This is a genomic window from Pseudomonas sp. MHK4 (assembly GCF_054600775.1).
Genome location: NZ_BAAIAK010000003.1, coordinates 169,009 through 392,886, shown reverse-complemented (window position 1 = coordinate 392,886; position 223,878 = coordinate 169,009). Strand labels below are relative to the sequence as shown.

The window sequence follows — 223,878 nt, the reverse complement described above, 5'->3', positions numbered from 1 at the left end:
GCCGCCGATGCCGATCAGGTACATCAACCCGTACCAGTGGATTTTCAGCGGACCGATGGCCAGGGCCACCGGATCGATCTGCGGGTAAGGCAGCATTGCGACTCCTCATGAGTTCAAATCAATTCCCGGGCGACGCTGCCACCTCAGGATTAAGCCAGGATTGTGCCGCCCGTCAGAGCAGTTGCTTCAGACTAGAAAGTTAAGGCCAACGCAGAACAGCAAAGCGGCAAACAGTCTTTTCAGCAACCGTGGCGACAGATTGTGCGCCAGTCGCGCGCCGAAGCGGGCGAATACCATGCTGGTCAGGGCAATGCCCAACAGCGCCGGCATATAAATGAAACCGAGACTATGGGCTGGCAGCAATGGATCGTGCCAGCCCAGAATCATGAAAAATAATGCACTGGACAGCGCAATCGGCAGGCCGCAGGCCGATGACGTCGCCACCGCTTGTTGCATTGGCACGCTGCGCCAGGTCAGGAACGGCACGGTCAGCGAACCGCCGCCAATGCCGAAAATCGCTGAAGCCCAGCCAATGACGCTGCCGGCTACGGTCAGACCGAGTTTACCCGGCACCGTTCGGCTGGCCTTGGGCTTCACATCCAGCATAAGCTGCGCGGCGATGACCAGGGCGAACACGCCAATGATCTTTTGCAGGTTGGGCCCGGAGATCGCTTCGGCAGTCAGTGCACCAAAACCCGCACCGATCAGGATGCCCAGGGTCATCCACGCAAAAATTGGCCAGCGCACCGCTCCTCGGCGGTGATGCTCACGAATGGCGTTGACCGAGGTAAAGATGATCGTCGCCAGCGAAGTGCCCACGGCCAGGTGCGTGAGGATCGACGGATCAAATCCCTGCGCCTTGAAACTGAACACCAGTACCGGGACGATGATGATCCCGCCCCCCACGCCGAACAGCCCGGCCAGGACTCCGGCACAGGCGCCAAGCGCCAGATAGAGCAGAAATTCCATGCTGTTTCCCCACCCATCCCCAAAACCGGAGCGGCATGGTAACGGATGCATGGCCTCGGGCTCCACTGGATGGCGATGGATACCCGCACGATGACTGCGTAGAGTGGGCAAAAAACACACAAGGATCACCTTATGTGCCTGATTGTTTTCGCCTGGCGACCGGGCCACGCCCAACCGCTGATCGTGGCGGCCAACCGCGACGAATTCTACGCCCGCCCCAGCCTGCCGCTGGCGCAATGGCCCGAAGCACCGCAAGTGCACGCCGGGCGCGACCTGGAGGCGGGTGGCACCTGGCTCGGTGTTGGCGCCAATGGGCGTTTTGCCGCTCTGACCAACATCCGCGATCCCCATCGACCACCGGGACGCCGGTCTCGCGGCGAATTGGTGGCTGGGTTTCTCACCAAAGACATTCCGATTGACGACTATTTAGACGACGTTGTCGCCCGTTCGCCGGAATATGGCGGGTTTAACCTGCTGATCGGCAATGCCAACGAGCTGTGGCACTTCAATGCCCGGGAATCGGAGGCGGTGATGCTGCCACCGGGGGTCTACGGCCTGTCGAACGCCGGGCTGGATACGCCGTGGCCTAAGCTGCTCAAGGCAAGGGCGGCATTGAGCGAGGTGCTGGATGACCCGCAACCCCAGGCGTTGCTGGCTTTGCTGAACGACCCGCAAGCCGCACCCTTCGCGGAGTTGCCGGATACCGGGGTGGGGTTGGCGACCGAGACGTTGCTGTCGAGTGTGTTCATTGCCAGCCAGAGTTATGGCACTCGGGCGAGTACGGCGTTGATTGTGCAGGCGGATGGGACGCGGCGTTTGGTCGAAAGGAGTTTCGGGCCGTATGGCGGGCATCTTGGGGAAGTGGAAATCAGGATTTAGTTTTGTGTTGTCTGGACTGGCCCCATCGCGAGCAGGCTCGCTCCCACATTGGATTTGTGAACGACGAAAATCCCCTGTAGGAGCTGGCTTGCCAGCGATGAGGCCCTCAGCCTTTCAAAGAGCTTTGATCGCCGCCGGATTGATCATCCTTGCCAACCCAAGGTTCTTCAGCGCCAATTGCAGCGAGCTGTGGATCACCTGCGGGTTGTCGATGGTCATCAGCTCGGCGAGCAATTCCTTGGCCTTGCTCAGGTTGATCTGACGCAGCATCCACTTCACCTTCGGCAGGTTGGTGGCGTTCATCGACAGGCTGTCGAAGCCCATCGCCATCAACAGCACCGCCGCAGCCGGGTCACCGGCCATCTCGCCGCAGATGCTCACCGGCTTGCCTTCGGCATGGGCGTCGCGCACCACGTTCTGCAGGGCCTGGAGCACCGCCGGGTGCAGGTAATCGTAGAGGTCGGCCACCCGTGGGTTGTTGCGGTCCACGGCCAGCAGGTACTGGGTCAGGTCGTTGGAGCCGACCGACAGGAAGTCCACCTGACGTGCCAGTTCCTTGGTCTGATAGACCGCCGCCGGAATCTCGATCATCACGCCGACCGGCGGCATGGGCACGTCGCAACCTTCGTCCCGGACTTCGCCCCAGGCCCGGTGAATCAGGTGCAGGGCTTCTTCCAGTTCGTGAGTGCCGGAGATCATCGGCAACAGGATCCGCAGGTTGTTCAAGCCTTCGCTGGCCTTGAGCATGGCGCGGGTCTGCACCAGGAAGATTTCCGGGTGGTCGAGGGTGACACGAATGCCGCGCCAGCCGAGGAACGGGTTGTCTTCCTTGATCGGGAAGTACGACAGCGACTTGTCGCCGCCGATGTCCAGGCTGCGCATGGTCACCGGTTGCGGATGGAAGGCGGCGAGTTGCTCGCGGTAGATCGCCAGTTGTTCCTTTTCGCTGGGGAACCGCTGGTTGATCATGAACGGCACTTCGGTGCGATACAGCCCCACGCCTTCGGCACCGCGTTTCTGCGCGCGCGCCACATCCGCCAACAGGCCGGTGTTGACCCACAGCGGCATGCGGTGGCCATCGACCGTGACACAGGGCAGATCCCGCAGCGCATCGAGGCCCAGGGCCAGCTGCTTCTCTTCCTCGACCATCTCGGCGAACTGCTTGCGCAGCACGTCGCTGGGGTTGGTGTAGACCTCGCCGCGATGACCGTCGACGATCATGCCGATGCCATCGACCTTGGAATAAGGTAGGTCGACCAGGCCCATCACCGTCGGAATGCCCATGGCCCGGGCAAGAATCGCGACGTGGGAGTTGCCCGAGCCGAGTACCGACACCAGGCCCACCAGCTTGTTTTCCGGGACCTCGCCGAGCATGGCCGGCGTCAGTTCCTCGCTGACCAGGATAGTGTTGTCGGGGTAGACCAGGGTTTGCTGGCGCTCTTCCTGCAAGTAGGCGAGCAGGCGCCGCCCGAGGTCCTTGACGTCCGAGGCGCGCTCCCGCAGGTAGGCGTCGTCCATCAGTTCAAAACGGTTGACGTGATCGGTGACCACCTGGCGCAACGCGCCCTGGGCCCACTGCCCGGTCTTGATCACGGTGGTCACTTCGTTGCCCAGCGCCGCGTCGTCGAGCATCATCAGGTAGACGTCGAACAGTGCCCGTTCTTCCGGGCGCAGCTGGGTGGCGAGCTTGGCCGACAACGTACGCATGTCGGCGCGAACGCCTTCGATGGCGGTCTTGAACAGCCCGAGTTCGGCGTCGATGTCGGTAATGGTCTTGTCGGGCACCACGTCCAGATCGGCCGGTGGCAGCATGACCACCGCCGTGCCCACCGCCGCGCCAGGCGAGCCCGGCACACCGACGAACTTGGCTTCCTGGATGCCCTTGCCCTGCCGGCCCAGGCCACGGATCGAACCGGTGGCCTCGGCGTGGGCGATAACCCCGGCGAGCTGCGCGCTCATGGTCACGAGGAAGGCTTCTTCACCCTCATCGAACTGGCGGCGTTCTTTTTGCTGGATGACCAACACGCCAACGACGCGGCGATGGTGGATGATCGGCGCCCCGAGGAATGACGCGTAGCGCTCTTCACCGGTTTCGGCGAAATAGCGGTAACGCGGGTGATCCGCGGCGTTTTCGAGGTTCAGGGGTTCTTCACGCGTGCCGACCAGGCCGACCAGACCTTCATTAGGCGCCATGCTGACCTTGCCGATCGAGCGCTTGTTCAAGCCCTCGGTGGCCATCAGCACGAAACGGTTGGTCTCGGGGTCAAGCAGATAGACCGAGCAGACCTGGCTGCCCATGGCCTCTTTGACGCGCAACACAATAATCCCCAACGCCGCCTTGAGATCCTTGGCGGAGTTAACTTCCTGGACGATCTTGCGCAGCGTATTGAGCATGGCTCGGGGTCGAACTCCGTCGTCAGTCGCGCGCTAAAAGGCGCGGGGCAAGCTCTTTGAGGGCGCGTCGATACACCTCGCGCTTGAATGTCACCACCTGGCCCAACGGATACCAATAGCTGACCCAGCGCCAGCCATCGAATTCCGGTTTACCGGTCAAATCCATCCGCACCCGCTGCTCGTTGGAGATCAGGCGCAGGAGAAACCATTTCTGTTTCTGGCCGATGCACAGCGGCTGGCTGTGCGTCCTGACCAGACGTTGCGGCAAACGATAGCGCAACCAGCCCCGGGTGCAGGCGAGTATTTCAACATCTTCGCGCTCCAGGCCCACTTCTTCGTTCAGCTCGCGGTACAAGGCGTCTTCCGGCGTCTCCTGGGGGTTGATCCCACCTTGAGGAAACTGCCAGGCATCTTGATTGATACGGCGAGCCCACAGCACCTGGCCGGCATCATTCGTGAGAATGATCCCGACATTAGGACGGAAACCATCGGGGTCGATCACGGCAACAACCTCGCAAACGCATGTCGTCGCATTGTTCCACAAAGGTCGTGAAGGCAGCAACGCGCCGGTCTACGTTATGTGCACTCTTGTGAAAAGTCCGTATTCTGGACGCCTTTCTACAGACTTTTCAGCGAGTAACTGCAATGCGGCTGGCTTTATTCGACTTGGACAACACGCTTCTGGGCGGCGACAGCGACCATGCCTGGGGCGATTACCTGTGTGAGCGCGGCTTCCTCGACCCCGTCGCCTACAAGACACGCAACGACGAGTTCTACCAGGACTACCTGGCTGGCAAGCTGGATAACGCCGCCTACCTGAACTTCTGCCTGGAAGTGCTCGGCCGTACCGAAATGGCGACCCTGGATCTGTGGCACAGCGACTACATGCGCGACTGCATCGAACCGATCATGTTGCCCAAGGCGATCGAGTTGCTGGCCAAGCACCGCGATGCCGGTGACAAGCTGGTGATCATCACCGCCACCAACCGCTTCGTGACCGGCCCCATTGCCACACGCCTGGGCGTCGAGACCCTGATCGCCACCGAGTGCGAAATGCAGGACGGGCGTTATACCGGGCGCAGTACCGATGTACCGTGCTTCCGGGAAGGCAAGGTGACGAGGCTGAATCGCTGGTTGGAAGAGACCGGGTACAACCTCGAGGACAGCTACTTTTATAGCGACTCGATGAATGATCTGGCGCTGCTGGAGCAGGTGGCGAATCCGGTGGCGGTCGATCCGGATCCGAACTTGCGGGCTGAGGCTGAGAAGCGTGGCTGGCCGGTGATTAGCTTGCGCGATTAATTGAGCTCCACCCTGTAGGAGCGAGCTTGCTCGCGAAAAACTTAAGGTCGCTGCGGAGAGTCAGGCACCCCGCGTTTTCGTTAACGACCATCGCGAGCAAGCTCGCTCCTACACAGGCTTGGCGCCCATCAACCCGGCAATCGCCACAAAACAGACAAAACTGAACAATGCCAAGGCAAAGGTAAATTTACCCACGCCACCTGGCGCTTTGCGCAATCTATTCAGGCGCACCAGCAACCAGAACCACGCCAACGCCGCGACGGTGTAAAGCACACTGGAAGCCAGCAACCAAGTCTGCCCCAACGGCCAACCCACCAGATGCACCATCCCCCAGCCGGTAAACGGCATGCTCAGCAACGCCACGCCCATCAACAGCCAGATGAACACTCGCGGCCTCTGCAGGGTGCGGCTGCCCGCCGTCGCGTCGCCGCTACGCCGAGCGCGCCAGACCCAGATCCCCAGGCCCAGCGCGCCCAGCAGCAACACCACCGTCGACACCATGTGCGCCGCTTTCAGGGCCGTTAACGTTTCCATCGCCGGTATTCCTTATAGCCTGCCCATCAGCGTAGCCGCTCAGCCAAGAAACAGCTGATAGGCCGGGTTGTCGCTTTCATCCCAGTACGGGTAGCCGATTTCTTCCAGCGCCGCCGGCACCAGGTGACGCTCATCGTGAGGCACTTGCAGGCCCGCGACCACCCGGCCATCAGCCGCACCATGGTTACGATAGTGAAACATCGAGATGTTCCAGCGCCCGCCGAGCTTGTTGAGGAAGTTGAACAGCGCACCCGGACGCTCCGGGAATTCGAAGCGCAGGATCACTTCATCGACCACGTGCGCCGCACGACCGCCGACCATGTGGCGGATGTGCAACTTGGCCAGTTCGTTGTCGGTCAGGTCGACGACCGGGAAGCCCTGCTCGCCCAGGCTGGCGATCAACGCGCGGCGCGGGTCGGTGTCCGGATGGGTCTGCACGCCAACAAAGATGTGCGCTTCGCTGCCGGTGTTGTAGCGGTAGTTGAATTCGGTGATCTGGCGCTTGCCGATGGCTTCGCAGAACGCCTTGAAGCTCCCCGGCTTCTCGGGGATGGTCACGGCGATGATGGCTTCGCGGCCCTCGCCCAGCTCGGCGCGCTCGGCGACATGGCGCAGGCGATCGAAATTGACGTTGGCCCCGGAGTCGATGGCCACGAAGGTCTGGCCGGTGACGCCGCGGGACTCGACGTACTTCTTGATCCCGGCCACGCCCAGGGCGCCGGCAGGTTCGGTGATCGAACGGGTATCGTCGTAGATGTCCTTGATCGCCGCACAGATTTCGTCGGTGCTGACGGTGATGACTTCGTCGACGTAGTCTTTGCAGATCTCAAAGGTGTACTGGCCGATCTGGGCCACCGCGACGCCATCGGCGAAGATGCCCACGGTCGGCAACACCACGCGCTCACCCGCCGCCATGGCGGCCTGCAGGCAATTGGAGTCATCCGGCTCGACGCCGATGACCAAGATGTCCGGTCGCAGGTACTTCACGTAGGCCGCTATCCCGGCGATCAGGCCGCCGCCGCCCACCGGGACGAAGATCGCATCCAGGGGCGCCGGGTGCTGGCGCAAAATCTCCATGGCCACCGTGCCCTGCCCGGCAATGGTGTGGGGATCGTCGTAGGGGTGAATGTAGACGTAGCCTTTTTCGTCGACCAGTTTCAGCGAGTAGGCCAGGGCCTCCGGAAACGAATCGCCGTGCAGCACCACTTTGCCACCGCGCGAACGCACGCCTTCGACCTTGATCTCGGGCGTGGTCTTGGGCATGACGATGGTGGCTTTCACACCCAGGACCTTGGCGGCCAGGGCCAGGCCTTGCGCATGGTTGCCCGCCGAAGCGGTGACCACGCCGCGGGCGCGTTCTTCGTCGCTCAGTTGAGTCAGCTTGTTGTAGGCGCCACGAATCTTGAACGAGAACACCGGCTGCAAGTCTTCACGCTTGAGCAAAATCTCGTTGCCCAGCCGCTCGGAGAGCTGACGGGCAGTCTGCAATGGGGTTTCTACGGCAACGTCATAAACGCGCGAGGTGAGGATCTTTTTGACGTACTGTTCAAGCATCGGAAAGCATCACTGAGCGGGTTGGGCAGGATCAAGGAGTCTAACCCGGCTTTTGGCCGCACGACCACACGAATCAAGAGGTTTTGCCTCGGCATGGGGCTATAATGCTGCCTTTGCGTTCTTACCTTGCCCGCTTCCGGAGCCCGCATGACCCAGGATCAACTCAAACAGGCCGTGGCCCAGGCCGCCGTCGACTTCATCCTCCCGAAACTCGATGACAAGAGCATCGTCGGGGTCGGCACCGGCTCCACCGCCAACTGCTTCATCGACGCCCTGGCCCAGCACAAGGGCGCCTTCGATGGCGCGGTCGCCAGCTCCGAAGCCACCGCGGCACGCCTCAAGGGCCACGGCATTCCGGTGTACGAGCTCAATACAGTCAGCGACCTGGAGTTCTACGTCGACGGCGCCGACGAGAGCGATGAGCACCTGAACCTGATCAAGGGCGGCGGCGCGGCCCTGACCCGCGAGAAAATCGTCGCGGCCGTGGCCAAGACCTTCATCTGCATCGCCGACGCCAGCAAACTGGTGCCGGTCCTCGGCGCATTCCCGTTGCCCGTGGAAGTGATCCCGATGGCGCGCAGCCATGTGGCCCGCCAGCTGGTGAAACTCGGCGGCGACCCGGTCTACCGTGAAGGCGTGTTGACCGACAACGGCAACATCATCCTCGACGTGTTCAACCTGGAGATCACCAACCCGGTCGAGCTGGAATCGCAGATCAATGCGATCGTCGGCGTGGTCACCAACGGCCTGTTCGCGGCGCGTCCGGCGGATCTGCTGTTGCTGGGGACCAGCGAAGGCGTGAAAACCCTGCGCGCCCAATAATACGCAATACCCTTGTAGGAGCTGGCTTGCCAGCGAAGAGGCCATCAAATCCAACATTGATGTTGAATGATCTGCCGCTATCGCTGGCAAGCCAGCTCCTACAGGTTCGTGGTGTTGATTAGGGTTGTGTTGGTTTTTTGAACACGTAAAACAGGTTTGGCTCACTCACCAGGTACATCGTACCGTCGTCGTCCATCGCAATCCCCTCCGCTTGCGGAACGGTCTTTTGCAGACCCTGACGCCCCTTGCTCAGTGACATGGTGCTCAGCGGCCGACCGTCCACATCCAGTTCCATAATCAGCCGCGACTCGTCGGACAGCGCCAGCAAGTGCCCGCTACGCTCGTCGTATTGCAGGCTAGACAGGTCCCGCACAAACATCCCGGCGTCGCGCTTGGGATTGTTGACCACATGCACCGCGTAGGATTTTTCCGGATTGAAATGCGGAAACCCGTGCACTTCGTAGATCAGCATCGGGTCGCGCTCCTTGGCCACGAACAGCCGCTTGCCCACCGAATCATAGGCCAGGCCTTCAAAACCCTTGTTGCCGCTCATGTGCACACCGAGGGTCATCTGTTCCGCGTCCGCGGCGTCGAGGAAGGTGGTGTCATCCTCAAGATGAATCTTGATCAGCCGGTGCTGGTGCTCGTCCGTGACGACGTAAGTGTCGGCGCTGATGAATTCAACGGCCTCCGGATCACCAAACCCGACCAGCGCAATGCGGCGCAGGATCTTGCCATCGAGGGACAACTCGATCAGCTCGCTGTTTTGATTGGTGACGGTAAACAGGCTTTTGCGCACCGGGTCGTAGGTCAGTGCTGACACATCGTCGTGCAGCCCTTCGATGACCTGCCCCTCCAACACCACCCGATACTGATCCAGGCCAATGGACTGGCTGTTCATCGGCTGCCAGAGCGTGTGCAGGTTGAACCAGGCGCGCTCGAACAGGCGCAGGTACTGGCCGACCGCGATCAGTGCGCTCAGGGCAATCACCGACAAGAGCACAAGCAGGGGTTTGGGGCGGGCTAATCGACGCATTCAGGCGGGCTCGGATTCAGAACAGGCGGATGAAATATCACGCCTGCCTGAACTGAAGCTTAATGGCCATTGGCCGCGAAGGACAATCGCGGGATTATTTCTGTTTTTCGAAGCGGTAGAACAGGTTCGGCTCACTCACCATGTACAGCGTACCGGCATCGTCCATGGTCACGCCTTCGGCGCGGGGGATGGTTTTTTCCAGGCCGTTGAATCCACCCAGCAGGGTCATGAAGCTGACTTGCTCGCCCTTCTTGTCCAGTTCCAGCAACAGGTGTGAGTCGGCGGACAGCACCAGCATGTGCCCGGTCCGAGGGTCGATGGCCAGGGCCGACAGGTTGCGCACGTCCAGCGCATGGCTGGCAAGCTTGAGCTTGTCGCCGTTCAGGACCTTGCCATCGCCTTTCCAGGCAAACAGCGCCGGCGGGCGCTCCTCACGGAGCAGCAGTTGCTGGTTCTGCGAATCCCAGGTGACGGCTTCGAAGGCCTTGTTCTGGTCTTTCGACGGGCCGAGGTCGTATTTGGGGAAATCGGCGATGTTCAATTCGCGGGTGTCGGCATCGACCTTGACGATGGTAATGAAGTGTTGACGCTCATCGACAATGGCCAGCAAACCGTTACCCAGCACGGTGACCCCTTCCGGATTGCTCCAACCCACCAGCGGCATCTTGCGCAGCACGTCGCCCTGCAACGTCAACTCGACCAGGAACGGATTCTTGCCCATGACCGAAAACAGGGTCTTGGTCTGTGGGTCGTAGGCGAGGTCCGATGCTTCGTCCTTTTCCATGCCCGGCAACGGCTTGGCGTCTATCACGGCGTGGTAGTCCGGCAGCCAGATACTCTCCTGACGCTCGGCGGCGGTTTCGAAACGCTCTTTCACCCAGAGCAGGCCACGGTCGTCCCAATGCATGGCAAATGCGACGCCGTACGCGACGGCAATGACCAGCAAAAGCCAGAGATACCAGCGCATGACGAAGCGCGAACGGCGGGCAGGTTTAAGCGACGAGAGCGGTTGAGTGGCCATCAGGGCATGCGTTCCAGAGGTTCAGGCTTGGGGTAATAGCACAATTGGGCCCGGCCCAGAGGCCGACAGTCGTGGAATTATCCAGAGACCATGTGAAAAAAACGGGAAATGGCGGGATAGCCCTGTGTAGGCACCGCTACCCCTGTAGGAGCTGGCTTGCCAGCGAAGGCGGTGTAACAGTCAACGAAGATGTTGAATGTCAGGGCCCCTTCGCTGACAAGCCAGCTCCTACAAGGGTTTTTTGTTGCTTAGCGAACGCTGCTGGTGAAGCTGCTGGCGCCCGGCAGTTCCAGGACGATCTCATCGCCGACATTCAGCGGGCCAACACCCACTGGCGTGCCGGTGAGGATCACGTCGCCGGCCTGCAGCGAGAAGCAGCCGGCCATGTGCTGGATCATCGGCACGATCGGGTTGAGCATCGCACTGCTGTTGCCATCCTGGCGCACTTCGCCATTGATGGTCAGGCGAATACCGATGTCGGTCAGGTCGGCGAAGGTGCTGCCAGAGACGAACGGCGCAATCACCGCCGCGCCGTCGAAGGACTTGGCGATTTCCCAGGGCAGGCCCTTGGATTTCAACTCGGCCTGCTTGTCGCGCAGGGTCAGGTCCAGGGCCGGGGCGAAGCCGGAGATGGCGTCGAGCACTTCTTCAACGCTTGGCTTGGTCGACAAGGGCTTGCCAATCAGTACCGCGATTTCCGCTTCGTAATGCACCGAGCCACGCTCGGTCGGAATGCTGAAACCGCCTTCCAGCGGCACCACACAACTGCCCGGCTTGATGAACAGCAGCGGCTCGGTCGGTACCGGATTATCCAGTTCCTTGGCGTGTTCGGCGTAGTTACGGCCGATGCACACCACTTTCCCCAGCGGGAAGTGAATACGCGTGCCGTCGACATACTGGTGCTGATAGCTCATTACCGACTCCTGTTTTTCCGCACTTAAATTAGAAAATCAAACAGCGAAAATCTTGCCTGGGTTCATGATGCCGTTCGGGTCGAACACCGCCTTGACGGCTTTCATATACTCGATCTCGACCGGGGAACGGCTGTAGGTCAAGTAATCCCGCTTGGTCATGCCCACGCCGTGCTCGGCGGAAATCGAACCGTTGTACTTCTCCACGGTTTCGAACACCCACTTGTTGACAGTGGCGCACTTGGCGAAGAACTCGTCCTTGCTCAGGTTATCCGGCTTGAGGATGTTCAAGTGCAGGTTGCCGTCGCCGATGTGGCCGAACCAGACGATTTCGAAGTCCGGGTAGTGTTCGCCGACGATCGCGTCGATTTCCTTGAGGAACGCTGGGACTTTCGACACGGTCACCGAAATGTCGTTCTTGTACGGTGTCCAGTGGGAAATGGTTTCGGAGATGTATTCGCGCAACTTCCACAGGTTCTGCAGCTGGGTTTCGCTCTGGCTCATCACGCCATCCAGTACCCAGCCTTGCTCGACGCAGTGCTCGAAGGTTTCCAGGGCGTGGTTGGCCACTTCTTCGGTGGTCGCTTCGAATTCCAGCAGCGCGTAGAACGGGCAATCGGTTTCGAACGGCGCCGGCACATCACCACGGCCCATGACCTTGGCCAGGGCCTTGTCGGAGAAGAATTCGAAAGCGGTCAGGTCGAGCTTGCCCTGGAAGGCATGCAAAACCGGCATGATCGAGTCGAAATCGGCGGTGCCGAGGACCATGGCGGTGAGGTTTTTCGGCGCACGATCCAGGCGCATGGTCGCTTCGACCACGAAACCGAGGGTGCCTTCGGCGCCGATGAACAGCTGACGCATGTCGTAGCCGGTGGCGTTCTTGATCAGGTCGCGGTTCAGTTCGAGCACGTCGCCCTTGCCGGTGACAACTTTCATGCCGGCCACCCAGTTACGGGTCATGCCGTAGCGAATCACCTTGATCCCGCCGGCATTGGTGCCGATATTGCCGCCAATCTGGCTCGATCCTGCCGACGCGAAGTCTACCGGGTAGTACAGGCCCTTTTCTTCGGCCACGTTCTGCAGGTGCTCGGTCACCACGCCCGGCTGGCACACGGCGGTGCGGTCGGTCAGGTTCACGTCGAGGATCTGGTTCATGTAGTCGAAGGACACGACCACTTCGCCGTTGGCCGCCACCGCAGCAGCAGACAAACCGGTACGACCACCGGACGGCACCAGCGCCACTTTGTGTTTATTGGCCCACAGGACAATGGCCTGGACCTGCTCGGTGGTCTTGGGGAACACGATGGCGGTCGGGGCCGGGGCGAAATGCTTGGTCCAATCCTTACCGTAAGCATTCAGGGAGTCGGCATCGGTCAGCACCTTGCCAGGCTCAACCAGGGTCTTCAGCTCTTCAATCAGGGCAGGATTGGTCATCGACAGAACTCTCGAACAATTCATGGTCATCCTGAGAACGCTTCACGTCGCAGGAATGAGTGTTTAGCGGGGTGCATATGCTAGCATACCGACCCCGCAGCATAGTGCCCAACGGCTGTTCTGCGGCGACGGCATTCTTGTCGTCCGGGTCAGCGTCTGTTGACCATTTCCTGCCATTTTTCTCCGGGATACAGGTTTACGCAGATGAGCAAGACTTCTCTCGATAAGAGCAAGATCAAGTTCCTTCTTCTCGAAGGCGTCCACCAATCGGCTGTCGACGTCCTCAAGGCGGCGGGCTACACCAGCATCGAGTACCTCACAGGTTCTCTGCCGGAAGCCCAGCTCAAGGAAAAGATCGCTGATGCTCACTTCATCGGCATTCGCTCTCGCACTCAACTGACCGAAGAGATCTTCGATCACGCGAAGAAGCTCGTGGCGGTAGGGTGTTTCTGCATCGGCACCAACCAGGTCGACCTGAGCGCTGCCCGCGAGCGCGGTATCGCCGTGTTCAACGCGCCGTACTCCAACACCCGCTCCGTTGCCGAGCTGGTGCTGGCCGAAGCGATCCTGTTGCTGCGCGGTATCCCTGAGAAGAACGCTTCCTGCCACCGTGGCGGCTGGATCAAGAGCGCGGCCAACTCCTTCGAGATCCGCGGCAAGAAGCTGGGCATCGTCGGTTACGGCTCGATCGGCACCCAACTGTCGGTCTTGGCCGAAGGCCTGGGCATGCAGGTGTACTTCTACGACACCGTGACCAAGCTGCCACTGGGTAACGCCACCCAGGTTGGCAACCTGCACGAACTGCTGGGCATGTCCGACATCGTCACCCTGCACGTTCCGGAAACCGCTGCCACCCAGTGGATGATCGGCGAGAAGGAAATCCGCGCCATCAAGAAAGGCGGCATCCTGATCAACGCCGCTCGCGGCACCGTGGTCGAACTGGACGCCCTGGCGGACGCGATCAAGGACAAGCACCTGATCGGCGCGGCCATCGACGTGTTCCCGGTGGAGCCACGCTCCAACGATGAAGAGTTCGAAAGCCCGCTGCGTGGCCTGGACAACGTGATCCTGACCCCGCACATCGGTGGTTCCACCGCCGAGGCGCAGGCCAACATCGGTCTGGAAGTGGCAGAAAAGCTGGTCAAGTACAGCGACAACGGTACGTCGGTATCGTCGGTGAACTTCCCGGAAGTGGCCCTGCCGGCTCACCCTGGCAAGCACCGCCTGCTGCACATCCACGAGAACATCCCGGGTGTGATGAGCGAGATCAACAAGGTCTTCGCCGAAAACGGCATCAACATTTCCGGTCAGTTCCTGCAGACCAACGAGAAAGTCGGCTACGTGGTAATCGACGTAGACGCCGAGTACTCGGACCTGGCGCAACAGAAGCTGCAGCACGTCAACGGCACCATCCGTAGCCGTGTGCTGTTCTAACAGCAGCTTGCAGCGTTAAAAAAGGGAGCCCCTGCGAAGGGGCTCCCTTTTTTTATTTCACATTGACCGTGATCTTCTCCGATACGATTGGCGGATCGAACGGCATGTGGCCGCTGTCGCCCAACTCCAGCTGCAAGGTATGCTTGCCTGGCGTCAGTTTTACCTCAGCCTGGGTCTGCGCCTTGCCGAAGTGCAAGTGGTTGGCATCGTTCGGGATCGGCTGGCCGGCTGCCGGAAGTTCATCGACATCGATCAGCAGGTGGTGGTGACCAGTGTTCTTGGTGACATCACCCGCAGGCGCCAGCGCAATGTTCTCGACAGCGAACTTGACCACGACAGTTTGCGGTACCGTCGCACCGTCTGCCGGAGAAACGATGGACACTTCAGCGCCCTTCGGGGCGGGCGTTGCGGCACTGGCCAACACTGAAACGCCCATCAGCAGGCCAGCGAAAGCAGCACGTGACATAAAGGTTTTCATTCTCTTCTCCAGTTTTTCCGTAAAATTTCCGTGACCATCACAACTTCATGGTCAATCGTTGTCGAAGGCACTCGACAACCATAGCAAAGCGAGCCTGATCCAGAGCGTCGCGATAATGATTTCAAAGGAGTGACCATGCGTTTTCTGCCTGGCCTGATCTGCCTGCTACCCCTTTTGAGCCCGTTGGCTCATGCCGAACTGATTGACGACGTGAACGATCGCGGTGAATTGCGCATTGCCCTTGAGGCAAATACACCGCCCTTCAATTTCAAGAAAGACGGCATTCTTACCGGCTTCGAAGTCGAATTGGGACAAATGTTGGCCAGCGAACTGGATGTGCGCGCCGACTTCGTCGTCACTGACGCCAGTGATCTGCTGACCGGCGTGGAAAGCGGCAAGTACGACGTCGCCATCAATCACATTGCACAGACCCCAGCGCTCAAGGAACGTTTCGACTTCAGCGACACTTACCTGCAAACCAAAGCGCAGTTGATCGCGCAGAAGGAAGAGCCGCAATCAATCCTGCTGGTGCAGTCGCTGACGGAAGAAAAGCCAAAAGCCAACCCGGCCGTAAGCCTGGCGATTCCGTTCCAGAAGGGTAACCCGGCGTTTCACGCCAGCCTGGAAAGCGCGATGCAGCGCATCAAGGCCGATGGCCGCCTGCAAGCGCTGGAGGAGAAATGGTTTCGGGCGGAATCGGGGGCGGCACCCAAGCCCTGAATTCGCGCAATAACCCTTTGGGACCGAGCTTGCTCGCGAAAGCGGTGTGTCAGGCGATATGATTGTCGGCTGACACTACGCCTTCGCGAGCAAGCCCGCTCCCACATAGGTCCTGTGTTGGTAGTTAGTCGAGTGCTGCCAAGGATTGAGCTGCTTCGGCCAATTCCAGCTCACTGAAGACCTGGACGCCATGACGCCTGAGCAGCGCCGCCGTGACCCCTTCGCCAGTGACTTTCACGCCACTGAACGTCCCGTCATAGGTCAGCAGGTTGCCGCATGAGGGGCTGTTGGCCTTGAGGATGGCAATGCGGATGCCGTGCCGTTGCACCAGTTCCAGCGCCTGATAAGCCCCGGACAGAAACTGCGCGCTGACGTCCTCGCCCTCGGTGGTGATCACCGGCGCCCGACCATCGAGCACTTCACCGCCCTGCCCGCCGGGAATCTCCGCCGCCGCCCGGGGCGTTGGCAGGCCACCGGCGACTTCCGGACACAAGGGCACGACCCGATCTTCATCGAGCCACGCCTGAAGCTGATCGAACGGCCCGCTGGCCCCGCCGTCGTAACGTACGCGGTGACCCAGCAGGCAGCGGCTTACCAGTATTTTCTGCATGATCAGAACGGCTCGTTGCCTCGACGCCGAAACCAGCCAGTCAACGACAGGCGCTCACGGCTCGCAGGCAGGACTTCATGGGGGACCTCCCCCGACAGGAACACCACCAGGCACCCACCGACGGGTACCACATCGTATTCTTCGTCCAGGTACATCCGCAATTGACCCCCATGCTCCGGCAGCCAGGCGTCATTGAGGTAGACCACCGCTGACACCATGCGCCGGTCGTCGTCACGAAAACGATCGACGTGCTTGAGGTAGAACGCACCGGGCGGGTACATCGCGAAATGGCTCTCGAAATCCTCGAGCCCCAGGAACAGGCCACGGTTCAGCGCCTCACGCAGGCTGTCCATCAAGCCCAGATAGCTGTCGCAAACCTCGGCCTGGCCGGGCTCGATCCACTGGATATGATCACCGCGAATCCCCTCGCGGATCTCCGACGACGGCCCTCGCCCCACGGCGGCCGGGGCCAGCTCACCCTCGGCGGCACGTTTACGGCACTCGGCCGCCAGCGCTCGGGTCAGATCCTGAGACAGGAAAATATTCTGCTGCGACCAACCGCACGCGGCCAGGTCGTCGACGATTCGTAACAGCAGCGGGTGATCAGAAGGTATTTGCATGGCGCGCATAGTATTCCTGCGCCTGGAAATCCGACAGAGCCACGCAGCGGGTTGATACGAATTCTCGACAAGACTCTATGCCACACGGAGAATAGTCGCCTGCTGACAGGAGTCCCTATGCGCCGTTTGCTTTTCTCCCTGCTGATGCTCTGTGTGATGCCCGCCTGGGCAGACGGCCACGACCAACTGTACAAGGTCGCCGGCTGGCCAGAACAACGCGCGCATTTCAACGACGCCCTCTCGGCCGCCCAACAGCGCTACCAAAGCAGCCTGCCCCCCGCGGTTTTCCAGGCACTGGTCGACAACAGCAATCAACGTTTCGACCCCAAGGCCGTGGACCAGCGTGCCGAGGCGCAGTTGCGCAAGAACCTCGCCGATCCGAAACCGGCGCTGGCGTTTTTTCAATCGCCGCTGGGCAAGAAGATCGTCGCCGCCGAACTGCTCGCGACCCGCCGCGATCAACTGGCGAAAAACGCCAAGGGCTTGCCCAAGATGCAGGCCAGCGACAGCCGCCTGCTGATCATCGGCCACCTGGCCCAGGCCCTGCCTGCGCGCGAGGCTGGCGCGGAAGTCAGCCTGGCGATTGCCGGCGTCGCGGCCGACAGCCTCAGTTCGATGATTCCTGGCCTGCTCGGCGCCGGCCAGGCCCAAGGCATGTTGAACGGGCAGCGTCAGCGCTTGATGGAGCAGATCGGCAGAGATATGAACAACACGCTGCTGTACGTCTATCGCGACCTGTCGGATGAGGAACTGGAAGAGTTCGCCACCTTCGCCGAATCGGCGCAAGGCAAGGCGTATTACCAGGCGGCGCTGGCGGCAATTCGGGCGGGGTTGGCGGTGGGGCAAAGCACTTCCAATCTCAGCCAGTGATTGTTGGCGATAGTTGGATCGCTATCGCCAGCAGGCTAGCTCCCACAGGGGGCCGGTGCATGCAGATCCATTGTGGGAGCCAGCCTGCTGGCGATGAGGCCCTGACAATCGCTACAGATTGCGCCCCTTGATCCGCTTGCTCAAGAACCCGAAATACTCCCCGCGCAACACCAGCGTTTCATTCGCCAGATGATGCCGCGCCTCAGGCAGCATCAATACCTGCGGCCGATCGAACTTGCCCCGCAGCACTTCAAGGTTGTGCTGCCAATCCACGGTCATGTCCGCCTGCCCCTGCACAATCAGCGGCCTGCGCGCGCTCGCCGGCGCCGCTTCGACACGCTTGATCCAGCGCGCCAACGCTCCCACCCAGGCAGTCGGCAGGCGTAGCGGCTGCAGCGGGTCGGCTTGCAGGAATGGCAGAAACGCGGGGTCGCCGGAGTTTTCGCTGAAGCGCCGCGCAATGGCTTTGACGAAAGGCCTGAGCAGGTAATAACTCAGTTGCGACCAGCCCCACGCGCGCGGCCGCACCAGCGGCGCCAACAGGATTACCTGGCCCTGGGCCGGACTGCTCGCCCCGGCATTGAGCACATGATCGACCACGATCGCACCGCCCGTGCTTTGCCCGCACAGGTGCCACGGCTGCGGCAGATCGAGGGACAACGCCTCGGCGAACAACCCTTGCAGGGTGTCCTGATACTCGGCGAAGTCCTTGATGCTCGCCCGCTCGCCGCTGGACAGCCCATGGCCCGGCAAGTCGCAGGCAATCACCGCGAAGCCCTGATCCAGCGCCCATTCGATCACGTGCCGGTAGAGGCCGGTGTGGTCGTAGAAACCGTGGAAGACAAACAGCGTCGCCTTCACCTGCTCTGGCCACCAGACCTGGCTGACCACCTCATAACCATCGACCTTGAAACACCCCAGGCCGCTACGGACATTGCGCGCCGAGAAATCCAGCCCATAGAACCGCTGATAGGCCTGCGCCTCCGCTGACAAGGGCAGCCCCTGCGCCAGTGGCCGCAGGCTGGCACGCAGATGATCGGGGTCGAAGGTCACTGACATGGGCATTCCAGAGCGCGAAACGGACTTTATGGACCTGCGATATTCATCTGTCGCGGCAAGCATGGCAAGCTAGCCGATCCTCAAGGAGTGAACCCATGCGCACGCCCTATCGCGCCGCCCTGCTCGCCAGCCTGCTTGCCCTCGTGTGCGCCGGGGTGCTGTGGGCCGCCTACGACTGGTTCCAGGGGCGTTATCTACGGGCATTCAGCGAGCACACGGCAATGTTCTCCGGCGATCCGCTGCGCCTGCCCGACCACCTGGCCGGCCCCGGCGCCATCCGACTCGTGCACTTCTGGGACCCGGCCTGCCCGTGCAACGTCGGCAACCAGCAACACCTCAGCGAACTGGTTGAACTGTATGAGCCCCAGGGCGTGGAGTTTTATGCCGTGCAAAAGCCCGGCAGCCACGGTCAATTGCCCGGCACCTTGAATACCTTGAAACCCATCAGTGTCCTGCCCGGTTCCGAACAGATCCCCGCCAGCCCCGCCGTGGCGATCTGGGATCGCACCGGCAAACTGGCTTACTTCGGCCCCTACAGCGAAGGCCTGACCTGCAATTCCAGCAACAGTTTTATCGAACCGATCCTGCAAGCGCTGAACGAAGGCCGCGAAGTGAACGCCACGCACACCCTGGCCGTCGGGTGTTACTGCCCCTGGCCTGTCACCCCTACGCAGTAACGCAGACAGCCGACGAGAATCCCTCCTACGGGCGATGGGCCAAACCGGCCTGTCGTGTTAAACAGTCTCGCCAGGGAATTGCTGTCACCGATAACAATAAAAAGGAGTCACCATGAAACGTAGCCTGACCGCGCTCGGTTTGCTGATCGTCGCGCTCGCCGCGGGCGCCGGCTGGTATGTCTACAGCAAGCAGCCGTCACGCCAGGGCATGGTGGAACTGCAACACCTGCAAGGTTCGGTCACCGTGCGTTATGACGAGCGCGGCATCCCGCACATCCGTGCCGACAACGAAACCGACCTGTACCGCGCCTTTGGCTACGTCCACGCCCAGGATCGCCTGTTCCAGATGGAGGTGCTGCGTCGCCTCGCCCGTGGCGAACTGGCCGAGGTGCTCGGGCCGAAGCTGCTCGACACCGACAAGCTGATGCGCAGCCTGCGCATTCGCGAACGTGCCGAAACCTACGTGGCGAACCTGGACAAGCAATCGCCCGCCTTCGTTGCCCTGCAGGCCTACCTGGACGGCATCAACCAGTACCAGGACAGCCACGCCAAACCGGTAGAGTTCGATGTGCTGGGCATCAACAAGCGCCCGTTCACGGCGCAGGACACCGTCAGCATCGCCGGTTACATGGCCTACAGTTTTGCCATGGCGTTTCGCACCGAACCGCTGCTGACCTACGTGCGCGATCAATTGGGTGCCGACTACCTGAGCGTCTTCGATCTCGACTGGCAGCCCAAGGGCGTGCTGGCGAACCGAAACAACAAGGCCCCGTCGCCCCTCGCCAGCGCCGACTGGAAAGACCTCAACGCCCTCGCCCGCCTGAGCGAACAGGTCCTGGCCGACAATGGCCTGCCACAGTTCGAGGGCAGCAATGCCTGGGTGGTGGCCGGCAACCGCACCAAGAGCGGCAAGCCGCTGCTGGCCGGTGACCCGCACATCCGCTTTTCCGCGCCGTCGGTGTGGTACGAAGCGCAGCTCTCGGCGCCGGGATTCGAGCTCTACGGCCATTACCAGGCCTTGATGCCCTTCGCGTCCCTGGGCATGAACCGTGACTTCGGCTGGAGCATCACCATGTTCCAGAACGACGACCTCGACCTGATTGCCGAAAAGCTCAATCCAGATAATCCCAACCAGGTCTGGTACCGCGGCCAGTGGGTGGACATGGTCAGCAGCGAACAGCAGATCGCGGTCAAGGGCCAGGCACCGGTGACCCTGACGCTGCGCCAGTCACCCCATGGTCCGATCGTCAACGATGCGCTGGGCAACGCCGCCGGCAATACGCCGATCGCCATGTGGTGGGGGTTTCTCGAAAGCCAGAACCCGATCATCGAAGGCTTCTACCAGCTCAATCGCGCCGACACCCTGGCCAAGGCCCGTAGCGCCTCTGCGAAGGTCCAGGCTCCCGGTTTGAACATCGTCTGGGCCAATGCCAAGGGCGACATCGGCTGGTGGGCTGCGGCGCAATTGCCCAAGCGCCCTGCCGGAGTGAAGCCGTGGTTCATCCTCGACGGCAGCACGATCGACGCCGACAAGGACGGTTTCTATCCGTTCAGCGCCAACCCGCAGGAAGAGAACCCGGCACGGGGCTATATCGTCTCGGCCAACTTTCAGCCGCTGTCGCCGACGGGGATGGAGATCCCCGGTTATTACAACCTCGCCGACCGAGGCCAGCAGCTCAATCGCCAGCTCAGCGACCAGAAGATCAAGTGGGACCTGGAAAGCAGCCAGGCGCTGCAACTGGGCACCACCACCGCCTACGGCACGCGCCTGTTGGCGCCGCTGCTGCCGACGCTGCGCGAAGTGGTCAGCGATCCTGCAGAGCTCAAGCTGCTTGAGCAGTTGTCCCAGTGGAAGGGTGACTACCCGCTGGAGTCCACCAGCGCCACGCTGTTCAACCAGCTCCTGTTCAACCTGGCTGACGCGGCGATGCACGATGACCTGGGCAATGATTTCTTCGAAACGCTGCTCTCGACCCGGGTGATCGATGCCGCGCTGCCGCGCCTGGCGGCCACGGCGGATTCACCCTGGTGGGACAACCGCAATACCCCCGGCAAGGAAACCCGCGCCGATACCGTCAAGGTTGCGTGGCAGGCCAGCATCGCTCACCTCAAGGCCACGCTGGGTGCCGATTTCTCGCAATGGCAATGGGGCAAAGCGCACACGTTGACCCATGGTCATCCGCTGGGGCAGCAAAAGCCGCTGGACCGGCTCTTCAATGTCGGTCCGTTCGCGGCCCCCGGCACCCATGAAGTGCCGAACAACCTGACATCCAGGATCGGGCCGGCCCCGTGGCCGGTGACGTACGGCCCATCGACCCGGCGCCTGATCGACTTCGCCGACCCGGCCCACAGCCTGACGGTCAACCCGGTCGGCCAGAGCGGCGTGCTGTTCGACAGGCACTTTGACGACCAGGCCGAGGCTTATATCGAGGGGACTTATTTCCAGGCACATCTCAATGATGAAGAGGTGATAGCCAATACGCGCAGTACGTTGAAGCTGTTGCCGGCGCGCAGTGCTCAGTAGATTTGTATTGGCTGGACTGGCCTCATCGCCAGCAGGCTGGCTCCCACAGTGGTCCTGTGCATGCAGACCCATTGTGGGAGCCAGCCTGCTGGCGATGAGGCCCTCACAGGCAACACCAATCACCGCTCAAACCACCGCCGCAAAATTCTGCCTGAACTGCTGCGGCGTCACCCCCAGCCTGCGGTTGAACACGCTGCGCATGTGCTGCGCATCGCGGAATCCGCACTGATAGGCCACGGTCTTGAGCGGCGCCAGGGTGCTTTCCAGCAGCACCCGCGCCGCATCCACCCGCGCCCGCTCGACAAACTCGGCCGGGGTGATTTTCGCTTCCTTGGCAAATACGCGGGAAAAATTGCGCGCGCTCATGTTGGCGGCATTGGCCAGGTCGGCGATGGTCAGGTCGCCCGTCAGGTTCGCCAACACGTAATGCTGAACCATCGCCACGGCAGAGGTCGGCTCAGCGTGAGGCGTAAGGAACGGGCTGAACTGTGACTGCCCGCCCGAGCGCTGGGTGAATACCACCAGTCGTTTTGCCACGCTCAAGGCCACGTCCGGCCCGTGATCGCGCCCCAGCAGATACAGCGACAGATCGATCCCTGCCGTCACCCCGGCCGAGGTGAACAGTTCGCCGTCCTGAACGTAAAGCCGATCGGCTTCGACCTGAGTCGTCGGACACAAGTCAGCCAATGCCGCGGCATCACCCCAATGGGTAGTCACCGTGCGCCCTTCCAGCAAACCCGCCCGGGCGAGCATGAACGCGCCGTTGCAGATCGAGCCAAAACGTTGCGCCCGCGCGCAGGCGTCGCGCAGCCAGGAATCGAACACGACGCCGAAGGTCGTGAAGGGCAATTGCGGTCCGCCGGCCACCAGCAGCAGGTCATAGGGCTCCAGCGCTTCGCTGAAATGCCGATGGGCGTTCAGCGCCAAACCGTTGGAACACGCCATCACCCCGCGCTCCACGCCAATCACCTCGAGCCGGTAGTGATCCTCGGGGGCGAGGAACCGGTTGGCTTCGGAAAACACATCCATGGGGCCGGTGACGTCCAGCGACTGGACGCCGGCGAAGACCACGATGGCGACGGTTTTGCTCATGGTTCGAAACGCCTCTCATGGCATTGATCACAACGTTCACCTGCAGGAGCGAGCCTGCTCGCGATGGACGTCAACGATGACACGGGCTGCCTGGATGATCGCGGCGCTCTTGCGCACATCGCGAGCACTCGAGCGTCGACCGGCTGCTCCTACAGGGTTTGCATGCACCCTAGCCAATCCCTGCCCAACAAGCGAGGTTGGCGCGATATGCATGCTCATTGGCAAGGATCGCAGCCATGGATCGATTGTCCCGTTTGCCGGCCTCGAACAGACTTTAACCCTCAGCGCCACCTCGGCGTTCACCTTGAGGAAAAGCCCATGAGCACCACTATCGCCGGCATCAAGATCCCCGACAGCGCCCTGGCCAAAGCCACCACCGAATACATCCGCGACATCGAATCCGACCTGCTCTACCACCACTCGCGCCGGGTGTTTCTGTTCGGCGCGCTGAGCGGCGAGCGCAAGCAACTGGCCTACAACCCGGAGCTTTTGTACGTGGGCGCGATGTTCCATGACCTGGGCCTGGTGGAAGGTTATCGCAGCGACAACGAGCGCTTCGAAGTCGACGGCGCGAATGCGGCGGCCGCGTTTCTCAAGCCTTACGGGTTCAGCGATGACGACATCGAGCAGGTCTGGCTGTCGATCGCCCTCCACACCACGCCGGGGGTGCCGCAACACCTGCGACCAACCGTGGCGCTGGTAACCGCTGGCGTTGAAATGGACGTGCTGGGCATGGACTACGCGGCGTTTCCCACCGTGCAGCGTGAAGCGGTGGTGCATGCGCATCCACGGGGCGAAGGGTTCAAGGAGTGCATCATCTGCGCCTTTGCCAACGGCTTGCGCCATCGTCCGCAGACCACGTTCGGCAATGTGAAGACCGATGTATTGATGGATCAGGAGCCGGGGTTCAAGCCGATGAACTTCGTTGACGTCATCCGCAAATCCCCTTGGGCTGCATAAATCCCCTGTAGGAGCCGGCTTGCTGGCGATGGTGTGCCAGTCGAAATCAATGTGACTGATACACCATCGCCAGCAAGCCGGCTCCTACAGAGAGGTACGGGTTGGCCACAAGATTGTGGTCAACCCGACATCAGGCTCAAGCCGCTTCCGGCTGCGCGCGACGCACGTCCGGTTGCTTCCACGAATCGGCGGCGCTTTCTTCGATGGCTTGCTGGATCGCACGCTTGCGCGCTTCTTCGGCGCGACGGCTGAAGAACCAGACCAGGAAGGTCATCAGCGACACCGCCAGCAGAATCAGGCTGGCCACGGCATTGATTTCCGGTTTCACACCCAGGCGCACCGCCGAGAACACTTCCATCGGCAAGGTGGTGGAACCCGGGCCCGACACGAAGCTCGCCAACACCAGGTCATCCAGCGACAGGGCAAACGACATCATGCCACCGGCACCCAGGGATGGCGCGATCATCGGGATGGTGATCAGGAAGAACACCTTCCACGGCCGCGCACCCAGGTCCATGGCCGCCTCTTCGATGGACAGGTCCAGCTCACGCAAGCGCGCCGACACCACCACCGCCACATACGCCGCACAGAACGTGGTGTGGGCGATCCAGATGGTGACGATGCCACGCTCCTGTGGCCAGCCGATCATCTGCGCCATGGCCACGAACAGCAGCAACAGCGACAGACCGGTGATCACTTCGGGCATTACCAGCGGCGCGGTGACCAGGCCCCCGAACAGGGTACGACCCTTGAAGTGGGTGATCCGGGTCAGCACGAATGCCGCCAGCGTACCGAGCGCTACCGCGGCAATCGCCGTGTAGCAGGCGATTTCCAGCGAGCGCACCACCGAGCCCATCAGTTGGGTGTTATCCATCAGGCCGACGTACCACTTGATCGACCAGCCACCCCACACCGTCACCAGTTTCGAGGCGTTGAACGAGTAGATCACCAGGATCAGCATCGGCAGGTAGATGAACAGCAATCCTGCTACCAGCATGAAACTCGAGAAACGGAAGCGCTTCATTCCTTGCCCTCCATCTCTTTGGCTTGGCTACGGTTGAACAGGATGATCGGCACGATCAGGATCGCCAGCATCACCACCGCCAGGGCGGATGCCACCGGCCAGTCACGGTTGTTGAAGAACTCTTGCCAGAGCACTTTACCGATCATCAGGGTCTCCGGACCACCGAGCAGTTCCGGGATCACGAACTCACCCACGACCGGGATGAACACCAGCATGCAGCCGGCGATGATGCCGTTTTTCGACAGCGGAATGGTGATCTTCCAGAAGCTGTTGAAGGTGCTCGAACCCAGGTCGGACGCGGCTTCCAGCAGGCTGTTGTCGTGCTTCACCAGGTTGGCGTACAGCGGCAGGATCATGAACGGCAGATAGGAGTAGACGACACCAATGTAAACCGCGAGGTTGGTGTTGAGAATCTGCAGTGGCTCGTCGATCCAGCCCATGGTCATCAGGAAACCGTTGAGCAGGCCGTTGTTGCTGAGGATACCCATCCACGCATACACGCGGATCAGGATCGCGGTCCAGGTCGGCATCATGATCAGCAGCACCAGCACCGTTTGCATCTCTTTGCGGGCACTGGCGATGGCGTAGGCCATCGGATAGCCGATCAGCAGGCAGAGGATGGTGCTGATCAGCGCCATCTTCAACGAGCCGAGGTAGGCGGCGATGTACAACTCGTCGTCGCCGAGCATCGCGTAGTTGCCCAGGTTCAGCAGCACCTGCAGCTTCTGTTCGGCGTAGCTGTAGATCTCGGTGTACGGCGGAATGGCCACGTCGGCTTCAGCGAAGCTGATCTTCAGGACGATGAAGAACGGCAGCATGAAGAACAGGAACAGCCAGATGAAGGGAACCCCGATGACCAGTTGGCGGCCACCGGGAATTATTCGATTGAGGCGGCGTTTGAATTTGCGCATGTTCATGAGCGAAGTACCACGCCGCTATCGTCTTCCCAGTACACGTAGACCTGGTCACCCCAGGTCGGCCGCTGGCCACGGCGCTCGGCGTTGGCGACGAACGACTGGACGATCTTGCCGCTCGGCAATTCGACGTAGAACACCGAGTGACCGCCCAGGTAGGCGATATCGTGGACCTTGCCGCTGGACCAGTTGTATTCGCAGGTCGGCATGGTCGGGGTGACGAGCAGCTTTTCCGGACGGATCGCGTAGGTCACGGACTTGTCCTGCACCGAGGTGCTGATGCCGTGGCCGACATAGATCTTCCGGTCGAGGTCCTTGCAGGTGATGATCGCGTGGCCTTCGGCGTCGTCGATCACTTCACCGTCGAAGATGTTGACGTTACCGATGAATTCGCAGACCAGGCGGCTGGTCGGGGTTTCGTAGATGTCGATCGGGCTGCCGATCTGGGCGATCCAGCCCAGGTGCATGATCGCGATTCGCTCGGCCATGGTCATGGCCTCTTCCTGGTCGTGGGTCACCATGACGCAGGTTACGCCCACGCGCTCGATGATCTCCACCAGCTCCAGCTGCATTTGCGAACGCAGTTTTTTATCCAGCGCGCCCATCGGCTCATCGAGCAACAGCAGCTTCGGCCGCTTGGCCAGGGAACGGGCCAGGGCCACACGCTGACGCTGGCCGCCGGACAACTGGTGCGGCTTGCGCTTGGCGTACTGGCTCATCTGCACCAGCTTGAGCATGTCGGCTACGCGGGCATCGATTTCCGCGGACGGCAGCTTGTCCTGCTTGAGGCCGAAAGCGATGTTCTGCGCCACGGTCATGTGCGGGAACAGGGCGTAGGACTGGAACATCATGTTGATCGGCCGCTCGTACGGCGGCATGTCGGTGATGTCTACGCCATCGAGGAAGATGCGCCCCTCGGTCGGTCGTTCGAAGCCGGCCAGCATGCGCAGCAAGGTGGATTTGCCCGATCCCGAACCGCCGAGCAAGGCGAAGATCTCGCCTTTCTTGATTTCCAGGGACACATCGTCCACGGCAATCGTCTCGTCGAACTTCTTCGTGACCCGGTCGATTTTGACCAGCACCTGTTTAGGTGACTGGTCGCCCTCGAGGGCTTTCTTATAGGCGCCGGAGGCAACTGCCATTTACGAAACTCCCAAAAAAAAGAGTGCAGTTCGCTCAAGGTGAGCCAACCTTGGATAGTTTGAGCCTTGAAGCTATTTGCCCGACTTGACCTTGGTCCAGCTGCGGGTCATCAAACGTTGAATGTTTGGCGGTAGTTCGATGGACACGTAGGTCTTGTCGAGTACCGATTGCGGTGGATAAACCGATTCGTCGGTGCGAATCGACTGTTCCATCAGTTTGTCCGACGCCGGGTTAGGGTTGGCGTAGCCAACGTAGTCACTGACTTGAGCGATCACCTCGGGTTTCAACAGATAGTTGATGAACGCGTGGGCTTCCTTGACGTTGGCCGCATCCTTCGGAATGGCCAGCATGTCGAACCACAGCGCGCCGCCTTCCTTGGGAATCGAGTAGACGATGTCCACGCCTTTCTTGGCTTCGGCCGCGCGGTTGCGGGCCTGGAACATGTCGCCGGAGAAGCCGATCGCCACGCAGATATCGCCGTTGGCCAGGTCCGCGATGTATTTGGAGGAGTGGAAGTAAGTCACGTAAGGCCGCACCGCCAGCAACTTGGCTTCAGCCTTTTTGTAATCTTCGGGGTTGGTGCTGTTGGGGTCCAGGCCCAGGTAATTGAGGACCGTGGGCATCATTTCATCGGCGGAATCGAGGAACGCCACTCCGCAACCGTGCAGCTTCTTGATGTTCTCCGGCTCGAAGACCGCGGCCCAGGAGTCGATCTTGTCAACGCCCAGCACAGCCTTGATCTTCTCGGGGTTGTAACCGATGCCGTTGGTGCCCCACAAGTACGGCACGGCGTACAGGTTACCCGGATCGTTTTGCTCCAGGCGCTTGAGCAGCACCGGATCGAGGTTCGAGTAATCCGGCAACTGCGACTTGTCGAGCTTCTGGAAAGCCCCGGCCTTGATCTGCTTGCCGAGGAAATGGTTGGACGGCACCACCACGTCGTACCCGGTGCGCCCGGCCAGCAACTTGCCTTCCAGGGTTTCGTTGGAATCGAATACGTCGTAGACCGGCTTGATCCCAGTGGCTTTCTGGAAGTCGGCCAGGGTGGTCTCGCCGATGTAATCCGACCAATTATAAATATGCACGGTACCGGCAGCCTGGACACTGGCAGCCAGTGTCAGTCCGGCGCCGATCAACATGGCATTGCGCAACAAAGAAAAAATAGGCAAGTGGAGGTCCTCTAAAATGAGTTGGGCTCAAGTTGCCCCGCGTTACATGACAGCCACCGCTGCCTGGCAACTAAACCGGCGCGCAACTTACCCTCGAAAAACCGTTCCAGCAAACTTTATGAAGACCCTTGTAGGAGCGAGCTTGCTCGCGATGGTCGTCAACGATAACGCTGGGTGCCTGACACCCCGCGGCGTTCCGATTTTTTTCGCGAGCAAGCTCGCTCCTACAGAGGTTTTACTTACTTCTTATTTACCGGATTTGATCTTGGTCCAGCTGCGGGTCATGATCCGCTGGGTCGCGGCCGGCAAGTCGGCAATCGCGTACAGCTTGGCCAGCACGTCCGCCGGCGGGTAAACGCCCGGGTCACCGGTGATTTCTTTATCCACCAGTGGCGTGGCCGCCGCGTTACCGTTCGGGAAACGCACGGCGTTGGTGATTTCAGCCATGATTTCCGGCTTCTGCAGGAAGGTCATGAACTTGTAGGCGCCTTCGACGTTTTCGGCATCTTTAGGAATGGCGACCATGTCGTAGAAGCTGCCTGCACCTTCTTTCGGAATGTTGTAGCTGACTTTCACCTTGTCACCGGCTTCAGCCGCGCGGGACTTGGCCTGGTAGATGTCACCCGAGTAACCCACGGCCACGCAGATGTTGCCGTTGGCGAGGTCGGAAATGTACTTGGACGAGTGGAAGTAGGCGATCGAAGGACGGACCTTCATGATCAGCGCTTCAGCCTTGTCGATGTCTTCTTTCTTCTGGCTGTCGGTTGGCAGGCCCAGGTAATGCAGCGCCACCGGAATCATCTCGGTTGGCGAGTCCAGCAGGCTGATACCGCAGGCTTTGAGCTTGGCGGCGTTCTCCGGCTTGAAGATCAGGTCCCAGGAATCGACCGGTGCATCGGCACCCAGTGCTGCCTTGACCTTCTCGGCGTTGAAGCCGATACCGATCGAACCCCACATGTACGGGAAAGCGTGTTCGTTGCCCGGGTCGCTGACCGATACGGCCTTGAGCAGGTCAGTGTTCAGGTTTTTCCAGTTAGGCAGCTTGGATTTGTCCAGCTTTTGGTAAACGCCGGCCTTGATCTGCTTGGCCAGGAAGTTGTTCGACGGCACGACGATGTCGTAACCGGACTTGCCCGCCAGCAACTTGGCTTCGAGGGTTTCGTTACTGTCGAAAACGTCGTAGACAACTTTGATGCCCGACTCGTCTTCGAATTTCTTGATGGTGTCCGGGGCGATGTAATCAGACCAGTTATACACGTGCAGAACTTTATCATCCGCCTGAACCGCGCCCGCCATCAAGCCCATCAGGGACATGGCGAGGAGGGTCTTGCCAGCAAGCTTTTTTCCTAATGCCTTCATGCGTAATGCTCCAAATTTTTCTTTTTTGAACCACTTTGTTCAGCGGCCGAACCCGGACAACTGGAACCGCGGCTAGTCTGGCAAGATCCGAGGCGGTCTTTCAAGGAAAGGCCAGCCTTTCTCACGGCTCCGGGCGAAAGTTTCATGCCTTGCGCCCAGAGCCTAGCACTTAGGCCTGCAACGCACTCAGGGTCAGGTCCAGGCACTTGCGCGCCTTGGTCACCAACTCATCGATTTCCGCCGGCGTGATCACCAGCGGTGGAGCGATGATCATGGTGTCCCCCACGGCACGCATGATCAGCCCGTTATCGAAGCAGAACTGCCGGCAGATCATGCCGACGCCCTTGCCTTCGTAGCGCTTGCGAGTGGCCTTGTCCTGAACCAGTTCGATCGCCCCCAGCAGACCGACCCCACGAACTTCCCCTACCAATGGGTGATCGTTCAGTTCGCGCAAACGTTTCTGCAAATACGGTGCCGTTTCAGCGTGGACGCGCTCGATAATTTTTTCATCGCGCATGATGCGGATGTTTTCCAGCGCCACCGCCGCGGCCACCGGGTGCCCGGAATAGGTGAAGCCGTGGTTGAAATCGCCGCCTTCGTTGAGCACGTCTACCACTTCGTCGCGCACGATCAGGCCACCCATGGGGATGTAGCCGGAGGTCAGGCCCTTGGCGATGGTCATCATGTCTGGCTTGAGGTCGTAGAAATCGCTGCCGAACCACTCGCCGGTACGGCCGAAACCGCAGATCACTTCGTCGGCCACGAACAGGATGTCGTACTTGGCGAGGATTTCCTTGATGCGCGGCCAGTAGCTGTCAGGAGGAATGATCACGCCGCCCGCGCCCTGGATCGGCTCGGCAATAAAGGCACCGACGTTGTCCACGCCGACTTCGAGGATTTTCTCTTCCAGCTGATTGGCCGCCCAGATCCCGAACTCTTCAGGGGTCATGTCGCCGCCTTCGGCGAACCAGTACGGCTGGGCGATGTGGACGATGCCCGGGATCGGCAAGTCGCCCTGTTCGTGCATGTAGGTCATGCCGCCCAGGCTCGCGCCGGCCACGGTGGAACCGTGATAGCCGTTCTTGCGGCTGATGATGACTTTTTTCTTCGGCTGGCCCTTGATCGCCCAGTAGTGACGGACCATGCGCAGCATGGTGTCGTTGCCTTCAGAGCCGGAACCGGTGAAGAACACGTGGTTCATGCCTTGCGGCGCGACATCGGCGATGGCCTTGGCCAGCTCCAGCACCGGCGGGTGGGCGGTCTGGAAGAACAGGTTGTAATACGGCAGTTCGCGCATCTGCTTGCTGGCGGCATCAGCCAGTTCATCGCGACCGTAGCCGATGGCCACGCACCACAGGCCGGCCATGCCATCGAGGATCTTGTTGCCTTCGCTGTCCCACAGGTAGACGCCCTTGGCGTTGGTGATGATCCGCGGGCCTTTCTCTTTCAGCTGCTTGAAGTCGCTGAACGGAGCCAGGTGGTGATCATTGCTCAGGGTTTGCCATTCACGGGTTTGCGGATTGTTGCTGGTCATACCAATCTCCTAAAAAATCCAGGTGAGAGCGCCACCCGCAATGGCGGCGCCCGGCGCATCAGACGGCAAAAAGCAGGAATTCCCGTTCCCACGAACTGATGACGCGCTTGAAGTTTTCATGCTCGGCCCGCTTGACCGCGACGTAGCCAGTGATGAAAGTCTTGCCCAGGTAGCGCTCGATGGTGGCGCTGTTTTCCATACGCTCGAGCGCGTCTTCGATGGTCAGTGGCAGGCGCAGGTTACGGCGCTCATAACCACGGCCCACCACCGGTGCGCTCGGGTTCAGGCCTTCGACCATGCCGATGTAGCCGCACAGCAGGCTCGCGGCAATGGCCAGGTACGGGTTGGCATCGGCACCCGGCAGGCGGTTTTCCACGCGACGGTTCTGTGGCCCGGCATCCGGCACCCGCAGGCCCACGGTGCGGTTCTCTTCGCCCCACTCCACGTTCACCGGTGCCGAGGTGTCCGGCAGGAAGCGGCGGAACGAGTTGACGTTGGGGGCGAACAGCGGCAACAGCTCAGGGATCAGCTTCTGCAAACCACCGATGTGGTTGAGGAACAGCTGGCTCATGGTCCCGTCTTCATTGGAGAAGATGTTCTTGCCGGTCTCCATGTCGATGATGCTTTGATGCAAGTGCATGGCGCTGCCAGGCTCGCCGGTCATCGGCTTGGCCATGAAGGTCGCGGCCACGTTGTGCTTGAGCGCGGCCTCGCGCATGGTGCGCTTGAACACCAGGATCTGGTCGGCCAGGGACAGGGCGTCGCCGTGACGGAAGTTGATCTCCATCTGCGCCGTGCCGTCCTCGTGGATCAGGGTGTCGAGGTCCAGTTCCTGCAGTTCGCACCAGTCATAGACGTCCTCGAACAACGGATCGAACTCGTTCGCAGCCTCGATGGAGAACGACTGGCGACCGATTTCCGGGCGACCGGAGCGGCCGATTGGCGGCTGCAACGGGTAATCCGGGTCGTCACTGCGCTTGGTCAGGTAGAACTCCATCTCCGGTGCCACGATGGGCTGCCAGCCCCTGTCGGCATAGAGCTTGAGGACCTTCTTGAGCACGTTGCGCGGCGACAGCTCGATCGGGTTGCCCTGCTTGTCGTAGGTGTCGTGGATCACCTGGGCGGTCGGTTCGACGGCCCACGGCACCAGGAACACCGCGTTCTGGTCGGGACGGCAGATCATGTCGATGTCGGCCGGGTCGAGCAGTTCGTAATAGATGTCGTCTTCGACATAGTCGCCGGTCACGGTCTGCAGCAGAACGCTCTCGGGCAGGCGCATGCCCTTTTCGGCGATGAATTTGTTGGTCGGCGAGATCTTGCCCCGGGTGATCCCGGTCAAGTCGGCGATCATGCATTCGACTTCTGTGATCTTGTGGTCTTTCAACCAATCGGTGAGCTGGTCGAGGTTGTTACTCATAAATGCCTCTAGGCTTTGAGTTTCCTGGCTCTTGGGAGTCAGGCGGTAGTTGACGCATCGGCGTCGCGTTGAAATGCAAGTTTGCGCCAGGCTATCGTGCTTGTGTGTACTTCTGCGCATAACAGGCGTGCAGAATCGCGAGCGGTGCCCTGCACGATGGCCGAGCCGCTATTGTGAATCGGTTCTATATTGAATGGAGTAACCGCAATGGGTGTGCCGTCGAGGCCGTCCAGAATATCGGACAGGGACGGTTGATCCGCCAGGGACGGGAAGATCACCGACTGGCCCGGAGCCGCTGCGGCCACGGCGCTGACGCAGATATCGCCACTGATGTGATGAGCATACAGACCGATCTGCAAAGAGCAGTCGGTGACGCCGATTATCGGCAGGCGAGACATGAAGCACCCCGGTATTATTGCTGTTATGGGTTTGATTCGAGCTTAGCCTTGTTCATTTTTTTACACAACACCCCCGTAAAAAATACAACACGGCCCGCTCAAGCCTGCGGGCGTCAAACGGCCAAGGGGCATAAAAACGCCCCAAAGAGCCTCAAAAAAGCCACACGAGCGCTTTTTTAGGGCAAAAAAGGCCTCGCTTGACTTCGGCAAGCCGTTCGGGTTGACTGGAATCCGAAAAGATCAATGATTGATATTTTTAACAACAAAGGTGTTGCATCATGTCGGTACCCCCGCGTGCCGTTCAGCTTAACGAAGCGAACGCGTTCCTTAAGGAACATCCTGAGGTTCTGTACGTTGACCTTCTGATTGCGGATATGAATGGTGTGGTGCGCGGCAAGCGCATCGAACGCACCAGCCTCCACAAGGTTTACGAGAAAGGCATCAACCTGCCGGCCTCTTTATTTGCCCTGGATATCAACGGCTCTACGGTGGAAAGCACCGGCCTGGGCCTGGACATCGGCGACGCCGATCGAATCTGCTATCCAATCCCCGATACCCTGTGCAACGAGCCATGGCAGAAGCGCCCGACCGCGCAACTGTTGATGACCATGCACGAACTCGAAGGTGATCCTTTCTTCGCCGACCCGCGCGAAGTCCTGCGACAAGTGGTGACCAAGTTCGATGAACTGGGCCTGACCATCTGCGCCGCGTTCGAACTGGAGTTCTACCTGATCGACCAGGAGAACGTGAACGGTCGCCCGCAACCGCCGCGCTCGCCAATCTCCGGCAAACGCCCGCACTCGACACAGGTCTACCTGATCGACGACCTCGACGAATACGTCGACTGCCTCCAGGACATCCTGGAAGGTGCGAAAGAGCAAGGCATCCCGGCCGACGCCATCGTCAAGGAAAGTGCCCCGGCGCAGTTCGAAGTGAACCTGCACCACGTGGCCGACCCGATCAAGGCCTGCGACTACGCGGTACTGCTCAAGCGCCTGATCAAGAACATCGCCTACGACCATGAAATGGACACCACCTTCATGGCCAAGCCTTACCCGGGCCAGGCGGGCAACGGGCTGCACGTGCACATTTCGATTCTGGACAAGGACGGCAAGAATATTTTTGCCAGTGAGGATCCCGAGCAGAACGCCGCGCTGCGTCACGCGATCGGCGGTGTGCTCGAGACCCTACCGGCGCAGATGGCTTTCCTCTGCCCGAACGTCAACTCCTACCGTCGATTCGGTGCGCAGTTCTATGTGCCGAACTCACCGTGCTGGGGCCTGGACAACCGCACCGTGGCGATTCGCGTGCCCACCGGCTCCGCCGATGCCGTACGTATCGAACACCGTGTGGCCGGCGCCGATGCCAACCCGTACCTGCTGATGGCTTCGGTCCTGGCAGGCGTGCACCACGGCCTGGTCAACAAGATCGAGCCGAACGCACCGGTGGAAGGCAACAGCTACGAGCAGAACGAGCAGAGCCTGCCGAACAACCTGCGCGATGCGTTGCGCGAGCTGGACGACAGCGAGGTCATGGCCAAGTACATCGATCCGAAATACATCGATATCTTCGTGGCCTGTAAGGAAAGCGAGCTGGAGGAGTTTGAACACTCCATCTCCGACCTTGAGTACAACTGGTACCTGCATACCGTTTAAGCGGTTGCAGTAAAAAACAAACGCCGCCGGCTTCACAGCCAGCGGCGTTTTTTTATGGCCGCCTGCGGCGGATCGCCAGCAGGCTAGCTCCCACAGTTGATCTCCAGTGAGCATAAATTCTGCGTACACCGCAAATCCCTGTGGGAGCCAGCCTGCTGGCGATGGCGTCCTGGCAGACAACATAGAAGCCTGCTCGTACAATGCCCCCTGCCCCGCAGGAGGACTCCAATGACGCGCACCGCCACCGCTCGCAAACCCCGCGCCCGCAGCCAGGCCCGGATCGATTCGATACTCGACGCCGCCCGCACGCTGCTGGCCGCCGAGGGCGTGGCCAGTCTGTCGATCTACAGTGTCGCCGAACGCGCGCAGATCCCGCCCTCCTCCGTCTACCACTTCTTCGCCAGCGTCCCGTCCCTGCTCGAAGCGCTGACCGCCGACGTCCACGCGGCCTTCCGCGCCTGCCTGCAAGCGCCTATCGACCATGGCGCCTTGAGCGGCTGGCGGGATCTGTCGCGGCTGGTGGAGCAACGCATGCTCGTGATCTACAGCGAAGACGCCGCGGCCCGCCAACTCATCCTCGCCCAGCACGGCCTGACCGAAGTCACCCAGGCCGACCGTCAGCACGACATCGAACTGGGCGACCTGATGCACAAACTGTTCGACCACCACTTCGAGCTGCCGAAGCTGCCGAACGATGTCGATGTGTTTGCGTTGGCCATGGAGCTCGGTGACCGGGTGTATGCACGTTCGGTGCAGCAGCATGGGCAGATCACGCCGCGCATGGCCGAGGAAGGGATGCGGGTGTTTGATGCGTATCTGGGGCTGTATTTGCCGCCGTACCTGCCCAAGCGCGTTGCGCTTTAAAAGATCGCAGCCTGCGGCAGCTCAGGAGAACGCAGGCTGAGATCTTTTGATCTTTCACAACTTGGCGATCGACACCTCGGTGGATTTCACGAACGCGATCACTTCGCTGCCCACCGCCAGTTCCAGCTCTTTCACCGAACGGGTGGTGATCACCGACGTGACGATCCCGGAAGCGGTCTGCACGTCGATTTCCGACAGCACGTCGCCGAGAACGATTTCCTTGATCGAGCCTTTGAACTGGTTGCGTACGTTGATGGCCTTGATAGTCATGATGATGATTCCTGTCGTTGATTGAGGCTTGAGTTATTGAGCCCAACGCAACTGCGTAGGCAAGGGTGAAACAGGTTCCGGTTCCGGCGGTTGGCCGGGCAGTGAGAGCACGCGGTTGAGCACTTCGGTTTCCAGCGCCGCCAGCCGATGGGAGCCACGAACCCGAGGGCGCGGCAGTTCCACATGCAGGTCGAGGCCGACTTCGCCGTCTTCGATCAGGATCACCCGATCGGCAATCGCCACCGCTTCACTGACGTCGTGGGTCACCAGCAACACGGTGAAGCCGTGCTGTTGCCAGAGCCGCTCGATCAACTGCTGCATCTCGATTCGCGTGAGCGCATCCAGGGCGCCCAATGGCTCGTCGAGCAACAGCAAGCGCGGTTGGTGGATCAATGCGCGAGCCAACGCCACCCGTTGCTTCTGCCCACCGGACAGGGCTGCCGGCCACTCGTTGGCGCGATCCGCCAGGCCGACCGCTTCCAGCGCTTCCAGCGCCTTTGGCCGCCAGTTGCCTTTGAGTCCCAGGCCAACGTTGTCGATGATCTTTTTCCACGGCAGCAGACGCGCTTCCTGGAACATCAGGCGAGTGTCTTCCCGCGCCTCACTCAGCGGCGCGGAGCCGGCCAGCAACTCACCACCGGTAGGCTGGTCGAGACCTGCGAGCAAACGCAGCAAGGTACTTTTGCCACAGCCACTGCGACCGACCACCGCGACGAACTGACCCGCCGGAATGTGCAGGTCGATCTCACGCAGCACCTGCCGCGAGCCGAAGGTTTTTTGCAGCTTGCGCACCGCCAGCGGAATCCCGCGCAGCAGGCGTGGAGGTTGTTGAGCAGTCATGCGGCACCTCCCTTGACGACCTGATAAGCCGGATGCCAGCGCAGCCACACACGTTCCAGTCCACGGGCCGCAAGGTCGGCCAGTTTGCCGAGCACCGCGTACAGCAGAATCGCCAGCACCACCACGTCGGTCTGCAGGAACTCCCGGGCGTTCATTGCCAGGTAGCCGATGCCGGAGCTGGCGGAAATGGTTTCCGCGACGATCAGCGTCAGCCACATGAAACCCAGGGCAAAACGCACACCGACCAGGATCGAGGGCAGCGCCCCCGGCAGGATCACCTGGCGGAACAGGCTGAAGCCGGACAGACCATAGCTGCGCGACATTTCCACCAACGCCGGATCGACGTTGCGGATGCCGTGATAGGTGTTGAGGTAGATCGGGAACAAGGTGCCCAGGGCCACCAGGAAAATCTTCGCCGACTCGTCGATGCCGAACCACAGGATCACCAATGGAATCAGCGCCAGGTGCGGCACGTTGCGGATCATCTGCACCGAGCTGTCGAGCAGGCGTTCACCCCACTTCGACAGGCCGGTGATAAAACCCAGGGTCAGGCCGATGCCGCCGCCGATGGCGAAACCCAGCGCCGCGCGCCAGCCGCTGATTGCCAGGTGCGTCCAGATTTCGCCGCTGCGCACCAGGTTCACACCGGCTTCGATCACGGCAATGGGCGCCGGCAGAATCCGCGTCGACAACCAGCCCGCCGACACCGACAACTGCCACACCGCCAACAGCAAGACCGGTAAGGCCCAGGGCGCAAGGCTGTGAATGATCTTCTTCATGGCGCGCCTCAGCTCTGGGACGCGGCTTTAGGGAGAATGTCGTTGGCGACCATCTCGCCAAACGGGCTGACGTAACCGGCGCTTTTCGGCAGCTCGGGACGTTCGATGTCCAGGTGCGGGAACAGCAACTCGGCGACGCGATACGATTCTTCCAGGTGTGGGTAACCAGAGAAGATAAAGGTGTCGATACCCAGGTCAGCGTATTCCTTCACGCGCGCGGCCACGGTTGGGCCGTCACCCACCAGCGCCGTACCAGCTCCACCGCGCACCAGGCCGACACCGGCCCACAGGTTGGGGCTGACTTCCAGGTTGTCGCGATTGCCACCGTGCAGCGCGGCCATGCGTTGCTGGCCAACGGAATCGAAGCGCGCCAGCGAAGCCTGGGCACGTGCGATGGTGTCGTCGTCCAGGTGCGAGATCAGGCGATCGGCCGCTTGCCAGGCCTCGGCGTTGGTTTCGCGCACGATCACATGCAGACGAATACCGAAGCGCACGGTGCGCCCGAGCTTGGCGGCTTTAGCCCGCACCTGGGCGATTTTCTCGGCAACGGCGGCCGGTGGTTCACCCCAGGTCAGGACCATTTCGACCTGCTCGGCCGCAAGGTCCTGGGCCGCTTCCGACGAGCCGCCGAAGTACAGCGGCGGACGCGGTTGCTGGATCGGCGGATAGAGCAACTTGGCGCCCTTAACGCTGATGTGCTGGCCGTCGTAATCGACGGTTTCGCCTTCCAGCACCCGACGCCAGATGCGGGTGAATTCCACCGAGGCCTGGTAGCGCTCTTCGTGGCTGAGGAACAGGCCGTCACCGGCCAACTCCTCCGGGTCCCCACCGGTGACCAGGTTGAACAGCGCACGACCGCCGGACAGACGATCCAGGGTCGCGGCCTGACGCGCTGCCACCGTCGGGGAAATGATCCCGGGGCGCAGGGCGACGAGGAATTTCAAACGCTGGGTCACCGGAATCAGCGACGCCGCCACCAGCCACGAGTCTTCGCAGGAGCGCCCGGTGGGAATCAGCACCCCGCCGAAACCCAGGCGATCCGCCGCTTGCGCGACTTGTTGCAGGTAACCGTGGTCGACGGCGCGAGCGCCTTCGGCGGTGCCAAGGTAATGGCCGTCGCCGTGGGTAGGCAGGAACCAGAAGATATTGAGGCTCATGGAGTGGTCTCCTTAGGGGTTCGAATTACGGTGCTTTTGCAACGGCCGCCGGTGGCGTCCAGATCACGTCTTTGATGCTCAGCGGCTTGGGAATCAGCTTGAGCTGATAGAAGCTGTCGGCGATTTTCTGCTGGGCGGCGACCACTTCCGGGGTCAGGAACAGCGCGCCGTAGCCTTGGCGTTTCACCGAAGTCAGGGTGATGTCCGCCGGCAGGCCGAGCAGTGGTGACACCTGTTTGGTCACGTCTTCAGGGTTGGCCTTGGACCATTCGCCGACTGCGCGCACTTCTTCCACGAGGGTCTTGATCACCTCAGGGTTTTTCTGCGCATAGGGCTTGGTGGCGAGGTAGAACTGGTGGTTGTCGACGATGCCCTGGCCATCGCGCAGGGTGTGCGCTTGCAGCTGCTGTTCGGCGGCCGCCTGGTACGGATCCCAGATGACCCAGGCATCGACACTGCCACGCTCGAACGCGGCGCGGGCATCGGCCGGCGGCAGGAAGACGGTCTGGATATCGGTGTATTTGAGGCCAGCGTCTTCCAGGGCGCGCACCAGCAGGTAGTGCACGTTGGAGCCTTTGTTCAGCACGACTTTCTTGCCCTTGAGGTCCTTCACCGATTTGATCGGCGAGTCCTTCGGCACCAGGATCGCTTCGCTGTGCGGTGCGGGCGGTTCGTAGGCGACATAGAGCAGATCGGCGCCTGCTGCCTGGGCGAACACGGGCGGGGTTTCGCCGGTGACACCGAAGTCGATGGAGCCGACGTTCAGGCCTTCGAGCAGTTGCGGGCCACCGGGGAATTCAGTCCATTGCACATCCACGCCTTGGGCGGCGAGGCGTTTTTCCAGGGTGCCTTTGGCTTTGAGCAGCACCAGGGTGCCGTATTTCTGATAACCGATACGTAGTGTCTCGGCCTGAGCTTGAGTAATGGCGCCGAAGGTGACAGCCGCAGCAAACAGAGCGACCAGACCGCGACGCAAAATGACAGGGCGCATGGCGCTCTCCTTTTTGCAGTGGGGTTTTGGCTGCACCTGCTTGCCCGTTGGCGGGCGAGTAAGGCCAGTACATCAAATTTCAGGTTGTGGCTTGAGTGAGGCTTAAATGCTCCAGCGAGCACTCAACAAACGGTCATTCAACAGGTTCGGGTCCAGCGGCCTGGGCCGTCGTGCCATGGCACTGAAAAACAGCTCCAGCGACTCGTCCAGTCGCTGCTCCAGCTCCGGCGCCAACTGCGCCAGGGCGCTGCCTTCGCCGTAGGCGATCTGGCTGTCGACGGCGAAAATCCCCTGCAGCAGTTCCTGGGCCTTCAAGGCCGACAGCACCGGCTTGAGCGCGTAATCCACCGCCAGCATGTGGGCAATGCTGCCCCCAGTGGCCATGGGCAGCACCACCTTGTGGCTCAGGGCGCGTTCGGGCAGCAGGTCCAGCACGGTTTTCAGGGCCCCGGAAAACGAAGCCTTGTACACCGGCGTGGCGATCAGCAGGCCATCGGCGTTTTCAATCTGTTGCAGCAGATCGACGACCTTCGGGCTGTCGAAGCGCGCATGCAGCAAGTCTTCGGCCGGGAAGTCCCGTACCTGATAACTCACCACCTCCACACCCCGCTCTTGTAACCAACGTCGGGAGCGATCCAGCAGCACCCCGGAACGGGAGCGCTGGCTGGGACTGCCACCCAGTGAGACGACCAGCATTGGGAGACTTCCTTAAACGATGTTGGCGATTCGCGGCTTGCGATCTCGCTTTGATGGAGTGACCTTAACAGGTGATTTATATATCCATAAATCATATTTATTCATTTGGTTATTCCTTAAAGAGATATACGAGCACTTTTTTCCAGTCGAAAAAAAGGCCGTCGAAACGGCCTGAAACCCCTGCTTTGTGGTCTGCACATGCCACTGTAGGAGCTGGCTTGCCAGCGAAGGCGGCCTGCCTGACACACCGCGCCGCATCAATCGCCAGCAAGCCGGCTCCTACCGATTCGGCTGCGGCGTCAGGCGCAGGTACGGCTTCACCGCGCGATAGCCCTTGGGAAACCGCTGACGGATTTCATCCTCATCCTTGAGCGACGGCACGATCACCACCTCGTCACCGTCCTGCCAGTTGGCCGGGGTGGCCACCTTGTAGTTGTCGGTGAGTTGCAGCGAGTCGATCACCCGCAGGATTTCATTGAAGTTGCGGCCAGTGCTCGCCGGGTAGGTGATGGTCAACCGGACCTTTTTGTTCGGGTCGATCACGAACAGTGAACGCACCGTCAGGGTGTCGTTGGCGTTGGGATGGATCAGGTCGTACAGGTCCGAGACCTTGCGGTCGGCGTCGTCGAGGATCGGGAAATTGACCAGGGTGTCCTGGGTTTCGTTGATGTCTTCGATCCACTTGTGGTGCGATTCCACCGGGTCGACGGACAGCGCAATGGCCTTGACCCCACGCTTGGCGAATTCGTCTTTCAACCTGGCGGTAAAGCCCAGCTCGGTGGTGCACACCGGAGTGAAGTCGGCCGGATGGGAAAACAGCACACCCCAGCTATCGCCCAGCCACTGGTGGAACTGGATGGCACCAGCGCTGGAATTCTGTTCGAAATCGGGGGCGATATCGCCGAGTCTGAGGCCCATGGTGCTGCTCCTTGTGAGTGCTTGATGAGCTCAACTGTGCCTGTATTTTTTATCTATTAAAAAGAATAAATATCGATTTATTTAGCACTAAAAAGAATATTAAACATCTCTTCACTGGACGCCCGGAGCCATCGCGCCGAACATCGCCCACAAGGTTCGAGAAGGCCTTGAGTTGCTGCAAAAGAGGGGACTTTCCTGGCGGGTTTACGGGGGTGAGCCCGCCTCGAAAACGCAAAAGCCCCGCCCGGCGTGATGCCGGGCGGGGCTTTTTTTGCCTGGGTTACCCGAGCGCTATTACAACAGCGGGATCGAGTAGCTGACGATCAGGCGGTTTTCATCCTGGGAACGGGTGTTCGGAAGATCGGTGCGCCAGGTGGCGTTTTTCCACTGCAGGCCGAGGTTTTTCAACGCACCGGACTGCACCACGTAACCCACGGTCAGGTCGCGTTCCCACTCGGAAGCGCCGCTGGCCGCTTCACGACCGGCAGCGTTGACGGTATCGATGTCGTCGCCATGCAGGTACACCACACCCGCCGTCAGGCCAGGTACGCCGAGCTTGGCGAAGTCATAGGAGTAGCGCGCCTGCCAGGTGCGCTCGCCGGCACGGGCGAACTTCTGGATTTGCGAGTCGGTGATGATGTAGGCCGACGAACCGTCGCCCTGGTTCAGCCACGGGAAGTCGCTGCTGCCGTTGCTGACCTGGTAACCGCCACCGAAGGTGTGACCGGCAACGGTGTAGAGGAACAGGCCGCTGTACAGGTTGTTGTCGACCTTGCCTTTACCGTTCGGCGCGTTGTAGTTGCCGGTGGTGTAGTACAGCGGGTCGTGGCCGTTGGCACCGTCATCGGTGCTGTTGAAGTAGCGCAAGTCGGACTTCAACACACCCGGGCCGATCGACCAGTTGTGCACCAGGCCCAGGAAGTGCTGCTTGTAAAACTCTTCGAGGTTGCCGTAGTAGTACTGGGCCGTCAGGTCCTTGGTGAGCTTGTAGTCACCACCGGCGTAGATGAACTTGTTGCTGTCCCGACCTGTAGAGGCGCGGCTGTTGGCGCCCGAGATCGACAGCTGTTCGTTGTTGCTCGAGTTACGACCCTTGACCTGCTCGATCTGACCACCGATCAAGGTCAGGTCCTTGATGTCGCCCGAGGAGAGTTGGCCACCCTGCCAGGTTTGTGGCAGCAGACGGCCATCGTTGGTCACGATCACTGGCAGTTTTGGCTGCAGGGTGCCCAATTTCAGCTCGGTCTGGGAGATCTTGGCTTTAGCGGTCAGACCCAGGCTGGAGAAGTTATCAACCGCTTCGCCGTTGGACTTGCTCGGGAATACCGTGCCACCGTAGGAGTTGTTGGAGGCACCGTTGGTGCCGCCGCCCGAATCCAGCTTCACGCCCAACAGGCCGATCGCATCAATACCGAAGCCGACAGGGCCTTGGGTGTAACCGGAGGTGAAACGCAGATCGAAGCCTTGGCCCCACTCTTCGTTCTTGTTCGGGTTGGCGCTACCGTCACGGTAGTCGGTGTTGATGTAGAAGTTGCGCAGCCCCAACGTTGCCTTGCTGTCTTCGATGAAACCGGCGGCGCTTGCCTGCTGCGCCAAAACCCCTACGGCCACAGCCAGGGCCAAGGTGGACTTGTTCATTGTTTCGCTCCTATCGTTTTCTAATTTTTTGTGTTGCTGGTCCTGGGTCGTTTGCCCAGGATCCACAGACGCGTTAAAAAACGCGTCAACCCCTCTAAACCGATGATCCTGTCGCTACGGGCACCCTGGACACAAACCTCAAAAGAATTACCAGATTCTTTTTCATGCCTTTAAGCTATATACCTTCGCAGCGCAGATCCGAGGTATCGGCTAGAGCGCCAATTCCTTAACCTGATCGATTGTCGAGGGGTGAAATCGTCAAATCCGAGACTCGTCGCGAGCCGGATATGCGCACTTTATTCGTTTGAGCAAAAAGCTAAAAAGAATAAAAAATCATCACCTATGAGATTTATGGAATATAAAAACTCACGCAAAAAAAAGCCTCGCCAGACGACGAGGCTTTTTTCGAGGGGCGAAGCTTACATGAAGCTGTAGGTGTAGTTGAAGATCAGACGGGTTTGGTCCTGGTCAGCGGTGCTGGTGTTGCCACGGTAAGTACCGTGACGAAGCGTCGTACCAAACCCTTTAAGTGGACCGGTTTGAATCACGTAGTCCACACGTGCGTCGGTTTCGTGCTCATTCAAGTCCTTGCCAACGCCGCTGGTAGCTTTGATGTCTTGGCCGTACAAGTACGCAAGCGAAGCTTTCAGACCTGGCACGCCCAGTGAGGCAAAGTCGTATGAGTACTGGCCGTACGAGGTGTTCTCACCGGCACGGATGAAGCTGCCCACAGTGGCATCGGTGAAGGAGTAGAAGCTGGCGCCGCCGGCGCCTTCGTTCCTACCGTTACCATCGACGACGTTACCCTGGTTCAGGAAAACAAAACCGCCGTCATCGCTGACACGCTGATGGCCGAGCAGGAACGCGCTGCCACCCAGGGTATAGGTGAAGGTGGCGCTCCAGGTCTGGTTATCCACTTCGCCCGGATTCTTGGCGTAGCCATTGTTGTTGTTGAACCGATAGCCAGGATCGCCGTTCTTGCCGTCGGAGCGGCTGTCGAAATAACGAAGATCGGTCTTGAACGACTGGTTGGAGGCGATTGGGTAAACGTGCACCAGGCCGAGGAAATTCTGCGAGTAGTAGTCTTCCAGGTTCGCGTAGTAATACTGCAACAGCAGGTCTTTGGTGACTTTCCAGTCTGCACCGGCATAACGGAACTGGTTGCTGTCCTCGGTACCGCCAGCCACGGCCAGGCCAGTGCTATTGGAAGATGCGCGACCGGTCGCGTGCTCCAGTTGACCCACGTTGAAGGTCACGTTGTCGATTTCCTTCGAGGTGATGGTGCCACCCTCGAAGGTCTGTGGCAGCACGCGGCTATCGTTCGCGATCAGGATCGGCATGTTTGGCTGCAAGGCGCCACCGAGGTGAGCCTCGGTCTTCGAGAAACGTGCCTTGACGTTGCCCGCCAGACGGCTCCACTCATCCGTTGCCGAGCCATCGGAATCGCTAGGGCTGAAGGAGTTGTTGTCCGGGTGATGGCCCTTGCCGCCGTCCAGGTGGATACCAACCAGCGCCTGGGCGTCGAAACCGAAACCGACAGGGCCTGGGGTATAGCCGGACAGGAAATCGAACTTGAGACCTTCAGCGGCCTCGCGCTGTCGGTTGGCAGGCGTTTTGGCGCCTTCGCGGTTATCGGCGTCGAAGTAATAGGTACGCGAGCTTACGGAAGCCTTGCTGTCTTCGATGAAACCCGCGGCGCCTGCCTGCTGCGCCAAAACCCCTACCGTCACGGCCAGGGCCAAGGTGGACTTGTTCATTGTTAAACTCCTCTCGTCTCTAATTCTTGTATTCCTGGCCGGGAGTCGAATGCCCCTGATCCTAAGATTCGCGATTAGCGCCGCAGCGTGACTCACAAGTCAATCGTAACTATGTGTGTCTACGACCATAGTCTAATCACCGGTTTTTTGGCCCCTGCAGGGTCATGAGTTCGTCATAAACCTGAAAAGAACGGATGATTTCTTTTCTCATACCCTTTAGGAATTTAGTTCGCCTTCATGCCTCCCTCAGGATAGAGCGGCTGACACATAAGCTAATTCCTAAATGGTATTTATTAGGCGTTTTTTAGATCGATTAGTTTCGGTAGCAATTCCGCAACAAAACCTATCGAAAAGGCCGATGCCATGACGACCAAGCGCGCACTATCCCGACCATTTGTTACAGTTTGTGTATCGTTGATTTTTTCTTTTTCCGCCCATGCGGCGAATCTCACGGTGGGATACCAGACCGGTATCGATCCGAGCAAAGTCCCCCAGGCCGATGGCCTTTACGAAAAAACCATTGGCGAGAAAATCGACTGGCGGCGGTTCAATAGTGGCCCGGAGGTTGTTACAGCCATTGCTTCGGGAGACGTGCAGATCGGCAACCTCGGCTCCAGCCCGCTGGCCGCCGCGGCCTCGCGCAATCTGCCGATTGTCGCGTTCCTCGTTTCCGCGCAGATCAATGCCGCCGAAGCCTTGGTGGTGCGCAACGGCAGTGGTATCGATAAACCGGAAGATCTGATCGGCAAGACCATCGCCACGCCGTTCGTTTCCACTTCCCACTACAGCCTGCTGGGTGCGTTGAAGCACTGGGGCCTGGACGCGTCGAAAGTCAAAGTGGTGAACCTGCAACCGGCGGAAATTGCCGCCGCGTGGAAGCGTGGAGACATCGACGGCGCATTCGTCTGGTCGCCAGCCCTGGGGGAAATTCGCAAGACCGGCAAGACCTTGACCGATGCCGCGCAGGTCGGCCAATGGGGTGCACCGACCTTCGAAGTCTGGGTCGCGCGCAAGGATTACGCCGAGAAACACCCAGAAGTGATCGCCCGCTTCGCCAAGGTCACCCTGGACTCATTTGCCGACTATGCGGCGCACAAGGACAGCTGGACCGCCGATTCGGTACCGGTGCAGAAAATCGCCAAACTGACCGGTGCCAACGCCGCCGACGTGCCGGAGCTGCTGGCCGGCTCCGCGTTCCCGGATGCCAAGGCGCAACAGACCGGCGCCCTGCTGGCCGGTGGTACGGCGCAGGCGATTGGCGAGACGGCGAAGTTCTTGAAGGAACAGGGGAAGGTTGAAACGGTGCTGACGGATTATTCGCCGTATGTCAGCGCGAAATTCGTTCAGGAATAACGCACGCCGCCCCTGTAGGAGCGCGCTTGCTCGCGATGGTGGGAGGGTCACCGTGTTGAATCAGGTAGCCCTCGTCTTCGTTAACGTCCATCGCGAGCAAGCTCGCTCCTACAAGGGCATGGTGATCACAGGGCTTTTTCGAAGATCTTCGAATTGCGCTGATAGTTGTACAGCGACGCCCGTGCCGACGGCAGGCGATCGACGCTGCTTGGCACGAAGCCGCGCTCGCGGAACCAGTGAGCCGTGCGAGTGGTGAGGACGAACAAGGTTTTCAAGCCCTGGGCCCGTGCGCGGGTTTCAATGCGCTCGAGCAGCTCATCACCGCGACCGCCGTGACGGTACTCCGGGTTCACCGCCAGGCACGCCAGCTCCCCAGCGTCGGAATCGGCGATCTGGTACAGCGCCGCACAGGCGATGATCATGCCCTCACGCTCGACCACGCTGAACTGCTCGATCTCACGCTCGAGCACTTCGCGGGAACGACGTACCAGAATGCCCTGCTCTTCCAGCGGGCTGATCAAGTCCAGCAAGCCACCGACGTCTTCGATGGCGGCTTCGCGCACTACCTCGAATTGCTCCTGGGCGACCAGCGTGCCCCCGCCGTCACGGGTGAAGAGCTCGGTCAGCAGCGCACCGTCTTCGGCGTAGCTGACGATATGACTGCGGGCCACGCCGCCACGGCAGGCTTGCGCGGCGGCATCGAGCAGCTCGGCCTGGTAGTTGCTGCCCAGGCGCTGCAGATGCGCCGGCACCTGTTGTGGACGCAGCTCGCGTACCAGCCGGCCGTTTTCATCGATCAGGCCAAGGTCTGCGCCAAACAGCAGCAGTTTGTCCGCACCCAGGTCGATGGCTGCCCGCGTGGCGACATCTTCACAAGCGAGGTTGAAAATTTCACCGGTCGGCGAGTAGCCCAGTGGCGACAAGAGCACGATGGAGCGCTCGTCCAGCAGGCGATTGATGCCCTTGCGGTCAACCCGACGCACTTCGCCGGTGTGGTGATAGTCGACACCTTCGAGCACGCCGATCGGCCGCGCGGTCACCAGGTTGCCGCTGGCCACCCGCAGGCGCGAGCCCTGCATCGGCGACGACGCCATGTCCATGGACAGGCGGGCTTCGATGGCGATGCGCAGTTGACCGACCGCATCGATCACGCACTCCAGGGTCGCGGCATCGGTGATGCGCATTCCGTGGTGGTAATGCGGGGTCAGGCCGCGAGCCTCGAGGCGCGCTTCGATTTGCGGACGGGAACCGTGCACCAGCACCAGGCGCACGCCGAGACTGTGCAACAACACCAGGTCGTGGACGATGTTGCCGAAGTTCGGATGTTCAACGCCGTCGCCGGGCAGCATGACGACAAAGGTGCAATCGCGGTGGGCGTTGATGTAGGGCGAAGCGTGACGAAGCCAATTGACGTATTCGGGCATGAACCTGGGCCTGTAATAAATAGCAGCCGAAAAAAGGGCGAAACAGAAAAACGCACAGCGGGCTGATGGTTATCGTCGGAACAGGCTTGGCGACACGCGCGCTCTCCTCATGAATACGGGTTGGGACACCGGCAATTTATACATCACACCTGCGTTTGGGCCGGTGTCAGGCAGTAATGTTCAATCAACTGACGTAATAGATGCACCGTAGGCTGCAAACGTGACATTTCGAGGAATTCCCCCGGTTGGTGGGCGCAGGCGATATCGCCCGGGCCGAGCACCAGTGTTTCGCAGCCAAGGCGCTGAAGATAAGGCGCTTCGGTGCCGAATGCCACTGCTTCAGCGGCATGACCGGTGAGCTTTTCGGCGATGCGCACCAGTTCCGCATCCTCAGCCTGCTCGAAAGGCGGCACTGCGGGGAACAGGGGGGCGTAGTCGATCTTGACCTGATGGCGTTCGGCAATCGGCTTGAGCTTCTGCAAAATCTCGGCGCGCAGGACCTTGGGGTCCATGCCCGGCAACGGCCGCAGATCGAATTCCAGGGAACACTGGCCGCAGATGCGGTTGGGGTTGTCGCCACCGTGGATGCAGCCGAAGTTCATGGTCGGCATCGGCACGCTGAACTGCGGATTACGGAATTCGCGCTGCCACAACAGGCGCAGGCCGCGCAGTTCGCCGATGGCGTCGTGCATGGCTTCGAGCGCGCTGTGGCCCAGGCGCGGGTCCGAAGAGTGGCCGCTCTGCCCGAGGATGTCGATGCGCTCCATCATGATGCCTTTGTGCATGCGGATCGGCTTGAGCCCGGTCGGCTCGCCGATCACTGCCGCACGCCCCAGCGGCCGCCCCGCCTCGGCCAGCGCCCGGGCGCCGGACATCGAGCTTTCTTCATCGCAGGTGGCCAGGATCAGCAGCGGCTGCTTGAACGGTTGGTCGAGCAGCGGCCTGACGGCTTCGATGGCCAGGGCGAAAAAGCCCTTCATGTCGCAACTTCCCAGGCCGACCCAGCGGCCGTCGACTTCAGTCAGCTTCAGCGGATCGGTCTGCCACAACGCGCCATCGAACGGCACCGTATCGCTGTGACCGGCCAGCACCAGCCCGCCGGGGCCGCTGCCAAAACTGGCGAGCAAGTTGAATTTGCCGGGGCTGACCTGCTGGATGTCGCAGGCGAAGCCCAGGTCGCCGAGCCAGGCCGCCAGCAGGTCGATCACCGGACGATTGGATTGATCGAGGCTTGCCTGGGTGCAACTGACGGATGGCGCAGCGATCAGCGCAGCGAACTGATCTTTCATGGACGGCAAAGGCATCGCTGACTCCAACTCCCGGATTGAAGTCCATCATAGAGCCATCCGGTGACAGGAATAAACCGTCGCGCGGCGTAGGCAGGTTGAGTCCTGTACACTGCACGACCTTGGCAGCCACCTATTCCCCCGGCTGCGCTCCCGATCCTGGATTTTCCGGCCATGCAGAAAGAAACCGAAATCAAACTCCGCGTCAGCCGCGAAACCCTCGCCGCCCTGCGCGAGCACCCGTTACTGAAAAAACGCAACAAAAGTGGCTGGGAACGCCGTGAGTTGATGAATCAATACTTCGACACCCCGGAGCGTGACCTGGCCCGGGCCAAAGTCGCCCTGCGCCTGCGCAAGGATGGCGAAGAAGTGATCCAGACCCTCAAGACGCGTGGCCAGAGCGTCGCTGGCCTGTCCGTACGTAACGAATACGACTGGAACCTGCCCAAGGCCAAGCTCGACCTGAAAAAACTGGACGGCGAATGCTGGCCCGAAGAGCTGGCTGAACTGGACAAGAAAACCCTGAAAGCCATCTTCACCACCGATTTCGTCCGCGAGCGCGCGGAAATCGCCTGGGGCCGTGGCAAGACCAAGGTGGTCATCGAAGCGGCGCTGGACCTGGGCCACGTGGTGGTCGGCAAGCAGAAAGAAGAAATCTGCGAGCTGGAACTGGAACTGCGCGAAGGCGAACCCGCCGCGTTGCTGGAACTCGCCGCCGAACTGGCCGAGAAACTGGCCCTGATGCCATGCGACATCAGCAAGGCCGAACGGGGTTATCGCCTGTACGACGCCCACAGTTACTCGTTGAGCCTGCCGGCACCACAGATCAGCGCCGAAACGCCACTGGACGACGCCTTCGCCGCGCTCAGCTGGCACTTGCTGGGCAGTAGCCAGCGCTTGGCCGAGCAGTATCGCTTCAATGGTCACTGGCGCCTGTTGCAGGACTGGGTCGAGAGCCTGGCTGAAATGCGTGCGCTGATCAGCAGCCTCGGCCAAGCTGCGCCACGTCAGTCGACCCACGACTTGCGTGTCGCGCTCGACGCCTTGCTGGAAGACTGGCGCCCCCTGGTCCAGGCCGGCCTGGACGATGAAGACGTGCGCAAAGCCGCGCCGGAGCAGTTCCTCGAAGAACTCGAAGACCCGCGTTGGGGCCTGTTCTCCCTGAATACCTCGCGCTGGTTGCTGGCTCGCACCTGGACCGCCGACCGCAACACCCGCGGCAATCGCCAGGGCGCCGCGCAATTGGGCAGCTGGCTGCCACGCCTGCTGGGCGAAGAAGCCACTTCGCTGCAATTGCAGCGTTACCAGCAGCAGCCGGAAGACCTGGCCGAGCAACTGCCGCGCATCGAACGCATCCAGGTCTGGCTGCACCATGCGCGCAACGTGCTGGAGATTCCGGAAATGGATCGCCTGTACGGCGAGCTGAACAAACTGGCGCAACTGGCCAACGAGCCGATCACCGATGAAGTCCTGGATGCTCGCAAGCAACAGGCGATCGCGGTTTATCAGAATCGTGCCTGGAAGATGCTGCTGCGCCTGTAAAACCGCCATCGCCAGCAGGCTGGCTCCCACACAAAACCAATGTGGGAGCCAGCCTGCTGGCGATGGATTTCAGACCGGCAAACTGGTGGTCGACTTGATCTCCGACAATGCCACGATCGAATTCACCTCCTGAATCCCCGGCACCAGCGACAGCTTCTCAAAGAAGAACCGCTCGTACGCCTCGATGTCCGCCGCAACGATGCGCAGCATGAAGTCCACCGCACCCATCAGCACGTAACACTCCAGCACCTCGGGAAAACCTCGAATCGCCTCGGTGAATTCGGTGAAGTTCGAACGGCCATGGGCGTTGAGCTTTACCTGGGCGAAAATTTGCGTGTTCAGGCCGATTTTCTTGCGATCGAGCAAGGTGACCTGGCCGCGAATGATCCCCTCCTCCTTCATCCGCTGAATCCTTCGCCAGCAAGGCGACTGCGAAAGCCCCACCTGCTCGGCGATCTGTGCGCTTGAGAGCGAAGCATCCTCTTGCAGCAAGGCGAGAATCCGGCGGTCGTAGCTGTCCAGCTCGCTGTGCATAAAAAAACCTTCAACTGACAATTTTGTGAATTACACGATTGGAAAAACCCGCAATATGCCCAATCATAGATAAGAAATACCCGCCAGCGAATGTAAAAATTTCTCCAATCAATCTGGAGACCGAACATGCCGTACCTGGAAGCCGTACCTACCTCGCCCACCCGCTTTGATGCCTGGAATGCCGGCAACGCCCATTGCCGCGTTCACTACCAATTGTTGGCGGAAGCCGAGCCGGATCTGCTGTGCCGCGCGCTCAATCTGTTCGCCTTGCAGTGCTTGACGCCGGAACAGGTCAACGTGCAGCGCCAGGAAGATCTGCTGGCGATCGATATCGTCATCGATGGATTGAGCTGGCATCGCGCCCAGGTGATTGCGGAAAAACTTCGAAACCTGATCAGCGTTTGCTCGGTCGAGCTGCAAAGCGCTGATTCGGCCTGGGTTGAAGCGGCTCAGGCTGCCGGCTGAAATCAATCGACACGGCTTCGTCGGGTAGTGGCCCAACGGCCTGCAGGGTCACGACTATCCTTTGCGCTCTGTCGTTCAAAGGAGCCCGCATGTCCGTACAAATCGCCTTGCAGGACCGCTGGCTGGATCTCAATGATGTTCTGCGTGAACTGGTCGCCCAGGGCTTCGTCAGCCAGGACTCGGCGGAACAGGCGCTCAACGCCCGACGCCGTCACGCCGCCCATGGGCAGATGCACCCGCTGGAGTTCATCGCCAGCCAACACCTGGACGACCTCAGCCGTCCCGGCAAGCACCTCGACCTTGAAAGCCTGACCCTGTGGCTGTCCCAGCAGGCCGGCCAGCCTTACCTGCGGATCGATCCGCTGAAAATCAACGTCGCGGCCGTGACGCCGCTGATGTCCTACGCCTTCGCCCAACGCCACAAGATCCTCGCGGTGTCGGTCGATCTTGACGCGGTGACGATCGCCAGCGCCCAGCCTTACGTCACCGCCTGGGAAGCGGACCTGACCCATGTGCTGAAGCTGCCGATCAAGCGCGTGGTGGCCAACCCGGTAGACATCCAGCGTTTCAGCGTGGAGTTCTTCCGCCTGGCCAAATCGGTCACCGGCGCGAGCAATGGCGAACAGCAGGTAAACACCCTGGGCAACTTCGAACAGTTGCTCAACCTCGGCGCCAGCGATCAGGAGCCCGATGCCAACGACGCCCACATCGTCAATATCGTCGACTGGCTGTTCCAGTACGCCTTCCAGCAACGCGCCAGCGATATCCACATCGAGCCCCGGCGCGAACAGGGCACGGTGCGCTTTCGTATCGACGGCGTGCTGCACAACGTCTACCAATTCCCGCCGCAGGTGACCATGGCCATCGTCAGTCGCCTGAAAAGCCTCGGGCGAATGAACGTCGCAGAGAAACGCAAACCCCAGGACGGCCGGGTGAAAACCAAGACCCCGGAGGGCGGCGAAGTCGAGTTGCGGCTCTCGACCCTGCCCACGGCCTTCGGCGAAAAAATGGTCATGCGGATCTTTGACCCGGAGGTGCTGCTCAAGGATTTCGATCAGCTGGGTTTTTCCACCGACGACCTGCGGCGCTGGCAGGACATGACCCGCCAGCCCAATGGCATCATCCTGGTCACCGGCCCCACCGGCTCGGGCAAGACCACCACGCTCTACACCACCTTGAAAAAGCTGGCGACGCCGCAGGTCAACCTCTGCACCATCGAAGACCCGATCGAAATGGTCGAGCCGGCGTTCAACCAGATGCAGGTCCAGCACAACATCGACCTGACCTTCGCCGCCGGCGTCCGAGCGCTGATGCGACAAGACCCGGACATCATCATGATCGGCGAGATCCGCGACCTGGAAACTGCCGAGATGGCTATCCAGGCTGCGCTTACCGGGCATTTGGTGCTGTCGACGCTGCACACCAACGATGCGCCCAGCGCCATCAGCCGCCTGCTGGAACTCGGCGTACCGCATTACCTGATCAAGGCCACCGTGCTCGGCGTCATGGCCCAGCGCCTGGTGCGTACCCTCTGCCCTCACTGCAAGGCCCCGCAAGCCTTGGCCGAAGAAGACTGGCAAACCCTGACCCGGCCCTGGCAAGCACCGTTGCCTGGCAACGCCCAACGCGCCATTGGCTGCCTTGAGTGCCGCGATACCGGTTATCACGGCCGCGCCGGGGTGTACGAAATCATGCAGCTGAGCGACGGCCTCAAGGCGCTGATCAATCCCGACACCGACTTGCTGGCGGTGCGACGTCAGGCGTTCAAGGAAGGCATGCGCAGCCTGCGATTGTCGGGCGCACAGAAAGTGGCGGCGGGCTTGACCACGATCGAGGAGGTGTTGCGGGTGACGCCGCAGAGCGAGCAGAAGTAGCTGGGCCGATAGGGAACTCGATTGGGGGCAGACAATCCAACACCGCAGTTAACCAGTGGAGTCACCCCTTATGCGTCTCAAACTTGCTGTCGCTACCATCGCCCTGTTGTCCCTGCCTGTCGGTTCGGCGATGGCCGATAGCTTTTGGCGTAACGTCATTTCTTCCGGTGCGACCACCGGTTCGACCTACCTGACGTTCAAGGATCACAAGTTGATCGTTGCCGCCCAGGACGATGCCGGTAGCTTTGTCGCCAGTGACGGCGGCATCCGTGGCCCGTACCTGGAAGCGGCGATGCAGAAAGTCCGCGCTGACAATCCGGGGTTGCAGGCTACGGATATGGAACTGGCGAATGCGATCCTGGCGAAGAATGCCGTGGCTTCGGAATAAGCTTAGCCTGAACAAAAATGCCGCTCCCATGAGCGGCATTTTTATGTACGACGCAAAACCCTCTGTAGGAGCTGGCTTGCCAGCGAAGGTGGATCAGACACATTGATGTCGACTGACACTCCATCGCTGGCAAGCCAGCTCCTACAGGGGGCGTGTGGGTTTCAGCGGTACTCGTCCAGCGGCACACAGGCGCAAAACAGGTTGCGGTCCCCGTAGACATTGTCCACCCGATTCACCACCGGCCAATACTTGTGCGCCTTGGTGTGCGCATCCGGTGTGACCGCCTGCTCGATGCTGTAGGGCCGTTCCCACACGCCAGTAATGTCCGCCAGCGTGTGCGGCGCACGTTTCAACGGGTTGTCCTCGGCCGGCCAGTTGCCGTTCTGCACCTCGGTAATTTCCGCGCGGATGCTCAGCATCGCCCCGATGAAGCGGTCCAGTTCTGCCTTCGATTCACTTTCGGTGGGCTCGACCATCAACGTCCCCGGCACCGGGAACGACATGGTTGGCGCATGGAAGCCATAGTCCATCAGGCGCTTGGCCACGTCCTCTTCGCTGATACCGGTCAGCGCCTTGAGCGGCCGTAGATCAAGGATGCATTCGTGGGCCACCCGCTCGTTACGGCCGGTGTAGAGAACCGGAAACGCGCCGGACAGGTGCCGCGCCAGGTAATTGGCCGCCAGGATCGCCACTTCGCTGGCGTCGGCCAGCTGGGGTCCCATCATGGCGATGTACATCCAGCTGATCGGCAGGATACTTGCACTACCCCAAGGCGCGGCACTGACGGCGCCGTTCTGCGGTAGCGGCCCGTCGATCGGCACCACCGGGTGGTTGGCCACGAACGGTGCCAGGTGCGCGCGCACGCCAATCGGCCCCATGCCCGGCCCACCGCCGCCATGGGGGATGCAGAAGGTTTTGTGCAGGTTCATGTGTGACACATCGGCGCCAATGTCCGCCGGGCGCGCGAGGCCGACCTGGGCGTTGAGGTTGGCGCCGTCCATGTACACCTGGCCGCCGTGGCTGTGGATAACTTCACAGATTTCGCTGATGCCTTCCTCGTACACGCCGTGGGTCGAGGGATAAGTCGCCATCAGGCAGGCGAGTTTATCCCCGGCCTGGGCGGCTTTGTCTTTCAGGTCATCGAGATCGACGTTGCCCGCCTCGTCGCACTCTACAATTACCACGCGCATCCCGGCCATTTGCGCCGAGGCCGGGTTGGTGCCATGGGCCGACGAAGGAATCAGGCAGATATCCCGCCCGCCCTGTTGACGGCTCTCGTGGTATTTGCGGATCGCCAGCAACCCGGCGTACTCGCCCTGGGCCCCGGAGTTGGGCTGCATGCAGATCGCATCGAAACCGGTGATCGCGCAGAGCCAGCGCTCCAGTTCTTCGATCATCAGGGCATACCCGGCCGCCTGCTCTTTGGGCGCGAACGGGTGCAGGTTGGCGAACTGCGGCCAGGTAATCGGGATCATTTCGCTGGTGGCATTGAGCTTCATGGTGCAAGAGCCCAGCGGGATCATCGATTGATTGAGCGCCAGATCCTTGTTTTCCAGTTGCTTGAGGTAGCGCAGCATCTCGGTTTCGCTGTGGTGGGCGTTGAACACCGGGTGGCGCAGATAGGGCGAGGTTCGCCTGAGTGTGTCGGGAATGCCGCCAACCAGGGTTTCAGCGTCCAGTTCCTCGACGTTGAGCCCATGATCGGCACCCAGGAACACATCGAACAGTTTCGCCACGGTGCTTTCGTCAGAGGTTTCGTCGAGGCTCAGCGCCAATTGCCCACGCCCTAGAATGCGCAGGTTGATCTGCGCGGCCTGGGCGCTTTCGAGGATCGCGGTCTGGGTGCCACCGACTTCCAGGGTCAAGGTATCGAAGAAATGTTGGTTGAGGCGGGTTATACCCTTGCGCTCAAGGCCGGCAGCAAGGATGCAGGTCAACCGGTGCACGCGCTGGGCAATCCGTTTCAGTCCCTCTGGGCCGTGATAAACCGCGTAGAAGCTGGCGATATTGGCCAGTAGCACCTGCGCGGTACAGATGTTCGAGTTGGCCTTTTCACGACGAATATGCTGCTCGCGGGTTTGCAGCGCCATGCGCAGGGCAACGTTGCTGCGGGCGTCTTTCGACACGCCGATGATGCGTCCGGGAATCGCCCGCTTGTACTCGTCACGGCTGGCAAAAAACGCCGCGTGAGGGCCACCGTAGCCCATGGGCACACCGAAACGCTGGGACGAGCCGAACACCACGTCGGCGCCCAGTTCCCCCGGTGGGGTCAGCAACAGCAGGCTCAACAGATCGGTGGCGACACACGCCAGCGCCTGCTGGGCATGCAATTGATCGATCAACGGACGCAGGTCACTAATCTCGCCGTGAGTGTCGGGGTATTGCAGCAGCGCACCGAACACCTGGTGCTGTTTCAAGTTATCCACAGCGTCGACGATCAGCTCGAAGCCGAAACCTTCGGCTCGGGTCTGCACCACGGAAATGGTCTGTGGATGGCAGTTTTCGTCGACAAAGAACAAATTGCTTTTCGACTTGGCGACCCGCTTGGCCAAGGCCATGGCTTCCGCCGCCGCGGTGGCTTCATCCAGCAGAGAAGCATTAGCCAGTTCAAGCCCTGTGAGGTCGATGGTCAATTGTTGGAAATTCAGCAGGGCTTCGAGCCGGCCCTGGGCGATTTCCGGTTGATAGGGTGTGTACGCGGTGTACCAGCCGGGGTTTTCCAGGACGTTGCGCAGAATGACGGCGGGCGTCAGCGTGCCGTGATAGCCCATACCGATCAGGCTGGTCCAGACCTGGTTCTGTTCTGCGTAACCGCGCAGCTTGGCCAGCGCGGCTTCTTCGTCGAGGGCCGGCGGAAGGTCGAGTGGCCGGTTGAGGCGGATGCCGGGCGGTACCGTCTGCTCGATCAGCTCGACCCGGCTGCCGAGGCCGAGGCTGTCGAGCATCGCCTGTTGCTCGGCGGCATCAGGCCCGAGGTGGCGGCGAAGAAAGGCATTGGGGTCGCGTAACTGGCTCAGGGACGGCAACTGGGACATGACGGGCTCTCTCTTGACTGGCGCTCAGCGTCGATGCAACACGGTCAAACCAGCATAGCAGTCCCCCTGTAGGAGCGAGCTTGCTCGCGAGGAACCTGAGAACTCCGCGGGGTGTCGGGCTTCCAACGTTATCGTTGACGTCCATCGCGAGCGAGCTCGCTCCTACAGGGCGTACAAAAAAGCCCCGACAGGTCGGGGCTTTGGGGTAACGCTGAAGGCTTATTCGCCGATGGCGGCCTTGTAGCCAGCGGCATCGAGCAGCTTGTCCAGGTCAGCCGCGTTGCTTGGCTTGATCTTGAAGATCCACGCGCCGTACGGGTCGGAGTTGAGCAACTCCGGGGTTGCGCTCAGCTCTTCGTTGATCGCAATGACTTCACCGGCAACCGGGGAATAGATATCGGAAGCGGCCTTAACCGATTCCACCACACCGGATTGATCACCAGCTGCGAAAGTTGTTCCGACTTCGGTCAGTTCAACGAACACCACATCACCCAGCGCTTCCTGCGCGTGATCGCTGATGCCCACGGTGACGGTGCCATCGGCTTCCAGGCGAGCCCATTCGTGACTTTCGGCAAAACGCAGGTCGGCAGGGATATCGCTCATGTTCTGTGTCCTCAGGAAAATGATCGGCGGTCAAGGTCCGCCGGAAAAGGTTAGATCAAGGTTTTGCCATGGCGGACGAAGGTCGGCTTGACCACTCGGACCGGGTACCACTTGCCACGGATTTCCACTTCTGCGCGGTCGGCCGTAGCCGTTGGCACCCGCGCCAGTGCAATCGACTTGCTAAGCGTAGGAGAGAAACTACCACTGGTGATCTCTCCTTCGCCAACATCGGCGATGCGGACCACTTGATGAGCGCGCAAAACTCCGCGTTCTTCAAGGACCAGACCGACCAGTTTGTGTTGTACGCCACCGCTGCGCTCGGCTTCCAGCGCCTTTCGGCCGATGAACTGGCGAGCGGCCGGTTCCCAAGCGATGCTCCAGGCCATGTTGGAGGCCAGCGGGGAAACGTCCTGGTGAATGTCCTGGCCGTACAGGTTCATGCCCGCCTCGACCCGAAGGGTGTCACGCGCGCCCAGGCCAATGGGGGAAATGCCCGCCCCCACCAGATCGTTGAAGAATCCCGGCGCCTGGTCGGCCGGCAATATGATTTCCAGGCCGTCTTCACCGGTGTAGCCGGTGCGGGCGATGAACCAGTCACCGTCGGGTCGGCCTTCGAACGGCTTGAGTTGCTGGATCAATGTGCCGCGAGCCTGGCTCACCAACTCGGCAATCTTTTGCCGGGCATGGGGCCCCTGGATGGCCAGCATTGCCAGTTCGGCGCGCTCGTTGAGCTGTACATCGAACCCGTCGAGATGCGCCTGCATCCATGCCAGGTCCTGATCGCGGGTGGAGGCGTTGACCACCAGGCGGTAACCGCTTTCGAGGCGATAGACGATCATGTCGTCGACGATACCGCCGCGCTCATTGAGCATGGTGCTGTACAACGCGGAACCGGGTTTGTGCAGGCGTTCGACGTCGTTGGCCAGTAAATGCTGAAGCCATGCCTTGGCCTGGGGGCCGTCGACATCGATCACGGTCATGTGGGATACATCAAAAACACCGCAATCGCGGCGCACCTGATGATGCTCCTCGACCTGGGATCCGTAATGCAGAGGCATATCCCAACCGCCAAAATCGACCATCTTCGCGCCAAGGGCGAGATGAAGGTCATACAGAGGCGTACGCTGTCCCATGGGTTTCTCCTTCCGGGCGTGGCGAAGGTGCGGGCGAGTGATGCGGCTTGCGGGAGCCTTGAAATAAAAGGCTTCCAGCCGTTTTCACTACCTTGTCTGTCAGACGGACCGCACCGAATGCCGCGCATTGTAGCCGCATGGTGTAGGACTGGCACCTAGCTGTTTCGATGCGCCGAACGACGTATCAATCCGATGACCGGTAGCAGCCCGACCAAAACCAGAGTCAATGCCGGTAAAGAAGCCCTCGCCCACTCGCCTTCACTGGTCATTTCGAAGATCCGCACCGCCAGCGTATCCCAGCCAAACGGGCGCATCAGCAGGGTCGCGGGCATTTCCTTGAGCACATCGACGAACACCAGCAAGGCTGCACTCAACGAACCGGGCAGCAGCAACGGCAGATACACTTTGAAAAACAGTCGCGGGCCACTGACACCCAGGCTACGTGCCGCTTCGGGCAAAGATGGCCGTATTCGCGCCAGACTGCTTTCCAGCGGTCCGTAAGCCACGGCGATGAAGCGCACCAGATAGGCCAGCAGCAACGCCAGCAGGCTGCCCAGCAGCAAGGGTTTGCCGGCTCCACCGAGCCAGCCGGAGAGTGGGATTACCAGTTCGCGATCCAGGTAACTGAACGCCAGCATGATCGACACCGCCAGCACCGAACCGGGCAAGGCGTAGCCAAGATTGGCCAGGCTGACCCCGGCGCGGATCCCCTGGGTGGGCGCCAGCCGCCGGGCAAACGCCAATACCAGGGCGACACTGACGGTGATCAACGCAGCCATCGTCCCCAGGTACAAGGTGTGGAGGATCAGGGCGGTGTAACGCTCATCCAGGTCCAGGCGCCCGCGCTGCCAGAACCACACCACCAGTTGCAGCATCGGAATGACAAAGGCGCAGGCGAACACCAGCGCGCACCAGCCCGTCGCCAACAGCGCCTTGAACCCGCGCAGGTGGTACAACGCCTTGACCCGCGGCCGTTCGTTGCTCGCCCGGTTGGCGCCGCGGGCACGCCGCTCGCCGTACAGCACGAGCATCACCACCAGCAGCAATAGGCTGGCCAGTTGCGCGGCGCTGGAGAGGCTGAAAAACCCGTACCAGGTCTTGTAGATAGCGGTAGTGAAGGTGTCGAAGTTGAACACCGACACGGCGCCGAAATCCGCCAGGGTCTCCATGAGCGCCAAGGCGACGCCAGCGCCGATGGCGGGGCGCGCCATGGGCATGGCAACGCGCCAGAACGCCTGCCATGGGGATTGGCCAAGCACCCGCGCCGCCTCCATCAGGCCCTTGCCCTGAGCCAAAAAAGCGGTGCGGGCCAGCAGGTAAACATAGGGATAGAAGACCAGCACCAGGACCAGGATCACCCCGCCCGTGGAGCGCACGCGCGGCAAACGCAGGCCAGTGCCGAACCACTCACGCAGCAGGGTCTGCACGGGACCGGCAAAATCCAGCAGCCCGACAAAGACGAACGCCAGCACGTAGGCCGGAATCGCAAAGGGCAGCATCAGTGCCCAGTCCAGCCAACGCCGACCGGGGAATTCACAGAGGCTGGTGAGCCAGGCCAGGCTCACCCCCAGGATCGTCACGCCCACTCCGACACCGAGAACCAGGGTCAGGGTGTTGCCCAGCAGGCGCGGCATCTGGGTTTCCCAGAGGTGGGACCAGATTTGCTGGTCGATGGTTTGCCAGGACAGCAGCAGGACGCTGAGGGGCAGCAGGACCAGCGCAGCGATGGCGAAGACCAGGGGATACCAGCGGCGTTGGGCGGGGTGGGCCAAGGGTTGGGTCTCGCAAAATCATGAATTGTAGGGAAAACGCAAAAAGATCGCAGCCTTCGGCAGCTCCTACAGGGGGCCTGTGTAGGAGTTGCCGGAGGCTGCGATCTTTTGCTTTTAAAACCGGGGCGTCAGTTCCAGCCAGCCCGGTCCATCATGCGAATCGCTTCAGCCTGGCGCTTGCCGGCGACTTCCACCGGCAGGGTGTCGGCGACGAACTTGCCCCATGCCGCGACTTCGGCGGAGGGCTGCACGGTCGGGTTGGCCGGGAATTCCTGGTTCACGTCGGCGAAGATCTTCTGCGCCTCAGGCGTGGTCATCCACTCCACCAGGGCCTTGGCCGCTTCCGGGTGCGGCGCATGCTTGATCAGGCCGATACCCGACAGGTTGACGTGCACGCCGCGATCCGCCTGGTTCGGCCAGAACAGTTTCACCGGCAGGTCCGGCTTCTGTTTGTGCAGGCGGCCGTAGTAGTAGGTGTTGACGATGCCGACGTCGCACTGGCCGGCATTGATGGCCTCGAGCACTGCCACGTCGTCGGAGAACACGTCCGTGGACAGGTTGTTTACCCAGCCCTTGAGGATCTTCTCGGTTTTCTCGGCGCCGTGCACTTCGATCATGGTCGCGGTCAGGGATTGGTTGTAGACCTTCTTCGCCGTGCGCAGGCACAGGCGACCTTCCCAGTTCTTGTCGGCCAGCGCTTCGTAGGTGGTCAGTTCGCCCGGTTTCACCCGGTCGGTGGAATAGGCGATGGTCCGCGCCCGCAGGCTCAGGCCGGTCCAGGCATGGGAGGCCGCACGGTATTGCAGCGGAATGTTGCTATCGATGGTTTTCGAGGTGAATGGCTGGAGAATGCCCATCTGCTCGGCTTGCCAGAGGTTGCCAGCATCGACGGTCAGCAGCAGGTCGGCAGGGGTGTTTTCGCCTTCGGCCTTGATCCGCTGCATCAGCGGCGCTTCCTTGTCGGTGATGAACTTCACCTTGACCCCGGTTTTCGCGGTGTAGGCATCGAAGACCGGCTTGATCAATTCGTCGATGCGCGAGGAGTAGACCACCACCTCGTCAGCGGCCTGGGCGGCGGTGCTGCCGATCAGAGTCAGGGCCAGTGCGGTCAGTAGACGCTTCGGTGCCAACATGGGAGCGGTCTCTCGATTGAAAAAGTGAGGGCAAATGATAAGGACTCACATTTGCCTTCTCAATCGAACAGTTTGCGCAGGAGTTACCAGATGTTGCACAACCAGAAATCATTGGCGAATGTGCCGACGCCTTCGCGAGCAAGCCCGCTCCCACATTGGAATGCATTTCAAATGTGGGAGCGGGCTTGCTCGCGAAGAGGCCATTGGCCTAGCCGCAAATCTCAGGCCTTGGCGAGGGCCGGCAGGTCGCCGATCAAGCCCAACGCCTCTCGCACGAACAACGCCTTGGCCTCGGGCATCCGGTCGACCATCTTCAACCCGGTGTTACGCAACCAGCGCACCGGCAATGGGTCAGCCTGGAACAGCCGTTCGAAGCCTTCCATCGCCGCCATCAGCGCCAGGTTATGCGGCATGCGCCGACGTTCGTAACGACTCAACACCTTCACATCCGCCAGGCGCTCGCCACGCGAGCTTGCCTGCAACAGGACTTCGGCCAGCACCGCCGCATCGAGGAAGCCGAGGTTCACGCCCTGCCCGGCCAACGGGTGGATGGTGTGCGCCGCGTCTCCGATCAGGGCCAGGCCCTCGGCTACATAACGCTTGGCATGGCGCTGACGCAGTGGCACACACAGACGCGGGTCGGCACTGAGCACGCTGCCGAGCCGGCCTTCGAAGGCCCGCTCCAGCGCACGACAGAAACCCTCGTCATCCAGCGCCATCAAGTGCTCGGCTTCGCCCGGAGTGGTCGACCAGACGATCGAGCACCAGTCCTGCTGACCGTCACGCTCCAGGGGCAGGAACGCCAGCGGGCCATTGTCGGTAAACCGCTGCCAGGCGGTCGCCTGATGAGGCTTGGAGCTGCGCACACTGGTGACGATGGCGTGGTGCAGGTAGTCCCACTCCCGCGTGGCGACACCGGTCAGGCGCCGCACCGCCGAGTTGGCGCCATCCGCCGCGATCACCAGGGGCGCGCGCAAGGTACGGCCATCGGCCAGGGTCAGCAGCCAGTCGTCGCCGGAGCGGCGCATTTGCTCCAGGCGTGCATTGGCCAGCATGCCCAAATCACAGTCGTGCAATCGGTCGAGCAAGGCGTCCTGGACCACTCGGTTCTCGACGATATGGCCCAGCACTTCGGCATGCACGCTGGTCGCGGAAAAATGGATTTGCCCGGTGCCGCTGCCATCCCAGACCTGCATTTCGCTGTAGGGACTGCTGCGCCGGCTGGTTATGCCATCCCAGACACCCAGGCGTTCGAGAATTCGCTGACTGGCAATGGACAATGCACTCACCCGCGGCTCGAACGGCGCCTGCGGGTCATAGGGTTTGACGCTCAACGGGCTGCCATCGAGCAGCAGGACTTGCAGCCCGCTGTCCTGCAACGCCAGCGCCAGGGCGCTGCCGACCATTCCGGCCCCGACAATCAGCAGATCTGCGCGCATTTCCATGCTTTAAGCCTGTCTCGCTTGCGGCTTGAGCCGCACGTAAAGGGTTTTTCCGACACGCGCCACCAGGTTGCCGGCGCCGTCATGAATATCGACCTGCAATTGCGGCAGGTACTTTTTGCCATCCGCCGTCTGCCGGCGGATCTCGTCGAGCAAGGTGTCGTCGATGTTGAAACGGGCGAACACCGGACCTTTGCCCGGCGCGATGAAATCGATGTCGGCGGCCTTGTCCCAGACGATGTACTCGCGACCGAGGTTTTCCATCAACATCAGCATGAAGAACGGATCGACCATCGAATACAGGCTGCCGCCGAACTGCGTGCCGACGTAATTGCGGTTGTACCAGCCCAGGCCCATGGACACCTGGACGTCACGAAAGTCATCGCTGATGTGCCGTATCCGAACCCCAGCGCCAAGGTATGGCGGGTAGAAGTTCATGAACCGGCACATCAGGCGGGCCTTGCCAAACCGGCGGGTCAGCCACTTAAACATCAGGACGGGTACCCAGGCCCATGGCTTGCCGGGCGAACCAGCGCTTGGCCGGCGGCAGCAGGTCAAGACCGAGCAGGCCCAGGTTGCGACCCAGCGACACCAGGGGCTGAGTGCTGCCGAACAGGCGCGTGACCTGGTCGGAGAAGCCCACGGTGAGGTTCTGGTCCAGTCGCTGGCGCTCGCGGTAGTCCTGCAAGGTGGCGAAGTCCCCGGGCAGCTGTTCGCTGGCGAGCAGCGCATCGGCCAGCGCCTGGGCATCGCGCAGGGACAGGTTGAAGCCCTGGCCGGCAATCGGGTGCAGGCTGTGGGCCGCATTGCCGAGCACCACCAGGTGCGAGCGCACCTGCTCTTCGGCCTCCACCAGCGCCAGCGGATACAAGTGCCGCACACCGACTTGCTTTAACGTGCCCAGGCGATAACCGAACACCCCCTGCAGTTCGCCCAGGAAGCTGCGCTCATCAAGGGCAGCCAGGCGTTGCGCATCCATGCCCAGACGTGTCCAGACCAGCGCGCAGCGGTTGTCCGGCAACGGCAGCAACGCCATCGGGCCGTCGTCGGTAAAGCGTTCGAACGCCATGCCGTCATGGGTTTCGCTCGGGGTAATGTTGGCGATAAGCGCACTCTGGTTGTACGGGCGCTTTCTGATGCCGATGCCCAGTTGCTCGCGCAGGCCGGAACGGCCGCCATCGGCGAGCACTGCCAGATCGCAATCGAGCATGGTTTCGTCATTCAGGGTCAGGCGGTAGCCGTCGGTGAGCGGCTCCATGCGCGTGACTTCCGCCGGGCAACGCCAGCTGATCACGTCCTTGTCCAGGCCCTGCCACAGGCAATGGCCGAGCCAGGCGTTTTCCACCACATAACCCAGCGCCGGAACGCCCTCCTCCATCGCCGACAGTCGCGCCGTGGAAAAACGCCCTCGGTCAGACACGTGGATCTGCTTGATCGGCTCGGCGCGGCGGGAGATTTCCTGCCAGGCGCCCAAGCGCTGGTAAATCTGTCGCGCACCGAAGGACAACGCCGTGGAACGCGCGTCGTAACTGGGTTGATAGGCGTCACCGGGGGCAAACGGTTCGATCAGCACGATCTTCCAGCCACGGGCTTTGGCACCGGCCTGCAAGGCCAACGCCAGACTGGCGCCGACCAGGCCGCCACCGATAATCGCCAGGTTGAATCGACTCATGCCGCTTGTGTCCGTGCTTGCGCCATCAGGGCCTCGATTTCGGCGACCGTTTTTGGCACGCCTTTGGTCAGGATTTCACAGCCGGCTTTGGTGACCACGACGTCGTCCTCGATGCGCACGCCAATGCCGCGCCATTTCTTCGCCACGCTCTGGTTGTCTGGAGCGATATAGATCCCCGGTTCCACGGTCAGCGCCATGCCGACTTCCAGCACGCGCCATTCGCCGCCGACCTTGTACTCGCCGACGTCATGCACATCCATGCCCAGCCAATGGCCGGCACGGTGCATGTAAAACGCCTTGTGGGCTTCGCTGGCGATCAGTTCGTCGACGTTGCCTTGCAGCAAGCCCAACTCGACCAGACCCGCAGTGATGACTCGGACCGTGGCTTCGTGCGCCTGATTCCAGTGCTTGTTCGGGGCGATTTCGGCAAACGCCGCTTCCTGGGCCGCCAGCACCAACTCGTAGATCGCTTTCTGTTCCACCGAATACTTGCCGTTGACCGGCCAGGTACGGGTGATGTCGCTGGCGTAGCAGTCGATTTCGCACCCGGCGTCGATCAACACCAGATCACCATCCTTGAGCAGCGCGTCATTCTGCTGGTAGTGCAGGATGCAGCTGTTGCGCCCTGCCGCGACGATCGAGCCGTAGGCCGGCATCTTCGCCCCGCCCTTGCGGAACTCGTAATCGAGCTCGGCCTCCAGGCTGAATTCATGCAACCCGACGCGGCTGGCCTGCATCGCGCGCACGTGCGCCTGGGCGGAAATCCGCGCGGCTTCGCGCATCACTTTCACTTCTGCCGCCGATTTATACAGGCGCATGTCGTGCAGCAGATGATCCAGGGCTACGTATTCGTTCGGCGGCTGGGCGCCGAGGTGGGCCTTGGAGCGGATCACGTTGATCCAGTCCATCAGGTGCCGGTCGAACTCAGGGTTGCTGCCCATGGCCGAATACACCCGGTCACGGCCTTCGATCAGGCCGGGCAGGATGTCGTCGATATCGGTGATCGGGAAGGCGTCGTCGGCACCGAAGTCGCGAATCGCACCCTCTTGCCCGGCGCGCAGGCCGTCCCACAACTCGCGCTCGGCATTGCGCTCACGGCAGAACAGGATGTATTCGCCGTGCACACGGCCCGGCATCAGGACCAGTACGGCCTGGGGCTCGGGAAAACCGCTGAGGTACTGGAAGTCGCTGTCCTGACGGTAGACGTGCTCGACATCGCGGTTGCGGATGGCCACCGCGGCGGCGGGCAGGATGGCGATGCTGTTGGGTTCCATCTGCGCCATCAGGGCCTTGCGGCGACGGCTGTATTCCGATTTAGGGATATGAATCATGGGCAGATGGCGTTCCCTGGCTTTTTGATCAGTGCAGCGACGGCTTGGCGGCAGTCGCCACGTCTTTCTTGGTTTCGGAGAACAGCAGCAACGGCGCAATGCGCACGTACTCCATGACTTCCATATAGTCGCTTTCGCCGTCGTCGGACTCTTCCAGTGCTTCTTGCACCTGGGAAATGGCGGCCAGGTCCTGCAACACTTCGGTGGCCTCTGTGCTCAGCATGCTGCTGTCGCGGCAGTTCAGGCCGAAACCACTGAGGAAGCCCTGGCACCACTGGCCCAGAGCCGCAGCACGCTCAGCGAGCGGGGCATCGTCGGTCGGCAGCAACAGGACCACGGTCACGTCGTCGCCGGTGAGCTCGCCCTTGACCATTTCCTGCAGGCCGAGCAAGGCGCTGCGAACGTTGTCCTGAGGCTCGATTTCGAGCAGTTCGGCGGCGTCGATCAGCCAGCCTTCGGCCTCGAAGCCGGCGCCGGCGCAGCTGCGGCCGAGCAACAGGCCGTGCAGTTCGGCAGGCGAGACGTTATGACCGCTGGAAGTCAGCAGAGTGGCGAAGGCTTGGTACGGGGAATTCTGAATGGTCATGGGCAGCTAGGCGCCAGACGGCGCTATGTCTAGAATGAAGGCCTTGTATCCTACATCGACTCCTCTGTAGGAGCGAGCTTGCTCGCGATGGTCGTCAACGATAACGTTGAGTACCTGACACCCCACGTAGCGATCTCTGGTTCTTCGCGAGCAAGCTCGCTCCTACAGGTCCATCACCCATCAGACAGTGAAGACAATGGAAGACACCGACCTGCAAGCGCTGATGGCCAGACTCGAACTGCTGATTACCCGAGTCGAGCAACTAAAGAGCCAAAATGGACTCTTACTAGCTCAGGAAAAGACCTGGCGCGAGGAACGCGCGCACCTCATTGAAAAAAACGAAATCGCCCGGCGTAAGGTCGAATCGATGATTTCGCGCCTCAAGGCCCTGGAGCAAGACTCATGAGTTCAAGCAATAGCGTCACTGTGCAGATCCTCGACAAAGAATATTCGATCATCTGCCCCCAGGAAGAACGCAGCAACCTGGTGAGCGCCGCCCGCTACCTGGACGGCAAGATGCGCGAAATCCGCAGCAGCGGCAAAGTCATCGGCGCCGATCGCATCGCCGTGATGGCCGCGCTGAACATCACGCACGACCTGCTGCACAAGGAAGAGCGACCGGACATCCAGGCCAGCGGTTCGACCCGCGAACAGGTGCGCGACCTGCTCGACCGTGTCGATCTGGTGCTCGCCACTGATCCGGATGTCACCAAAGGCTGATTCGTGTCACCGCTTGCGGTATACTCTGATCACTCCCTGGGGTGCTTGCCAGTTGGCGATGTCCCTGAGCCGATTTGCTATACCCTGGAGGTTGCACGTTGGGCTGGTGTGCATGTCCGCTAGACGGAAAGCCTGAAAGCCTACTGCATCTTCCACCTTGAACTTTCGGGTTCAAGGGCTAAGTCGACAGCGGTACATCCGGGGAGCCTGATTCCAGTTCGATGCCGGTTTAAATACCGGCATCGGCGTTTTTACGGGTACGTGTTCCGTAACCGTATTGCCGAAGCCCGAATTCATGACCGAACCTGCGCTGCTCCCTCGCCCGCAACTTCGACGCATGCTGCGCAAGGCCCGCCGCGCACTGACACCCAGTCAGCAACGCCTGGCGGCTCGCGGGCTGTACAAGCAATTGGCCCAGCAACCGCTGTTCCGCCGCGCCAGACACATTTCTCTTTATCTGCCCACCGACGGTGAAATCGATCCGCGCCTGTTGTTGCGTGCGGCTCAACGTCGGGGCAAGGCCACCTATCTACCGGTGCTCAGCGCCTGGCCGCGAACCAAGATGGTGTTCCAGCGTATTCGCCCCGGCGAAAAACTCAGGCTCAATCGATTCCGTATTCTCGAACCCAGGCACAACCTCACCCGGCAACGTAAAGTCTGGGCGCTGGATCTGGTGCTGCTGCCATTGGTGGGGTTCGACGATGTCGGCGGACGCCTGGGCATGGGCGGCGGCTTCTATGATCGAAGCCTGGCTTACCTTGCGCGCCGCAAAAACTGGCGCAAGCCGACGTTGCTGGGGCTGGCCCATGAATGTCAGAAGGTCGAACGACTGGCTCAAGCGAGCTGGGATGTGCCGTTACAGGGAACGGTGACGGACAAGGCCTGGTATTACGCAGGCTAGACGCCACCGGGTTCAGCGGCGTCGAAAAGCGCGGATCAGCGTTTGAAGGCTGTCGACTGTTGCTGCAATGGCGAGATTTCGACTGGTGCATCGTTCTTGTTGACCCACAAGCTTTGGGCATAGCCAGTGGTCACGACGCCGAGGCCGAACAAAATAACCAAAATCCATAGTAAATCCGGTTTGCGTTTCATCGATTGCCCCCCAAAGGCATATCAACACGATGACAGCAGCGGTTTCCGTTTGTAGGCCGTGCAGCAGCGTCAAGCTTGAAAGGCCGGCATTTTGCGACAACGTGAACCGCCACGCAAATGCTGGCGTCAACCGACTGTCGGTTTGTCATAAAATTGCCCGACAACCTCTCCACCCACTTCGCAAGGAGCCAGAACCATGGCCTATTGGCTGATGAAATCCGAGCCCGACGAGCTCTCGATCAAAGACTTGGAGAAGCTTGGCAAAGCGCGCTGGGACGGGGTTCGCAACTATCAGGCGCGTAATTTTTTGCGGGCCATGGCGGTGGGGGACGAATTCTTTTTCTATCATTCAAGCTGCCCGGAGCCGGGGATAGCCGGGATCGGCAAGATTGTCGAAGCCGCGTATCCGGACCCAACGGCGCTGGAACCTGAAAGCCACTACTACGACCCAAAGGCCACGGCGGATAAAAACGCCTGGAGCGCGATTGATGTCGCGCATGTCGAGACGTTTTCCAGGGTATTGAAACTGGATTACCTGAAGCAGCAGACGGCGTTGGCCGAAATGCCGCTGGTGCAGAAGGGCTCGCGACTGTCGGTGATGCCGGTTACGGCAGAGCAGTGGGCGGCGGTGATTGCACTCAAGCCGTAATATTTGCATCGACTCTGCGAATGTCTTCGCTGGCAAGCCAGCGAAGAGGCCCGTAAAGGCGCTGCAAAACTTATTGGATGATGAGGTTGTTGAACAACAGATCCTCAACCACCGGCTTGCCCGTTTCATCATTCATGATCTGCTGGGTTTGCTTCAAGGCTTCCTGGCGCAGCTTTTCCTTGGCCTCGACATTGTTCATCGTCTCGGTGGACTGCTGGGCAAACAACGCCACCAGTTGATTGCGGATCAGCGGTTCGTTGGCCTTCACCGCCTTTGCGGCCTCGTCACCGGTCACACGCAAGGCCACATCAGCCTTGTAGACCTTGAGCTTAGGCGTGCCATCCAGCCCGTAGTTGCCCACGAACGGCGGGCTCAAGGTGACGTAATTGACCTTCGGCGCCACCTCTTCCTTGGCTTCTTCGGCCACTGCTGCCACAGGCAGAGACAGGGCCAGCAACAACATGATCCACGCTTTCACAATTCGCTCCTTATCCGGTTTGCGGCCCAGCATAACCACCCGCCACGCCAACACAAGCTTATGGCTGACTATCAGGCCCGGGCATGCTCGTTGACCCGTCGACCCACACACCTACACTTATCGGCCATCACTCCAAAAGGAATAGCCCTGATGAAAGCCGTGCTGTGCAAAGCCTTCGGTCCTGCCGAATCGCTGGTGCTGGAAGACGTCGCCAGTCCTGTCGCGAAGAAGAACGAAATCCTGCTGGAGGTGCACGCCGCCGGGGTGAACTTCCCCGACACGCTGATCATCGAGGGCAAGTACCAGTTCAAGCCGCCCTTCCCTTTTTCCCCGGGCGGTGAAGCCGCCGGCATCGTCAGCGAAGTGGGCGAAAAGGTCAGCCACCTGAAAGTCGGCGACCGGGTCATGGCCCTGACCGGCTGGGGCAGTTTTGCCGAACAGGTCGCGGTGCCGGGCTACAACGTGTTGCCGATCCCGCCCTCCATGGACTTCAACACCGCCGCCGCCTTCAGCATGACCTATGGCACCTCGATGCACGCCCTCAAGCAGCGCGGCAACCTGCAACCCGGCGAAACCCTGCTGGTACTGGGCGCCTCCGGCGGTGTCGGCCTGGCGGCAGTGGAAATCGGCAAGGCCATGGGCGCCCGGGTGATCGCCGCGGCCAGCAGCGCAGAAAAACTCGCCGTGGCCAAGGCTGCGGGCGCCGATGAACTGATCAACTACAGCGAAACCAGCCTCAAGGACGAAATCAAGCGCCTGACCGATGGCCAGGGTGCCGACGTGATCTACGACCCGGTAGGTGGCGACCTGTTCGACCAGGCCATCCGCGCCATCGCCTGGAACGGCCGCCTGCTGGTGGTCGGTTTCGCCAGCGGACGCATTCCCGAACTGCCGGTGAACCTCGCGCTGCTCAAGGGCGCGGCAGTGCTGGGCGTGTTCTGGGGATCGTTCGCCCAACGTCAACCGCAAGATAACGCCGCTAACTTCCAGCAGTTGTTCGGTTGGTACAGTGAAGGCAAGTTGAAGCCGCTGGTATCGCAGGTGTATCCGCTGAGCAATGCGGCCCAAGCCATCAATGATCTTGGCCAGCGCAAGGCGGTTGGGAAGGTGGTGGTGCAGGTTCGTTAAGCCTGCAAGCGGTCTGGACTTCGATAAACGTAGTTCAGACCGTATTTTTCCAGTTCAATTGCTAAAGCAACTTTCGAATACCCTGCGGCAAATACCGCACGTACCTGGAAACAGGATTGCTGCGGCACTGCCTGACGATGATTGGCACCTTGCGGTTCATCTGGGCGATCAGTTCAAGGCGCCGTTCGTTCGACAACATGGCTTTGGAAAACGCTTTCGTGAGATATGCGCGGGTGTAGTAGAACGCCGCGGCATCAGTCCACTTGTGCTCTGGCGTATCGACAAGGGCGTTATTGAGATCACGACATCGCAGTTCGTTGAGCCACTTGTTGGAATCGATCGAAAGTTCCCAATCGTATCCAAACACCATCGGCGCAATCATGTCCTGTTCGGCAGGTATACCGCCATCGACGGTCCAGGGCTTGAACCGCCACTGTGCAATCGCAACCCTCGTTGCTTCGGCCAGATCCGGGTGATCGCTTTGCACAATCCTCACCTTGTTTACTGAACCATCTGCCTTGACCGTGAAACCGACCCGGACAGTACCGACGATCCCGGCCCTCTGCAGTGCCAGCGGATAGATCGGTTTGGGATTGTTTTCCGGTATCACAAAAAACTCTTCAGCCCGGATTTCGCCCGATACCAGTAGGATCAACATCAACGCAAACCACCGCATACCCCCCTCCCTCTTGATGCAAATGCCAGGTCCTGGCCGCAACAAAAAGGCTACACACCGACGACCTCAAGCTGAAGGTCGCGGCTTCCGGTAAAGGCGCAGGACATTTCCCAAAGTACTGCCTTCCTCCCATCAGACTCGCCGCTGAAATAGGAATGCGGTAACAATTCCTACGGCCCGGTGATGCTTATGGCAGTCGCTTGATCATCCTTTGATTTACAGCGCCTGAGCCGCGCCTCCAGATTCCGGTCTGGCATGGCGTGGCTACGCAGGGCGTGAGCGGTCTGTTCGACATAGTCGCGAGTGGTGCCGTAACGCCCGCAAGCGTTTTCGAACACGTGGCTCAGCACGTGATCCGGCAGGTTGCCGGCATAGCTGGGCAGGTGCCGCTCCAGAACGAATCCCAATGCCTGAACCTGGCTGCCGTCTTCGAGTCGGCAGTTGAGCCAGTGCGGGCGATAGGACGGGAATGGCATTTCTCTTTTCCACAGCGCATACAGCGAAGCGTCCAGTTGCTCCTCCGGCAAGCGGTAGGCGAACCCGCTGCAGGAGCCGCCGCGATCCAGGCCAAAGACCAGGCCGGGCATTTCCGGCGTGCCGCGATGTTCGTGGGACCACAGGTACAAACCGCGATGGTAGCCATGTACGCGACCACGAACCCGCTCGACCGCCGTGCACTCCGGACGCCAGATCAGCGACCCGTAGGCGAACAGCCATACCGGACCGCCCTTGTGGCGCGCCATGGTCGATTGCATCGAGCTGAGCAATTGTTCGTGCGTGAGCTGCGGCCCCAGATCGAGCTGCGGTGGGTAAGCCAGGTTCAAGATCGAAGATTCAATGGCGCTCATGGCGAATAGCGTTCAGCTCCCCGCGAGTAAAGAGTTACTTAATAGAACGCACCGCTGTAACAATAAGGCACATATGTTTTTCAAAGCAATTCAAGTGCCATGGCACGGTTGTTAATTAATTACCTGAACACAATATAACCTACCGGCATTTATGTGATTTTATAAATACCGATAAGCTATATATGGGGTTATAACCTGTAGGAGCGAGCTTGCTCGCGATGGACTCAAGAGCGCCGCGGGCATCCTGACTACCCGCGTAATCGTTAACGACCATCGCGAGCAAGCTCGCTCCTACAGTGTGGTGGAACAGAATCAGGATCGAGGGGCGTATGCGAACACGTCGGCGCGCATCTGGTGGGCGTCCATTCCTGCCTCGACCAGCGCGTCCAAGGTGCCGTAGACCATGGCTGGCGAGCCACTGGCATAGACATGCAGGGCCTTGAGATCGGGAAAGTCTTCGCAGACCGCTTCATGCAACATGCCGCAGCGCCCCTGCCAGCCGCATTGGTCGCTGACGACTTTATGCAGGAACAGATTAGGCAGTTTCAGCCACTCATCCCAGTGTTCGATTTCATAAAAGTCTTCAGGACGACGCACGCCCCAATACAGATGCACCGGGTGCTTGAAACCTTGGGAACGGCAATGTTCGATCAGGCCATGGACCTGGCCCATGCCCGTACCGGCGGCGATCAGCACCAACGGACCGTCCGGCAACTCGGCCAGGTGCGCATCACCGAACGGCATGTCGATACGCACCATCGTGTTGCGTTGCAGTTGTTCGATCAGGTTGAGCGCACTGGCTTCGCGCGCCAGCACGTGGATTTCCAGGTCTCGCCCGCCGGAGGGCGCCGAGGCCAGGGAGAAGGAGGATTTCTCGCCGTTGTCGCGATGGATCATCAAGTACTGGCCCGCGTGATAACGCGGCGGCTTGCCAGCAGGAGCCCGCAGCCGCACCCGCCAGGTATCGCCCCCGACCTCGGTGCAACTGGTGACCTGACACGACAGACTGCGCACCGGCAATTCTCCCAGCGCGAGCACGCCATCCCACAGCACGATGCAGTCTTCCAGCGGCTCTGCTATGCAAGTGTAGAACTCGCCATGGTCTCGCACGAGACCAGCCTGCTCGACGCTTCCTTCCACCAATAACGCGGCGCACACATGGCAGTTACCGTTGCGACAGCTTTGCGGGCATTCATAGCCCAGACGGCGTGCGCCATCGAGAATCCGCTCGCCGGGCAAGATATCCAGTACTGCGCCGGAGGGCTGCAAGGTTACACGCATCAATCTATTCCTAACTGATTCCAGATGGCATCGATCCGCTGGGTCACAGCGTCGTCCTTGACGATTACACGGCCCCACTCGCGCGTGGTTTCACCCGGCCATTTATGCGTGGCATCGAGCCCCATCTTCGAACCCAGGCCGGAAACCGGCGAGGCGAAATCCAGGTAGTCGATCGGTGTGTTCTCGATCATCACCGTGTCGCGCTTGGGGTCCATGCGCGTGGTGATGGCCCAGATCACGTCGTTCCAGTCGCGTGCGTTGATATCGTCGTCGGTGACGATAACGAACTTGGTGTACATGAACTGTCGCAAAAACGACCAGACACCGAGCATTACCCGCTTGGCATGCCCCGGGTACGACTTCTTCATGGTCACGACGGCCATGCGGTACGAACAGCCTTCGGGCGGCAGGTAGAAATCGGTGATCTCCGGGAACTGCTTCTGCAGGATCGGCACGAACACTTCGTTCAGCGCCACACCCAGGATTGCCGGCTCATCCGGTGGACGGCCAGTGTAGGTGCTGTGGTAGATCGGCTTGATCCGGTGGGTCATGCGCTCGACGGTGAACACCGGGAAACTGTCGACTTCGTTGTAGTAACCGGTGTGGTCGCCGTACGGCCCTTCATCGGCCATCTCGCCCGGATGAATCACGCCTTCGAGGATGATCTCGGCGGTGGCCGGCACTTGCAGGTCGTTGCCGCGGCACTTGACCAGTTCGGTCCGGTTGCCGCGCAGCAGGCCGGCAAAGGCGTATTCGGAAAGGCTGTCAGGCACCGGGGTCACGGCGCCGAGGATGGTCGCCGGGTCAGCACCCAGCGCCACGGCCACCGGGAACGGCTGGCCAGGGTGTTTTTCGCACCATTCACGGTAATCCAGCGCGCCGCCACGGTGGCTCAGCCAACGCATGATGACCTTGTTGCGGCCAATCACTTGCTGACGGTAGATGCCTAGGTTCTGCCGGTCCTTGTTCGGACCCTTGGTGACCGTCAGGCCCCAGGTGATCAGCGGGGCGACATCGCCCGGCCAGCAGGTCTGCACCGGCAAGCTCGACAGGTCGACATCGTCGCCTTCGATGACCACTTCCTGGCAAATCGCGTCTTTGACGACCTTGGGCGCCATCGAGATGATCTTGCGGAAGATCGGCAGCTTGGACCAGGCGTCTTTCAGCCCCTTCGGCGGCTCGGGCTCCTTGAGGAACGCCAGCAACTTGCCGATTTCCCGCAGCTCGCTGACCGCTTCGGCGCCCATGCCCAACGCTACGCGCTCGGGGGTACCGAACAGGTTGCCGAGCACGGGAATGTCAAAACCGGTAGGTTTTTCGAAGAGCAGGGCCGGGCCCTTGGCGCGCAAGGTGCGATCGCACACCTCGGTCATTTCGAGCACTGGGGACACCGGAACCTGGATGCGCTTGAGTTCGCCGCGCTGTTCCAGGCCGCTGATAAAGTCGCGCAAGTCGCGATACTGCATGCGTGAGCCTCGTGTTGGCCGTGGCGTTCGGGGGTGGCAGTTTAGCGCCGAACCCCTCTATTCAGAACCACGAACTGGCGGTTCATCAAAAATCAGATAGCAAAAAGCCGGGTTTCCCCGGCTTCTTGGCCCGTTCGACTTACTTGCGTTTCATCGACAGGAAGAACTCATCGTTGGTCTTGGTCGTTTTCAGCTTGTCGACCAGGAATTCGATGGCAGCGACTTCATCCATCGGATGCAGCAGCTTGCGCAGGATCCACATGCGCTGCAGCTCGTCGTCGGCAGTCAGCAACTCTTCGCGGCGAGTACCGGAACGGTTGATGTTGATGGCCGGGAACACGCGCTTTTCAGCGATGCGACGATCCAGAGGCAGCTCCATGTTGCCGGTGCCTTTGAATTCCTCGTAGATCACTTCGTCCATCTTCGAGCCGGTTTCAACCAGCGCGGTGGCGATGATGGTCAGCGAGCCGCCTTCTTCGATGTTCCGCGCAGCACCGAAGAAACGCTTCGGCTTCTCCAGGGCGTGGGCATCGACACCACCGGTCAGTACCTTGCCAGAGCTCGGGATCACGGTGTTGTAGGCACGGGCCAGACGGGTGATGGAGTCGAGCAGGATCACCACGTCCTTCTTGTGTTCGACCAGGCGCTTGGCCTTCTCGATCACCATTTCGGCAACCTGCACGTGGCGGGTTGGCGGCTCGTCGAACGTCGAGGCAACCACTTCGCCGCGCACGGTGCGCTGCATTTCGGTTACTTCTTCCGGACGTTCGTCGATCAGCAGCACGATCAGATGAACTTCAGGATTGTTACGGGCGATGTTCGCGGCGATGTTCTGCAGCATGATCGTCTTACCGGCTTTCGGCGGTGCAACGATCAGACCGCGCTGGCCTTTACCGATCGGGGCGCACAGGTCGATGACTCGACCGGTCAAGTCTTCGGTGGAACCGTTACCGGCTTCCATCTTCATGCGCACGGTCGGGAACAGCGGGGTCAGGTTCTCGAAGAGAATCTTGTTTTTCGCGTTTTCCGGACGGTCGAAGTTGATCGTGTCGACCTTGAGCAGCGCGAAATAACGCTCGCCTTCCTTCGGAGGGCGGATCTTGCCAACGATGGTGTCACCGGTGCGCAAGTTGAAGCGACGGATCTGGCTCGGCGAGACGTAGATATCGTCTGGGCCGGCGAGATAGGAGGCGTCTGCAGAGCGGAGGAAGCCGAAGCCGTCCTGGAGAATCTCCAGCACGCCATCACCGGAGATTTCCTCGCCGCTTTTCGCGTGCTTTTTCAGCAGGGAGAAAATCACGTCCTGCTTGCGCGAACGGGCCATATTTTCTATGCCCATCTGTTCGGCCAATTCGAGCAGTTCGGTAATCGGCTTTTGCTTGAGTTCAGTCAGATTCATATAGGAATGACGTAATCATTTATGGAGGGGGGAAATTAAGCTTTTGGCTTAATGAGGCCGCGCCGCGGAGAAGGCGACAGGATCGCGTACTTATTCGAAAAGGAGAGCGTCGGCGACGGCTAGCAGGGGGCACTGGAGAAACCAGCGCGGGGCCGAATGTAACACCTGAGTTTCGGAGCGTCTAGCCCTGCACAACGAAAAAAGCCCCGCTATTTGCGGGGCCTTTCTCTGACACGCTGCTACGACGCTTAGATGTTGGCGTCGAGGAAAGCTGCCAGTTGCGACTTCGACAGTGCGCCGACCTTGGTCGCTTCAACGTTGCCGTTCTTGAACAGCATCAACGTTGGGATACCACGCACGCCGTGCTTGGCGGGGGTTTCCTGGTTTTCGTCGATGTTCAATTTGGCAACGGTCAGCTTGCCTTTGTAGGTCTCGGCAATTTCGTCCAGGACAGGAGCGATCATTTTGCAAGGGCCGCACCATTCAGCCCAGTAGTCGACCAGTACAGCGCCTTCAGCCTTGAGTACGTCGGCCTCGAAGCTAGCGTCGCTAACGTGTTTGATAAGATCGCTGCTCATGGAATTCTCCAGGGTTGTAAGCAAAAAAACGTGGCCCATCATAGCCGCCCTTCCCCCGTTCAGGAAGGTGCAGATGATTGAGTCTCGCTATGGTGTTACATGAGTTTGGGTATAGCTCAGGTCACGCAGTGGCGGGAGCGACGAAGGCGATCCCGGTGCGCAGGGCCGCGTTGCGCACGTGTTCGTGCATGGCCTTTTGCGCAGCCCCCGAGGCCCGGCGCGCCAGTGCACGAAGGATTTTGCGGTGCTCCTGCCAGGTTTCCATGGCCCGCTCGGCCCGGATGAACGGTAGCTTCTGGCTCTCCAGGAAGATGTCGGCGCTGGCGGTGAGGATGCTCAACATCGCCTGATTGCCGCTGGCCAGCAGGATTCGACGGTGGAATTCGAAGTCCAGCCGCGCGGCCGCGTCAAAGTCGCCAGACTTCAGTTCGTTGCGCATGGCAGCGACGTTGTCCTCCAGCGCATCGAGTTCATCGGTACTCAAGGTCACCGCCGCCAACCCCGCCGCGAACCCCTCCAGCGCATAACGCAACTGGAAGATATCCAGTGGCGAAGCCTGTGCCGCGAACGGCCAACCGGGTGCAGCCTCACCTCGCGGCAGCTCCACCGGCGCCTGCACGAACACCCCTTTACCCGGCTGGATACTGATCACACCCAGGGCGCTGAGCGATGACAACGCCTCGCGCAACGACGCCCGGCTGACCCCCAATTGCACCGCCAGGTCCCGTTGCGAGGGCAAGGCATCCCCCGGCCCGAAACCCTGTTCGGTGATCAGTTTGCGGATGGCTTGCAGCGCCACTTCAGGTACGGCGCGGGAGATCGAATTCATGGTTTTCCACTAGAACCAGGCCAATGTGCGATCAGTTGTAAAGCTATTCGCGGCGCCCGGCAAGTCGTGCCCCATGGGGGTTCGGTGACTTTCATGGTTGCGCCATCGGGGTGCGAAACGCCACTTGACTGTTCAGACCAGTAAGACCTTGAGACCCCAGCAAAACCGCGGCCTGGCACCCCCGAAACGCCATGTTGGCATGGCCCGTGCTCTGTCGAACCGCAGAAATCACTTCCTGAAGATCCGGAGACTTGCCATGACCCAGCGTTACAGCGCCCTCCTCGCAGCCTTGTTCGCCAGCCTCGTGCTGAGCCAGGCGCCCGCCCACGCCGACGCCCTGGAGGATGTAGTCCAGCGCGGCGTCCTCAAGGTCGCCGTACCCCAGGATTTCCCGCCCTTCGGCTCGGTCGGCCCGGATATGAAACCGCGCGGCCTGGACATCGACACCGCCAAATTGCTGGCCGACCAGCTCAAGGTCAAGCTCGAACTGACCCCGGTCAACAGCACCAACCGCATCCCGTTCCTGACCACCGGCAAGGTCGACCTGGTGATCTCCAGCCTCGGCAAAAACCCGGAGCGGGAAAAAGTCATCGATTTCTCCCGCGCCTACGCCCCCTTCTACCTCGCCGTGTTCGGTCCTCCAGAGGCCGAGATCAAGAGCCTGGACGATCTCAAGGGCAAGACCATCAGCGTCACCCGGGGCGCCATCGAAGACATCGAGCTGACCAAGGTCGCTCCCGAAGGCGTGACCATCAAGCGTTTCGAAGACAACAACTCGACCATCGCCGCGTACCTGGCAGGGCAAGTGGACCTGATCGCCAGCGGCAACGTAGTGATGGTCGCCATCAGCGAGAAGAGCCCGAAACGTGTGCCGGCGCTGAAAGTAAAGCTCAAGGACTCGCCGGTCTACGTGGGCGTGAACAAGAACGAGCCGGCGCTGCTGGACAAGGTCAACCAGATCCTCGTCACCGCCAAGAGCGACGGCGCGCTGGAGAAAAACGCCCTGGCCTGGCTGAAAGAACCGCTGCCGGCCGACCTCTGATCCGGCGCGCAGGAGACACGTCATGGCTTATCAGTTCGATTTTTTGCCGGTGGTGCACAACACCGACCTGCTGCTGCGCGGTGCGCTGTTCACCCTTGAGCTGACGGCCATCGGCGCGGTGCTGGGGGTGGGCCTGGGCATCGTCGGGGCGCTGGTGCGGGCGTGGAACATCCGCCCTTTCGCCGGGATTTTCGCGGTCTACGTCGAGTTGATCCGCAACACGCCATTCCTGGTGCAGTTGTTCTTCATCTTCTTCGGCCTGCCGTCGCTGGGCGTGCAGATTTCCGAATGGCAGGCCGCCGTGCTGGCGATGGTGATCAACCTGGGTGCCTACTCGACCGAGATCATCCGTGCCGGCATCCAGGCGGTCCCGCGCGGCCAACTGGAGGCCGCGGCGGCACTGGCCATGACGCGCTTCGAAGCGTTCCGCCACGTGGTGCTGCTGCCGGCGCTGGGCAAGGTCTGGCCGGCCCTGAGCAGCCAGATCATCATCGTCATGCTCGGCTCGGCGGTCTGTTCGCAGATCGCCACCGAAGAGCTGAGCTTCGCCGCCAACTTCATCCAGTCGCGCAACTTCCGCGCCTTTGAAACCTATGCCCTGACCACCCTGCTCTATCTGTGCATGGCCTTGTTGATCCGCCAGTTGCTGAACTGGATCGGCCAGCGATTCATCGCGAGGAGCACTCGATGAGCGATTTCACCTTCTGGGACATCGTGCGCAACCTGCTCATGGGCCTGCAATGGACGCTGGCGCTGTCGCTGGTGGCGTTCGTTGGCGGCGGGCTGATCGGCTTGCTGGTCATGGTGCTGCGCATCTCGAACAAGCCCCTGCCGCGCAGAATTGCCCGCACCTACATCGAACTGTTCCAGGGCACGCCGCTGTTGATGCAGCTGTTCCTGGTGTTTTTCGGCGTCGCGCTGGCCGGGCTGGAGATTTCGCCCTGGGCCGCGGCGGCCATCGCCTTGACGCTGTTCACCAGCGCTTACCTGGCGGAGATCTGGCGCGGTTGCGTCGAGTCGATCCCCAACGGCCAGTGGGAAGCCTCGTCGAGCCTGGCGCTGAACCCGCTGGAGCAACTGCGTTACGTGATCCTGCCGCAGGCGTTGCGCATCGCCGTGGCGCCGACCGTGGGTTTCTCGGTGCAAGTGGTCAAGGGCACCGCCGTGACCTCGATCATCGGCTTCACCGAACTGACCAAGACCGGCGGCATGTTGGCCAATGCCACCTTCGAGCCCTTCATGGTCTACGGCCTGGTCGCCCTCGGCTACTTCCTGCTCTGCTACCCCTTGTCCCTCAGTGCGCGCTACCTGGAAAGGAGACTGCATGCCTCTGCTTAGAATTTCCGCCCTGCATAAATACTACGGCGACCACCATGTGCTCAAAGGCATCGACCTGAGTGTCGAGCAAGGCCAGGTGGTGGCGATCATCGGCCGCAGTGGCTCGGGCAAGTCGACCTTGCTGCGCACCCTCAACGGCCTGGAATCGATCAACGATGGCGTCATCGAGGTCGACGGCGAATACCTCGACGCGGCCCGCGCGGACTTGCGCAGTCTGCGGCAGAAGGTCGGGATGGTGTTCCAGCAGTTCAACCTGTTCCCGCACCTGACGGTCGGTGAGAACGTGATGCTGGCGCCACAGGTGGTGCAGAAAGTACCGAAAGCCAAGGCGGCCGAACTGGCCCGGCAGATGCTGGAACGCGTAGGCCTGGGGGAGAAATTCGATGCCTTCCCGGATCGGTTGTCCGGCGGGCAGCAACAGCGCGTGGCGATCGCCCGTGCGCTGGCGATGTCGCCCAAGGTGCTGCTGTGCGATGAAATCACTTCGGCACTGGACCCGGAACTGGTCAATGAAGTGCTGAGCGTGGTTCGGCAACTGGCCAGGGAAGGCATGACATTGATCATGGTGACCCATGAGATGCGTTTTGCCCGGGAGGTTGGGGATAAGCTGGTGTTCATGCATCAGGGGCTGGTGCATGAGGTGGGTGATCCGAAGGTGTTGTTTGCCAATCCGCAGACTGCGGAGCTGGCGAATTTCATTGGCACGGTGGAAGCGGCAGTCTGAAATTTAGTGCCTGTGAGGCCGCATTCGCGAGCAAGCCCGCGCCCACAGGGTTCTCTGCCGGAGCACAATGGTGTGTTCGACGCAAAAACCTGTGGGAGCGGGATTGCCCGCGAAGAGGCCATTTGCATCGCCGCAACGCCTACGCGTTGGCGCCAGCCTTTGATCGTGGCACGATGTCGAGGTTATCGACCGAGACCCTGACCATGCCGCAATCCCAAGCCAAGAATCTGTCCCTGATCGCCGCTATCGACCTGGGCTCCAACAGCTTTCACATGGTCGTGGCCAAGGCCCAGAACGGTGAAATCCGTATTCTCGAGCGTCTCGGCGAGAAGGTTCAGCTGGCCGCCGGTATCGATGAAGAGCGCAAGCTCAGCGAAGAATCCATGCAGCGCGGGCTCGATTGCCTCAAACGATTCGCCCAACTGATCAACGGTATGCCCACAGGCGCCGTGCGGATCGTCGGCACCAACGCCCTGCGTGAAGCCCGTAACCGCAACGAATTCATCCACCGCGCCGAAGAAATCCTCGGCCACCCGGTGGAAGTCATCTCCGGCCGTGAGGAAGCGCGACTGATTTATCTGGGCGTATCCCACACCCTCGCCGACACCCCGGGCAAACGCCTGGTGGCCGACATCGGCGGCGGCAGTACCGAATTCATCATCGGGCAGAGATTCGAGCCATTGTTGCGCGAAAGCCTGCAGATGGGGTGCGTCAGCTACACCCAGCGCTATTTCAAGGACGGCAAGATCACCCCGGCCCGTTACGCCCAGGCGTACACCGCGGCGCGGCTGGAGATCATGGCCATCGAACACGCCCTGCACCGCCTGACCTGGGATGAAGCCATCGGCTCCTCGGGCACCATCCGCGCCATCGGTCTGGCGCTGAAGGCCGGTGGTCACGGCAGCGGCGAGGTCAACGCCCAAGGCCTGGCCTGGCTCAAGCGCAAGCTGATCAAGCTGGGCGACGTCGACAAGATCGACTTCGAAGGCATCAAGCCGGACCGTCGGGCGATTTTCCCGGCAGGCTTGGCCATCCTCGAAGCGATCTTCGATTCCTTGGAATTGCAGCGCATGGACCACTGTGAAGGCGCCCTGCGCGAAGGCGTGCTCTATGACCTGCTGGGGCGCCATCATCACGAAGACGTGCGTGAACGCACCCTGACCTCGCTGATGGAGCGCTATCACGTCGATCTGGAACAGGCGGTGCGAGTCGAACGCAAGGCCCTGCATGCCTTCGACCAGGTGGCCAGGGACTGGGACCTGGAAGACGGCGTCTGGCGCGAACTGCTCGGCTGGGCGGCCAAGGTGCATGAAGTGGGCCTGGACATTGCCCACTACCAGTACCACAAGCACGGCGCCTACCTGATCGAACACTCGGACCTGGCCGGCTTCTCCCGCGAAGACCAATTGATGCTCGCACTGCTGGTGCGCGGCCACCGACGTAACATTCCCAAGGACAAATTCGCCGAATTTGGCGACGACGGCACCAAGCTGATTCGCCTGTGTGTGCTGCTGCGATTTGCGATCCTGTTCCATCACATCCGTGGCACCCAGCAAATGCCCCAAGTCGAACTGAACGCCAAAGGCAACAGCCTGGAAGTGGTGTTCCCGGAAAACTGGCTGGATGAGAACCAACTGACCCAGGCCGACTTCGAAATTGAAGCGCAATGGCTGACGCGGGTCGATATCGTCCTTACCGCCCGCTGAAACCCCTGTAGGAGCGAGCTTGCTCGCGATGGACGTGAACGATAATGCGTGCTGCCTGAATAAACGCACTGCCCTCAGGTTTTTCGCGAGCAAGCTCGCTCCTACAGGGACGGCGGTGATAACAAAAATGGCGATCCCTTGGGATCGCCATTTTATTTAGCGTACCGCCAGGATCGGACTGCCCAACCGCTCCAGCAACGTAGCCTGGGCGCTGCGCGGGTTCTGGTTGCCGGTCGGCGTATTGCGGATGTAGCGGCCATCCGACTGCAGGCTCCAGCTGTGGGTGTTATCGGTGAGATACAGCTCCAGCTCTTTCTTGACCCGCATGATCAGCTTCTTGCCTTCCACCGGGAAGCAAGTCTCGACGCGCTTGTCGAGGTTGCGCTCCATCCAGTCGGCACTGGACAGGAACATCTGTTCATCGCCGCCATTGAGGAAGTAGAAGACCCGGGTGTGCTCCAGGAAGCGCCCGATGATCGAACGCACATGGATGTTGTGCGAGACCCCGGCGATGCCTGGCCGCAGGCAGCACATGCCACGCACCACCAGATCGATGCGCACGCCCGACTGGCTGGCCTTGTACAACGCGCGGATGATCTTCGGATCGGTCAGCGAGTTGAACTTGGCGATGATGTGCGCCGGCTTGCCCTCGAGCGCGAACTGGGTTTCCCGGGCAATCATGTCGAGCATGCCCTTCTTCAGGGTGAACGGCGCGTGCAGCAGCTTCTTCATGCGCAGCGTCTTGCCCATGCCGATCAACTGGCTGAACAGTTTGCCGACGTCTTCGCACAGGGCGTCATCGGAAGTCAGCAGGCTGTAGTCGGTGTACAGACGGGCGTTGCCCGCGTGGTAGTTGCCCGTGCCCAAGTGAGCGTAACGCACGATCTCGCCCGCTTCGCGGCGCAGGATCAGCATCATCTTGGCGTGGGTCTTGAAGCCAACCACGCCGTAGATCACCACCGCACCGGCCGCTTGCAGACGGCTGGCCAGTTGCAGGTTGGATTCCTCATCGAAGCGCGCGCGCAATTCGATCACCGCGGTGACCTCCTTGCCGTTACGCGCCGCGTCCACCAACGCATCGACGATTTCCGAGTTGGCGCCGGAGCGGTACAGGGTCTGACGCACCGCCAGCACGTGCGGGTCCTTGGCAGCCTGGCGCAGCAGGTCGACCACCGGGGTGAACGACTCGAACGGGTGCAGCAGCAGGATGTCCTGCTTGCTGATCACGCTGAAAATGTTCTCGCTGTTCTGCAGCAGTTTCGGGATCTGCGGAGTGAACGGCAGGTACTGCAGCTCGCGCTGGCTGTCCAGGCCGGTGATGCTGAACAGACGCGTCAGGTTCACCGGGCCATTGACCTGATACAGCTCGGTCTCGCTCAGGTTGAACTGCTTGAGCAGGTAATCGGACAGCTGTTTCGGGCAGGTATCGGCGACTTCCAGTCGCACCGCGTCGCCATAACGACGGGAGAACAACTCGCCGCGCAGGGCCCGCGCCAGGTCTTCGACGTCTTCGGAGTCCAGCGCCAGGTCGGCGTTTCGGGTCAGGCGGAACTGGTAGCAGCCCTTGACCTTCATGCCCTGGAACAGGTCATCGGCGTGGGCGTGGATCATCGACGACAGGAACACATAGTTGTCGCCGGCGCCACCGACTTCTTCCGGCACCTTGATGATGCGTGGCAGCAAGCGCGGCGCCGGGATGATCGCCAGGCCAGAGTCGCGACCGAAGGCGTCGATGCCTTCGAGCTCGACGATGAAGTTCAGGCTCTTGTTCACCAGCAACGGGAACGGGTGCGTCGGGTCGAGGCCGATCGGGGTGATGATCGGGGCGATTTCGTCGCGGAAATAGCGGCGCACCCAGGTCTTGAGCTTGGTCGTCCAGTTGCGGCGACGGATGAAGCGGACCTGATGCTTTTCCAGTTCCGGCAGCAGGATATCGTTGAGGATCGCGTACTGGCGGTCAACGTGACCGTGCACCAGTTCACTGATGCGGGCCAGGGCCTGGTGCGGTTGCAGGCCGTCGGCGCCGGCTTGTTCACGGGCGAAGGTGATCTGCTTCTTCAGGCCGGCGACGCGAATCTCGAAGAACTCGTCCAGGTTGCTGGAGAAGATCAGCAGGAACTTCAGGCGCTCCAGCAACGGGTAGGACTCGTCCAGTGCCTGTTCCAGCACGCGGATATTGAACTGCAGTTGCGACAACTCACGGTGGATGTACAGGCTGCTGTCATCCAGGCCGGGAATGGCAATCGCAGGCGCTGCCACAGCAGGTTCGACGACCGCCGCGGGCGGAGCGGGCTCCAGCTCCGGCGGGGTCTCGTCGACTTGCTCCACCACAGGTTGAGCGTCTTTTACGGCAACTTCAGTGAGTACTTCGGTATTCATCGAATGTTCCTGGGAGGGCTATTTTTGCTCTCGTAACAATTGAGCGGCACGGACGGCGAAATACGTGAGGATGCCATCGGCGCCTGCGCGTTTAAAAGCGGTCAGGGATTCGAGGATAACCCCTTCGCTCAACCAGCCATTCTGGATCGCCGCCATGTGCATGGCGTATTCGCCGCTGACTTGATACACAAAGGTCGGCACTTTGAATTCTTCTTTGACCCGGCAGAGGATGTCCAGATACGGCATGCCTGGCTTGACCATGACCATATCCGCGCCTTCTGACAAGTCAGCCGCCACTTCGTGCAGCGCTTCGTTGCTGTTGGCCGGGTCCATCTGATAGGAGGCCTTGTTGGCCTTGCCCAGGTTCAGTGCCGAACCGACCGCGTCGCGGAACGGGCCGTAATAGGCACTGGCGTACTTCGCCGAGTAGGCCATGATTCGCACATTGACGTGACCGGCCACTTCGAGGGCTTCGCGGATCGCCTGGATACGACCGTCCATCATGTCCGACGGCGCGACGACCTGGGCGCCGGCTTCGGCGTGGGACAGGGCTTGTTTGACCAGTGCGTCGACGGTGATGTCGTTCTGTACGTAGCCTTCTTCGTCGAGAATGCCGTCCTGGCCGTGGGTGGTGAACGGGTCCAGCGCGACGTCGGTGATCACGCCCAGCTCAGGGAACTGCGCACGCAGGGCACGGGTGGCGCGCTGGGCGATACCCTCGGGGTTCCAGGCTTCAGCAGCGTCCAGCGACTTGAGTTCTGCCGGGGTCACCGGGAACAGCGCCAGCGCCGGAATCCCCAGCTCAACCCACTTGGCCGCTTCTTCCAGCAACAGATCGATGGTCAGGCGCTCGACGCCCGGCATCGAGGCCACCGCTTCACGACGGTTTTCACCGTCCAGCACAAACACCGGCAAGATCAGGTCATCGGCGGTCAGCACATTTTCACGGACCAGTCGACGCGAGAAATCGTCACGACGGTTGCGGCGCAGGCGGGTTGCGGGAAACAAACGGTTGGCGGGGGTAAAGCTCACGGCAGACTCCTGAGCCCGCAGGCGTGCGAGCGTGACAGTTATAAGCGGCCATTATGACGAACGTATTACAGTTGTGTGCACGCTGTGACATGTAGCCGCATTCCATTGTCCTTGTAGGAAATGTTCACGTCGAGACACATTTGGACACTTTCCTGAATGTGTACGAAGGGTTAGGCTGCGCGTTCATTTCGCCAGCACCCAGACAATGCTCCAACAATTTCTGCATGACTTCGGCTACTTTGCCCTGTTTCTTGGCACATTCTTCGAAGGCGAAACCATCCTGGTGCTCGCGGGCTTCCTCGCGTTCCGTGGATACATGGACATCAACCTGGTGGTGGTCGTGGCGTTCTGCGGCAGTTATGCCGGCGACCAACTGTGGTACTTCCTGGGACGCAAGCACGGGCGCAAGCTGCTGGCACGCAAACCGCGCTGGCAGATGATGGGTGACCGGGCGCTGGAACATATTCGCAAGCACCCGGACATCTGGGTCCTGAGCTTCCGCTTCGTCTACGGCCTGCGCACCGTGATGCCGGTGGCCATCGGCCTGTCGGGCTACCCACCGGGCCGTTATCTGCTGCTCAACGGGATTGGCGCGGCGATCTGGGCCACCGCACTGGCGGCGGCGGCCTATCACTTTGGTGCGGTACTGGAAGGGATGCTCGGCAGCATCAAGAAGTACGAGCTGTGGGTGCTCGGCGCCCTGCTCGTGCTCGGCCTGGGCCTGTGGCTGCGCCGGCGGTTCAAGAATGCGCGCCTGGCCCGGCAGATCTATGCCGACGAGCAAGCCCTGAAGGCCAGGCAGCACACTACCGGCGGTCCTAAGACGCCAGCCGAGTAAAGCGATTTCGGCAGCAGTAAAGCCCGATACCGCTAATCAGACTGTAACTGAGCAGGCCGACCCAGCCCACCGCGCTGGCCGGCCACAGCCCCGCCAGCGGCGCCAGCCACACCAGCGGCACATTCGATGCCAGGCGCAGCAACTCCAGCTTCAGCGCCCACGTGCGGTTCTCCAGGGCCACGCCCAGGACGAACAGGCCCAGCGCCACAGTTCCCCAGCCCAGTACCAACGCGGCCGTCGACAGACTGGGTTCCAGGTTCATCAAATAGCTACCCAGCATGATGTAGACGCAGAACTGCAACAGCACGTAGAGCTGCTGGCGCCCATCCAGCGGCACTTCGAATTTGCGGAACTGGCTCAGGTCCGGCTTGTTCATCGGGTACCTGGCTGCCACGTCCGCCGGCCGCCAGCCGGTGCGCATGAACCAGATCCGCAGCTTGTCCCAGGTGCTCTCGGCACGCCGCGCATCCGCCCACAACTGCGCGTAGAACTGCACGTTGGCCCACACCGGATTCCAACTCGCCAGGGGTGTGGTCACGCCGAAAATCACTGGTTCGTTGTCGTCCTCTTCCTGGAACGAGCCGAATAGACGGTCCCAAATAATGAACACGCCGCCGTAGTTGCGATCCATGTAGAGAGCGTTCTGTGCATGGTGGGCCCGATGATTGGATGGCGTGACGAAAAACCACTCGAACCATCCCAGCTTGGGAATGTGCCGGGTATGCACCCAGAACTGGTAAAGCAGGTTCAGCGCCGCGACGCTGACGAACACCAGCAACGGTACGCCGACGACGGCCATGGGCAGGTAGAAGATCCAGCTCAGCAGGAACCCGGTGCTGGTCTGGCGCAGGGCGGTGGAGAGGTTGTAGTCCTCGCTCTGGTGATGCACCGAATGTGCGGCCCAGAGAATATTGCGCTCATGACCCATGCGGTGCAGCCAGTAGTAGCAGAAGTCATAAAAGACGAAGGCGAAGATCCACACCCAGGCGCTGTCGGCCGAGAGCTCGAACAACGCCAGATACTTGAGGGCAAACGCATAAGTCAGCAGCCCTACGCCTTTGGTCAGCAGGCCGGTGGTGGTCGAGAGCACGCCGGTGCTGATGCTGTTGATCGCGTCCGCCAGCCGATAGTTGCTGACCCCGCGCCAACGGTCGGCCAGCAGTTCGACAGCGATCAGCACAAAGAAAAACGGCACCGCATACAGAATGAAGTCCATGACGCGCCCTGAACGGAATCTTGAGGACAGATCCTATGTGTAACCTCGAATGATCCCTATGGCAACGAATGACAAATTAGTGGACATTTAACGCCATGAATCTGGAGAAAAGCCCATGAGCAAAAAAGTTGCAGTGATCCTTTCCGGCTGTGGCGTGTACGACGGCGCCGAAATCTACGAAAGCGTGGTGACCCTGCTGCGCCTGGACCAGCGTGGCGCGCAGGTGCAGTGCTTTGCGCCCAATATCGCGCAGCTGCATGTGATCAATCACCTGACCGGTGAAGAAATGCCCGAGTCGCGCAATGTGCTGGTGGAATCGGCGCGCATTGCCCGTGGCGAGATCAAGGACATCCGCGAAGCGGACGCCGAAGACTTCGATGCGCTGATCATTCCCGGCGGTTTCGGCTCGGCCAAGAATCTCTCCAACTTCGCCATCGAAGGGACCGGTTGCACTGTTCAACCGGACGTCCTGGCCTTGACCGAAGCCTTTGCCGAGGCCGGCAAGCCGGTCGGCCTGATCTGCATCTCGCCTGCCCTGGCGGCGAAAATCTATGGACCGGGCGTGACCTGCACCATCGGCAACGACGCCGACACGGCAGCCGCCCTGAACAAGATGGGCGCCACCCACAAGGACTGTGCCGTGAGCGATATCGTCGAAGACAAGGCGCGCAAACTGGTAACGACGCCGGCGTACATGCTGGCGCAATCGATCAGCGAAGCGGCTTCGGGCATCAACAAGCTGGTCGACCGCGTGCTTGAGCTGACCCACGAGAACGACGCGTAACACCGCCTCCTGTAGGAGCTGGCTTGCCAGCGAAGGCGTCATGCCTTTCAACGCAGATGTTGAATGTTCGATCGCTTTCGCTGGCAAGCCAGCTCCTACAGAGGAGCGTGCGGGTTAAGGCTTGCGAGATAGACGGGTCAGGATCCTATCCAGCGCATTGGCAAACGCCTGCTTCTCCCGCTCGCCAAACGGCGCCGGCCCGCCGCTCATCTGCCCCTGTTCGCGCAAGTCGGTGAACAGGTTACGCACGGCCAGGCGATCGCCCATGTTCTGCGCGTCGAACTCCTTGCCCCGCGGGTCCAGCGCAGCAACGCCCTTCTTCACAAGACGGTCGGCCAGCGGCACATCGCTGCAGATCACCAGCTCACCCGGGACCGCGTGTTCCACCAGGTAATCATCCGCCGCATCCGGTCCGCTGGGCACCACGATCAACTTGACCAGGGTCAGGGCCGGCTTGATCTGCGGCTGCCCCGCCACCAGCACCACTTCAAACCGGCGCTTGAGGGCGAACTTGACCACCAGGTCCTTGGCTGCCCGAGGGCAGGCGTCGGCATCGATCCATACGCGCATTGAGTTTTTCTCCTCTCAAAAGCTTCGCGAGCAGGCTCGCTCCCACAGGTTATACGCAATCCTGTGGGAGCGAGCCTGCTCGCGATGATGAGCGTAGCGAATGCTGTTAAGCCGTCACCCGCCGCTTCTCGGCCACCCAACTACGACCATACAACACAACGATCGCAATGATCGCCACCACCTGCGCCGTCAGCGAATACGCATCCGCATGAATCCCCAACCAATCGAACTCAAAGAACGGCACCGGCCGCGTGCCGAAGATCCCGGCCTCCTGCAACGCCTTCACGCCATGCCCGGCGAACACCACCGACAAGGCACAGAGCAAACCGGCGTTGATGCTGAAGAACAGTGCCAGCGGCAGTTTCGCCGAGCCGCGCAGAATCACCCAGGCCAGGCCGACCAACAACACCAACGCCGTCGCACCACCAGCCAGCACCGCGTCATGGCCAGCGGGACCGGCCTGCAGCCACAGGGTCTCGTAGAACAGGATCACTTCGAACAGCTCGCGATACACCGAGAAGAACGCCAGGATCGCAAAACCGAAACGCCCGCCCCCGCCCACCAGGCTGCTCTTGATGTAATCCTGCCAGGCCGCGGCATGCCGACGGTCGTGCATCCACACACCGAGCCACAACACCATGACGCTGGCAAACAGCGCCGTCGCACCTTCCAGCAGTTCGCGCTGCGAACCACTGACATCGATCACATAAGCCGCCAGCGCCCAGGTACCCAGGCCGGCCAATAGCGCCAGGCCCCAACCGACGTTGACACTGCGTACCGCCGACTGTTGGCCGGTGTTGCGCAGGAAAGCGAGAATCGCCGCCAGCACCAGGATGGCTTCCAGGCCTTCGCGCAGCAGGATCAGCAGGCCGGAAATGTAGCTCAGGGACCAACTCAGACCATCGCTGCCCAACAACCCGGCAGACGCCTTCAACTTCGCCTTGGCCGCGTCCAGGCGCTGTTCCACCTGCTCCACCGGCAGGCCATCCTGCAACGACTGACGGTAAGCCATCAGTGACTTTTCCGTGTCTTTACGCACGTTGGCGTCGACGTTGTCCAAGGAGCTTTCGACCAGTTCGAAGCCTTCCAGGTACGCCGCTACCGACAGGTCATAGGCCTGATCGTGATCGCCGGCACGGTAGGCCGCCACGCTCTTGTCCAGGGTGACGGCGGTGTAGTCGAGCAACTGCGCCGGGCCACGCTTGGCCTGTGGCGGCTGTGCCCGTTGCGCGCGGAAAGTCGCGGCAGCCTGCGGACCGTCGGCGGCCAGCACTTCGGCCGGGGTCTGGCGGGCCAGCTCGGCAATGTCATAGGTCTTGTCGCCGGCGGCGGTCGCCGGATCGGCGCTGAAGCTGGCGATGTAAGTGGCCAGGTCCCAACGCTGACGATCATCCAGTTGATCGCCGAAAGCCGGCATGTCGGTGCCTTCGACCCCCAGGCCCACCGTGTTGTAGATCGCGTAGAGGCTCAGGTGATCCAGGCGTGCGTTATCACGCAGATTGGCCGGCGGCGGGGTCAGGCCGACACCCGCCGGACCATCGCCAGCGCCGGTATCGCCGTGACACACCGAGCAATGCTGGGCGTACAGGGGAGCGCCGCGAGTCGGGTCCGGGGTAATGATCGGTGCCTGGCTGACTTCATAGGTCACGGCCAATTTCGCCCCGAGTTGCCGAGCCTGGCGGGCCACGTCGGTGCCGTCCTGACGGGCGCTGATGGCCTCGCGCAGCTGATTGATGCCCTGCTCCAGCCCGGCCTTTTCCGGTTTGGCCGGCATCGCGGCAATCAAGCCTTGCACCGCCTGGACGAACTCCAGTTGCTCGCGGTATTCGGATTCGCTGGTGACCTTGCCGGCCTGCACCGCTTGCGGGTAGTCCGCGCCGATGTAGTCGAGCAGGTGCAGCGCTTGCGGTGCGCCCTCTACCGTGTCGGCCAGCAGATTAAAACTGCACAGGGCTAACACCGGCGCTATCAGCCAGGCCAGGAAACGGGACGGGGCAATCATGAACGAATCTCAATTGGAAATACGAAGTAACATATTGTTCACTCCCAATCAGTTTCACTCAAGCTTTGTTGTGGTTTGTGCATCAGGGCCTGAACGAAAAAGGCGACCTGAAGAGGTCGCCTTTTCTGTGCCAGATGGCTTAAACCGCGGCTTTGCGCAGGGTCGCCATGAACGCCGCCGCGCCAATGAACAGTCCGGCAAAGGTACGGTTCATGCGCTTTTGCTGTTTCGGTGTGCGCAACAGACGCAACACCTTGGAAGCCAGCCCGGTGTACCCGGCCATGACGATCAGGTCCACGCAAACCATGGTGACACCGATGATCACGTACTGGATCAGCAGCGGCGCGTGCGGATCGATGAATTGCGGCAACACCGCCAGCATGAATACCAAGGCCTTGGGGTTGCTGATGTTCACCAGGAAACCGCGGAACACCAGGGCCATTGGCTTGCCAATCTGCCGGATCGCCGCGTCATCACTCATGTCGCTGGGCAGCGCGCGCCATTGTTTGATCGCGAGATAGACCAGGTACGCCACGCCGAACCATTTGATCGCATAGAAGGCGGTGGCCGACGCCGTGAGAATCGCGCCCACACCGGCACCGACGATCGCAATCTGCACCGCGAGCCCCAACTGCAGGCCCAGGGCGTTCCAGTAACCGCGCCAGAAACCGTATTGCAGACCGCTGGACATCGACGCAATGGCGCCGGCACCGGGGGACAGGCTGATCACCCAGCAGGCGGCAAAAAACGCCAGCCATGTTTGAAGCTCCATTGCACACCTCGACATCGGATTCGTGACAGATGTCTAAGCTAATGCGGCTTTGGAGCGATGACCACCGATTTTTTTGCGGGATGTTACAACTTGAGGGCCCCTTCGCGAGCAAGCTCGCTCCCACATTCGATCTTCTGTGGACACAAAATTTGTGAACAACACTGATTCAATGTGGGAGCGGGCTTGCTCGCGAAAGCGGCCTGTCAGGCAACAAGAGACTTACTTTTCAAAACCGCTTGATGGGAAGACATCGCTGCCACGCCAACGCCTAACCGAACGCTGGAAGAACAGACTGTTGGGCACTTGCACCATCGCGCTACCCGTACCCAGCTCTTCTGCTTCGATGAGCGTGGTGTACAGCAGATTGATCGCTATCACCCGGCCTTTGACGCCGGGCTTGTCGGTGGTGTCCACCAACTCGACCACATCGCCCAAGCGAAACGGACCGACAGTGAAAATCAGGATCGCGCACAACAGATTGGAGAGCACGCTCCACATGGCGAAAAACGCCACGGCGGCCACTGCGACAAAACCCGATAGCGCCGTCCAGAGCACCGTGGCCGACACCCCGAGGCGCTCCAGCACGAAGATCAGCGCACTGCCCATGATCAGCCAGCGCAGACCGCCGCGCAACGGCATCAGCAACTGCGGCGGAAACGGGTACCGCTCACCGAGACGGGTCAGGCACTTGGCAACGAAACGCTGGGTGATGTAACCCGCCAACAGGATCAGCAGGATTTGCACACCGAGCCAGATCGGCTCGATCCACATCGCCGGCAGCGGCAGCTTGAACGCCTCCATCAGGACAGCGCCTCCAGCTCCGCCTGCATGCTTTCCAGCAGTTCCAGGGCTTCCATCCAGGCTTCTTCCAGCTCTGCTTCACGCACCTTCAGCTTGGCCTGCTCGGCCAGCAGGTCGCGCAATTCATTCTTGCGCAACGGTTCGTAGATGTCGCTGTCGCCCAGGCTGGCATCGATCTTCGCCAGTTTCTCGTGCAGCTTGCCCAACTCGGCTTCAAGCTTGTCAGCCTCGCGCTTGTGCGGCGCCAGTTGCTGGCGCAACGCCGCTGCCGCCTGACGCTGGGCCTTCTTGTCGGTCTTGTCCGGATTGACCGGGGTATTGCTGACCGGCGCATTGCGCTGGCGGTACTCCACCAGCCAACGGGTGTAGTCCTCCAGGTCGCCGTCGAACTCTTCGACCTTGCCGTCCGCCACCAGGTAAAAATTGTCGGTGGTGCTTTTGAGCAAATGGCGATCGTGGGAGACCACCAGTACCGCACCACTGAATTCCTGCAAGGCCATGGTCAGCGCCAGGCGCATTTCCAGGTCGAGGTGGTTGGTCGGTTCGTCGAGCAGCAACAGGTTCGGCCGGTCCCAGGCGATCAGGGCCAGCGCCAGGCGCGCCTTTTCGCCACCGGAGAAATTCAGCACCGGCTCGTCGATCCGCGCACCACGGAAGTCGAAACCGCCGAGGAAATCGCGCAGGGTCTGTTCGCGCTCGGTCGGCGCCAGGCGCTGCAAGTGCAGCAGCGGGCTGGCCTTGGAATCCAGGGAATCGAGCTGATGCTGGGCGAAGTAGCCGACCACGGTGTTTTCGCCACGGGTAAGGCGGCCGGACAGTGGCGACAGCTCACCTGCCAGGTTTTTGATCAGGGTCGATTTACCGGCGCCGTTCGGGCCGAGCAAACCGATCCGCGCGCCGGGGGTCAGTTGCAGCTTGACCTTCTCCAGCACGGCTTTGTCGCCGTAGCCCAGGCGGGCATCGGACAGGTCGATCAGCGGGCTGGAGATCTTCTGCGATTCGCGGAAGACGAAGTCGAACGGCGAGTCGACGTGTGCCGCAGTCAGCTCTTCCATCCGCTCCAGCGCCTTGATCCGGCTCTGGGCCTGGCGGGCCTTGGTGGCCTGGGCCTTGAAGCGGGCGATGTAGCTTTCCATGTGCGCACGCTGCGCCTGCTGCTTCTCGTAGGCCTGCTGTTGCTGGGCCAGGCGTTCGGCACGGGCACGCTCGAAGGCGCTGTAGCCACCGCGGTACAGGGTGATCTTGCGCTGATCGACGTGGGCCACGTGATCGACCACGGCATCGAGGAAGTCCCGGTCGTGGGAAATCAGCATCAAGGTGCCTGGATAGCTTTTGAGCCACTCTTCGAGCCAGATGATGGCGTCGAGGTCCAGGTGGTTGGTCGGTTCGTCGAGCAACAGCAGGTCCGAAGGACACATCAAGGCCTGCGCCAGGTTCAGGCGCATCCGCCAGCCACCGGAGAAATCGCCGACCTGGCGATCCATCTGCTCGTTGGTGAAGCCCAGGCCTGCCAGCAGCTTGCGAGCGCGGGCGTCGGCGGTGTAACCGTCGGCGCTGTCGAGTTCCGAGTGCAGGCGGGCCTGTGCGGCACCGTCATGGGCCGCTTCGGCTGTCGCCAGGTCGCGTTGCACCTGGCGCAGGCGCAGGTCGCCATCGAGCACGTAGTCGACCGCCAGGCGCTCGAGCGTGTCGACCTCCTGGCGCATGTGGGCGATACGCCAGTCGGCCGGCAGCAAGCAATCACCCGAGTCAGGGTGCAGTTCGCCCCTGAGCAAGGCGAACAGGCTCGATTTGCCGGCGCCGTTGGCACCGATGAGGCCGGCTTTCTGGCCGGCGTGCAGGGTCAGCTCGGCGTCTTCTAGCAGACGTTGCGGGCCACGCTGTAAAGTCAGGTTCTGAAGTCGAATCATAATGGCGGCGGAGTCTACCAGCTTCGCTCGCAACTGGCGCGAGTAGCAATATGTCCTCTGACCTGTGGAGCTTTTCCCTGACCTTTTATGCCCGCCCTGGTGTTGAACAGGCGTGCCTGCAACTGCAATCGGCCGGCGTCAGTGTGTGTCTGCTGCTGTGCGCGGCATGGCTGGGACAGCGGGGTAGCGCCTGTGATGAACAACGCCTGCAGCAACTTCGCGCTGTGGCGCAAGCCTGGGACGCCGATGTCGTGCATCCGTTGCGGGCACTGCGCATGCAATGGAAAGTTGCCGCCACCCGGGATGCCGAGCTGCACTCGCTACGTGAGCAAGTCAAGGCACTTGAATTGGAGGCCGAGCGAATTCTGTTATTGCGCCTGGAACGATCGGCCGAGGACTGGCCGCAAGGTGCCGCGACCGACCTGGCGATCTGGCTGGAAGGTGTGACGGCAGGCGCCGCCCACCTCGACCGCGACGCGCTGCATCAGCTGCGCATCGCGGTAACCGGCACTTAAGAAGCGCTGGTTGGGGTGGAGCTGTTGCTCGACGGTGCCACTGGCGTTGGCGCAGCGGAGGCAGTCGAGGCCGTTGCTGTCGGCGCAGGAGCAGCCGAAGCGGTTGGTGCTGGCGCTGGGGTCGCTGGCTTGGCAGCAGGAGCTGGAGTTGCCTTGGCGGCAGCGGCCGGTTTTTTCACGGCTGGTTTGGCGGCAGGTTTTGCAGCTGTCTTGGCAGCGGCAGGCTTGGCTGCCGGTTTCGCTGCGGCAGGTTTGGCGGCAGTGGCTGGCTTGGCGGCGGCAGGTTTGGCAGCAGCCGTTTTGGCGGCCGGTTTGGCGGCTGCTTTTGCCACCGGTTTGGCCGCAGGTTTTGCAGCTGGCTTGGCAGCGGTTTTAGCCGCGGCAGTTTTTGCGGCCGGCTTGGCAGCAGGTTTTGCAGCGGCAGTTCTAGCCGCTGGTTTGGCGGCTGCGGTTTTCGCCACGGCAGGTTTCGCAGCTGCGGTTTTGGCGGCCGGTTTGGCAGCCGGTTTCGCGGCAGCTGTTTTGGCTGCGGTTGTCCTGGCAGCAGGTTTGGCAGCTGCAGTTCTGGCAGCCGGTTTAGCAGCGCTGGCCGCAACAGGTTTTTTCGCTGCAGCTGTTGCAGCAGGTTTGGCTGCGGCTTTCACCGGTGCCCTGGCGGCAGGTTTGGCGGCAGGCTTGGCCGGCGCTTTTGCGGCAACCGGTTTGGCCGCGGCTTTCTTCGCAGGGGCCGCAGCAGGCTTGGCCGAACGCAGGGACAATGCCTTGCCGACAGCCTCTTGTACGCGACCAACACCTTGGGCCAGTTTCAGGCTTTCCTGGGCATCGCGCTTGAGTTGCAGAATGTAGCCGCGAGTTTCCGATTGACGATCCTTGAGTGCATCAAGCAGGTCCTCGAGTTCTTTCACCGCGTCCTTGGCTTTGGTCTGCGCCTTGGCCTTTCCGGCCGCCGCTGCGTCCTGCAATTTGGTACGGGATTTGTGCAATTTCTCTTGCGCTTTTCCGCGCTGCTTTTCCAGTTTGGCGAGCAGTTTTTCAGCATCAGCCAAAGCTTCGGAACAAGCGTTTTCGAGATGCTCGAGCAAGCTGCCCGAGAGTTGTTGGAGCAGGTGCAACGGAGTACTTACAGGCTTCTTGGTGGCCGACATGGTTTACCTCCTGGCTGGCGTGAGTGCGGCTCATACTAGACCTCTGCTGCTACCGCCGCTAGGGCATCTTGACAGTATCCAAAGCGCTGCGTTGCAACCAATTGAAAATGTTCTGCGTTGGCGCAAAAGCAGTTCACCGTTCAACGCATTCACGCTGGCATAATCGCCCGCAACTCAGGCCGGAGAGTGCCCATGTCGCGCTACCTTTTTTTATCGCTTTGCGTGATTTTTTCCGTGGCCAACGCCGCTGAAAAAAACCAGGAAAAAGAGGCTCACGATCTCGCTTACAGCCTGGGCGCAAGTCTCGGCGAACGCTTGCGCCAGGAGGTTCCCGACTTGCAGATCCAGGCACTGGTCGATGGACTGCAGCAAGCCTATCAAGGCAAGCCACTGGCGTTGAAGCGCGAACAAATTGAACGGATTCTGGCCGAGCACCAAGCGCTGGCTGCCACGCAAACGCCTGCGCCAGAAATTGAATTGGCCCTGGAAAATGAGCAGCGTTTTCTCAGCGAAGAAAAAGCCAAACCCGGTGTTCGTGAATTGGCCGATGGCATCCTGCTGACAGAGCTGGCACCCGGGACAGGTGCCAAGGCCGGGCCGAACGGCAAGGTGCAGGTTTTGTATATCGGTCGCCTGCCTGACGGCACGGTGTTCGACCAGAACAGCCAGCCGCAATGGTTCAGTCTCGACAGTGTGATCAGCGGCTGGCGCAGCGCCCTGCAAGACATGCCGGTCGGTGCGAAATGGCGCCTGGTGATTCCATCGGCGCAAGCCTATGGCGCCGATGGTGCCGGCGACTTGATCGCGCCTTTCACACCCCTCGTATTCGAAGTCGAGTTAAGCGGCGCTGCCGGCTGAACAGCAGAAACGAAAACGGTGCGCATCGCGCACCGTTTTACAGGCTTTGCAGGACCCAAGCTCAGGCTTGAACCGGAGCATCTTCCTTGTGAGCGGTGTGCAGCACTTCTATCAGGCAGTCTTCCAGTTCGAAGCGCTCATGCAGCAGGCCACCCAGTTCCTTGAACTTCTGCGCGACGCATTTTCCGGCATCACACAGGTCATTGAACGCGAGCAGCTTCTCGGTGATGACGTCGATGCGCGGGTAGATCGTCTCGGCGAGTTCCAGGCCACGCTTGTCGTTGAAGGCCTTGGCCTCCCCCGTCAGTTGTTCGTAGATCTCGAAGTGGCCGGCGGACACGTAGTCGACCAGCACCCCACAGAATTCCTGCAAAGGTTTTCGGTTTTCGCCCAACGCCTCAGGCTTCTCGCCGAGAGTGTCATAGGCCCGAACCAGTTCGTGACGTTCCTGCAACCAACGATCGATCAGCAGATGTACTCCACCCCAACGTTCCTGAGCATTCTGACAACTTTCGAGCATGGCGGTCTCTCTTCCCTTGTGGGTCATGCTGCTCTACACCTGTCGCACACTTGAGAATCAAGAATCGACCAGGCAGAGCGTCATCGAGCAACATAAATCCAATGACACGTGCGGGCCAGATTATGCCCGCACGACGGTGGCTTCAAGGTACGCAGACGATAAAGTTCATACAAGTGTTTAATCGCCGGCAAGAACCCGCGGCGACGAATCGCCGCCGAGCGGTCGTCGACTGATGCTCAAGACAAGGCGGGTCAACTGATAAATACCCAGAATCATCGCCGCAACGAAAAATAGCAGGCTCCATTCCGGGATACTCAAATCGAACAGCGTCCAGGCGATCCGCGGGCAGTCAACAGCTCCCTGGAACACCCTCTGCACGACGCGTATCCACGGTGCGCTCGTAAATACTTCGGCCAGGTCAGGCGAGCAGTCGGAAAATTGATGCACCGGATCGGTTTGCAGCAAAACCTGGTGCCAGGCCGTAAAGGTCCCCAACAGGCTGCAGGACAGCCCGAGCAGCCAGTACACAAAGGATCCCAGGCGACCGGGACCATGCACCGCAGCTGTCAGGCACACACCGCTCAACAGCGCCAGGCAAGCTCGTTGCAACAGACACAAGCCACACGGGCTTAGACCGACCGCATATTCCAGGTAATAGGAAACGCCCAGGGCCAGGGCACCTGCGAAGAACACAGTAAAAAACAGGGAGCGTGGGCAGGCCAACGACATGGCGTTTCCGTAACGATTAAGAGTCCGGCCGCTACGGTAGTGGAAAGCGCGCAACCCTTACAAGGCAGGCAGATATGGACATTTCAGCAAATACGTACGGAAATCCCGATAGACATCAGAGGATCTGACGTAGTGGTCTGTAGGACTTTGCTGATGCCCCATTGCGAAAGGAGAATTCCGACAGGACCAGGGATCGGATCGCCCCTTCGAGCGATCCTTCATCCAGCGATCAACCGTGAGCCAGCACCGGCAGCGGTGCCGCCAACAAGCGCTCGTCGAGCAAGCCCAAGCCTTCCTGGAACAGCTGGTTGCTGCGCTCGGTGTCGCCCATCTGTGCCAGCAGGCGTGCCAGTTCGGCGCAGGCTTCCGGGTTGCGCTGTATTCGCAAACTGCTTTCCAGATAGTCCCGGGCCTTGCCCCACAGGCTGCTTTGCAGGCACAGGCGACCCAGCGTCAACAACAGGCCTGGATCGGCCGGATGTTCTTTCAGCCAGCCCTCGGCGAGATGCAACTGGCGAGCCGGGTCACTGCCGCGCACCAGTCCATACAGGCGCGCCAGATGGCTGTCGTAGTTGCGTTTCAAAGCCGTGCGCAAGACCTCTTCTGCCTCGACCTGGGCACCCAGTTGCCGCAGTTGCTCGGCATAGGCGAGCACCAATTGCGGCTCCTGGCGCTGAGCCGATGTCAGCTGCTGCCAGGCGCGATCGAGCGCTTGCTGACCGAGGGTCCCCTCCTCTTCCCGGTGCGCCGCCAGGGACAGGCTCTCGCCCCAGGCCCGGCGTTCCAGTTCGGCCAGTTCAGCCGTTGGCAGGACTTTGTCCTTGCGCAGCTCAGGCAGCAGGCGAATTACCGCCGACCAGTCGCCTCGCTGCTGATGCAGGCGCTGCAACTGGCGCAGGACCTGTGCGTTATGTGGGTGGCGCTCGTGCATTGCCTGCAGGGTCGTCAGGGCGCCCTCGGTATCACCGCGATCAGTTTGCAATTGCGCGTGGTTCAAGGCAATCGCCAACTCGGCTTGGGGCTGGCGCTCCAGAGCACGCTCCAGCAGATTGTCACTTTCTTCGTAATGACCCTGTTCGTTGGCGGCGCGCGCAGCCCCGAGGTAGTAAAGCAGCGGCTGGCGCTCGGCCTCCGCGGCTCGATGTAAATGACGCTGTGCGCTGGCCCAGCGACCTTCGGCCAGGTCCAGTTGCCCGTGTTCGATCGCCACCTGGACCCGGCGACTGCGATTACGCCGTGACCATGGATTGACCACGCCACCGGAGGTCGTCACCAGTTCGACCAAGGCCTTGATGCCCCAGATGACCAGCCAGAGAACGGCGACCACGGCCAGGGTCGCCCACAGGCTCGATTCGTAGCGAAAGCTCTTGTAGGCGATCAGGACGTAACCGGAGTGCTCGGCGATGGCCAGGCCCAGCGCTGCGGCCACCGCAATGGCCAGGAACACGATCACATAGAGGCGTTTCATGGGGTGGCCTCCTGCGCGGTATTCGCCGCAGGTTTGGCCAGCGGCTTGATCGAGTCTTCGGCGTTGACGTTACGCCGCTCCAGATAACCCTGGACCGCACTCAGGGTGCCGGTCAGGTCCGGGGTGACCACGGAGACCGGCTGCCTGGTCAACTCGGCCACCTGCTCAAGCATCACTTTGCTCTGAGGATTGTCCGGGTTGAAGTTGCCCTTGAGCACATCCCGCGCCTCTGCCAGCGCCTGGGAATACACCGCTGGCTGACCGTTGAGCGCGGCCCATTGCGCCTGCTCCAGCGCCAGGCTCAGGGCGAGGCGGACCTGGCTCAGGCTCTGCCCGGCCAGCAACGGACGGACATTCTTGTCGGCGTTGAAATCGATACGGATGTAGCGCGAGATCTGGTCCCACCATTGCGCCCAGCGACTGGCGCCGTCGCCATCGGCGGTCAGCCCCAGCAGGGATTCGCCACGGTCCTTGTACTCGGGCGCAAGCTCCGTGAGGCTGATCACCTGGTCGCGCAACGCCCCCAGGCGCAGGAACAAACCGGTGCGATCCGGCTGCTCGGTGCTGCGCAAGGCCACCAGCGTCTTGGCCACTTGCTCGCGAGCGGCGAAAGAGCCGGGGTCATTCTGTTCACGCAGAATTTCATCGGCGCCCTGCACCAGGGCCTGGGCGCTGCTGATGTCCTGCAACGCCGAAAGACGCAGGCTGGCCAGACGCAGCAAGTGCTCGGCCTCGGCCAGGCGCCAGTCCTTGCGGCTGGCGCCGAGGACGGTTTCCAGGCGTTGATTCAAGCGTTGCTGGTCGCCCTGCAACTGAGTCACCAGGCGGCTGCGTTCTTCCAGCACATCGGCATTCGGCAGTTGCTCCAGGCGTGCGCTCAGGCGCTGTTCGTTCAGCTTCAGGCCCTGCGCCTGATCGTTCAGTGCCTGCACCTGACTCAGTTGCTGCTGGGTATTGGCTTGCAAGTGACGCACTTGCCAGACGCCCCAACCACCCACTGCGATACCGGCGGCACCCAACAGCAGCGCGACGATTGCCAGCCCATTGCCTCGGCGCTGCTGCTCGGCAGGTGGTGGTCGCAGTTCATCAAGAGGTGCATCAACCGGTGCATCGAGCACTGGCCGCGAGTCATCTTTAGGCAAGGCTGTTTCGCTCACGTATCCATCCTTTGCATTTAGAGAACGGGCACGGGATGCTCCCGTAACGCCGTCAGCAAAGCCGCGGCACTGGCGCCACGACAATCCACAACTGTCAGGGCCCCGGCGGCACGTGCCAGCTCGGCGACCCTGGGGCTTGGTACAAACAACGGCAACTGCGCCAACTGCGGCCAGGCATCGCCAGCCAATTGATGCAGGTGCTCAAAACCCTGTCCACTGCTGACCACCAGCGCGTTCAGGCGTTCCGCCTCAACCCGCTGCCTCAGGGCTGCCGCCGGGTATTGCGGCAGCTCGCGGTGGTACAACTCCAGATACTCGACACTAGCACCTCGCTCGCGCAAGCGCTCAGCCAGCAGTTCACGTCCACCCTCCCCGCGCAGGATCAGTACCCGCGGATCAGGTCGGGCAACAGCCTCGCGCAGCGCTGCAAGTTCGAGCAAGGCCTCGCTGTCATCGCCTTGCGTAGGGAAGCTGACGTCCAACCCGCGAGCCTCGAGGATCTGCGCCGTCGCTGCACCGACACTGAACCACTTCACACGCGATGCTTGCGGGCCAAACTGGTCGAGCAGTTCGACACCGATGCGCGCCGCCGGCTTGCTGACCACGATCACGGCGCAGTAGCGATCCAGATCGTGGAACGCTTCACGCATTGTCCCAGAGACCGGGATCGGCACTATGTCCAAAAGCGGCAAGCTGTTGCTGAAAATCCCCTGCTCGGCCAACAGGCTGCCCAGCGCCGCCGACTCATCCGCCGGACGCGTCAGCAGCAGGCGCCAGCCTGTCACTCGTGACCTGCCTCGCCATACACCGCCTTGAGGATATCCGCGGCGCCCTGGCTCAAGAGGTCTTCGGCCACCCGCACACCCAGGGCTTCGGCATCGCCACGCGGCGCACGCGCCTGGGCACTGAGCAGCAGACTGCCAGCGGGATCACCCACCAGCCCGCGCAGCCAGACCTGCTCACCCTCAAGCACGGCGTAGCAGGCGATCGGCACCTGGCAGCCGCCATTGAGGTGTTTGTTGAGGGCGCGTTCGGCGCTTACGCGGGTCGCGGTGTCCTGGTGATGCAGCGGCGCGAGCAGTGCGTGAATCTCGCTGTCCGCGGTGCGGCATTCGATGCCCACTGCGCCCTGGCCACCGGCCGGCAGACTGTCGTCGACGCTGATGGCCGAGGTGATGCGATCTTCAAAGCCGAGCCGGATCAAACCTGCGGACGCGAGGATGATGGCGTCGTATTCGCCCGCGTCGAGCTTGGCCAGGCGGGTGTTGACGTTGCCGCGCAGGAAGCGGATTTCCAGGTCCGGACGACGGCTCAGCAATTGGGCCTGACGGCGCAGGCTCGAGGTGCCGACGATGCTGCCCGCAGGCAACGCTTCGAGGCTGGCGTAGGTGTTGGAAACGAAGGCATCGCGTGGGTCTTCGCGCTCGCAGATACAGAACAGTCCGAGGCCTTCAGGGAAGTCCATCGGAACGTCTTTCATCGAGTGCACGGCGATGTCGGCTTCGTTTTCCAGCAGCGCGGTTTCCAGCTCCTTGACGAACAGGCCCTTGCCGCCGATTTTCGACAGCGGCGAGTCGAGCAGCTTGTCGCCGCGACTGACCATGGGTACCAAGGTCACGAGCAGACCCGGATGGGCCTGCTCCAGACGGGCTTTGACGTATTCGGCCTGCCACAGGGCAAGAGCGCTTTTGCGGGTGGCGATGCGGATCTGGCGAGAGGACATGGATCAATCCGTACTGAATAGATACGGCGGATAATAACAGCTCAGCCAAATCCACTTTGACTTGTATCAGAAACTACTCGGCCTCCCTGGCCCCGGATATCCGGCAATCGGGTGTGAAGTCCGCCATGCAACCGGCGAATCAAAGCTGTTGCATCATTTTCCGCACGCCGGCCACGTGGCGTCGGCTGACGATCAATGCATCACCGTTGAGGCCCTTGAGGAACAGCTGAAAATGCCCCAGCGGTGTTCGCTGCAAGCGTTCGATGCGCTCGCGAGCGACCAGTGCGTTGCGGTGGATGCGCACGAATCGGTCACCGAATTCATCTTCAAGGGCTTTGAGCGGTTCATCCAGCAATACCTCGCCGCTTTCGTGGCGCAAGGTCACGTACTTGTGGTCGGCGATAAAATAGACCACCTGATCCAGCGGGATCAGCTCGATCCCCTTGCGGGTACGGGCACTGATATGGCTGCGCGGGCCACTGCCACTCTCGGCGGCAGGACGAGTCAGGGCGGCGAGCTGGCCACGATTGGGCCGTTCGGCTTTTTTCAACGAGTCATGTAACTGTTCAGTTCTCACAGGTTTCACCAGATAGCCTACGGCGCTGGCCTGTAAGGCTTCCACGGCAAATTCATCGGGACCTGTGCAAAACACCACGGCAGGCGGGGTTTCGCGTTCGCACAATCGCGCGGCCACTTGCAGGCCATCAAGGCCTGGCATGCGGATATCGAGCAGCACGATATCCGGTTTGTGGCTGTCGATCAGTGCCAACGCTTCTTCGCCGTTCGTGGCGCTGGGCTCCAGGACACTGTATCCCTCGAGTTCACCAACCATTCGGCTCAGGCGCTCGCGGGCTAGGGGGTCGTCATCAACGATCAGGACATTCATATTGCGCTGGATTCCTGCGTGAGTCTCGCACAAGGATAGCGTAGACAGGTGAAGTGACGTCCGTCACCGCGATCCACGCTAAGACTAGCGCGAGCGTCAAAAAGTGCCGCTGGTCGGGCAGCTAAATTTTCATCGGCCGGGCGATTAGCGGCCCAGGCCCGCTTTGGCGACACATCGCCACAGGGTTTGCTGATACGCAATATGAACACCCCCTCTTCTTATAGTCCTCTTGCGCACCGAGAAGTGCGCTCATCCTACTGTCCAACTGTAGACGGTTGCCGGAACGATATTGCTCAATTGAAAAATATCGTTGTACTAATAGGGAAAACTGTAGGAGCGAGCCTGCTCGCGATGAACCTGAGAGCGACGGGTTTATTCAGAAAGCACGCGTTATCGTTAACATCCATCGCGAGCAGGCTCGCTCCCACACGTGAAATCCAGTCGACCAGTGTCAACGACAGGATTGGCAACCCTGTTATTATCCGCGGCAGCTTTCAACGCCATCTTTCTTCAGCCGATACGAGCGAATTCATGAGCACTGACAAGACCAATCAGTCCTGGGGCGGCCGCTTCAGTGAACCCGTCGACGCCTTCGTCGCCCGCTTCACCGCCTCCGTCACCTTCGACCAGCGCCTGTATCGCCACGACATCATGGGCTCGATCGCCCACGCTACCATGCTGGCCAAGGTCGGCGTGCTGACCGATGCCGAGCGCGACGGCATCATCGATGGCCTGAAGACCATCCAGGGTGAAATCGAGGCCGGCCAGTTCGATTGGCGCGTCGACCTCGAAGACGTGCACATGAACATCGAGGCGCGCCTGACCGACCGCATCGGCGTGACCGGCAAAAAGCTGCACACCGGCCGCAGCCGTAACGACCAGGTCGCCACCGACATCCGCCTGTGGCTGCGTGACGAAATCGACCTGATCCTCGGCGAAATCACCCGCCTGCAAAAAGGCTTGCTGGAGCAGGCCGAGCGCGAAGCGGGCGCCATCATGCCCGGCTTCACCCACCTGCAGACCGCGCAGCCGGTGACCTTCGGGCACCACATGCTGGCGTGGTTCGAAATGCTCAGCCGCGACTACGAGCGCCTGGTCGACTGCCGCAAGCGCACCAACCGCATGCCACTGGGCAGCGCTGCGCTGGCCGGCACCACCTACCCGATCGACCGTGAATACACCGCCCAGCTGCTGGGCTTCGATGCGGTGGGCGGCAACTCGCTGGACAACGTGTCCGATCGCGACTTCGCCATCGAGTTCTGCTCGGCCGCCAGCATCGCGATGATGCACCTGTCGCGCTTCTCCGAAGAGCTGGTGCTGTGGACCAGCGCGCAGTTCCAGTTCATCGATCTGCCGGACCGTTTCTGCACCGGCAGCTCGATCATGCCGCAAAAGAAAAACCCGGACGTGCCGGAGCTGGTGCGTGGCAAGACCGGCCGTGTATTCGGCGCGCTGATGGGCCTGCTGACCTTGATGAAAGGCCAGCCCCTGGCCTACAACAAGGACAACCAGGAAGACAAGGAACCGCTGTTCGACGCCGCCGACACCCTGCGTGACTCACTGCGCGCCTTTGCCGACATGATCCCGGCGATCAAGCCCAAGCACGCGATAATGCGCGAAGCAGCCCTGCGCGGTTTCTCCACCGCCACCGATCTGGCCGACTACCTGGTACGTCGCGGCCTGCCCTTCCGCGACTGCCACGAAATCGTCGGCCATGCCGTGAAATATGGCGTGGAAAGCGGCAAGGACCTGGCGGAAATGAACCTGGAAGAACTGCGCAAGTTCAGCGACCAGATCGATCAGGACGTGTTTGCCGTACTGACCCTGGAAGGTTCGGTCAATGCCCGCAACCACATCGGCGGCACCGCGCCGGCGCAGGTCAAGGCAGCTGTGGCGCGTGGTCAGGCTTTGCTCGCCAGCCGCTAAATCGCCAAAAGCTTCGCCAGCAGGCTGGCTCCCACATTGATCGGCGGCAGACATAAAATTTGTGTCTGCCGCATGCCACCTGTGGGAGCCAGCCTGCTGGCGATGCGATCTTAAGAGCGCTACAAATACCTACTTTTTGGACGCGACCATCGCCATGAACGCTGGCATCGCCGCTTCCTTGTCCGCCGCAATCCGCTGCACGTTCTGATTGCCCCCCAAGCGTTCCAGCAGCGCCTTGGCAGCCGGCAGCTCAGCCAGCAGATCGATGCCAAACAGCTTCTTGGCGACCCCACAAGCCAATGGCACGCTGTACAGGAAATACAGGTCCGCCACGCTCAGTGTTTCACCTGCCACGTAGGGACTGAATTTTCCGTGCCGGCCTAGCGCTGCAATACCTTGCAATAATTCGGCCTTGGTTTTTTCCTTGATCGCATCCGGCACGCTCGCGCCGAAAAATGCCTCGGGGTAGCAGGCCCTTCCCGGTAGCTCGATGTACAACTCGATTTCCTTGGCCAACGCCAACACCTGCGCCCGCTCGAATGGATCGCTCGGCAGCAGGGGCGTGCCTTTCTGGCTCTGTTCGATGTACTCGAGAATCACGCTGGTTTCATTGATGAAACCCTGCTCCGTGCGCAGCACCGGTACTTTTCCGCGCGGGCTGATGGCCAGCGCTTCCGGGCTGGTGCCCGCATAAAACGGTACTTCTTCGAATGGCAGTCCTTTTTCCAGCAGCGCCAGCTTGACCATGTTGTAGTAGTTGCTGACGGAAAAACCATAAAGCTTGAGCATCACAGAGCCTCCAGGCCGTGCGGGGTGGGCAGTGCCTGTTTATAGAACGCTCCAGGCTTTCTTGCCAGCAGCATCACGCTGCTGAATGCAGTTAAACTGATGACCTTTCCTTGAGGAGCCTGCCATGAGCGAGCCAACCGATATCGACACCGACGAAGAAGAGTTCGCCGAAAACACGCTGATCGAAGCCATCGAGAACCAGATCGAAAGCGATAACCCGCCAGCGGCCAAGGCTACGTTCAACAAGCTGACCCTGGTGGGTTACGAGCGTGACGAAATCCTCAACCTGATGGCCCACGTGCTGGCGGTGGAAATCGACGCGATCCTCGAAGAAGACCGCGCGTTCAATACACAATGGTACGAAGCGGCGCTACGCGCGCTGCCAGAGTTGCCGCCGGAAAAGAAATAACGCATCCCCTGTAGGAGCGAGCTCGCTCGCGAAAAACCCGAGAGCGCCGCGGGGCATCCGGGTTCGCGCGTAATCGTTGACGACCATCGCGAGCAAGCTCGCTCCTACAAACCCACCCAGACAACGGGAAAAGTTTTCCATCGCGAAAAAAGCCTGCTGCGAGCACTGGACATGCCGCACCAGCGGGTTCACCTTAGGGGCGCTGTCGCCAAATTCCTAGAAAGTCTGGAGTCCTTATGTCGCTTACCCCTGAGTTGGTTGCCGAACTGGAAGTCCTCGCACTCTTCAACCTGGACAGTTCCCAGGAAGGTTTGAAAATTCATCAGACCGCTGCCCCGAAACACATTGCCGCCGCCAAACGCCTGCATGAAAAAGAACTGATCGACCAGCCCGATGGCGGTTACCTGACCAGCCTGGGTCGTGACGCCGCGCAAAGCGTGCAAACCGTACTGACTATTCTGAGCGTTCAGGAAACAGCCTGAATTCCATCGGATTGCCCACGGAGACCCCCGCCACGGGATTTCCGCGGGCGCATTGCGCTGCCTGGCGTCGCCCTGCGATAGAAATCTGACGTCAGAAAAACAAAATCAGCTTAAAAGTCCCGGGGCTGAGGCGCTAAACTGCCCCTCATCCCGAGAGCCTCCACGTCCGAGCCCTGCGAGCCGGTTTGAGCTGACATGACCCGCACCCATGAAATCCGCCCCGATCTGGACGAGGGAGTCGACCGCAAGGTGCTCAGCCAGTTGCGCGCACGCTTCCTCAAGCTCAACGAGGGGCGCATGGCACGTGCCATGGAAGGGTTGTCGACGCGCCAGCAAGGGGTGTTGAACCTCCTTCCGCTGTTCTTCCACGTCAATCATCCGCTGCTGCCAGGTTACGTTTCGGGCAGCACGCCGGCCGGGCTGTCGAATTTCGAGCCGGATGCCAGCGTCCTCGCTGAAGCCCAGCGCCTGACCCGTTCCTTTTCCTATAAGCCGCGCCACGGCAGCAATCCACCCCGGCCGATTCACGGTCTGTTCCTGATGGGAAGCCTTGGCACCCTGGCCCAGGCTGAGCAGAGCGATATGGACGTGTGGGTCTGTCACAGCCAGGATTTGAGCGCAAACGAGCTCATCGAGTTGCGCAGGAAATGCCAACTGCTGGAAGCCTGGGCGGCCAGCCAGGGCGCCGAGGCGCACTTCTTCCTGATCGACCCGGTCCGCTTCGTACGGGGCGAGCGCGACAGCCAGCTGAGTTCCGAAGACTGCGGCACCACCCAGCATTACCTGCTGCTGGACGAGTTTTATCGCACCGCGATCTGGCTGGCGGGGCGTACGCCGATCTGGTGGCTGGTGCCGGTGTATGAGGAAGCCAACTATGACCGCTACACCCATACGCTGACGTCCAAGCGCTTCATCCGCGCCGATGAAACCCTGGACCTGGGCCATCTGGCCTACATTCCGCCGGGGGAATTCATTGGGGCCGGGCTCTGGCAGTTGTTCAAGGGCATCGAGTCGCCATACAAATCGGTGCTCAAGCTCCTGCTGACCGAGGTGTACGCCAGCGAACACCCCAAAGTCCAATGCCTGAGCCTGCGCTTCAAGCAGGCGGTGTTCGCCAACCGGCTCGACCTCGATGAGCTGGACCCCTATGTCGTGGTCTATCGGCGCATCGCCGAGTACCTCATCGCCCGCAATGAACCGGAACGCCTGGAGCTGGTGCGCCGGGCGCTCTACCTGAAGGTCAATCGCAGACTCACCGGCAGCGGCGGGCGCCCTCAGGGCTGGCAACGCTCGCTGCTTGAGCGCCTGGCCCACGAATGGCAATGGGACCATCGCCAGTTGGCCTTGCTCGACAGCCGCAGCCAGTGGAAAGTCCGCCAGGTCAGCTCGGAGCGTCGGGCTTTGGTCAACGAACTGAATTTCAGCTATCGCTTCCTGACCCAGTTCGCCCGCCAGGAACAAACCATCAGCCTGATCAACAAACGCGACCTCAGCGTACTCGGCCGACGCCTGTACGCGGCCTTCGAGCGCAAGGCGGACAAGGTCGAGTTCATCAACCCGGGCATCGCCCCGGACCTGGCCGAAGACACACTGACGCTGGTGTACGCGCCCAACCGGAAAGAACCGAAACAAAGCCAATGGGGCTTGTACAACGGCAGCCTGACCGTCTTGGAGTGGGAACATTTCGCCCCGATCAAACGCAGTCGGCATTTGCTCGAGTTGCTCGCCTGGTGCCACCGCAACGGCGTGATCGACAGCAGCACCCGCCTGGCCTTGCACCCGGGCAGCAGCGACCTGAGCGAATTCGAGCTGTTCAATTTGCTGGGCAGCCTGCAACAGAGCATTCCCCTGCCTTTGCCGACCGTCGCTGAAGAGCCTCTGCTGCGCGCCAGTGTACCCAGCGAGGTGCTGATCCTGGTCAACGTTGGCATCGATCCGCTCAAGCACCACCGCGAACTGAATATCCTGATGACCACCGAGCGCACCGACTCCTTGAGCTACGCAGGCGTGAGGGAAAACCTGGTGCTGACCCTGGACCAGGTCACGCTCAACAGCTGGAACGAAACGCTGGTCAGCCGCTACGACGGCCCCCATGCCCTGCTCGATTGCCTGCGCGACTATCTCAACAGCCTGCCCGGCGGCCCGCAGCAGCCCAGGTTGCGAGTGCGCTGTTTCTGCCACAACCGAGCGCAATTCATCGCCCAGCGCATCGAAGACATCTTCGACATCGCGCAGAACCTGCTGCTGAGCAAACTCAATCACCGCTACTTGATCCAGGTCCAGCAGCATTACCACGTGCTGGAGCTGATACCCGGCCAGGTCAATCACATCGCGCTGGCCACCCTGCCGGCCCTGCTCGATTACCTCGGTGAAGAACGGGCGAGCTACAGCCCGCTGCACCTGGACCCGATGGCATTGGACGACCACGACCTGGCACTGCTGCTGCCCATGGGGCGGCCGGACTGCATCCAGGTGTTCTACCGGGTCAACGAAGAGCAGGCTGATCTGTACGTGCTCGATGAATTCAACGCCTTGTGGCAGCAGCGCCTGCCGTGGCATGAAGAGCAAAGCCTGCTGGTGCCGCTGCAGCGTTTCCTGCAATCGATCCAGTATCGGCGCGATGCCGCGCTGCCGATGGAAACGGCAACGCCGGCGAGCCTGGATACTCTGTACTACCAACTACTGCCTTCAGGTACTGGCAGGGCACGGCGGATCGAGGCCCGATCGGCACCGCAAATCCCGGCCGACAAACCCTTCTATGACGTACAGGCGATCGTCGGCAAAGCCGCACCGGGCAAGGTACAGGTCACGTTGTACTGCAATCAGCGGGAGTTTTGCGAGCTGGAACATGGCGACCAGCTGTTCCGCGTGGTCGCCCGGGAAATCGTCGAACAACGCCGCGAGGCCGAACGCTACCGCTGTTACATCACCGATCTGGACCTTTCAGGCCTGCTCGGTGATGGTCAGGGGTCAAGCCATCTGTATCTGCGCTACAAGGCCGACCTGGAGCGCGCATTGAACGAGGCGCTCGGGCAGGTCTGAGAGGAGGTCACTCGGGGAAGGCGCCGCCGTTGGCTGGCTGCGATTCGACTTCAAGCAGGGTCAGTTTCAACGTCTTGCCACCCGGCGCCGGCCAGTCGATGTGTTGACCGACCTTGAGGCCCAGCAGCGCACTGCCGACGGGTGCCAGGATGGAAATCTTGCCCTGGTCGGCGTTGGCATCCTTCGGATACACCAGCGTCAGGTGATAGTCCTTGCCACTGCCTTCTTCACGGCAATGCACACGGGAATTCATGGTCACGACATCGGCGGGCACTTCATCGTGGCCGACCACTGTATCGGCGCGATCCAGTTCGGTTTGCAGCGCGATAACGCCCGGCAGCGTCTCGTCCAGGCTGTCGATCAGGCGCTCCAGACGTTGTACGTCCAGACGGGTAAGGGTGATGGAAGGTGCGGTCATGATCAGGGCAGACTCCTTTCTTCTGCACGAAAAAAGCAAAACCCCGCCAGAAAAAGGCGGGGTTTTCACAAGCCTCGATGGGTTGAGGCGTACCCGGACACTATCACAGCTCAAAAAATATACAAGCCGCCACCGGCGTACGGCGGCTTGACCTGTAGGAGCTGCCGCAGGCTGCGATCTTTTGATCTTGTTGTGAAAAATCAAAAGATCGCAGCCTGCGGCAGCTCCTACAAAGGCTTGCGCTGCGCGGCCTGGGCGCAGATGACCCGACGGCGCTCGTCATCCGCCGAGCGCCATTCGCGGATGTCTTCGACATGGCGCAAACATCCGAGACAGACCTTCTGCTCATCCAGCCGACACACGCCGCTGCACGGCGAAGGGACTGCCGGACTGACGTTGCTGTAAAGCGGCTTGGGTGGCCGCACGGGGGCTGGCTGGGTCACGGCGTTACAGGCCTTCGAAATCGAGTTCGACGTCAGCTTGTTGCTTGACGATGCGCTCGAGCATTTCGCCCAGCTGCTCTTCGCTCTTGTCGCACATCCAGCGCTCGCTTTCTTCGTCGTAGTCGAAGTGGAAGCCGCCGGACACGGCCGCCAGCCACAGCTGGCGCAAAGGCTCCTGGCGACTGAAGATCAACTGGCTGCCGTTTTCAAACTTGACGGTCAGCACACCGGCCGAGCTCTCCAGATCGATATCCAGGCCACTCTCGTCAAAAATATCCTCCAGCGTCTGCTGGGTGGCATCGACCAGATCGTGGAAACGGGCTTCGGACAAACTCATTACGGCAACCTCAAAAAGTGTCTGATCGGGCTCAAGCGCCGCAAGATACGGGCGAGCCCCGCTGATTGCAAAGGATAACGATCATGGGCCGATATAGGTACATCAAACACAGTTCCTGTGGCAGCGGGCTTGCTCGCGAATGCGCCGTGTCAGTCGACATCAGTAGTGAATGAATGACCGCTTTCGCGAGCAAGCCCGCTCCCACAGGGTTCGATGTGTATGCGGCAAGGCCCGCCGGACGGGAGCCCCGTCGCATAGGCAAGCTGCCGGGTGGCCGGTATACTCCGGCGCAATTAATGCATTTTCAAGGATTTCGCCATGAAGCGCCTGATCTCTTCCTTTGCTGCGCTCCTCGCGGTTGCCTGCCTGGTGTCGGCCTGCGGTCAAAAAGGCCCGCTGTACCTGCCCGATGAGGACCAGGACCCGACAGAGCAGGCCAAGTCCTCGCAAAAGCAGCCGTCCAAATCGCACAAGCACGACGTCTACCAATAATAAGGGAACATCATGGACGCTTTTAACTACCGTGACGGTGAACTGTTCGCGGAAGGTGTTGCCCTGTCTGCTATCGCCGATCGCTTTGGTACACCGACCTACGTTTACTCGCGCGCGCACATCGAAGCCCAATACCTGGCTTATGCCGATGCCCTGGCCGGCATGCCTCACCTGGTGTGCTTTGCGGTCAAGGCCAACTCCAACCTGGGTGTTCTGAATGTCCTGGCGCGTCTTGGCGCCGGTTTCGACATCGTCTCCCGTGGCGAACTGGAGCGCGTACTGGCCGCCGGCGGCAGCGCCGACAAGATCGTGTTCTCCGGTGTCGGCAAGACCCGCGACGACATGCGCCGCGCCCTGGAAGTCGGCGTGCACTGCTTCAACGTCGAATCCACCGACGAGCTTGAACGCCTGCAAGTGGTGGCGGCCGAGCTGGGTGTTCGGGCGCCGATCTCGCTGCGCGTGAACCCGGACGTCGATGCCGGTACTCACCCGTACATCTCCACCGGTCTCAAGGAGAACAAGTTCGGCATCGCCATTGCCGACGCCGAAGACGTGTACGTGCGTGCCGCGCAATTGCCGAACCTGGAAGTGGTCGGCGTCGATTGCCATATCGGCTCGCAACTGACCACCCTGCCGCCGTTCCTCGATGCCCTCGATCGCCTGCTGGGCCTGGTCGACCGCCTCGGCGATTGCGGCATCTACCTGCGCCACATCGACCTCGGTGGTGGCCTGGGCGTACGTTATCGCGACGAAGAGCCGCCATTGGCTGGCGACTACATCAAGGCCGTGCGCGAGCGTCTCGACGGCCGTGACCTGGCGTTGGTGTTCGAGCCGGGCCGCTTCATCGTCGCCAATGCCGGCGTGCTGCTGACCCAGGTCGAGTACCTCAAGCACACCGAGCACAAAGACTTCGCCATCGTTGACGCGGCCATGAACGACCTGATCCGCCCTGCGCTGTACCAGGCCTGGATGGACGTCACCGCCGTGCGCCCACGCAACACCGCAGCGCGCCCCTACGACATCGTCGGCCCGATCTGCGAGACCGGCGACTTCCTGGCCAAGGATCGTGAGCTGGCCCTGGAAGAAGGTGACCTGCTGGCTGTGCATTCGGCCGGCGCCTATGGGTTTGTCATGAGCTCCAACTACAACACCCGCGGCCGCGCCGCCGAAGTGTTGGTGGACGGTGACCAGGCATTTGAAGTGCGTCGCCGTGAGACGGTAGCCGAGTTGTTCGCTGGCGAAAGCCTGCTGCCGGAGTAAAACCATGCTGCTGCGTTTTACCAAGATGCACGGCCTGGGCAATGACTTCATGGTCCTCGACCTGGTCAGCCAGCACGCGCATATTCTGCCCAAGCATGCCAAGCAGTGGGGCGATCGACACACCGGCATCGGTTTCGACCAGTTGCTGATCGTCGAAGCCCCGAGCAACCCGGACGTGGACTTCCGCTATCGGATCTTCAACTCCGACGGCTCCGAAGTGGAACAGTGCGGCAACGGTGCGCGCTGTTTCGCCCGCTTTGTGCTCGACAAGCGCCTGACCGCGAAACGGCAGATCCGTGTCGAAACCAAGAGCGGCATCATCGAGCTCGATGTTCGCAGCGACGGCCAGATCAGCGTCAACATGGGCGCTCCGCGCCTGGTGCCGGCCGACATTCCGTTCCAGGCGCAAGAGCAGGCCTTGAACTATCAGGTCGACGTCGATGGTTCGCCTGTCGAGCTGGCCGCCGTGTCCATGGGCAACCCCCATGCCGTGGTGCGGGTCAGCGATATCAACAACGCACCGGTGCATGAACTGGGGCCCAAGATCGAACATCACCCGCGCTTCCCGGCACGGGTCAATGTCGGTTTTCTCCAGGTCATCGACCGGAGCCGCGCGCAGTTGCGCGTCTGGGAACGCGGGGCCGGGGAAACCCAGGCCTGCGGTACCGGCGCCTGTGCCGCCGCCGTCGCCGCGATCAGCCAGGGGTGGATGGATTCGCCACTGCTGATCGACCTGCCTGGCGGGCGTCTGTCCATTGAATGGGCAGGCCCTGGCCAACCGGTCATGATGACCGGTCCGGCAGTGCGCGTTTATGAAGGACAAGTGCGTCTTTGAGTGAGCCTAAGCCATGACCGATAAGCCCCAGGTGCCCGCCCTACAGCCCGACGAATCAGCGTCCGAAAGCCTCGAGGCGGCGGCGGTTGCCGCGTACCTGGAGGCTCATCCGGACTTCTTCGTCGAGCACGAAGACCTGCTTGCGTCCTTGCGCATTCCCCACCGGCGCGGCGATACCGTGTCGCTGGTGGAGCGGCAGATGACCATCCTGCGCGACCGCAACATCGAACTGCGCCATCGCCTGTCGCACTTGATGGACGTGGCCCGCGACAATGACCGCCTGTTCGACAAGACCCGCCGACTGATCCTCGCCCTGCTCGACGCCACCAGCCTGGAAGACGTGGTGATCTGCGTCGAAGACAGCCTGCGCCAGGACTTCCAGGTCCCCTTCGTCAGCCTCATCCTGCTGGGCGACAACGCCATGCCGGTGGGCCGCTGGGTAACCCACGCCGAGGCCCAGGTGGCCATTGGCGGCTTGCTGCTGGAAGACAAAAGCGTCAGCGGCAGCCTGCGCGAGCACGAGCTGGACTTCCTGTTCGGCGAAGAACAGCGCAAGCAGATCGGCTCCACCGCCGTCGTCGCCATCAGCCATCAAGGTATCCACGGCATCCTGGCCATCGCCAGCCGCGACCCACAGCACTACAAGAGCTCGGTGGGCACGCTGTTCCTGAGCTACATCGCCGAAGTCATGGGCCGCGTGCTGCCACGCTTCAACAGCTCCCTGCGTTCGGTACGCTGATCATGGAACGGCAACTGGACGCTTACTGCGAACACCTGCGCAGTGAGCGACAGGTGTCGCCGCACACCCTCTCGGCCTACCGCCGCGACCTCGACAAAGTGCTGGGCTGGTGCGCCAAGCAGAACATCGACAGCTGGGCGGCGCTGGACATCCAGCGCCTGCGCAGCCTGGTCGCGCGCCTGCATTCACAAGGTCAATCGTCCCGCAGCCTGGCGCGACTGCTGTCGGCAGTACGCGGCCTTTATCACTACCTGAACCGCGAAGGCCTCTGCGATCACGACCCGGCCAATGGCCTGGCACCGCCCAAGGGCGAACGCCGCCTGCCGAAAACCCTCGACACCGACCGTGCGCTGCAATTGCTTGAAGGGGGTGTGGAAGATGACTTTCTGGCGCGCCGGGACCAGGCGATCCTCGAACTGTTCTACTCCTCAGGGCTGCGCCTGTCGGAATTGACCGGGCTCAATCTCGACCAGCTGGATCTGGCGGACGGCATGGTCCAGGTGCATGGCAAGGGCAGCAAGACCCGTTTGCTGCCCGTCGGCAAAAAAGCCCGCGAGGCGCTGGAACAGTGGCTGCCACTGCGGGCCATGGCCAATCCGGCGGACGATGCGGTGTTTGTCAGCCAGCAAGGCCGGCGGCTGGGACCGCGGGCGATCCAGCTGCGAGTCAAGGCCGCGGGCGAACGCGAACTGGGGCAAAACCTGCATCCGCACATGCTGCGACATTCTTTCGCCAGTCACCTGCTGGAATCCTCCCAGGATCTGCGGGCGGTGCAGGAACTGCTCGGCCACTCGGACATCAAGACCACCCAGATCTATACCCATCTGGATTTCCAGCACCTGGCAACCGTCTACGACAGCGCCCACCCACGGGCCAAACGCATTAAAGGCGACGATTCATGACCCTCCAACTGATCACCTTCGACCTCGATGACACCCTGTGGGACACCGCTCCGGTGATCATCAGCGCCGAAGCCGTATTGCGTGAATGGCTGACTGAACATGCACCCAACCTGGGCGCGGTGCCGGTGGAGCATTTGTGGGCCATTCGCGAACGCATCCTGAGCATCGAGCCAAACCTCAAGCACCGCATCAGCGCCTTGCGCCGGCGCGTGTTGTTTCAAGCGCTGGAAGAAGCCGGTTATGCCCACGCAGAAGCGTCGGACCTGGCCGATCAGAGTTTCGAAGTGTTCCTGCATGCCCGGCACCAGCTGGAAATCTTCCCGGAGGTGCAACCGACCCTGCAGGCGCTGGCCAACCATTACACCCTGGGCGTGGTCACCAACGGCAACGCCGATGTGCGTCGCTTGGGGCTGGCGGACTACTTCAAGTTTGCGTTGTGCGCCGAAGACATCGGCATCGCCAAACCCGATGCGCGGCTGTTTCACGAGGCATTGCAACGCGGAGGTGCAACCGCCGAGACGGCGGTGCATATCGGCGATCATCCAGGCGATGACATTGCCGGCGCCCAGCAGGCAGGACTGCGCGCGATCTGGTTCAACCCGGCAGGCAAAATCTGGGAAGCAGAACGCCTGCCGGATGCCGAGATTCGCAGCCTGACCGAGTTGCCGGGGTTGCTGGCGCGCTGGAGCGGCCTAACGCCGGCTCTGTAGGAGCTGGCTTGCCAGCGAAGGCGGCCTCAAGTCTGTTGCACATATTGAGGGCCCCTTCGCCGGCAAGCCGGCTCCTACAGGGGCTACGCACGATTTTGTAACGCCCACGAAAAAGCCCGCAGCGACGGCGGGCTTTTTCAGCAAGCGCGTAGCAGCCTCAGATAGGCCGGCTACCGTACTTGTTGTCTGGCTTCTTGGGCGGATCGGCGACCACATTGGCCTCCACTTCCTGCACCTTGCCGCCACGAGCCAGGAACTCTTCCATGGCCTTGGCCAGGGCGTCACGCTCCTTGTTCTTGGCTTCGACACTCGGCAGCTCATCGACCGATACCGCTGCCTTGGCTTTGCCTTTGGCGGTCGGAACGGGGGCATCACCGCCGTCGTCTTCAGCGACGTCTTCCGCCGCTGCTTCCAGACCTTCTTCGGTTTCGTCGTCGTCGCCTACTTCGAGGTCGTCGTTTTCCAGATCATCGTCGCTCATGTTCTACCTCATGACTTGCGAAAAGCAGGTTAGTTATAGCCCAGCTTTGCCCTCTGTCGAAGGCTGCCGGAAAAAAATCAACAGCCGCTGCTGACCAGCGGTTATGCCCCTTCACCGTGCACGGTGGCGAGGACTTTACGAGCACCGCCATGATCACGGTGCTCGCCCAGATAAACGCCTTGCCAGGTGCCTAACGCCAGTCGGCCCGCCGAGATCGGCAAACTGAGCTGACAGCCAAGCACACTGGCCTTGAAGTGCGCCGGGAGGTCGTCCAGGCCTTCGTCGTTATGCTCATAGCCGTCTGTTCCTTGTGGGATCAGACGATTGAAAAATCGTTCGAAGTCGCGACGTACCGCCGGATCGGCGTTCTCGTTGATGGTCAACGACGCCGAGGTATGTTGCAGCCATAAATGCAACAGACCGACCCGACACGCCTTGAGTTCAGGCAGGCCGGCGAGTAACTCGTCCGTTACCAGATGAAAGCCCCGAGGCCTCGCCCGCAGGGTAATCAGAGTCTGTTGCCACATACAGTTCTCCGCACGTTCGGGGCGCATTCTAGCGCGCTCTGGGAAAAAACAAAGGCCCTAATATTCCTTCATTTTTGTAAGCCTTCGGCCGTACAAATACACCCGGCGCAAACATCGTAAAACCTGTAGGAAAAAACCTTTCAGCTCACCCTTCAATGACAAATCCCGGACAAAAAAATGCCCGGCAAGCCGGGCAAGTTTTTTCATGCGCGTGCTTACAAGTTGTAGCCGCGTTCGTTGTGAAGCGCCAGATCGATACCGACCGCTTCTTCTTCTTCGGTGATCCGCAGGCCCATGACGGCGTCCAGGACCTTGAGGATGATAAAAGTGACGATCGCGGTGTAGATCACCGTGAAGCCCACGCCTTTGCACTGAATCCACACTTGTGCGGCGATGTCGGTCACGGTGCCGAAGCCACCCAGGGACGGTGCAGCGAAGACACCGGTGAGGATCGCGCCGAGAATACCGCCGATACCGTGCACGCCGAAGGCGTCCAGGGAGTCGTCATAGCCGAGTTTGCGTTTGAGCGTGGTTGCGCAGAAGAAGCAGACCACGCCTGCAGCCAGACCGATCACCAGAGCGCCCATCGGGCCCACGGTGCCAGCGGCCGGAGTAATCGCAACCAGGCCGGCAACCACACCCGAAGCGATGCCCAGTGCGCTTGGTTTGCCGTGGGTGACCCATTCGGCGAACATCCAGCCCAATGCCGCAGCGGCAGTGGCGATCTGGGTGACCAACATCGCCATGCCGGCCGTGCCGTTGGCTGCAGCTGCGGAACCGGCGTTGAAACCGAACCAGCCAACCCACAGCATGGCCGCGCCCATCAGCGTGTAACCGAGGTTGTGCGGTGCCATCGGAGTGGTCGGGAAGCCTTTGCGCTTGCCCAACACCAGGCAGGCAATCAGACCGGCCACACCGGCGTTGATGTGCACCACGGTGCCGCCGGCGAAGTCCAGCACGCCCCAGTCCCACATCAGGCCGCCGTTGCCGGACCAGACCATGTGTGCGATCGGCGCATACACCAGGGTGAACCAGATGCCCATGAAGATCAGCATCGCGGAGAACTTCATGCGCTCGGCGAAGGCACCGACGATCAGCGCCGGGGTGATGATCGCGAACGTCATCTGGAAGGTGATGAACACCGCCTCAGGGAACAGCGCCGCAGGGCCGGTCAGGCTGGATGGCGTGACACCGGCGAGGAAGGCCTTGCCCATGCCACCGAAGAACGAGTTGAAGTTGACGACGCCCTGTTCCATCCCGGTGGTGTCGAACGCGATGCTGTAGCCATAGATGACCCACAGGACGCTGATCAGACCGGTAATGGCGAAGCACTGCATCATCACGGAAAGAATGTTTTTGGAGCGAACCATGCCGCCGTAGAACAGCGCGAGGCCGGGAATGGTCATGAACAGCACGAGAGCTGTCGAGGTTAACATCCAGGCGGTGTCGCCGGAGTTGAGGACTGGGGCCGCCACTTCGTCTGCCGCCAAAGCAAGGCTGGGCATTACGATGGACAACAGGGCTCCTAGCCCTGCGAATTTACGCAGAGTCATTTTGTTTTCTCCTGGGGCGTTGGGTTTGTGGCGGCTTAGATTGCGTCGGTATCGGTTTCGCCGGTACGGATGCGAATCGCCTGTTCCAGATTGACCACGAAGATCTTGCCGTCACCGATCTTGCCGGTGTTGGCCGCCTTGGTTATCGCCTCGATAACCCGGTCAAGATCCTTGTCGTCAATGGCGACATCAATCTTCACCTTTGGCAGGAAATCGACCACGTATTCCGCGCCGCGATACAGCTCGGTGTGACCCTTCTGCCGACCAAAGCCTTTGACTTCAGTAACGGTAATGCCCTGCACGCCGATCTCGGACAACGACTCGCGCACGTCGTCCAACTTGAACGGCTTGATGATGGCAGTGACTAGCTTCATGAAAACTCTCTCCCGAATTTGGTGGACTTGCCCCAGGAAAACAAACCCGTCTCAAGTCTAAGCGCAGTGCCTGGCTTTGTAACGCATCGTCGGCCCTACCTGCCCGTCCGACGCCAGCTAACCGCTCCTTGCGAAACACTCCCCGCGTTTCGCCTGGCGCACTGCATTCGTCACAGCGACTGCATCAGTGCATGGGTCATCAGCATCTAAGCAGAAAGCTTGCCATCTCCACAAAACGCATAGTTTTCAAGCCTTTGCCAACAGATCGCGACCACTTCACGACAACACCCAACGCGTTACGCACAACAACGGTGCGATGCCGTCCGTCCGCATGCGCGAAAAGCGTGCATCCCTTGCCCGCCGGATTGACTATAGACACTGCGTGATACACTGCCCGCCATTGCTACCAGGACATTCCCCCATGCTCGCGCCCAAAGACTTCCTCGACGCCCTGACAGGCACCGCCTCCCGCCTCTTCAGCGGCGACACGCCTCTGCCGAAAAGCGAAATCGAAAGCCAGTTCAAGGCGTTGCTGCAGAGCGGGTTCAGCAAGCTGGACCTGGTGAGCCGTGAAGAGTTCGATAGCCAGATGGTAGTGTTGGCACGTACGCGGGCACGGTTGGAGGCTCTTGAGGCGAAGGTTGCGGAAATGGAAGCGAAGCTCTCTCCACCAACCGAATAAACACCGCAATCCCTGTAGGAGCTGCCGAAGGCTGCGATCTTTTGATCTTAAGCCCCGCAAAAATCCCGGCAACTTCCTACAAACATCACACCGCCGTCCGATTGCGTCGTCCATAAGCCGGTCTCTATGCTCATCCCCTGGTGAATGTTCAGCACTGGGTTTGGCGACCTGGAAATCCCCGACGCAAAGCGACCACATTCGAACAGGGATTTTTCCCCTCTCGAGCTATGGCGGCCGTGCGTGGGAGACCTTCGGGTCTGCCGGATTTCGGGGTACTCCGGTTCGCCAACCCGCGCACAGATCGTAATCGTAATATCCCGTGAAAGTTTGTCCGCATTACCATTTCACCAATCTCCTCTCCCCCGTCTACCCTTGAAAAACCCGCAGGAAGCGGCCTCCGTCATTTCAAGGAACGACCATGTCCCTCTCCATCGTCCACAGCCGCGCCCAGATTGGCGTGGATGCGCCCGCTGTCACCGTTGAAGTCCACCTGGCCAATGGTTTGCCATCGCTGACCATGGTTGGCCTACCCGAGGCGGCGGTGAAGGAAAGCAAGGACCGGGTGCGCAGCGCGATCATCAATTCGGGGCTGCAGTTTCCGCCTCGGCGCATCACGCTGAACCTGGCGCCGGCGGATTTACCCAAGGATGGTGGGCGCTTCGATCTGGCGATTGCCCTGGGGATTCTCTCGGCCAGCGTGCAGGTGCCGACGCTGACGCTCGATGATGTGGAATGCCTGGGGGAGCTGGCGCTGTCGGGTGCGGTCCGTGCCGTACGCGGGGTGTTGCCGGCGGCATTGGCGGCGCGCAAGGCCGGGCGATCGTTGGTGGTGCCGCGGGCCAATGCCGAGGAAGCGTGCCTGGCGTCGGGCTTGAAAGTGATTGCGGTGGATCATTTGCTGGAGGCTGTCGCGCACTTCAATGGGCATACGCCGATTGAGCCCTTTGTTTCCAATGGTTTGCTCTATGCCAGCAAGCCCTATCCCGATTTGAATGAGGTGCAGGGTCAACTTGCGGCCAAACGGGCGCTGTTGATTGCCGCGGCGGGCGCGCACAACCTATTGCTCAGCGGGCCGCCGGGGACGGGCAAGACACTCTTGGCGAGCCGCCTGCCCGGACTCCTGCCGCCGTTGTCCGAAAGCGAGGCGCTTGAGGTGGCAGCCATTCAATCGGTCACCAGTTGCGTGCCCTTGAGCCACTGGCCGCATCGACCATTTCGCCAGCCTCACCACTCTGCCTCAGGCCCTGCACTGGTAGGTGGCGGATCGAAACCGCAGCCGGGCGAAATCACCCTCGCCCACCACGGCGTCCTGTTCCTTGACGAACTGCCGGAGTTCGAACGCAGGGTGCTGGAAGTCCTGAGGGAGCCGCTGGAATCCGGCTACATCGTGATCTCCCGGGCAAAGGATCGCGTGCGATTTCCGGCGCGATTTCAGTTGGTCGCGGCGATGAACCCGTGCCCCTGTGGATATCTTGGCGAACCCACGGGCCGCTGCTCCTGCACCCCGGACATGGTGCAGCGTTACCGCAACAAGCTGTCGGGCCCGCTGCTGGATCGCATCGACTTGCACCTGACCGTGGCACGGGAGGCTACGGCACTGAATCCACCCGTGAAGCCGGGAGAGGACAGCGCCAGCGCTGCATTGATCGTGGCCGAGGCGCGCGAGCGCCAACAGAAGCGTCAGGGCTGTGCCAATGCCTTTCTCGATTTACCGGGGCTGCGTAAGCACTGCAAGTTATCCACAGTCGACGAAAACTGGCTGGAAACCGCTTGTGAACGGCTAAACCTCTCCCTGCGTTCTGCGCACCGGTTGCTCAAGGTTGCGCGGACATTGGCGGATCTGGAACAGGTCGAAGGGATCAAGCGCGAGCATCTGGCCGAGGCGCTTCAGTATCGGCCGGCAACGCAGTAATTGCTTAACTCAGGTGCACGACATCCGGTAGCTCCATCGCCCGGACCTCACCTTGCAGGAAGTCGCTGAGCCGACGCATGCGCTCGCCCCCTGGACGGGTTTTCGGCCACACCAGGTAATACTTCTCGCCGCTGGCGACCGCAGTCGGCCAAGGCAAGCTCAAGCGTCCTTGCGCGACATCCTCCGCCACCATCAGCAGATCGCCCATCGACACGCCATACCCCCGGGCGGCCGCGATCATGCCCAGCTCCAGGGTGTCGAAGACCTGCCCGCCCTTGAGCGACACCTGCTCGGCCAGGCCCATGCGCTCCAGCCAATTGCGCCAGTCACGTCGATCCGGCGTCGGGTGCAGCAGTTCGGTATTGGCCAGACGCTCTACATCCCAGGGTTGATCATTCAGCAGATTGGGCGCCCCCACCGGGATCAACTCCTCGGGGAAGAGGTAGCTCGCCTCCCAGTCCGCCGGAAAATGCCCGTTGCTCAACAACACCGCACAGTCGAACGGCTCATCATTGAAGTCCACCGAATCGATGTCCATCCAGGCGCTGGTCAATTGCACCTCGTTCCCCGGCTGCAGATGGCGGAAGCGACTGAGCCGTGCCAGCAACCAGCGCATGGTCAGGGTCGACGGGGCTTTCATGCGCAGGATGTCGTCTTCGGCTCGCAAGGTGTTGCAGGCCCGCTCCAGGGCGGTGAAACCTTCGCGAATGCCCGGCAGCAGCAAGCGCGCCGATTCGGTCAGCTGCAGGTTGCGGCCACTGCGGTGAAACAAGCGGCAGGCAAAATGCTCTTCGAGCGTACGAATATGCCGACTGACTGCACTTTGGGTGATCGAGAGTTCTTCCGCGGCCCGGGTAAACGACGTGTGTCGCGCCGCCGCTTCGAATGCGCGCAGGGCATAAAGAGGAGGAAGACGACGCGACATCAGGAAAGCTCCTACAGCGGTTTTGGATACCCTAGCAGAAACTCTCCAGCATGAGTTTGAATCATGCTACCCATCCTTTTTATCCCTTTGTGCAAATGCAGCAGAGCGCCGAAAATCGACGCTTTCCTCTTCACTTCTAGAATCGAGCGTGATGACCATGCAGCATCCAGCACGTACTGAACTCTGGGCCATCCTGCGGCTTTCGGGGCCGTTGATTGCCTCGCAGTTGGCACACATGCTGATGGTTCTCACCGACACCATGATGATGGCGCGCCTGAGTCCCGAAGCGCTGGCCGGTGGTAGCCTTGGCGCAGCGAGCTATTCGTTCGTGGCGTTCTTTTGCATCGGCGTGATTGCGGCGGTCGGCACCCTGGTGTCGATTCGCCAGGGCGCGGGCGATACCCTCGGGGCAGCACGACTGACCCAGGCCGGGTTATGGCTGGCCTGGTTGATGGCATTGGTCGCCGGTCTGCTGCTGTGGAACCTCAAGCCGGTGTTGCTTCTGTTCGGCCAGACCGAAAGCAACGTCCACGCCGCCGGGCAGTTTTTACTCATCCTGCCGTTTGCTCTTCCCGGCTACCTGAGCTTCATGGCCCTGCGTGGTTTCACCAGCGCCCTCGGCCGGGCTACGCCTGTCATGGTCATCAGCCTGGGCGGCACCGTGGCCAACTTTCTGCTTAATTATGCGCTGATCACCGGCATGTTCGGCCTGCCGAAACTGGGGCTGACGGGCATTGGCCTGGTCACGGCGATTGTCGCCAACCTGATGGCCCTGGCGCTGGCGTGGCACATTCGCCGGCACCCGGCTTACGATGCCTACCCCCTGCGCCAGGGCTTGTCGCGGATCAACCGCAAGTACCTGAAGGAACTGTGGCGCCTGGGCCTGCCGATTGGCGGTACCTACGCCGTGGAAGTCGGGCTGTTTGCCTTCGCCGCGTTGTGCATGGGCACCATGGGCAGCACGCAACTGGGGGCGCACCAGATCGCCCTGCAGATCGTCTCGGTGGCATTCATGGTGCCTGCGGGGATTTCCTACGCGATCACCATGCGCATCGGTCAGCATTACGGCGCCGGGCAGTTACTGGACGCGCGGCTGGCCGGAAGGGTCGGTCTCGCCTTCGGCGCGGCGGCGATGCTGTGCTTTGCAATGGTCTTCTGGCTGTTGCCGAATCAGTTGGTCGGACTGTTTCTCGATCACAACGACCCGGCGTTTCGCGAAGTCATCAACCTGGCCGTGAGCCTGCTGGCGGTGGCGGCGTGGTTCGAGCTGTTCGACGGCACACAAACCATTGCCATGGGCTGCATTCGCGGGCTCAAGGATGCCAGGACCACCTTCCTCGTGGGCCTGGGTTGTTATTGGCTGATTGGCGCCCCGGCAGCCTGGTGGATGGCGTTCCACCTGCATTGGGGGCCAACGGGCGTCTGGTGGGGCTTGGCGCTGGGATTGGCCTGCGCAGCGGTGGGCCTGACGCTGGCGTTTGAGTGGAAAATGAAGCGGATGATTCGGCGGGAGCCGGCGTCAGAGCAGGGTTTCGTAAACATCCAGACAGAATGAGATCCCTGTAGGAGCTGGCTTGCCAGCGATGAGGCCATAACATTCAGCATCCATGTTGGTTGTTACACCGCTATCGCTGGCAAGCCAGCTTCTACAGTTTTGCGTGGGTGTTTATACGACGATTTCCAGCGGCGCCTGCTGGCTACTGTCAAACGTCAGGTACTCCACCAGCTCCGCCAACGGCAACGGCTTGCTGATCAGATACCCCTGCACCTGATCGCAATCGAACCCGCGCAACAGCTCCAGTTGCTCCGGCGTTTCCACGCCTTCGGCGACGACTTCCAGATTGAGGTTGTGCGCCAGGTTGATCATTGCATGCACAAGCTGACGGTTTTCTTCGCGCTGTTCCATGCCGCCGACAAAGCTCTTGTCGATCTTCAGCAGCGTGATCGGCAGGCTGTTGAGGTGCACGAACGAGGAAAAGCCGGTACCGAAGTCATCGAGGGAGAAGCGCACGCCCAGGCGTCCAAGGGCGTCCATGGTCTGTTTTACCAGGTCGCTGCGGCGCATGACCGCGGTTTCGGTCAGCTCGAACTCCAGCCACTGCGCCTCGACTCCGCGCTCGGCAATCAGCCGGCTCAGGGTCGTGAGCAACTGACTGTCCTGGAACTGCCGGAACGACAGGTTGATCGCCATGTGCAACGGCGGCAAACCGAGCTCAAGCAACGCCTGCATATCGCGCAATGCCCGGGAAATGACCCAGTAACCCAGCGGCACGATCAGACCGCTCTGCTCGGCCAGAGGCACGAATTCGCTCGGCGGCAGCAAGCCGCGCTCGGCATGACGCCAGCGCACCAGGGCTTCGAGGCCAACGATTTGCCCGTCCTCAAGGTTCATTCGCGGCTGGTAGTGCAGCTCCAGTTCATCGCGACGCAAGGCCCTGCGCAGCTCGGTTTCGAGGTCGGCGATGCTGCGGGCATTGCGGTTGATGCGTTCGTTGAAAATATGAAAAGTACAGCCCTGGGTACTCTTGGCCTGTTGCATGGCGATATGCGCGTGCCACATCAACGGGTCAGCGCCCGCCTGTGCCCGTGCATGGGCAATGCCCAGGCTGGAACCGATCAGCAGGCTTTCGCCGTCGACCCAATAAGGCTCGGCCAACGCCTCGGTGATGCGCTCGGCCATCCATTCGGCGCGCTGAGGGGCGCGGCGGGTGTCGATCAGCAAGGCGAACTCATCGCTGCCCAGTCGCGCCAGTTGATCACCGGCTTCAAGCTGGCCTTTGAGTCGCGCAACCACCTGCAGGATCAGGCGGTCACCGGCCTGGTGGCCTAGGGCATCGTTGGCGTAACGGAAGTTGTCGAGGTCCAGGTGACCGAGGGCCATGCCGCGACCATCGTTTTCCGCCAGGCGCGCCGTCAACAAGGTCTGGAAACCCTGGCGGTTGGCGATGCCGGTCAGCGGATCCTGCTCGGCCAGGCGCTGCAGGGTGGTTTCCAGCACGCCACGCTCACGCACATGGCGCAGGCAACGTCGCAGCATGCCCGGGTCGAGATGGTCGCGTACCAGCCAGTCGCTGACACCGTCGGGTGGGAGCAGAGGCTCATGCTCGAGCAGCAACACCGTCGGCAGACAGCAACGGCCTGGCGCCGGCTGGAGAGCCGGGATCGTCAACAACACCGCGCTGCGGTTGTCATCGAACAGACTGCTGACCGACTCCCAGCTCGGCGCGCTGATGAGCACGGCCGAGCTCCCCATCGGAGCCAGACACTCGCGCAACAACGCTGCCCACGCTGGCTCTTCGGCCAGTAGCAGCAAACGCAAGGGTTCGACAGGCGTAGACAAGCTAGCTCCCTAGACTCTGCATAGATGTAGGCGACCGCATTATGCCGCGTCGATCCCTAATGACCAATGGACATAGCCTTCAAACGAGGCCTTTGTATCAGGAATTCACCAACATTAGACGCGAATTCGTTGCGCATCCTGCGTGAAAGTATCAAAACCGGCAAATACAGATCGCGTTGTACGTCATAAGTCGGACAGAGCAGCACAATTCGCTGAGCCTGTTAAAATGCCGGCCCATTTCGTGACTGACTCCTGAATTTACCTATGTCCCGACTCAATCCCCGGCAGCAAGAAGCCGTGAGCTATGTCGGCGGCCCTCTTTTGGTGCTCGCCGGTGCAGGCTCCGGCAAGACCAGCGTAATCACCCGAAAGATTGCCCACCTGATCCAGAACTGCGGCATCCGCGCCCAGTACATCGTCGCCATGACCTTTACCAACAAGGCGGCGCGCGAGATGAAGGAGCGGGTCGGCACCCTGCTGCGCGCCGGCGAAGGCCGCGGCCTGACGGTCTGCACCTTCCACAACCTGGGCCTGAACATCATCCGCAAGGAACACGTGCGGCTGGGCTACAAACCCGGTTTCTCGATTTTCGACGAGACCGACGTCAAGGCCCTGATGACCGACATCATGCAAAAGGAATACTCGGGCGACGACGGCGTCGACGAGATCAAGAACATGATCGGCGCCTGGAAAAACGACCTGATCCTGCCGGCCCAGGCCCTGGAAAACGCGCGCAACCCCAAGGAACAGACTGCCGCCATCGTCTACACCCACTACCAGCGCACGCTCAAGGCGTTCAACGCGGTGGATTTCGATGACTTGATCCTGTTGCCGGTGAAGCTGTTCGAGGAGCACGCCGACATCCTGGAAAAGTGGCAGAACAAGGTGCGTTACCTGCTGGTGGACGAATACCAGGACACTAACGCCAGCCAATACCTGCTGGTGAAGATGCTGATCGGCAAGCGCAACCAGTTCACCGTGGTCGGCGACGACGACCAGTCGATCTACGCCTGGCGCGGCGCCCGCCCGGAAAACCTGATGCTGCTCAAGGACGACTATCCATCCTTGAAAGTGGTGATGCTGGAGCAGAACTACCGCTCCACCAGCCGCATCCTGCGCTGCGCCAACGTGCTGATCTCGAACAACCCCCACGAATTCGAAAAGCAGTTGTGGAGCGAGATGGGCCATGGCGACGAGATCCGGGTTATCCGCTGCCGCAACGAAGACGCCGAAGCCGAGCGCGTGGCCGTGGAAATCCTCAGCCTGCACTTGCGCACCGACCGGCCCTACAGCGATTTCGCGATCCTGTACCGGGGTAACTACCAGGCCAAGCTGATCGAGCTGAAACTGCAGCACCACCAGGTGCCGTATCGCCTGTCCGGCGGCAACAGCTTCTTCGGCCGCCAGGAAGTGAAAGACCTGATGGCCTACTTCCGCCTGATCGTGAACCCGGACGACGACAACGCCTTCCTGCGCGTGATCAACGTCCCACGCCGGGAGATCGGTTCGACTACGTTGGAGAAGCTGGGCAACTACGCCACCGAGCGAAAAATCTCGATGTATGCCGCCACCGACGAAATCGGCCTGGGCGAACATCTGGACAGCCGCTTCACCGATCGCCTGTCTCGTTTCAAGCGCTTCATGGACAAGGTCCGCGAGCAATGCGCCGGCGAAGACCCGATCTCGGCCCTGCGCAGCATGGTCATGGACATCGACTACGAGAACTGGCTGCGCACCAACAGCTCCAGCGACAAGGCCGCCGATTACCGCATGGGCAACGTGTGGTTCCTGATCGAGGCACTGAAGAACACCCTGGAGAAAGACGAAGAAGGCGAGATGACCGTCGAAGACGCCATCGGCAAACTTGTCCTGCGCGACATGCTTGAGCGTCAGCAGGAGGAGGAAGACGGCGCCGAAGGCGTGCAGATGATGACCCTGCATGCCTCCAAGGGCCTGGAATTCCCCTACGTGTTCATCATGGGCATGGAAGAGGAGATCCTCCCGCACCGCTCCAGCATCGAAGCCGACACCATCGAAGAGGAACGGCGCCTGGCCTACGTGGGCATTACCCGCGCGCGCCAGACCCTGGCCTTCACCTTCGCCGCCAAGCGCAAGCAATACGGCGAGATCATCGATTGCGCACCGAGCCGCTTCCTCGATGAACTGCCGCCGGACGACCTGGCCTGGGAAGGCAACGACGACACCCCGACCGAAGTCAAGGCCGTTCGCGGCAATAGCGCATTGGCGGATATACGCGCGATGTTAAAGCGCTAGAATTGACCACTTTTATTTCGACCTTCGGCGCAAAAGACGCCAAACGAGGACAGCTTCATGGAAGCACTGCACAAGAAAATTCGCGAAGAAGGCATCGTGCTTTCCGATCAGGTCCTGAAAGTCGACGCCTTTCTGAACCACCAGATCGACCCGGCCCTGATGAAGCTGATCGGCGATGAATTCGCCACGCTGTTCAAGGACTCGGGCATCACCAAGATTGTCACCATCGAAGCCTCGGGCATCGCGCCGGCGATCATGACCGGCCTGAACCTCGGTGTGCCGGTGATTTTCGCTCGCAAGCACCAGTCCCTGACCCTGACTGAAAACCTGCTGTCGGCAACCGTTTACTCGTTCACCAAGCAGACCGAAAGCACCGTGGCGATCTCTCCGCGCCACCTGACCAGCAGTGATCGCGTGCTGATCATCGATGACTTCCTGGCCAATGGTAAAGCGTCCCAGGCGTTGATCTCGATCATCAAGCAGGCTGGCGCGACCGTGGCTGGGCTGGGGATCGTGATCGAGAAGTCGTTCCAGGGCGGCCGTGCGGAGCTGGATGCGCAAGGGTATCGCGTTGAATCCCTCGCCCGCGTTCAGTCGCTGAAGGATGGCGTTGTAACCTTCATCGAATAACGCCGTGATCCCTGTAGGAGCTGGGTTGCCAGCGATGGCGGTGGAACAGTCAACGTAGATGTTGAATGTTATGGCCTCTTCGCTGGCAAGCCAGCTCCTACAAGGGATCGTCGATGGGCGTTATTGCGCGGTGGCCTTGAGGCCTGCGAGCAACAAGCGCTGATACAAATCCTCCTTCAGCCCTTCCGGGTCAGTCAGCTGCATACGCTCCAGATGCTCGGGAAACGATGCGGGCTCCGGCGCATCCAGTGCAGCCTTCCCCAGTTCCAGCACTTCGCTCAGCTTGAATTTGCTCTTGAGCCAGTTCAGCGCCCGCAACAGATCCCGTTCGATCTCGGTGAAATCACAGCCCAGCGGATATTCCGGGAACAGACGTGCATGCTGTGCCTGAATCGACTGCAAACGCTGTGGACTGTTATCGGTAAAGCGTGGGTCGAGACGAAAGTCATTGGGCAATTTGCCGACCTTCTGTGCCTGCTCGATCAGCCCTGCCTGAAAGCGCGAATCACTGATATTCAGCAACGCCTCGATCACCACCGCATCGGTTTTGCCCCGCAGGTCGGCGATGCCGTATTCGGTGACCACGATGTCCCGCAGGTGCCGCGGAATGGTGCAATGACCATACTCCCAGACAATGTTGGAACTGACCTCGCCGCCCGACTCACGCCAGCTGCGCAACAGCAACACCGACCGCGCCCCTTCCAGCGCATGGCCCTGGGCAACGAAGTTGTATTGCCCGCCCACACCGCTGAGCACCCGCCCGTCTTCCAGTTGATCCGCCACCCCGGCGCCCAGCAGGGTCACGGTAAACGCGGTGTTGATAAATCGCGCATCGAGCCGCTGCAGGCGTTTGAGTTCTTCCTGCCCGTACAGCTCGTTGATGTAGCTGATACGGGTCATGTTGAATTCGAGCCGCTTGGCCTGCGGCAACTCGCGCAAGCGCTCATAAAAACTGCGCGGCCCGAGGAAAAACCCGCCATGCACCGAGATGCCGTCGGTTTGCGCCGCTTCGTCGAGGGTGCCGGCATTGGCCTGCCGCTGGGTCGGCACATCCGGGTACACCTTGCGCCGCACGATTCCGGCGTCGGCCAGCACCAGCAAGCCGTTGACGAACATTTCGCTGCAACCGTACAGGCCCTTGGCGAACGGTTCGATGCCGCCTTCGCACTCGATCAGGTGCGCCCATGGGCTGAGGTTGATGTCGGTCAGTAAAGCCTTGTAAGCGTCACTGTCGGCCTGTCGCGCCAGCAACGCAGCGGTCAGCGCATCGCCCATGGAACCGATGCCGATCTGCAAGGTGCCGCCATCGCGCACCAGCGTACTGGCGTGCAAACCGATGAAATGATCCTGGAACCCCACCGGCATGTTTGGCGTGGAGAACAGCGTGCTGCTGTCCTTCTCGTCGAGCAGCAGGTCGAAGGTGTCGATACCGACTTCGGCATCGCCAGGCATGTAGGGCAAGCCGTCATGCACCTGGCCGACCATCAGGATCGTCTCCCCGGCGGCCCGGCGCCTGGCGATCATCGGCAGCAGGTCGAGTGTGATGTCCGGGTTGCAGCTCAGGCTCAAGCGATCTGGATGCTCGGCATGGCTGGCCACCAACTGCGCAACCAGGTTCAAGCCGGCGGCGTTGATGTCCCGGGCGGCGTGGCTGTAGTTGCTGCTGACGTAATCCTGCTGGGCCGATGCGCTGTGGAGCAGGCTGCCCGGCTGCATGAAGAACTGCTGGATGTGAATGTTGGCCGGCAGGTTGTCGCGCTGCAGGCCGGCGAGAAAATCCAGCTCTGGATAATCGCCAAAGACCCGTTCGACGAAGGGCTCGAGAAAGCGCTTTTGCAGTCCGTCGCCCAGCGCAGGCCGGCCCAGGCACAGGGCGGTGTAGATCGTCAGTTGCCGCTGCGGCAATTGCGCGACTCGTTGATACATCGCGTTGACGAAAGGGTTGGGTTTGCCCAGGCCCAAGGGTAGGCCCATGTGAATATGCGCCGGCAAGCGTGCCAACACGTCATCGACCGCTTGCTCGATAGAACACAGCTGTACCATCCGATCCTCCCGTACATTCCATGAAGTGGGGTTGGACCGAGCTTGCCGGGTCTTTACTGCATTGAACAGCCCTGTAGGGGCGAGCTTGCTCGCTATGGGTGTTAACGATAACGCGGCGAACCTGATACCCCGCGGCGTCTGTGAGTTTTTCGCGAGCAAGCTCGCTCCTACAGGGGGGTAGCGATGTTCATCGATTTTGCAGGCACAAAAAAGCCGCTCGCAAGCGGCTTTCTCGCGAAAGAGGCGGACCGGTTACAGGCCGGACATCTCTTTGATGGCGCCCTTCAGCTCGTCGTCGGAGCAGTCGGCGCAGGTGCCTTTTGGCGGCATCGAGTTGATACCGGTAATGGCTTTGGCCAGGATGCCGTCGAGGCCGCCCTGGTGGTCGGCGCGCTCTTTCCACGCGGCCTTGTCACCGATTTTCGGCGCGCCCAGCAGGCCGGTACCGTGGCAAGCATTGCAATGCTTGGCAATGACGTCTTTCGGGGCCTTGGCACCGCCACCACCGCCAGCAGCAGCGGCAACTTCCATGCCCTTGCACTCTTTGCCCTGGACACAAACCTGGCCGACTGGCTCAAGGCGCTTGGCAATTTCGTCATTCGTCGCAGCTTGAGCGCTGACAGCCCAGAGGGCCAATACGGTTGCTGGTGCGGCCAGCATTTTCATAATTAGATTCACGCGTTCACCCTCAATGGTGGCTAGTCACGCCTACGGCCACGGTTCGCAGGCGGGCGCAAGTATAGCGGTAAGCCCGCGACACTGAAACAACCCCAAAGTCGAAGGGGTCTTGTTGCGCAACGGTCAAACAGCTCGGGTGCCTCGGCCATGCTGGCAGGGCGCCTCTTTCCTTAAAAATTCGCGGGTGTTGCTGCGCTGATTAGTCGCGCCGGCGCATCGAACGGATTACGGAAACGATGCGGCTTGGTACTTTCAAAGTAGTAGCTATCGCCAGCTTCGAGCACAAATGTTTCAAGCCCGACCACCAGTTCCAGCCGCCCTTCCACCAAAATGCCGGTTTCCTCGCCCTCATGGGTGAGCATCTCGTCACCGGTGTCGGCGCCAGGCGGGTAGATTTCATTGAGGAATGCGATAGCGCGGCTCGGGTGAGCCCGGCCGACCAGTTTCATGGTCACTGCACCATCGGAAATATCGATCAGCTCGTTGGCTTTGTAGACGATCTGAGTCGGTTTTTCCTGGAGGATTTCTTCGGAAAAAAACTCGACCATGGACATGGGAATCCCGCCCAACACTTTCCTCAGCGAACTGATCGAGGGGCTGACGCTGTTCTTCTCGATCATCGAAATCGTGCTGTTGGTGACGCCCGCGCGCTTGGCGAGCTCTCGCTGGGAAAGACCTTTGAGCTTGCGGATTGATTGCAGTCGTTCACCGACGTCCAATGCAGGAGCCTCCAGGGATTCAGGTTGTTGGAATATTGAGCGTTATCATGGCGACAGCGTTCAGTATTTACAACACTTTGACCTGAATCCTGTTCGGCGAGGCGACTTCCGGTGCCGGCGGCCCGGCCTTAGCTCCCGGAATAGAGCATTGGCACCCGGCGCAAGTTGCAGAAGATCTGGTAGGGAATCGTGCCGGCGGCGATGGCCACGTCGCTGGCGAGGATGTTTTTGCCCCACAACTCGACAGTCGAACCGAGGCCGGCTTGCGGTACATCGGTCAGGTCGATGCAGAGCATGTCCATCGACACCCGGCCGATCAACTGGCTGCGCTGCCCAGCGACCAGTACCGGCGTGCCGGTGGGCGCCAACCGCGGGTAGCCATCAGCGTACCCCATGGCCACCACGCCCACGCGCATCGGCTTGGGGGTGATGAACCGGGCGCCGTAGCCGATCGGCTCGCCGGCCGGCAATTCACGCACGCTGATCACTTTCGATTCGAGGGTCATCACCGGTTGCAGGCGCGAGGCCACGGCGTTGGCTTCTTCGAAAGGCGTGGCGCCATAGAGCATGATGCCGGGACGTACCCAATCGCTCGGCACCTGCGGCCAACCTAGCACCGCCGGCGAATTGCGCAGGCTGACCTCGGCCGACAGGCCCTGGCGCGCCGCTTCGAATACGGCGACCTGCTCGGCACTGGCCGGGCTGTGCAGCTCATCGGCGCGGGCGAAGTGGCTCATCAGCACGATCTTCGCCACGTTGCCGCTGGCCAGCAGGCGTTGATAGCCCGCCTGATAATCCTTCGGATGCAGGCCGACCCGGTGCATGCCCGAATCGAGCTTGAGCCAGACCGTGATCGGCTTGCTCAAGGCAGCTTTCTCGATCGCTTCGAGTTGCCACAACGAATGCACCACGCACCAGAAATCATGCTCGACGATCAGCGACAGCTCATCGGCTTCGAAAAAACCTTCCAACAGCAACACCGGCGCGCGAATGCCTGCCGCCCGTAGCTCCAGGGCCTCTTCGATGCAGGCCACGGCAAACCCGTCCGCCTCGGCTTCCAGCGCCTGGGCGCAACGCACCGCGCCATGGCCATAGGCATCGGCCTTGATCACCGCGAGGGCACGGGCCCCCGTGACTTCACGGGCGATCTGGTAGTTGTGACGCAGGGCTTGAAGGTCGATCAGGGCACGGGCAGGACGCATGGCGGCAGACTTCTGGTCGGTCGTTAAAAAAAGCCGGCGCAGCTGACGGTGTGAAACGCCAGTAGCACCGGAAGAGGGATCTTTCCGAGCGGCTTGCCGCAGAGCAGCTACCGCAGAGCAGTCATGGCAGAGCGGCTACAACCGACAGCTCCACCAGGATTTGCGGCTCGCACAACTTCGCTTCGACGGTAGCTCGGGCTGGTGCAACGCCTTTGGGCAGCCACTGGTCCCACACGGCGTTCATGCCTTCGAAGTGGGCGTCGATGTCTTTCAGGTAAATCGTCACCGACAGCAGATGTTGCTTGTCGGTGCCGGCCAGGTCGAGCAAACGCTCGATACTGGCCAGGGTTTCACGGGTCTGCTGTTCAATCCCGGCGTTCATGTCATCGCCGACCTGCCCGGCCAGGTAAACCGTGCCGTTATGGGTGACGATCTGACTCATGCGCTCATTGGTGAGCTGGCGCTGGACTGACATGCTTTGCAGACTCCTGGGTTTTTTTGCCATAACGGGAAATATCGAGGCCTTCGGCGCTGATCTGCGGCTTTCTCTTGGCCATCAGGTCCGCCAGCAATCGACCGGAGCCGCACGCCATGGTCCAGCCGAGGGTGCCGTGACCGGTATTCAGGAACAGGTTCTTGAACGGGGTAGCGCCGACAATCGGCGTGCCGTCCGGCGTGGTTGGACGCAGGCCGGTCCAGAAGCTGGCCTCGGCCAGATTGCCGCCCTGAGGATAAAGGTCGTTGACGATCATCTCCAGGGTTTCGCGCCGACGCGGGTTCAGCGACAGGTCAAAACCGGCGATCTCCGCCATGCCGCCGACGCGGATGCGGTTGTCGAAGCGGGTGATCGCGACCTTGTAGGTCTCGTCCAGAATGGTCGAAGTCGGGGCCATCGCCGGGTTGGTGATCGGCACGGTCAGGGAGTAACCCTTGAGCGGATACACCGGGGCCTTGATGCCCAGCGGCTTGAGCAGTTGTGGCGAGTAGCTGCCGAGGGCCAGCACGTAGCGGTCGGCGGTTTCCAGCTTGCCGTCGATCCACACGCCGTTGATGCGGTCACCGGCGAAGTCGAGGCGCTGAATGTCCTGGCCGAAACGGAATTGCACACCGAGGTTGGCAGCCATTTCGGCGAGCTTGGTGGTGAACATCTGGCAGTCGCCGGTCTGGTCGTTCGGCAGGCGCAGGGCACCGGCGAGGATGTCGGTGACGCTGGCCAGGGCAGGTTCGACGCGGGCAATGCCTTCGCGGTCGAGCAGTTCGAACGGCACGCCGGACTCTTTCAGCACGGCGATGTCTTTCGCGGCGCCATCGAGCTGGGCCTGGGTGCGGAACAACTGAGTCGTACCGAGGCTGCGGCCTTCGTAGGCGATGCCGGTTTCAGCGCGCAATTCGTCGAGGCAGTCACGGCTGTACTCGGACAGGCGGACCATGCGCTCCTTGTTCACCGCGTAACGGCTGGCGGTGCAGTTGCGTAGCATCTGTGCCATCCACAGGTACTGATCGATGTCGGCAGTGGCCTTGATCGCCAAGGGTGCATGGCGCTCCAGCAGCCACTTGATGGCCTTGAGCGGCACGCCTGGGGCGGCCCACGGCGAGGCATAACCCGGCGAAACCTGCCCGGCGTTGGCGAAACTGGTCTCCATAGCGGCAGCTGGCTGCCGGTCGACCACCACTACTTCAAACCCGGCACGCGCCAGATAATAAGCACTGGTGGTACCGATGACGCCGCTACCCAAGACCATGACGCGCATTTTCATATCCCTCATCGCGGCTAACCGCTGACGTTTGTTGTTCAGAGCTTCAGATGTGCGCAGTTTAAAAAAGATTTGCCAGTGCTTTTCACTATATAAGCGCCTATATTTGGCGACAATTCTCGGCAAAAACCCTTTTCACGGAGGCGCATCCCCTATGCGTACCAACACTCAGACCAAACGTGAGCTGGACAAGATCGACCGCAACATCCTGCGGATCCTGCAAGCGGATGGGCGCATATCCTTCACCGAGCTGGGGGAAAAGGTCGGGCTCTCGACCACGCCCTGTACCGAGCGGGTGCGACGCCTGGAGCGCGAGGGGATCATCATGGGCTACAACGCCCGGCTTAATCCGCAGCACCTCAAGGGCAGTCTCCTGGTGTTCGTCGAGATCAGCCTCGATTACAAGTCCGGCGATACCTTCGAAGAGTTCCGACGCGCGGTCCTGAAGCTGCCCCACGTCCTGGAGTGCCATTTGGTGTCAGGGGATTTCGACTATCTGGTGAAGGCGCGGATATCCGAGATGGCCTCGTACCGCAAACTGCTGGGCGACATCCTGCTCAAGCTGCCGCATGTGCGCGAATCCAAGAGCTATATCGTGATGGAAGAGGTGAAGGAGAGTTTGAGTTTGCCGATTCCGGATTGAAGATCAAAAGATCGCAGCCTGCGGCAGCTCCTACAGGGGCGATCTTTTAAACCAGCACCTGCCGATTCGAGGCCATGTACTCAAATACTTGCTTCTCGACATGCGGATGAATCAACTCCACCGGCCCTCGCCCATTAGGGCACGGCAAGCTCTTGGTGGTGCCAAACAACCGGCAGATCAGCGGCCGCTCGTCATACACGGTGCAGCCGTTCGGCCCAAGATGGACGCAGTTGAGTTCATCCATCGCCGCATCCTGCTCGGCGCGGCTCTTGCGCGGCAGACGGGACATTTCCTCCGGCGAGGTGGTGACCGGGCCGCAGCAGTCATGGCAACCGGGCACGCACTCGAACGAGGGAATCTGCTGGCGCAGCGTGCGAATTTTCTGACTGTTGCAACTCATCTAAACCACTACCGATCTCGGAACAGGGACGGATTCTGACGTAAAAGCCCCGATCCAGACAGCACCAGCCGACCAATGTTGCCCGCCTTCGAGGTCCGGCTTATGCTCCGTCAAATTTTCCAGACGCTCGAATCAGGATCACGCACATGAATGGCCGTGCCCAGCCGCCTGCCGCGAATCACCAGCACACCAGCTCTTACTATGCCGCCAGCAGCCTGCCCCAGCCCGACCATCCGGTGCTGACCGGCGAACTGGTGGCAGACGTTTGCGTGGTCGGTGGCGGGTTCTCCGGGTTGAACACCGCGCTGGAACTGGCGGAACGCGGTCTGAGCGTGGTGCTGCTCGAAGCCCATAAAATCGGCTGGGGCGCCAGTGGCCGCAATGGTGGGCAGTTGATTCGGGGGGTCGGTCATGGCCTGGATCAGTTTGCCAACGTGATCGGTACCGACGGCGTGCGGCAGATGAAGCTCATGGGCCTGGAAGCGGTGGAAATCGTCCGACAGAGAGTCGAGCGGTTCGGCATTCCCTGCGACCTGACCTGGGGCTATTGCGACCTTGCCAACAAGCCTCGCGACCTTGAAGGCTTCGCCGAAGACGCCGAAGAACTGCGCAGCCTTGGTTACCGCTATGAAACCCGACTGCTGCAAGCCCACGAAATGCACACGGTGGTGGGCTCCAAGCGGTACGTCGGCGGGCTGATCGACATGGGCTCCGGCCATCTGCATCCGCTGAACCTGGCCTTGGGCGAAGCCGCGGCCGCCCAGCAACTGGGGGCCCGGCTGTTTGAACAGTCGGCCGTCACGCGCATCGAGTACGGTCCCGAGGTCAAGGTGCACACCGCCCAGGGTTCGGTCCGGGCCAAGACCTTGGTCCTGGGCTGCAACGCCTACCTCAATGAGCTCAATCCCGAACTCAGCGGCAAAGTGCTGCCCGCCGGCAGCTATATCATCGCCACCGAGCCTTTGAGTGAAGAACAGGCCCACGCCCTGCTGCCGCAGAACATGGCGGTCTGCGATCAACGGGTGGCACTGGATTACTACCGACTCTCGGCGGACCGGCGCTTGCTGTTCGGCGGCGCCTGCCATTACTCGGGGCGCGACCCGAACGACATCGCAGCCTATATGCGCCCGAAAATGCTGGAGGTCTTCCCACAACTGGCCAACGCGCGGATCGATTATCAATGGGGCGGGATGATCGGCATCGGCGCCAACCGCCTGCCGCAGATCGGCCGGCTCAAGGAGCAACCGAATGTGTATTACGCCCAGGCTTATTCCGGCCATGGGGTGAATGCCACGCACCTGGCGGGCAAGTTGCTGGCCGAGGCCATCGGCGGGCAGCACAGTGGCGGCTTCGATCTGTTTGCCAAAGTGCCGCACATCACCTTCCCCGGGGGCAAGCATTTGCGCTCGCCGTTGTTGGCGTTGGGGATGTTGTGGCATCGGCTCAAAGAGTTGGTCTAAAGAATTGTTGTGTATTGGCGGACGCCATCGCCGGCAAGCCAGCTCCTACAGAATACACATGCCCTTGTAGGAGCTGGCTTGCCAGCGAAAGGATCCAAAGAACACCTCAAATCCGCCAGAACGGCTTCAGCCCCTCCTCCCGAGCCTGCTCACGCGTCAACCCGACATCCTTGAGCTGTTCCGGTGTCAGCGCCAGCAACGCCTTGCGTGTGTGCAGTCGCTGCCAGAACAGGTCCCAGCGGCTCAGATGGGACGGCACATTGCGCATGGGCGCATGGCGCGCGCTGTCCCTTTGCCCTGCCGTCAGTTCCTGACTGTGTAACGTCAGCCGCACATCGCTCAAGCCGTTCATTTTGATTGCTCCTGTTTACTTGGGTAGCCAGAGCTTTCATGATGCTGGGGCGAGCAAAAGCATTACAGATTCAATACATCTGTATTAAATCCATACAGATTCGCCGTTTATGCTGCTGAATCCTGAATTTTTGCCCGATCTGTACTGGTCAACCCCATCTCACCTGCCGAGACTGCACCATGACCCTTTACGTCAACCTCGCCGAATTGCTCGGCACGCGTATCGAACAGGGCTTCTATCGCCCCGGTGACCGCTTGCCTTCGGTGCGGGCGCTGAGCGTCGAACACGGGGTCAGCCTGAGCACGGTGCAGCAAGCCTATCGGGTGCTGGAAGACAACGGCCTGGCCATACCACGGCCGAAGTCCGGGTATTTCGTGCCCGCCAGCCGCGAACTGCCGGACCTGCCGGCAATTGGCCGTCCGGCCCAGCGTCCGGTGGATATTTCGCAATGGGACCAGGTGCTGGAGCTGATCCGCGCAGTGCCGCGCAAGGACGTGGTGCAACTGGGTCGCGGCATGCCGGACATCACCAGCCCGACCATGAAACCGTTGTTGCGCGATCTGGCGCGCATCAGCCGGCGGCAAGACATGCCGGGACTGTATTACGACAACATCCACGGCAACCTCGAACTGCGCGAACAAATCGCCCGGCTGATGCTCGACTCGGGCTGCCAGCTGGGGCCCGGCGACCTGGTGGTGACCACCGGTTGCCACGAAGCGCTGTCCACCAGTATTCGGGCGATCTGTGCAGCCGGAGATATTGTGGCGGTGGACTCGCCGAGTTTTCACGGGGCCATGCAGACCCTCAAGGGACTGGGCATGAAAGCCCTGGAGATCCCTACCGACCCGCTGTCCGGGATCAGCCTGGATGCCCTGGAACTGGCATTGGAACAGTGGCCGATCAAGGCCATACAGTTGACCCCCAACTGCAATAACCCGCTGGGCTACATCATGCCGGAGTCGCGCAAACGCTCGTTGTTGACGCTCGCACAGCGTTTTGACGTGGCGATCATCGAAGACGATGTGTATGGCGAACTGGCCTATTCCTATCCACGCCCACGCACCATCAAATCCTTCGACGAGGACGGCCGCGTGCTGCTGTGCAGTTCATTCTCCAAGACCCTGGCGCCTGGCCTGCGCATCGGCTGGGTCGCGCCTGGTCGCTATCTGGAACGGGTGCTGCACATGAAATACATCAGCACCGGCTCGACCGCGCCGCAACCGCAGATTGCCATCGCCGAATTCCTCAAGGGCGGCCATTTCGAACCGCATTTGCGGCGGATGCGCACGCAATACCAGCGTAATCGCGACATGATGATCGACTGGGTGGCTCGCTACTTCCCGCCCGGCACCCGCGCCAGTCGCCCCCAGGGCAGCTTCATGCTGTGGGTTGAATTGCCGGAAGGTTTCGACACACTCAAACTCAATCGCGAATTGCACGACCAAGGCGTACAGATCGCCGTCGGCAGCATCTTTTCCGCATCGGGCAAATACCGCAATTGCCTGCGCATGAACTACGCTGCCAAACCATCGGCACAGATTGAAGACGCCGTGCGCAAGGTCGGCGCGGCGGCCATCAATCTGCTTGCGCAAACTTGTGAGCTGAACGACTGACCTTTTTGCCAACGCCAGTATCCATATGCCCACACCTGCCGCCACCCGGAACGATCCCACGTGACTGTCAGACAGCCCCTGCTTGCCCTTGTGTTACTTGCTTCGTTCCTCGGCGGCTGCGCCAACTTCGACTTGCAGGTCGAGCCGAGCCAGGCGCTGCCAGCGAACAACTCGGCATTCGGCCGATCGGTCCAGGACCAGGCCGCCACCCATGAGGGGAAATCGGGCTTTCGCCTGCTGTCCAACAGTACCGAGGCCTTCACCGCGCGCGCCGAGCTGATTCGCAACGCGCAAAGCAGCCTCGACCTGCAGTACTACATCGTGCATGACGGCATCAGCACGCGGATGCTGGTTTCTGAACTGCTCAAAGCCGCGGACCGCGGCGTACGTATACGCATTCTGCTCGACGACACCACCAGCGATGGCCTGGACGAGACCATCGCCACGCTGGCGGCGCATCCACAGATCCAGATTCGCGTGTTCAACCCCTTGCATCTGGGGCGCAGCACCGGCGTGACGCGGACCCTAGGCCGATTGCTCAATGTGTCGCAGCAACATCGACGCATGCACAACAAGCTGTGGCTGGCCGACAACAGCATGGCGATTGTCGGTGGGCGCAACATCGGGGACGAGTATTTCGATGCCAAGCCCAACCTGAACTTCACCGACATCGACATGCTTAGCGTCGGGCCGGTCGCCGAGCAATTGGGGCACAGTTTCGACCAGTACTGGAATAGCGCCCTGAGCAAGCCGATCGATGAATTTGTCTCCAGCAAACCGACAGCCGAGGACCTGCAAAACACCCGCACCCGGCTGGAACAGTCCTTGGAGGAATCGCGCAAACAGAACCACGCGCTCTATCAACAGTTGATGACTTTCGCCACGCAGCCGCGCCTGGATATCTGGCGCAACGAGCTGATCTGGGCCTGGAACCAGGCGCTGTGGGATGCACCGAGCAAGGTGCTTTCCGACGGCGAGCCCGACCCTCAGTTGCTGCTGACGACCCAGTTGGCGCCCGCACTCCAGGGGGTCAGCAAAGAGTTGATCATGATCTCGGCCTATTTCGTGCCTGGGCCACCGGGGCTGATCTACCTGACCGGACGCGCTGACGCCGGCGTGTCGGTACGTTTGCTGACCAACTCACTGGAGGCCACTGACGTCCCGGCGGTGCACGGCGGCTATGCACCGTATCGCAAGGCGCTGCTGGAGCATGGTGTGCAGCTGTTCGAACTGCGCCGCCAGCCCGGCGACACCGGCGGTAGCGGACCTCGCCTGTTTTCCAGCAAGTCCTACGGGGATTCCGATTCCAGCCTGCACAGCAAAGCCATCATCTTCGACCAGCAAAAATCCTTCATCGGCTCGTTCAACTTCGACCCGCGCTCGGTCCTGTGGAACACCGAGGTCGGGGTGCTGGTGGACAGCCCGGAACTGGCGGCCCACGTTCGCGAGCTGGCGTTGCAGGGCATGGCGCCTCCCTTGAGTTACCACGTGCAGCTGGAGAATGAACAGGTCGTATGGACCACCGAAGACGACGGCAAAATGCACACCTTGACCGAGGAACCGGGCAGCTGGTGGCGGCGCTTCAATGCCTGGCTCAGCGACATCGTCGGGCTAGAGCGGATGCTTTAAAAAGATCGCAGCCTGCGGCAGCGCCTACAGGTGTACGCATTCCCCCCTGTAGGCGCTGCCGCAGGCTGCGATCTTTTGATCTTATGCGGGCTGCACCGCGCCAAACGCGCCCTGGCGCGACACCAGGATCACCAGTCCAAATGCCCCCGCCGCCATCAGCAACGGCAACGCATGCCCGCTGATCCACTGGCTACCGGCACCGGCGATCAACGGCCCGAGCAGGCAACCGATGCCCCACAGCTGCGCGATGTGCGCATTGGCCCGCACGAGGGCATCGTCGCGATAACGCTCGCCAATCAGGATCAGCGACAAGGTAAACAGCCCGCCTGCACTGGCACCGAACAGCACCCACAGCGGCCAGATCAGCAGGGTGTCGATCAGCATCGGGATCGCCAGGCTCGACACCAACAGGACCACCGCGCAGCCGGTAAACAACGCACGCCGCGACACGCGATCAGCCAGCGCACCGATGGGCAGTTGCAGCAAGGCGTCCCCCACCACTACCGTGCTGACCATCGCCAGGGCGATTTCCGTGGTGAAACCCTGGCGCAGGCAGTACACCGGCAGCAGCGTCAGGATCATCGCCTCGAACGCCGCGAACAGCGACACCGCCCAGGCAATTGCCGGCAGGCCACGGCAGAAGGTCAGCAAATCGCCGAAGGTCACGCTGCAGGCCTCGCTGTCGGGCGCGCCGCTGCGCCCCAGCAACAGGAACGGCGCCGCCACCAGCAGCCCGACGCCGACCCAGAAACCGTAATCGTGCTCGGTACCGAGTACGCCCAGCAGGATCGGCCCGGCCAATTGGCTCAACGCGTAGCTGCTGCCGTACAGCGCCACCAGCCGTCCACGCCACTCTTCGACCACCAGCTGGTTGATCCAGCTTTCACCGAGGATGAAGACCAGGGTCAGGATCACGCCAATCATCAAGCGCAGCGCCAGCCAGATCGGATAACTCGGTAGCAGCGCCAGCAAACCGATGGACACCGCACCGGCCCACAGGCACAGACGCATAAGATTGGCCGTGCCCAGACGGGCCGCCAGATGGCTGGAGATCTTCGCGCCCAGCAGCACACCAATGGCCGGCATGGCCGCCATCACGCCGATGGCAAACGAGCCGTAACCCCAGCTTTCCAGGCGGAACGACACCAGCGGCATGCTGACACCCAGGGCCAGCCCGACACTCAAGACAGACGCCAACACGGCGAAATACGTCGCCCAACGCATGTTCCACGCTCCTGTGGATTGTTATTTTGTACAGGCGGCACAAAACAATGTGGGAGCGGGCTTGCTCGCGAAGAGGCCATCACATTCAACATCAATGTTGACTGTCACACCGCCTTCGCGAGCAAGCCCGCTCCCACAGGGGATCTACGTCGTTAAGAAAACCGACTTACAACTTGATCCAGGTCGCCTTCAGCTCGGTGTACTTGTCGAACGCATGCAGCGACTTGTCGCGACCGTTACCGGACTGCTTGAAGCCACCGAACGGTGCCGTCATGTCGCCACCGTCGTACTGGTTGACCCACACGCTACCGGCGCGCAGTGCGCGGGCGGTCAGGTGAGCCTTGGAGATGTCCTTGGTCCACACTGCCGCGGCGAGGCCGTACGGCGTGTCGTTGGCGATCGCGATGGCTTCTTCGGCGGTATCGAAAGCGATGACCGACAGCACCGGCCCGAAGATTTCTTCCTGGGCGATTTTCATCGCGTTGCTCACGCCATCGAAAATCGTCGGCTCAACATAGGTGCCGCCGGTTTCCTGCAGCGTGCGCTTTCCTCCAGCAACAAGCTTGGCGCCGTCGGTGTGACCGGACTCGATGTAGGACAGCACGGTGTTCATCTGCTGGGTGTCCACCAGCGCACCGACGTTGGTTGCCGGGTCCAGCGGGTTGCCCGGTTTCCAGGCTTTCAGCGCTTCGATCACCATCGGCAGGAATTGGTCCTTGATTGAACGTTCCACCAGCAGGCGCGAACCGGCGGTGCAGACTTCGCCCTGATTGAACGCAATGGCGCCGGCAGCGGCTTCGGCGGCGTCCTGCAGGTTCGGTGCATCGGCAAACACGATGTTCGGGCTCTTGCCACCGGCTTCGAGCCAGACGCGCTTCATGTTCGACTCGCCGGAGTAGATCAGCAATTGCTTGGCGATCTTGGTCGAACCGGTGAACACCAGGGTGTCTACGTCGTTATGCAGGGCCAGGGCCTTGCCGACGGTGTGACCGTAACCTGGCAGCACGTTGAGCACGCCTTTCGGGATGCCGGCCTCGACGGCCAGGGCAGCGATGCGGATGGCGGTCAGTGGGGATTTTTCGGACGGCTTGAGAATCACCGAGTTACCGGTGGACAGCGCCGGGCCGAGTTTCCAGCAGGCCATCATCAGCGGGAAGTTCCACGGCACGATGGCGCCGACAACGCCAACTGGCTCGCGAGTGACCAGGCCCAGCTGATCATGCGGGGTGGCGGCCACTTCGTCGTAGATCTTGTCGATGGCTTCGCCGCTCCAGCTCAGGGCTTGCGCCGCGCCGGGAACGTCGATGTACAGGGAGTCGCTGATCGGCTTGCCCATGTCCAGGGTTTCAAGCAGGGCCAGCTCTTCGGCGTGCTGTTTCAGCAGGCCGGCGAAACGGATCATGGTGGCTTTGCGCTTGGTCGGCGCCAGGCGTGACCAGGCACCGGAATTGAAGGTGGCGCGGGCGTTTTCAACAGCGCGCTGGGCATCGGCGGCATCACAGCTGGCAATCTTGCCCAGCAGCCGACCATCGACGGGGCTGATGCACTCGAAGGTCTCGGCGGAAACGGCATCGGTGTATTCGCCATTGATGTAGGCGCGGCCTTCGATCTTCAGATCGCGAGCGCGTTGTTCCCAGTCGGCACGAGTCAGGGTGGTCATGCGAGTGTCCTCCTCTTATTGAATACGACACCCGCGTTCTTCGCGGGCGCTGTCAGGAATTCTGCCCGGCCAGCCTGCTTACGGCCCCAAGGCAACCACCACCCTAAACCAGCGGCAGGTGAAGTTTCAATATATTTGACATAACGCCGGCAAACGGCCTTGCGATGTTCATTTTAATAAACATAGACTTTGGTTCTTTAACCACTCGCACCGCAATGACCGGGGATTACAACAATGAGCATCCAGAACATCGTCGACTTCGGCCAGGCCACCACGGCCGCGGAACGCTATCGCCCAGACCCGGCAAAAGTCCTCAAGGGCGATCCGGAGCAAGCGGTGTACAACCACTACAACAGTCCTTGCGGCCAGCTGAATGCCGGCGTGTGGGAAGGCGCCGTCGGCCAGTGGCTGGTGAATTTCACCGAGCATGAATACTGCGAGATCGTCCAGGGCGTGTCCGTGCTGCGCGACAACGACGGCAACAGCAAAACCGTGCGCGCGGGCGATCGCTTCGTGATCCCGGCCGGGTTCCGGGGTACCTGGGAGGTGCTGGAGCCGTGCCGCAAGATCTATGTGGCGTTTGAACAGAAAGCCTGAGGGTTTGCGGTGTCAGGGAAGCCCTCTTCGCGAGCAAGCCCGCTCCCACATTTGTCCGGGTCCACACCACTCAAATGTGGGAGCGGACTTGCTCGCGAAGGGGCCCTGACAGGCAACACATAATCCCCAAAGCAACAAAAAAGGCCCGTATCTCGCGATACGGGCCTTTTTCGTAAGTCGGGAAAAATCAATTACTTGATTTTGCCTTCCTTGTAGATCACGTGCTTGCGAACAACCGGATCAAATTTCTTGATCTCGATTTTGTCCGGAGTAGTGCGCTTGTTCTTGTCGGTAGTGTAGAAGTGACCAGTACCGGCGCTCGAAATCAAACGAATCAATTCACGCATGATTAGCTCCCTTAGATCTTGCCAGCGGCGCGGATTTCGGCCAGCACGACAGTGATGCCACGCTTGTCGATGATACGCATGCCTTTGGCAGATACGCGCAGACGCACGAAACGTTTCTCTTCTTCAACCCAGAAGCGGTGATGCTGCAGGTTAGGCAGGAAACGACGACGGGTTTTGTTATTTGCGTGGGAAATGTTATTCCCAGTCACCGGACCCTTACCGGTAACTTGACAGACTCTAGACATGCCTCAGCCCTCTAAAACCACATGCCCAACCCGGCATGGGTTGGCCGCTTAATCTCTCAGTCATTTGGCGCCAGGCGCCGCGTTTCTTTAAGGGTCTTACCGGCTACACCTACAAACGAAGGAACCGGGCCCCTAGAAAAGAGCGCTGCTTTATACCAGAAAGACTGGAGAGCAACAACATTCGGTGTGCGTTGAGTTGATAAAAACCCTGTTTTTCAGCCGCCAGGGGCCTTGGAACAAGGCTATCGACGATTTCGACCGCTCGTCGCAGAGAATCTGCCTGACAGGCCAATCCAGCTTTTTTCCAACCAATGCCCACCCGAATCGATCGGCTATAGTCCCCTGAAATCGAAAAAGGGGATAGTCATTTGCAATCCAGCCCACTAGGGTAAGCCTTTTCCAGACTGCACTTGCAGATGGGCCTTCGATCTGTAAAGGAACCCGACCATGCGCCTCGCTGCCCTACCGCTGTTGCTTGCCCCGCTCCTGCTGGGCCCACAGGCCTTCGCCGCCGCCCTGAGCGTCTGCACCGAGGCCAGCCCGGAAGGGTTCGATGTGGTGCAATACAACTCGCTGACCACCACCAACGCCTCGGCCGACGTGTTGATGAACCGACTGGTGGATTTCGACACCGCCAGCGGAAAAGTGGTTGCCAGTCTTGCGGACAGCTGGGAGGTCACCCCTGATGGCCTGACCTACGTCTTCAAGTTGCACCCGCAGGTAAAATTTCACCGCACCGAGTATTTCAGCCCGACGCGGGAACTGACGGCCGAGGACGTGAAGTTCAGCTTCGACCGCATGCTCGACCCGGCCAACCTATGGCACAAAGTCGCCCAGAGCGGCTTTCCACATGCGCAATCGATGCAATTGCCCGCGCTTATCAAGAAGATCGACGCGCTGGACCCGCTGACCGTTCGTTTTACCCTGGACCACCCGGACTCCACCTTCCTCGCCACCCTGAGCATGGGTTTCGCCTCGATCTACTCGGCCGAGTACGCCGACAAGTTGATGAAAGCCGGCACGCCGGAGAAGCTCAACAGCCAACCGATCGGCACGGGGCCGTTCGTGTTCACGCGGTTCCAGAAGGACGCCACGGTTCGCTACAAAGCCAATGCCGAGTACTTCGGCGGCAAGCCCGCCGTCGACCCGCTGATCTTTGCCATCACCCCAGACGCCAACGTGCGCTTGCAGAAACTGCGCCGCAATGAATGCCAGATCGCCCTGTCGCCCAAGCCTCTGGATGTCCAGGCAGCGTTGAAAGAGCCGACCTTGAAAGTCGAAAAAACTGACGCTTTCATGACCGCTTTCGTGGCCATCAACAGTCAGCACCCGCCTCTGGACAAGCCTGAAGTGCGCCAGGCGATCAACCTCGCCTTCGACAAGGCCAACTACGTCAAGGCCGTGTTCGAGGACACCGCCGAACCCGCCAATGGCCCCTACCCGCCAAACACCTGGAGCTATGCGAAATCGTTGCCGGGTTACCCCCATGACATCGACAAGGCCAAGGCGTTGATGGCCAAGGCCGGGCTCAAGGAGGGTTTCCAGACCACGATCTGGACCCGTCCGTCCGGCAGCCTGCTCAATCCTAACCCGAGCCTGGGTGCCCAGTTGCTTCAGTCCGACCTGGCGGAAATCGGCATCCAGGCGGAAATTCGCGTGATCGAATGGGGCGAGCTGATTCGCCGCGCCAAGGCCGGTGAACATGACCTGCTGTTCATGGGCTGGGCTGGCGATAACGGCGACCCGGACAACTTCCTCACGCCGCAGTTTTCCTGCGCCGCGGTCAAGTCCGGCACCAACTTTGCGCGTTATTGCAACCAGGACCTGGACAAGTTGATCAGCGCCGGCAAGACCACCGGCGAGCAAGGTGTGCGCACCAAACTCTACGAACAGGCCCAGACGCAGATCCAGCAACAGGCACTGTGGCTGCCGCTGGCTCATCCGACTGCCTTCGCACTGACGAGCAAGTCTGTCGAGGGATACTCGGTAAGCCCGTTCGGGCGGCAGGACTACGCCAAGGTCAACATCAAATAATCCGCCCCAACGCAAAACCTTGTAGGAGCGTCGACCGGCTGCTCCTACAGGGGTTTACATCCACCCATACTCCGCCAACGACAACGGGTCGCCGTCTCCGATGATGAAATGGTCGAGTACCCGCACATCGATCAGGTCCAACGCCTTTTGCAGGCGATTGGTCAGCTGACGGTCGGCCTGGCTGGGATCAGTGTTGCCCGACGGATGGTTGTGGCAGAGAATCAAGGCCGCAGCATTTTGCGCCAGCGCACGCTTGACCACTTGCCGCGGATGGACGCTGGTGTTGTCGATCGAGCCGCGAAACAGCACCTCAAATGCCAGCACCTGATGCCTGGAGTCGAGGAACAGGCAGCCGAACACCTCGTGGGGCTCATGGCGCAGCATCGACTTGAGGTATTCACGCACCGCCTGCGGATTTTCCAGCGCCGACTTTTCGCGCGCACGCTCGGCCAGATGACGCCTGCTCATTTCTTGAGCAGCCTGCAACTGAGCGAATTTTGCCGGCCCCAGCCCCAACTGTTCGCTGAACGTTTCCTGATCGGCCTCCAGCAGCAAACGCAGGCTGCCAAACTGAGTCAACAGGTGCCGCGCCAGATCCACGGCACTTTTACCCACCACACCGGTTCGTAAAAATATCGCCAGCAACTCGGCGTCGGAAAGACTTCCCGCGCCCTGTTCAAGCAACCTTTCCCGCGGTCGTTCCGCCGACGGCCAATCGCGAATACTCATAGCACCTCCCTGTCTGTGGGCGCCGCTGTTCCGTAGCGGTCGCTGTGATATCGTAGCCCATCTTTTTTGCGGGCGATTTCACTCCTGGGGAGGGGGTATCGCAACGCAGTCATCAACGAAATGAAAGGCAGGCCTATGCAGCGGCTGTATCGGAAACGCATTGTTCTGGGCGTCGGCGGCGGTATCGCTGCCTACAAGAGCGCCGACCTGGTTCGCCGCCTGATCGACCAGGGCGCCGAAGTGCGCGTGGTCATGACCCGTGGCGGCGCTGAGTTCATCACTCCGCTGACCATGCAGGCCCTGTCCGGGCACCCAGTCCACCTGGACCTTCTGGACCCGGCGGCCGAAGCCGCGATGGGCCACATCGAACTGGCAAAATGGGCCGACCTGGTGCTGATCGCCCCCGCCACCGCCGATTTGATCGCGCGACTGGCCCAGGGCATTGCCGACGACCTGCTGACTACGCTGGTACTGGCGACCGACGCCGTGGTAGCCGTCGCACCGGCAATGAACCAGGCCATGTGGCGCGACCCGGCCACCCAGGCCAACCTGCAAACCCTCGAGAGCCGTGACATCAAGGCCTTCGGCCCGGCCTCCGGCAGCCAGGCCTGCGGCGACGTCGGCCTGGGGCGCATGCTCGAAGCCACGGAACTGGCCCAGTGCGCTGCAGACTGCTTCCAGCGTCAGGCACTGACCGGCAAGCACGTGCTGATCACCGCCGGCCCGACCCAGGAAAATATCGACCCAGTGCGCTACATCACCAACCACAGCTCCGGAAAAATGGGCTTTGCCCTGGCCGAAGCGGCGGTTGAAGCCGGCGCCCGCGTCACCCTGATCACCGGCCCTGTGCATCTGCCGACTCCGGATCGTGTTACGCGCATTGACGTCGTCAGCGCCCGCGACATGCTCGCCGCGTGTGAAGCGGCGATTCCTTGCGACCTGTTTATCGCCTCGGCAGCGGTCGCGGATTACCGCCCGGAAGTCGTTGCGCCACAGAAACTCAAGAAAGATCCTACGAACGGCGACGGCTTGTTGCTACAAATGGTGCGCAACCCGGACATCCTGGCCAGCATCGCCACACGCCCCGACCGTCCGTTCAGTGTCGGTTTCGCCGCCGAAACCGAACACCTGCTCGATTACGCTGCCCGCAAGCTGAAAGACAAGAACCTCGATTTGATCGTCGCCAACGACGTCGCCAACCCGAGCATTGGCTTCAACAGCGAAGAAAACGCCTGCAGCGTGATCGACCGTGAGCTTCACGCCACACTCTTCGCCCAGACCAGCAAGAGCAAGATTGCTCGCCAGCTGATCACTTTTATCGCCGAACGTCTGAACCAGGTTTAATTTACATGCACGCTTTGCAAGCCAAGATCCTCGATCCCCGCATTGGTACCGAATTCCCGCTGCCACAGTACGCCACGCCAGGCTCCGCCGGCCTCGACCTGCGCGCCATGCTGGAGCAGGACATCGTGATCAAACCGGGGGAAACCGTACTGATCCCCACTGGCCTGTCGGTCTACATCGGCGACCCGAACCTGGCGGCGCTGATTCTGCCGCGCTCCGGCCTGGGCCATAAGCACGGCATCGTCCTGGGTAACCTGGTCGGGCTGATCGACTCCGACTACCAGGGACCGCTGATGGTCTCGTGCTGGAACCGTGGCCAGACCGACTTCACCATGGCCATCGGCGAACGCCTGGCGCAACTGGTGCTGGTGCCAGTGGTGCAGGCGCATTTCGAGATGGTCGAAGAGTTCGTCGAGACCCAGCGTGGTACCGGCGGCTTCGGTCATTCCGGCAGCCACTGACACGTTATCTACACGCCTGAAATCAAGGGATTGATCGGCCAAAAGCCGCTCGCGTCGCTGGCATGGCCTTTTCGCACCACGAACTCTGCGCGAAAAACGCCGTCATACCTTTCAGTTTGAACCTGCCGGCGATCATTCGCCGGCCTGTCCAGCCACTTTCAAGATGGAGCATTCCCCTAGATGACCACCCCAGTGCGCGTTGCCCCCAAGTTCCCCGACAGTATTTTCCGCGCCTACGACATACGCGGCACAGTCCCGGAATTTCTCAACGCTGAAACGGCTTACTGGCTCGGTCGCGCCATCGGAGCTCAGAGCCTGGCCCAGAATGAACCTAACGTGTCCGTTGGCCGTGACGGTCGCCTGTCCGGTCCGGAGCTGGTTGAACAGTTGATCCAAGGCCTGGCCGACAGCGGCTGCCACGTCAGCGACGTTGGCCTGGTGCCAACCCCGGCGTTGTACTACGCGGCCAATGTACTGGCTGGCAAGTCCGGCGTGATGCTCACCGGTAGCCACAATCCATCGAATTACAACGGCTTCAAGATCGTCATTGCCGGCGACACCCTGGCCAATGAACAGATCCAGGCCCTGCATGACCGCCTCAAGACCAACAACCTGACCAGCGGCAAGGGCAGCATCACCCAGGTCGAGATCCTCGACCGCTACACCACCGAAATCGTCCAGGACATAAAATTGGCCCGCCGCCTGAAAGTCGTGGTGGACTGCGGCAACGGCGCGGCCGGCGTGATCGCCCCGCAATTGATCGAGGCGCTGAACTGCGAAGTCATCCCGCTGTTCTGTGAGGTCGATGGCAACTTCCCCAACCATCACCCAGACCCGGGCAAGCCGGAAAACCTCGTCGACCTGATCGCCAAGGTCAAGGAAACCAACGCCGATATCGGCCTGGCTTTCGACGGCGACGGCGACCGCGTCGGTGTGGTGACCAACGCCGGCAGCATCGTCTTCCCGGACCGCCTGCTGATGTTGTTTGCCCGCGACGTGGTAGCGCGCAACCCGAATGCTGAAATCATTTTCGACGTCAAATGCACTCGCCGCCTGATCCCGCTGATCAAGGAATACGGTGGTCGTCCGCTGATGTGGAAGACCGGTCATTCGTTGATCAAGAAAAAAATGAAACAATCCGGCGCCCTGTTGGCCGGCGAAATGAGCGGGCACATCTTCTTCAAGGAGCGCTGGTTCGGTTTCGACGACGGCATTTACAGCGCCGCGCGGTTGCTGGAAATCCTCAGCAAGGAAAAATCCTCGGCGGAGGAGCTGTTCGCGACCTTCCCGAACGATATTTCTACGCCGGAAATCAATATCCATGTGACCGAAGAGAGCAAATTCAGCATCATTGATGCATTGCACGACGCGAAGTGGGGCGAAGGCGCTGACCTGACCACCATTGACGGCGTGCGAGTCGACTATGCCAAAGGCTGGGGCCTGGTTCGCGCCTCCAACACCACACCGGTGCTGGTCCTGCGTTTCGAGGCCGATGACGAGGCTGAATTGCAACGCATCAAGGACGTTTTCCACGTCCAGTTGAAGCGTGTTGCACCTGAACTCCAACTACCGTTCTGATTCACCCGGAGCCCTGAATGACCCTCGAACGCGAAGCCGCCGCCAACACCGCCAAGGTCCTGTCCGAAGCGCTGCCTTACATTCGCCGCTATGTCGGCAAGACACTGGTGATCAAATACGGCGGCAACGCGATGGAAAGCGAGGAGCTCAAGACCGGCTTCGCCCGCGACATCGTGCTGATGAAGGCCGTGGGGATCAACCCGGTCGTGGTTCACGGTGGCGGTCCGCAAATCGGTGATTTGCTCAAGCGCCTGTCGATCGAGAGCCACTTTGTCGACGGCATGCGGGTTACCGATGCGGCGACCATGGACGTGGTCGAGATGGTCCTCGGTGGCCAGGTCAACAAGGACATCGTAAACCTGATCAACCGTCACGGCGGCAGCGCCATCGGCCTGACCGGCAAAGACGCCGAGCTGATTCGTGCGAAAAAGCTCACCGTAACCCGCCAGACGCCGGAGATGACCACCCCGGAAATCATCGACATTGGCCACGTGGGCGAAGTCGTCGGCATCAACACCGACCTGCTGAACCTGCTGGTCAAAGGTGATTTCATCCCGGTGATCGCGCCAATCGGCGTTGGCGCCAATGGCGAGTCGTACAACATCAATGCCGACCTGGTGGCCGGCAAGGTGGCCGAGGCGCTGAAAGCCGAGAAACTGATGTTGCTGACCAACATCGCCGGCCTGATGGACAAGTCGGGCACGGTCCTGACCGGCCTGACGACCCAGCAGGTCGACGAACTGATCGCCGACGGCACCATCTATGGTGGCATGTTGCCAAAGATCCGTTGCGCACTGGAAGCGGTCCAGGGCGGTGTGGGCAGCTCGCTGATCATTGACGGGCGTGTGCCAAACGCGATCCTGCTGGAAATCTTCACCGATACCGGTGTGGGCACCTTGATCAGCAATCGCAAGCGTCCGTAAGCGTTAGCGCAATAAAAAAGACCCCGCTCGGCCTGGCTGAACGGGGTCTTTTTTTGCCTGCGATCCTGTAGGAGCAGCCGGTCGACGCTCGATTGCTCGCGAAAAACGTCAGCGATAACGCGGGGTGTCTGGTAGCCCGCGTTGTTCTGGCGTCCATCGCGAGCAAGCTCGCTCCTACAGGGGGCCGTGTTACACGCCGAATTGGGCGCGGTAGGCTTCTACGGCTGGAAGGTGTTGCTTGAGCTGCGGATCGTCGGCCAGGAACTCCAGCACCTGGTTCAGCGAAACGATGCTGATCACTGGAATACCGAAATCACGCTCCACTTCCTGGATCGCTGACAATTCACCGTTGCCACGCTCCTGGCGGTTCAGGGCGATCAGCACGCCGGCCGCCTTGGCGCCGTCCTGGGAAGCGATGATCTGCATCACTTCGCGAATCGCGGTGCCGGCAGTGATCACGTCGTCGATGATCAGCACTTCGCCGGTCAGCGGTGCGCCGACCAGGCTGCCGCCTTCGCCGTGGGCCTTGGCTTCCTTGCGGTTGAAGCACCATGGCAGGTCACGGCCGTGATGCTCGGCCAATGCCACGGCAGTGGTCGCCGCCAAAGGGATGCCCTTGTACGCCGGACCGAACAGGACATCGAAGGCAATGCCGCTTTCGGCAATGGCTGCGGCGTAGAAACGACCCAGCTGCGCCAGGGCCGAACCCGAGTTGAACAGGCCGGCATTGAAGAAGTAAGGACTGGTGCGCCCGGACTTCAGGGTGAACTCACCGAAGCGCAAAACGCCGCGATCGATGGCAAAACGAATGAAATCGCGCTGATACGCTTGCATGAAAAAAACCCCAAATACCACGGATTTAGCTAATTAGGTTGACGCCGTGTATCATACACGCACGCGATTTTTGGGGCCATTTATGCGGATCATCAGTGTGAACGTCAATGGTATTCAGGCTGCAGTCGAGCGAGGTTTGCTCAGTTGGCTGCAGGCACAGAATGCCGACGTCATCTGCCTGCAGGACACCCGTGCCTCCGCCTTTGAACTGGACGATCCAGCCTTCCAACTGGATGGATACTTCCTTTATGCCTGCGACGCCGAAGTTCCCGCCCAAGGCGGCGTGGCTTTGTACTCGCGGTTGCAACCGAAGGCTGTCATCAGCGGTCTCGGTTTCGAGACGGCAGACCGCTACGGGCGCTACCTGCAAGCAGATTTCGACAAAGTCAGTATTGCAACCCTGTTGCTTCCTTCCGGAATGAACGGCGACGAGGACTTGAACCAGAAGTTCAAGCTCATGGACGACTTCGCCAAGTACCTGGACAAGCAGCGGCGCAAACGCCGCGAGTACATTTATTGTGGCTCGCTGTACGTGGCGCAACAGAAACTGGACATCAAGAACTGGCGCGACAGCCAGCAATCTCCGGGCTTCCTGGCGCCTGAACGGGCCTGGATGGACGAGATTGTCGGCAACATGGGTTATGTCGATGCCTTGCGCGAAGTCAGCCGTGAAGGCGACCAGTACAGCTGGTGGCCGGATAACGAACAGGCCGAAATGCTCAACCTCGGCTGGCGTTTCGACTACCAGATCCTGACCCCGGGCCTGCGCCGCTTCGTACGCAGTGCGCGCCTGCCACGTCAGCCACGGTTCTCGCAACACGCGCCGTTGATCGTGGACTACGACTGGACGCTGACTATCTGATCGTCGTTTCGCAAACACAAAAAAGCCGACAGCAATGTCGGCTTTTTTGTGGGCATCAGTTCGCCCCCTGTAAGAGCGAGTTGCTTATTTGATCAGGCGCCAGGTAAATGGATACCGATAAGGCACCCCCTCATTGGCTTTCACACCGCCAATGATGGTCAATACCAGCGCCCCGATCGCCACCAGCCCGAACAGGAAAAACCCGATAATCACCAGCATCAGCAGCAGGCAAATGGCAGAAGCAATGGCGACGGTGATCTGGAAATTCAGCGCCTCCTTGCCCTGCGCGTCGATGAACGGGTCCATCTCGCGCTTCATCTGCCACAGGACCAGTGGGCCAAGCAGCGTGCCGAACGGAATCCAGATGCCCAGCAAGGCGGACAAGTGACAAAACATTGCCCACTGCCGAACCTCTTTGCTCGGCGCGGGAAGCAACTGTTGCTCGTCACTCATGGCGTCCTCCTTGCCTGTGGCCATCCAATCAGTCAGCCAGTGCAGCCTTTTGCAGATCGAAGATTTCGTTCATGCCTTTTTTCGCCAGTTCCAGCATGGCGTTCAGCTCTTCAGGCTGGAACGGCGCGCCTTCGGCAGTGCCCTGTACCTCGATGAAGCCGCCCGTGCTGGTCATCACCACGTTCAGGTCAGTCTCGGCAGCCGAGTCTTCCAGGTAGTCGAGGTCGAGCACAGGCTCGCCTTGATACATGCCCACCGACACCGCACCGATCATTTGCTTGAGCGGGTCGCCGCCTTTGAGGCCGCCGCGCTTCTTGATCACTTTCAAGGCATCGACCAGGGCAACCATGGCGCCGGTGATGGACGCGGTGCGTGTACCGCCGTCAGCCTGGATCACGTCACAGTCGACGTACAGGGTGACGTCGCCCAGCTTGGTCATGTCCAGCGCTGCGCGCAGGGAACGGCCGATCAGTCGCTGGATTTCCAGGGTACGCCCGCCTTGCTTGCCACGGCTCGCTTCACGCTGGTTACGCTCGCCAGTGGCGCGCGGCAGCATGCCGTACTCGGCCGTCAACCAGCCTTGGCCCTGGCCCTTGAGGAACCGCGGCACGCCGTTTTCGACGCTGACGGTGCAGATGACCTTGGTGTCGCCGAACTCGACCAGCACGGACCCCTCGGCGTGTTTGGTGTAGTTGCGGGTAATGCGGATCGAGCGGAGCTGATCGGCAGCGCGACCACTTGGACGTTTCATAAGGGATACCTGTACGGGGACGGAAAACTGCGGAGCATTATAGAGCCGCCAGCCTCGACTGGGCACTTCTAAAAAAATCATCGGACCAGCGATGGCTCTGAACGGCCCGCTGCCGACGACCTGCAGGTCTTTGTCACACCGTGTGTTTGGGCGCATCCACGCCACTGCGCTACAATCCTGCGCCTTTGCTGCCAGTCAGCTTAAATTCATTGATATCGGATCGCCGCAACCTCAGTTGCGCGCCGATCTGCATTGCGAGGTCCCTCCATGGTGCACAGCATGACCGCCTTCGCCCGCGTCGAGAAAGCCGGGGTCCAGGGCACCCTGAGCTGGGAACTGCGCTCGGTCAACAGCCGTTACCTCGAGCCCCACCTGCGCCTGCCCGAGTCCTTTCGCGACCTTGAAGGCGCTGTCCGTGAAGCCTTGCGCCAAGGCGTGTCGCGGGGCAAGCTCGAATGCACCCTGCGCTTCACCGAAGAAAACACTGGCAAAGCGCTGCAAGTGGATCAGGAACGCGCCGCGCAACTGGTTGCAGCCGCCGAGACCATCGCCAGCCTGATCAAGAATCCGGCGGCGCTGAACCCGCTCGAAGTTCTCGCGTGGCCCGGCGTACTGGTGGGCGATGCAACTGACCCGCAAGCGCTGAACGCCGAAGCATTGGCGCTGTTCAACCAGGGCCTCAAAGAGCTCAAGGCCGGCCGCGAGCGCGAAGGCGCAGAACTGGCACGGCTGATCAACGAGCGCCTGACGTCCATCGAAGAAGACGTGGTGACCCTGCGCGAGCTGGTTCCGCAAATGCTCGCCACCCAGCGCCAGAAAGTGCTCGACCGCTTCGCCGACATGAAGGCGGAGATGGACCCGCAGCGCCTGGAACAGGAAATGGTCATGCTCGCGCAGAAAAGCGACGTCGCCGAAGAACTGGATCGCCTGAGCACCCACATCATCGAAGTTCGCCGGGTGCTCAAGTCCGGCGGTGCCGCCGGGCGGCGCCTGGACTTCCTGATGCAGGAGCTCAACCGCGAAGCCAATACACTGGGCTCCAAAGCCTTCGACCCGCGCAGCACCCAGGCTGCGGTCAACCTCAAGGTGTTGATCGAGCAGATGCGCGAACAAGTGCAGAATATTGAGTAAGGCAAACCCCACATGACCCACAGCACTGGCACCCTGTACATCATTTCCGCCCCTTCTGGCGCGGGCAAGAGCAGCCTGGTCAAGGCCCTGACCGATGCTGATCCGGAGATCCGCGTCTCGGTCTCCCACACCACCCGCGCGATGCGTCCCGGTGAAGTGAATGGCGTGAACTATCACTTCGTCGACCGCAGCGAGTTCGTGAAGATGATCGAGCACGGCGATTTCCTCGAGCGCGCCGAAGTATTCGGCAATCTCTACGGCACTTCGCAAAGCCATCTGCAGCAGACCCTGGACGAAGGCCACGACCTGATTCTGGAAATCGACTGGCAAGGCGCCGAGCAAGTGCGCAAGCTGATGCCCCAGGCCCGCTCGATCTTCATTCTGCCGCCTTCATTGCAGGCCTTGCACCAGCGCCTGACCAATCGTGGCCAGGACAGTGACGAGATCATTGACGGCCGGATGCGTGAAGCCGTCAGCGAAATGAGCCACTACGTCGACTACGACTACCTGGTCATCAACGACGATTTCGCCCACGCGCTGCACGACCTGAAGGCGATTTTCCGCGCCAATCAGCTGCAGCAGAAACGCCAACAGCAACGTTTTGGCAAATTGCTGGCTGAATTGCTCGGTTAATCAGCACTTCCCAAAACAGCTGCAAGGGCTTTACATTGGCACTTGCAGCGCGTTGAAGGGTCTGGTCAAAAAATCAGCGCTTCCCTAATCGCTGGTGATTTTTTAAACTGTTGAGTCCGCTCGCCCATCCGGGCAGCGCGCATATTGCATTTGCTACGAGGAAGACCATGGCCCGCGTAACCGTTGAAGACTGCCTAGAACACGTGGATAACCGCTTTGAGCTGGTCATGCTCTCTACCAAGCGTGCCCGTCAACTGGCCACCGGCGGCAAAGAGCCGAAAGTAGCATGGGAAAACGACAAGCCTACCGTCGTCGCCCTGCGTGAAATCGCTGAAGGCCTGATCGACTACGCAGCTATCGCCGAAGCCGAAATCGTTGAAGATGAACCGCTTTTCGCTGCATTCGAGGACGAGTCCAACGAGGCCGTCTAAGCCTATGCCTGGTCGACGTAGCACGGCGCGGGATAAAAGCTTACGGCAGGAGACATCATGCCGAGCATAGACGCCCTCGCCGATCGCTTATCGACCTACCTCGGCAAAGACCAGGTCAACCTGGTCCGCCGAGCGTATTTCTACGCCGAACAAGCCCACGACGGCCAACGCCGCCGTAGCGGCGAGGCGTACGTCACGCACCCCCTTGCGGTGGCGAATATTCTTGCCGACATGCACATGGACCATCAGAGCCTGATGGCGGCGATGCTGCATGACGTGATCGAAGACACCGGCATTGCCAAGGAAGCGCTGCAAGCGCAATTTGGCGAAACCGTGGCCGAACTGGTCGACGGGGTCAGCAAACTGACCCAGATGAACTTCGAGACCAAGGCCGAAGCCCAGGCTGAAAACTTCCAGAAAATGGCCATGGCCATGGCACGCGACATCCGCGTGATCCTGGTCAAGCTGGCCGACCGCTTGCACAACATGCGCACGCTGGAAGTGCTGTCCGGCGAAAAACGCCGGCGAATCGCCAAGGAAACCCTGGAAATCTATGCACCCATCGCCAACCGGCTGGGCATGCACGCCATCCGCATAGAATTCGAAGACCTCGGCTTCAAGGCCATGCACCCGATGCGTTCCGCGCGGATCTACCAGGCGGTCAAGCGCGCCCGGGGCAACCGCAAGGAAATCGTCAACAAGATCGAAGAGTCCTTAAGCCACTGCCTGGCCATCGATGGCATCCAGGGCGAGGTCAGCGGTCGCCAGAAACACCTCTACGGCATCTACAAGAAGATGCGCGGCAAGCGCCGGGCCTTCAACGAGATCATGGACGTCTACGCATTCCGGATCATCGTCGACAAGGTCGATACCTGCTACCGCGTGTTGGGCGCAGTACACAATTTGTACAAACCGTTGCCGGGGCGCTTCAAGGATTACATCGCGATCCCCAAGGCCAACGGCTATCAGTCGCTGCACACCACGCTGTTCGGCATGCACGGTGTTCCGATCGAAATCCAGATCCGCACCCGTGAAATGGAAGAAATGGCCAACAACGGCATCGCTGCCCATTGGCTGTACAAGTCCAGCGGCGACGAGCAGCCCAAAGGCACACACGCCCGCGCCCGCCAGTGGGTCAAAGGCGTGCTGGAAATGCAGCAACGGGCCGGCAACTCGCTGGAATTCATCGAGAGCGTGAAGATCGACCTGTTCCCGGACGAGGTCTACGTGTTCACGCCCAAAGGCCGGATCATGGAGCTGCCAAAAGGCTCCACCGCCGTGGACTTCGCCTACGCGGTGCACACCGACGTCGGCAACAGTTGCATCGCCTGCCGGATCAACCGTCGCCTCGCGCCGCTGTCCGAACCGCTGCAAAGCGGCTCCACGGTCGAGATCGTCAGCGCTCCCGGTGCGCGGCCGAACCCGGCGTGGCTCAACTTCGTGGTGACCGGCAAGGCGCGCACCCACATCCGCCATGCGCTGAAACTGCAACGCCGCTCCGAATCCATCAGCCTGGGCGAACGCCTGCTGAACAAGGTGCTCAACGGCTTCGACAGCTCGCTGGAGAAAATCCCGCTCGAGCGCGTCAAGGCGATGCTCGCCGAGTACCGCCTCGAACTGATCGAAGATCTGCTCGAAGACATCGGCCTGGGCAATCGCATGGCCTATGTGGTGGCCCGCCGGCTGCTGGGCGAAGGTGAGCAGTTGCCAAGTCCGGAAGGACCGCTGGCGATTCGCGGCACCGAAGGCCTGGTCCTCAGCTACGCCAAATGCTGCACGCCGATCCCGGGCGACCCGATTGTCGGCCACCTGTCCGCCGGCAAAGGCATGGTCGTGCACCTGGACAACTGCCGCAACATCAGCGAAATCCGCCACAACCCGGAAAAATGCATCCAGCTCTCGTGGGCCAAGGATGTCACCGGCGAATTCAACGTCGAACTGCGCGTCGAGCTGGAACACCAGCGCGGCCTGATCGCCCTGCTGGCCAGCAGCGTCAACGCGGCCGACGGCAACATCGAGAAAATCAGCATGGATGAACGCGATGGTCGCATCAGCGTGGTCCAACTGGTGGTCAGCGTACACGACCGCGTGCACCTGGCCCGCGTGATCAAGAAACTGCGCGCCCTGACCGGGGTGATTCGCATCACCCGCATGCGCGCATAGCTCGTCAACCTAGCCACCCTCTTACAAGGAGTCATTCATGACCAAAACTGTTATCACCAGCGACAAAGCCCCGGCCGCCATTGGCACTTACTCCCAGGCGATCAAGGCTGGCAACACCGTCTACATGTCGGGCCAGATTCCACTGGACCCAAAAACCATGGAACTGGTGGAAGGCTTCGAAGCCCAGACCGTCCAGGTGTTCGAGAACCTCAAGGCCGTGGCTGAAGCCGCTGGCGGTTCGTTCAAGGACATCGTCAAGCTGAACATCTTCCTCACCGACCTGAGCCACTTCGCCAAGGTCAACGAGATCATGGGCAAGTACTTCGACCAGCCTTACCCAGCCCGCGCCGCCATCGGCGTAGCAGCCCTGCCAAAGGGTTCGCAGGTTGAAATGGATGCCATCCTGGTCATCGAGTAATACGTCCGGCGCAGCCCTTTGAAGGCTGCGCCGCTGCCGTATGTATAAAAAGCGTTTTGAAAGGATTCCACCATGCGCGCTGCGCTAGCCCTCTCGCTGGTCGCCCTGTTCCTGGGCGGTTGTGCCAGCAACCCTGCCGACCGTGACATCAGTGGCACCTGGATCAACCAGGCGGCGATCGATGCTGCAGCCAAAGGCGGCCCCCTGCGTGAAGCCCTCCAGGCCTATGGTCCGAACCTGGAGTGGGACGTCAACACCAAGGCCAACCAGGCCCGCTACACCAATGGTTTTGAAAATGTCGAAGGCAAGTTGCTGGGCGAGCAGTCCGGCGCCTGGAAAGTCGACTTTTATGGCAGCTCTGCCAGCGAGCTCAAGCGCGACGGCAAGCAACTAAGCCAGGCCGCCAGCGACAACGAACCTGAACAGGTCTTCGACCGGGCGCTGACTCCGGTTCCGGAAGGCGCACCGATAGGCGCCAGCTTCGAACGCGCGCTGTATTCGGCATATATGGGCGGCAGCTGGAGGGTCGTCAGTGGCCCCGGCGAAGGCAATAGCGTGCAGTTCCAGGCCGACGGCCAGGTCATCGGACTGCCGGAAGCCGATCGCTATGCCCTGTGCCTGGCGGGTGACTGCGCGTCGATGAGCGGTGGCAACGACAACATGTGGTTGCAACTCAATGGCCAGGGAAACCCCTGGATCTTTTCCCGCAAAGGCAAGGAACTGGAGATTTTCCAGGCCGTGAATGCTGCCCTGGCAGACGAAATGCCCCAGTACACTCCGGGCAATCGCAAGTGGTTGCTGGAAAAGCAGTAAGCAACACATAACTCCTGTAGGAGCGAGCTTGCTCGCGAAGAGGCCATAACATTCAACATATTTGTTGCCTGTTAGGCCGCTTTCGCGAGCAAGCTCGCTCCTACAAGGGGTTTGTGGCGTTTACAAATCAGCAACGCCCTTCAATGATCGCTGCATACCCCTCACGAAAGCTCGGATACGTCGGCACCCAACCCAACGCCCGCGCCCGCGCATTGCTGCAACGCTTGCTCCCGGTGCGGCGCACAGTGGCGTCCTCCGCCCACTCGGTCACCCCCAGATACTCGCGCAACCAGCCCACCACATCCGCCAGCGCCGCGGGCGCGTCATCAACGCCTATATAGACGTCATCCAGCGCCACGCCACGCCGATCCGCCTCGAGCAGACAGGCCATCAATCCGGCGGCGTCGTCGGCATGAATTCGATTGGCATACAACGGCGGATCGACCGCCACGCGATACCCCCGGCGAACCTGCGTCAGCAACCACTCGCGCCCCGGGCCATAGATACCGGTGAGTCGCACGATACTGGCCGGGATGCCGCTGCCCCGGGCTATCTGCTCCGCCTCGAGCATCACCCGCCCTGAATAACCCGCCGCCACGGTGGGCGAAGTCTCGTCAATCCACTCGCCCTGCTGCTGGCCATACACACTGCTGCTGGAAACGAACAGCAAGCGATTGGGCACCTGCCCATAGTCGCCCAGCCACTCCAGCACATGCCGCAGGCCCTGGACATAGGCAGCGCGGTAACCGGCCTCATCGTGATCGGTGGCGGCCGCGCAGTACACCAGATAATCCACCGCACCGATGGGCCAGGTCCCTGGACACTCTTTGTCGAACAAGTCGCCGGCCACCCCGACAACCCCGTCGGGCAGGCGTGAAACGTCGCGGCGCAGGCCATGGACCTCCCACCCGCCAACCAGCAATTGGGTGGCCAGGCGACTGCCGACATCACCGCAACCGGCGATCAATACAGAGGGTGCGGACATCAGAAAACTCTCCTCAAAAAGGGACAAACCAGCGCTGGCAATGGACGAGCGGCTAGCAATGCAGGAAAAAAAGAGACTCTATTACTTCTGTTAACAAGAATTACTTGCAATAATGCGGACCACTTTGTTCTCGGCCTCACGAGGCCTGGAAGAACATTAACTGTCTTTTTCTCTCAGGTCCGGCCCAGCATGACACGTAATCCACTCTCCGCTTCGCCAACCAAACGACCTCGCGCCTGGAGCGCGGCGGCCGCCCTGCTACTCAGCCTGATGCTGGCGCCGACCGCCGCCTTTGCTGATGCACAAGCACCCGCCACCCCGGCTGCCGCCGCTGCACCTGCTCCGACCGACCACGCCGCCCCGGCAGTGGCTCCGGCCGCGACCGATCCTGCCCAGGCAGTACCGGCAGACACTCTCGGTGAAGACGCCCCCGAAGTCCTCGAAGCCGACAACTCCTTGGGCATGGCCCATGACCTGTCGCCATGGGGCATGTACCAGAACGCCGACATCATCGTGAAAATCGTGATGATCGGCCTGGCCATCGCTTCGATCATCACCTGGACTATCTGGATCGCCAAAGGCTTCGAGCTGATGGGCGCCAAGCGTCGTCTGCGCACTGAAATCGTACACCTGAAAAAAGCCTCCACGCTCAAGGAAGCCAGTGCATCGGCAACCAAGCCAGGCACCCTTGCCAACCTGCTGGTCCATGACGCCCTGGAAGAAATGCATTTGTCGGCCAGCAGCCGCGAGAAAGAAGGCATCAAGGAACGCGTCAGCTTCCGTCTTGAGCGCCTGGTAGCTGCCTGCGGTCGTAACATGAGCAGCGGCACCGGCGTCCTTGCCACCATCGGTTCCACCGCGCCGTTCGTCGGCCTGTTCGGTACCGTATGGGGCATCATGAACAGCTTCATCGGCATCGCCAAGACCCAGACCACCAACCTCGCCGTCGTTGCCCCCGGCATCGCCGAAGCCCTGCTGGCGACGGCTCTGGGCCTGGTTGCAGCGATCCCCGCGGTGGTGATCTACAACGTGTTCGCCCGCTCCATCGCCGGTTACAAGGCGCAGGTCTCCGATGCGTCGGCAGAAGTCCTGCTGCTGGTCAGCCGCGACCTCGACCACCAGCCTGAGCGCAGCTCGCAACCGCACATGGTGAAAGTGGGGTAATCGGCCATGGGCCTGCATTTGAAAGAAGGGGCAGACGACGATCTGTCCGAAAACCACGAAATCAACGTCACGCCGTTCATCGACGTAATGCTGGTGTTGCTGATCATCTTCATGGTGGCAGCCCCGCTGGCCACCGTGGACATCAAGGTCGACCTGCCCGCATCCACCGCCAAACCGGCGCCGCGGCCCGAGAAACCGGTGTTCCTCAGCGTCAAGGCTGACCAGCGCCTGTTCCTTGGTGAAGACGAAGTGAAGGCCGAAGCACTGGGCGCCACGCTCGACGCCAGGACCCAGGGCAAGAAAGACACCACGATCTTCTTCCAGGCCGATAAAGGCGTGGATTACGGCGACCTGATGAGCGTGATGGACAATCTGCGTGCCGCCGGTTACCTGAAGGTGGGCCTGGTCGGACTTGAGACGGCAGCCAAGAAATGATCACTACGCGCCATAAGCTGACGCGTTACAGCGGTAGCCTGGCAATCGTGCTGGGCGTTCACGCGTTAGCGATCGCGCTGGCCGTGAACTGGACCGCCCACCCGCCCATCGAATTGCCGCCCCAGGCAATGATGGTCGAGCTGGCACCGGTTCCCGCCCCGCCACCGCCTGCACCGCCGAAGGTCGTCACGCCACCGCAGCCGCCCGCTCCGGTCGAAGAACTGCCGATACCCAAGCTTGCCGAAGCGCCGAAGGCCGAGATTGCCGTGCCCAAGCCGGTCAAACCCAAGCCGAAGCCGCAACCGCCCAAGCCGGTAGAGAAAAAGCCCGAGCCGCCAAAGGAAAAACCCTCGGAAGCCAAGCCGAGCGAGGCACAACCGACCCAGGCCCCGACGGAGAAATCCGCCCAGCCTGCGCCGGGTCCGTCCCCTGCTCAACAGGCCGCCAAGGCCAGCTGGCAAGGCACCCTGCTCGCCCACCTGGCCAAGTACAAGAAGTACCCGGCCAGTGCACAGGCACGGGGCAAGGAAGGCATGAACCGGCTGCGTTTCGTGGTGGACGGGGAAGGCAACGTGCTGTCGTTTGAATTGGTGGGTGCGTCCGGCACTGCGGATCTGGACCGGGCGACCCTGGAAATGATCCGGCGGGCGCAACCGCTGCCCAAGCCACCGGCAGATATGCTGACCAATGGCTCCATCGAAATTGTTGCACCGTTTGTTTATTCGCTGGAAAAACGTCGGCGGTAATGTGTAGGAGCAGCCGGTCGACGCTCGATTGCTCGCGAAGGAATCGAACGATAACGCTTGAAGCCTGATACCCGCGACGGTCTCAGGTTTTTCGCGATCAAGCTCGCTCCTACATATACGTCCAGTCTGATAACGTGCGTCTATCGATTGCAGCCGGTATGCTTGGCCCGCAACTTCATGGACGCTTGCTATGACCCTCACAGAATTACGCTACATCGTTACCCTCGCCCAAGAACAGCACTTCGGCCATGCCGCCGAGCGCTGTCACGTCAGCCAGCCAACCCTGTCGGTGGGCGTGAAAAAGCTTGAAGACGAACTCGGTGTGCTGATTTTCGAGCGCAGCAAAAGCGCCGTGCGCTTGACCCCGGTCGGCGAAGGTATCGTCGCCCAGGCGCAAAAGGTGCTTGAGCAGGCCCAAGGCATCCGCGAACTGGCCCAGGCCGGCAAGAACCAGCTGACCGCGCCATTGAAAGTCGGTGCGATCTATACCGTCGGCCCGTACCTGTTCCCCCACCTGATTCCGCAACTGCACCGGGTTGCCCCGCAGATGCCGTTGTACATCGAAGAAAACTTCACCCACGTGCTGCGCGACAAACTGCGCAATGGCGAGCTCGACGCGATCATCATCGCCCTGCCGTTCAACGAAGCCGACGTGCTGACCTTGCAACTCTATGACGAGCCGTTCTATGTCCTGATGCCGGCCCAGCACCCGTGGACACAGAAAGAAACCATCGACGCCAGCCTGCTCAACGACAAGAGCCTGCTGCTGCTCGGCGAAGGCCATTGCTTCCGCGACCAGGTACTCGAAGCCTGCCCGACCCTGACCAAGGGCAACGACGGTGCCAAGCACACCACGGTGGAGTCCAGCTCCCTGGAAACCATCCGCCACATGGTGGCTTCCGGCCTCGGCATTTCGATCCTGCCGCTGTCGGCAGTCGACAGCCATCACTACGCCCCCGGCGTGATCGAAGTTCGCCCGCTGTCGCCGCCAACGCCCTATCGCACCGTGGCCATTGCCTGGCGTGCGAGTTTCCCGCGGCCGAAGGCCATTGAAATCCTCGCTGACTCCATTCGCCTGTGCTCGGTGGCCAAACCCGCGGCACCGGTAACAGCGGGTTAAGCAACGCCATGACCGAGTTGTCGCAAGTGTCGGTGACGGCACTCAAGGGTGTCGGCGAAGCCATGGCCGAGAAACTGGCCAAGGTTGGCCTGGAGAACCTCCAGGACGTGCTGTTTCACCTGCCGCTGCGTTATCAGGATCGCACCCGCGTGGTGCCGATCGGCCACTTGCGACCGGGACAGGATGCCGTGGTCGAAGGCACCGTCAGCGGCGCCGACGTGGTCATGGGCCGGCGCCGCAGCCTCGTCGTGCGCATGCAGGACGGTACCGGCGGTCTGAGCCTGCGCTTTTATCATTTCAGCAATGCACAGAAGGAAGGCCTCAAGCGCGGCACGCGGATTCGCTGCTACGGCGAAGTGCGGCCCGGTGCCTCGGGGCTGGAAATCTACCACCCGGAATACCGCGCCATCACCGGCGACGAACCGCCGCCCGTGGATGAAACCCTGACCCCGGTGTACCCGCTCACCGAAGGCCTGACCCAACAGCGCCTGCGCCAGCTGTGCATGCAAACCCTGACCCTGCTCGGTCCCAGCAGCCTGCCCGACTGGCTGCCAAAGGAACTGGCCCGCGATTACCAACTGGCGCCCCTGGCCGATGCGATCCGCTACCTGCACAACCCGCCTGCCGATGCCGACGTCGACGAACTCGCTTTGGGTCATCACTGGGCCCAGCACCGCCTGGCCTTCGAAGAGCTGCTGACCCATCAACTGTCCCAGCAACGCCTGCGCGAGAGCATGCGTTCGCTGCGCGCACCGGCGATGCCCAAGGCCACCCGGCTGCCGGGCAAGTACCTGGCCAATCTCGGCTTCAGCCCAACGGGCGCGCAGCAGCGGGTCGGCAACGAAATCGCCTACGACCTCAGTCAGCACGAGCCGATGCTGCGCCTGATTCAAGGTGACGTCGGCGCCGGCAAGACCGTGGTCGCCGCCCTCGCCGCACTGCAGGCCCTGGAAGCGGGTTATCAGGTCGCGCTGATGGCGCCGACCGAGATACTCGCCGAACAGCACTACATCACCTTCAAGCGCTGGCTCGAACCGCTGGGCATCGAAGTCGCCTGGCTGGCCGGCAAGCTCAAGGGCAAGAACCGCGTCGCTGCGCTGGAACAGATCGCCAGCGGCACACCCATGGTGGTCGGCACCCACGCGCTGTTTCAGGACGAAGTGCAGTTCAAGAATCTCGCGCTGGTGATCATCGATGAACAGCACCGCTTCGGCGTGCAACAACGTCTGGCATTGCGTCAGAAAGGCGTCGGCGGGCGCATGTGCCCGCATCAACTGATCATGACTGCCACGCCAATTCCACGCACTCTGGCGATGAGCGCCTACGCCGACCTCGACACGTCGATCCTCGACGAATTGCCACCCGGTCGCACCCCAGTCAATACCGTACTGGTCACCGACACCCGGCGCGTCGAAGTCATCGAGCGGGTCCGGGGGGCGTGCGCCGAAGGGCGTCAGGCCTACTGGGTATGCACGCTGATCGAAGAGTCGGAAGAGCTGACCTGCCAGGCCGCGCAAACCACCTACGAGGACCTCACCGCGGCCCTCGGCGAGTTGAAAGTAGGGCTGATTCACGGCCGCATGAAACCTGCCGAAAAAGCCGAGGTGATGGCCCAATTCAAGGCTGGCAACCTGCAGCTACTGGTCGCCACCACCGTGATCGAAGTTGGCGTGGACGTGCCCAACGCCAGCCTGATGATCATCGAAAACCCCGAGCGCCTGGGCCTGGCGCAACTGCACCAGTTGCGCGGCCGCGTCGGAAGGGGCAGCGCGGTCAGCCATTGCGTGCTGCTTTATCACCCGCCGTTGTCACAGATCGGACGCCAGCGGCTGGGTATCATGCGCGAAACCAACGATGGCTTCGTGATCGCCGAAAAAGACCTCGAGCTGCGCGGTCCCGGCGAAATGCTCGGTACGCGCCAAACCGGCCTGCTCCAATTCAAGGTCGCCGACCTGATGCGCGATGCCGATCTACTGCCCGCCGTTCGCGACGCCGCCCAAGCATTGCTGGAACGCTGGCCTGACCATGTCAGCCCGCTACTGGACCGCTGGTTGCGCCATGGGCAGCAATACGGCCAAGTGTGAGCACCGCCTCAGTTTCCAGACCATGGTTTTGAGCAAGCTGGTTATACTCCTGAATTGTTTTGGAACGGATACAGACCATGACCGAAGTTGCCCTCGCACCCGCTACCCCGCACAGTCCGTCGGTCATTCGGCTGCTGCTGGGCAAAATGGGCATTGCCTTCGAAGAAGTGCTCGACCATCACGGCCTGAACGCCGCGCGCAAAGTCCAGGCCGTGCTGCTCGATGACAGTGTCGGCGCGCTGATGGTGCTGTATCCGCAGAGTCAATTACTGGACCTCAATCGCCTGACCGAACTCACAGGCCGGCGCCTTGCGGCCGTATCGACCGAACGCCTGGAGAAAATGCTCGGCAAACACAACCTGAGCCTGCTGCCGGGCCTGCCATCGCTGACGAGCTCGCCCTGCCTGTATGAAGAAAGCCTGTTGCGCGAGCCCATGGTGCTGGTCAACTCGGGTGAGCCGGGCGTACTGCTGGAGATCACCAGTGAAGCCTTCAGGTCCATGCTGGCCAAGGCCAGCGCCGCCAACTTCGGCGAGAACCTGAGCAGCATCCGTCCCAATCTCAATCGCCCTGACGATGACCGCGAGGAGATTTCCCAGGCCGTCCAGGCGTTCACCGCGCGACGTATCCAGCAGCGACTGGAAGCGACCATCGAGATCCCACCGCTGGCTGAAACGGCACAGAAGATCATCAAGCTGCGCGTCGACCCCAACGCCACCATCGACGACATTACCGGTGTGGTCGAAACCGACCCGGCGCTGGCCGCGCAGGTGATGAGTTGGGCTGCATCGCCGTACTACGCCTCACCGGGCAAGATTCGTTCAGTCGAAGACGCGATCGTCCGGGTACTGGGCTTCGACCTGGTGATCAACCTTGCGCTGGGCCTGGCCCTGGGTAAAACCCTGAGCCTGCCCAAGGACCGCCCGCAGCACAGCACACCGTACTGGCAGCTATCGATCTACACGGCCGCGGTCATCGAAGGCCTCACCCGCGCCATGCCCCGCGCCCAGCGCCCGGAAGCGGGCCTGACCTACCTTGCGGGCCTGCTGCACAACTTCGGCTACCTGTTGCTGGCCCATGTGTTCCCGCCGCACTTCTCGCTGATCTGCCGCCACCTGGAGGTCAATCCGCACCTGTGTCACAGCTTTGTGGAGCAACACCTGCTCGGCATCAGCCGTGAACAGATCGGCTCATGGCTGATGCGCTACTGGGACATGCCGGAAGAACTCACCACTGCGCTGCGCTTCCAGCACGACCCAACCTACGACGGCACCTTCGCCGAGTACCCGAACCTGGTGTGCCTGGCCGTGCGCCTGCTGCGCAGCCGGGGCATCGGATCCGGACCGGACGAAGACATCCCCGATGCGCTACTGGAGCGCCTCGGTTTGAGCCGCGCCAAGGCCGAAGAAGTCGTCAGCAAAGTCCTCGAAGCTGAAGTGCTGTTGCGCGAACTCGCCTCGCAATTCAGCCAAGCATAAAAGCTTCGCGACCAGGCTCACTCCCACAGGAATCACCGCCCCCCTGTAGGAGCGAGCTTGCTCGCGAAAAACGCAAGCACGTCGCGTTTTTCCAAGATGCACGCGTTATCGTTGGCGATCTTCGTCGGAACGCCGCCCGGAGCAAGCTCGCTCCTAGACCTTCTTAGGCTTCAAATACTTGGTCAACCCCTGGAACCAGATCACCAGCGCCGGGTTGCCCTTGATCTGGATCGACTTGTCCTGAATCCCCGTCATGAACGCCAACTGCTTGTTCTTCGCCTGCATCGTGGCAAAACCATACGCGGCGTCCTTGAAGGCAATCGCAAATGCCGGTTCGGCGTGCACACCCGCCTTGCTGGTAATGCGCTGATCCTTCACCCGGAAGTGCCGCGCCACTTTCCCGTCCAGGGTCTGCAGCTGAAACACCAACGCCTTGTCACCCAGCTGCTGCTGGAACGCAGGATTGGAGCGACTGGCCCGGCTCATCAATACACCCATCATCCACAGCAGAAAACGAAATTTCATGCGCACAGCCTCAAAAGAAAATGAACGGCCGGCGCAGTGTAGCGATTACAAGCCAAAATGCCACCTTTGCGATACGTTAGAAGGAGATGCCTGTTTTTTTGACGCCGATGACTACCAAGTCACTGACAAAGCGCGCCTGCGCGGGCTCAGACAGGCTGCGACGGGGCGACGTTATCCAGCACCCGATTCACCGCCAACTCACCGAGCATGATCACCTGCTGCAGCGCCAGCATCGTGCTGCGGTGCGCCCCTTCCAGCATCGCGGCGATTTCACTCGCCATGACATTCGCCGACGCCAACGACTCACAGGCGTGGGCCAATAGCGTTTCGTTGTCGATGTCAGGCGCCACGACAAAGATCGTGCTGGGCGTATGGGCGCCGGTCATGACCAGTGCATTGGGTTTCAGGTAATGGTCCAGGGCGCGATTGGCGGCCTGGTGCAACTTTCTTGAAGTGGCGGACATGTACGGGGTGATGCTTTCGGTTTCTGGTCCGGCGGGCACATCGTTGACCTTGGGCATGGTGAATCTCCGAGGAATATTGGGAGTGACCACGCTAACTCTCGCGCTTCCGAAGGCCAACCTTAAAAAAGCGTCGGATGCTTCCTCGATTTTGTAAGCGATTTCATCATTTTCCAGCCCTGTTTAAAAATTTAAAACCCGCCGTTTGCACGCACACTCACCTCCCCGCGCGCCGATCCTACACCCGCTTCAAACTCAAGGACCCGTCCGCTTGGTGATGGCCACGTATTGCTTCCAGTTGTATGTTGCCTGACACCCCGCTTTCGCTGGCAAGCCAGCTCCTACAAGGGCCGGCGTCGTGATAAAAAAATGGGCACCCAACCTGGTTGGCGTGCCCATTTTTTTCAGCAACCCCGCAACGGGGGAGGCGAATTACGGATTAACGCTGTCTTTCAACGACTTACCCGGTTTGAACGCAACAGTGTTGCTGGCCTTGATTTTGACGGGCTCACCAGTTTGCGGGTTTTTGCCGGTGCGGGCACCGCGGTGGCGTTGCAGGAAGGTGCCGAAACCTACCAGCGTCACGCTGTCCTTGCGGTGCAGGGCGCCGGTGATTTCTTCGAGAACGGCGTTGAGGACGCGGTTGGCCTGCTCTTTGGTGAGATCTGCTTTTTCAGCAATGGCTGCGGCGAGTTCTGGTTTACGCATATGAGTGAAGCCCCTTTGACGGTTTGTTGTTGTTATGTCCGTGCTGCTCTCTGCGGAGCAGCGCCCAAAGCGCCGCAGGTGCTCTACTCTGCGGCAGACGGGAGTGAGGATGGCACGCAGCGAGGAGCCGCGCCAGTGTCGGCGCGGCCAATGTATGGGCAAAAGGGGGGTGATTCCGACAGAACGACCGGTATTTACGCCAGCAGTGCCGGAAGCTCTTTATTGAGGGCCAGTTTTTCCATCACCGCCGCGCCTGTGAGGGCATATCCGAGCAGTTTGCCGTTGCTGTCGCGGCATAAAACCTTGATGTCAGCCCCCTGCCCTTCGACCGTCCAAACGCCCTCCGAGCCCCGTGGCGGCGGGGATACCACCAATGGGCAGACCGGGGTTTTCACGGTAATGGGCATCGGGCCATAGTTGACCACCGTCGGGTTACCGGCGAGGGTCTGAGCCAGCGCCCTCGCACAGCTCATCAGGGGCATCACGTACAACAGGTTTAGCCCATCGACCTCGGCGCAGTCGCCCAGGGCGTAGATGTTGACGTGGGAGGTTTGCAGGTGACGGTCGACCACCACACCACGATTGACCTGCAAACCGGCAGCCGCCGCCAGGTCGATACGTGGTCGCAGGCCAATGGCCGACACCACCACGTCGCACGGGATGACCTGACCGTCGGACAGATGGGCTTCCAGGCCGTCAGCGACGCGTTGCAGGCGATTGAGCACCGGCCCGAGATGGAAGCGTGCGCCCAGGCTTTCCAGCCCGGCCTGGACCGCTGCGGCCGCCGCCGGGTGCAACAGGGTCGGCATGACCTGCTCGCATGGCGCCACCAGTTGCACTTCGTAGCCACCCAGGGTCAGGTCGTTGGCGAATTCGCAGCCGATCAGGCCGGCGCCCAGCAACAATACCCGACGCTTGCCGGCCGCTGCCGCGCGAAAGCGCGCGTAGTCTTCCAGGTCGTTGATCGGGAACACGCAATCCGCTGCGTCGCCTTCGATGGGCACGCGCACGGTTTCGGCGCCCCAGGCCAACACCAGGTCACGGTAGATCACCGCTTCCTCGCCGATCCACAGGCGCTTGTGGCCCGGGTCGATGCCACTGATGCGGGTATGCGTACGCACCTCGGCCTTCAACTGCTCGGCCATGGCGCCCGGTTCGGCCATGCTCAGGCCGTCGGCATCCTTGTTCTTGCCGAATCCGGTGGAGAGCATGGGTTTGGAGTAGGAGCGCCCGTCATCGGCGGTAATCAGCAGCAGGGGAGTTTCGCTGTCGAGTTTGCGAAACTCGCGAGCGACGTTGTAGCCCGCCAGCCCGGTACCAACGATTACGACAGGTGCGTTCATGCATCACTCCTCAGTTATTCAGGCGGCGATTTCGATCATTTCGAAATCCATCTTGCCCACACCGCAGTCCGGGCACAGCCAGTCTGCCGGGACGTCTTCCCAACGGGTGCCCGGCGCGATGCCGTCATCGGGCCAACCGTCGGCTTCGTTATAGATCAGGCCGCAGACGATACATTGCCACTTTTTCATTCAGGTATTTCCTCGAAATTCAGGCTATTGCCGGCGCGGACGGTCGATGGTTACTGCACTGCCATCGCGCTCAAAGCGTTTTTTACTGATCGAGCCCAACAGATGCAAGCCTGTTCGGCGCAACGGGCGGCCGGATCAATCAAAATCCGTGGCTGACATGGTAAGCTCGCGACCTCCTTTGCTGCCAATAATGACTCATTGTGCAACACACAGAATCCCCATGCCCGCCCCCACTCTGGCTCACTCAAAGCCAACTGACGCCTCTGCCCGACACGTCTATCCTCGACTGGTTGTTCGATCATGGCTCGCTGACCAGGCGCCTCATTCACCTGACGAATAATGCGTTCAGCGTCACGCCGTTGTCCGAAGGCTGGCAGACCCTGCGCGCTGACGAATGCGCCGCGCTCGACCTGGCCGAAGGCAGTGAAGGCTGGGTGCGCGAGGTGTATTTGCGGGGTCACGGGCAAGCCCTGGTGTTTGCCCGAAGTGTCGCGGCACGCAGTGCGCTGCAGGGCGACGGCTTGCACATGGACGAGTTGGGCAGCCGCTCCCTGGGCGAATTGCTGTTTTGCGATCACGCCTTTCAGCGCCGGGCCATCGAGGTTTGTCACTATCCCCAGGCGTGGCTGCCGACCGAAGTACGAGCGCCTGAGTTATGGGGCCGCCGCTCACGCTTCGACCGTGGTGCCTTGAGTGTGCTGGTGGCCGAGATCTTCCTGCCGACCCTGTGGAGCGCCGCCGGCGCCCATCCGGAGAATTGCTGATGTACCAGAGCCTGCTCAAGTCCTTGAACCGCTTGAATCCCCGGGCCTGGGACTTCATTCAGCTGACGCGCATGGACAAGCCTATCGGCATCTACCTGCTGCTGTGGCCCACGTTGTGGGCGTTGTGGATTGCCGGCAAGGGCTCGCCGTCCCTGGCCAATATCGTGATTTTCGTGCTTGGCGTGGTGCTGACCCGCGCGGGCGGCTGCGTGATCAATGATTGGGCGGACCGCAAGGTCGACGGCCATGTGAAACGCACCGAACAACGACCGCTGGTGAGCGGCAAGATCAGCTCCAGGGAAGCCCTGGTGTTCTTTGCGCTGCTGATGGGCGTGAGTTTCCTGCTGGTGCTGTGCACCAATGCCGCCACCATCTGGTTGTCACTCGGCGGCCTGGCGCTGGCATTCAGTTACCCGTTCATGAAGCGCTACACCTATTACCCGCAGGTGGTGCTGGGCGCGGCGTTCTCCTGGGGGATGCCGATGGCGTTCACCGCCGAAACCGGAGCACTGCCGGCGGCGGCCTGGCTGCTGTACATCGCCAACCTGATGTGGACGGTGGGCTACGACACCTATTACGCAATGACCGACCGCGACGACGACTTGAAGATCGGCGTGAAATCCACGGCGATCCTTTTTGGCGAGGCCGACCGGGTGATCATCCTGACCCTGCAGGGGTTGGCGTTGGGTTGCCTGTTGCTGGCCGGGTCGAAATTCGAGCTGGGGGGCTGGTTCCACCTGGGTCTGGCGGTGGCGGCAGGCTGTTTTGCCTGGGAGTTCTGGTACACCCGTGGCAAGGACCGGATGCGCTGTTTCAAGGCGTTTTTGCACAACCATTGGGCCGGGCTGGCGATTTTTGTCGGGATTGTGCTCGATTACGGGTTGCGTTGAGGATTTAAAAGATCGCAGCCTGCGGCAGCTACAGGCGGCTGCGATCTTTTTTTGGATTACGGTTACTTCTGCGACTCATGCATGACGTGCCAGACGTCCTTCATGTTGTCGCCTACCATGTCACCGGGTTTCTTGTCCTTCACGAACGTATACAGCGGCTTGCCGTCGTAAGCGTACTGACTCGTTCCGTCATCGCGCTTGATGACGCTCCATTTGCCTGAAGCCGTGGCACCCGCCGGCGCCATCATCGGTGGCCAGTTCTTGGCGCACTCGTCATTACACATCGACTTGCCGCCCGAGTCCTTGTCGAACGTGTACAGGGTCATGCCCTTATGGTCGACCATCATGCCGTCTTTCATCATCGCCGGATCGGCGGCGAAGGCCATGGTCGGCAGCGTTAGCGCAGCAGTCACCAGCAAAGCCTTCCAGGATTGAGCAATGTGTTTCATGGAAACCTTCCGTTTGTGGTAGTCAGGATTCGGACTTAGAGCTTAGTCCAGGTTCATGACAATCGCCGGGGGACTAAAATACTGTCACACGACTGCAATAATTCCGTTATCTAATGCGGCGCAAGACAGTTAAATGACAAGAGGATTAAGGCATGGTTGGCAGGAGCATTCTGATCGTCGACGACGAAGCGCCCATTCGCGAAATGATCGCCGTTGCGTTGGAAATGGCCGGCTATGACTGCATGGAGGCGGAGAACTCCCAGCAGGCCCACGCCATTATCGTCGACCGCAAGCCGGACCTGATCCTGCTCGACTGGATGCTGCCCGGCACGTCCGGCATCGAGCTGGCCCGCCGCCTCAAGCGCGATGAGCTGACCGGGGACATCCCGATCATCATGCTCACCGCCAAGGGTGAAGAGGACAACAAGATCCAGGGCCTGGAAGTCGGCGCCGACGATTACATCACCAAGCCGTTTTCCCCACGCGAGCTGGTCGCGCGCCTCAAGGCCGTGCTGCGTCGCGCCGGACCTAGCGACGGCGAGGCGCCGATCGAAGTCGGCGGACTGCTGCTCGACCCGATCGGCCACCGCGTGACCATCGACGGCAAACCGGCGGAAATGGGGCCGACCGAATACCGTCTGCTGCAGTTCTTCATGACCCACCAGGAACGCGCCTACACCCGTGGCCAGTTGCTGGACCAGGTCTGGGGCGGCAACGTGTATGTCGAGGAGCGCACCGTCGACGTGCACATCCGGCGCCTGCGCAAAGCCCTCGGCGATGCCTACGAAAACCTGGTACAAACCGTGCGCGGCACCGGTTATCGTTTTTCTACCAAAGCCTGATCCGGACGTTCACCGCCCGACAAGCTGACAAGGACGCGCTTTAAAGTGAACCAAAACTGGCATGGCACCCTGATTCGCCACATGCTGCTGCTGGTCACCGCCTGCCTGGTGATCGGCCTGATCACCGGCTACTACGGCTGGAGCCTCGCCGCGGGACTTGGTGTTTACCTGGCCTGGACCCTCAAGCAACTGCTGCGCCTGCACGAATGGCTGCGCCTGCACAAACCCGATGAAGCGCCACCCGATGGCTACGGCCTGTGGGGCGAAGTGTTCGACAGCATCTACCACCTGCAACGTCGCGACCAACGCGTTCGCGGGCGCCTGCAGGCGGTCATCGACCGGGTCCAGGAGTCCACCGCCGCCTTGAAGGACGCGGTGGTCATGCTCGACACCGACGGCAACCTGGAATGGTGGAACCGCGCCGCCGAAACCCTGCTGGGCCTCAAGACGCCACAGGATAGCGGCCAGCCGGTGACCAACCTGGTACGCCATCCGCGCTTCAAGGAGTACTTCGAGCAGGACAGCTACGCCGAACCGCTGGAAATCCCTTCGCCGACCAACGACCGGATGCGCATCCAGCTGTACATCACCCGCTACGGTAACAATGAACACCTGATGCTGGTGCGCGACGTGACGCGTATCCATCAGCTGGAGCAGATGCGCAAAGACTTCATCGCCAACGTTTCCCACGAACTGCGCACGCCGCTGACGGTGATCTGTGGCTATCTGGAAACCCTGCTCGATAACGTCGAGGAAGTGAACCCGCGCTGGACCCGTGCCCTGCAGCAAATGCACCAGCAAGGTGGGCGCATGCAGACCTTGCTCAACGACCTGCTGTTGCTGGCCAAGCTGGAAGCCACCGATTATCCGTCGGACAACCAGCCGGTGGCCATCGACAGCTTGCTGCAATCGATCAAGGGTGACGCCCAGCAGCTGTCCGGCCAGAAAAACCAGAAAATCACCCTGGAAGCCGACCCGACGATCCTGCTCAAGGGCAGTGAAGCGGAATTGCGCAGTGCGTTTTCCAACCTGGTGTTCAACGCGGTGAAATATACCCAGGCCGAAGGCAACATCCGCATTCGCTGGTGGGGCGATGAGCAAGGCGCGCACCTGAGCGTGCAGGACTCCGGGATCGGCATCGACAGCAAACATCTGCCGCGCCTGACCGAACGTTTCTACCGCGTCGACTCCAGCCGCAATTCCAACACCGGTGGCACCGGGCTGGGCCTGGCGATCGTCAAGCATGTGCTGTTGCGCCACCGCGCGCGTATGGAAATCAGCAGCGTGCCGGGTCACGGCAGCACCTTCACCTGCCATTTCGCCCCTGCCCAGGTCAGCCAATCCAGAGTGATCAGCACCGCCGATTGATACCGGCCAGCACGTGCCACTAGGCAATTATCCAGTCAGCCGCTACATTGGCTGACTTGTGCCTGCACTTCAGGCACACATTTTTCTTCCCTTTCGAATACACGGAACCCGCAAAACTCCATCATGGACCCTTCCCCTGGCTTGACCCTCGCAACAATATTCGCCGACTTCGGCATGATTCTTTTTGCTCTGATCCTGGTGTTGCTCAACGGCTTTTTCGTTGCGGCGGAATTCGCCATGGTCAAATTGCGCTCGACCCGGGTCGAGGCCATCGCTGAACAACACGGCTGGCGCGGGCACATCCTGCGCACTGTGCACAGTCAGCTCGATGCCTACCTGTCGGCGTGCCAATTGGGTATCACCCTCGCCTCCCTGGGCCTGGGCTGGGTCGGCGAGCCGGCGTTCGCGCACATTCTCGAGCCGTTGCTCGAGACCGTCGGCGTTCAGTCGGCGGAAGTGGTCAAGGCCGTGTCGTTCTTCACCGCGTTCTTCATCATTTCGTACCTGCACATCGTGGTCGGCGAGCTCGCTCCGAAATCCTGGGCCATCCGCAAACCCGAATTGCTGTCGCTGTGGACTGCCGTGCCGCTGTACCTGTTCTACTGGGCCATGTACCCGGCTATTTACCTGCTCAACGCCAGTGCCAACCAGATCCTGCGCATCGCAGGACAGGGCGAACCCGGCCCGCATCACGAGCACCATTACAGCCGCGAAGAACTGAAGCTGATCCTGCACTCCAGCCGAGGCCAGGACCCGAGCGACCAGGGCATGCGCGTACTGGCCTCGGCCGTGGAAATGGGCGAACTGGAAGTGGTCGACTGGGCCAACTCCCGCGAAGACCTGGTGACCCTGGAGTTCAATGCGCCGCTCAAGGAAATCCTGGCGATGTTCCGTCGCCACAAGTTCAGCCGGTACCCGGTGTATGACAGCGAGCGCCAGGAGTTCGTCGGCCTGCTGCACATCAAGGACCTGCTGCTTGAACTGGCGGCGCTGGACCACATTCCCGAGTCGTTCAACCTGGCCGAACTGACCCGCCCGCTGGAGCGTGTGTCGCGGCACATGCCGTTGTCGCAGTTGCTGGAGCAGTTCCGCAAGGGCGGCTCGCACTTCGCCGTGGTCGAGGAAGCCGATGGCAACATCATCGGCTACCTGACCATGGAGGACGTGCTGGAAGTGCTGGTGGGCGATATCCAGGATGAACACCGCAAGGCCGAGCGCGGCATCCTCGCCTATCAGCCGGGCAAGCTGCTGGTACGGGGCGATACGCCGCTGTTCAAGGTCGAGCGGCTGTTGGGCATCGACCTGGACCACGTAGAAGCGGAAACCCTCGCAGGGTTGGTCTACGAAAGCCTCAAGCGCGTACCGGAAGAGGAAGAAGTGCTGGAAGTCGAAGGCCTGCGCATCATCATCAAGAAGATGAAAGGGCCGAAGATTGTGCTGGCCAAGGTGTTGATGCTCGATTGATGGGCTGATCTGGAACCGAGTCGAACCCTTCGCGAGCAAGCCCGCTCCCACAGGTACCGTGTAAACCTTGTGGGAGCGGGCTTGCTCGCGAAGACGTCAGGTCAGTCAACGCATTATTGTTTGCCCAACGCAAAGTTGGGCAGCGCCCCCATCGGTTGCTTGAACTGGTACGGGATCGATACCAGCCCCATCCCGGTATTGCGCTGCACCACGAAGTGCAGATGCGGCCCGCTGCTGTTGCCGGTATTGCCCGATAGCGCCAGCGGGCTGCCCACCCCCACCCGCTGTCCTTCGCGAACGCTGACCGAACCTTTTTGCAGGTGCAGGTACACACCCATCGTCCCGTCATCGTGCAGCACCCGCACGAAATTGCCTGATGGATCGGTACCGCGCCCGGTCTGCCCGTTTTCGGTCTTCACCACCATCCCGCCACGCGCTGCAATGATCGGCGTGCCCTCCGGCATGGCGATGTCAATTGCATAGCGATTCCTCGGGCCGAAATGGCTGTACTGGCCTTCGGCACCCTGACTCACGCGAAACGGCCCGCCACGCCAGGGGTAGGGATATCGGTAGGCCAAGGCAGCGCCTGCGGGGTCGCCCAGGGAATATTCGAACTTGGGAAGATAGGCGATTGGCTGACCGGCCTTGCTCGCCGTGAGCTGCGCCAGGCGAATGCTGCTGCGCAAAGGCATCACCCGACGAATGGGCCGACTCGGCGCACCGCTGACGTTCTTCAACCCGGTGAAACTCAATTCGATTTCGACCGGCGCATACAGGTCATTGCGCACGTAGACGCTGTCCACGCCGTCCTTTTTCATGATGACCAGGTACACCTGACGCTCGAGGTTTTCGACCATGCGATCGCGGAACGTGAACACGCTGGAGCCTTTCGTGGGGTGGTCGCTGTAGGAGACCACGCCATTGGCGTCGGTGGACTTGTAGATGGTCATGGCCATGGCCGAAGTCGAGGCGATGAAAAGACCACAGAAAAACAGCAGGCGCGCGAACATGGGCGGGATTCTGTCGAGTCAGGTTTGGGATTGAGCCTAGCAGGCGCAATGGACCTGTGAAGTCGGCAGATGTTCAGATGGATGTACGGTGATTTCGAGGGCCTCTTCGCGGGCAAGTCGGATCGCCGCACCGCCGCTCCCACATTTGGAACGCATTCCAAAGTGTAGGAGCGCGCTTGCTCGCGAAGGCGGTCTTAAGCGCCAGGAATAAAGTGCTTCTGCGCGGTCCCGCGAGCAATCAATCGCGAAATGTAGTCGAGCTTTTGCGCGTCCTGATCGACGAAGCGGAAGGTCAACTGCAGCCAGTCGCTGTCGGGCTTGGGTTCATGGGCCACCACGGCGTGCAGGTAGCCATTGAGGCGGGCCACTTCGGCACTGTCGCCTTGCTCCAGATCCAGTACGGCGCTGTCGAGAACCTGCGGCAGGCTGTCGGTGCGCTTGACCACCAGCAGCGCTTCCTTGAGGCTCAGCGCCTTGATCACACACTGCTGGATGCCATTGGGCAGTCGCAGCTGACCCTGGCCACGCCCACCGCCGCCGGCAGCCACCGGCGCCTTGACTGGCGGGCTGTTGAGTAATCCTGGGGACGCTGCAGCGGCCGCCGGAGCGCTCACGACAGGCTTGCCGCTGGTCAATGCGTTAAGGGTGTCGTTACCGAAGGCCGAGATCGTCTTGGTCGCCGCCACGCTCATCAGGCTGTCGAGTTTGCCGACCTTGTGCAGCGCCTGCTTGACCTTGGTGATCAGTTGCTCGTTGGTGAAGGGTTTGCTGACATAGCCGGAAACGCCGGCCTGGATCGCCTGGACGACGTTCTCCTTGTCGCCACGGCTGGTCACCATCACGAATGGCATGCCTTTGAGGCTGTCTTGCTCGCGGCACCAGCTCAGCAGTTCCAGGCCGGACATCTCTGGCATTTCCCAGTCGCACAGCACCAGGTCGAATGCCTCCCTTGCCAGCAGCGACTGAGCCTTGCGGCCGTTGACCGCGTCTTCGATGCGCATGCCCGGGAAATAGTTGCGCAGGCATTTCTTCACCAGGTCACGAATGAACGCAGCATCGTCCACGACCAACACACTGACCTTACTCATCCATAACCCCTTTAAAAAATCCCGGTGACCCCCAAACGAAAACGCCCGGCCAATAGGCCGGGCGCTTTAGTTGGGCAATCTTACTTATCGTCAGATTTGCCCGGAACATTAGCGGTTTCGCCACCGGTCCCTTCAACTTCTTCTTTCATGCGCTTGAGACCCAGGTGACGGACATCAGTGCCGCGCACCAGGTAAATCACCAGCTCCGAGATATTGCGCGCGTGGTCGCCGATACGCTCCAGCGAACGCAAGACCCAGATGATGCTCAAGACCCGCGAGATAGAGCGCGGGTCTTCCATCATGTAGGTTGCCAGCTCACGCAGGGCGGTCTTGTACTCGCGGTCGATGATCTTGTCGTACTGCGCCACCGACAACGCCAGGTCGGCGTCGAAACGGGCAAACGCATCCAACGCATCACGGACCATGTTGCGCACCTGGTCGCCGATGTGGCGCACCTCGACGTAACCGCGCGGCGCTTCGCCCTCTTCGCACAGCTGGATGGCGCGACGGGCGATCTTGGTCGCTTCGTCACCGATGCGCTCCAGGTCGATCACCGACTTGGAGATGCTGATGATCAGGCGCAAGTCGGACGCCGCCGGCTGGCGACGGGCCAGGATGCGCAGGCATTCTTCGTCGATGTTGCGTTCCATCTGGTTGATCTGGTCGTCGATCTCGCGCACCTGCTGGGCCAGGCCGGAGTCGGCCTCGATCAGCGCCGTGACCGCGTCGTTGACCTGCTTCTCAACCAGCCCGCCCATGGCCAGGAGGTGGCTGCGCACTTCCTCCAGTTCGGCGTTGAATTGCGCGGAAATGTGGTGGGTAAGGCCTTCTTTACTAATCATGTTGGCGTCCTTGGAGCGTCCGGTAAGGTGCGGTGGGCCGCAGCGTCAGTTCAGTGAGCAACCACAGCTTTCCTAGCCGTAACGACCGGTGATGTAGTCTTCGGTCTGCTTCTTCGCCGGATTGGTGAACAGGGTATCGGTGTCGCCGAATTCCACCAGTTTGCCCATGTACATGAACGCCGTGTAGTCGGAAACCCGCGCGGCCTGTTGCATGTTGTGGGTCACGATGACGATGGTGAACTTCGATTTCAGTTCGTAGATCAGCTCTTCTACTTTCAGCGTCGAGATCGGGTCGAGTGCCGAGCACGGTTCGTCGAGCAGCAGCACTTCCGGCTCCACGGCGATGGTGCGGGCGATCACCAGACGTTGTTGCTGACCACCGGACAGGCCCAGTGCCGACTCGTGCAGGCGGTCCTTGACCTCATCCCACAGCGCCGCGCCTTTCAATGCCCACTCAACGGCTTCGTCCAGTACGCGCTTCTTGTTGATGCCTTGGATGCGCAGGCCGTAGACCACGTTTTCGTAGATGGTTTTCGGGAACGGGTTCGGCTTCTGGAACACCATGCCGACGCGACGACGCAGTTCAGCCACGTCTTCACCCTTGCGGTAGATGTTGTTGCCGTACAGGTTGATCGCGCCTTCGACGCGGCAACCGTCGACCAGGTCGTTCATGCGGTTGAAGGTTCGCAGCAGTGTGGACTTGCCGCAGCCGGACGGGCCGATGAAGGCGGTCACGCGCTGTTTCGGGATGTTCATGCTGACGTCGTACAGCGCTTGTTTGTCGCCGTAGAACAGGCTCAGGCCCGGCACTTCGATGGCTACGGTTTCCTGCTCGAGGCTCAGGCTCTGTTTGTCGCGACCCAGTGCCGACATGTTGATGCCGTGGGTATGTGCTTCGTGCTGCATGGGAGGCTCCCTGTGCTAACAAATTCGGTTCATTTTTTGTGGGAGCCAGCCTGCTGGCGATGCTGGCGACGCGGTTTGACTCTGAAACCGCGGTGATGCCATCGCCAGCAGGCTGGCTCCCACATAGAAATCATTGATGCTGCAAATCAGCTATCCAGCGCCTTGTACTTCTCGCGCAGGTGGTTACGGATGTACACCGCCGACAGGTTCAACGTGGCGATCACCAGCACCAGCAACAGTGCCGTGGCGTACACCAGCGGCCGCGCGGCTTCGACGTTCGGGCTCTGGAAGCCGACGTCATAGATGTGGAAGCCCAGGTGCATGATCTTCTGGTCCAGGTGCAGGTACGGGTAGTTACCATCCACCGGCAGCGACGGCGCCAGTTTCACCACACCCACCAGCATCAGCGGCGCCACTTCACCCGCGGCGCGGGCCACGGCGAGGATCATGCCGGTCATCATCGCCGGGCTGGCCATTGGCAATACGATCTTCCACAAGGTTTCCGCCTTGGTCGCGCCGAGGGCCAACGAGCCTTCACGCACGGTGCGAGGAATCCGCGCCAGGCCTTCTTCGGTGGCCACGATCACCACCGGCACCGCCAGCAGCGCCAGGGTCAACGAAGCCCACATCAAGCCCGGCGTACCGAAGGTCGGTGCCGGCAAGGCTTCAGGGAAGAACAACCGGTCGAGCGAGCCACCCAGCACATAGACGAAGAAGCCCAGGCCGAACACGCCGTAGACGATGGCCGGAACACCCGCCAGGTTGTTCACCGCAATACGGATCACCCGGGTCAGTGCGTTCTGCTTGGCGTATTCACGCAGGTACACCGCCGCCAGCACGCCGAACGGAGTGACGATCATCGCCATGATCAAAGTCATCATCACGGTGCCGAAGATCGCCGGGAAAATCCCGCCTTCGGTGTTCGCTTCACGCGGGTCGTCGCTCAGGAATTCCCAGACCTTGCTGAAGTAGAAGCCGATCTTGGTGAAGGTGCCCATGGCGTTCGGCTGGTAGGCGTGAACCACTTTGCCGATGCCGATTTCGATTTCCTTGCCGTTGGCATCGCGCGCCGTCAGGCTGTCGCGGTTGAACTGCGCATGCAGATCGGCCAGGCGGGCTTCGATGTCCTGATAACGAGCGTTGAGCTCGGCGCGCTCGGATTCCATGTCCGCTTGCGCGGCAGCATCGAGTTTGCCATCCAGCTCCAGCTTGCGACCGTGCAGACGGATGCGCTCGAGACCGGCGTTGATCGCGCCGATATCGGTTTTTTCCAGGGTCTTGAGCTGAGCGGCCAGCTGATTGACGCGGTCTACACGAGCCTGCAGTTCCGGCCATGCAGCCTCGCCTTCGGCGATGACCTTGCCGTCCTGTTTCACGTTGACCAGGTAGCCGTAGAAATTGCCCCACTCGCGACGCTCGATCGCCATCAGCTCTGGAGGCGTCTTCTGGTTGGTCAACCACTCGCCGACGATCCACGTGAAGTCGTTGCCGTTCAGGTCACGGTTGCCGACCTTGATCAGTTCACGGGTCATGAACTCCGGGCCTTGCTCAGGCACCGGCAGGCCGGCGCTCTTCAAACGCGCACGCGGCACTTCTTCCTTCTGCACCACTTCGCCAATGACCAGGTGATTGGCCTGGCCCGGCACGTCGTAGCTGGCGTGGATCAGGTCCGCCGGCCAGAAATGACCCAGGCCGCGCACGGCAATCACTGCCAGCAGGCCAATGGTCATGATGACCGCGATGGACACCGCGCCACCGCTGATCCAGACGCCGGGGGCGCCGCTCTTGAACCATCCTTTCAGGGAGTTCTGTTTCACAGACTTCTACCTTTGCTTAAAGCGACGAGTATTTCTTGCGCAGACGCTGACGAATCAGTTCTGCGAGGGTGTTCATGACGAAGGTGAACAGCAGCAGCACCAGCGCCGAGAGGAACAGCACGCGGTAGTGGCTGCCGCCGACTTCCGACTCCGGCATTTCCACCGCCACGTTGGCAGCCAGGGTGCGCAGGCCTTCGAACAGGTTCATTTCCATGACCGGGGTGTTACCGGTGGCCATCAACACGATCATGGTTTCACCGACCGCACGGCCCATGCCGATCATCAGCGCCGAGAAGATGCCCGGGCTGGCGGTGAGGATGACCACGCGGGTCATGGTCTGCCACGGCGTTGCACCAAGAGCCAGGGAGCCCAGGGTCAGGCCGCGAGGCACGCTGAACACGGCGTCTTCGGCGATGGAGTAAATGTTCGGGATGACCGCGAAGCCCATGGCCAGGCCGACCACCAGGGCGTTACGCTGGTCGTAGGTAATCCCTAAGTCGTGGGAGATCCACATGCGCATGTCGCCACCGAAGAACCAGTTCTCCATGAACGGGCTCATGTACAGCGACAGCCAGCCCACAAACAGGATCACCGGAATCAGCAGCGCACTTTCCCAGCCATCCGGGACTTTCAGGCGGATCGACTCAGGCAGGCGGCTGAAGGTGAAACCGGCGACCAGGATGCCGATCGGCAGCAACATCAGCAGGCTGAAGATGCCCGGCAAGTGCCCTTCCACATACGGCGCGAGGAACAGGCCGGCGAAGAAACCGAGGATCACCGTCGGCATCGCTTCCATCAACTCGATCACCGGCTTGACCTTGCGGCGCATGCCCGGGGCCATGAAGTACGCAGTGTAGATCGCAGCGGCCACGGCCAGAGGAGCGGCCAGCAGCATGGCGTAGAACGCGGCTTTCAGGGTACCAAAGGTCAGCGGCGACAGGCTCAGCTTGGGTTCGAAGTCGGTGTTGGCGGCGGTCGATTGCCAGACGTATTTAGGCTCGTCGTAGTTTTCGTACCAGACCTTGCTCCACAACGCGCTCCATGAGACTTCCGGGTGCGGGTTGTCGAGCAGCAGCGGTTGCAGCTTGCCACCGGCTTCGACGATCACACGGTTGGCCCGTGGCGACAGACCGAAAACGCCCTGGCCTTCGACCACCTGGTCGACCAGCAAGGTACGGTGCGCGGTGCTGTGGAACACGCCGAGCTTGCCGGAGGCATCAAGGGCAGCGAAACCCTTGCGGCGCTCTTCGGCGGTGATTTCAACGATCGGCGTGGTGCCCATCTGGAAGGTACGGATCTGCTTCAGGCGCTGCTCGCCATCCGGGTCGCGGGCCATGAACCACTGGGCCAGGCCACCTTTGGAGTCGCCGAGGATCAGCGAGATGCCACCCACCAGCTGCGTACTGGCGGTGATTTGCGCGTCGCCATCTTCCAGCAGTTTGTAACGACCGTTGAGGCTCTTGTCGCGCAGGCTGAATACATCGGCCTGGGCACGACCGTTAATCACGTACAACCATTGCTGGCGCGGGTCGACGAAGATGTTCTTCACCGGCTCGTTCATCTGTGGCAGGTCAATACGCTTCTGCTCGTTGGTGATTTCACCGGTCATCATGTTTTCTTCGCTGGTCAGCGACAAAACATTGAGTTGCGAACCGGTGGCACCGACCAGCATCAGGGTCGTATCGTTGGCGTTGAGGCTGACGTGCTCCAGGGCGCCGCCGGCTTCATTCAGCGCGATTGGCGTTTCGCCGTACGGATACTCGATGGCCGGCGTAATGGTTTTCTTGCCGTCCGGGTAGCTGACTTTGTAGGTGTGACGGAACACCAGAGCCTGACCGTTGGACAAGCCCACCGCCACCAGTGGCTGGCCCGGCTGGTCTTCGCCGAGGGAGGTCACGGTGACACCGGCCGGGATCGGCAGATCGACGCGCTTGAGTTCGGCGCCACTGTCGATATCGAAGAACAGTGCCTGGCCCTTGTCTGAAACCCGCATGGCGACCTGGTTCTGCTCTTCCAGGGAGATCAGCAACGGCTTGCCGGCATCTTGCATCCAGGCTGGAGTGATGGCGTCCTTGGACGTCAGGCTGGCACCCTGGAACAGGGGCGCAACGACGTAGGCGAGGAAGAAAAAGATCAGGGTGATCGCACCGAGAACGGCAAGGCCGCCCACGAGGACGTACCAGCGGGTCAGGCGATCCTTGAGCGCGCGGATGCGGCGCTTGCGTTGCAGCTCAGGCGTATTGAAATCAATTCGCTTGGGGGGATTTGTAGTCATTGTGGAATTGGCCAGATCATTCATTCGCACACCCTAGCGATCCTGTATGACAGAAAGATGACAGTGCAGTGACGCAACAAATCCGCCACCCGGTGGAACCGGCAGCGGAGCGAGAATTTGGGGGTTTGTGTAGGAGCGAGCTTGCTCGCGAAAATGGTACATCCGACACATTTTCTGTGACTGACCTACCTTCGCGAGCAAGCTCGCTCCTACACAGGTCCGGGGCGTGCCCCGGACCTAGGGTTTTACTTTTTTGCGACTTCGGTACCGCCTTCCTGCAGGCCCAGGTCAGCCAGTGCTTTGGCAGCAACCTTGGCCGGCAGTGGGATGTAGCCGTCTTTCACCACGACTTCCTGGCCCTGTTTGGACAGAACCAGCTTCACGAACTCGGCTTCCAGCGGGGCCAGAGGCTTGTTCGGGGCTTTGTTGACGTATACGTACAGGAAGCGCGACAGCGGGTACTTGCCGTTCAGGGCGTTTTCTTCGGTGTCTTCGATGAACTCGGTGCCGCCTTTCTTCGCCAGGGCCACGGTCTTCACGCTAGCGGTCTTGTAGCCGATGCCCGAGTAACCGATGCCGTTCAGCGAGGAGCTGATCGACTGCACGACCGAAGCCGAGCCTGGTTGTTCGTTGACGTTTGGCTTGTAGTCGCCTTTGCACAGGGCTTCTTCCTTGAAGTAGCCGTAGGTGCCGGATACCGAGTTACGACCGAACAGCTGCACTGGCTTGTTGGCCAGGTCGCCGGTCACGCCCAGGTCGCCCCAGGTTTTAACGTCGGTTTTAGCGCCGCACAGACGAGTGGACGAGAAGATCGCGTCAACTTGTTCCATGGTCAGGTGCTGGATCGGGTTGTCCTTGTGTACGAAGACGGCCAGGGCGTCCACGGCAACCGGGATGGCGGTTGGCTTGTAGCCGTACTTCTGCTCGAAGGCAGCCAGTTCGGTGTCCTTCATCTTGCGGCTCATCGGGCCCAGGTTGGAGGTGCCTTCAGTCAGCGCAGGTGGCGCGGTGGCGGAGCCAGCGGCCTGAATCTGGATGTTTACGTTCGGGTATTCTTTTTTGTAGTTCTCAGCCCAGAGGGTCATGAGGTTGGCCAGGGTATCGGAACCGACGCTGGACAGGTTGCCCGACACACCAGTGGTCTTGGTGTAGCTCGGGATAGCAGGGTCAACAGCGGCAACCGCGTTGGCAGTCGCAACGCCAGCAGCGACAAAAGTCATTGCCGCCATCAAACGCTTCAGTTTCATGCCTTACTCCTAGCAGATAGGGTGTGTTATTCGGGGCCAAGTATCAGCAGGCCGTGTGAACACTCTATGGCTGAAATATGACAATTGGATGAAAGGCCAGTATTGAGTTCTTACAGGATGATTCATGGCGCCCCAATCGCCAGCAGGCTGGCTCCCACATTGGAATGCATTTCCATGTGAGAGCCAGCCTGCTGGCGATTGGGCCGGTACAGACGATAGAAAGTCGAAATCAGCGACCCTTCTTCCAGAGATACGCCCCCACCAGAATCCCGACCCCGCACAGCACAGCCACATAATAGGCCGGCCCCATCGGGCTCTCCTTGAGCAACAGGCTGACGATCATCGGCGTCAACCCACCGAAAATCGCATAGGCCACGTTATAGGAGAACGACAGACCGCTGAAGCGCACCACCGGCGGGAACGCCTTGACCATCACGTACGGCACCGCACCGATGGTGCCCACCAGCAGACCGGTCAGGGCGTACAGCGGGAACAACCAGTCGGGATGGTCGGCCAGGCTGTGGTAGAAGGTCCAGGAACTGGCCAGCAGTGCCGTGCAACCGACCACGAACACGCGCCCCGCACCAAAGCGATCCGCCAGGGCACCGGCAATGATGCAGCCAATGCTCAGGAACACGATGGCCACACTGTTGGACTGCAGCGCGGTGGTCGGCGAAAAGTGGTAGACCGTCTGCAGCACGGTCGGGGTCATCAGGATCAACACCACGATGCCGGCGGACAATAGCCAGGTCAGCAGCATCGAAATGGCAATCGCGCCACGATGGTCACGCAGCACTGCACGCAAAGGCACTTCTTCGGCCAGGGCCTTGCGCTGTTGCAGCTCGGCGAACACTGGGGTTTCGTGCAGCCAGCGGCGCAGGTACACCGAAAACAGGCCAAACACGCCGCCCAACAGGAACGGGATCCGCCACGCGTAATCCGCCACTTCACCCGGGGTGTAGAGACTGTTGATCGCCGTGGCGACCAGCGAACCCAGGAGGATGCCTGCCGTCAGGCCACTGGTCAGGGTGCCGCAGGCATAGCCCACATGCCGCTGCGGTACGTGTTCAGAAACGAAGACCCAGGCACCCGGCACTTCACCGCCGATCGCCGCGCCCTGGATCACCCGCATCAACAACAACAGGATCGGCGCCCACATGCCGATCTGCGCATAGGTCGGCAGCAGGCCCATGATCAGGGTCGGCACCGCCATCATGAAGATGCTCAGGGTGAACATCTTCTTGCGCCCCAGCAGGTCGCCGAAGTGCGCCATCACGATGCCGCCCAGTGGCCGAGCCAGGTAGCCGGCGGCGAAGATGCCGAAGGTCTGCATCAGGCGCAGCCACTCGGGCATGTCCGCCGGGAAGAACAGCTTGCCTACCACCGTAGCGAAGAACACGAAGATGATGAAATCGTAGAATTCCAGCGCGCCGCCCAGGGCCGACAGCGATAGTGTCTTGTAATCGTTGCGGGTCAGCGGACGTGCGGATTGGGAAGGTTGCGCGATACTCGAGGGCGCTGTGGTCATGGCAAGGGCTTCTCTTATAGTCAGGTCTGCCGCCCCAACAACGCTGGCAAGGGCTCGGGCAGGACCGGCACCATAGCAAATTGTTCGAAAAAGCACATAGAGGCGCGTTTTTGATGGTCAAAATGAGAACCCGACGGTCGTATCGGAGTCTACCGACCGATATACTCGCAACTGTGCGATAGCTTGCAAGGGTTGCTGTGCGAAAACGCCTCAGGTTCATAGGCGATTTCGCAGAGTTTCCCTTTAGGCGCCTACGAAAAACGTGACGAACGCAGTATGTTCGGGGATGAATCGTTTTTCCGAGACGGCTATTCACCCGCTATACCTACGAAGAGTCACGGGTCAGAGGCACCCCCGGCATGATAGAGCTCGAACAAGAAGATCCGATCCCGCAAGGCGACCTGGCCCTGCAAATTACCGCGCTTCCTCGCGAAACCAACGGCTTTGGCGATATTTTCGGCGGCTGGCTGGTGGCGCAGATGGACTTGGCCGGTACCGCGATGGCCAGCAAGGTCGCGGGCGGTCGCGTGGCCACTGTCGCGATCGACCGCATGGCCTTCCTGGTTCCGGTCGCCGTGGGCGCTCAGCTCTCCTTCTACACCCAGGCCCTGGAAATCGGCCGCAGCTCGATCCAGATGATGGTCGAGGTCTGGAGCGACGATCCACTGTCCAGTGAATGGCGCAAAGTCACTGAAGCGGTGTTCGTGTTCGTCGCCATCGATGGCAGCGGCCGCACTCGTTCGGTTCCACCCCGGGCACGTTAAAACCGGGCTGCGTTAAACCCGACATGCGTTTTGCGGTCCATTGCAGTCATTGTTACTGATCGAGAGCTGTCCCATGAGTACGCCCAACGTTGAAGCCGTCAAACTGGATGAACTGAACTGCTGGCGCATCCGCCACGGCCAGGCCGAACTGCTGGTAGCCCAGCAAGGTGCGCACATCCTCAGCTATCAATTGGCTGGCCAACCGCCGCTGATCTGGCTCAACGACGAGGCCGTGTTCAAGGCCGGCAAAAGCATCCGCGCCGGTGTGCCGGTGTGCTGGCCGTGGTTCGGCAACCTGGCGCGCAACCCACGGAGCGTCCAGGCGATGCGCGTCAGTAATGAGCCCGCCACCGCCCATGGGCTGGTGCGGACGATGGACTGGGAGCTGGGCGGCATCGAGGCCGAGGGCGAAAGCCTGAAGATCGAATTCCTCCTGCCCTGCCCCGAAGACGGCTTGCCTGGCTGGCCGCACAAGGTCGACCTGAAGTTGGGCATTCGTCTGGATGAACAGCTGCATATCAACCTGACCAGCCACAACCAGGGCACCGACACCGTAACGATCAGCCAGGCGCTGCACAGCTACTTCGCAGTCAGCGATGTGCGCCATGTGCATGTCGAAGGACTGGACGGCCTGAGTTACATCGAGACGCTGGACGACTGGAAAACCGTGACCCAGACCGGTGACTTGCACTTTACCGGCGAAACCGATCGCATCTACCTCGATACGCCGGGCCAGCTGAGCATTGTCGATCCGACCTGGGAGCGGCGTATCGAGCTGACCAGCACCGGTTCACGTTCGGCAGTGATCTGGAACCCGTGGACCGAACGCGCCGCGGCGTTCAGCGACATGGCCGACGATGGCTGGCAGCGCATGCTGTGCATTGAAACGGCAAATGTCTTGGGGGATGTGGTGACTTTGGCACCGGGTGCTAGCCACACCCTGGGCGTAAGCATCGGCAGTAAGTCTCTGTAGCACCACGAAACCAATGTGGGAGCGGGCTTGCTCGCGAAGAGGGAGTGTCAGTTGACATAAATGTTGCCTGACATATCGCCTTCGCGAGCAAGCCCGCTCCCACATTTGGTTGTGCCATGCCAACCGGCGAGTTACAAATCCGACTCCTGCACCACCCTCACCTTCGCCGCATCCAGCGCATAGGCCGCATCGGCCAGGTCATTGCTGACCTTCTCGATCTTCAGCGTGCCGGTCACCCACAGCGGCGTGTAGATATCATCCAGCTTCAAACCCTTGGGATAACGCACCAGCACCAGTTGATTGGGTGGCGGCGGCGGTACGTGGATGCAGGCGCCCGGGTAAGGCACCAGGAAGAACAGCGTGCTGCGACCCTTGGCGTCGGACTCCAACGGCACCGGGTAACCACCGATACGAATGTCCTTGTCGTTCATCGACGCTACGGTCTTGGTCGAATACATCACCGCGGGCAAACCCTTGCTCTGCTTCATGCCACCTTTTTCAGTGAAGGTGCCATTGGCTTCCGGGGAGTCGTGGTCGATTTCGGGCATGGCCTCGAGGGCTTTCTGGTCCGACTTGGGCATCAGTTCGAGCCAGTCGGTTTCCGGTAGCTCGCCGGCGTGGGCTAGGCCTGCGCCCAAAAAAAGAAGGGTGAAGACAAGACGGCGCATGAAAGTGCTCGGTAAAAGAGAGGACGGTAGAAAGCCGAGCATTCTAGCCCTCCCGACCCGTGCAGCCGAGAGGACTTTGTCGCTTCAATCAGTTCTTTTTGATCATGCCGTAGATCACCAGCAAGATGACGGCGCCCACCAGCGCCCCGAGGAAGCCGGCGCCTTGGCCCGCCTGGTAGAGGCCAAGGGCCTGGCCGCCGTAAGTGGCCGCCAACGAACCGCCGATACCGAGCAGGATGGTCATGATCCAGCCCATGCTGTCATCGCCCGGTTTGAGGAAGCGTGCCAGCAGGCCGACGATCAAGCCGATAAAGATGGTTCCGATGATTCCCATGGCATTTCCCTCTGATTTGGTAGTTATGCCAAAGCCTAGTCAGACTTTGGCATCCTGCCATGAGAGAACGGCGGCTCCTGAATGGTTCCGCCGCTGCCACATGAAACTGTGTTTACTCGGCGATGAGCGCTTCGACCTTGAGGATCTGCGCGGCCAGCGTTTCGCGGTCTGCGCAACGCAGGTTGGCGTGACCGACCTTGCGGCCGACCTTGAACGCCTTGCCGTAGTGGTGCAGATGGCAATCGGCGATGGCCAGGACTTTTTCAGTCTCCGGCACTTTACCGATGAAGTTGAGCATCGCGCTTTCACCGACCTTGGCGGTCGAACCCAGCGGCAGACCGGCGACCGCCCGCAGGTGGTTTTCGAACTGGCTGCACTCGGCGCCTTCGGTGGTCCAGTGCCCGGAGTTGTGCACACGCGGGGCGATTTCGTTGGCTTTCAGGCCGCCGTCGACTTCAAAGAATTCGAACGCCATCACGCCCACGTAATTCAGCTGCTTGAGCACTCGGCTGGAGTAATCTTCGGCCAAGGCTTGCAACGGGTGGTCGGTGCTGGCCACGGACAGCTTGAGGATGCCGCTATCGTGCGTGTTGTGTACCAGCGGATAGAACCGGGTTTCGCCATCGCGAGCACGCACGGCGATCAGCGAGACTTCGCCAGTGAAGGGTACGAAGCCCTCCAGCAGGCAAGCCACGCTACCCAGCTCGGCGAAAGTGCCGACGACATCTTCCGGCGTGCGCAGGACCTTCTGGCCCTTGCCGTCGTAACCCAGGGTGCGGGTTTTCAGCACGGCAGGCAGACCGATGGAAGCCACGGCGGCGTCGAGGTCAGCCTGGGACTGGATGTCGGCAAATGCCGGCGTCGGAATCCCCAGGTCCTTGAACATGCTCTTTTCGAACCAGCGATCACGCGCGATGCGCAGGGCTTCGGCGCTCGGGTAAACCGGCACGAACTGCGACAGGAACGCCACGGTTTCCGCCGGGACGCTCTCGAACTCGAAGGTCACCAGATCGACTTCATCGGCCAGCTGACGCAGGTGATCCTGATCGCCGTAATCGGCCCGCAGGTGTTCGCCCAACGCGGCGGCGCAAGCGTCCGGCGCCGGGTCGAGGAAAGCGAAGTTCATGCCCAGCGGAGTACCCGCCAGCGCCAACATGCGACCCAACTGGCCGCCACCGATTACACCGATCTTCATCGTCAACAACCTCAGGCGATGCGTGGGTCTGGATTTTCCAGGACGCTGTCTGTCTGCTCAGCACGGAAGGTTTTCAGCACCGAGTGGAACTGCGGGTGCTTGGCGCCCAGGATACTCGCCGACAGCAGGGCTGCGTTGATCGCACCGGCCTTGCCGATGGCCAGGGTAGCGACCGGAATGCCGGCTGGCATCTGTACGATCGAGAGCAGCGAATCGACACCCGAGAGCATCGCCGACTGCACCGGCACGCCGAGCACCGGCAGGTGGGTCTTGGCCGCACACATGCCAGGCAAGTGGGCTGCGCCACCGGCACCGGCGATGATCACCTCGATGCCACGCGCCTCGGCTTCTTCAGCGTACTGGAACAGCAGGTCCGGGGTGCGGTGGGCAGAGACCACTTTAACCTCGTAAGGGATGCCGAGCTTTTCCAGCATATCGGCGGTGTGGCTAAGGGTGGACCAATCGGACTTGGAGCCCATGATCACGCCAACCAATGCACTCATCGTCGTGCCTCTTCTCTCTGGGCGCCCGCAGGCGCATCAAAAAACAACAAGCCACGCAAAATGCGTGGCTTGATTGTACGAATTATGGCCGGGCGAACCGGCCGAAGGCCGCGCAGTATACCTCAATGAAGAGGATAAACAGCCCCCGTTGCGACCATCTGTCATGAAAACGCCAGAAGCTGCATTTGTTGACTGAGCAGTCAACCAATTAATACCTGCATGAGCTATTCGATTCAACTAGCAGTAGCGCGTTTTATGATTCATTAACTTAAGTACGTTTTCAGAACATAATATCCTAAAACATCTTCAAGCTCGATAATAAAACAAACAAGAGGTAATTTCCCAAAACAAAAAAACGAACATGGAGTTCAACTATGAAAAAACCCATCTCGATCATGGTCATTATCCACAACGACCTTCAAGATTATTCCCGGGAAAGATTAAACGAGGAATACTTTGCCTGGCTGAAACCTGAGCTCGAAGAAATCTCCGGTCGTCCGGTGTTTATTCAAATGTCCGACAATCAAGATGTTCCTGAACTCACCGATTACAACTATAGGAATGATGATACGACCGCCTCGGTGGCGGGCTGGAAAGAAAGAGTAACAAACCTGCACTCTGTATTGTCGAAACAGGAAAACTTTGATCGGAACCTGATAAAAATACTCTTGTTGACCCGTTACAACATCAGTGAGGTTTTATGGGGGCTGGGTGGAGCAGTAGGCGGCATAGCCTATTCAAAAAGCTATGCCGGTATTTCTGCAATTACTTCTCGCCGTGCCCCTGCACATGAAATAGGACATATGCTGGGGGCCACCCATGAAGACAGTGAAGTAGTCTATGATGGCTGGTGGCACGACTCAATAATGCTAAGCGATGCCGGCTCCCAATACCGGGGTAATAATTACAGATTCAGTGACAAGAACAGGCAAAACATTCGCAACTATCTTAAAAAGTTTCCGTAAAGCGCGGGTATACGGCTATATCAAGCCGAGCCCGCCGCACCACCCTCAAGCTTGCGCCACAGCAACCGCACGTTGGCCTTACGCACCAGCGCACAGCGATACAAACGAATCTCCAACGGCACATGCCATTGCGGGCCACCGCAGACCACCAATTCACCGCGCGCCAATTCGGCGCGCACACTCAGTTGCGGTACCCAGGCAATCCCCAGCCCTTCCAGCGCCATGCTTTTCAAACTATCGGCCATGGCGGTTTCATACACCGTGGTAAAGCGCAACGCGCGTTGGCGCAGCAACCCATTGACCGAACGCCCCAGAAACGCTCCCGCGCTGTAGGCCAGCAACGGCACGCTGGCCTCGCCTTCCAGATCGAACAGGGGCTTGCCCTGCTCATCCGCTGCACAGACCGGGAGCATTTCGGTATGCCCAAGGTGCAAGGAAGGAAAGATCTCAGGGTCCATCTGCATGGCGGCGTCCGGGTCGTAGAACGCCAGCATCAGGTCGCATCCACCTTCACGCAGCGCGTGCACGGCGTCGCCGACGTTGGTCGCTACCAACCGTGTAGCGATGTTCAACCCTTCATTGCGCAGTTGCGCGATCCAGCGCGGAAAGAAACCCAGCGCCAACGAGTGCGCCGCCGCGACTTGCATCACTTCGCCCTGCCCGCCCTCCAGATGATGCAGGTGTCGCAGCACTTCACCGAGCTGCTCGACCACGGTGCGCGCGGTGACCAGGAATAACTGGCCCGCTGCCGTCAGCTCCACCGGCGTGCGTGAGCGGTTGACCAGGGTGAGTCCCAACGCAGCTTCGAGGCTGCGGATTCGGCGGCTGAAAGCCGGTTGAGTCACGAAGCGTCTTTCCGCTGCCTGGGAGAAGCTGCGGGTGGCGGCCAGGGCACTGAAGTCCTCCAGCCATTTACTTTCCAGATTCATCACGTCCTCCCGGACACGCACCAATTTAGGTCACACGCTCGCCGCCTATACGGCGTCACACCGGCATTATGCCGAATATGCATAGGCCAGTGTTTAACAGCATTGGCCCAAATTTCTCCACAAGCCTAGCATTTGCAGTGTTCCGGCACAGACCGGGTTCATATCGAGATGATTTCTATCATGTCCTCCGCTGCATCATTCCGCACAGAAAAAGACCTGCTTGGCGTACTCGAAGTACCGGCTCAAGCGTATTACGGCATCCAGACCCTGCGAGCGGTGAACAACTTCCGTCTCTCCGGCGTTCCGATTTCGCATTACCCGAAGCTGGTCGTCGGCCTGGCCATGGTCAAACAAGCTGCCGCTGACGCCAACCGCGAGCTGGGTCACCTGAGCGAAGCCAAGCACGCCGCCATCAGCGAAGCCTGTGCCCGTCTGATCCGCGGCGATTTCCACGAAGAATTCGTGGTGGACATGATTCAAGGCGGCGCTGGCACTTCGACCAACATGAATGCCAACGAAGTCATCGCCAACATCGCGCTGGAGGCCATGGGTCACCAGAAGGGCGAATACCAGTACCTGCACCCGAACAACGACGTGAATATGGCGCAGTCGACCAACGACGCCTACCCGACGGCGATCCGCCTGGGTCTGCTGTTGGGTCACGACGCGCTGCTGGCCAGCCTCGACAGCCTCATCCAGTCGTTCGCCGCCAAAGGTGAAGAATTCAGCCACGTCCTGAAAATGGGTCGTACCCAGCTGCAAGACGCCGTGCCGATGACCCTCGGCCAGGAATTCCGCGCCTTCGCCACCACCCTGGGCGAAGACCTGGCACGCCTGAAGACGCTGGCACCCGAACTGCTGACCGAAGTGAACCTGGGCGGCACCGCGATCGGCACCGGCATCAACGCCGACCCGCGTTACCAGCACCTGGCCGTTCAGCGCCTGGCCACCATCAGCGGTCACCCGCTGGTACCGGCGGCCGACCTGATCGAAGCCACCTCCGACATGGGCGCCTTCGTGCTGTTCTCCGGCATGCTCAAGCGCACCGCGGTCAAGCTGTCGAAGATTTGCAACGACCTGCGCCTGCTGTCCAGCGGCCCACGCACCGGCATCAACGAAATCAACCTGCCGGCGCGCCAGCCAGGCAGCTCGATCATGCCAGGCAAGGTCAACCCGGTTATCCCGGAAGCCGTGAACCAGGTGGCATTCCAGATCATCGGCAACGACCTGGCCCTGACCATCGCGGCCGAAGGCGGCCAGCTGCAATTGAACGTGATGGAGCCGCTGATCGCCTTCAAGATCTTCGACTCGATCCGCCTGCTGCAACGCGCCATGGACATGCTGCGCGAGCATTGCATCACCGGCATCACCGCCAACGAAGAACGCTGCCGTGAACTGGTCGAGCATTCGATCGGCCTGGTCACCGCGCTGAACCCGTACATCGGCTATGAAAACGCCACCCGCATCGCCCGCATCGCCCTCGAAAGCGGCCGCGGCGTGCTGGAACTGGTGCGCGAAGAAGGTCTGCTCGACGACGCCATGCTCGCCGACATCCTGCGCCCGGAAAACATGATTGCCCCGCGTCTGGTCCCGCTTAAAGCCTGACCGACGTTGTAGTACCGCTCACCAGGTCGAGGGACTAGACACCTCTCACCTTTTGAGGGCTTGGAGATCATTCTCCAGGCCCTTTTTTTTACTCGGAACTTGTGGTGTTTTTGCTGGCCTCTTCGCTGGCAAGCCAGCTCCTACAAGGACAGGGTGAACACCAACCACCTGTAGGAGCTGGCTTGCCAGCGAAGAGGCCCTAAAGTCCCCTGAAAACCCTTTCGCTTCACCGCATGCACCACAACCGTGCAGACGGACGGCACTCTCATCGGTATAGTGCCGCCCCTCTTCGCGTGAGCGGTCGTCGGTAGCGAGATCACAACCCATGCGAAACCCGAACTAATAACAAACCCGCGATATGAAACCGGGACGAACATCGACCCACCTGTTGTGCCGTGCGCCAGCTGGTGTAACGCGATGTTTCTGTCCGGCCAGCATTTGCCTAAACAAAAAACAGCGAGGAATAATCCATGCTCGAAGTCATCAACGACTTCCTCTCAGGGAAAGTACTGATCGTGCTCATTGTCGGGCTCGGTAGCTACTTCACGATCCGCTCGCGTTTCGTTCAATTGCGTCACTTCTTCCACATGTTCGCGGTCTTCGGCGACAGCCTCAAAAGCAGCGCCGGCCAACTCAGTTCCTTCCAGGCGTTGATGCTCAGCCTGGCCGGGCGTGTCGGTGCAGGCAACATCGCCGGCGTCGGCATTGCCGTGACACTGGGCGGCCCCGGCGCCGTGTTCTGGATGTGGGTGACCGCGCTGGTCGGCATGTCGAGCAGCTTCTTCGAATGCTCCCTGGGCCAGCTCTACAAGCGCTGCGACAGCGAAGGCCAGTTCCGTGGCGGCCCTTCCTATTACATCCAGCACGGCCTGCAAAAGCGCTGGCTGGGGATGATCATGGCGTTCCTGCTGCTGATCACCTTCGGCTTCGCCTTCAACGGCCTGCAATCCCATGCCGTGACCCACTCGCTGAACAACGCGTTCGGCCTCGACACCACCTGGACCGGCCTTGGCCTGGCCGTGCTGCTGGGCATGGTGTTCATCGGCGGGATCAAGCGCATCGCCAAGGTCGCTGACCTGCTGGTGCCGGTCAAGACCCTGGTGTACATCGGCGTGACCATCTACGTGATCGTGCTGCAGTTCGATCAGGTGCCTGGCATGCTGATGACCATCGTCAAGAGCGCCTTCGGCCTGGACCAGGCGTTTGGTGGCCTGATCGGCAGCGCCATCATCATGGGGGTCAAGCGCGGCGTGTTCGCCAACGAAGCGGGCCTTGGCAGCGCACCGAACGTGGCCGCGGTGGCCGCGGTCGAGCACCCGGTCGCACAAGGCGTGGTCCAGGCGTTCAGCGTGTTCCTCGACACCTTCGTGATCTGCACCTGCACGGCCTTGCTGATTTTGCTTTCGGGCTTCTACACCCCGGGTTTCGAAGGCGACGGCATTGCCCTGACCCAGAACTCCCTGGCCGCCGTGGTCGGTGACTGGGGCCGGATGTTCATTTCCGTGGCGCTGGCGTTGTTCGTGTTCACCTCGATCCTCTACAACTACTACCTGGGCGAGAGCAACCTGCGCTTCCTGATCGGTGAAAACCGCAAGGCGCTGATGGGCTACCGCGCGCTGGTGCTGGTCCTGATTTTCTGGGGTGCCATCGAAAACCTTGGCACCGTGTTCGCCTTTGCCGACATCACCATGACCCTGCTGGCGTTCGTCAACCTGATCGCGCTGTTTCTGCTGTTCAAGGTCGGCATGCGCATCCTGCGCGACTACGACGACCAGCGCGCGGCCGGGATCAAGACGCCGGTGTTCGACTCGAGCAAGTTCCCCGACCTGGACCTGGATCGCCAGGCCTGGCCAGCCAATCCGCCAGCCGCCATGACCCAAGCTCAAACCGAGCCGCAGGGCGTACCCGCAGCGCAACGCTGATCGGTTAAAGTGCAAAATCCCTTGCAGGAGCGAGCTTGCTCGCTCCTACAGGACGTCATTGTCTCGGAGCACCCCCATGAATTCCTCGACCTACCCTGCCGCCCAGCACGTCATGGTGCTCTACACCGGCGGCACCATTGGCATGCAAGCCAGCGAACACGGCCTGGCGCCGGCATCCGGTTTCCAAGCGCGGATGCGCGATTACCTGCACAGCCAGCCTGATCTGGTGGTACCGCAATGGCGCTTTCGCGAGATGTCGCCGCTGATCGACAGCGCCAACATGACCCCGGCGTATTGGCAGCAATTGCATGAAGCGGTGGTCAACGCCGTGGACGTGCAAGGTTGCGACAGCGTGCTGATCCTGCACGGCACCGACACCCTCGCCTACAGCGCCGCCGCCATGAGTTTTCAGTTGCTCGGCCTGCAGGCCCGCGTGTGCTTTACCGGCTCGATGCTGCCGGCCGGGGTGGCCGACAGCGATGCCTGGGAAAACCTGGGCGGCGCGCTGGTGGCGTTGGGCCAAGGCCTGGCGCCGGGCGTGCACCTGTACTTCCACGGTGAACTGCTGGACCCGACCCGTTGCGCCAAAGTGCGCAGTTTCGGCCGGCATCCGTTCAAACGACTGGAACGCCAGGTTGGTGGCGTGAAGGTTACCTCCCTACCGCAACAGCTGAATTACAACCAGGGCAAGCAATTGGCGAAAGTCGGCGTGCTGCCGTTGTTTCCCGGCATCGGCGCAGAAATACTGGACGGCCTGATCGACAGCGGCATTCGGGGCCTGGTGCTGGAGTGTTATGGCAGCGGAACCGGCCCGAGCGACAATCCGGGCTTTCTCGCCAGTCTGGAACGGGCACGGGACACAGGCGTGGTTGTGGTGGCAGTCACGCAATGCCACGAAGGCGGCGTAGAGCTGGACGTCTATGAGGCGGGTAGCCGTTTGCGGATGGCCGGTGTGCTTTCAGGTGGGGGCATGACCCGTGAAGCGGCATTCGGCAAACTGCATGGCTTGCTAGGTGCAGGACTTGAACCTTCTGAGGTTCGGCGACTTGTCGAACTGGACCTGTGCGGCGAGCTGGCTTGATATATTCACCCCACTAAATTGATGCGCTCAAGTTCTTTTCGAGAACTTGAGCTGCCACTTCGAACATACAACCTTACAAATACACTGCAATTATAACTCCCACAATAAAGTCAAGTTAGATACCTTTGACCAGGCAGGACGCAACTCAACTTGATTACAGGAGTTATATATCATGAGCATTACAACCAAAGACTGGACCGCACAAATCGACCGGATGTCGGGCGCAGCTTCTTTCCGCACCTATGGCACCGTAACGGTAGCCAATAGTGGCATTACACCAAAGTTGGTCTTGAGTGCACGGCAAGACAAGTCCACTGATCTGCGCCTGGACCTGCTACTTGAAAAATCCAGCGACATGTCGATGCAGGTTCTAACAGACAAGTTTGTCGAGTACAAAGAAATGGGCAACTCAAACGTCACCGGCGTCAGCATTTTCCATGAAGGAAAATTACTGCACCGTATCGATGAAGTACTGATTACCCATTAAGCATTTTCCCAAATTGTTGAACTTCCCGCCAGACACGCCAAGTGCCCGGCGGGAATCTTAGTCGTTAACTGTTGCATTGGGCTCGTAGCAACCCCGCCAGAGCCTCGGCCTCAACCGGCCGGCTGATCAGATAGCCCTGCACTTCATCACAGCGCTCAGCCCTCAAAAACTCCAGCTGCTCCAGCCGTTCCACACCTTCAGCCACCACTTTCAATTTCAGGCCGTGCGCCATGGCAATGATCGCCCGGGTGATCGCCGCGTCTTCCGTGCCCTCTCCCAGACCGCGAATGAATGCCTGATCGATCTTCACGTAATCCACCGGGATGCGTTTGAGGTAGCTCAGGGACGAATACCCGGTGCCGAAATCGTCGATTGCCAGCTTCACCCCCAAGTCACGCAGTTGCTGGAAGGTCGCAATAATGTGTTCGACGCTGTCGAGCAACTGGCTTTCGGTGAGTTCCAGCTCCAGGTAATGCGGCGCCAGTCCGGTTTCTTCCAGGACCTGACGAACCAGGCTGACCAACTTGCCCTGGCGCAATTGATGCACCGACAAATTGACCGACACCCGAATCACCTCCAGCCCCTGCCGCTGCCACTCACAGGCTTGCCAGCAGGCCTGGCGCAAGACGAACTCGCCGATCGGGCCGATCAGCCCGGTTTCCTCCGCCAGCCCGATGAAATCCCCCGGCGGTACACGCCCCATGGTCGGGTGGTCCCAGCGCACCAGGGCCTCAGCGGCGTTGAGTCTGCCCGTGGCGAGGCACAGTTTCGGTTGATAAAACACCTTCAGCTGCTTCTCTTCGACCGCCTTACGCAGATGATTTTCCAGCTGCAAGCGCTCAAGGGTGCTGGTTTGCAAGCTGTCGGTGTAGAACTGGAAATTGTTGCCGCCCAAGTGCTTGGCGTGCTGCATGGCCATGTTCGCCTGATTGACCAATGCGGAGATTTCCCGGGCGTTATCCGGCAACAGGCTGATGCCCATGGAGGCACTGACCACCAGCTCATGCCCCTCGACGGTCACCGGCAAACGCAATTTGGCCGACAGGCGCGTGGCCACCCGCGCCAGACTGGAGAGGTTGCCGTAGGCATTGAACAGCACGGCGAATTCATCGCCGGACAAGCGCGCGATGGTGTCTGCCTCAGGTAATGCGTTGACCAGGCGCCGGGCCATTTTCTGCAACAGCTGATCGGCCACTTCGTGACCCAGGCTGTCGTTGAGCTGCTTGAAACGATCCAGATTGATGTGCAGCAATGCCAGGCTGCGATAACCGCCCTGACGCACCCGTTGATGCGCCTCGCCCAGCCGTTCGCGGAACATCGAGCGATTGGCCAGCCCCGTGAGTTCATCGTAGTGGGTCAGGTAGCGCATGCGTTCTTCGGATTCTCGCCGTGCCGAGAGATCCGCGAAGAAGCCGACGATATGGCTGACATTTCCCCGCACATCGCGTACGGCATTCAATTGCAAAAATTGTGGATACATCTCGCCGTTCTTGCGGGTTTCCACCAATTCACCCTGCCAACTGCCGTGTTGCTCCAGAGCTTGATGGATCGCCCCGTAATGCCGGCGCGCGTCGCGACTGCAGGGCAACTCGACCACGTTGCGCCCGAGCATCTCCTCGATTTCATAGCCGGTGACCCGGCTGAAGGCTTGATTGACCGCAAGCAGGGCATAACCCGGATCGAAAATAACGATACCTTCGCTGGCGGCCTCGAACACGGTCGCCGCCAACTGCCGTTGCTCCTCCTGGGCCTTGCTGGCACTGATATCGCGCCGCGTGCCCACCATGCGAATCACTCGACCGTTTTCGGCGCGCTCGACCGCCCGCCCGCGGTCCTCGATCCACACCCAGTGGCCATCGCCATGCCGCACGCGGTACTCGATCTGGTAATCCTCGGTGCGGCCTTTCAAATGCTCGACCAGCGCCCTTTTCAATGCAGGCAGATCGTCGGGGTGCAGGCGCGGCTTGAGGTGGCGCAGGATGGCCGTCACCTGTTCCGGCTCCAGGCCAAACAGTTCCTGGATCTGCGTGTGATGGACTTCGTCGGTTTGCAGGTTCCAGTCCCACAGCCCAAGTTCGCTGGCCTTCAATGCGAGCGCCAGGCGCGCCTCGCTCTTGCTCAGCGCCTGGTTGGCCGCATCCAGCTCCAGGCTGCGCTGGACGACGCGGCTTTCCAGGTCGACCTGGATTTCGCGCAGTTCGTCTTCGGCACGCCGGCGCTGGTCGATTTCCCGGGTCAGCTTCTGATTGAGCTGGTCGCTGCAGTTCTGCACTTGTTGCAGGTGCTCGATCAGCGCCTGATTCTGAAAGCGTCGCAACAGGCCGCGATCGATCAGCCGATTCACTTGCCAGGCAACTACACTCAAAGCGCCCAGCAAAATCAGGCCGAACCAGCCCCAACCGTGGTCCTGCTCGTCCCCACCCCAGAACATATATGCGATGGCCGGCAACAGGCAGGGCAAGGTGAAGGACAGGAACGCAGGCAAACTCACCGCGTAGGCCACGCTGGCCGACAGCGCCGCGGCACCGATCAGGCCGAAGACCCACGCTTGTTGAATGAAGTTATCGGCGGGAACCAGCGCAATACCGGCACCGGCCAGGGTCAGGCCAGTGAGACCTGAGCCCAGTAGAAACATACGTCGCCAGATCGGATGCGCCTGGCGGTTGGGAATCGCCGAATCGAAGGCCGCCACCTGGATCACCCGCAATGCCACCAGCGACAGTAACCACACCAGCCAGACACTGACCAGGAAGTAGCGCTGCGGACTCCAGAGCAAACCGGCGCACACCAGGCCATTGATCAGCATGAACAGCGTGGGCAGCAAGGAACCCTGGTACAACAGACGCGTGCGTTCGACCGCCATTTCCATGGCGTATTGTTTTCGAATAACCCGGGGCTCCACAGTAGGGCCCGACAGGTCGAAGCTGAGGGTCATAGGCAATGTTCTTGTTCTTATAATGATGAGCATGAGCCCGAAACGTCGACGGAGCATACACAACGCAATGCCCGGACCAAACCGCTACCGATCAAAAAACAGACAAAAAATGTCGAACTCCAAAAGTGGCAGAATGCCTTCAGACGAGGCCAGCCAACGCTTGCAGGCGATGACCGACCGGTCGTCCATGGGTAACTTTCATCGGCTAAAGCAAAGCGGGGTTTGCCCGGGGTGACGCGGCCCCCTAGAATGCCCCGATGCGCGATGATCTCTCCCTTCTGCTGAACTCCCTCAACGATGCCCAACGTCAGGCCGTAGCTGCCTCCGTGGGTCGTCAGTTGGTCCTGGCCGGTGCTGGTTCCGGTAAAACCCGAGTGCTGGTGCACCGTATCGCCTGGTTGATCCAGGTCGAAAACGCCTCGCCCCACTCCATCCTGTCGGTGACCTTCACCAACAAGGCTGCTGCCGAGATGCGCCATCGCATCGAGCAGCTGATGGGTATCAACCCGGCCGGCATGTGGGTCGGCACCTTCCACGGCCTGGCGCACCGCTTGCTGCGGGCGCACTGGCAGGAAGCGGGCTTGAGCCAGACTTTCCAGATTCTCGACAGCGACGACCAGCAGCGCCTGGTCAAGCGGGTGATCCGCGAGCTTGGCCTGGACGAACAGCGCTGGCCCGCCCGTCAGGCCCAATGGTTCATCAACGGGCAGAAAGACGAAGGCCTGCGCCCACAACACATTCAAGCCAGCGGCGATCTGTTCCTGGCCACCATGCGCAGCATCTATGAAGCCTACGAGGCTGCCTGCCTGCGCGCCGGTGTGATCGACTTCTCCGAATTACTGCTGCGTGCCCTCGACCTGTGGCGCGATCACCCTGGCCTGCTGGCGCATTATCAAAAGCGCTTCCGGCACATCCTGGTGGACGAGTTCCAGGACACCAACGCCGTGCAGTACGCCTGGTTGCGCCTGCTGGCCAAGGGTGGCGACAGCCTGATGGTGGTCGGCGACGACGACCAGTCGATCTATGGCTGGCGTGGCGCGAAAATCGAGAACATCTACCAATACTCCGAAGATTTCCCGGACGCTGAAACCATTCGTCTGGAACAGAACTACCGCTCCACCGCCGGCATCCTCAAGGCCGCCAACGCCTTGATCGCGAACAACACCGGGCGCCTGGGCAAGGAGTTGTGGACCGATGGTGGCGACGGCGAAGCCATCAACCTGTACGCCGCATTCAACGAACACGATGAAGCTCGTTATGTTGTCGAAACCATCGAAAGTGCGCTGAAAACTGGCTTGGCTCGCAGCGATATCGCGATTCTGTACCGTTCCAACGCCCAATCGCGCGTATTGGAAGAAGCCTTGCTGCGCGAGCGCATTCCATACCGCATCTATGGCGGCCAGCGCTTCTTCGAACGCGCTGAAATCAAGAACGCCATGGCCTACCTGCGCTTGCTCGAAGGCCGTGGCAACGATGCCGCGCTGGAACGGGTGATCAACGTTCCGGCCCGGGGCATCGGCGAGAAAACCGTCGAAGCGATCCGCGACCATGCCCGCCACAGCGATGTGTCGATGTGGGAAGCCATGCGTCAACTGGTGGCCAACAAAGGCGTTACCGGCCGCGCAGCCAGCGCGCTGGGGGCGTTTGTCGAGTTGATCGAGAATCTCGCCGCCAAGTGCATGGAAATGCCGCTGCACCTGATGACCCAGACCGTCATCGAGCAGTCGGGACTGATCGCCTACCACGAAGCGGAAAAAGGCGAGAAAGGCCAGGCCCGGGTGGAGAACCTTGAGGAACTGGTCAGCGCCGCGCGTAACTTCGAAAACAGCGAAGAGGACGAGGACCTGACGCCACTGGCGGCTTTCCTCGGTCACGCCTCGCTGGAAGCTGGCGATACCCAGGCCGACGAACACGAAGACAGTATTCAGCTGATGACCTTGCACAGCGCCAAGGGCCTGGAATTCCCCTACGTGTTCCTGGTGGGCATGGAAGAAGGCCTGTTCCCGCACAAGATGAGCCTGGAAGAGCCCGGCCGTCTTGAGGAGGAGCGTCGCCTGGCCTATGTCGGTATCACGCGGGCCATGCAGAACCTGGTGATGACCTATGCTGAAACCCGACGCCTTTATGGCAGCGAGACCTACAACAAGGTGTCGCGCTTCGTACGTGAAGTTCCGAAAGGCCTGATCCAGGAAGTTCGACTGTCCAACAGCGTCAGCCGACCGTTCGGTGGCAACCAGTCGATGAGTGGCAGCAACCTGTTCAGCGGCAGCGAGATTCCGCAGACCGGCTTCAGCCTGGGCCAGACGGTACGCCACTCGATCTTCGGTGACGGCGTGATCCTCAACTTCGAAGGCGCCGGGGCGGCGGCTCGGGTGCAGGTGAACTTCAGCGAAGGCAGCAAGTGGCTGATGCTGGGGTACGCAAAGCTGGAAGCGATCTAAAGCCTGAAGGCTTCTGTAGGAGTTGCCGAAGGCTGCGATCTTTTGGCTGGCCACGCTGGTCTAAAAAGGATGATCACCCATGGGCTCAGGCTTCTTTTCTTCCTGGACATTCTGGGCCCTGTTATCCGCCGCTTTCGCGGCAATGACCGCCATTTTTGCGAAGATCGGTGTCGAAAACCTCAATCCAGACTTCGCCACGCTGTTACGCACCGTGGTAGTACTGGTCAGCCTGGCCTTGATTTTGTACGCCACGGGCCAATATCAGTCATTAGGATCGATCTCTCCCAGGAGCTACCTTTTCCTCTTGTTGTCAGGCCTGGCTACCGGTGCATCGTGGATCTGTTATTTCCGCGCACTCAAGGTCGGCCCGGTCTCGCTGGTCGCTCCCGTGGACAAACTCAGCGTGGTGCTGGTGGCCGTGCTCGGTGTGGTCCTGCTGGGCGAAAAGCTCGATCTGCGCCAATGGAGTGGCATAGGCCTGATAACGGCGGGAGTCATCCTGCTCGTGCTGCGACGTTAGGCATCCCTTCCTACAGAACTTAACCACTTATCCTACAGACCAAAGTTAACAGGCCCTATTGCGCTGATTGAAGCTGAATGCAACCTGTCAGGCAAAAGCCCGAAACACTCTGCCGCTAGCCAGTAACACTTCAGCTGTGCAACATGGCGCGCGTGCCTTCCACAAATGGGAATTCCCTTTATGAAACGTTTTCTTAGCATCGCCATGGCGTTGTGCATCGGCCTGACGATGAGCCTCGACGCCAATGCCGCCAAGCGCTTTGGTGGTGGCAAAAGCGCAGGCGCTGCGCCGACACATCAAACCAGCCAGATGGCTCCTTCTTCTCCAGGCATGGGCGGCGCAGCAGCGACCGCTGGTGCAGCCGGTGCCGCTGGCGCCGCCGCCAAGGCCGGTGGCGCTTCGCGCTGGCTCGGCCCTCTGGCTGGCATCGCCGCCGGTGGCCTGCTGGCGTCCATGTTCATGGGCGACGGTTTCCAGGGCATGCAGATCTTCGACATCCTGATCATGGCGGTCATCGCGTTCCTGGTCTTCCGGTTCATCGCCGCTCGTCGTCGCAAGCAGCAGGAGCACATGGCTCCGGCAGGCTACGCGCCCCCAATGCAGCGTGAAGCATTCGAGCACAAACCTGCTGGTGGTTCGATCTTCGGCGGTTCGGCTGCCCCGGTTGCCGCTCGTCCGGTCATCAACGCCCCGTCCTGGTTCAATGAAAAGAACTTCATTGAAGCGGCCCGTAACCACTTCCAGTCCCTGCAACAGCACTGGGACGCCAACGAAATGGACAAGATCGCCGAGTTCGTGACCCCACAAATGCTGGAGTTCCTCAAGCGCGAACGTGCTGATCTGGGTGACGGCTTCCAGTCCACCTACATTGATAACCTCAATGTGCAACTGGACGGTGTGGATGACCGTGCCGACAAGACCATCGCCACCCTGACCTTCAGCGGCGTGTCGAAAACCTCGCGTTTCGACCAGGGTGAAGTGTTCAGCGAAAGCTGGAACATGGAACGTCCACAGGGCGAGAACCAGCCTTGGCTGGTGGCCGGTATCCGCCAGAACGGCTGACACCCCTCCGCGCTTCACCTGCTGTAATAAAAACCCCAGCCTCGGCTGGGGTTTTCTATTTCGCGGTTGCATCTATAGCGAGCTACTGTATAAACCGCCCCATATAAACCGCGCCATACATGCAAGAGGATCCCGGACGTGGAAGAAATCATCGAACAACTGCGTGAAGCCAACGAACCGGTACCGGTCCCCTTGGAGTTACCCGACGAAGACCTGCTGGTCGAGATCGAAGAACAACTGTTCATCGACATTCCATTCGTCTTCAGAGAGTTCCTGCTGACCGTCAGCGACGTGGTCTATGGCAGCCTGGAACCGGTCACCGTGACTGACCCGCAATCCCACACCTACCTGCCGGACGTTGCCGCCAACGCCTGGGATGCAGGTGTTGATCGCAGCCTCATTCCGATCTGCCAGGACGGCGACGACTACTACTGCGTCGAAGAAGACGGCACCGTGGTGCTTTGGCAGGCCGAAGAAGAGCTGATCGCCGAAGAGACCTGGGAATCGGTATGGCACTGGGCGCGGGACGTCTGGCTGGAAAGCTGAGGCAGTCGACGCCCCACCGGCTCAATGTCCCGGCGAATCCTTGTGGTTTTCCAGGGTATCGAGCAACGCCACCTGCATCCGCGTGTGCACGCGGATGAACCAGCGCCACAGCAGTGCCGCCACAGCGGCAGCGACCACGGCGATCAGGACCAGCAACTTGTTGGTCGGCAGAATACTGGCCGACAAGGCTGCCAGCAGCAGGAAAATCACCAGCAGCGAGAGGATCGGGATCACTTCGGAGATCACCCGGCGCACTCGCTGCGTGTGACGGCCCGCCATCTCCGGTTTGACGCCCATTTCCGCCAGCAACATCGACAATGCCTTGAGCTTGCGATACGCGGCAATCAGGAATGGCAGCGACAGCAGTAGCGCCCCGCCCCAGATCAACGCTTTCTGCCAGCTCGGGTCGCTGATCCAGCCTTGCAGATAAGTGGATATGCCTTCGGCGAAGTACGCGCCGGAAAAGAAGATCGCAATGACCAGCGCCAGATTGACCCCCACCTGCAGCAAGATCCGGCGAATCATCGAGGCCAGCAATGCGCCCTGGCCTTGCGGTTGGATGCTGCGCAGCCATTCGCCATACATGCCCAACACTCGGCCCAGGCGCTGCGGCATCACGGCCGCCAGTTTGATCGACAACGGGTCCGCTGCCCGGATCAGGTACGGCGTCATCAACGTAGTGAGCACTGACACCGCCACGGCTACCGGATAGAGGAAGTTGCTGGTGACCTGCAGGGTCATGCCCAGCGAAGCGATGATGAACGAAAATTCGCCAATCTGCGAAAGACCCATGCCGACGCGCAGTGAGGTGCGTCCGTCGTTGCCGGCGATAAAGGCGCCAAGACCGCAGGACAGCATCTTGCCGAGCACCACCGCCACGGTAATCACCGCAATGGGCCAGGCGTATTGCAGCAGGATCATCGGATCGAGCATCAGACCGATGGCAACAAAAAATATCGCACTGAACAGGTCGCGGACCGGCTCGATCAGGCGCTCGATTTTCAGCAACTGCCGCGACTCAGCCATGATCGCGCCAATCAGGAATGCGCCGAGCACCATGCTGTACTCAAGCTTGACCACCAGCAGGCAGAAGCCAAAACACAGGCCCAGCACTGTGATCAGCAGCATTTCATTGCTTTCGAATTTGGCCACGTAGGCCAGCAGGCGCGGCACCAGCAGGATGCCGATGACCAGCGCGACGATCATGAACAGCGACAGCTTGCCGACCGTGGAAAACACCTCACCCGAACTGACCGTGCCGCTGACCGCGATACTCGACAGCAAGGCAATGATGCCGATGCCCAGGATGTCCTCGACGATCAGCACGCCAAAGATCAACTGCGCAAAGCGCTGGTTCTTCATCTTCAGGTCATTGAGCGCCTTGACGATGATGGTGGTCGAGGAAATAGCCAGGATCGCCCCGAGGAACAGCGAGTCCATGGTGTTCCAATCGAACCAGCGGCCGATTTCGTAGCCGATCCAGATCATCAGTACGATTTCCAGGAACGCCGCGATAAACGCCGTGGCACCGACCTTGAACAGCTTGCGCAGGCTGAATTCCAGGCCCAGGCAGAACATCAGGAAAATCACCCCCAGCTCAGCCAGGGTCTTGATGGTCTCTTCGTCGTGGATCAGGCCGAACGGCGGCGTGTGCGGGCCAATGATGAAGCCGGCCACGATGTAACCCAGCACCACCGGTTGCTTCAGTCGATGGAACAGTACGGTCACCACGCCTGCGACCAACATGATCACTGCCAGATCCTGAATAAAACTGATGGCATGCATGGCGTGGGGCTCCTTGGGGTGACATGGCGCTTTTCGTGTAGGACTTTTCCCTTGGGTCTGGGCTTTTGCAGGGTAACACCGCGACTACGGGCGCAAAGGCGGTGCAATATATGGAAACAGATCGATTGGGCGTGACGGCGGCTGCCCGCGCGGCGTCCCGATAACTGTCGGTTTGAAAAAACCCGCTGAAGCGCCCGCAGAGGTGCGTCCCTCAAACCTAGCCTTGACCCGTGAGAACGCTATGGAACCCGGAAACGCCCAGCTGTCGATGACAGTATTGATGACCCCCGACATGGCCAACTTCTCTGGCAATGTCCATGGCGGCACCCTGCTCAAATATCTCGACGAAGTGGCCTACGCCTGCGCCAGCCGCTATGCCGGCCGCTACGTGGTGACCTTGTCGGTGGACCAGGTAATTTTCCGCGAGCCGATCCATGTCGGTGAACTGGTGACCTTCCTTGCATCGGTCAACTACACCGGCAACACCTCCATGGAGGTGGGCATCAAGGTGGTGACCGAGAATATCCGTGAGCGCTCGGTACGCCATACCAACAGCTGCTTCTTCACCATGGTCGCCGTGGATGATCAGCGCAAACCCGCCCCCGTGCCGCCGCTGCAACCTGAAAACAGCGAAGACAAGCGCCGTTACATGCAGGCCCAGCAACGTCGTCAGATTCGTCAGGAGCTGGAAAAGCGTTACCAGGAAATCAAGGGCGACGCCTAAAGCAAAAGATCGCAGCCAGTAGGAGTTGCCGCAGGCTGCGATCTTTTTGGGTTACAAACTGATCGAAGTCGCCTCGAACCGTACTCGCGGATGCGCAATCCGGTCCTGAGCCCGAACCAGTTCCAGTTCATAACTGGAGCAGGCCTGGGTTTCCAGTAACACCTCATGCACCGCCGACGCGGCGAATTCGAACGCCGCCACCAGGCTATCGCCCAGCAGAACGCGAGCCAGAAACAACCCGGAGGTCAGGTCGCCCACACCCACCGGCTGACGCGGAAACGCCAGCAGCGGACGCTGCAGATGCCAGCTGCCTTCAGCCGTCACCAGCAACATCTCAAAGACATCGGCCTTTTTGCCGGGATAGTCCAGGTGCTTGACCAACACTGCCTTCGGTCCGCGTGCGAGCAGCGCACGTGCCATCGCCAGACAGTCGAACAGTGACTGCGGCTTGCGCCCCGAGAAACTGTCGAGTTCCAGTTGATTGGGGCACATGAAGTCGGCCACGCTGGCGGCCTCCTCCAGCAGGAAATCACTGACCTCCCCCGGCACGCTGCAACCCTTCTCCGGATGGCCCATCACCGGGTCACACAGGTAAAGCGCCTTGGGATTGAACGACTTGATTCTCGCCACCGCCGTCAGAATCGCCCTGCCCTGGGCCGCACTGCCAAGGTAACCGGACAGCACCGCATCGCAATTGCCCAGCTCGCCAATGGCCGCGATACCTTCGACCAGATCGGGAATCTGGTGCGGTGCCAGTACGTCACCGGCCCATTGGCCGTACTGGGTGTGATTGGAGAACTGCACGGTGTTGAGCGGCCAGACATTCACCCCGACGCGCTGCATCGGGAAGACCGCGGCACTGTTGCCGGCGTGACCGAACACCACGTGGGACTGGATAGCGAGCAGATGGGGCGTACGTTTCATGCGGTGAGTTATCCGTAAAACGATTGAAATTCGAGCCACGCAGTATGCGACTAAACGCAGCCTGTACGACAGACCGGCGACACAGTTAAGCTGACACTATCTTGTTGGAGCACCCTGTTGATGCTGACCCTTGGAAATATTTTAGTGCTGATGCTTTTCGCCACTGCGGGTGCCTGGCTGTGGCACAACCATGGCTTGCGCGAACACGCACTGGAACGGGTCAAGCAGCATTGCGCCAAGCTCGGGATCGAGCTGCTGGATGGCAACGTGGCGTTGAAAAGAATCGCGTTCATCAAGGATGCCAATGGTCGGCGACGATTGGCCCGTGTGTACAACTTCGAATTCACCGTGACCGGCGAAACCCGCCACAACGGTACCATCACCCAGTTCGGCCCACACAGCGTACAGATCGAGCTGGCGCCTTATCCCATGCCATTCGACGACACACCCACGGTGGCGGACGTGGTCAAGCCGCGAGCCGAGGTGATCGAGTTGAGCCAGTGGCGACAGGAACACACCAAGTGGCGGCCTTGAAGATCCCACAATCCCCTGGAGCTGCCGCAGGCTGCGATCTTTTGATCCTCACCCCAATCGACACCCATCCAGAGCCCGTTGCAGCACATCAACATCCTGCAACCCATCAAAAATCAGCTCAATCCGCGAATCCTGCCGCCATTCGCTGGGCTGCCACGCCAGCACCGCGTTATCCAACGCATTCGCCGACACCCACCCCCCAGCGCTGTGGATAACCATCTTCGCCCGCCGCCATTCAAGGCCAATAAGCCAGCGAACAATCCTGTCAGCATCAAACACCTGGCTCGGATGCCAGCGCCAGCCAATACTCCAGCCGCCCTCCTGTTCCTGACTCAGGCAAATCGGCCGCTCCGGATCAGTCCAGATCGCCGGCAACTGCGCCAGCCCCCGGGGCGCCACGAAGTTATCCACACCCGCCACAGCCCGAGCGTCCAGGCCCGGCAATTGGCTCAATGGCATCGCTGCATGGTGCGCCCAGTACAACGGGCGCCTCGGCAACAGCGCGGCAAGTTGCTGACGAACGATTTCATCGAGGTGTTCCGACTTGTTCATCAGCAACAGGCCGGCACTCTCCAGCGCGTCCTGCTGCGCCGCCGGTAGCGGCTTGCCAGCCGCAAGTGCCTGGGCGTCCAGCACCAGAACACAGGGTTGGACGCTCAGGACACCTTGCCACGGCGCTTCCCGCAACTGCCTGAGCAATTGCGCCGGATGCCCCAGCCCGGAAGGCTCGATGAACAATCGATCCGGTCGCGCCTTGCGCAGCAAACGACCGAGACCAATCTGGAACGGTGCACCGTTGACACAACACAAGCAGCCCCCGGCCACTTCACCCAGTGCGATACCATCGGCATCACGGGTCAACAACGCGGCATCGATACCGATCTGACCGAATTCGTTGATCAGCACCGCCCAGCGTTCGCCAGCGGGACGTTGTGCCAGCAGGTGCTTGATCAGGCTGGTCTTGCCGGCCCCCAAGGGTCCGGCGATGACATGGGTGGGTATGTTCTGCAACATGATCGAAGGTGTCTGAGGAGGTAAGAATGCGGTGGATTGGATGGTCATTGCTGCTGGTGCTCAATTGCAGCGAGGCGTTGGCCCAGGCCTGCGTGGTCCACAGTCAGGCGGAACGGCTCGACGTGAAAGTCTGCCAGCAGAACCGCAACATTCCAGAAAAACTCTTCGCCGACGGATTCTGTCAGCCAAACCTTGCGGGGCAGAAAGTCGAGGTGCAGTACGTCGACCAATGCCCTGGTGGGGAGTTCGGCGTGTGCAGCAACGCCCAAGTCGCCAATATGCCCTACCGGCAGGATATTCACTATTACGGCGTTGCCACGGATGCGGCGTATCTGAAGCCGTTTTGCGAAGCCCAGAGCCAGGGAACCTGGCTCACGCCTTGAAGATCAAGCGGCGTCCTCGTGCCAGGGGCCGAACGGATCAGGCAACAAGCACCAGCCCTCTGCGCCCAGCAGCATTTCCTCATCGCTCAACAGGCAATCGTCGAGCTCGGCGGTGAGTCGCGCGAAATCGATATTCTGGCCGATGAACACAAGTTCCTGCCGGCAATCGCCACTGGCAGCCTCCCAGTTCTTCAGGATGGCAACGCTGCTTTCCGGGTCCTGTGGCCACTGGTCCTTCTGCACGAATCGCCACCAGCGCCCGGCAAAACCATAACGCATCATCCCACCGGCCTGGGACCAGCTACCGGCGTCCGTATGTTTGCTCGCCAGCCAGAAGAACCCCTTGGAGCGCAGCAGCCTGCCATTGAGCCATGGACCGTCGATGAAGTTGAAGAACCGCTGCGGATGGAAAGGTCGACGTGCGCGATAGGCACAGGTCGCGATGCCGTACTCATCGGTTTCCGCTACGTGTTCGCCGCGCAATTCCTGCAACCAGCCCGGCGCTTGTGCCGCCTTCTCGAAGTTGAAGCGACTGGTGTCGAGGATCGTCTCCAGCGGCACCTCGCCCATCACCATCGGGAGGATTTGCGCCTGGGCGTTGAGTCGTTCGAGGATCGCCATCAGTTCCTCGCGCTCACGGCGGCTGATCAAGTCGATCTTGCTGATCAGGATAACGTCGGCGAACTCGATCTGCTCGATCAACAGATCGGTGATCGCGCGTTCATCCCCCTCACCCAGCGTTTCGCCACGGGAAGCCAGGCTTTCGGCGGCCTGGAAGTCGACCAGGAAATTCATGCCATCCACCACGGTGACCATGGTGTCGAGCCGGGCGATGTCGGAGAGGCTCTGGCCGTGTTCGTCGCGGAAAGTAAAGGTCTCCGCCACGGGCAGCGGTTCTGAAATGCCGGTTGATTCGATCAACAGGTAATCGAAACGACCGTCCCGGGCGAGCGCGCCGACTTCCTCCAGCAAGTCTTCGCGCAACGTGCAGCAGATGCAGCCGTTGCTCATTTCCACGAGTTTCTCTTCTGCACGATTGAGAGTGACATCGCGCTGGACCACGCTGCCGTCTATGTTGATTTCACTCATGTCATTGACGATTACAGCGACTCGCAAGCCATTTCTATTACGTAATATGTAATTAAGAAGTGTACTTTTTCCTGCACCAAGAAAGCCCGACAGGACTGTTACGGGAAGGCGATTGGGCATCGGAAGCTCCTCACAGGGTCATTCATAAAAATCTATCGCTTGCTGAATGTTATCATATAACATTACGCAAACACTTCCACGATGGATTTCCCCATGAACGCGCTGACTCTGCCGGACATCGCCGCGCAGGCTTCAAGCCAAGCCCTGCCACTGGAGTGGGTGGGCATGTGCGGCATTGCTCTTCCTGTTTTGCTCGACGGCAAGATGTTGCCTGCAACGGCCGATGCCGGTGTGAGCCTCAATAACGGCGAGGCGCGAGGTATTCATATGTCGCGGCTGTACCTGGCGCTGGAAAAACTTGAGCACGAAACGCTCTCGCCCGATCTGCTGCGGCGTATTTTGCGAAGTTTCCTCGACAGTCACGAGGGACTGGCCAACAGCGCTTATCTGAACATTCACCTCGATCTGCTGCTGAAACGACCGGCACTGATCAGTCCATTGGCTGGCTGGAAAAGCTATCCCGTGAGCATCGAAGCGCGTTTGAAAAGTGCGATGTTCCACGTGGAACTAAAAATTGCCCTGCCTTATTCCTCAACCTGTCCCTGTTCAGCCGCGCTCTCTCGACAGCTTATTCAGCAGAAATTTGTCGATGACTTTGCCAACCGCGCTTTGCATCACACCGAAGTACTGGCTTGGCTTGGCTCGAGTGAAGGCATAGTCGCCACTCCCCACAGTCAACGCAGCACCGCGCAATTGAGTCTGCGTCTGTACGAGTATGTGGATGAGCTGCCACTGATCGCGGTCATCAACGACGCTGAAGCAGCCCTCGGCACCGCCGTACAAACCGCCGTCAAGCGCGCGGATGAACAGGCGTTCGCCTTGGCCAACGGACAGAACCTGATGTTCTGTGAAGACGCCGCCCGGCGCTTGAACCTGGCCTTGAAACGCTCACCTGGCATCGGCGGCTTTCAGGTACGGGTTATCCACTCTGAAAGTTTGCATGCCCACGATGCCGTCGCCGAAAGCCGCTGGAACTGGGAGGCCGCCTGATGCGTTTATGGGCGTTTCTTTAAGCTATTTACCGAGAATGTGGTGTATGCCCATATCGGCCTGGTGCGCGACTACAAGGGCCTTGCAGCGTGAGGTTCGAATGGACGCGACAAACGTCTAGATGACAGCGACCGGGGATGGATCTAAGGTTTATCCGCTACGCATGTGATCGAAGCATTCGAGAACAACAATCATGATCCAGATCACCTTGCCCGATGGTTCAATGCGTGAATACGATCAACCGCTGTCCGTGCATGAGGTTGCCGCAAGTATTGGCCCCGGGCTGGCCAACGCGGCGGTAGCGGGTCGGGTGGATGGCCTGTTGGTGGACTGTGAGTTCATGATCCGGGCCAATGCCCGGGTCAGTGTCGTGACGCCGCAGGAACCGGACGGCCTGGAGATCCTCCGGCGCTCCTGCTCGCTGATGCTGGCGATGGCGGTCAAGCAGTTGCATGCCCATGCTCAGCTGCGAACCAGTTCGGCGCTGGGTGACGGGTTCTATTGCGAGTTCACTGTCGAGCGCCCAATGATGGGCACCGATCTGCCGCTGATCGAAGCGCGCATGCAGTCATTGGCGGCGACTAACCATTCTATCCGCCGCAGTCCGAACCTCTCCCCGTCTTCCCCCAATCTGTCGCTGTACCGCCTCGGGGACTCCGACTATTTGACCAGCGGCCCGCATGTCCCCACCACCCGGGTCTTGCAGGCCTTTGCCCTCGATCACATCAACGGCACCTTGCAGCAACGCATCTATGGCACCTGTTGGTCCAGTCACCAGGAATTACAGGATTGGCGCCTTCCGGCCCATGTGGTGGTGGTCAGCATGGATGACCGGCAGACGAGCTATGCCCATGCAGTCACCGAACGCCTGCGCCGCAGTGGCGTGCGCGCCCTGGCGGATCTGCGTAACGAAAAAGTGCGCCACAAGATTCGCCATCACAGTCAGACAGTGCCGTACCTGGTGGTGGTAGGCGAAAAGGAGAAGGCTGGCGGGTATGTCAGCGTGCGCAATCGCAACGGGGAGGATTTTGGCAGGATGAAGGTTGAGGCGGTGTGTGAGTGGCTGGGCCAGCCGGGGAGTTCAGGTGTCTGAACGGATTTCGCGGGCAAGCCCTACAGGCTTGCCCGCGAAGTTAACGTTCAGGCTCGTGGCTTGACGGTTCCGCAATCCTGCCCCAACCAGACGGCACGGGTATCCAGGCTACCCTTCTGCTGGATACCGGTGGCGTTGAACGTACCGTTGACCTTGGTGGTGAACTCGCGATCACTGAGGAACGTGGCAACACCCGCGCCTTGCGCTTTCGGGCAACTGAAACGGAATTTCCACTGGTTGCCGGTCCGCTCGGTGATTTGCTGGGTGCAGCCCGATTGCGGGTCGGTCAGCGGAATATTGTCGCTCTTGACCTGCTCTGGCGTCAGGCACGCCCGAATCCCTTTGCCGCCCATGGTGATGCCCTGTTTCTCCAGCTGTGCGCGCTGTTCAGGGGTCATCTGACTTTGAATCTGGCCAAGGAGCAGTTGCAGATCCGGCAGGTTCTGGTCATCGACTTTCATGTTGCTCGAGGTCAATTCCCACAAACCTGGCTGCAGCATTTGCGCCTGAGCCGCCACAGGAAGTACCACACCAAATGCCATGGCCAAACCCAGCAGACGAACGTTCATCGAGTAACTCCTGATCAGTAGTGGCCGTTAGACGTCGCCGGCAGGCTTCGGTTCATGGGCCAATTAAATAGCGACATTCTGCACGGAACATGGTCTGTTAAGCATTGAATCTTCAGGAGCAAGGCAGCCCCCATGGATTATTTTGGACCGCATGTTTTTGGCTACGTCATCGCACTGCTGCACTCATTGGGCCTGATTGCGGCAATCCACGCCGTGCTGACCGTCCGCACGGCCCAAGGCTCGATTGCCTGGGCCTTGTCATTGTTGTTCATGCCCTACCTGACACTCATCCCCTATCTGGTCTTCGGCCGCAGCTCCTTCGACGCTTATATCAAGGCGCGGCGCCAGGCCAACGAGGAGATGCGCAAGGCTGTCTCAGAGCTCAACTGGCGCCCCTGGGTGGAGGAAGCCCTCACCGCCCGAGCGTCCAGCGCCTACGCGTCATTAAGGGCGATGCCGAAGCTCGGGCGCATGCCTTGCCTGGCAAACAATGAAGTGCAGTTGCTGATCAATGGCCAGGCGACCTTCGAGGCGATTTTCCACGCTATCAGCCAGGCCCGGGAAGCCGTACTGGTGCAGTTCTTCATCATCCACGACGACCGCCTGGGCCGACGCCTGCGTGACCTGTTGCTGCAAAAAGCCAGCGAAGGCGTGGCGATCTACCTGCTCTACGACCGCATCGGCAGCCACTCCCTGCCCCATGCTTACGTCCAGTCGCTGCGCGATGGCGGTGTCGCGGTCAAAGCCTTTGCCACTCGCAGCGGCTGGCTCAATCGCTTCCAGGTCAACTTTCGCAACCACCGCAAGATCGTGGTCGTCGACGGTATTCTGGGCTTCGTCGGTGGCCACAACGTCGGCGACGAATACATGGGCGAGAAACCACCCCTGGCCCCCTGGCGCGATACCCATGTGCAAGTACGTGGACCAGTGGTGGCCTGCATGCAGGAGTCCTTCGCCGAAGACTGGTTCTGGGCGGCCCGGGAACTACCACAGCTGATTCTGCCGCAGGTGTATCCAGATGACGGGGTACTTTGCCAGATGCTCGCCAGTGGCCCGGCGGACGCCTACGAAACCTGTTCACTGTTCTTCGTCGAAGCGATCCATGCATCCACACAACGCGTGTGGATCACCAGCCCCTATTTCATCCCTGACGAAGCGGTCCTCGCGGCGTTGCGCCTGGCGGTCCTGCGCGGGGTGGATGTGCGGATTCTGCTGCCGTCGCGGCCCGACCACCGCATCGTCTACGCCGCTTCCAGCCTCTATGCCTTTGAAGCCGTGCGCGCCGGTGTGCGGGTATTCCGCTATGAGCCCGGGTTCCTGCATCAGAAAGTAGTGTTGATCGACAGCGAAATCAGCGCCATTGGCAGCGCCAACATGGACAACCGTTCGTTTCGTTTGAATTTCGAAGTGATGCTGCTGACGGTCGACAGCGCGTTTGCCGCCCAGGTGGAGCAAATGCTCAACGATGACTTCGACCAGGCCCACGAAATCGCCAAGTACGAAGGCCGGGAGACCCACCGCTTGCAGCAGGTCGGCATGCGGATCGCCCGGCTTATTTCACCCATCCTCTAGGGATTGTAGATGTCGTCTCGTGTCCACGGCAGCTCATGGCTGCCATCGGCGTGGGCCTTCACCGCGAGAATCTGGTGCAGGTTGATCCAGCCACGGGCAAACGCGTAGGCGCAGCCGGCCAGGTACAGGCGCCAGATACGCAGGGCTTGCTCCGGCACCAGTTTCGAGGCGGCCTCAAGGTTGTCTTCCAGACGTTCGCTCCAGTGATCCAGGGTCCGTGCGTAATGCAGGCGCAGACTCTCGACGTCGACGATCTCCAGCCCTGCCTCACTGATCTCGGCAGAAATCATCGACAGGTGCGGCAGTTCGCCGTTGGGGAACACATACTTCTCGATGAACTCCCCGGCACCTCGTCCAACCGGGCGGCCATCCGTATGTTTGGCGGTAATCCCGTGGTTCATCACCAGGCCGCCCTCTTTCACCGCACCGAACAGGGTTTTACAGTATTCGGCCAGGTTCGCGTGACCAACGTGTTCGAACATGCCGACGCTGACCACTTTATCGAAGCGCCCGTCCTGAGGCAGGTCGCGGTAGTCGAGTAATTGCAGCTCGACCAATTCCTCCAGGCCTTCCTCTTTAACACGCTCACGAGCCAGGTCCAATTGCGCTTTACTGAGGGTAATCCCGAATACTTTCGCACCGAATTCACGGGCCGCATACCGCGCCAATCCGCCCCAACCGCAGCCGACGTCCAGCAAATACTCACCGGGTTGCAACCGCAACTTGCGACACAGGTGGCGGAATTTTGCTTGCTGGGCTTGCTCAAGGGTTTCGCTGCCGGTCTCGAAATAGGCGCAGGAATAGGCCATGTCGCTGTCGAGCCACAGCTGATAAAACGCGTTGGACAGGTCGTAGTGGTAGGAAATCGCCTTGGCATCGGTCTCCTTGTCGTGGGCGGTGCGCACAGGCTGACTGTCAAGGTCACCGAGCAATGCCTGGCTCCACTCATCACAGACACGGATCACATCGCTGATGGAACCTTCCAGCTCCAGTTTGCCCTCGACGAACGCCGCCCCGAGCGCGTCCAGGCTCGGATGCGTGAACTGGGAAACCATTTGTGGGTCCTTGACCACAATTGTGACACTGGGCGTCGGCCCCAGATTGAATTCATGGCCGTCCCAGAGTCGCAGGCGTAGCGGTAGCTGCAGATTCTGTAAGGCCGGTGGAAGATGCGCGAGCATGGAAAATCCCCCTTGTTTCAGACGTCTGCTGAGAGGTTAGACCATCCTTGAAAAATAGCTGGCTATCGATTTGATAGCGATCCCCTAAGAGTCCAGGACTGCCCTGAATTCACAGAAATGACCGCTCTCACCTAGAGGACTGCAAATTCGGCGGACAGTTCTGTATTTTTAAAGCCTGCTCATTACTCGTCCTTGACCTTGAGTAACGGCTCTTGAAAGCGCAATAAACGCCCGGCATTACCCAACACCAGTAACGTACTGAGGTTATGCAGCAACGCCGCGATCATCGCACCGGCTGCCCCAAGCCAGCCAAACGCCGCGAAAGCAACGATCGCCAAGGTCCAACCCAGGCCGATGATCACGTTGACCTGCAGGGTCTGACGGCACTGTCGACTCAAACGCACGCAGGTGCCGAGGCGACGCAGGTCGCTGCCAATCAGCACGATATCCGCTGAAGCCAGTGCGATGTCTGCCCCGCCCGCGCCCATCGCCACACCGACAACGCCAGCCTTGAGCGCCAGGGAATCGTTGATGCCATCGCCCACCACCATAGGTCGAAACCCGTTTCCGATTTCTTTCAGCACGCGATTCAGTTTGTCCTCGGGCAAGGCCTGCGCCTCGACATCACTGATGCCGACATCCCGGGCGAGCGCGTGAGCGACACTCTGCCGGTCGCCGGTAAGTAAAAGCTGCCTGCCCAACCCAAGGTCCCTCAGCTCGCTCAAGGCAAACCTCGCTTCCGGTTTGACGCTGTCGGCCAACAACAGCCAGGCGAGAAACTCACCGTTGAGCGCCAGCCCGGCAATGGGGCCGTCGTGGACGGGAACGTCTGAGGTCGTTATACCCAATTGGTCGAACAACTCCGGCCGCCCAAGCGCGGCCTCGCCCTGCTCCGTCATGGCCACCACACCCAGACCCTGACGCTCGTGAATGTCCGCCAGCAACAGAAAATGCTCTGGTGTCACCAGCCCAGCCAGCGCCCGGCTAACCGGATGACTGCTGGCGGACCCGAGGCTCGCGGCGAGTTTCAGGACATGGTCGCGTTCCGCCAACGGGCTGTCGATGGATTGCAGGCGCAAGGTGCCGAAGGTCAGGGTTCCAGTCTTGTCGACCACCAGGGATGTCAGGTCTGCCAGCTCCTCAAGAAACGCCGAGCTGCGAATCAGAATGCCGTGGCGCGCTGCCACCGCTACCCCGGCAATGGCCGTTGCGGGTGCCGACAACACCAACGCACAAGGACAGGCTGCCACCAATACCGCGAGCATCGCCTGGGCATCGTGGGTGATGAACCAGGTGACAGCGGCCAGCAGCAACACCAGCACCAGGTAGCTACCGGCGTAACGTTCCAGCAACCGGGTGATCGGCGGCTTGGAACGCTCAGCGTTCTGCATCAGCGCGATCACTTTGCCGAGGGTCGATTCGTCGCCGGTCCGGGTCACTTCAATGCGCAGCAGGCCATCGAGATTGATCGCACCACCAAATACGGCCATGCCGACGCCTGCCTCGATCGGCACTGACTCGCCGGTAATGGATGCGGTGTCCAGACTCGCCTGCCCGGACAACACCCGACCGTCCGCCGGCACACGATCACCCGCTCGAACTTCCACCCGATCGCCCGCCCTGAGCGTGGCGTTGTCGACCTCGACGACCGAGCCGTCAGCCTGAATCTTGCGCGCGTGGCTGCGTGTCAATTTGCCGAGGGCATGAATGGCTTCCTGCGAACCGATCACGCTGCGCTCTTCCAGCACATGGCCGAAGATCATGATGATCGGCAGCAACGCAGCAGTCAGCAAATCGCCTGTCGCCCACGCGCCGAGCATGGCCAAGGCGATCAGTTGATCGGTGATGCCATGCAGACTCGGGTACCGCAGGCTGTACCAGGCCGAACGCATCACGGGCACGGCCACCAGCACGCAAGCAAAACCCAGCAGCAACTGGCTCACGCCGGTCTGTTCCGGCGACCACCAGCGCCATACAAGGCCCAGCGTGAGCAAGCCGAGTGCGAGCATGGCCAGAGCCAGTTGGCGGGCGGCGCTGCGTTGTTCGGCCGAGGACAACATGCTCGGTGCAGCGGCGGATTGAGCGGTCATTGTGCAGCTCCCTGAATGATCAGGCGGGAATCGTCTTTCGGATCAACCGTGGTGACTGAGCCGGCCTGACCGAGAATTTTAGGCATCCGCTCGCGGTAGATTCGCAGCAGCATTTGCGGGTCCACACCCTGTTGTTGCGTGCTGGCCAGACTCATCACGGTGGCGGTATCGGCAGACGCTTTCGCCAACCGCTCACTCGCCTGGGCGTGAGCGACTTGCAGCGTGCGGTCGGCGTGTTCGTTGGCGGCCTGGATCAGCTTCTCGGCTTCAGTGCGCGCGTTGGCCACGGCCTTGTCGGCTTGCTGGCTGGCGGTCAGTACGGCATTGAAGGCGTTGACTGCAGGACCCGGCAGACTCGATTGCACATCGACCCGCGCCACTTCGATCCCCAGCCCCTGCCCCGTCGCAGCCAATTGTGCGAGGCGTTGGTTGATGCCTTGCACCAAGTCACCCCGCAAACGCTCGCGCCTTTCGGCTGCCTGGTTATCTGCACCGATCAGCTCCGGGCGCGCGACCAGGATAGTGTCCAAATCCCGTGACGCAGTGAGTGCCACGGCACTGCGGGTCACCAAACGATCCAGGGCCGGCAGCACATGCTCGCCTTGAAGCACGAACGCATAGGGCTGCGTGACCTTGTAGAAAACCCGTACATCCAGTTGCACCACGCCGGCATCCCCCGTCAGCAGGTAACCGGAACCCGCCAGCGCATCACTGATTGGCGTTGCAAAACTGGCCACGCGATCAGCCTGCAATGCGGCGTCAGTGCGCAACAGATTGTCCACTCGACGCTCGATTATCCGGTCCGCCGCCGGCAGCAAAATCACCTGTTCAAACGGTTGCGGCCAAGCCGAAAGCAATCCGGCATTCTGCATGCGATCCAGCGCGCCGAAGTGCAAAACCACCGCGCGATTCTGTGGATCAATCTGCCGCACATTGGAGAACGCCCACACCAAAGCGGCCAACACCGTCACCGCATACAGGGCGAGAAACGCCAAGCGCCCGGCCTGAATCCACGGGCTGCTCAACTCATTTGTTCCACGTGGAACCAAATTCATGGCCGCGACCCGGGTTGGTTTTCGAGTGTCGGCGGACCGTCAACCAACACCCGGAACGGCGCGGCATCGGTCCGCAGGATCAACTTCGTCCCCGGCGTGACCACCGTGCCCAAGGTGTCTAGCGAGCGCAGCAGGTTGTAAAGCTGAGGTGAGCTGGCGTAGGCGCGACCATAAATCTGCGCGGCTTCGACCCGGGACTGCGCCTCGATGTCTGCTGCTTTCACTGTGGCATCGGCCTGGACGATTCGCGCATCACGTTCAGCGGCCGAGCGAATTTGCGCCGCTTCGCGCTTGCCGATGGCGGTGCGTTCGGTGGCGATGGTTTCGCGCTCGGCACGCATGCGATCGACTGTCGCAGTGAGCGTGACCGACGGCAAGGTCAATCGCTCGATGCCGACTTGCAGCACTCGCACGCCATAGGTGGTCAGCAACTGCTGATCAATTTGCTTACGCAACTGCGCTTCGAAATCGGCGATGTGCACCTGATTGGCATCGGTGTTCACCAGGTTGGCCAAATCGAAACTACTGGCCGTCGTTTCGAGGGCCGAGCCAACGAAGGTGCGAATCTGCCGTGCTGCTTCGTCCGGCTGGTTTTGCACGGCGCGCATGAAGCGCTGCACATTGTCCGGATCACCCTGCACCTGCCAGGCCACGTAAGCCTGAACGATGATGCGCAAGCCATCGCGCGTCCCCACATCCTGCAAACCACTGGATGTGGTACGCAACCGCAGATCCACCGGGATCGCTGCTTCGAACGGCGCTGGCCAGCGCCAGCCAAGCCCCGGTTCCAACAATACCCGCGATGGATTGCCAAAACGCGTGATGACCGTGGCTTCGCCCGACCGCACCTGGACAAGGCTCGCGGCCGCTACGGCAAACGCCACCAATAAAGCCGCCCAGACCATGCGTCGCCAAGGGAATGGGCCGGCTTCTTGTGGATCCCCGTGGTCGTGATGGTGATGATGTCCGCCATGGCCGTGATTGTGGCCACTGTGGTCAGCGTGGTCGTGAGTATGTAACTGGCTCAATTGGCGGCTCCAGGCTGGGCAGTTTTACGCGACGGCGCAGGGTCAACCGGCGACGTGAATGTACGCAGATCGATGGTCGGCGCATTGTTGTTGCCGCCCAGGCGATGATCGAGGACCAGCAGCCTGGCATTGGCCAGGCCCTGGGAAAGTTGGCTGAGGTATTGCTCCAGCACGAAGGCCTGGCCGGCACTCGCATACGCCTGTTGTT

216 protein-coding genes, 1 other RNA gene and 1 pseudogene (2 of these 218 cut by a window edge) are annotated in these 223,878 nt (G+C 60.8%); 91 read left to right on the top strand and 127 right to left on the bottom strand.

Going from position 1 to position 223,878, the window contains the following annotated elements; genetic code table 11:
- Positions 1–96, bottom strand: the beginning of a protein-coding gene (gene lgt, locus ACYP2Q_RS10470) for a prolipoprotein diacylglyceryl transferase (RefSeq protein WP_459730378.1). The gene continues 711 nt to the left of window position 1, outside the view; the window shows 96 of its 807 coding nt (coding positions 1–96); its start codon is at positions 94–96; its stop codon lies beyond the left edge, outside the window.
- A 90-nt stretch (positions 97–186) separates the two neighbouring features.
- On the bottom strand, positions 187–969 hold the full coding sequence (locus ACYP2Q_RS10465; RefSeq protein ID WP_459730377.1) for a sulfite exporter TauE/SafE family protein: 783 nt from the start codon (positions 967–969) through the stop codon (positions 187–189).
- Between the two features lie 132 nt (positions 970–1,101).
- Between ACYP2Q_RS10465 and ACYP2Q_RS10460 the strand changes: the two genes are divergently transcribed.
- Positions 1,102–1,848, top strand: a complete 747-nt coding sequence (locus ACYP2Q_RS10460; RefSeq protein ID WP_459730376.1) for an NRDE family protein — start codon at positions 1,102–1,104, stop codon at positions 1,846–1,848.
- Between the two features lie 114 nt (positions 1,849–1,962).
- Here the strand turns inward: ACYP2Q_RS10460 and ptsP are convergent, their stop codons facing one another.
- Both ptsP and ACYP2Q_RS10450 read right to left on the bottom strand, forming a co-directional pair.
- Positions 1,963–4,242, bottom strand: a complete 2,280-nt coding sequence (gene ptsP, locus ACYP2Q_RS10455; RefSeq protein ID WP_459730375.1) for a phosphoenolpyruvate--protein phosphotransferase — start codon at positions 4,240–4,242, stop codon at positions 1,963–1,965.
- Between the two features lie 22 nt (positions 4,243–4,264).
- Positions 4,265–4,744 carry an RNA pyrophosphohydrolase gene (locus ACYP2Q_RS10450; RefSeq protein WP_007897732.1) on the bottom strand — a complete coding sequence of 160 codons (480 nt, stop codon included), beginning with the start codon at positions 4,742–4,744 and terminating at the stop codon, positions 4,265–4,267.
- A gap of 143 nt (positions 4,745–4,887) precedes the next feature.
- Between ACYP2Q_RS10450 and ACYP2Q_RS10445 the strand changes: the two genes are divergently transcribed.
- The gene (locus ACYP2Q_RS10445) at positions 4,888–5,544 is read left to right on the top strand and encodes a histidinol-phosphatase (protein ID WP_459730374.1); all 657 of its coding nucleotides are present in this window, start codon (positions 4,888–4,890) and stop codon (positions 5,542–5,544) included.
- Positions 5,545–5,652: 108 nt separating this feature from the next.
- Here ACYP2Q_RS10445 and ACYP2Q_RS10440 read toward each other — a convergent pair whose 3' ends face one another.
- Positions 5,653–6,078: a DUF2269 domain-containing protein gene (locus ACYP2Q_RS10440; RefSeq protein WP_459730373.1), complete on the bottom strand. Its 426-nt coding sequence runs from the start codon at positions 6,076–6,078 to the stop codon at positions 5,653–5,655.
- Positions 6,079–6,117: 39 nt separating this feature from the next.
- Positions 6,118–7,632 carry a threonine ammonia-lyase, biosynthetic gene (gene ilvA, locus ACYP2Q_RS10435; RefSeq protein ID WP_459730372.1) on the bottom strand — a complete coding sequence of 505 codons (1,515 nt, stop codon included), beginning with the start codon at positions 7,630–7,632 and terminating at the stop codon, positions 6,118–6,120.
- Between the two features lie 147 nt (positions 7,633–7,779).
- Here ilvA and rpiA point away from each other — a divergent pair, with 147 nt between their 5' ends.
- The gene (rpiA, locus tag ACYP2Q_RS10430) at positions 7,780–8,454 is read left to right on the top strand and encodes a ribose-5-phosphate isomerase RpiA (RefSeq protein WP_046818391.1); all 675 of its coding nucleotides are present in this window, start codon (positions 7,780–7,782) and stop codon (positions 8,452–8,454) included.
- Positions 8,455–8,572: 118 nt separating this feature from the next.
- Here rpiA and ACYP2Q_RS10425 read toward each other — a convergent pair whose 3' ends face one another.
- From ACYP2Q_RS10425 to ACYP2Q_RS10410, 4 genes are all read right to left on the bottom strand, one after another.
- Positions 8,573–9,490 (bottom strand): SdiA-regulated domain-containing protein, encoded by a 918-nt coding sequence (locus ACYP2Q_RS10425; RefSeq protein WP_459730371.1) that lies wholly within the window; start codon positions 9,488–9,490, stop codon positions 8,573–8,575.
- Between the two features lie 94 nt (positions 9,491–9,584).
- Positions 9,585–10,511: an SdiA-regulated domain-containing protein gene (locus ACYP2Q_RS10420; RefSeq protein ID WP_459730370.1), complete on the bottom strand. Its 927-nt coding sequence runs from the start codon at positions 10,509–10,511 to the stop codon at positions 9,585–9,587.
- A gap of 248 nt (positions 10,512–10,759) precedes the next feature.
- On the bottom strand, positions 10,760–11,425 hold the full coding sequence (locus ACYP2Q_RS10415; protein WP_020797317.1) for a fumarylacetoacetate hydrolase family protein: 666 nt from the start codon (positions 11,423–11,425) through the stop codon (positions 10,760–10,762).
- A gap of 36 nt (positions 11,426–11,461) precedes the next feature.
- Positions 11,462–12,856, bottom strand: coding sequence for an FAD-binding oxidoreductase (locus ACYP2Q_RS10410; RefSeq protein ID WP_459730369.1), 1,395 nt, complete (start codon positions 12,854–12,856; stop codon positions 11,462–11,464).
- Positions 12,857–13,060: 204 nt separating this feature from the next.
- On the opposite strand from ACYP2Q_RS10410, the gene serA reads away from it, so the two are divergent.
- A complete protein-coding gene (gene serA, locus ACYP2Q_RS10405) occupies positions 13,061–14,290 on the top strand; it encodes a phosphoglycerate dehydrogenase (protein ID WP_020797315.1) in 1,230 nt (409 codons plus the stop codon).
- Positions 14,291–14,342: 52 nt separating this feature from the next.
- Here the strand turns inward: serA and ACYP2Q_RS10400 are convergent, their stop codons facing one another.
- Positions 14,343–14,768: a DUF4399 domain-containing protein gene (locus tag ACYP2Q_RS10400; protein ID WP_459730368.1), complete on the bottom strand. Its 426-nt coding sequence runs from the start codon at positions 14,766–14,768 to the stop codon at positions 14,343–14,345.
- A 135-nt stretch (positions 14,769–14,903) separates the two neighbouring features.
- On the opposite strand from ACYP2Q_RS10400, the gene ACYP2Q_RS10395 reads away from it, so the two are divergent.
- Entirely contained in the window at positions 14,904–15,488 is a 585-nt protein-coding gene (locus ACYP2Q_RS10395) for a transporter substrate-binding domain-containing protein (protein WP_459730367.1), read from the top strand.
- A gap of 124 nt (positions 15,489–15,612) precedes the next feature.
- On the opposite strand, the gene ACYP2Q_RS10390 is transcribed toward ACYP2Q_RS10395, so the two are convergent.
- Complete coding sequence (locus ACYP2Q_RS10390) at positions 15,613–16,098, bottom strand: 2-thiouracil desulfurase family protein (RefSeq protein WP_459730366.1); 486 nt, start codon at positions 16,096–16,098, stop codon at positions 15,613–15,615.
- Between the two features lie 2 nt (positions 16,099–16,100).
- A complete protein-coding gene (locus ACYP2Q_RS10385; RefSeq protein ID WP_459730365.1) occupies positions 16,101–16,727 on the bottom strand; it encodes a 2OG-Fe(II) oxygenase in 627 nt (208 codons plus the stop codon).
- Between the two features lie 108 nt (positions 16,728–16,835).
- Between ACYP2Q_RS10385 and ACYP2Q_RS10380 the strand changes: the two genes are divergently transcribed.
- Complete coding sequence (locus ACYP2Q_RS10380; protein ID WP_459730364.1) at positions 16,836–17,588, top strand: DUF2059 domain-containing protein; 753 nt, start codon at positions 16,836–16,838, stop codon at positions 17,586–17,588.
- 111 nt (positions 17,589–17,699) lie between these two features.
- Here the strand turns inward: ACYP2Q_RS10380 and bipL are convergent, their stop codons facing one another.
- Positions 17,700–18,647, bottom strand: coding sequence for a phospholipase BipL (bipL, locus tag ACYP2Q_RS10375; protein ID WP_459730363.1), 948 nt, complete (start codon positions 18,645–18,647; stop codon positions 17,700–17,702).
- A 95-nt stretch (positions 18,648–18,742) separates the two neighbouring features.
- Between bipL and ACYP2Q_RS10370 the strand changes: the two genes are divergently transcribed.
- Both ACYP2Q_RS10370 and ACYP2Q_RS10365 read left to right on the top strand, forming a co-directional pair.
- On the top strand, positions 18,743–19,324 hold the full coding sequence (locus ACYP2Q_RS10370) for a DUF6436 domain-containing protein (RefSeq protein ID WP_459730362.1): 582 nt from the start codon (positions 18,743–18,745) through the stop codon (positions 19,322–19,324).
- A gap of 112 nt (positions 19,325–19,436) precedes the next feature.
- The gene (locus tag ACYP2Q_RS10365; protein WP_459730361.1) at positions 19,437–21,848 is read left to right on the top strand and encodes a penicillin acylase family protein; all 2,412 of its coding nucleotides are present in this window, start codon (positions 19,437–19,439) and stop codon (positions 21,846–21,848) included.
- Positions 21,849–21,974: 126 nt separating this feature from the next.
- Here ACYP2Q_RS10365 and ACYP2Q_RS10360 read toward each other — a convergent pair whose 3' ends face one another.
- Entirely contained in the window at positions 21,975–22,940 is a 966-nt protein-coding gene (locus ACYP2Q_RS10360; protein WP_459730360.1) for a GlxA family transcriptional regulator, read from the bottom strand.
- Between the two features lie 318 nt (positions 22,941–23,258).
- Between ACYP2Q_RS10360 and ACYP2Q_RS10355 the strand changes: the two genes are divergently transcribed.
- A complete protein-coding gene (locus ACYP2Q_RS10355; protein WP_459730359.1) occupies positions 23,259–23,900 on the top strand; it encodes an HD domain-containing protein in 642 nt (213 codons plus the stop codon).
- Between the two features lie 136 nt (positions 23,901–24,036).
- Here ACYP2Q_RS10355 and ACYP2Q_RS10350 read toward each other — a convergent pair whose 3' ends face one another.
- The 8 genes from ACYP2Q_RS10350 to ACYP2Q_RS10315 form a co-directional block, all read right to left on the bottom strand.
- Positions 24,037–24,924 carry an ABC transporter permease subunit gene (locus ACYP2Q_RS10350; RefSeq protein WP_459730358.1) on the bottom strand — a complete coding sequence of 296 codons (888 nt, stop codon included), beginning with the start codon at positions 24,922–24,924 and terminating at the stop codon, positions 24,037–24,039.
- Entirely contained in the window at positions 24,921–25,802 is an 882-nt protein-coding gene (locus tag ACYP2Q_RS10345; protein ID WP_459730626.1) for an ABC transporter permease subunit, read from the bottom strand. The genes ACYP2Q_RS10350 and ACYP2Q_RS10345 overlap by 4 nt, the downstream gene beginning before the upstream one ends.
- A gap of 35 nt (positions 25,803–25,837) precedes the next feature.
- Positions 25,838–26,980 (bottom strand): ABC transporter ATP-binding protein, encoded by a 1,143-nt coding sequence (locus tag ACYP2Q_RS10340; protein ID WP_459730357.1) that lies wholly within the window; start codon positions 26,978–26,980, stop codon positions 25,838–25,840.
- 72 nt (positions 26,981–27,052) lie between these two features.
- Positions 27,053–28,150, bottom strand: a complete 1,098-nt coding sequence (locus ACYP2Q_RS10335) for a polyamine ABC transporter substrate-binding protein (RefSeq protein WP_459730356.1) — start codon at positions 28,148–28,150, stop codon at positions 27,053–27,055.
- Between the two features lie 246 nt (positions 28,151–28,396).
- Positions 28,397–29,509 (bottom strand): polyamine ABC transporter substrate-binding protein, encoded by a 1,113-nt coding sequence (locus ACYP2Q_RS10330; RefSeq protein ID WP_459730355.1) that lies wholly within the window; start codon positions 29,507–29,509, stop codon positions 28,397–28,399.
- Positions 29,510–29,678: 169 nt separating this feature from the next.
- Complete coding sequence (locus tag ACYP2Q_RS10325) at positions 29,679–31,043, bottom strand: aspartate aminotransferase family protein (RefSeq protein ID WP_459730354.1); 1,365 nt, start codon at positions 31,041–31,043, stop codon at positions 29,679–29,681.
- 58 nt (positions 31,044–31,101) lie between these two features.
- Positions 31,102–32,460 (bottom strand): glutamine synthetase family protein, encoded by a 1,359-nt coding sequence (locus tag ACYP2Q_RS10320; protein ID WP_459730353.1) that lies wholly within the window; start codon positions 32,458–32,460, stop codon positions 31,102–31,104.
- Between the two features lie 38 nt (positions 32,461–32,498).
- Positions 32,499–32,858: a gamma-glutamyl-gamma-aminobutyrate hydrolase family protein gene (locus tag ACYP2Q_RS10315; protein WP_459730352.1), complete on the bottom strand. Its 360-nt coding sequence runs from the start codon at positions 32,856–32,858 to the stop codon at positions 32,499–32,501.
- Between the two features lie 278 nt (positions 32,859–33,136).
- Here ACYP2Q_RS10315 and ACYP2Q_RS10310 point away from each other — a divergent pair, with 278 nt between their 5' ends.
- Both ACYP2Q_RS10310 and ACYP2Q_RS10305 read left to right on the top strand, forming a co-directional pair.
- A complete protein-coding gene (locus tag ACYP2Q_RS10310) occupies positions 33,137–34,513 on the top strand; it encodes a glutamine synthetase family protein (RefSeq protein WP_046818414.1) in 1,377 nt (458 codons plus the stop codon).
- Positions 34,514–34,741: 228 nt separating this feature from the next.
- Positions 34,742–35,377 (top strand): TetR/AcrR family transcriptional regulator, encoded by a 636-nt coding sequence (locus ACYP2Q_RS10305; RefSeq protein ID WP_459730351.1) that lies wholly within the window; start codon positions 34,742–34,744, stop codon positions 35,375–35,377.
- A 54-nt stretch (positions 35,378–35,431) separates the two neighbouring features.
- Here ACYP2Q_RS10305 and ACYP2Q_RS10300 read toward each other — a convergent pair whose 3' ends face one another.
- From ACYP2Q_RS10300 to ACYP2Q_RS10260, 9 genes are all read right to left on the bottom strand, one after another.
- Positions 35,432–35,647 (bottom strand): TOBE domain-containing protein, encoded by a 216-nt coding sequence (locus ACYP2Q_RS10300; RefSeq protein ID WP_007967989.1) that lies wholly within the window; start codon positions 35,645–35,647, stop codon positions 35,432–35,434.
- A gap of 33 nt (positions 35,648–35,680) precedes the next feature.
- Entirely contained in the window at positions 35,681–36,487 is an 807-nt protein-coding gene (gene ssuB / locus ACYP2Q_RS10295; protein WP_095196294.1) for an aliphatic sulfonates ABC transporter ATP-binding protein, read from the bottom strand.
- Positions 36,484–37,266, bottom strand: coding sequence for an aliphatic sulfonate ABC transporter permease SsuC (gene ssuC, locus ACYP2Q_RS10290; RefSeq protein ID WP_274073629.1), 783 nt, complete (start codon positions 37,264–37,266; stop codon positions 36,484–36,486). The genes ssuB and ssuC overlap by 4 nt, the downstream gene beginning before the upstream one ends.
- Before the next feature lie 8 nt (positions 37,267–37,274).
- Positions 37,275–38,423: an FMNH2-dependent alkanesulfonate monooxygenase gene (gene ssuD, locus ACYP2Q_RS10285; protein WP_166618582.1), complete on the bottom strand. Its 1,149-nt coding sequence runs from the start codon at positions 38,421–38,423 to the stop codon at positions 37,275–37,277.
- Positions 38,424–38,448: 25 nt separating this feature from the next.
- Positions 38,449–39,414, bottom strand: a complete 966-nt coding sequence (locus tag ACYP2Q_RS10280; protein ID WP_459730350.1) for a sulfonate ABC transporter substrate-binding protein — start codon at positions 39,412–39,414, stop codon at positions 38,449–38,451.
- Between the two features lie 102 nt (positions 39,415–39,516).
- A complete protein-coding gene (gene ssuE / locus ACYP2Q_RS10275) occupies positions 39,517–40,110 on the bottom strand; it encodes an NADPH-dependent FMN reductase (protein ID WP_323607221.1) in 594 nt (197 codons plus the stop codon).
- Positions 40,111–40,389: 279 nt separating this feature from the next.
- Positions 40,390–41,028: a peroxiredoxin gene (locus ACYP2Q_RS10270; protein WP_459730349.1), complete on the bottom strand. Its 639-nt coding sequence runs from the start codon at positions 41,026–41,028 to the stop codon at positions 40,390–40,392.
- 294 nt (positions 41,029–41,322) lie between these two features.
- On the bottom strand, positions 41,323–42,666 hold the full coding sequence (locus tag ACYP2Q_RS10265; RefSeq protein WP_459730348.1) for an OprD family porin: 1,344 nt from the start codon (positions 42,664–42,666) through the stop codon (positions 41,323–41,325).
- Between the two features lie 419 nt (positions 42,667–43,085).
- On the bottom strand, positions 43,086–44,423 hold the full coding sequence (locus ACYP2Q_RS10260; protein WP_459730347.1) for an OprD family outer membrane porin: 1,338 nt from the start codon (positions 44,421–44,423) through the stop codon (positions 43,086–43,088).
- Between the two features lie 363 nt (positions 44,424–44,786).
- Here ACYP2Q_RS10260 and tauA point away from each other — a divergent pair, with 363 nt between their 5' ends.
- Positions 44,787–45,776, top strand: coding sequence for a taurine ABC transporter substrate-binding protein (gene tauA / locus ACYP2Q_RS10255; protein WP_459730346.1), 990 nt, complete (start codon positions 44,787–44,789; stop codon positions 45,774–45,776).
- Positions 45,777–45,901: 125 nt separating this feature from the next.
- Here the strand turns inward: tauA and argA are convergent, their stop codons facing one another.
- The gene (gene argA, locus ACYP2Q_RS10250) at positions 45,902–47,200 is read right to left on the bottom strand and encodes an amino-acid N-acetyltransferase (protein ID WP_459730345.1); all 1,299 of its coding nucleotides are present in this window, start codon (positions 47,198–47,200) and stop codon (positions 45,902–45,904) included.
- Between the two features lie 143 nt (positions 47,201–47,343).
- Positions 47,344–48,504, bottom strand: coding sequence for an acetylornithine deacetylase (gene argE / locus ACYP2Q_RS10245; protein ID WP_459730344.1), 1,161 nt, complete (start codon positions 48,502–48,504; stop codon positions 47,344–47,346).
- Positions 48,505–48,660: 156 nt separating this feature from the next.
- Between argE and ACYP2Q_RS10240 the strand changes: the two genes are divergently transcribed.
- Positions 48,661–50,028: a CYTH domain-containing protein gene (locus tag ACYP2Q_RS10240; protein WP_274073638.1), complete on the top strand. Its 1,368-nt coding sequence runs from the start codon at positions 48,661–48,663 to the stop codon at positions 50,026–50,028.
- A gap of 69 nt (positions 50,029–50,097) precedes the next feature.
- Here ACYP2Q_RS10240 and ACYP2Q_RS10235 read toward each other — a convergent pair whose 3' ends face one another.
- Complete coding sequence (locus tag ACYP2Q_RS10235; RefSeq protein WP_008064939.1) at positions 50,098–50,562, bottom strand: Lrp/AsnC family transcriptional regulator; 465 nt, start codon at positions 50,560–50,562, stop codon at positions 50,098–50,100.
- A 126-nt stretch (positions 50,563–50,688) separates the two neighbouring features.
- Here ACYP2Q_RS10235 and ACYP2Q_RS10230 point away from each other — a divergent pair, with 126 nt between their 5' ends.
- From ACYP2Q_RS10230 to ACYP2Q_RS10220, 3 genes are all read left to right on the top strand, one after another.
- Positions 50,689–51,027, top strand: a complete 339-nt coding sequence (locus ACYP2Q_RS10230) for a hypothetical protein (protein WP_459730343.1) — start codon at positions 50,689–50,691, stop codon at positions 51,025–51,027.
- Between the two features lie 89 nt (positions 51,028–51,116).
- The gene (locus ACYP2Q_RS10225) at positions 51,117–52,901 is read left to right on the top strand and encodes a GspE/PulE family protein (protein WP_459730342.1); all 1,785 of its coding nucleotides are present in this window, start codon (positions 51,117–51,119) and stop codon (positions 52,899–52,901) included.
- Between the two features lie 70 nt (positions 52,902–52,971).
- Positions 52,972–53,289 carry a DUF2388 domain-containing protein gene (locus ACYP2Q_RS10220; RefSeq protein ID WP_010466645.1) on the top strand — a complete coding sequence of 106 codons (318 nt, stop codon included), beginning with the start codon at positions 52,972–52,974 and terminating at the stop codon, positions 53,287–53,289.
- Between the two features lie 161 nt (positions 53,290–53,450).
- Here ACYP2Q_RS10220 and gcvP read toward each other — a convergent pair whose 3' ends face one another.
- From gcvP to ACYP2Q_RS10170, 10 genes are all read right to left on the bottom strand, one after another.
- On the bottom strand, positions 53,451–56,324 hold the full coding sequence (gene gcvP / locus ACYP2Q_RS10215; protein WP_459730341.1) for an aminomethyl-transferring glycine dehydrogenase: 2,874 nt from the start codon (positions 56,322–56,324) through the stop codon (positions 53,451–53,453).
- Positions 56,325–56,543: 219 nt separating this feature from the next.
- Entirely contained in the window at positions 56,544–56,927 is a 384-nt protein-coding gene (gene gcvH / locus ACYP2Q_RS10210) for a glycine cleavage system protein GcvH (protein ID WP_459730340.1), read from the bottom strand.
- 50 nt (positions 56,928–56,977) lie between these two features.
- Positions 56,978–58,060 carry a glycine cleavage system aminomethyltransferase GcvT gene (gene gcvT / locus ACYP2Q_RS10205; RefSeq protein WP_459730339.1) on the bottom strand — a complete coding sequence of 361 codons (1,083 nt, stop codon included), beginning with the start codon at positions 58,058–58,060 and terminating at the stop codon, positions 56,978–56,980.
- Positions 58,061–58,215: 155 nt separating this feature from the next.
- On the bottom strand, positions 58,216–59,832 hold the full coding sequence (locus ACYP2Q_RS10200) for an ABC transporter permease (protein WP_459730338.1): 1,617 nt from the start codon (positions 59,830–59,832) through the stop codon (positions 58,216–58,218).
- A 128-nt stretch (positions 59,833–59,960) separates the two neighbouring features.
- Positions 59,961–60,965 carry an extracellular solute-binding protein gene (locus tag ACYP2Q_RS10195; protein ID WP_459730337.1) on the bottom strand — a complete coding sequence of 335 codons (1,005 nt, stop codon included), beginning with the start codon at positions 60,963–60,965 and terminating at the stop codon, positions 59,961–59,963.
- Between the two features lie 221 nt (positions 60,966–61,186).
- Positions 61,187–62,404 (bottom strand): 2-octaprenyl-3-methyl-6-methoxy-1,4-benzoquinol hydroxylase, encoded by a 1,218-nt coding sequence (locus ACYP2Q_RS10190; RefSeq protein ID WP_459730625.1) that lies wholly within the window; start codon positions 62,402–62,404, stop codon positions 61,187–61,189.
- A 9-nt stretch (positions 62,405–62,413) separates the two neighbouring features.
- Positions 62,414–62,899: a DUF4442 domain-containing protein gene (locus ACYP2Q_RS10185; RefSeq protein ID WP_459730336.1), complete on the bottom strand. Its 486-nt coding sequence runs from the start codon at positions 62,897–62,899 to the stop codon at positions 62,414–62,416.
- Positions 62,892–64,079 carry a 2-octaprenyl-6-methoxyphenyl hydroxylase gene (ubiH, locus tag ACYP2Q_RS10180; protein WP_459730335.1) on the bottom strand — a complete coding sequence of 396 codons (1,188 nt, stop codon included), beginning with the start codon at positions 64,077–64,079 and terminating at the stop codon, positions 62,892–62,894. The genes ACYP2Q_RS10185 and ubiH overlap by 8 nt, the downstream gene beginning before the upstream one ends.
- A complete protein-coding gene (pepP, locus tag ACYP2Q_RS10175; RefSeq protein ID WP_459730334.1) occupies positions 64,076–65,410 on the bottom strand; it encodes a Xaa-Pro aminopeptidase in 1,335 nt (444 codons plus the stop codon). The genes ubiH and pepP overlap by 4 nt, the downstream gene beginning before the upstream one ends.
- 28 nt (positions 65,411–65,438) lie before the next feature.
- Positions 65,439–65,996: a YecA/YgfB family protein gene (locus ACYP2Q_RS10170; protein ID WP_459730333.1), complete on the bottom strand. Its 558-nt coding sequence runs from the start codon at positions 65,994–65,996 to the stop codon at positions 65,439–65,441.
- 196 nt (positions 65,997–66,192) lie between these two features.
- Between ACYP2Q_RS10170 and ACYP2Q_RS10165 the strand changes: the two genes are divergently transcribed.
- The 4 genes from ACYP2Q_RS10165 (at position 66,193) to ACYP2Q_RS10150 (ending at position 67,617) form a co-directional block, all read left to right on the top strand.
- On the top strand, positions 66,193–66,402 hold the full coding sequence (locus tag ACYP2Q_RS10165; RefSeq protein ID WP_007982902.1) for a TIGR02449 family protein: 210 nt from the start codon (positions 66,193–66,195) through the stop codon (positions 66,400–66,402).
- Positions 66,399–66,716: a cell division protein ZapA gene (locus ACYP2Q_RS10160; protein WP_008055229.1), complete on the top strand. Its 318-nt coding sequence runs from the start codon at positions 66,399–66,401 to the stop codon at positions 66,714–66,716. The genes ACYP2Q_RS10165 and ACYP2Q_RS10160 overlap by 4 nt, the downstream gene beginning before the upstream one ends.
- Positions 66,717–66,746: 30 nt before the next feature.
- Positions 66,747–66,925: non-coding RNA, 6S RNA (gene ssrS, locus ACYP2Q_RS10155), on the top strand.
- Positions 66,926–67,011: 86 nt separating this feature from the next.
- Positions 67,012–67,617, top strand: coding sequence for a 5-formyltetrahydrofolate cyclo-ligase (locus tag ACYP2Q_RS10150; RefSeq protein ID WP_459730332.1), 606 nt, complete (start codon positions 67,012–67,014; stop codon positions 67,615–67,617).
- Between the two features lie 35 nt (positions 67,618–67,652).
- Here the strand turns inward: ACYP2Q_RS10150 and ACYP2Q_RS10145 are convergent, their stop codons facing one another.
- Positions 67,653–67,808: a hypothetical protein gene (locus ACYP2Q_RS10145; RefSeq protein WP_459730331.1), complete on the bottom strand. Its 156-nt coding sequence runs from the start codon at positions 67,806–67,808 to the stop codon at positions 67,653–67,655.
- A 196-nt stretch (positions 67,809–68,004) separates the two neighbouring features.
- On the opposite strand from ACYP2Q_RS10145, the gene ACYP2Q_RS10140 reads away from it, so the two are divergent.
- Positions 68,005–68,457 (top strand): EVE domain-containing protein, encoded by a 453-nt coding sequence (locus ACYP2Q_RS10140; protein ID WP_459730330.1) that lies wholly within the window; start codon positions 68,005–68,007, stop codon positions 68,455–68,457.
- Positions 68,458–68,527: 70 nt separating this feature from the next.
- Here ACYP2Q_RS10140 and ACYP2Q_RS10135 read toward each other — a convergent pair whose 3' ends face one another.
- On the bottom strand, positions 68,528–68,935 hold the full coding sequence (locus ACYP2Q_RS10135; protein ID WP_046818724.1) for a flagellar basal body-associated protein FliL: 408 nt from the start codon (positions 68,933–68,935) through the stop codon (positions 68,528–68,530).
- A 150-nt stretch (positions 68,936–69,085) separates the two neighbouring features.
- On the opposite strand from ACYP2Q_RS10135, the gene ACYP2Q_RS10130 reads away from it, so the two are divergent.
- Positions 69,086–70,063 (top strand): NADPH:quinone oxidoreductase family protein, encoded by a 978-nt coding sequence (locus tag ACYP2Q_RS10130; RefSeq protein WP_459730329.1) that lies wholly within the window; start codon positions 69,086–69,088, stop codon positions 70,061–70,063.
- 61 nt (positions 70,064–70,124) lie between these two features.
- Here ACYP2Q_RS10130 and ACYP2Q_RS10125 read toward each other — a convergent pair whose 3' ends face one another.
- From ACYP2Q_RS10125 to ACYP2Q_RS10095, 7 genes are all read right to left on the bottom strand, one after another.
- Positions 70,125–70,739 (bottom strand): energy transducer TonB, encoded by a 615-nt coding sequence (locus tag ACYP2Q_RS10125; protein ID WP_459730328.1) that lies wholly within the window; start codon positions 70,737–70,739, stop codon positions 70,125–70,127.
- Between the two features lie 170 nt (positions 70,740–70,909).
- Positions 70,910–71,587 (bottom strand): gamma-glutamylcyclotransferase, encoded by a 678-nt coding sequence (locus ACYP2Q_RS10120; RefSeq protein ID WP_459730327.1) that lies wholly within the window; start codon positions 71,585–71,587, stop codon positions 70,910–70,912.
- A gap of 312 nt (positions 71,588–71,899) precedes the next feature.
- Positions 71,900–72,868, bottom strand: coding sequence for a CDP-6-deoxy-delta-3,4-glucoseen reductase (locus ACYP2Q_RS10115; protein ID WP_459730326.1), 969 nt, complete (start codon positions 72,866–72,868; stop codon positions 71,900–71,902).
- Complete coding sequence (ubiD, locus tag ACYP2Q_RS10110) at positions 72,868–74,334, bottom strand: 4-hydroxy-3-polyprenylbenzoate decarboxylase (protein ID WP_459730325.1); 1,467 nt, start codon at positions 74,332–74,334, stop codon at positions 72,868–72,870. Before ubiD ends, ACYP2Q_RS10115 begins: the two co-directional genes overlap by 1 nt.
- Positions 74,335–74,473: 139 nt before the next feature.
- Entirely contained in the window at positions 74,474–75,733 is a 1,260-nt protein-coding gene (gene rho / locus ACYP2Q_RS10105; protein WP_003206716.1) for a transcription termination factor Rho, read from the bottom strand.
- Positions 75,734–75,981: 248 nt separating this feature from the next.
- A complete protein-coding gene (gene trxA, locus ACYP2Q_RS10100) occupies positions 75,982–76,311 on the bottom strand; it encodes a thioredoxin TrxA (protein WP_003206727.1) in 330 nt (109 codons plus the stop codon).
- Between the two features lie 121 nt (positions 76,312–76,432).
- Positions 76,433–77,140, bottom strand: a complete 708-nt coding sequence (locus tag ACYP2Q_RS10095) for a FadR/GntR family transcriptional regulator (protein WP_459730324.1) — start codon at positions 77,138–77,140, stop codon at positions 76,433–76,435.
- Positions 77,141–77,396: 256 nt separating this feature from the next.
- On the opposite strand from ACYP2Q_RS10095, the gene ACYP2Q_RS10090 reads away from it, so the two are divergent.
- The 5 genes from ACYP2Q_RS10090 (at position 77,397) to ppx (ending at position 81,950) form a co-directional block, all read left to right on the top strand.
- The gene (locus ACYP2Q_RS10090; RefSeq protein ID WP_459730323.1) at positions 77,397–78,182 is read left to right on the top strand and encodes a transporter substrate-binding domain-containing protein; all 786 of its coding nucleotides are present in this window, start codon (positions 77,397–77,399) and stop codon (positions 78,180–78,182) included.
- A gap of 22 nt (positions 78,183–78,204) precedes the next feature.
- Positions 78,205–78,873 (top strand): amino acid ABC transporter permease, encoded by a 669-nt coding sequence (locus ACYP2Q_RS10085; RefSeq protein ID WP_459730322.1) that lies wholly within the window; start codon positions 78,205–78,207, stop codon positions 78,871–78,873.
- Positions 78,870–79,520, top strand: coding sequence for an amino acid ABC transporter permease (locus ACYP2Q_RS10080; protein ID WP_459730321.1), 651 nt, complete (start codon positions 78,870–78,872; stop codon positions 79,518–79,520). The genes ACYP2Q_RS10085 and ACYP2Q_RS10080 overlap by 4 nt, the downstream gene beginning before the upstream one ends.
- Positions 79,507–80,244 carry an amino acid ABC transporter ATP-binding protein gene (locus ACYP2Q_RS10075; protein WP_459730320.1) on the top strand — a complete coding sequence of 246 codons (738 nt, stop codon included), beginning with the start codon at positions 79,507–79,509 and terminating at the stop codon, positions 80,242–80,244. The genes ACYP2Q_RS10080 and ACYP2Q_RS10075 overlap by 14 nt, the downstream gene beginning before the upstream one ends.
- Before the next feature lie 203 nt (positions 80,245–80,447).
- Positions 80,448–81,950 carry an exopolyphosphatase gene (gene ppx / locus ACYP2Q_RS10070; protein WP_459730624.1) on the top strand — a complete coding sequence of 501 codons (1,503 nt, stop codon included), beginning with the start codon at positions 80,448–80,450 and terminating at the stop codon, positions 81,948–81,950.
- A gap of 156 nt (positions 81,951–82,106) precedes the next feature.
- Here ppx and ppk1 read toward each other — a convergent pair whose 3' ends face one another.
- Together ppk1 and hemB are read right to left on the bottom strand one after the other, a co-directional pair.
- Positions 82,107–84,329, bottom strand: a complete 2,223-nt coding sequence (gene ppk1 / locus ACYP2Q_RS10065; protein ID WP_459730319.1) for a polyphosphate kinase 1 — start codon at positions 84,327–84,329, stop codon at positions 82,107–82,109.
- A gap of 18 nt (positions 84,330–84,347) precedes the next feature.
- A complete protein-coding gene (hemB, locus tag ACYP2Q_RS10060) occupies positions 84,348–85,361 on the bottom strand; it encodes a porphobilinogen synthase (protein ID WP_459730318.1) in 1,014 nt (337 codons plus the stop codon).
- 205 nt (positions 85,362–85,566) lie between these two features.
- Between hemB and ACYP2Q_RS10055 the strand changes: the two genes are divergently transcribed.
- Positions 85,567–86,199 (top strand): DedA family protein, encoded by a 633-nt coding sequence (locus tag ACYP2Q_RS10055; RefSeq protein WP_459730317.1) that lies wholly within the window; start codon positions 85,567–85,569, stop codon positions 86,197–86,199.
- Here ACYP2Q_RS10055 and ACYP2Q_RS10050 read toward each other — a convergent pair.
- Positions 86,180–87,415, bottom strand: a complete 1,236-nt coding sequence (locus ACYP2Q_RS10050) for a sterol desaturase family protein (protein ID WP_459730316.1) — start codon at positions 87,413–87,415, stop codon at positions 86,180–86,182. The genes ACYP2Q_RS10055 and ACYP2Q_RS10050 overlap by 20 nt on opposite strands.
- Positions 87,416–87,530: 115 nt before the next feature.
- On the opposite strand from ACYP2Q_RS10050, the gene elbB reads away from it, so the two are divergent.
- The gene (gene elbB / locus ACYP2Q_RS10045; RefSeq protein WP_459730315.1) at positions 87,531–88,199 is read left to right on the top strand and encodes an isoprenoid biosynthesis glyoxalase ElbB; all 669 of its coding nucleotides are present in this window, start codon (positions 87,531–87,533) and stop codon (positions 88,197–88,199) included.
- A gap of 114 nt (positions 88,200–88,313) precedes the next feature.
- On the opposite strand, the gene ACYP2Q_RS10040 is transcribed toward elbB, so the two are convergent.
- The 5 genes from ACYP2Q_RS10040 to ACYP2Q_RS10020 all read right to left on the bottom strand — a co-directional run bounded on the left by ACYP2Q_RS10040 (position 88,314) and on the right by ACYP2Q_RS10020 (position 94,254).
- Entirely contained in the window at positions 88,314–88,769 is a 456-nt protein-coding gene (locus tag ACYP2Q_RS10040; protein ID WP_459730314.1) for a YaiI/YqxD family protein, read from the bottom strand.
- A gap of 106 nt (positions 88,770–88,875) precedes the next feature.
- Entirely contained in the window at positions 88,876–90,771 is a 1,896-nt protein-coding gene (locus tag ACYP2Q_RS10035) for an FTR1 family protein (RefSeq protein WP_459730313.1), read from the bottom strand.
- 139 nt (positions 90,772–90,910) lie between these two features.
- On the bottom strand, positions 90,911–91,543 hold the full coding sequence (rhtB, locus tag ACYP2Q_RS10030) for a homoserine/homoserine lactone efflux protein (protein ID WP_046818468.1): 633 nt from the start codon (positions 91,541–91,543) through the stop codon (positions 90,911–90,913).
- Positions 91,544–91,762: 219 nt separating this feature from the next.
- Entirely contained in the window at positions 91,763–92,344 is a 582-nt protein-coding gene (locus ACYP2Q_RS10025; protein WP_459730312.1) for a mechanosensitive ion channel domain-containing protein, read from the bottom strand.
- Positions 92,344–94,254 carry an ATP-binding cassette domain-containing protein gene (locus ACYP2Q_RS10020; RefSeq protein WP_459730311.1) on the bottom strand — a complete coding sequence of 637 codons (1,911 nt, stop codon included), beginning with the start codon at positions 94,252–94,254 and terminating at the stop codon, positions 92,344–92,346. The genes ACYP2Q_RS10025 and ACYP2Q_RS10020 overlap by 1 nt, the downstream gene beginning before the upstream one ends.
- Before the next feature lie 50 nt (positions 94,255–94,304).
- Here ACYP2Q_RS10020 and ACYP2Q_RS10015 point away from each other — a divergent pair, with 50 nt between their 5' ends.
- Complete coding sequence (locus tag ACYP2Q_RS10015) at positions 94,305–94,769, top strand: TIGR02444 family protein (RefSeq protein ID WP_459730310.1); 465 nt, start codon at positions 94,305–94,307, stop codon at positions 94,767–94,769.
- Here ACYP2Q_RS10015 and ACYP2Q_RS10010 read toward each other — a convergent pair.
- Complete coding sequence (locus tag ACYP2Q_RS10010) at positions 94,766–95,914, bottom strand: AlgP family protein (protein ID WP_459730309.1); 1,149 nt, start codon at positions 95,912–95,914, stop codon at positions 94,766–94,768. The genes ACYP2Q_RS10015 and ACYP2Q_RS10010 overlap by 4 nt on opposite strands.
- Before the next feature lie 192 nt (positions 95,915–96,106).
- On the opposite strand from ACYP2Q_RS10010, the gene ACYP2Q_RS10005 reads away from it, so the two are divergent.
- Positions 96,107–96,772 (top strand): FKBP-type peptidyl-prolyl cis-trans isomerase, encoded by a 666-nt coding sequence (locus ACYP2Q_RS10005; protein ID WP_459730308.1) that lies wholly within the window; start codon positions 96,107–96,109, stop codon positions 96,770–96,772.
- A gap of 61 nt (positions 96,773–96,833) precedes the next feature.
- Here the strand turns inward: ACYP2Q_RS10005 and rsd are convergent, their stop codons facing one another.
- The 7 genes from rsd to ACYP2Q_RS09970 all read right to left on the bottom strand — a co-directional run bounded on the left by rsd (position 96,834) and on the right by ACYP2Q_RS09970 (position 103,255).
- Complete coding sequence (rsd, locus tag ACYP2Q_RS10000; RefSeq protein ID WP_459730307.1) at positions 96,834–97,292, bottom strand: sigma D regulator; 459 nt, start codon at positions 97,290–97,292, stop codon at positions 96,834–96,836.
- 177 nt (positions 97,293–97,469) lie between these two features.
- On the bottom strand, positions 97,470–98,021 hold the full coding sequence (locus ACYP2Q_RS09995) for a disulfide bond formation protein B (protein WP_459730306.1): 552 nt from the start codon (positions 98,019–98,021) through the stop codon (positions 97,470–97,472).
- A gap of 229 nt (positions 98,022–98,250) precedes the next feature.
- Positions 98,251–99,489: a heme biosynthesis HemY N-terminal domain-containing protein gene (locus tag ACYP2Q_RS09990; RefSeq protein WP_459730305.1), complete on the bottom strand. Its 1,239-nt coding sequence runs from the start codon at positions 99,487–99,489 to the stop codon at positions 98,251–98,253.
- Entirely contained in the window at positions 99,486–100,646 is a 1,161-nt protein-coding gene (locus ACYP2Q_RS09985; protein WP_459730304.1) for a uroporphyrinogen-III C-methyltransferase, read from the bottom strand. The genes ACYP2Q_RS09990 and ACYP2Q_RS09985 overlap by 4 nt, the downstream gene beginning before the upstream one ends.
- Positions 100,647–100,663: 17 nt before the next feature.
- The gene (locus tag ACYP2Q_RS09980; RefSeq protein WP_459730303.1) at positions 100,664–101,431 is read right to left on the bottom strand and encodes a uroporphyrinogen-III synthase; all 768 of its coding nucleotides are present in this window, start codon (positions 101,429–101,431) and stop codon (positions 100,664–100,666) included.
- Positions 101,428–102,369 carry a hydroxymethylbilane synthase gene (gene hemC, locus ACYP2Q_RS09975; RefSeq protein ID WP_459730302.1) on the bottom strand — a complete coding sequence of 314 codons (942 nt, stop codon included), beginning with the start codon at positions 102,367–102,369 and terminating at the stop codon, positions 101,428–101,430. Before hemC ends, ACYP2Q_RS09980 begins: the two co-directional genes overlap by 4 nt.
- Positions 102,370–102,508: 139 nt before the next feature.
- On the bottom strand, positions 102,509–103,255 hold the full coding sequence (locus ACYP2Q_RS09970; protein ID WP_046818480.1) for a LytR/AlgR family response regulator transcription factor: 747 nt from the start codon (positions 103,253–103,255) through the stop codon (positions 102,509–102,511).
- Between the two features lie 531 nt (positions 103,256–103,786).
- Here ACYP2Q_RS09970 and argH point away from each other — a divergent pair.
- Positions 103,787–105,181 (top strand): argininosuccinate lyase, encoded by a 1,395-nt coding sequence (argH, locus tag ACYP2Q_RS09965; RefSeq protein WP_459730301.1) that lies wholly within the window; start codon positions 103,787–103,789, stop codon positions 105,179–105,181.
- 129 nt (positions 105,182–105,310) lie between these two features.
- Here argH and ACYP2Q_RS09960 read toward each other — a convergent pair whose 3' ends face one another.
- Entirely contained in the window at positions 105,311–105,970 is a 660-nt protein-coding gene (locus ACYP2Q_RS09960; protein WP_459730300.1) for a glutathione S-transferase family protein, read from the bottom strand.
- 124 nt (positions 105,971–106,094) lie between these two features.
- On the opposite strand from ACYP2Q_RS09960, the gene ACYP2Q_RS09955 reads away from it, so the two are divergent.
- The 3 genes from ACYP2Q_RS09955 (at position 106,095) to ACYP2Q_RS09945 (ending at position 109,903) form a co-directional block, all read left to right on the top strand.
- Positions 106,095–106,379 carry a hypothetical protein gene (locus ACYP2Q_RS09955; RefSeq protein ID WP_459730299.1) on the top strand — a complete coding sequence of 95 codons (285 nt, stop codon included), beginning with the start codon at positions 106,095–106,097 and terminating at the stop codon, positions 106,377–106,379.
- Positions 106,380–106,615: 236 nt separating this feature from the next.
- The gene (locus tag ACYP2Q_RS09950) at positions 106,616–106,861 is read left to right on the top strand and encodes a TIGR02647 family protein (RefSeq protein WP_056854120.1); all 246 of its coding nucleotides are present in this window, start codon (positions 106,616–106,618) and stop codon (positions 106,859–106,861) included.
- 195 nt (positions 106,862–107,056) lie between these two features.
- A complete protein-coding gene (locus ACYP2Q_RS09945; protein ID WP_459730298.1) occupies positions 107,057–109,903 on the top strand; it encodes a class I adenylate cyclase in 2,847 nt (948 codons plus the stop codon).
- A gap of 7 nt (positions 109,904–109,910) precedes the next feature.
- Here the strand turns inward: ACYP2Q_RS09945 and rnk are convergent, their stop codons facing one another.
- The 3 genes from rnk to cyaY all read right to left on the bottom strand — a co-directional run bounded on the left by rnk (position 109,911) and on the right by cyaY (position 111,101).
- Positions 109,911–110,321, bottom strand: a complete 411-nt coding sequence (rnk, locus tag ACYP2Q_RS09940; RefSeq protein WP_459730297.1) for a nucleoside diphosphate kinase regulator — start codon at positions 110,319–110,321, stop codon at positions 109,911–109,913.
- Positions 110,322–110,548: 227 nt separating this feature from the next.
- Positions 110,549–110,764 carry a DUF1289 domain-containing protein gene (locus ACYP2Q_RS09935; RefSeq protein ID WP_459730296.1) on the bottom strand — a complete coding sequence of 72 codons (216 nt, stop codon included), beginning with the start codon at positions 110,762–110,764 and terminating at the stop codon, positions 110,549–110,551.
- A gap of 4 nt (positions 110,765–110,768) precedes the next feature.
- Complete coding sequence (gene cyaY, locus ACYP2Q_RS09930; protein ID WP_459730295.1) at positions 110,769–111,101, bottom strand: iron donor protein CyaY; 333 nt, start codon at positions 111,099–111,101, stop codon at positions 110,769–110,771.
- 318 nt (positions 111,102–111,419) lie between these two features.
- On the opposite strand from cyaY, the gene lptM reads away from it, so the two are divergent.
- Genes lptM through ACYP2Q_RS09900 form a run of 6 tightly spaced genes read left to right on the top strand, consistent with a single transcriptional unit; the run spans position 111,420 to position 116,039 of the window.
- Entirely contained in the window at positions 111,420–111,593 is a 174-nt protein-coding gene (gene lptM, locus ACYP2Q_RS09925; RefSeq protein ID WP_459730294.1) for an LPS translocon maturation chaperone LptM, read from the top strand.
- 12 nt (positions 111,594–111,605) lie between these two features.
- A complete protein-coding gene (gene lysA, locus ACYP2Q_RS09920; RefSeq protein ID WP_459730293.1) occupies positions 111,606–112,853 on the top strand; it encodes a diaminopimelate decarboxylase in 1,248 nt (415 codons plus the stop codon).
- 4 nt (positions 112,854–112,857) lie between these two features.
- Positions 112,858–113,688 (top strand): diaminopimelate epimerase, encoded by an 831-nt coding sequence (gene dapF / locus ACYP2Q_RS09915; protein ID WP_459730292.1) that lies wholly within the window; start codon positions 112,858–112,860, stop codon positions 113,686–113,688.
- Positions 113,689–113,701: 13 nt separating this feature from the next.
- The gene (locus ACYP2Q_RS09910) at positions 113,702–114,427 is read left to right on the top strand and encodes a DUF484 family protein (protein WP_459730291.1); all 726 of its coding nucleotides are present in this window, start codon (positions 113,702–113,704) and stop codon (positions 114,425–114,427) included.
- Between the two features lie 2 nt (positions 114,428–114,429).
- Positions 114,430–115,329, top strand: coding sequence for a tyrosine recombinase XerC (gene xerC, locus ACYP2Q_RS09905; protein WP_459730290.1), 900 nt, complete (start codon positions 114,430–114,432; stop codon positions 115,327–115,329).
- Positions 115,326–116,039 carry an HAD family hydrolase gene (locus ACYP2Q_RS09900; protein ID WP_459730289.1) on the top strand — a complete coding sequence of 238 codons (714 nt, stop codon included), beginning with the start codon at positions 115,326–115,328 and terminating at the stop codon, positions 116,037–116,039. Before xerC ends, ACYP2Q_RS09900 begins: the two co-directional genes overlap by 4 nt.
- Before the next feature lie 157 nt (positions 116,040–116,196).
- Here ACYP2Q_RS09900 and sutA read toward each other — a convergent pair whose 3' ends face one another.
- From sutA to glnK, 4 genes are all read right to left on the bottom strand, one after another.
- Entirely contained in the window at positions 116,197–116,520 is a 324-nt protein-coding gene (gene sutA, locus ACYP2Q_RS09895; RefSeq protein WP_007980816.1) for a transcriptional regulator SutA, read from the bottom strand.
- A gap of 101 nt (positions 116,521–116,621) precedes the next feature.
- Positions 116,622–117,047: a secondary thiamine-phosphate synthase enzyme YjbQ gene (locus tag ACYP2Q_RS09890; protein ID WP_007989493.1), complete on the bottom strand. Its 426-nt coding sequence runs from the start codon at positions 117,045–117,047 to the stop codon at positions 116,622–116,624.
- Positions 117,048–117,262: 215 nt separating this feature from the next.
- Positions 117,263–118,600 (bottom strand): ammonium transporter, encoded by a 1,338-nt coding sequence (locus ACYP2Q_RS09885; protein ID WP_046818496.1) that lies wholly within the window; start codon positions 118,598–118,600, stop codon positions 117,263–117,265.
- Between the two features lie 35 nt (positions 118,601–118,635).
- Positions 118,636–118,974 carry a P-II family nitrogen regulator gene (gene glnK, locus ACYP2Q_RS09880; RefSeq protein ID WP_002555808.1) on the bottom strand — a complete coding sequence of 113 codons (339 nt, stop codon included), beginning with the start codon at positions 118,972–118,974 and terminating at the stop codon, positions 118,636–118,638.
- 421 nt (positions 118,975–119,395) lie between these two features.
- On the opposite strand from glnK, the gene ACYP2Q_RS09875 reads away from it, so the two are divergent.
- On the top strand, positions 119,396–119,656 hold the full coding sequence (locus ACYP2Q_RS09875) for an accessory factor UbiK family protein (protein WP_459730288.1): 261 nt from the start codon (positions 119,396–119,398) through the stop codon (positions 119,654–119,656).
- 418 nt (positions 119,657–120,074) lie between these two features.
- On the top strand, positions 120,075–121,568 hold the full coding sequence (locus tag ACYP2Q_RS09870) for a YifB family Mg chelatase-like AAA ATPase (protein WP_459730287.1): 1,494 nt from the start codon (positions 120,075–120,077) through the stop codon (positions 121,566–121,568).
- A gap of 4 nt (positions 121,569–121,572) precedes the next feature.
- Here ACYP2Q_RS09870 and ACYP2Q_RS09865 read toward each other — a convergent pair whose 3' ends face one another.
- Positions 121,573–122,493, bottom strand: coding sequence for a LysR substrate-binding domain-containing protein (locus tag ACYP2Q_RS09865; protein ID WP_459730286.1), 921 nt, complete (start codon positions 122,491–122,493; stop codon positions 121,573–121,575).
- Positions 122,494–122,650: 157 nt separating this feature from the next.
- Between ACYP2Q_RS09865 and ACYP2Q_RS09860 the strand changes: the two genes are divergently transcribed.
- On the top strand, positions 122,651–124,048 hold the full coding sequence (locus ACYP2Q_RS09860; protein WP_459730285.1) for a NorM family multidrug efflux MATE transporter: 1,398 nt from the start codon (positions 122,651–122,653) through the stop codon (positions 124,046–124,048).
- A gap of 111 nt (positions 124,049–124,159) precedes the next feature.
- Here ACYP2Q_RS09860 and ACYP2Q_RS09855 read toward each other — a convergent pair whose 3' ends face one another.
- A complete protein-coding gene (locus ACYP2Q_RS09855) occupies positions 124,160–125,833 on the bottom strand; it encodes a putative bifunctional diguanylate cyclase/phosphodiesterase (protein ID WP_459730284.1) in 1,674 nt (557 codons plus the stop codon).
- 264 nt (positions 125,834–126,097) lie between these two features.
- Here ACYP2Q_RS09855 and rep point away from each other — a divergent pair, with 264 nt between their 5' ends.
- A complete protein-coding gene (gene rep / locus ACYP2Q_RS09850; RefSeq protein ID WP_274073705.1) occupies positions 126,098–128,107 on the top strand; it encodes a DNA helicase Rep in 2,010 nt (669 codons plus the stop codon).
- A gap of 57 nt (positions 128,108–128,164) precedes the next feature.
- A complete protein-coding gene (locus tag ACYP2Q_RS09845; protein WP_007934646.1) occupies positions 128,165–128,737 on the top strand; it encodes a xanthine phosphoribosyltransferase in 573 nt (190 codons plus the stop codon).
- A 120-nt stretch (positions 128,738–128,857) separates the two neighbouring features.
- On the opposite strand, the gene ACYP2Q_RS09840 is transcribed toward ACYP2Q_RS09845, so the two are convergent.
- The 6 genes from ACYP2Q_RS09840 to dadA form a co-directional block, all read right to left on the bottom strand.
- Entirely contained in the window at positions 128,858–130,780 is a 1,923-nt protein-coding gene (locus ACYP2Q_RS09840) for an acetyl-CoA hydrolase/transferase C-terminal domain-containing protein (protein WP_459730283.1), read from the bottom strand.
- 252 nt (positions 130,781–131,032) lie between these two features.
- Positions 131,033–131,446, bottom strand: coding sequence for a c-type cytochrome (locus tag ACYP2Q_RS09835; RefSeq protein WP_306669899.1), 414 nt, complete (start codon positions 131,444–131,446; stop codon positions 131,033–131,035).
- Between the two features lie 182 nt (positions 131,447–131,628).
- Positions 131,629–132,177 (bottom strand): cupin domain-containing protein, encoded by a 549-nt coding sequence (locus tag ACYP2Q_RS09830; protein ID WP_007947433.1) that lies wholly within the window; start codon positions 132,175–132,177, stop codon positions 131,629–131,631.
- Between the two features lie 128 nt (positions 132,178–132,305).
- Complete coding sequence (alr, locus tag ACYP2Q_RS09825; protein ID WP_459730282.1) at positions 132,306–133,379, bottom strand: alanine racemase; 1,074 nt, start codon at positions 133,377–133,379, stop codon at positions 132,306–132,308.
- A 121-nt stretch (positions 133,380–133,500) separates the two neighbouring features.
- Entirely contained in the window at positions 133,501–133,854 is a 354-nt protein-coding gene (locus tag ACYP2Q_RS09820) for a RidA family protein (protein ID WP_459730281.1), read from the bottom strand.
- Positions 133,826–135,130 (bottom strand): D-amino acid dehydrogenase, encoded by a 1,305-nt coding sequence (gene dadA, locus ACYP2Q_RS09815; RefSeq protein ID WP_459730280.1) that lies wholly within the window; start codon positions 135,128–135,130, stop codon positions 133,826–133,828. The genes ACYP2Q_RS09820 and dadA overlap by 29 nt, the downstream gene beginning before the upstream one ends.
- A 157-nt stretch (positions 135,131–135,287) precedes the next feature.
- On the opposite strand from dadA, the gene ACYP2Q_RS09810 reads away from it, so the two are divergent.
- Positions 135,288–135,776: an Lrp/AsnC ligand binding domain-containing protein gene (locus tag ACYP2Q_RS09810; protein ID WP_003177284.1), complete on the top strand. Its 489-nt coding sequence runs from the start codon at positions 135,288–135,290 to the stop codon at positions 135,774–135,776.
- A 46-nt stretch (positions 135,777–135,822) separates the two neighbouring features.
- Here the strand turns inward: ACYP2Q_RS09810 and ACYP2Q_RS09805 are convergent, their stop codons facing one another.
- Positions 135,823–136,176 (bottom strand): YkgJ family cysteine cluster protein, encoded by a 354-nt coding sequence (locus tag ACYP2Q_RS09805; RefSeq protein ID WP_459730279.1) that lies wholly within the window; start codon positions 136,174–136,176, stop codon positions 135,823–135,825.
- Between the two features lie 146 nt (positions 136,177–136,322).
- Between ACYP2Q_RS09805 and ACYP2Q_RS09800 the strand changes: the two genes are divergently transcribed.
- Positions 136,323–137,636, top strand: a complete 1,314-nt coding sequence (locus ACYP2Q_RS09800; RefSeq protein WP_459730278.1) for an NAD(P)/FAD-dependent oxidoreductase — start codon at positions 136,323–136,325, stop codon at positions 137,634–137,636.
- A gap of 106 nt (positions 137,637–137,742) precedes the next feature.
- Here the strand turns inward: ACYP2Q_RS09800 and ACYP2Q_RS09795 are convergent, their stop codons facing one another.
- A complete protein-coding gene (locus ACYP2Q_RS09795; protein ID WP_459730277.1) occupies positions 137,743–137,988 on the bottom strand; it encodes a DUF1127 domain-containing protein in 246 nt (81 codons plus the stop codon).
- Positions 137,989–138,167: 179 nt separating this feature from the next.
- On the opposite strand from ACYP2Q_RS09795, the gene ACYP2Q_RS09790 reads away from it, so the two are divergent.
- Both ACYP2Q_RS09790 and ACYP2Q_RS09785 read left to right on the top strand, forming a co-directional pair.
- Positions 138,168–139,601, top strand: coding sequence for an aminotransferase-like domain-containing protein (locus ACYP2Q_RS09790; protein ID WP_459730276.1), 1,434 nt, complete (start codon positions 138,168–138,170; stop codon positions 139,599–139,601).
- A 60-nt stretch (positions 139,602–139,661) separates the two neighbouring features.
- Positions 139,662–141,230, top strand: a complete 1,569-nt coding sequence (locus tag ACYP2Q_RS09785; RefSeq protein ID WP_459730275.1) for a phospholipase D family protein — start codon at positions 139,662–139,664, stop codon at positions 141,228–141,230.
- Between the two features lie 81 nt (positions 141,231–141,311).
- Here ACYP2Q_RS09785 and ACYP2Q_RS09780 read toward each other — a convergent pair whose 3' ends face one another.
- The gene (locus tag ACYP2Q_RS09780) at positions 141,312–142,454 is read right to left on the bottom strand and encodes an MFS transporter (RefSeq protein WP_459730274.1); all 1,143 of its coding nucleotides are present in this window, start codon (positions 142,452–142,454) and stop codon (positions 141,312–141,314) included.
- Positions 142,455–142,620: 166 nt separating this feature from the next.
- Positions 142,621–144,114: an aldehyde dehydrogenase gene (locus ACYP2Q_RS09775; RefSeq protein WP_459730273.1), complete on the bottom strand. Its 1,494-nt coding sequence runs from the start codon at positions 144,112–144,114 to the stop codon at positions 142,621–142,623.
- A 234-nt stretch (positions 144,115–144,348) separates the two neighbouring features.
- Here ACYP2Q_RS09775 and ACYP2Q_RS09770 point away from each other — a divergent pair, with 234 nt between their 5' ends.
- Positions 144,349–144,711: a cupin domain-containing protein gene (locus ACYP2Q_RS09770; RefSeq protein WP_459730272.1), complete on the top strand. Its 363-nt coding sequence runs from the start codon at positions 144,349–144,351 to the stop codon at positions 144,709–144,711.
- Between the two features lie 191 nt (positions 144,712–144,902).
- On the opposite strand, the gene rpmG is transcribed toward ACYP2Q_RS09770, so the two are convergent.
- Together rpmG and rpmB are read right to left on the bottom strand one after the other, a co-directional pair.
- Positions 144,903–145,058, bottom strand: a complete 156-nt coding sequence (gene rpmG / locus ACYP2Q_RS09765) for a 50S ribosomal protein L33 (protein ID WP_007894709.1) — start codon at positions 145,056–145,058, stop codon at positions 144,903–144,905.
- An 11-nt stretch (positions 145,059–145,069) separates the two neighbouring features.
- Positions 145,070–145,303 (bottom strand): 50S ribosomal protein L28, encoded by a 234-nt coding sequence (gene rpmB / locus ACYP2Q_RS09760; protein WP_003176907.1) that lies wholly within the window; start codon positions 145,301–145,303, stop codon positions 145,070–145,072.
- 447 nt (positions 145,304–145,750) lie between these two features.
- Here rpmB and ACYP2Q_RS09755 point away from each other — a divergent pair, with 447 nt between their 5' ends.
- Positions 145,751–147,337 (top strand): ABC transporter substrate-binding protein, encoded by a 1,587-nt coding sequence (locus ACYP2Q_RS09755; protein ID WP_459730271.1) that lies wholly within the window; start codon positions 145,751–145,753, stop codon positions 147,335–147,337.
- 54 nt (positions 147,338–147,391) lie between these two features.
- Here ACYP2Q_RS09755 and radC read toward each other — a convergent pair whose 3' ends face one another.
- Complete coding sequence (gene radC / locus ACYP2Q_RS09750; RefSeq protein WP_459730270.1) at positions 147,392–148,066, bottom strand: RadC family protein; 675 nt, start codon at positions 148,064–148,066, stop codon at positions 147,392–147,394.
- Positions 148,067–148,201: 135 nt separating this feature from the next.
- Here radC and coaBC point away from each other — a divergent pair, with 135 nt between their 5' ends.
- The 4 genes and pseudogenes from coaBC (at position 148,202) to argB (ending at position 152,372) form a co-directional block, all read left to right on the top strand.
- Positions 148,202–149,410, top strand: coding sequence for a bifunctional phosphopantothenoylcysteine decarboxylase/phosphopantothenate--cysteine ligase CoaBC (gene coaBC, locus ACYP2Q_RS09745; protein WP_008054605.1), 1,209 nt, complete (start codon positions 148,202–148,204; stop codon positions 149,408–149,410).
- A 5-nt stretch (positions 149,411–149,415) separates the two neighbouring features.
- The gene (gene dut / locus ACYP2Q_RS09740) at positions 149,416–149,871 is read left to right on the top strand and encodes a dUTP diphosphatase (RefSeq protein WP_459730269.1); all 456 of its coding nucleotides are present in this window, start codon (positions 149,416–149,418) and stop codon (positions 149,869–149,871) included.
- Between the two features lie 201 nt (positions 149,872–150,072).
- Positions 150,073–151,449, top strand: a pseudogene (locus ACYP2Q_RS09735) (phosphomannomutase/phosphoglucomutase); the annotation flags it as partial.
- Positions 151,450–151,466: 17 nt separating this feature from the next.
- Complete coding sequence (gene argB / locus ACYP2Q_RS09730; RefSeq protein ID WP_459730268.1) at positions 151,467–152,372, top strand: acetylglutamate kinase; 906 nt, start codon at positions 151,467–151,469, stop codon at positions 152,370–152,372.
- 189 nt (positions 152,373–152,561) lie between these two features.
- On the opposite strand, the gene pyrE is transcribed toward argB, so the two are convergent.
- Positions 152,562–153,206, bottom strand: a complete 645-nt coding sequence (pyrE, locus tag ACYP2Q_RS09725) for an orotate phosphoribosyltransferase (protein WP_459730267.1) — start codon at positions 153,204–153,206, stop codon at positions 152,562–152,564.
- A gap of 82 nt (positions 153,207–153,288) precedes the next feature.
- Between pyrE and ACYP2Q_RS09720 the strand changes: the two genes are divergently transcribed.
- Complete coding sequence (locus tag ACYP2Q_RS09720) at positions 153,289–154,068, top strand: exodeoxyribonuclease III (RefSeq protein ID WP_008062840.1); 780 nt, start codon at positions 153,289–153,291, stop codon at positions 154,066–154,068.
- Between the two features lie 84 nt (positions 154,069–154,152).
- Here ACYP2Q_RS09720 and ACYP2Q_RS09715 read toward each other — a convergent pair whose 3' ends face one another.
- Together ACYP2Q_RS09715 and rph are read right to left on the bottom strand one after the other, a co-directional pair.
- Entirely contained in the window at positions 154,153–154,521 is a 369-nt protein-coding gene (locus ACYP2Q_RS09715) for a DUF4870 domain-containing protein (protein WP_459730266.1), read from the bottom strand.
- A gap of 28 nt (positions 154,522–154,549) precedes the next feature.
- Entirely contained in the window at positions 154,550–155,272 is a 723-nt protein-coding gene (gene rph, locus ACYP2Q_RS09710) for a ribonuclease PH (RefSeq protein ID WP_459730265.1), read from the bottom strand.
- Positions 155,273–155,539: 267 nt separating this feature from the next.
- On the opposite strand from rph, the gene ACYP2Q_RS09705 reads away from it, so the two are divergent.
- The 6 genes from ACYP2Q_RS09705 (at position 155,540) to ACYP2Q_RS09680 (ending at position 160,861) form a co-directional block, all read left to right on the top strand.
- On the top strand, positions 155,540–156,403 hold the full coding sequence (locus ACYP2Q_RS09705; protein WP_459730264.1) for a YicC/YloC family endoribonuclease: 864 nt from the start codon (positions 155,540–155,542) through the stop codon (positions 156,401–156,403).
- 12 nt (positions 156,404–156,415) lie between these two features.
- Positions 156,416–157,036 carry a guanylate kinase gene (gmk, locus tag ACYP2Q_RS09700; RefSeq protein ID WP_046818551.1) on the top strand — a complete coding sequence of 207 codons (621 nt, stop codon included), beginning with the start codon at positions 156,416–156,418 and terminating at the stop codon, positions 157,034–157,036.
- A 167-nt stretch (positions 157,037–157,203) separates the two neighbouring features.
- The gene (rpoZ, locus tag ACYP2Q_RS09695) at positions 157,204–157,467 is read left to right on the top strand and encodes a DNA-directed RNA polymerase subunit omega (protein WP_007921129.1); all 264 of its coding nucleotides are present in this window, start codon (positions 157,204–157,206) and stop codon (positions 157,465–157,467) included.
- A 57-nt stretch (positions 157,468–157,524) separates the two neighbouring features.
- Entirely contained in the window at positions 157,525–159,630 is a 2,106-nt protein-coding gene (spoT, locus tag ACYP2Q_RS09690; RefSeq protein ID WP_459730263.1) for a bifunctional GTP diphosphokinase/guanosine-3',5'-bis pyrophosphate 3'-pyrophosphohydrolase, read from the top strand.
- A 37-nt stretch (positions 159,631–159,667) separates the two neighbouring features.
- Entirely contained in the window at positions 159,668–160,048 is a 381-nt protein-coding gene (locus tag ACYP2Q_RS09685; protein WP_003229509.1) for a RidA family protein, read from the top strand.
- Between the two features lie 72 nt (positions 160,049–160,120).
- Complete coding sequence (locus ACYP2Q_RS09680; RefSeq protein ID WP_459730262.1) at positions 160,121–160,861, top strand: hypothetical protein; 741 nt, start codon at positions 160,121–160,123, stop codon at positions 160,859–160,861.
- Between the two features lie 127 nt (positions 160,862–160,988).
- Here the strand turns inward: ACYP2Q_RS09680 and ACYP2Q_RS09675 are convergent, their stop codons facing one another.
- Entirely contained in the window at positions 160,989–161,846 is an 858-nt protein-coding gene (locus ACYP2Q_RS09675; protein WP_459730261.1) for an SDR family oxidoreductase, read from the bottom strand.
- Between the two features lie 189 nt (positions 161,847–162,035).
- Here ACYP2Q_RS09675 and exbB point away from each other — a divergent pair, with 189 nt between their 5' ends.
- The 6 genes from exbB (at position 162,036) to ACYP2Q_RS09645 (ending at position 168,873) form a co-directional block, all read left to right on the top strand.
- Complete coding sequence (gene exbB, locus ACYP2Q_RS09670) at positions 162,036–163,010, top strand: tonB-system energizer ExbB (RefSeq protein ID WP_459730260.1); 975 nt, start codon at positions 162,036–162,038, stop codon at positions 163,008–163,010.
- A 6-nt stretch (positions 163,011–163,016) separates the two neighbouring features.
- The gene (gene exbD, locus ACYP2Q_RS09665) at positions 163,017–163,445 is read left to right on the top strand and encodes a TonB system transport protein ExbD (RefSeq protein WP_008064483.1); all 429 of its coding nucleotides are present in this window, start codon (positions 163,017–163,019) and stop codon (positions 163,443–163,445) included.
- Positions 163,442–164,191 (top strand): TonB family protein, encoded by a 750-nt coding sequence (locus ACYP2Q_RS09660; protein ID WP_459730259.1) that lies wholly within the window; start codon positions 163,442–163,444, stop codon positions 164,189–164,191. Before exbD ends, ACYP2Q_RS09660 begins: the two co-directional genes overlap by 4 nt.
- A gap of 190 nt (positions 164,192–164,381) precedes the next feature.
- Positions 164,382–165,311 carry a LysR substrate-binding domain-containing protein gene (locus ACYP2Q_RS09655; RefSeq protein WP_459730258.1) on the top strand — a complete coding sequence of 310 codons (930 nt, stop codon included), beginning with the start codon at positions 164,382–164,384 and terminating at the stop codon, positions 165,309–165,311.
- Between the two features lie 8 nt (positions 165,312–165,319).
- The gene (gene recG / locus ACYP2Q_RS09650; RefSeq protein WP_459730257.1) at positions 165,320–167,395 is read left to right on the top strand and encodes an ATP-dependent DNA helicase RecG; all 2,076 of its coding nucleotides are present in this window, start codon (positions 165,320–165,322) and stop codon (positions 167,393–167,395) included.
- A 77-nt stretch (positions 167,396–167,472) separates the two neighbouring features.
- Positions 167,473–168,873, top strand: a complete 1,401-nt coding sequence (locus ACYP2Q_RS09645; RefSeq protein ID WP_459730256.1) for an aminoacyl-tRNA deacylase and HDOD domain-containing protein — start codon at positions 167,473–167,475, stop codon at positions 168,871–168,873.
- A gap of 153 nt (positions 168,874–169,026) precedes the next feature.
- On the opposite strand, the gene ACYP2Q_RS09640 is transcribed toward ACYP2Q_RS09645, so the two are convergent.
- The 5 genes from ACYP2Q_RS09640 to ACYP2Q_RS09620 all read right to left on the bottom strand — a co-directional run bounded on the left by ACYP2Q_RS09640 (position 169,027) and on the right by ACYP2Q_RS09620 (position 172,099).
- Entirely contained in the window at positions 169,027–169,398 is a 372-nt protein-coding gene (locus ACYP2Q_RS09640; RefSeq protein ID WP_459730255.1) for a helicase, read from the bottom strand.
- A gap of 146 nt (positions 169,399–169,544) precedes the next feature.
- Positions 169,545–169,919 carry a DUF6124 family protein gene (locus ACYP2Q_RS09635; RefSeq protein WP_459730254.1) on the bottom strand — a complete coding sequence of 125 codons (375 nt, stop codon included), beginning with the start codon at positions 169,917–169,919 and terminating at the stop codon, positions 169,545–169,547.
- A 372-nt stretch (positions 169,920–170,291) separates the two neighbouring features.
- Positions 170,292–170,567, bottom strand: coding sequence for an HU family DNA-binding protein (locus tag ACYP2Q_RS09630; RefSeq protein WP_003213368.1), 276 nt, complete (start codon positions 170,565–170,567; stop codon positions 170,292–170,294).
- Between the two features lie 194 nt (positions 170,568–170,761).
- Positions 170,762–171,910, bottom strand: coding sequence for an NAD(P)/FAD-dependent oxidoreductase (locus tag ACYP2Q_RS09625; protein WP_459730253.1), 1,149 nt, complete (start codon positions 171,908–171,910; stop codon positions 170,762–170,764).
- 18 nt (positions 171,911–171,928) lie between these two features.
- Positions 171,929–172,099, bottom strand: coding sequence for a rubredoxin (locus ACYP2Q_RS09620; protein ID WP_007995385.1), 171 nt, complete (start codon positions 172,097–172,099; stop codon positions 171,929–171,931).
- A 200-nt stretch (positions 172,100–172,299) separates the two neighbouring features.
- On the opposite strand from ACYP2Q_RS09620, the gene ACYP2Q_RS09615 reads away from it, so the two are divergent.
- Positions 172,300–172,863, top strand: a complete 564-nt coding sequence (locus tag ACYP2Q_RS09615) for a chorismate--pyruvate lyase family protein (protein WP_459730252.1) — start codon at positions 172,300–172,302, stop codon at positions 172,861–172,863.
- Complete coding sequence (gene ubiA / locus ACYP2Q_RS09610) at positions 172,863–173,753, top strand: 4-hydroxybenzoate octaprenyltransferase (protein ID WP_459730251.1); 891 nt, start codon at positions 172,863–172,865, stop codon at positions 173,751–173,753. The genes ACYP2Q_RS09615 and ubiA overlap by 1 nt, the downstream gene beginning before the upstream one ends.
- A 62-nt stretch (positions 173,754–173,815) precedes the next feature.
- On the opposite strand, the gene ACYP2Q_RS09605 is transcribed toward ubiA, so the two are convergent.
- Positions 173,816–174,202, bottom strand: a complete 387-nt coding sequence (locus tag ACYP2Q_RS09605; RefSeq protein ID WP_459730250.1) for a COG4315 family predicted lipoprotein — start codon at positions 174,200–174,202, stop codon at positions 173,816–173,818.
- Between the two features lie 152 nt (positions 174,203–174,354).
- Between ACYP2Q_RS09605 and phoB the strand changes: the two genes are divergently transcribed.
- The 3 genes from phoB to ACYP2Q_RS09590 all read left to right on the top strand — a co-directional run bounded on the left by phoB (position 174,355) and on the right by ACYP2Q_RS09590 (position 177,876).
- On the top strand, positions 174,355–175,044 hold the full coding sequence (gene phoB / locus ACYP2Q_RS09600; RefSeq protein WP_020797927.1) for a phosphate regulon transcriptional regulator PhoB: 690 nt from the start codon (positions 174,355–174,357) through the stop codon (positions 175,042–175,044).
- Between the two features lie 81 nt (positions 175,045–175,125).
- Positions 175,126–176,412: a phosphate regulon sensor histidine kinase PhoR gene (gene phoR, locus ACYP2Q_RS09595; RefSeq protein ID WP_459730623.1), complete on the top strand. Its 1,287-nt coding sequence runs from the start codon at positions 175,126–175,128 to the stop codon at positions 176,410–176,412.
- A 123-nt stretch (positions 176,413–176,535) separates the two neighbouring features.
- Positions 176,536–177,876, top strand: coding sequence for a hemolysin family protein (locus ACYP2Q_RS09590; RefSeq protein WP_459730249.1), 1,341 nt, complete (start codon positions 176,536–176,538; stop codon positions 177,874–177,876).
- Positions 177,877–177,989: 113 nt separating this feature from the next.
- Here the strand turns inward: ACYP2Q_RS09590 and ACYP2Q_RS09585 are convergent, their stop codons facing one another.
- From ACYP2Q_RS09585 to ACYP2Q_RS09550, 8 genes are all read right to left on the bottom strand, one after another.
- Complete coding sequence (locus ACYP2Q_RS09585; protein WP_459730248.1) at positions 177,990–178,886, bottom strand: peptidoglycan DD-metalloendopeptidase family protein; 897 nt, start codon at positions 178,884–178,886, stop codon at positions 177,990–177,992.
- A 194-nt stretch (positions 178,887–179,080) separates the two neighbouring features.
- Complete coding sequence (locus tag ACYP2Q_RS09580; RefSeq protein ID WP_459730247.1) at positions 179,081–179,974, bottom strand: response regulator; 894 nt, start codon at positions 179,972–179,974, stop codon at positions 179,081–179,083.
- A gap of 80 nt (positions 179,975–180,054) precedes the next feature.
- Complete coding sequence (gene phoU, locus ACYP2Q_RS09575) at positions 180,055–180,816, bottom strand: phosphate signaling complex protein PhoU (RefSeq protein WP_060540209.1); 762 nt, start codon at positions 180,814–180,816, stop codon at positions 180,055–180,057.
- 72 nt (positions 180,817–180,888) lie between these two features.
- Entirely contained in the window at positions 180,889–181,722 is an 834-nt protein-coding gene (pstB, locus tag ACYP2Q_RS09570) for a phosphate ABC transporter ATP-binding protein PstB (protein ID WP_008064516.1), read from the bottom strand.
- A 146-nt stretch (positions 181,723–181,868) separates the two neighbouring features.
- Positions 181,869–183,539 carry a phosphate ABC transporter permease PstA gene (gene pstA / locus ACYP2Q_RS09565; protein ID WP_459730246.1) on the bottom strand — a complete coding sequence of 557 codons (1,671 nt, stop codon included), beginning with the start codon at positions 183,537–183,539 and terminating at the stop codon, positions 181,869–181,871.
- Positions 183,540–183,555: 16 nt separating this feature from the next.
- Positions 183,556–185,589 carry an ABC transporter permease subunit gene (locus ACYP2Q_RS09560; protein ID WP_459730621.1) on the bottom strand — a complete coding sequence of 678 codons (2,034 nt, stop codon included), beginning with the start codon at positions 185,587–185,589 and terminating at the stop codon, positions 183,556–183,558.
- 470 nt (positions 185,590–186,059) lie between these two features.
- Complete coding sequence (locus tag ACYP2Q_RS09555) at positions 186,060–187,061, bottom strand: phosphate ABC transporter substrate-binding protein PstS (protein ID WP_110748249.1); 1,002 nt, start codon at positions 187,059–187,061, stop codon at positions 186,060–186,062.
- A 229-nt stretch (positions 187,062–187,290) separates the two neighbouring features.
- A complete protein-coding gene (locus tag ACYP2Q_RS09550) occupies positions 187,291–188,589 on the bottom strand; it encodes an MFS transporter (RefSeq protein WP_459730245.1) in 1,299 nt (432 codons plus the stop codon).
- Between the two features lie 359 nt (positions 188,590–188,948).
- Here ACYP2Q_RS09550 and ACYP2Q_RS09545 point away from each other — a divergent pair, with 359 nt between their 5' ends.
- Both ACYP2Q_RS09545 and ACYP2Q_RS09540 read left to right on the top strand, forming a co-directional pair.
- Positions 188,949–189,353, top strand: coding sequence for an acyl-CoA thioesterase (locus ACYP2Q_RS09545; RefSeq protein WP_007896491.1), 405 nt, complete (start codon positions 188,949–188,951; stop codon positions 189,351–189,353).
- A gap of 73 nt (positions 189,354–189,426) precedes the next feature.
- The gene (locus ACYP2Q_RS09540; protein ID WP_459730244.1) at positions 189,427–190,326 is read left to right on the top strand and encodes a D-hexose-6-phosphate mutarotase; all 900 of its coding nucleotides are present in this window, start codon (positions 189,427–189,429) and stop codon (positions 190,324–190,326) included.
- Positions 190,327–190,457: 131 nt separating this feature from the next.
- On the opposite strand, the gene ACYP2Q_RS09535 is transcribed toward ACYP2Q_RS09540, so the two are convergent.
- From ACYP2Q_RS09535 to purE, 4 genes are all read right to left on the bottom strand, one after another.
- Positions 190,458–190,994 carry a DUF3299 domain-containing protein gene (locus ACYP2Q_RS09535; RefSeq protein ID WP_459730243.1) on the bottom strand — a complete coding sequence of 179 codons (537 nt, stop codon included), beginning with the start codon at positions 190,992–190,994 and terminating at the stop codon, positions 190,458–190,460.
- An 88-nt stretch (positions 190,995–191,082) separates the two neighbouring features.
- Entirely contained in the window at positions 191,083–191,328 is a 246-nt protein-coding gene (locus tag ACYP2Q_RS09530; protein ID WP_459730242.1) for a GlsB/YeaQ/YmgE family stress response membrane protein, read from the bottom strand.
- 112 nt (positions 191,329–191,440) lie between these two features.
- On the bottom strand, positions 191,441–192,523 hold the full coding sequence (locus ACYP2Q_RS09525) for a 5-(carboxyamino)imidazole ribonucleotide synthase (RefSeq protein ID WP_180202118.1): 1,083 nt from the start codon (positions 192,521–192,523) through the stop codon (positions 191,441–191,443).
- A gap of 11 nt (positions 192,524–192,534) precedes the next feature.
- On the bottom strand, positions 192,535–193,026 hold the full coding sequence (purE, locus tag ACYP2Q_RS09520) for a 5-(carboxyamino)imidazole ribonucleotide mutase (RefSeq protein WP_459730241.1): 492 nt from the start codon (positions 193,024–193,026) through the stop codon (positions 192,535–192,537).
- A gap of 374 nt (positions 193,027–193,400) precedes the next feature.
- Here purE and ACYP2Q_RS09515 point away from each other — a divergent pair, with 374 nt between their 5' ends.
- Positions 193,401–193,991, top strand: coding sequence for a reprolysin-like metallopeptidase (locus tag ACYP2Q_RS09515; RefSeq protein WP_459730240.1), 591 nt, complete (start codon positions 193,401–193,403; stop codon positions 193,989–193,991).
- Positions 193,992–194,011: 20 nt separating this feature from the next.
- On the opposite strand, the gene ACYP2Q_RS09510 is transcribed toward ACYP2Q_RS09515, so the two are convergent.
- Entirely contained in the window at positions 194,012–194,920 is a 909-nt protein-coding gene (locus tag ACYP2Q_RS09510; RefSeq protein ID WP_459730239.1) for a LysR substrate-binding domain-containing protein, read from the bottom strand.
- A 180-nt stretch (positions 194,921–195,100) separates the two neighbouring features.
- Between ACYP2Q_RS09510 and aspA the strand changes: the two genes are divergently transcribed.
- From aspA to ACYP2Q_RS09490, 4 genes are all read left to right on the top strand, one after another.
- Positions 195,101–196,525, top strand: coding sequence for an aspartate ammonia-lyase (gene aspA, locus ACYP2Q_RS09505; RefSeq protein WP_020797941.1), 1,425 nt, complete (start codon positions 195,101–195,103; stop codon positions 196,523–196,525).
- Between the two features lie 470 nt (positions 196,526–196,995).
- Complete coding sequence (locus tag ACYP2Q_RS09500; RefSeq protein ID WP_459730238.1) at positions 196,996–198,447, top strand: alanine/glycine:cation symporter family protein; 1,452 nt, start codon at positions 196,996–196,998, stop codon at positions 198,445–198,447.
- 76 nt (positions 198,448–198,523) lie between these two features.
- Positions 198,524–199,528, top strand: coding sequence for an asparaginase (locus tag ACYP2Q_RS09495; protein ID WP_459730237.1), 1,005 nt, complete (start codon positions 198,524–198,526; stop codon positions 199,526–199,528).
- A 172-nt stretch (positions 199,529–199,700) separates the two neighbouring features.
- A complete protein-coding gene (locus ACYP2Q_RS09490) occupies positions 199,701–200,015 on the top strand; it encodes a hypothetical protein (protein ID WP_459730236.1) in 315 nt (104 codons plus the stop codon).
- Positions 200,016–200,079: 64 nt separating this feature from the next.
- On the opposite strand, the gene ACYP2Q_RS09485 is transcribed toward ACYP2Q_RS09490, so the two are convergent.
- Positions 200,080–202,950: an EAL domain-containing protein gene (locus tag ACYP2Q_RS09485; protein ID WP_459730235.1), complete on the bottom strand. Its 2,871-nt coding sequence runs from the start codon at positions 202,948–202,950 to the stop codon at positions 200,080–200,082.
- A 257-nt stretch (positions 202,951–203,207) separates the two neighbouring features.
- On the opposite strand from ACYP2Q_RS09485, the gene uvrD reads away from it, so the two are divergent.
- The 4 genes from uvrD (at position 203,208) to ACYP2Q_RS09465 (ending at position 207,519) form a co-directional block, all read left to right on the top strand.
- On the top strand, positions 203,208–205,391 hold the full coding sequence (gene uvrD, locus ACYP2Q_RS09480; protein WP_459730234.1) for a DNA helicase II: 2,184 nt from the start codon (positions 203,208–203,210) through the stop codon (positions 205,389–205,391).
- A gap of 79 nt (positions 205,392–205,470) precedes the next feature.
- A complete protein-coding gene (locus ACYP2Q_RS09475) occupies positions 205,471–205,911 on the top strand; it encodes an EamA family transporter (RefSeq protein WP_459730233.1) in 441 nt (146 codons plus the stop codon).
- Between the two features lie 180 nt (positions 205,912–206,091).
- Entirely contained in the window at positions 206,092–206,973 is an 882-nt protein-coding gene (locus tag ACYP2Q_RS09470; RefSeq protein ID WP_459730232.1) for a Tim44 domain-containing protein, read from the top strand.
- A 138-nt stretch (positions 206,974–207,111) separates the two neighbouring features.
- Complete coding sequence (locus ACYP2Q_RS09465) at positions 207,112–207,519, top strand: SMI1/KNR4 family protein (RefSeq protein WP_003187120.1); 408 nt, start codon at positions 207,112–207,114, stop codon at positions 207,517–207,519.
- Between the two features lie 21 nt (positions 207,520–207,540).
- Here the strand turns inward: ACYP2Q_RS09465 and ACYP2Q_RS09460 are convergent, their stop codons facing one another.
- Positions 207,541–209,304 carry a cation:proton antiporter gene (locus tag ACYP2Q_RS09460; RefSeq protein WP_459730231.1) on the bottom strand — a complete coding sequence of 588 codons (1,764 nt, stop codon included), beginning with the start codon at positions 209,302–209,304 and terminating at the stop codon, positions 207,541–207,543.
- A gap of 241 nt (positions 209,305–209,545) precedes the next feature.
- On the opposite strand from ACYP2Q_RS09460, the gene ACYP2Q_RS09455 reads away from it, so the two are divergent.
- A complete protein-coding gene (locus tag ACYP2Q_RS09455) occupies positions 209,546–210,028 on the top strand; it encodes an acyl-CoA thioesterase (RefSeq protein ID WP_008064551.1) in 483 nt (160 codons plus the stop codon).
- A gap of 51 nt (positions 210,029–210,079) precedes the next feature.
- Here ACYP2Q_RS09455 and pdxY read toward each other — a convergent pair whose 3' ends face one another.
- On the bottom strand, positions 210,080–210,952 hold the full coding sequence (gene pdxY, locus ACYP2Q_RS09450) for a pyridoxal kinase PdxY (RefSeq protein WP_459730230.1): 873 nt from the start codon (positions 210,950–210,952) through the stop codon (positions 210,080–210,082).
- 120 nt (positions 210,953–211,072) lie between these two features.
- Between pdxY and ACYP2Q_RS09445 the strand changes: the two genes are divergently transcribed.
- Positions 211,073–211,486 (top strand): DUF3301 domain-containing protein, encoded by a 414-nt coding sequence (locus tag ACYP2Q_RS09445; RefSeq protein ID WP_459730229.1) that lies wholly within the window; start codon positions 211,073–211,075, stop codon positions 211,484–211,486.
- A gap of 48 nt (positions 211,487–211,534) precedes the next feature.
- Here ACYP2Q_RS09445 and ACYP2Q_RS09440 read toward each other — a convergent pair whose 3' ends face one another.
- A complete protein-coding gene (locus ACYP2Q_RS09440; protein WP_459730228.1) occupies positions 211,535–212,500 on the bottom strand; it encodes a CobW family GTP-binding protein in 966 nt (321 codons plus the stop codon).
- Positions 212,501–212,526: 26 nt separating this feature from the next.
- Here ACYP2Q_RS09440 and ACYP2Q_RS09435 point away from each other — a divergent pair, with 26 nt between their 5' ends.
- Positions 212,527–212,883 carry an NADH:ubiquinone oxidoreductase gene (locus ACYP2Q_RS09435; protein ID WP_459730227.1) on the top strand — a complete coding sequence of 119 codons (357 nt, stop codon included), beginning with the start codon at positions 212,527–212,529 and terminating at the stop codon, positions 212,881–212,883.
- 3 nt (positions 212,884–212,886) lie between these two features.
- Here ACYP2Q_RS09435 and zigA read toward each other — a convergent pair whose 3' ends face one another.
- Positions 212,887–214,092 (bottom strand): zinc metallochaperone GTPase ZigA, encoded by a 1,206-nt coding sequence (gene zigA, locus ACYP2Q_RS09430; RefSeq protein ID WP_459730226.1) that lies wholly within the window; start codon positions 214,090–214,092, stop codon positions 212,887–212,889.
- Positions 214,093–214,185: 93 nt separating this feature from the next.
- Between zigA and folE2 the strand changes: the two genes are divergently transcribed.
- On the top strand, positions 214,186–215,082 hold the full coding sequence (gene folE2 / locus ACYP2Q_RS09425; protein WP_459730225.1) for a GTP cyclohydrolase FolE2: 897 nt from the start codon (positions 214,186–214,188) through the stop codon (positions 215,080–215,082).
- Between the two features lie 193 nt (positions 215,083–215,275).
- On the top strand, positions 215,276–216,175 hold the full coding sequence (locus tag ACYP2Q_RS09420; protein ID WP_459730224.1) for a His/Gly/Thr/Pro-type tRNA ligase C-terminal domain-containing protein: 900 nt from the start codon (positions 215,276–215,278) through the stop codon (positions 216,173–216,175).
- Positions 216,176–216,222: 47 nt separating this feature from the next.
- Here ACYP2Q_RS09420 and ACYP2Q_RS09415 read toward each other — a convergent pair whose 3' ends face one another.
- The gene (locus ACYP2Q_RS09415) at positions 216,223–216,744 is read right to left on the bottom strand and encodes a DUF3617 domain-containing protein (protein WP_459730223.1); all 522 of its coding nucleotides are present in this window, start codon (positions 216,742–216,744) and stop codon (positions 216,223–216,225) included.
- Positions 216,745–216,876: 132 nt separating this feature from the next.
- On the opposite strand from ACYP2Q_RS09415, the gene cls reads away from it, so the two are divergent.
- Positions 216,877–218,316 (top strand): cardiolipin synthase, encoded by a 1,440-nt coding sequence (gene cls, locus ACYP2Q_RS09410; RefSeq protein WP_459730222.1) that lies wholly within the window; start codon positions 216,877–216,879, stop codon positions 218,314–218,316.
- On the opposite strand, the gene cfaB is transcribed toward cls, so the two are convergent.
- From cfaB to hflK (ACYP2Q_RS09385), 5 genes are all read right to left on the bottom strand, one after another.
- On the bottom strand, positions 218,313–219,497 hold the full coding sequence (gene cfaB / locus ACYP2Q_RS09405) for a C17 cyclopropane fatty acid synthase CfaB (protein WP_459730221.1): 1,185 nt from the start codon (positions 219,495–219,497) through the stop codon (positions 218,313–218,315). The two genes, cls and cfaB, sit on opposite strands and share 4 nt — an antisense overlap.
- Before the next feature lie 182 nt (positions 219,498–219,679).
- The gene (locus tag ACYP2Q_RS09400) at positions 219,680–221,587 is read right to left on the bottom strand and encodes a heavy metal translocating P-type ATPase (RefSeq protein ID WP_459730220.1); all 1,908 of its coding nucleotides are present in this window, start codon (positions 221,585–221,587) and stop codon (positions 219,680–219,682) included.
- A complete protein-coding gene (gene hflK / locus ACYP2Q_RS09395) occupies positions 221,584–222,642 on the bottom strand; it encodes a protease modulator HflK (protein WP_459730219.1) in 1,059 nt (352 codons plus the stop codon). The genes ACYP2Q_RS09400 and hflK (ACYP2Q_RS09395) overlap by 4 nt, the downstream gene beginning before the upstream one ends.
- On the bottom strand, positions 222,639–223,670 hold the full coding sequence (gene hflC / locus ACYP2Q_RS09390; protein ID WP_459730218.1) for a protease modulator HflC: 1,032 nt from the start codon (positions 223,668–223,670) through the stop codon (positions 222,639–222,641). Before hflC ends, hflK (ACYP2Q_RS09395) begins: the two co-directional genes overlap by 4 nt.
- Positions 223,667–223,878, bottom strand: the 3' end of a protein-coding gene (gene hflK, locus ACYP2Q_RS09385; protein WP_459730217.1) for a protease modulator HflK. 1,753 nt of this gene lie beyond the right edge of the window; 212 of the gene's 1,965 nt are visible here — the last part of the coding sequence; the start codon falls outside the window, past its right edge — the gene reads right to left on this strand; it ends in the stop codon at positions 223,667–223,669. Before hflK (ACYP2Q_RS09385) ends, hflC begins: the two co-directional genes overlap by 4 nt.

What these genes read in the sequence shown, in the direction of transcription:
- ACYP2Q_RS10465 (WP_459730377.1), bottom strand. Translation starts at nt 969, where the DNA reads ATGGAATTTCTGCTCTATCTGGCGCTTGGCGCCTGTGCCGGAGTCCTG.
- ACYP2Q_RS10460 (WP_459730376.1), top strand. Translation starts at nt 1,102, where the DNA reads ATGTGCCTGATTGTTTTCGCCTGGCGACCGGGCCACGCCCAACCGCTG.
- ptsP (WP_459730375.1), bottom strand. Translation starts at nt 4,242, where the DNA reads ATGCTCAATACGCTGCGCAAGATCGTCCAGGAAGTTAACTCCGCCAAG.
- ACYP2Q_RS10445 (WP_459730374.1), top strand. Translation starts at nt 4,888, where the DNA reads ATGCGGCTGGCTTTATTCGACTTGGACAACACGCTTCTGGGCGGCGAC.
- ACYP2Q_RS10440 (WP_459730373.1), bottom strand. Translation starts at nt 6,078, where the DNA reads ATGGAAACGTTAACGGCCCTGAAAGCGGCGCACATGGTGTCGACGGTG.
- ilvA (WP_459730372.1), bottom strand. Translation starts at nt 7,632, where the DNA reads ATGCTTGAACAGTACGTCAAAAAGATCCTCACCTCGCGCGTTTATGAC.
- rpiA (WP_046818391.1), top strand. Translation starts at nt 7,780, where the DNA reads ATGACCCAGGATCAACTCAAACAGGCCGTGGCCCAGGCCGCCGTCGAC.
- ACYP2Q_RS10425 (WP_459730371.1), bottom strand. Translation starts at nt 9,490, where the DNA reads ATGCGTCGATTAGCCCGCCCCAAACCCCTGCTTGTGCTCTTGTCGGTG.
- ACYP2Q_RS10420 (WP_459730370.1), bottom strand. Translation starts at nt 10,511, where the DNA reads ATGGCCACTCAACCGCTCTCGTCGCTTAAACCTGCCCGCCGTTCGCGC.
- ACYP2Q_RS10415 (WP_020797317.1), bottom strand. Translation starts at nt 11,425, where the DNA reads ATGAGCTATCAGCACCAGTATGTCGACGGCACGCGTATTCACTTCCCG.
- ACYP2Q_RS10410 (WP_459730369.1), bottom strand. Translation starts at nt 12,856, where the DNA reads ATGACCAATCCTGCCCTGATTGAAGAGCTGAAGACCCTGGTTGAGCCT.
- serA (WP_020797315.1), top strand. Translation starts at nt 13,061, where the DNA reads ATGAGCAAGACTTCTCTCGATAAGAGCAAGATCAAGTTCCTTCTTCTC.
- ACYP2Q_RS10400 (WP_459730368.1), bottom strand. Translation starts at nt 14,768, where the DNA reads ATGAAAACCTTTATGTCACGTGCTGCTTTCGCTGGCCTGCTGATGGGC.
- ACYP2Q_RS10395 (WP_459730367.1), top strand. Translation starts at nt 14,904, where the DNA reads ATGCGTTTTCTGCCTGGCCTGATCTGCCTGCTACCCCTTTTGAGCCCG.
- ACYP2Q_RS10390 (WP_459730366.1), bottom strand. Translation starts at nt 16,098, where the DNA reads ATGCAGAAAATACTGGTAAGCCGCTGCCTGCTGGGTCACCGCGTACGT.
- ACYP2Q_RS10385 (WP_459730365.1), bottom strand. Translation starts at nt 16,727, where the DNA reads ATGCGCGCCATGCAAATACCTTCTGATCACCCGCTGCTGTTACGAATC.
- ACYP2Q_RS10380 (WP_459730364.1), top strand. Translation starts at nt 16,836, where the DNA reads ATGCGCCGTTTGCTTTTCTCCCTGCTGATGCTCTGTGTGATGCCCGCC.
- bipL (WP_459730363.1), bottom strand. Translation starts at nt 18,647, where the DNA reads ATGTCAGTGACCTTCGACCCCGATCATCTGCGTGCCAGCCTGCGGCCA.
- ACYP2Q_RS10370 (WP_459730362.1), top strand. Translation starts at nt 18,743, where the DNA reads ATGCGCACGCCCTATCGCGCCGCCCTGCTCGCCAGCCTGCTTGCCCTC.
- ACYP2Q_RS10365 (WP_459730361.1), top strand. Translation starts at nt 19,437, where the DNA reads ATGAAACGTAGCCTGACCGCGCTCGGTTTGCTGATCGTCGCGCTCGCC.
- ACYP2Q_RS10360 (WP_459730360.1), bottom strand. Translation starts at nt 22,940, where the DNA reads ATGAGCAAAACCGTCGCCATCGTGGTCTTCGCCGGCGTCCAGTCGCTG.
- ACYP2Q_RS10355 (WP_459730359.1), top strand. Translation starts at nt 23,259, where the DNA reads ATGAGCACCACTATCGCCGGCATCAAGATCCCCGACAGCGCCCTGGCC.
- ACYP2Q_RS10350 (WP_459730358.1), bottom strand. Translation starts at nt 24,924, where the DNA reads ATGAAGCGCTTCCGTTTCTCGAGTTTCATGCTGGTAGCAGGATTGCTG.
- ACYP2Q_RS10340 (WP_459730357.1), bottom strand. Translation starts at nt 26,980, where the DNA reads ATGGCAGTTGCCTCCGGCGCCTATAAGAAAGCCCTCGAGGGCGACCAG.
- ACYP2Q_RS10330 (WP_459730355.1), bottom strand. Translation starts at nt 29,509, where the DNA reads ATGAAGGCATTAGGAAAAAAGCTTGCTGGCAAGACCCTCCTCGCCATG.
- ACYP2Q_RS10325 (WP_459730354.1), bottom strand. Translation starts at nt 31,043, where the DNA reads ATGACCAGCAACAATCCGCAAACCCGTGAATGGCAAACCCTGAGCAAT.
- ACYP2Q_RS10320 (WP_459730353.1), bottom strand. Translation starts at nt 32,460, where the DNA reads ATGAGTAACAACCTCGACCAGCTCACCGATTGGTTGAAAGACCACAAG.
- ACYP2Q_RS10315 (WP_459730352.1), bottom strand. Translation starts at nt 32,858, where the DNA reads ATGTCTCGCCTGCCGATAATCGGCGTCACCGACTGCTCTTTGCAGATC.
- ACYP2Q_RS10310 (WP_046818414.1), top strand. Translation starts at nt 33,137, where the DNA reads ATGTCGGTACCCCCGCGTGCCGTTCAGCTTAACGAAGCGAACGCGTTC.
- ACYP2Q_RS10305 (WP_459730351.1), top strand. Translation starts at nt 34,742, where the DNA reads ATGACGCGCACCGCCACCGCTCGCAAACCCCGCGCCCGCAGCCAGGCC.
- ACYP2Q_RS10300 (WP_007967989.1), bottom strand. Translation starts at nt 35,647, where the DNA reads ATGACTATCAAGGCCATCAACGTACGCAACCAGTTCAAAGGCTCGATC.
- ssuB (WP_095196294.1), bottom strand. Translation starts at nt 36,487, where the DNA reads ATGACTGCTCAACAACCTCCACGCCTGCTGCGCGGGATTCCGCTGGCG.
- ssuC (WP_274073629.1), bottom strand. Translation starts at nt 37,266, where the DNA reads ATGAAGAAGATCATTCACAGCCTTGCGCCCTGGGCCTTACCGGTCTTG.
- ssuD (WP_166618582.1), bottom strand. Translation starts at nt 38,423, where the DNA reads ATGAGCCTCAATATCTTCTGGTTCCTGCCTACCCACGGCGACGGCCAT.
- ACYP2Q_RS10280 (WP_459730350.1), bottom strand. Translation starts at nt 39,414, where the DNA reads ATGCGCCCTGTCATTTTGCGTCGCGGTCTGGTCGCTCTGTTTGCTGCG.
- ssuE (WP_323607221.1), bottom strand. Translation starts at nt 40,110, where the DNA reads ATGCTGGTCGTCTCACTGGGTGGCAGTCCCAGCCAGCGCTCCCGTTCC.
- ACYP2Q_RS10270 (WP_459730349.1), bottom strand. Translation starts at nt 41,028, where the DNA reads ATGGGCCTCAGACTCGGCGATATCGCCCCCGATTTCGAACAGAATTCC.
- ACYP2Q_RS10265 (WP_459730348.1), bottom strand. Translation starts at nt 42,666, where the DNA reads ATGAACAAGTCCACCTTGGCCCTGGCTGTGGCCGTAGGGGTTTTGGCG.
- ACYP2Q_RS10260 (WP_459730347.1), bottom strand. Translation starts at nt 44,423, where the DNA reads ATGAACAAGTCCACCTTGGCCCTGGCCGTGACGGTAGGGGTTTTGGCG.
- tauA (WP_459730346.1), top strand. Translation starts at nt 44,787, where the DNA reads ATGACGACCAAGCGCGCACTATCCCGACCATTTGTTACAGTTTGTGTA.
- argA (WP_459730345.1), bottom strand. Translation starts at nt 47,200, where the DNA reads ATGCCCGAATACGTCAATTGGCTTCGTCACGCTTCGCCCTACATCAAC.
- argE (WP_459730344.1), bottom strand. Translation starts at nt 48,504, where the DNA reads ATGCCTTTGCCGTCCATGAAAGATCAGTTCGCTGCGCTGATCGCTGCG.
- ACYP2Q_RS10240 (WP_274073638.1), top strand. Translation starts at nt 48,661, where the DNA reads ATGCAGAAAGAAACCGAAATCAAACTCCGCGTCAGCCGCGAAACCCTC.
- ACYP2Q_RS10235 (WP_008064939.1), bottom strand. Translation starts at nt 50,562, where the DNA reads ATGCACAGCGAGCTGGACAGCTACGACCGCCGGATTCTCGCCTTGCTG.
- ACYP2Q_RS10230 (WP_459730343.1), top strand. Translation starts at nt 50,689, where the DNA reads ATGCCGTACCTGGAAGCCGTACCTACCTCGCCCACCCGCTTTGATGCC.
- ACYP2Q_RS10225 (WP_459730342.1), top strand. Translation starts at nt 51,117, where the DNA reads ATGTCCGTACAAATCGCCTTGCAGGACCGCTGGCTGGATCTCAATGAT.
- ACYP2Q_RS10220 (WP_010466645.1), top strand. Translation starts at nt 52,972, where the DNA reads ATGCGTCTCAAACTTGCTGTCGCTACCATCGCCCTGTTGTCCCTGCCT.
- gcvP (WP_459730341.1), bottom strand. Translation starts at nt 56,324, where the DNA reads ATGTCCCAGTTGCCGTCCCTGAGCCAGTTACGCGACCCCAATGCCTTT.
- gcvH (WP_459730340.1), bottom strand. Translation starts at nt 56,927, where the DNA reads ATGAGCGATATCCCTGCCGACCTGCGTTTTGCCGAAAGTCACGAATGG.
- gcvT (WP_459730339.1), bottom strand. Translation starts at nt 58,060, where the DNA reads ATGGGACAGCGTACGCCTCTGTATGACCTTCATCTCGCCCTTGGCGCG.
- ACYP2Q_RS10195 (WP_459730337.1), bottom strand. Translation starts at nt 60,965, where the DNA reads ATGTTGGCACCGAAGCGTCTACTGACCGCACTGGCCCTGACTCTGATC.
- ACYP2Q_RS10190 (WP_459730625.1), bottom strand. Translation starts at nt 62,404, where the DNA reads ATGCGCGCAGATCTGCTGATTGTCGGGGCCGGAATGGTCGGCAGCGCC.
- ACYP2Q_RS10185 (WP_459730336.1), bottom strand. Translation starts at nt 62,899, where the DNA reads ATGTTTAAGTGGCTGACCCGCCGGTTTGGCAAGGCCCGCCTGATGTGC.
- ubiH (WP_459730335.1), bottom strand. Translation starts at nt 64,079, where the DNA reads ATGAGTCGATTCAACCTGGCGATTATCGGTGGCGGCCTGGTCGGCGCC.
- pepP (WP_459730334.1), bottom strand. Translation starts at nt 65,410, where the DNA reads ATGATTCATATCCCTAAATCGGAATACAGCCGTCGCCGCAAGGCCCTG.
- ACYP2Q_RS10170 (WP_459730333.1), bottom strand. Translation starts at nt 65,996, where the DNA reads ATGACCATTCAGAATTCCCCGTACCAAGCCTTCGCCACTCTGCTGACT.
- ACYP2Q_RS10165 (WP_007982902.1), top strand. Translation starts at nt 66,193, where the DNA reads ATGGAAGACACCGACCTGCAAGCGCTGATGGCCAGACTCGAACTGCTG.
- ACYP2Q_RS10160 (WP_008055229.1), top strand. Translation starts at nt 66,399, where the DNA reads ATGAGTTCAAGCAATAGCGTCACTGTGCAGATCCTCGACAAAGAATAT.
- ACYP2Q_RS10150 (WP_459730332.1), top strand. Translation starts at nt 67,012, where the DNA reads ATGACCGAACCTGCGCTGCTCCCTCGCCCGCAACTTCGACGCATGCTG.
- ACYP2Q_RS10145 (WP_459730331.1), bottom strand. Translation starts at nt 67,808, where the DNA reads ATGAAACGCAAACCGGATTTACTATGGATTTTGGTTATTTTGTTCGGC.
- ACYP2Q_RS10140 (WP_459730330.1), top strand. Translation starts at nt 68,005, where the DNA reads ATGGCCTATTGGCTGATGAAATCCGAGCCCGACGAGCTCTCGATCAAA.
- ACYP2Q_RS10130 (WP_459730329.1), top strand. Translation starts at nt 69,086, where the DNA reads ATGAAAGCCGTGCTGTGCAAAGCCTTCGGTCCTGCCGAATCGCTGGTG.
- ACYP2Q_RS10125 (WP_459730328.1), bottom strand. Translation starts at nt 70,739, where the DNA reads ATGCGGTGGTTTGCGTTGATGTTGATCCTACTGGTATCGGGCGAAATC.
- ACYP2Q_RS10120 (WP_459730327.1), bottom strand. Translation starts at nt 71,587, where the DNA reads ATGAGCGCCATTGAATCTTCGATCTTGAACCTGGCTTACCCACCGCAG.
- ACYP2Q_RS10115 (WP_459730326.1), bottom strand. Translation starts at nt 72,868, where the DNA reads ATGCGTGTAACCTTGCAGCCCTCCGGCGCAGTACTGGATATCTTGCCC.
- ubiD (WP_459730325.1), bottom strand. Translation starts at nt 74,334, where the DNA reads ATGCAGTATCGCGACTTGCGCGACTTTATCAGCGGCCTGGAACAGCGC.
- rho (WP_003206716.1), bottom strand. Translation starts at nt 75,733, where the DNA reads ATGAATCTGACTGAACTCAAGCAAAAGCCGATTACCGAACTGCTCGAA.
- trxA (WP_003206727.1), bottom strand. Translation starts at nt 76,311, where the DNA reads ATGAGCAGCGATCTTATCAAACACGTTAGCGACGCTAGCTTCGAGGCC.
- ACYP2Q_RS10095 (WP_459730324.1), bottom strand. Translation starts at nt 77,140, where the DNA reads ATGAATTCGATCTCCCGCGCCGTACCTGAAGTGGCGCTGCAAGCCATC.
- ACYP2Q_RS10090 (WP_459730323.1), top strand. Translation starts at nt 77,397, where the DNA reads ATGACCCAGCGTTACAGCGCCCTCCTCGCAGCCTTGTTCGCCAGCCTC.
- ACYP2Q_RS10085 (WP_459730322.1), top strand. Translation starts at nt 78,205, where the DNA reads ATGGCTTATCAGTTCGATTTTTTGCCGGTGGTGCACAACACCGACCTG.
- ACYP2Q_RS10080 (WP_459730321.1), top strand. Translation starts at nt 78,870, where the DNA reads ATGAGCGATTTCACCTTCTGGGACATCGTGCGCAACCTGCTCATGGGC.
- ACYP2Q_RS10075 (WP_459730320.1), top strand. Translation starts at nt 79,507, where the DNA reads ATGCCTCTGCTTAGAATTTCCGCCCTGCATAAATACTACGGCGACCAC.
- ppx (WP_459730624.1), top strand. Translation starts at nt 80,448, where the DNA reads ATGCCGCAATCCCAAGCCAAGAATCTGTCCCTGATCGCCGCTATCGAC.
- ppk1 (WP_459730319.1), bottom strand. Translation starts at nt 84,329, where the DNA reads ATGAATACCGAAGTACTCACTGAAGTTGCCGTAAAAGACGCTCAACCT.
- ACYP2Q_RS10055 (WP_459730317.1), top strand. Translation starts at nt 85,567, where the DNA reads ATGCTCCAACAATTTCTGCATGACTTCGGCTACTTTGCCCTGTTTCTT.
- ACYP2Q_RS10050 (WP_459730316.1), bottom strand. Translation starts at nt 87,415, where the DNA reads ATGGACTTCATTCTGTATGCGGTGCCGTTTTTCTTTGTGCTGATCGCT.
- elbB (WP_459730315.1), top strand. Translation starts at nt 87,531, where the DNA reads ATGAGCAAAAAAGTTGCAGTGATCCTTTCCGGCTGTGGCGTGTACGAC.
- ACYP2Q_RS10040 (WP_459730314.1), bottom strand. Translation starts at nt 88,769, where the DNA reads ATGCGCGTATGGATCGATGCCGACGCCTGCCCTCGGGCAGCCAAGGAC.
- ACYP2Q_RS10035 (WP_459730313.1), bottom strand. Translation starts at nt 90,771, where the DNA reads ATGATTGCCCCGTCCCGTTTCCTGGCCTGGCTGATAGCGCCGGTGTTA.
- rhtB (WP_046818468.1), bottom strand. Translation starts at nt 91,543, where the DNA reads ATGGAGCTTCAAACATGGCTGGCGTTTTTTGCCGCCTGCTGGGTGATC.
- ACYP2Q_RS10025 (WP_459730312.1), bottom strand. Translation starts at nt 92,344, where the DNA reads ATGGAGGCGTTCAAGCTGCCGCTGCCGGCGATGTGGATCGAGCCGATC.
- ACYP2Q_RS10020 (WP_459730311.1), bottom strand. Translation starts at nt 94,254, where the DNA reads ATGATTCGACTTCAGAACCTGACTTTACAGCGTGGCCCGCAACGTCTG.
- ACYP2Q_RS10015 (WP_459730310.1), top strand. Translation starts at nt 94,305, where the DNA reads ATGTCCTCTGACCTGTGGAGCTTTTCCCTGACCTTTTATGCCCGCCCT.
- ACYP2Q_RS10010 (WP_459730309.1), bottom strand. Translation starts at nt 95,914, where the DNA reads ATGTCGGCCACCAAGAAGCCTGTAAGTACTCCGTTGCACCTGCTCCAA.
- ACYP2Q_RS10005 (WP_459730308.1), top strand. Translation starts at nt 96,107, where the DNA reads ATGTCGCGCTACCTTTTTTTATCGCTTTGCGTGATTTTTTCCGTGGCC.
- rsd (WP_459730307.1), bottom strand. Translation starts at nt 97,292, where the DNA reads ATGCTCGAAAGTTGTCAGAATGCTCAGGAACGTTGGGGTGGAGTACAT.
- ACYP2Q_RS09995 (WP_459730306.1), bottom strand. Translation starts at nt 98,021, where the DNA reads ATGTCGTTGGCCTGCCCACGCTCCCTGTTTTTTACTGTGTTCTTCGCA.
- ACYP2Q_RS09990 (WP_459730305.1), bottom strand. Translation starts at nt 99,489, where the DNA reads ATGAAACGCCTCTATGTGATCGTGTTCCTGGCCATTGCGGTGGCCGCA.
- hemC (WP_459730302.1), bottom strand. Translation starts at nt 102,369, where the DNA reads ATGTCCTCTCGCCAGATCCGCATCGCCACCCGCAAAAGCGCTCTTGCC.
- ACYP2Q_RS09970 (WP_046818480.1), bottom strand. Translation starts at nt 103,255, where the DNA reads ATGAATGTCCTGATCGTTGATGACGACCCCCTAGCCCGCGAGCGCCTG.
- argH (WP_459730301.1), top strand. Translation starts at nt 103,787, where the DNA reads ATGAGCACTGACAAGACCAATCAGTCCTGGGGCGGCCGCTTCAGTGAA.
- ACYP2Q_RS09960 (WP_459730300.1), bottom strand. Translation starts at nt 105,970, where the DNA reads ATGCTCAAGCTTTATGGTTTTTCCGTCAGCAACTACTACAACATGGTC.
- ACYP2Q_RS09955 (WP_459730299.1), top strand. Translation starts at nt 106,095, where the DNA reads ATGAGCGAGCCAACCGATATCGACACCGACGAAGAAGAGTTCGCCGAA.
- ACYP2Q_RS09950 (WP_056854120.1), top strand. Translation starts at nt 106,616, where the DNA reads ATGTCGCTTACCCCTGAGTTGGTTGCCGAACTGGAAGTCCTCGCACTC.
- ACYP2Q_RS09945 (WP_459730298.1), top strand. Translation starts at nt 107,057, where the DNA reads ATGACCCGCACCCATGAAATCCGCCCCGATCTGGACGAGGGAGTCGAC.
- rnk (WP_459730297.1), bottom strand. Translation starts at nt 110,321, where the DNA reads ATGACCGCACCTTCCATCACCCTTACCCGTCTGGACGTACAACGTCTG.
- cyaY (WP_459730295.1), bottom strand. Translation starts at nt 111,101, where the DNA reads ATGAGTTTGTCCGAAGCCCGTTTCCACGATCTGGTCGATGCCACCCAG.
- lptM (WP_459730294.1), top strand. Translation starts at nt 111,420, where the DNA reads ATGAAGCGCCTGATCTCTTCCTTTGCTGCGCTCCTCGCGGTTGCCTGC.
- lysA (WP_459730293.1), top strand. Translation starts at nt 111,606, where the DNA reads ATGGACGCTTTTAACTACCGTGACGGTGAACTGTTCGCGGAAGGTGTT.
- dapF (WP_459730292.1), top strand. Translation starts at nt 112,858, where the DNA reads ATGCTGCTGCGTTTTACCAAGATGCACGGCCTGGGCAATGACTTCATG.
- ACYP2Q_RS09910 (WP_459730291.1), top strand. Translation starts at nt 113,702, where the DNA reads ATGACCGATAAGCCCCAGGTGCCCGCCCTACAGCCCGACGAATCAGCG.
- xerC (WP_459730290.1), top strand. Translation starts at nt 114,430, where the DNA reads ATGGAACGGCAACTGGACGCTTACTGCGAACACCTGCGCAGTGAGCGA.
- ACYP2Q_RS09900 (WP_459730289.1), top strand. Translation starts at nt 115,326, where the DNA reads ATGACCCTCCAACTGATCACCTTCGACCTCGATGACACCCTGTGGGAC.
- sutA (WP_007980816.1), bottom strand. Translation starts at nt 116,520, where the DNA reads ATGAGCGACGATGATCTGGAAAACGACGACCTCGAAGTAGGCGACGAC.
- ACYP2Q_RS09890 (WP_007989493.1), bottom strand. Translation starts at nt 117,047, where the DNA reads ATGTGGCAACAGACTCTGATTACCCTGCGGGCGAGGCCTCGGGGCTTT.
- ACYP2Q_RS09885 (WP_046818496.1), bottom strand. Translation starts at nt 118,600, where the DNA reads ATGACTCTGCGTAAATTCGCAGGGCTAGGAGCCCTGTTGTCCATCGTA.
- glnK (WP_002555808.1), bottom strand. Translation starts at nt 118,974, where the DNA reads ATGAAGCTAGTCACTGCCATCATCAAGCCGTTCAAGTTGGACGACGTG.
- ACYP2Q_RS09875 (WP_459730288.1), top strand. Translation starts at nt 119,396, where the DNA reads ATGCTCGCGCCCAAAGACTTCCTCGACGCCCTGACAGGCACCGCCTCC.
- ACYP2Q_RS09870 (WP_459730287.1), top strand. Translation starts at nt 120,075, where the DNA reads ATGTCCCTCTCCATCGTCCACAGCCGCGCCCAGATTGGCGTGGATGCG.
- ACYP2Q_RS09865 (WP_459730286.1), bottom strand. Translation starts at nt 122,493, where the DNA reads ATGTCGCGTCGTCTTCCTCCTCTTTATGCCCTGCGCGCATTCGAAGCG.
- ACYP2Q_RS09860 (WP_459730285.1), top strand. Translation starts at nt 122,651, where the DNA reads ATGCAGCATCCAGCACGTACTGAACTCTGGGCCATCCTGCGGCTTTCG.
- rep (WP_274073705.1), top strand. Translation starts at nt 126,098, where the DNA reads ATGTCCCGACTCAATCCCCGGCAGCAAGAAGCCGTGAGCTATGTCGGC.
- ACYP2Q_RS09845 (WP_007934646.1), top strand. Translation starts at nt 128,165, where the DNA reads ATGGAAGCACTGCACAAGAAAATTCGCGAAGAAGGCATCGTGCTTTCC.
- ACYP2Q_RS09840 (WP_459730283.1), bottom strand. Translation starts at nt 130,780, where the DNA reads ATGGTACAGCTGTGTTCTATCGAGCAAGCGGTCGATGACGTGTTGGCA.
- ACYP2Q_RS09835 (WP_306669899.1), bottom strand. Translation starts at nt 131,446, where the DNA reads ATGAAAATGCTGGCCGCACCAGCAACCGTATTGGCCCTCTGGGCTGTC.
- alr (WP_459730282.1), bottom strand. Translation starts at nt 133,379, where the DNA reads ATGCGTCCTGCCCGTGCCCTGATCGACCTTCAAGCCCTGCGTCACAAC.
- ACYP2Q_RS09820 (WP_459730281.1), bottom strand. Translation starts at nt 133,854, where the DNA reads ATGTCAGTCCAGCGCCAGCTCACCAATGAGCGCATGAGTCAGATCGTC.
- dadA (WP_459730280.1), bottom strand. Translation starts at nt 135,130, where the DNA reads ATGCGCGTCATGGTCTTGGGTAGCGGCGTCATCGGTACCACCAGTGCT.
- ACYP2Q_RS09810 (WP_003177284.1), top strand. Translation starts at nt 135,288, where the DNA reads ATGCGTACCAACACTCAGACCAAACGTGAGCTGGACAAGATCGACCGC.
- ACYP2Q_RS09805 (WP_459730279.1), bottom strand. Translation starts at nt 136,176, where the DNA reads ATGAGTTGCAACAGTCAGAAAATTCGCACGCTGCGCCAGCAGATTCCC.
- ACYP2Q_RS09800 (WP_459730278.1), top strand. Translation starts at nt 136,323, where the DNA reads ATGAATGGCCGTGCCCAGCCGCCTGCCGCGAATCACCAGCACACCAGC.
- ACYP2Q_RS09795 (WP_459730277.1), bottom strand. Translation starts at nt 137,988, where the DNA reads ATGAACGGCTTGAGCGATGTGCGGCTGACGTTACACAGTCAGGAACTG.
- ACYP2Q_RS09790 (WP_459730276.1), top strand. Translation starts at nt 138,168, where the DNA reads ATGACCCTTTACGTCAACCTCGCCGAATTGCTCGGCACGCGTATCGAA.
- ACYP2Q_RS09780 (WP_459730274.1), bottom strand. Translation starts at nt 142,454, where the DNA reads ATGCGTTGGGCGACGTATTTCGCCGTGTTGGCGTCTGTCTTGAGTGTC.
- ACYP2Q_RS09775 (WP_459730273.1), bottom strand. Translation starts at nt 144,114, where the DNA reads ATGACCACCCTGACTCGTGCCGACTGGGAACAACGCGCTCGCGATCTG.
- ACYP2Q_RS09770 (WP_459730272.1), top strand. Translation starts at nt 144,349, where the DNA reads ATGAGCATCCAGAACATCGTCGACTTCGGCCAGGCCACCACGGCCGCG.
- rpmG (WP_007894709.1), bottom strand. Translation starts at nt 145,058, where the DNA reads ATGCGTGAATTGATTCGTTTGATTTCGAGCGCCGGTACTGGTCACTTC.
- rpmB (WP_003176907.1), bottom strand. Translation starts at nt 145,303, where the DNA reads ATGTCTAGAGTCTGTCAAGTTACCGGTAAGGGTCCGGTGACTGGGAAT.
- ACYP2Q_RS09755 (WP_459730271.1), top strand. Translation starts at nt 145,751, where the DNA reads ATGCGCCTCGCTGCCCTACCGCTGTTGCTTGCCCCGCTCCTGCTGGGC.
- radC (WP_459730270.1), bottom strand. Translation starts at nt 148,066, where the DNA reads ATGAGTATTCGCGATTGGCCGTCGGCGGAACGACCGCGGGAAAGGTTG.
- coaBC (WP_008054605.1), top strand. Translation starts at nt 148,202, where the DNA reads ATGCAGCGGCTGTATCGGAAACGCATTGTTCTGGGCGTCGGCGGCGGT.
- dut (WP_459730269.1), top strand. Translation starts at nt 149,416, where the DNA reads ATGCACGCTTTGCAAGCCAAGATCCTCGATCCCCGCATTGGTACCGAA.
- argB (WP_459730268.1), top strand. Translation starts at nt 151,467, where the DNA reads ATGACCCTCGAACGCGAAGCCGCCGCCAACACCGCCAAGGTCCTGTCC.
- pyrE (WP_459730267.1), bottom strand. Translation starts at nt 153,206, where the DNA reads ATGCAAGCGTATCAGCGCGATTTCATTCGTTTTGCCATCGATCGCGGC.
- ACYP2Q_RS09720 (WP_008062840.1), top strand. Translation starts at nt 153,289, where the DNA reads ATGCGGATCATCAGTGTGAACGTCAATGGTATTCAGGCTGCAGTCGAG.
- ACYP2Q_RS09715 (WP_459730266.1), bottom strand. Translation starts at nt 154,521, where the DNA reads ATGAGTGACGAGCAACAGTTGCTTCCCGCGCCGAGCAAAGAGGTTCGG.
- rph (WP_459730265.1), bottom strand. Translation starts at nt 155,272, where the DNA reads ATGAAACGTCCAAGTGGTCGCGCTGCCGATCAGCTCCGCTCGATCCGC.
- ACYP2Q_RS09705 (WP_459730264.1), top strand. Translation starts at nt 155,540, where the DNA reads ATGGTGCACAGCATGACCGCCTTCGCCCGCGTCGAGAAAGCCGGGGTC.
- gmk (WP_046818551.1), top strand. Translation starts at nt 156,416, where the DNA reads ATGACCCACAGCACTGGCACCCTGTACATCATTTCCGCCCCTTCTGGC.
- rpoZ (WP_007921129.1), top strand. Translation starts at nt 157,204, where the DNA reads ATGGCCCGCGTAACCGTTGAAGACTGCCTAGAACACGTGGATAACCGC.
- spoT (WP_459730263.1), top strand. Translation starts at nt 157,525, where the DNA reads ATGCCGAGCATAGACGCCCTCGCCGATCGCTTATCGACCTACCTCGGC.
- ACYP2Q_RS09685 (WP_003229509.1), top strand. Translation starts at nt 159,668, where the DNA reads ATGACCAAAACTGTTATCACCAGCGACAAAGCCCCGGCCGCCATTGGC.
- ACYP2Q_RS09680 (WP_459730262.1), top strand. Translation starts at nt 160,121, where the DNA reads ATGCGCGCTGCGCTAGCCCTCTCGCTGGTCGCCCTGTTCCTGGGCGGT.
- ACYP2Q_RS09675 (WP_459730261.1), bottom strand. Translation starts at nt 161,846, where the DNA reads ATGTCCGCACCCTCTGTATTGATCGCCGGTTGCGGTGATGTCGGCAGT.
- exbB (WP_459730260.1), top strand. Translation starts at nt 162,036, where the DNA reads ATGACACGTAATCCACTCTCCGCTTCGCCAACCAAACGACCTCGCGCC.
- exbD (WP_008064483.1), top strand. Translation starts at nt 163,017, where the DNA reads ATGGGCCTGCATTTGAAAGAAGGGGCAGACGACGATCTGTCCGAAAAC.
- ACYP2Q_RS09660 (WP_459730259.1), top strand. Translation starts at nt 163,442, where the DNA reads ATGATCACTACGCGCCATAAGCTGACGCGTTACAGCGGTAGCCTGGCA.
- ACYP2Q_RS09655 (WP_459730258.1), top strand. Translation starts at nt 164,382, where the DNA reads ATGACCCTCACAGAATTACGCTACATCGTTACCCTCGCCCAAGAACAG.
- recG (WP_459730257.1), top strand. Translation starts at nt 165,320, where the DNA reads ATGACCGAGTTGTCGCAAGTGTCGGTGACGGCACTCAAGGGTGTCGGC.
- ACYP2Q_RS09645 (WP_459730256.1), top strand. Translation starts at nt 167,473, where the DNA reads ATGACCGAAGTTGCCCTCGCACCCGCTACCCCGCACAGTCCGTCGGTC.
- ACYP2Q_RS09640 (WP_459730255.1), bottom strand. Translation starts at nt 169,398, where the DNA reads ATGAAATTTCGTTTTCTGCTGTGGATGATGGGTGTATTGATGAGCCGG.
- ACYP2Q_RS09635 (WP_459730254.1), bottom strand. Translation starts at nt 169,919, where the DNA reads ATGCCCAAGGTCAACGATGTGCCCGCCGGACCAGAAACCGAAAGCATC.
- ACYP2Q_RS09630 (WP_003213368.1), bottom strand. Translation starts at nt 170,567, where the DNA reads ATGCGTAAACCAGAACTCGCCGCAGCCATTGCTGAAAAAGCAGATCTC.
- ACYP2Q_RS09625 (WP_459730253.1), bottom strand. Translation starts at nt 171,910, where the DNA reads ATGAACGCACCTGTCGTAATCGTTGGTACCGGGCTGGCGGGCTACAAC.
- ACYP2Q_RS09620 (WP_007995385.1), bottom strand. Translation starts at nt 172,099, where the DNA reads ATGAAAAAGTGGCAATGTATCGTCTGCGGCCTGATCTATAACGAAGCC.
- ubiA (WP_459730251.1), top strand. Translation starts at nt 172,863, where the DNA reads ATGTACCAGAGCCTGCTCAAGTCCTTGAACCGCTTGAATCCCCGGGCC.
- ACYP2Q_RS09605 (WP_459730250.1), bottom strand. Translation starts at nt 174,202, where the DNA reads ATGAAACACATTGCTCAATCCTGGAAGGCTTTGCTGGTGACTGCTGCG.
- phoB (WP_020797927.1), top strand. Translation starts at nt 174,355, where the DNA reads ATGGTTGGCAGGAGCATTCTGATCGTCGACGACGAAGCGCCCATTCGC.
- phoR (WP_459730623.1), top strand. Translation starts at nt 175,126, where the DNA reads ATGCTGCTGCTGGTCACCGCCTGCCTGGTGATCGGCCTGATCACCGGC.
- ACYP2Q_RS09590 (WP_459730249.1), top strand. Translation starts at nt 176,536, where the DNA reads ATGGACCCTTCCCCTGGCTTGACCCTCGCAACAATATTCGCCGACTTC.
- ACYP2Q_RS09585 (WP_459730248.1), bottom strand. Translation starts at nt 178,886, where the DNA reads ATGTTCGCGCGCCTGCTGTTTTTCTGTGGTCTTTTCATCGCCTCGACT.
- ACYP2Q_RS09580 (WP_459730247.1), bottom strand. Translation starts at nt 179,974, where the DNA reads ATGAGTAAGGTCAGTGTGTTGGTCGTGGACGATGCTGCGTTCATTCGT.
- phoU (WP_060540209.1), bottom strand. Translation starts at nt 180,816, where the DNA reads ATGATTAGTAAAGAAGGCCTTACCCACCACATTTCCGCGCAATTCAAC.
- pstB (WP_008064516.1), bottom strand. Translation starts at nt 181,722, where the DNA reads ATGCAGCACGAAGCACATACCCACGGCATCAACATGTCGGCACTGGGT.
- ACYP2Q_RS09560 (WP_459730621.1), bottom strand. Translation starts at nt 185,589, where the DNA reads ATGCAAGATGCCGGCAAGCCGTTGCTGATCTCCCTGGAAGAGCAGAAC.
- ACYP2Q_RS09555 (WP_110748249.1), bottom strand. Translation starts at nt 187,061, where the DNA reads ATGAAACTGAAGCGTTTGATGGCGGCAATGACTTTTGTCGCTGCTGGC.
- ACYP2Q_RS09550 (WP_459730245.1), bottom strand. Translation starts at nt 188,589, where the DNA reads ATGACCACAGCGCCCTCGAGTATCGCGCAACCTTCCCAATCCGCACGT.
- ACYP2Q_RS09545 (WP_007896491.1), top strand. Translation starts at nt 188,949, where the DNA reads ATGATAGAGCTCGAACAAGAAGATCCGATCCCGCAAGGCGACCTGGCC.
- ACYP2Q_RS09540 (WP_459730244.1), top strand. Translation starts at nt 189,427, where the DNA reads ATGAGTACGCCCAACGTTGAAGCCGTCAAACTGGATGAACTGAACTGC.
- ACYP2Q_RS09535 (WP_459730243.1), bottom strand. Translation starts at nt 190,994, where the DNA reads ATGCGCCGTCTTGTCTTCACCCTTCTTTTTTTGGGCGCAGGCCTAGCC.
- ACYP2Q_RS09530 (WP_459730242.1), bottom strand. Translation starts at nt 191,328, where the DNA reads ATGGGAATCATCGGAACCATCTTTATCGGCTTGATCGTCGGCCTGCTG.
- ACYP2Q_RS09525 (WP_180202118.1), bottom strand. Translation starts at nt 192,523, where the DNA reads ATGAAGATCGGTGTAATCGGTGGCGGCCAGTTGGGTCGCATGTTGGCG.
- purE (WP_459730241.1), bottom strand. Translation starts at nt 193,026, where the DNA reads ATGAGTGCATTGGTTGGCGTGATCATGGGCTCCAAGTCCGATTGGTCC.
- ACYP2Q_RS09515 (WP_459730240.1), top strand. Translation starts at nt 193,401, where the DNA reads ATGAAAAAACCCATCTCGATCATGGTCATTATCCACAACGACCTTCAA.
- ACYP2Q_RS09510 (WP_459730239.1), bottom strand. Translation starts at nt 194,920, where the DNA reads ATGAATCTGGAAAGTAAATGGCTGGAGGACTTCAGTGCCCTGGCCGCC.
- aspA (WP_020797941.1), top strand. Translation starts at nt 195,101, where the DNA reads ATGTCCTCCGCTGCATCATTCCGCACAGAAAAAGACCTGCTTGGCGTA.
- ACYP2Q_RS09500 (WP_459730238.1), top strand. Translation starts at nt 196,996, where the DNA reads ATGCTCGAAGTCATCAACGACTTCCTCTCAGGGAAAGTACTGATCGTG.
- ACYP2Q_RS09495 (WP_459730237.1), top strand. Translation starts at nt 198,524, where the DNA reads ATGAATTCCTCGACCTACCCTGCCGCCCAGCACGTCATGGTGCTCTAC.
- ACYP2Q_RS09490 (WP_459730236.1), top strand. Translation starts at nt 199,701, where the DNA reads ATGAGCATTACAACCAAAGACTGGACCGCACAAATCGACCGGATGTCG.
- ACYP2Q_RS09485 (WP_459730235.1), bottom strand. Translation starts at nt 202,950, where the DNA reads ATGACCCTCAGCTTCGACCTGTCGGGCCCTACTGTGGAGCCCCGGGTT.
- uvrD (WP_459730234.1), top strand. Translation starts at nt 203,208, where the DNA reads ATGCGCGATGATCTCTCCCTTCTGCTGAACTCCCTCAACGATGCCCAA.
- ACYP2Q_RS09475 (WP_459730233.1), top strand. Translation starts at nt 205,471, where the DNA reads ATGGGCTCAGGCTTCTTTTCTTCCTGGACATTCTGGGCCCTGTTATCC.
- ACYP2Q_RS09470 (WP_459730232.1), top strand. Translation starts at nt 206,092, where the DNA reads ATGAAACGTTTTCTTAGCATCGCCATGGCGTTGTGCATCGGCCTGACG.
- ACYP2Q_RS09460 (WP_459730231.1), bottom strand. Translation starts at nt 209,304, where the DNA reads ATGCATGCCATCAGTTTTATTCAGGATCTGGCAGTGATCATGTTGGTC.
- ACYP2Q_RS09455 (WP_008064551.1), top strand. Translation starts at nt 209,546, where the DNA reads ATGGAACCCGGAAACGCCCAGCTGTCGATGACAGTATTGATGACCCCC.
- pdxY (WP_459730230.1), bottom strand. Translation starts at nt 210,952, where the DNA reads ATGAAACGTACGCCCCATCTGCTCGCTATCCAGTCCCACGTGGTGTTC.
- ACYP2Q_RS09445 (WP_459730229.1), top strand. Translation starts at nt 211,073, where the DNA reads ATGCTGACCCTTGGAAATATTTTAGTGCTGATGCTTTTCGCCACTGCG.
- ACYP2Q_RS09440 (WP_459730228.1), bottom strand. Translation starts at nt 212,500, where the DNA reads ATGTTGCAGAACATACCCACCCATGTCATCGCCGGACCCTTGGGGGCC.
- ACYP2Q_RS09435 (WP_459730227.1), top strand. Translation starts at nt 212,527, where the DNA reads ATGCGGTGGATTGGATGGTCATTGCTGCTGGTGCTCAATTGCAGCGAG.
- zigA (WP_459730226.1), bottom strand. Translation starts at nt 214,092, where the DNA reads ATGCCCAATCGCCTTCCCGTAACAGTCCTGTCGGGCTTTCTTGGTGCA.
- folE2 (WP_459730225.1), top strand. Translation starts at nt 214,186, where the DNA reads ATGAACGCGCTGACTCTGCCGGACATCGCCGCGCAGGCTTCAAGCCAA.
- ACYP2Q_RS09420 (WP_459730224.1), top strand. Translation starts at nt 215,276, where the DNA reads ATGATCCAGATCACCTTGCCCGATGGTTCAATGCGTGAATACGATCAA.
- ACYP2Q_RS09415 (WP_459730223.1), bottom strand. Translation starts at nt 216,744, where the DNA reads ATGAACGTTCGTCTGCTGGGTTTGGCCATGGCATTTGGTGTGGTACTT.
- cls (WP_459730222.1), top strand. Translation starts at nt 216,877, where the DNA reads ATGGATTATTTTGGACCGCATGTTTTTGGCTACGTCATCGCACTGCTG.
- cfaB (WP_459730221.1), bottom strand. Translation starts at nt 219,497, where the DNA reads ATGCTCGCGCATCTTCCACCGGCCTTACAGAATCTGCAGCTACCGCTA.
- ACYP2Q_RS09400 (WP_459730220.1), bottom strand. Translation starts at nt 221,587, where the DNA reads ATGACCGCTCAATCCGCCGCTGCACCGAGCATGTTGTCCTCGGCCGAA.
- hflK (WP_459730219.1), bottom strand. Translation starts at nt 222,642, where the DNA reads ATGAATTTGGTTCCACGTGGAACAAATGAGTTGAGCAGCCCGTGGATT.